At 72.3% G+C, this 224,125-nt stretch carries 214 protein-coding genes, 5 pseudogenes and 1 riboswitch (2 of these 220 running past the window's edge); of the genes and pseudogenes, 125 read left to right on the top strand and 94 right to left on the bottom strand.

The features are described 5' to 3' along the window. Nucleotides 1-842: the 3' portion of an SMP-30/gluconolactonase/LRE family protein gene (locus ACQEVZ_RS05135; RefSeq protein WP_433361931.1), read on the top strand. Its footprint begins 115 nt before the window's first position; the window shows 842 of its 957 coding nt (coding positions 116-957); its start codon lies beyond the left edge, outside the window; it ends in the stop codon at nt 840-842. Between the two features lie 67 nt (nt 843-909). Here ACQEVZ_RS05135 and ACQEVZ_RS05130 read toward each other — a convergent pair whose 3' ends face one another. Further along, a complete protein-coding gene (locus ACQEVZ_RS05130; RefSeq protein ID WP_433361928.1) occupies nt 910-1,806 on the bottom strand; it encodes a LysR family transcriptional regulator in 897 nt (298 codons plus the stop codon). A gap of 112 nt (nt 1,807-1,918) precedes the next feature. Here ACQEVZ_RS05130 and ACQEVZ_RS05125 point away from each other — a divergent pair, with 112 nt between their 5' ends. Together ACQEVZ_RS05125 and ACQEVZ_RS05120 are read left to right on the top strand one after the other, a co-directional pair. Next, nucleotides 1,919-3,085 carry a M20 aminoacylase family protein gene (locus tag ACQEVZ_RS05125; RefSeq protein ID WP_433361925.1) on the top strand — a complete coding sequence of 389 codons (1,167 nt, stop codon included), beginning with the start codon at nt 1,919-1,921 and terminating at the stop codon, nt 3,083-3,085. Continuing rightward, the gene (locus ACQEVZ_RS05120; protein WP_433361922.1) at nt 3,082-4,098 is read left to right on the top strand and encodes a pyridoxal-phosphate dependent enzyme; all 1,017 of its coding nucleotides are present in this window, start codon (nt 3,082-3,084) and stop codon (nt 4,096-4,098) included. Before ACQEVZ_RS05125 ends, ACQEVZ_RS05120 begins: the two co-directional genes overlap by 4 nt. Here the strand turns inward: ACQEVZ_RS05120 and ACQEVZ_RS05115 are convergent. Both ACQEVZ_RS05115 and ACQEVZ_RS05110 read right to left on the bottom strand, forming a co-directional pair. Further along, nucleotides 4,067-4,978 carry an ornithine cyclodeaminase family protein gene (locus ACQEVZ_RS05115; RefSeq protein WP_433361919.1) on the bottom strand — a complete coding sequence of 304 codons (912 nt, stop codon included), beginning with the start codon at nt 4,976-4,978 and terminating at the stop codon, nt 4,067-4,069. The two genes, ACQEVZ_RS05120 and ACQEVZ_RS05115, sit on opposite strands and share 32 nt — an antisense overlap. Continuing rightward, nucleotides 4,975-5,964: a proline racemase family protein gene (locus ACQEVZ_RS05110; protein ID WP_433361916.1), complete on the bottom strand. Its 990-nt coding sequence runs from the start codon at nt 5,962-5,964 to the stop codon at nt 4,975-4,977. Before ACQEVZ_RS05110 ends, ACQEVZ_RS05115 begins: the two co-directional genes overlap by 4 nt. 220 nt (nt 5,965-6,184) lie before the next feature. Between ACQEVZ_RS05110 and ACQEVZ_RS05105 the strand changes: the two genes are divergently transcribed. After that, nucleotides 6,185-6,460: a GlsB/YeaQ/YmgE family stress response membrane protein gene (locus tag ACQEVZ_RS05105; protein ID WP_433361913.1), complete on the top strand. Its 276-nt coding sequence runs from the start codon at nt 6,185-6,187 to the stop codon at nt 6,458-6,460. 84 nt (nt 6,461-6,544) lie between these two features. Here ACQEVZ_RS05105 and ACQEVZ_RS05100 read toward each other — a convergent pair whose 3' ends face one another. Together ACQEVZ_RS05100 and ACQEVZ_RS05095 are read right to left on the bottom strand one after the other, a co-directional pair. Then, complete coding sequence (locus ACQEVZ_RS05100) at nt 6,545-7,411, bottom strand: alpha/beta fold hydrolase (protein ID WP_433361910.1); 867 nt, start codon at nt 7,409-7,411, stop codon at nt 6,545-6,547. 29 nt (nt 7,412-7,440) lie between these two features. Next, entirely contained in the window at nt 7,441-8,244 is an 804-nt protein-coding gene (locus ACQEVZ_RS05095) for an alpha/beta hydrolase family protein (RefSeq protein ID WP_344505747.1), read from the bottom strand. Nucleotides 8,245-8,359: 115 nt separating this feature from the next. Here ACQEVZ_RS05095 and ACQEVZ_RS05090 point away from each other — a divergent pair, with 115 nt between their 5' ends. Both ACQEVZ_RS05090 and ACQEVZ_RS05085 read left to right on the top strand, forming a co-directional pair. Continuing rightward, nucleotides 8,360-9,508: a PucR family transcriptional regulator gene (locus ACQEVZ_RS05090; protein ID WP_433361906.1), complete on the top strand. Its 1,149-nt coding sequence runs from the start codon at nt 8,360-8,362 to the stop codon at nt 9,506-9,508. An 83-nt stretch (nt 9,509-9,591) separates the two neighbouring features. Further along, complete coding sequence (locus ACQEVZ_RS05085) at nt 9,592-10,089, top strand: GNAT family N-acetyltransferase (RefSeq protein WP_433361903.1); 498 nt, start codon at nt 9,592-9,594, stop codon at nt 10,087-10,089. Between the two features lie 116 nt (nt 10,090-10,205). Here the strand turns inward: ACQEVZ_RS05085 and ACQEVZ_RS05080 are convergent, their stop codons facing one another. The 6 genes from ACQEVZ_RS05080 to ACQEVZ_RS05055 all read right to left on the bottom strand — a co-directional run bounded on the left by ACQEVZ_RS05080 (nt 10,206) and on the right by ACQEVZ_RS05055 (nt 15,231). Then, on the bottom strand, nt 10,206-11,006 hold the full coding sequence (locus tag ACQEVZ_RS05080; protein ID WP_433361900.1) for a hypothetical protein: 801 nt from the start codon (nt 11,004-11,006) through the stop codon (nt 10,206-10,208). A 7-nt stretch (nt 11,007-11,013) separates the two neighbouring features. Continuing rightward, a complete protein-coding gene (locus ACQEVZ_RS05075; protein ID WP_433361897.1) occupies nt 11,014-12,267 on the bottom strand; it encodes a phytase in 1,254 nt (417 codons plus the stop codon). A 43-nt stretch (nt 12,268-12,310) separates the two neighbouring features. Then, complete coding sequence (locus ACQEVZ_RS05070; protein WP_433361894.1) at nt 12,311-12,628, bottom strand: DUF3349 domain-containing protein; 318 nt, start codon at nt 12,626-12,628, stop codon at nt 12,311-12,313. Between the two features lie 9 nt (nt 12,629-12,637). Then, nucleotides 12,638-12,922 carry a hypothetical protein gene (locus tag ACQEVZ_RS05065; RefSeq protein WP_433361891.1) on the bottom strand — a complete coding sequence of 95 codons (285 nt, stop codon included), beginning with the start codon at nt 12,920-12,922 and terminating at the stop codon, nt 12,638-12,640. 12 nt (nt 12,923-12,934) lie between these two features. After that, nucleotides 12,935-14,143 carry an anion permease gene (locus ACQEVZ_RS05060; RefSeq protein ID WP_433361888.1) on the bottom strand — a complete coding sequence of 403 codons (1,209 nt, stop codon included), beginning with the start codon at nt 14,141-14,143 and terminating at the stop codon, nt 12,935-12,937. A gap of 185 nt (nt 14,144-14,328) precedes the next feature. Continuing rightward, nucleotides 14,329-15,231, bottom strand: a complete 903-nt coding sequence (locus tag ACQEVZ_RS05055; protein WP_433361885.1) for an anti-sigma factor RsbA family regulatory protein — start codon at nt 15,229-15,231, stop codon at nt 14,329-14,331. Nucleotides 15,232-15,359: 128 nt separating this feature from the next. Here ACQEVZ_RS05055 and ACQEVZ_RS05050 point away from each other — a divergent pair, with 128 nt between their 5' ends. Continuing rightward, entirely contained in the window at nt 15,360-16,625 is a 1,266-nt protein-coding gene (locus ACQEVZ_RS05050; protein ID WP_433361882.1) for an EAL and HDOD domain-containing protein, read from the top strand. Nucleotides 16,626-16,634: 9 nt separating this feature from the next. Continuing rightward, nucleotides 16,635-17,381, top strand: coding sequence for an SDR family oxidoreductase (locus tag ACQEVZ_RS05045; protein WP_433361879.1), 747 nt, complete (start codon nt 16,635-16,637; stop codon nt 17,379-17,381). A gap of 43 nt (nt 17,382-17,424) precedes the next feature. On the opposite strand, the gene ACQEVZ_RS05040 is transcribed toward ACQEVZ_RS05045, so the two are convergent. Beyond that, the gene (locus tag ACQEVZ_RS05040; RefSeq protein ID WP_433361876.1) at nt 17,425-18,633 is read right to left on the bottom strand and encodes a globin domain-containing protein; all 1,209 of its coding nucleotides are present in this window, start codon (nt 18,631-18,633) and stop codon (nt 17,425-17,427) included. Between the two features lie 106 nt (nt 18,634-18,739). Next, nucleotides 18,740-18,940 (bottom strand): hypothetical protein, encoded by a 201-nt coding sequence (locus ACQEVZ_RS05035; protein WP_344505735.1) that lies wholly within the window; start codon nt 18,938-18,940, stop codon nt 18,740-18,742. Between the two features lie 165 nt (nt 18,941-19,105). Between ACQEVZ_RS05035 and ACQEVZ_RS05030 the strand changes: the two genes are divergently transcribed. The 3 genes from ACQEVZ_RS05030 to ACQEVZ_RS05020 are packed head-to-tail and all read left to right on the top strand — an operon-like array spanning nt 19,106 to nt 23,436. Then, nucleotides 19,106-20,452 (top strand): SWIM zinc finger family protein, encoded by a 1,347-nt coding sequence (locus ACQEVZ_RS05030; RefSeq protein ID WP_433361873.1) that lies wholly within the window; start codon nt 19,106-19,108, stop codon nt 20,450-20,452. Then, nucleotides 20,445-23,165: a hypothetical protein gene (locus ACQEVZ_RS05025; protein WP_433361870.1), complete on the top strand. Its 2,721-nt coding sequence runs from the start codon at nt 20,445-20,447 to the stop codon at nt 23,163-23,165. Before ACQEVZ_RS05030 ends, ACQEVZ_RS05025 begins: the two co-directional genes overlap by 8 nt. A 37-nt stretch (nt 23,166-23,202) precedes the next feature. After that, entirely contained in the window at nt 23,203-23,436 is a 234-nt protein-coding gene (locus ACQEVZ_RS05020; protein ID WP_344505732.1) for a CDGSH iron-sulfur domain-containing protein, read from the top strand. 88 nt (nt 23,437-23,524) lie between these two features. Here the strand turns inward: ACQEVZ_RS05020 and ACQEVZ_RS05015 are convergent, their stop codons facing one another. Then, a complete protein-coding gene (locus ACQEVZ_RS05015) occupies nt 23,525-24,550 on the bottom strand; it encodes an iron-containing redox enzyme family protein (protein WP_433361867.1) in 1,026 nt (341 codons plus the stop codon). A gap of 62 nt (nt 24,551-24,612) precedes the next feature. On the opposite strand from ACQEVZ_RS05015, the gene ACQEVZ_RS05010 reads away from it, so the two are divergent. From ACQEVZ_RS05010 to pth2, 3 genes are read left to right on the top strand one after another with little or no spacing between them, the layout of a single operon-like run. Then, nucleotides 24,613-25,566 (top strand): methyltransferase, encoded by a 954-nt coding sequence (locus tag ACQEVZ_RS05010; RefSeq protein WP_433361864.1) that lies wholly within the window; start codon nt 24,613-24,615, stop codon nt 25,564-25,566. Then, the gene (locus ACQEVZ_RS05005) at nt 25,566-26,693 is read left to right on the top strand and encodes a carboxylate-amine ligase (RefSeq protein ID WP_433361861.1); all 1,128 of its coding nucleotides are present in this window, start codon (nt 25,566-25,568) and stop codon (nt 26,691-26,693) included. Before ACQEVZ_RS05010 ends, ACQEVZ_RS05005 begins: the two co-directional genes overlap by 1 nt. A gap of 11 nt (nt 26,694-26,704) precedes the next feature. Next, a complete protein-coding gene (gene pth2, locus ACQEVZ_RS05000; RefSeq protein WP_433361858.1) occupies nt 26,705-27,058 on the top strand; it encodes a peptidyl-tRNA hydrolase Pth2 in 354 nt (117 codons plus the stop codon). A gap of 37 nt (nt 27,059-27,095) precedes the next feature. On the opposite strand, the gene ACQEVZ_RS04995 is transcribed toward pth2, so the two are convergent. From ACQEVZ_RS04995 to ACQEVZ_RS04980, 4 genes are read right to left on the bottom strand one after another with little or no spacing between them, the layout of a single operon-like run. Beyond that, nucleotides 27,096-27,932 (bottom strand): carbohydrate ABC transporter permease, encoded by an 837-nt coding sequence (locus ACQEVZ_RS04995; protein WP_360564479.1) that lies wholly within the window; start codon nt 27,930-27,932, stop codon nt 27,096-27,098. 1 nt (nt 27,933) lies between these two features. After that, a complete protein-coding gene (locus ACQEVZ_RS04990) occupies nt 27,934-28,941 on the bottom strand; it encodes a carbohydrate ABC transporter permease (RefSeq protein WP_433361853.1) in 1,008 nt (335 codons plus the stop codon). Between the two features lie 48 nt (nt 28,942-28,989). Then, a complete protein-coding gene (locus tag ACQEVZ_RS04985; RefSeq protein ID WP_344505725.1) occupies nt 28,990-30,213 on the bottom strand; it encodes a sugar ABC transporter substrate-binding protein in 1,224 nt (407 codons plus the stop codon). Between the two features lie 29 nt (nt 30,214-30,242). Beyond that, nucleotides 30,243-31,235 carry a LacI family DNA-binding transcriptional regulator gene (locus ACQEVZ_RS04980; protein ID WP_344505724.1) on the bottom strand — a complete coding sequence of 331 codons (993 nt, stop codon included), beginning with the start codon at nt 31,233-31,235 and terminating at the stop codon, nt 30,243-30,245. A 122-nt stretch (nt 31,236-31,357) separates the two neighbouring features. On the opposite strand from ACQEVZ_RS04980, the gene ACQEVZ_RS04975 reads away from it, so the two are divergent. The 5 genes from ACQEVZ_RS04975 to ACQEVZ_RS04955 all read left to right on the top strand — a co-directional run bounded on the left by ACQEVZ_RS04975 (nt 31,358) and on the right by ACQEVZ_RS04955 (nt 39,230). Further along, complete coding sequence (locus tag ACQEVZ_RS04975; RefSeq protein ID WP_433361848.1) at nt 31,358-33,298, top strand: amylo-alpha-1,6-glucosidase; 1,941 nt, start codon at nt 31,358-31,360, stop codon at nt 33,296-33,298. A gap of 33 nt (nt 33,299-33,331) precedes the next feature. Further along, nucleotides 33,332-33,679, top strand: coding sequence for an ArsR/SmtB family transcription factor (locus ACQEVZ_RS04970; RefSeq protein ID WP_433361845.1), 348 nt, complete (start codon nt 33,332-33,334; stop codon nt 33,677-33,679). Continuing rightward, nucleotides 33,676-34,311 (top strand): SRPBCC family protein, encoded by a 636-nt coding sequence (locus tag ACQEVZ_RS04965; protein ID WP_433361842.1) that lies wholly within the window; start codon nt 33,676-33,678, stop codon nt 34,309-34,311. The genes ACQEVZ_RS04970 and ACQEVZ_RS04965 overlap by 4 nt, the downstream gene beginning before the upstream one ends. A 236-nt stretch (nt 34,312-34,547) precedes the next feature. After that, nucleotides 34,548-35,888 carry an ABC transporter substrate-binding protein gene (locus tag ACQEVZ_RS04960; protein ID WP_433361839.1) on the top strand — a complete coding sequence of 447 codons (1,341 nt, stop codon included), beginning with the start codon at nt 34,548-34,550 and terminating at the stop codon, nt 35,886-35,888. Nucleotides 35,889-35,960: 72 nt separating this feature from the next. After that, entirely contained in the window at nt 35,961-39,230 is a 3,270-nt protein-coding gene (locus ACQEVZ_RS04955; protein ID WP_433361836.1) for an Hsp70 family protein, read from the top strand. An 8-nt stretch (nt 39,231-39,238) separates the two neighbouring features. Here ACQEVZ_RS04955 and ACQEVZ_RS04950 read toward each other — a convergent pair whose 3' ends face one another. From ACQEVZ_RS04950 to ACQEVZ_RS04930, 5 genes are all read right to left on the bottom strand, one after another. Then, nucleotides 39,239-39,568 carry a hypothetical protein gene (locus ACQEVZ_RS04950; protein ID WP_433361833.1) on the bottom strand — a complete coding sequence of 110 codons (330 nt, stop codon included), beginning with the start codon at nt 39,566-39,568 and terminating at the stop codon, nt 39,239-39,241. 17 nt (nt 39,569-39,585) lie between these two features. Then, nucleotides 39,586-40,377, bottom strand: a complete 792-nt coding sequence (locus ACQEVZ_RS04945) for a carbohydrate ABC transporter permease (protein ID WP_433361831.1) — start codon at nt 40,375-40,377, stop codon at nt 39,586-39,588. After that, nucleotides 40,374-41,216, bottom strand: a complete 843-nt coding sequence (locus ACQEVZ_RS04940; RefSeq protein WP_433361828.1) for a carbohydrate ABC transporter permease — start codon at nt 41,214-41,216, stop codon at nt 40,374-40,376. Before ACQEVZ_RS04940 ends, ACQEVZ_RS04945 begins: the two co-directional genes overlap by 4 nt. A gap of 2 nt (nt 41,217-41,218) precedes the next feature. Beyond that, the gene (locus ACQEVZ_RS04935; RefSeq protein WP_433361825.1) at nt 41,219-42,502 is read right to left on the bottom strand and encodes an ABC transporter substrate-binding protein; all 1,284 of its coding nucleotides are present in this window, start codon (nt 42,500-42,502) and stop codon (nt 41,219-41,221) included. 177 nt (nt 42,503-42,679) lie between these two features. Continuing rightward, a complete protein-coding gene (locus ACQEVZ_RS04930; protein WP_433361822.1) occupies nt 42,680-43,237 on the bottom strand; it encodes an NADPH-dependent FMN reductase in 558 nt (185 codons plus the stop codon). A gap of 154 nt (nt 43,238-43,391) precedes the next feature. Between ACQEVZ_RS04930 and ACQEVZ_RS04925 the strand changes: the two genes are divergently transcribed. The 3 genes from ACQEVZ_RS04925 to ACQEVZ_RS04915 are packed head-to-tail and all read left to right on the top strand — an operon-like array spanning nt 43,392 to nt 45,036. Continuing rightward, nucleotides 43,392-43,763 carry a winged helix-turn-helix transcriptional regulator gene (locus ACQEVZ_RS04925; RefSeq protein WP_433361819.1) on the top strand — a complete coding sequence of 124 codons (372 nt, stop codon included), beginning with the start codon at nt 43,392-43,394 and terminating at the stop codon, nt 43,761-43,763. A 56-nt stretch (nt 43,764-43,819) separates the two neighbouring features. Further along, on the top strand, nt 43,820-44,608 hold the full coding sequence (locus ACQEVZ_RS04920) for a hypothetical protein (RefSeq protein WP_433361816.1): 789 nt from the start codon (nt 43,820-43,822) through the stop codon (nt 44,606-44,608). After that, nucleotides 44,605-45,036, top strand: coding sequence for a GntR family transcriptional regulator (locus tag ACQEVZ_RS04915; RefSeq protein WP_433361813.1), 432 nt, complete (start codon nt 44,605-44,607; stop codon nt 45,034-45,036). The genes ACQEVZ_RS04920 and ACQEVZ_RS04915 overlap by 4 nt, the downstream gene beginning before the upstream one ends. Before the next feature lie 105 nt (nt 45,037-45,141). On the opposite strand, the gene ACQEVZ_RS04910 is transcribed toward ACQEVZ_RS04915, so the two are convergent. Then, on the bottom strand, nt 45,142-46,167 hold the full coding sequence (locus tag ACQEVZ_RS04910; protein ID WP_344511104.1) for a LacI family DNA-binding transcriptional regulator: 1,026 nt from the start codon (nt 46,165-46,167) through the stop codon (nt 45,142-45,144). A 193-nt stretch (nt 46,168-46,360) separates the two neighbouring features. On the opposite strand from ACQEVZ_RS04910, the gene ACQEVZ_RS04905 reads away from it, so the two are divergent. The 13 genes from ACQEVZ_RS04905 to ACQEVZ_RS04845 all read left to right on the top strand — a co-directional run bounded on the left by ACQEVZ_RS04905 (nt 46,361) and on the right by ACQEVZ_RS04845 (nt 65,991). Next, the gene (locus tag ACQEVZ_RS04905) at nt 46,361-48,166 is read left to right on the top strand and encodes a glycoside hydrolase family 127 protein (RefSeq protein ID WP_433361809.1); all 1,806 of its coding nucleotides are present in this window, start codon (nt 46,361-46,363) and stop codon (nt 48,164-48,166) included. A gap of 26 nt (nt 48,167-48,192) precedes the next feature. Further along, nucleotides 48,193-51,501, top strand: coding sequence for a galactose-binding domain-containing protein (locus ACQEVZ_RS04900; protein ID WP_433361806.1), 3,309 nt, complete (start codon nt 48,193-48,195; stop codon nt 51,499-51,501). Nucleotides 51,502-51,519: 18 nt separating this feature from the next. Continuing rightward, nucleotides 51,520-52,551, top strand: a complete 1,032-nt coding sequence (locus ACQEVZ_RS04895; RefSeq protein WP_354894940.1) for a LacI family DNA-binding transcriptional regulator — start codon at nt 51,520-51,522, stop codon at nt 52,549-52,551. A 38-nt stretch (nt 52,552-52,589) separates the two neighbouring features. Beyond that, on the top strand, nt 52,590-53,861 hold the full coding sequence (locus tag ACQEVZ_RS04890) for an ABC transporter substrate-binding protein (protein WP_344511096.1): 1,272 nt from the start codon (nt 52,590-52,592) through the stop codon (nt 53,859-53,861). 102 nt (nt 53,862-53,963) lie between these two features. Further along, entirely contained in the window at nt 53,964-54,890 is a 927-nt protein-coding gene (locus ACQEVZ_RS04885) for a carbohydrate ABC transporter permease (RefSeq protein WP_433376622.1), read from the top strand. A gap of 12 nt (nt 54,891-54,902) precedes the next feature. Next, nucleotides 54,903-55,685, top strand: coding sequence for a carbohydrate ABC transporter permease (locus ACQEVZ_RS04880; RefSeq protein WP_344511092.1), 783 nt, complete (start codon nt 54,903-54,905; stop codon nt 55,683-55,685). A 74-nt stretch (nt 55,686-55,759) separates the two neighbouring features. After that, nucleotides 55,760-58,216, top strand: a complete 2,457-nt coding sequence (locus ACQEVZ_RS04875) for a beta-L-arabinofuranosidase domain-containing protein (RefSeq protein WP_433361801.1) — start codon at nt 55,760-55,762, stop codon at nt 58,214-58,216. Between the two features lie 9 nt (nt 58,217-58,225). Further along, nucleotides 58,226-59,713, top strand: coding sequence for a family 43 glycosylhydrolase (locus ACQEVZ_RS04870; RefSeq protein WP_344511088.1), 1,488 nt, complete (start codon nt 58,226-58,228; stop codon nt 59,711-59,713). An 86-nt stretch (nt 59,714-59,799) separates the two neighbouring features. Beyond that, the gene (locus ACQEVZ_RS04865; protein ID WP_433361797.1) at nt 59,800-60,657 is read left to right on the top strand and encodes a metallophosphoesterase; all 858 of its coding nucleotides are present in this window, start codon (nt 59,800-59,802) and stop codon (nt 60,655-60,657) included. 315 nt (nt 60,658-60,972) lie between these two features. Next, nucleotides 60,973-62,610, top strand: a complete 1,638-nt coding sequence (locus ACQEVZ_RS04860; protein WP_433361794.1) for an ABC transporter substrate-binding protein — start codon at nt 60,973-60,975, stop codon at nt 62,608-62,610. Then, complete coding sequence (locus tag ACQEVZ_RS04855; RefSeq protein WP_433361791.1) at nt 62,595-63,539, top strand: ABC transporter permease; 945 nt, start codon at nt 62,595-62,597, stop codon at nt 63,537-63,539. Before ACQEVZ_RS04860 ends, ACQEVZ_RS04855 begins: the two co-directional genes overlap by 16 nt. Then, a complete protein-coding gene (locus ACQEVZ_RS04850) occupies nt 63,536-64,372 on the top strand; it encodes an ABC transporter permease (protein WP_433361788.1) in 837 nt (278 codons plus the stop codon). The genes ACQEVZ_RS04855 and ACQEVZ_RS04850 overlap by 4 nt, the downstream gene beginning before the upstream one ends. Next, a complete protein-coding gene (locus ACQEVZ_RS04845) occupies nt 64,369-65,991 on the top strand; it encodes a dipeptide ABC transporter ATP-binding protein (RefSeq protein ID WP_433361785.1) in 1,623 nt (540 codons plus the stop codon). Before ACQEVZ_RS04850 ends, ACQEVZ_RS04845 begins: the two co-directional genes overlap by 4 nt. Here the strand turns inward: ACQEVZ_RS04845 and ACQEVZ_RS04840 are convergent. The 3 genes from ACQEVZ_RS04840 to ACQEVZ_RS04830 all read right to left on the bottom strand — a co-directional run bounded on the left by ACQEVZ_RS04840 (nt 65,969) and on the right by ACQEVZ_RS04830 (nt 68,416). After that, nucleotides 65,969-66,823 carry an AfsR/SARP family transcriptional regulator gene (locus tag ACQEVZ_RS04840; RefSeq protein WP_433361782.1) on the bottom strand — a complete coding sequence of 285 codons (855 nt, stop codon included), beginning with the start codon at nt 66,821-66,823 and terminating at the stop codon, nt 65,969-65,971. The genes ACQEVZ_RS04845 and ACQEVZ_RS04840 overlap by 23 nt on opposite strands. Nucleotides 66,824-66,970: 147 nt before the next feature. After that, on the bottom strand, nt 66,971-67,639 hold the full coding sequence (locus tag ACQEVZ_RS04835) for a TetR/AcrR family transcriptional regulator (protein ID WP_433361779.1): 669 nt from the start codon (nt 67,637-67,639) through the stop codon (nt 66,971-66,973). Between the two features lie 75 nt (nt 67,640-67,714). Next, nucleotides 67,715-68,416 carry an SDR family NAD(P)-dependent oxidoreductase gene (locus tag ACQEVZ_RS04830; RefSeq protein ID WP_433361776.1) on the bottom strand — a complete coding sequence of 234 codons (702 nt, stop codon included), beginning with the start codon at nt 68,414-68,416 and terminating at the stop codon, nt 67,715-67,717. Between the two features lie 107 nt (nt 68,417-68,523). On the opposite strand from ACQEVZ_RS04830, the gene ACQEVZ_RS04825 reads away from it, so the two are divergent. The 9 genes and pseudogenes from ACQEVZ_RS04825 to ACQEVZ_RS04785 all read left to right on the top strand — a co-directional run bounded on the left by ACQEVZ_RS04825 (nt 68,524) and on the right by ACQEVZ_RS04785 (nt 75,924). Next, nucleotides 68,524-69,846, top strand: a complete 1,323-nt coding sequence (locus tag ACQEVZ_RS04825) for a beta-ketoacyl-[acyl-carrier-protein] synthase family protein (protein ID WP_433361773.1) — start codon at nt 68,524-68,526, stop codon at nt 69,844-69,846. Continuing rightward, nucleotides 69,843-71,126, top strand: coding sequence for a ketosynthase chain-length factor (locus tag ACQEVZ_RS04820; protein WP_433361770.1), 1,284 nt, complete (start codon nt 69,843-69,845; stop codon nt 71,124-71,126). The genes ACQEVZ_RS04825 and ACQEVZ_RS04820 overlap by 4 nt, the downstream gene beginning before the upstream one ends. Continuing rightward, nucleotides 71,123-71,386, top strand: coding sequence for an acyl carrier protein (locus ACQEVZ_RS04815; protein WP_344511068.1), 264 nt, complete (start codon nt 71,123-71,125; stop codon nt 71,384-71,386). The genes ACQEVZ_RS04820 and ACQEVZ_RS04815 overlap by 4 nt, the downstream gene beginning before the upstream one ends. A 203-nt stretch (nt 71,387-71,589) precedes the next feature. Then, nucleotides 71,590-72,402 (top strand): annotated as a pseudogene (gene accA, locus ACQEVZ_RS04810) (carboxyltransferase subunit alpha); the annotation flags it as partial. 191 nt (nt 72,403-72,593) lie between these two features. Next, nucleotides 72,594-73,349, top strand: a pseudogene (locus ACQEVZ_RS04805) (acetyl-CoA carboxylase biotin carboxylase subunit); the annotation flags it as partial. After that, nucleotides 73,346-74,155 (top strand): SDR family NAD(P)-dependent oxidoreductase, encoded by an 810-nt coding sequence (locus tag ACQEVZ_RS04800; RefSeq protein ID WP_433361766.1) that lies wholly within the window; start codon nt 73,346-73,348, stop codon nt 74,153-74,155. The pseudogene ACQEVZ_RS04805 and the gene ACQEVZ_RS04800, both read left to right, overlap by 4 nt. Nucleotides 74,156-74,171: 16 nt before the next feature. Continuing rightward, entirely contained in the window at nt 74,172-75,080 is a 909-nt protein-coding gene (locus ACQEVZ_RS04795; RefSeq protein WP_433361763.1) for an aromatase/cyclase, read from the top strand. Then, nucleotides 75,077-75,505, top strand: coding sequence for a nuclear transport factor 2 family protein (locus tag ACQEVZ_RS04790; RefSeq protein WP_433361760.1), 429 nt, complete (start codon nt 75,077-75,079; stop codon nt 75,503-75,505). Before ACQEVZ_RS04795 ends, ACQEVZ_RS04790 begins: the two co-directional genes overlap by 4 nt. Then, nucleotides 75,502-75,924, top strand: coding sequence for a nuclear transport factor 2 family protein (locus ACQEVZ_RS04785; RefSeq protein WP_433361757.1), 423 nt, complete (start codon nt 75,502-75,504; stop codon nt 75,922-75,924). The genes ACQEVZ_RS04790 and ACQEVZ_RS04785 overlap by 4 nt, the downstream gene beginning before the upstream one ends. 6 nt (nt 75,925-75,930) lie before the next feature. Here the strand turns inward: ACQEVZ_RS04785 and ACQEVZ_RS04780 are convergent, their stop codons facing one another. From ACQEVZ_RS04780 to ACQEVZ_RS04770, 3 genes are all read right to left on the bottom strand, one after another. After that, complete coding sequence (locus ACQEVZ_RS04780; RefSeq protein WP_433361754.1) at nt 75,931-76,872, bottom strand: septum formation family protein; 942 nt, start codon at nt 76,870-76,872, stop codon at nt 75,931-75,933. 103 nt (nt 76,873-76,975) lie between these two features. Continuing rightward, nucleotides 76,976-77,926, bottom strand: coding sequence for a septum formation family protein (locus tag ACQEVZ_RS04775; RefSeq protein WP_433361751.1), 951 nt, complete (start codon nt 77,924-77,926; stop codon nt 76,976-76,978). Beyond that, nucleotides 77,923-78,855, bottom strand: a complete 933-nt coding sequence (locus ACQEVZ_RS04770; protein WP_433361748.1) for a septum formation family protein — start codon at nt 78,853-78,855, stop codon at nt 77,923-77,925. Before ACQEVZ_RS04770 ends, ACQEVZ_RS04775 begins: the two co-directional genes overlap by 4 nt. A gap of 194 nt (nt 78,856-79,049) precedes the next feature. On the opposite strand from ACQEVZ_RS04770, the gene ACQEVZ_RS04765 reads away from it, so the two are divergent. From ACQEVZ_RS04765 to ACQEVZ_RS04755, 3 genes are read left to right on the top strand one after another with little or no spacing between them, the layout of a single operon-like run. Continuing rightward, entirely contained in the window at nt 79,050-81,014 is a 1,965-nt protein-coding gene (locus ACQEVZ_RS04765; RefSeq protein ID WP_433361745.1) for a sensor histidine kinase, read from the top strand. Further along, nucleotides 81,011-81,559: a response regulator gene (locus ACQEVZ_RS04760; RefSeq protein WP_433361742.1), complete on the top strand. Its 549-nt coding sequence runs from the start codon at nt 81,011-81,013 to the stop codon at nt 81,557-81,559. Before ACQEVZ_RS04765 ends, ACQEVZ_RS04760 begins: the two co-directional genes overlap by 4 nt. Continuing rightward, nucleotides 81,493-81,669 (top strand): response regulator transcription factor, encoded by a 177-nt coding sequence (locus ACQEVZ_RS04755; RefSeq protein ID WP_433361739.1) that lies wholly within the window; start codon nt 81,493-81,495, stop codon nt 81,667-81,669. Before ACQEVZ_RS04760 ends, ACQEVZ_RS04755 begins: the two co-directional genes overlap by 67 nt. Before the next feature lie 46 nt (nt 81,670-81,715). Here the strand turns inward: ACQEVZ_RS04755 and ACQEVZ_RS04750 are convergent, their stop codons facing one another. Further along, complete coding sequence (locus tag ACQEVZ_RS04750) at nt 81,716-84,781, bottom strand: hypothetical protein (RefSeq protein ID WP_433361736.1); 3,066 nt, start codon at nt 84,779-84,781, stop codon at nt 81,716-81,718. 336 nt (nt 84,782-85,117) lie between these two features. On the opposite strand from ACQEVZ_RS04750, the gene ACQEVZ_RS04745 reads away from it, so the two are divergent. Beyond that, nucleotides 85,118-86,203: a glycoside hydrolase family 19 protein gene (locus ACQEVZ_RS04745; RefSeq protein WP_433361733.1), complete on the top strand. Its 1,086-nt coding sequence runs from the start codon at nt 85,118-85,120 to the stop codon at nt 86,201-86,203. 55 nt (nt 86,204-86,258) lie between these two features. On the opposite strand, the gene ACQEVZ_RS04740 is transcribed toward ACQEVZ_RS04745, so the two are convergent. After that, nucleotides 86,259-87,152, bottom strand: a complete 894-nt coding sequence (locus tag ACQEVZ_RS04740; protein WP_433361730.1) for an MBL fold metallo-hydrolase — start codon at nt 87,150-87,152, stop codon at nt 86,259-86,261. A 46-nt stretch (nt 87,153-87,198) separates the two neighbouring features. Beyond that, on the bottom strand, nt 87,199-87,498 hold the full coding sequence (locus ACQEVZ_RS04735; protein ID WP_433361727.1) for an antibiotic biosynthesis monooxygenase family protein: 300 nt from the start codon (nt 87,496-87,498) through the stop codon (nt 87,199-87,201). Nucleotides 87,499-87,621: 123 nt separating this feature from the next. Between ACQEVZ_RS04735 and ACQEVZ_RS04730 the strand changes: the two genes are divergently transcribed. Continuing rightward, complete coding sequence (locus tag ACQEVZ_RS04730; protein ID WP_433361724.1) at nt 87,622-89,139, top strand: MFS transporter; 1,518 nt, start codon at nt 87,622-87,624, stop codon at nt 89,137-89,139. Nucleotides 89,140-89,308: 169 nt separating this feature from the next. Here the strand turns inward: ACQEVZ_RS04730 and ACQEVZ_RS04725 are convergent, their stop codons facing one another. Beyond that, complete coding sequence (locus ACQEVZ_RS04725; RefSeq protein WP_433361721.1) at nt 89,309-90,151, bottom strand: NAD(P)H-binding protein; 843 nt, start codon at nt 90,149-90,151, stop codon at nt 89,309-89,311. A gap of 138 nt (nt 90,152-90,289) precedes the next feature. Between ACQEVZ_RS04725 and ACQEVZ_RS04720 the strand changes: the two genes are divergently transcribed. The 4 genes from ACQEVZ_RS04720 to ACQEVZ_RS04705 are packed head-to-tail and all read left to right on the top strand — an operon-like array spanning nt 90,290 to nt 94,454. After that, entirely contained in the window at nt 90,290-91,348 is a 1,059-nt protein-coding gene (locus ACQEVZ_RS04720; protein ID WP_433361718.1) for a methyltransferase, read from the top strand. A 4-nt stretch (nt 91,349-91,352) separates the two neighbouring features. Further along, nucleotides 91,353-92,396, top strand: coding sequence for a phosphotransferase family protein (locus ACQEVZ_RS04715; RefSeq protein ID WP_433361715.1), 1,044 nt, complete (start codon nt 91,353-91,355; stop codon nt 92,394-92,396). Beyond that, complete coding sequence (locus ACQEVZ_RS04710) at nt 92,393-93,388, top strand: LLM class flavin-dependent oxidoreductase (protein WP_344511026.1); 996 nt, start codon at nt 92,393-92,395, stop codon at nt 93,386-93,388. Before ACQEVZ_RS04715 ends, ACQEVZ_RS04710 begins: the two co-directional genes overlap by 4 nt. A gap of 10 nt (nt 93,389-93,398) precedes the next feature. Next, the gene (locus tag ACQEVZ_RS04705; protein ID WP_433361711.1) at nt 93,399-94,454 is read left to right on the top strand and encodes an LLM class flavin-dependent oxidoreductase; all 1,056 of its coding nucleotides are present in this window, start codon (nt 93,399-93,401) and stop codon (nt 94,452-94,454) included. On the opposite strand, the gene ACQEVZ_RS04700 is transcribed toward ACQEVZ_RS04705, so the two are convergent. The 5 genes from ACQEVZ_RS04700 to ACQEVZ_RS04680 all read right to left on the bottom strand — a co-directional run bounded on the left by ACQEVZ_RS04700 (nt 94,447) and on the right by ACQEVZ_RS04680 (nt 99,031). Further along, nucleotides 94,447-95,994 (bottom strand): hypothetical protein, encoded by a 1,548-nt coding sequence (locus ACQEVZ_RS04700; RefSeq protein ID WP_433361708.1) that lies wholly within the window; start codon nt 95,992-95,994, stop codon nt 94,447-94,449. The genes ACQEVZ_RS04705 and ACQEVZ_RS04700 overlap by 8 nt on opposite strands. 62 nt (nt 95,995-96,056) lie before the next feature. After that, a complete protein-coding gene (locus ACQEVZ_RS04695; RefSeq protein ID WP_433361705.1) occupies nt 96,057-96,899 on the bottom strand; it encodes an alpha/beta fold hydrolase in 843 nt (280 codons plus the stop codon). Nucleotides 96,900-96,943: 44 nt separating this feature from the next. Next, nucleotides 96,944-97,864, bottom strand: a complete 921-nt coding sequence (locus ACQEVZ_RS04690) for a zinc-binding dehydrogenase (protein WP_433361702.1) — start codon at nt 97,862-97,864, stop codon at nt 96,944-96,946. 4 nt (nt 97,865-97,868) lie between these two features. Beyond that, nucleotides 97,869-98,183 carry a muconolactone Delta-isomerase family protein gene (locus tag ACQEVZ_RS04685; RefSeq protein ID WP_344511016.1) on the bottom strand — a complete coding sequence of 105 codons (315 nt, stop codon included), beginning with the start codon at nt 98,181-98,183 and terminating at the stop codon, nt 97,869-97,871. Nucleotides 98,184-98,344: 161 nt separating this feature from the next. Continuing rightward, the gene (locus tag ACQEVZ_RS04680; RefSeq protein ID WP_433361699.1) at nt 98,345-99,031 is read right to left on the bottom strand and encodes a TetR/AcrR family transcriptional regulator; all 687 of its coding nucleotides are present in this window, start codon (nt 99,029-99,031) and stop codon (nt 98,345-98,347) included. Nucleotides 99,032-99,109: 78 nt separating this feature from the next. On the opposite strand from ACQEVZ_RS04680, the gene ACQEVZ_RS04675 reads away from it, so the two are divergent. Beyond that, nucleotides 99,110-100,546, top strand: coding sequence for an MFS transporter (locus tag ACQEVZ_RS04675; RefSeq protein ID WP_433361696.1), 1,437 nt, complete (start codon nt 99,110-99,112; stop codon nt 100,544-100,546). Between the two features lie 54 nt (nt 100,547-100,600). Further along, the gene (locus ACQEVZ_RS04670) at nt 100,601-101,299 is read left to right on the top strand and encodes an SDR family oxidoreductase (RefSeq protein WP_354894835.1); all 699 of its coding nucleotides are present in this window, start codon (nt 100,601-100,603) and stop codon (nt 101,297-101,299) included. Here ACQEVZ_RS04670 and ACQEVZ_RS04665 read toward each other — a convergent pair. From ACQEVZ_RS04665 to ACQEVZ_RS04655, 3 genes are all read right to left on the bottom strand, one after another. Beyond that, the gene (locus tag ACQEVZ_RS04665; RefSeq protein WP_433361693.1) at nt 101,271-101,696 is read right to left on the bottom strand and encodes a hypothetical protein; all 426 of its coding nucleotides are present in this window, start codon (nt 101,694-101,696) and stop codon (nt 101,271-101,273) included. The genes ACQEVZ_RS04670 and ACQEVZ_RS04665 overlap by 29 nt on opposite strands. 135 nt (nt 101,697-101,831) lie before the next feature. Further along, a complete protein-coding gene (locus ACQEVZ_RS04660; RefSeq protein WP_433361690.1) occupies nt 101,832-102,623 on the bottom strand; it encodes a hypothetical protein in 792 nt (263 codons plus the stop codon). Beyond that, the gene (locus tag ACQEVZ_RS04655) at nt 102,620-103,168 is read right to left on the bottom strand and encodes a SigE family RNA polymerase sigma factor (RefSeq protein ID WP_344511004.1); all 549 of its coding nucleotides are present in this window, start codon (nt 103,166-103,168) and stop codon (nt 102,620-102,622) included. Before ACQEVZ_RS04655 ends, ACQEVZ_RS04660 begins: the two co-directional genes overlap by 4 nt. 114 nt (nt 103,169-103,282) lie before the next feature. Continuing rightward, nucleotides 103,283-103,368, top strand: a riboswitch (ZMP/ZTP riboswitch). A 31-nt stretch (nt 103,369-103,399) separates the two neighbouring features. On the opposite strand from ACQEVZ_RS04655, the gene ACQEVZ_RS04650 reads away from it, so the two are divergent. The 3 genes from ACQEVZ_RS04650 (at nt 103,400) to ACQEVZ_RS04640 (ending at nt 106,219) form a co-directional block, all read left to right on the top strand. Continuing rightward, nucleotides 103,400-104,476: a hypothetical protein gene (locus ACQEVZ_RS04650; protein ID WP_433361686.1), complete on the top strand. Its 1,077-nt coding sequence runs from the start codon at nt 103,400-103,402 to the stop codon at nt 104,474-104,476. 75 nt (nt 104,477-104,551) lie between these two features. Next, nucleotides 104,552-105,433, top strand: coding sequence for a UbiA prenyltransferase family protein (locus ACQEVZ_RS04645; RefSeq protein WP_354894826.1), 882 nt, complete (start codon nt 104,552-104,554; stop codon nt 105,431-105,433). 315 nt (nt 105,434-105,748) lie between these two features. Further along, nucleotides 105,749-106,219 (top strand): DinB family protein, encoded by a 471-nt coding sequence (locus ACQEVZ_RS04640; protein ID WP_433361683.1) that lies wholly within the window; start codon nt 105,749-105,751, stop codon nt 106,217-106,219. A gap of 5 nt (nt 106,220-106,224) precedes the next feature. On the opposite strand, the gene ACQEVZ_RS04635 is transcribed toward ACQEVZ_RS04640, so the two are convergent. Next, entirely contained in the window at nt 106,225-106,695 is a 471-nt protein-coding gene (locus tag ACQEVZ_RS04635) for a DUF5997 family protein (RefSeq protein WP_344510992.1), read from the bottom strand. A gap of 23 nt (nt 106,696-106,718) precedes the next feature. Here ACQEVZ_RS04635 and ACQEVZ_RS04630 point away from each other — a divergent pair, with 23 nt between their 5' ends. The 4 genes from ACQEVZ_RS04630 to ACQEVZ_RS04615 are packed head-to-tail and all read left to right on the top strand — an operon-like array spanning nt 106,719 to nt 109,657. Beyond that, nucleotides 106,719-107,378 (top strand): LysR family transcriptional regulator substrate-binding protein, encoded by a 660-nt coding sequence (locus tag ACQEVZ_RS04630; RefSeq protein WP_433361679.1) that lies wholly within the window; start codon nt 106,719-106,721, stop codon nt 107,376-107,378. Then, nucleotides 107,375-107,845: a nucleotidyltransferase domain-containing protein gene (locus ACQEVZ_RS04625; protein ID WP_433361676.1), complete on the top strand. Its 471-nt coding sequence runs from the start codon at nt 107,375-107,377 to the stop codon at nt 107,843-107,845. Before ACQEVZ_RS04630 ends, ACQEVZ_RS04625 begins: the two co-directional genes overlap by 4 nt. 20 nt (nt 107,846-107,865) lie before the next feature. Further along, nucleotides 107,866-108,681, top strand: a complete 816-nt coding sequence (locus ACQEVZ_RS04620; RefSeq protein WP_433376619.1) for a DUF72 domain-containing protein — start codon at nt 107,866-107,868, stop codon at nt 108,679-108,681. A 46-nt stretch (nt 108,682-108,727) separates the two neighbouring features. Beyond that, a complete protein-coding gene (locus ACQEVZ_RS04615) occupies nt 108,728-109,657 on the top strand; it encodes an SDR family NAD(P)-dependent oxidoreductase (protein WP_433361673.1) in 930 nt (309 codons plus the stop codon). A gap of 61 nt (nt 109,658-109,718) precedes the next feature. On the opposite strand, the gene ACQEVZ_RS04610 is transcribed toward ACQEVZ_RS04615, so the two are convergent. Then, nucleotides 109,719-110,492: a hypothetical protein gene (locus ACQEVZ_RS04610; RefSeq protein WP_433361670.1), complete on the bottom strand. Its 774-nt coding sequence runs from the start codon at nt 110,490-110,492 to the stop codon at nt 109,719-109,721. A 65-nt stretch (nt 110,493-110,557) separates the two neighbouring features. Further along, entirely contained in the window at nt 110,558-113,320 is a 2,763-nt protein-coding gene (locus ACQEVZ_RS04605; RefSeq protein WP_433361667.1) for a BTAD domain-containing putative transcriptional regulator, read from the bottom strand. A gap of 131 nt (nt 113,321-113,451) precedes the next feature. On the opposite strand from ACQEVZ_RS04605, the gene ACQEVZ_RS04600 reads away from it, so the two are divergent. The 3 genes from ACQEVZ_RS04600 (at nt 113,452) to ACQEVZ_RS04590 (ending at nt 118,515) form a co-directional block, all read left to right on the top strand. After that, nucleotides 113,452-115,065, top strand: a complete 1,614-nt coding sequence (locus ACQEVZ_RS04600) for an RICIN domain-containing protein (RefSeq protein WP_433361664.1) — start codon at nt 113,452-113,454, stop codon at nt 115,063-115,065. A gap of 56 nt (nt 115,066-115,121) precedes the next feature. After that, nucleotides 115,122-116,852 (top strand): carbohydrate-binding protein, encoded by a 1,731-nt coding sequence (locus ACQEVZ_RS04595; RefSeq protein WP_433361661.1) that lies wholly within the window; start codon nt 115,122-115,124, stop codon nt 116,850-116,852. A 199-nt stretch (nt 116,853-117,051) separates the two neighbouring features. Continuing rightward, the gene (locus ACQEVZ_RS04590; RefSeq protein WP_433361658.1) at nt 117,052-118,515 is read left to right on the top strand and encodes an RICIN domain-containing protein; all 1,464 of its coding nucleotides are present in this window, start codon (nt 117,052-117,054) and stop codon (nt 118,513-118,515) included. 316 nt (nt 118,516-118,831) lie between these two features. Here ACQEVZ_RS04590 and ACQEVZ_RS04585 read toward each other — a convergent pair whose 3' ends face one another. After that, nucleotides 118,832-119,857 carry a LacI family DNA-binding transcriptional regulator gene (locus ACQEVZ_RS04585; protein WP_433361655.1) on the bottom strand — a complete coding sequence of 342 codons (1,026 nt, stop codon included), beginning with the start codon at nt 119,855-119,857 and terminating at the stop codon, nt 118,832-118,834. Nucleotides 119,858-120,042: 185 nt separating this feature from the next. Between ACQEVZ_RS04585 and ACQEVZ_RS04580 the strand changes: the two genes are divergently transcribed. From ACQEVZ_RS04580 to ACQEVZ_RS04565, 4 genes are read left to right on the top strand one after another with little or no spacing between them, the layout of a single operon-like run. Beyond that, nucleotides 120,043-121,326 carry an extracellular solute-binding protein gene (locus tag ACQEVZ_RS04580; protein ID WP_433361652.1) on the top strand — a complete coding sequence of 428 codons (1,284 nt, stop codon included), beginning with the start codon at nt 120,043-120,045 and terminating at the stop codon, nt 121,324-121,326. Beyond that, complete coding sequence (locus ACQEVZ_RS04575; RefSeq protein ID WP_433361649.1) at nt 121,323-122,213, top strand: carbohydrate ABC transporter permease; 891 nt, start codon at nt 121,323-121,325, stop codon at nt 122,211-122,213. The genes ACQEVZ_RS04580 and ACQEVZ_RS04575 overlap by 4 nt, the downstream gene beginning before the upstream one ends. Next, nucleotides 122,213-123,103: a carbohydrate ABC transporter permease gene (locus ACQEVZ_RS04570; protein WP_433361646.1), complete on the top strand. Its 891-nt coding sequence runs from the start codon at nt 122,213-122,215 to the stop codon at nt 123,101-123,103. Before ACQEVZ_RS04575 ends, ACQEVZ_RS04570 begins: the two co-directional genes overlap by 1 nt. Before the next feature lie 21 nt (nt 123,104-123,124). Further along, entirely contained in the window at nt 123,125-124,702 is a 1,578-nt protein-coding gene (locus ACQEVZ_RS04565) for a glycoside hydrolase family 43 protein (protein ID WP_433361643.1), read from the top strand. A 197-nt stretch (nt 124,703-124,899) separates the two neighbouring features. Here the strand turns inward: ACQEVZ_RS04565 and ACQEVZ_RS04560 are convergent, their stop codons facing one another. Next, nucleotides 124,900-125,313, bottom strand: coding sequence for an ATP-binding protein (locus ACQEVZ_RS04560; protein ID WP_433361640.1), 414 nt, complete (start codon nt 125,311-125,313; stop codon nt 124,900-124,902). A gap of 101 nt (nt 125,314-125,414) precedes the next feature. Here ACQEVZ_RS04560 and ACQEVZ_RS04555 point away from each other — a divergent pair, with 101 nt between their 5' ends. Beyond that, complete coding sequence (locus tag ACQEVZ_RS04555) at nt 125,415-125,720, top strand: STAS domain-containing protein (RefSeq protein ID WP_433361637.1); 306 nt, start codon at nt 125,415-125,417, stop codon at nt 125,718-125,720. A 119-nt stretch (nt 125,721-125,839) separates the two neighbouring features. Next, nucleotides 125,840-127,078 carry a PP2C family protein-serine/threonine phosphatase gene (locus ACQEVZ_RS04550; protein WP_433361634.1) on the top strand — a complete coding sequence of 413 codons (1,239 nt, stop codon included), beginning with the start codon at nt 125,840-125,842 and terminating at the stop codon, nt 127,076-127,078. 26 nt (nt 127,079-127,104) lie between these two features. Here ACQEVZ_RS04550 and ACQEVZ_RS04545 read toward each other — a convergent pair whose 3' ends face one another. Continuing rightward, on the bottom strand, nt 127,105-127,737 hold the full coding sequence (locus ACQEVZ_RS04545) for a hypothetical protein (RefSeq protein WP_433361631.1): 633 nt from the start codon (nt 127,735-127,737) through the stop codon (nt 127,105-127,107). A gap of 30 nt (nt 127,738-127,767) precedes the next feature. Between ACQEVZ_RS04545 and ACQEVZ_RS04540 the strand changes: the two genes are divergently transcribed. Further along, a complete protein-coding gene (locus ACQEVZ_RS04540; RefSeq protein WP_433361628.1) occupies nt 127,768-128,181 on the top strand; it encodes an ASCH domain-containing protein in 414 nt (137 codons plus the stop codon). An 8-nt stretch (nt 128,182-128,189) separates the two neighbouring features. Here the strand turns inward: ACQEVZ_RS04540 and ACQEVZ_RS04535 are convergent, their stop codons facing one another. Next, nucleotides 128,190-128,783, bottom strand: coding sequence for an HIT family protein (locus ACQEVZ_RS04535; RefSeq protein WP_433361625.1), 594 nt, complete (start codon nt 128,781-128,783; stop codon nt 128,190-128,192). 27 nt (nt 128,784-128,810) lie between these two features. Here ACQEVZ_RS04535 and ACQEVZ_RS04530 point away from each other — a divergent pair, with 27 nt between their 5' ends. Next, entirely contained in the window at nt 128,811-129,035 is a 225-nt protein-coding gene (locus tag ACQEVZ_RS04530; RefSeq protein ID WP_433361622.1) for an orotidine 5'-phosphate decarboxylase / HUMPS family protein, read from the top strand. Here the strand turns inward: ACQEVZ_RS04530 and ACQEVZ_RS04525 are convergent. Both ACQEVZ_RS04525 and ACQEVZ_RS04520 read right to left on the bottom strand, forming a co-directional pair. Then, nucleotides 129,025-129,750 carry a GAF and ANTAR domain-containing protein gene (locus ACQEVZ_RS04525; protein ID WP_433361619.1) on the bottom strand — a complete coding sequence of 242 codons (726 nt, stop codon included), beginning with the start codon at nt 129,748-129,750 and terminating at the stop codon, nt 129,025-129,027. The genes ACQEVZ_RS04530 and ACQEVZ_RS04525 overlap by 11 nt on opposite strands. 189 nt (nt 129,751-129,939) lie before the next feature. Then, complete coding sequence (locus ACQEVZ_RS04520) at nt 129,940-130,455, bottom strand: AAA family ATPase (RefSeq protein WP_433361616.1); 516 nt, start codon at nt 130,453-130,455, stop codon at nt 129,940-129,942. A gap of 83 nt (nt 130,456-130,538) precedes the next feature. Between ACQEVZ_RS04520 and ACQEVZ_RS04515 the strand changes: the two genes are divergently transcribed. Further along, entirely contained in the window at nt 130,539-131,507 is a 969-nt protein-coding gene (locus ACQEVZ_RS04515) for an NAD(P)H-dependent flavin oxidoreductase (RefSeq protein WP_433361613.1), read from the top strand. On the opposite strand, the gene ACQEVZ_RS04510 is transcribed toward ACQEVZ_RS04515, so the two are convergent. The 3 genes from ACQEVZ_RS04510 to ACQEVZ_RS04500 all read right to left on the bottom strand — a co-directional run bounded on the left by ACQEVZ_RS04510 (nt 131,484) and on the right by ACQEVZ_RS04500 (nt 132,515). Next, complete coding sequence (locus tag ACQEVZ_RS04510) at nt 131,484-131,819, bottom strand: hypothetical protein (protein ID WP_344510939.1); 336 nt, start codon at nt 131,817-131,819, stop codon at nt 131,484-131,486. The two genes, ACQEVZ_RS04515 and ACQEVZ_RS04510, sit on opposite strands and share 24 nt — an antisense overlap. A gap of 2 nt (nt 131,820-131,821) precedes the next feature. Beyond that, the gene (locus ACQEVZ_RS04505) at nt 131,822-132,007 is read right to left on the bottom strand and encodes a winged helix-turn-helix transcriptional regulator (RefSeq protein WP_344510937.1); all 186 of its coding nucleotides are present in this window, start codon (nt 132,005-132,007) and stop codon (nt 131,822-131,824) included. An 82-nt stretch (nt 132,008-132,089) separates the two neighbouring features. Further along, on the bottom strand, nt 132,090-132,515 hold the full coding sequence (locus tag ACQEVZ_RS04500) for a hypothetical protein (protein WP_433361608.1): 426 nt from the start codon (nt 132,513-132,515) through the stop codon (nt 132,090-132,092). Between the two features lie 773 nt (nt 132,516-133,288). Between ACQEVZ_RS04500 and ACQEVZ_RS04495 the strand changes: the two genes are divergently transcribed. Next, nucleotides 133,289-133,636 (top strand): DNA polymerase ligase N-terminal domain-containing protein, encoded by a 348-nt coding sequence (locus ACQEVZ_RS04495; RefSeq protein WP_344510931.1) that lies wholly within the window; start codon nt 133,289-133,291, stop codon nt 133,634-133,636. A 137-nt stretch (nt 133,637-133,773) separates the two neighbouring features. Here the strand turns inward: ACQEVZ_RS04495 and ACQEVZ_RS04490 are convergent, their stop codons facing one another. Continuing rightward, on the bottom strand, nt 133,774-135,381 hold the full coding sequence (locus tag ACQEVZ_RS04490) for a cellulase family glycosylhydrolase (protein WP_433361605.1): 1,608 nt from the start codon (nt 135,379-135,381) through the stop codon (nt 133,774-133,776). 742 nt (nt 135,382-136,123) lie between these two features. Here ACQEVZ_RS04490 and ACQEVZ_RS04485 point away from each other — a divergent pair. Both ACQEVZ_RS04485 and ACQEVZ_RS04480 read left to right on the top strand, forming a co-directional pair. After that, nucleotides 136,124-137,260 carry a hypothetical protein gene (locus ACQEVZ_RS04485; RefSeq protein ID WP_433361602.1) on the top strand — a complete coding sequence of 379 codons (1,137 nt, stop codon included), beginning with the start codon at nt 136,124-136,126 and terminating at the stop codon, nt 137,258-137,260. A 625-nt stretch (nt 137,261-137,885) separates the two neighbouring features. After that, nucleotides 137,886-138,428 (top strand): hypothetical protein, encoded by a 543-nt coding sequence (locus ACQEVZ_RS04480; protein ID WP_433361599.1) that lies wholly within the window; start codon nt 137,886-137,888, stop codon nt 138,426-138,428. Nucleotides 138,429-138,463: 35 nt separating this feature from the next. Here the strand turns inward: ACQEVZ_RS04480 and ACQEVZ_RS04475 are convergent, their stop codons facing one another. The 7 genes from ACQEVZ_RS04475 to ACQEVZ_RS04445 form a co-directional block, all read right to left on the bottom strand. After that, the gene (locus ACQEVZ_RS04475; protein WP_433361596.1) at nt 138,464-139,183 is read right to left on the bottom strand and encodes a hypothetical protein; all 720 of its coding nucleotides are present in this window, start codon (nt 139,181-139,183) and stop codon (nt 138,464-138,466) included. 456 nt (nt 139,184-139,639) lie between these two features. Then, complete coding sequence (locus ACQEVZ_RS04470; RefSeq protein ID WP_433361593.1) at nt 139,640-140,269, bottom strand: hypothetical protein; 630 nt, start codon at nt 140,267-140,269, stop codon at nt 139,640-139,642. Between the two features lie 292 nt (nt 140,270-140,561). Next, entirely contained in the window at nt 140,562-141,197 is a 636-nt protein-coding gene (locus tag ACQEVZ_RS04465) for a HEAT repeat domain-containing protein (RefSeq protein ID WP_433361590.1), read from the bottom strand. Continuing rightward, nucleotides 141,197-141,358: a hypothetical protein gene (locus ACQEVZ_RS04460; protein WP_433361587.1), complete on the bottom strand. Its 162-nt coding sequence runs from the start codon at nt 141,356-141,358 to the stop codon at nt 141,197-141,199. Before ACQEVZ_RS04460 ends, ACQEVZ_RS04465 begins: the two co-directional genes overlap by 1 nt. 124 nt (nt 141,359-141,482) lie before the next feature. Next, nucleotides 141,483-142,295 carry a hypothetical protein gene (locus ACQEVZ_RS04455; RefSeq protein ID WP_433361584.1) on the bottom strand — a complete coding sequence of 271 codons (813 nt, stop codon included), beginning with the start codon at nt 142,293-142,295 and terminating at the stop codon, nt 141,483-141,485. A 49-nt stretch (nt 142,296-142,344) separates the two neighbouring features. Continuing rightward, nucleotides 142,345-144,219 (bottom strand): DUF4118 domain-containing protein, encoded by a 1,875-nt coding sequence (locus tag ACQEVZ_RS04450; RefSeq protein WP_433361581.1) that lies wholly within the window; start codon nt 144,217-144,219, stop codon nt 142,345-142,347. A 213-nt stretch (nt 144,220-144,432) separates the two neighbouring features. Continuing rightward, a complete protein-coding gene (locus ACQEVZ_RS04445) occupies nt 144,433-145,047 on the bottom strand; it encodes a TetR/AcrR family transcriptional regulator (protein WP_344510909.1) in 615 nt (204 codons plus the stop codon). 127 nt (nt 145,048-145,174) lie between these two features. On the opposite strand from ACQEVZ_RS04445, the gene ACQEVZ_RS04440 reads away from it, so the two are divergent. Both ACQEVZ_RS04440 and ACQEVZ_RS04435 read left to right on the top strand, forming a co-directional pair. Next, nucleotides 145,175-146,533, top strand: coding sequence for a M20/M25/M40 family metallo-hydrolase (locus ACQEVZ_RS04440; protein WP_354894737.1), 1,359 nt, complete (start codon nt 145,175-145,177; stop codon nt 146,531-146,533). Continuing rightward, complete coding sequence (locus ACQEVZ_RS04435; protein WP_433361577.1) at nt 146,530-148,341, top strand: prolyl oligopeptidase family serine peptidase; 1,812 nt, start codon at nt 146,530-146,532, stop codon at nt 148,339-148,341. The genes ACQEVZ_RS04440 and ACQEVZ_RS04435 overlap by 4 nt, the downstream gene beginning before the upstream one ends. Before the next feature lie 13 nt (nt 148,342-148,354). On the opposite strand, the gene ACQEVZ_RS04430 is transcribed toward ACQEVZ_RS04435, so the two are convergent. Then, nucleotides 148,355-148,765: a hypothetical protein gene (locus ACQEVZ_RS04430; RefSeq protein ID WP_433361574.1), complete on the bottom strand. Its 411-nt coding sequence runs from the start codon at nt 148,763-148,765 to the stop codon at nt 148,355-148,357. A gap of 5 nt (nt 148,766-148,770) precedes the next feature. Next, entirely contained in the window at nt 148,771-149,421 is a 651-nt protein-coding gene (locus ACQEVZ_RS04425; protein ID WP_433361571.1) for a hypothetical protein, read from the bottom strand. Nucleotides 149,422-149,714: 293 nt separating this feature from the next. Here ACQEVZ_RS04425 and ACQEVZ_RS04420 point away from each other — a divergent pair, with 293 nt between their 5' ends. From ACQEVZ_RS04420 to ACQEVZ_RS04410, 3 genes are read left to right on the top strand one after another with little or no spacing between them, the layout of a single operon-like run. Then, the gene (locus ACQEVZ_RS04420; protein ID WP_344510901.1) at nt 149,715-150,638 is read left to right on the top strand and encodes an NAD-dependent epimerase/dehydratase family protein; all 924 of its coding nucleotides are present in this window, start codon (nt 149,715-149,717) and stop codon (nt 150,636-150,638) included. Further along, entirely contained in the window at nt 150,635-151,111 is a 477-nt protein-coding gene (locus ACQEVZ_RS04415) for a nuclear transport factor 2 family protein (RefSeq protein WP_344510899.1), read from the top strand. Before ACQEVZ_RS04420 ends, ACQEVZ_RS04415 begins: the two co-directional genes overlap by 4 nt. Next, on the top strand, nt 151,108-151,938 hold the full coding sequence (locus ACQEVZ_RS04410; protein WP_344510897.1) for an SDR family NAD(P)-dependent oxidoreductase: 831 nt from the start codon (nt 151,108-151,110) through the stop codon (nt 151,936-151,938). The genes ACQEVZ_RS04415 and ACQEVZ_RS04410 overlap by 4 nt, the downstream gene beginning before the upstream one ends. Nucleotides 151,939-151,988: 50 nt before the next feature. On the opposite strand, the gene ACQEVZ_RS04405 is transcribed toward ACQEVZ_RS04410, so the two are convergent. Next, entirely contained in the window at nt 151,989-152,867 is an 879-nt protein-coding gene (locus ACQEVZ_RS04405; protein WP_344510895.1) for a TIGR03619 family F420-dependent LLM class oxidoreductase, read from the bottom strand. Nucleotides 152,868-152,952: 85 nt separating this feature from the next. After that, the gene (locus ACQEVZ_RS04400; protein ID WP_433361565.1) at nt 152,953-153,471 is read right to left on the bottom strand and encodes a nuclear transport factor 2 family protein; all 519 of its coding nucleotides are present in this window, start codon (nt 153,469-153,471) and stop codon (nt 152,953-152,955) included. 155 nt (nt 153,472-153,626) lie between these two features. Between ACQEVZ_RS04400 and ACQEVZ_RS04395 the strand changes: the two genes are divergently transcribed. After that, nucleotides 153,627-154,832, top strand: a complete 1,206-nt coding sequence (locus ACQEVZ_RS04395) for an RNA-guided endonuclease InsQ/TnpB family protein (protein WP_433361562.1) — start codon at nt 153,627-153,629, stop codon at nt 154,830-154,832. Nucleotides 154,833-154,903: 71 nt separating this feature from the next. Here the strand turns inward: ACQEVZ_RS04395 and ACQEVZ_RS04390 are convergent, their stop codons facing one another. The 4 genes from ACQEVZ_RS04390 to ACQEVZ_RS04375 form a co-directional block, all read right to left on the bottom strand. Then, complete coding sequence (locus ACQEVZ_RS04390) at nt 154,904-155,800, bottom strand: TIGR03619 family F420-dependent LLM class oxidoreductase (RefSeq protein ID WP_344510891.1); 897 nt, start codon at nt 155,798-155,800, stop codon at nt 154,904-154,906. Beyond that, the gene (locus ACQEVZ_RS04385; RefSeq protein WP_433361559.1) at nt 155,797-156,942 is read right to left on the bottom strand and encodes a TIGR03617 family F420-dependent LLM class oxidoreductase; all 1,146 of its coding nucleotides are present in this window, start codon (nt 156,940-156,942) and stop codon (nt 155,797-155,799) included. The genes ACQEVZ_RS04390 and ACQEVZ_RS04385 overlap by 4 nt, the downstream gene beginning before the upstream one ends. Then, nucleotides 156,939-157,814: an SDR family NAD(P)-dependent oxidoreductase gene (locus tag ACQEVZ_RS04380; RefSeq protein ID WP_344510888.1), complete on the bottom strand. Its 876-nt coding sequence runs from the start codon at nt 157,812-157,814 to the stop codon at nt 156,939-156,941. Before ACQEVZ_RS04380 ends, ACQEVZ_RS04385 begins: the two co-directional genes overlap by 4 nt. A gap of 83 nt (nt 157,815-157,897) precedes the next feature. Continuing rightward, nucleotides 157,898-158,545, bottom strand: a complete 648-nt coding sequence (locus ACQEVZ_RS04375; protein WP_433361555.1) for a PaaI family thioesterase — start codon at nt 158,543-158,545, stop codon at nt 157,898-157,900. Between the two features lie 403 nt (nt 158,546-158,948). Here ACQEVZ_RS04375 and ACQEVZ_RS04370 point away from each other — a divergent pair, with 403 nt between their 5' ends. The 16 genes from ACQEVZ_RS04370 to ACQEVZ_RS04295 all read left to right on the top strand — a co-directional run bounded on the left by ACQEVZ_RS04370 (nt 158,949) and on the right by ACQEVZ_RS04295 (nt 177,971). Continuing rightward, nucleotides 158,949-160,517 carry an ABC transporter substrate-binding protein gene (locus tag ACQEVZ_RS04370; RefSeq protein ID WP_344510884.1) on the top strand — a complete coding sequence of 523 codons (1,569 nt, stop codon included), beginning with the start codon at nt 158,949-158,951 and terminating at the stop codon, nt 160,515-160,517. A 75-nt stretch (nt 160,518-160,592) separates the two neighbouring features. Next, nucleotides 160,593-162,233 carry an AMP-binding protein gene (locus tag ACQEVZ_RS04365; RefSeq protein ID WP_344510883.1) on the top strand — a complete coding sequence of 547 codons (1,641 nt, stop codon included), beginning with the start codon at nt 160,593-160,595 and terminating at the stop codon, nt 162,231-162,233. Between the two features lie 85 nt (nt 162,234-162,318). Then, nucleotides 162,319-163,467, top strand: a complete 1,149-nt coding sequence (locus ACQEVZ_RS04360) for a CaiB/BaiF CoA transferase family protein (RefSeq protein WP_354894720.1) — start codon at nt 162,319-162,321, stop codon at nt 163,465-163,467. A 145-nt stretch (nt 163,468-163,612) separates the two neighbouring features. Further along, nucleotides 163,613-165,253: an AMP-binding protein gene (locus ACQEVZ_RS04355; protein WP_344510879.1), complete on the top strand. Its 1,641-nt coding sequence runs from the start codon at nt 163,613-163,615 to the stop codon at nt 165,251-165,253. A gap of 55 nt (nt 165,254-165,308) precedes the next feature. After that, nucleotides 165,309-166,493 (top strand): acyl-CoA dehydrogenase family protein, encoded by a 1,185-nt coding sequence (locus ACQEVZ_RS04350; RefSeq protein WP_433361549.1) that lies wholly within the window; start codon nt 165,309-165,311, stop codon nt 166,491-166,493. Beyond that, entirely contained in the window at nt 166,490-167,533 is a 1,044-nt protein-coding gene (locus tag ACQEVZ_RS04345; RefSeq protein ID WP_433361546.1) for a bifunctional MaoC family dehydratase N-terminal/OB-fold nucleic acid binding domain-containing protein, read from the top strand. The genes ACQEVZ_RS04350 and ACQEVZ_RS04345 overlap by 4 nt, the downstream gene beginning before the upstream one ends. Continuing rightward, complete coding sequence (locus ACQEVZ_RS04340) at nt 167,533-168,648, top strand: acyl-CoA dehydrogenase family protein (RefSeq protein WP_344510873.1); 1,116 nt, start codon at nt 167,533-167,535, stop codon at nt 168,646-168,648. The genes ACQEVZ_RS04345 and ACQEVZ_RS04340 overlap by 1 nt, the downstream gene beginning before the upstream one ends. Next, on the top strand, nt 168,645-169,070 hold the full coding sequence (locus ACQEVZ_RS04335; RefSeq protein ID WP_433361543.1) for an acyl dehydratase: 426 nt from the start codon (nt 168,645-168,647) through the stop codon (nt 169,068-169,070). The genes ACQEVZ_RS04340 and ACQEVZ_RS04335 overlap by 4 nt, the downstream gene beginning before the upstream one ends. A 1-nt stretch (nt 169,071) precedes the next feature. Then, entirely contained in the window at nt 169,072-170,253 is a 1,182-nt protein-coding gene (locus tag ACQEVZ_RS04330; protein ID WP_344510869.1) for a lipid-transfer protein, read from the top strand. Nucleotides 170,254-170,358: 105 nt separating this feature from the next. Further along, nucleotides 170,359-171,936, top strand: a complete 1,578-nt coding sequence (locus ACQEVZ_RS04325) for an ABC transporter substrate-binding protein (protein WP_344510867.1) — start codon at nt 170,359-170,361, stop codon at nt 171,934-171,936. Between the two features lie 170 nt (nt 171,937-172,106). Beyond that, complete coding sequence (locus ACQEVZ_RS04320) at nt 172,107-173,048, top strand: ABC transporter permease (RefSeq protein ID WP_344510865.1); 942 nt, start codon at nt 172,107-172,109, stop codon at nt 173,046-173,048. Then, on the top strand, nt 173,045-174,019 hold the full coding sequence (locus tag ACQEVZ_RS04315; RefSeq protein ID WP_344510863.1) for an ABC transporter permease: 975 nt from the start codon (nt 173,045-173,047) through the stop codon (nt 174,017-174,019). Before ACQEVZ_RS04320 ends, ACQEVZ_RS04315 begins: the two co-directional genes overlap by 4 nt. A gap of 27 nt (nt 174,020-174,046) precedes the next feature. Further along, nucleotides 174,047-175,114 carry an ABC transporter ATP-binding protein gene (locus ACQEVZ_RS04310; RefSeq protein WP_344510861.1) on the top strand — a complete coding sequence of 356 codons (1,068 nt, stop codon included), beginning with the start codon at nt 174,047-174,049 and terminating at the stop codon, nt 175,112-175,114. Next, entirely contained in the window at nt 175,114-175,947 is an 834-nt protein-coding gene (locus ACQEVZ_RS04305; RefSeq protein ID WP_344510859.1) for an ATP-binding cassette domain-containing protein, read from the top strand. Before ACQEVZ_RS04310 ends, ACQEVZ_RS04305 begins: the two co-directional genes overlap by 1 nt. Nucleotides 175,948-175,950: 3 nt before the next feature. Further along, on the top strand, nt 175,951-177,426 hold the full coding sequence (locus ACQEVZ_RS04300) for an MmgE/PrpD family protein (RefSeq protein ID WP_344510857.1): 1,476 nt from the start codon (nt 175,951-175,953) through the stop codon (nt 177,424-177,426). Then, complete coding sequence (locus tag ACQEVZ_RS04295; RefSeq protein WP_344510855.1) at nt 177,423-177,971, top strand: nitroreductase/quinone reductase family protein; 549 nt, start codon at nt 177,423-177,425, stop codon at nt 177,969-177,971. The genes ACQEVZ_RS04300 and ACQEVZ_RS04295 overlap by 4 nt, the downstream gene beginning before the upstream one ends. Here ACQEVZ_RS04295 and ACQEVZ_RS04290 read toward each other — a convergent pair. Both ACQEVZ_RS04290 and ACQEVZ_RS04285 read right to left on the bottom strand, forming a co-directional pair. After that, nucleotides 177,958-178,911 (bottom strand): quinone oxidoreductase family protein, encoded by a 954-nt coding sequence (locus tag ACQEVZ_RS04290; RefSeq protein ID WP_344510853.1) that lies wholly within the window; start codon nt 178,909-178,911, stop codon nt 177,958-177,960. The two genes, ACQEVZ_RS04295 and ACQEVZ_RS04290, sit on opposite strands and share 14 nt — an antisense overlap. 10 nt (nt 178,912-178,921) lie before the next feature. Then, nucleotides 178,922-180,187 carry an FAS1-like dehydratase domain-containing protein gene (locus ACQEVZ_RS04285; RefSeq protein ID WP_344510851.1) on the bottom strand — a complete coding sequence of 422 codons (1,266 nt, stop codon included), beginning with the start codon at nt 180,185-180,187 and terminating at the stop codon, nt 178,922-178,924. Nucleotides 180,188-180,308: 121 nt separating this feature from the next. On the opposite strand from ACQEVZ_RS04285, the gene ACQEVZ_RS04280 reads away from it, so the two are divergent. Beyond that, on the top strand, nt 180,309-181,112 hold the full coding sequence (locus tag ACQEVZ_RS04280) for a hypothetical protein (RefSeq protein WP_354894701.1): 804 nt from the start codon (nt 180,309-180,311) through the stop codon (nt 181,110-181,112). After that, entirely contained in the window at nt 181,109-181,915 is an 807-nt protein-coding gene (locus ACQEVZ_RS04275; RefSeq protein ID WP_344510847.1) for an SDR family NAD(P)-dependent oxidoreductase, read from the top strand. The genes ACQEVZ_RS04280 and ACQEVZ_RS04275 overlap by 4 nt, the downstream gene beginning before the upstream one ends. Nucleotides 181,916-181,945: 30 nt before the next feature. Here the strand turns inward: ACQEVZ_RS04275 and ACQEVZ_RS04270 are convergent, their stop codons facing one another. Continuing rightward, nucleotides 181,946-182,584 carry a nuclear transport factor 2 family protein gene (locus ACQEVZ_RS04270; protein ID WP_344510845.1) on the bottom strand — a complete coding sequence of 213 codons (639 nt, stop codon included), beginning with the start codon at nt 182,582-182,584 and terminating at the stop codon, nt 181,946-181,948. Between the two features lie 43 nt (nt 182,585-182,627). After that, nucleotides 182,628-183,845, bottom strand: a complete 1,218-nt coding sequence (locus ACQEVZ_RS04265) for an MFS transporter (protein ID WP_344511112.1) — start codon at nt 183,843-183,845, stop codon at nt 182,628-182,630. 96 nt (nt 183,846-183,941) lie between these two features. Here ACQEVZ_RS04265 and ACQEVZ_RS04260 point away from each other — a divergent pair, with 96 nt between their 5' ends. Genes ACQEVZ_RS04260 through ACQEVZ_RS04250 form a run of 3 tightly spaced genes read left to right on the top strand, consistent with a single transcriptional unit; the run spans nt 183,942 to nt 187,159 of the window. Next, nucleotides 183,942-184,841, top strand: coding sequence for an SDR family oxidoreductase (locus ACQEVZ_RS04260; RefSeq protein WP_344510843.1), 900 nt, complete (start codon nt 183,942-183,944; stop codon nt 184,839-184,841). 37 nt (nt 184,842-184,878) lie between these two features. Further along, nucleotides 184,879-186,027 (top strand): acyl-CoA dehydrogenase family protein, encoded by a 1,149-nt coding sequence (locus ACQEVZ_RS04255; protein ID WP_344511110.1) that lies wholly within the window; start codon nt 184,879-184,881, stop codon nt 186,025-186,027. A 10-nt stretch (nt 186,028-186,037) separates the two neighbouring features. Then, a complete protein-coding gene (locus ACQEVZ_RS04250) occupies nt 186,038-187,159 on the top strand; it encodes an acyl-CoA dehydrogenase family protein (RefSeq protein WP_344510841.1) in 1,122 nt (373 codons plus the stop codon). Nucleotides 187,160-187,252: 93 nt separating this feature from the next. On the opposite strand, the gene ACQEVZ_RS04245 is transcribed toward ACQEVZ_RS04250, so the two are convergent. Then, complete coding sequence (locus ACQEVZ_RS04245) at nt 187,253-188,068, bottom strand: SDR family oxidoreductase (RefSeq protein ID WP_344510839.1); 816 nt, start codon at nt 188,066-188,068, stop codon at nt 187,253-187,255. 182 nt (nt 188,069-188,250) lie between these two features. On the opposite strand from ACQEVZ_RS04245, the gene ACQEVZ_RS04240 reads away from it, so the two are divergent. Beyond that, nucleotides 188,251-189,867 carry a FadD3 family acyl-CoA ligase gene (locus tag ACQEVZ_RS04240; RefSeq protein ID WP_433361529.1) on the top strand — a complete coding sequence of 539 codons (1,617 nt, stop codon included), beginning with the start codon at nt 188,251-188,253 and terminating at the stop codon, nt 189,865-189,867. A gap of 52 nt (nt 189,868-189,919) precedes the next feature. On the opposite strand, the gene ACQEVZ_RS04235 is transcribed toward ACQEVZ_RS04240, so the two are convergent. Next, on the bottom strand, nt 189,920-190,996 hold the full coding sequence (locus ACQEVZ_RS04235; protein ID WP_433361526.1) for a phosphotransferase family protein: 1,077 nt from the start codon (nt 190,994-190,996) through the stop codon (nt 189,920-189,922). Between the two features lie 116 nt (nt 190,997-191,112). On the opposite strand from ACQEVZ_RS04235, the gene ACQEVZ_RS04230 reads away from it, so the two are divergent. Further along, nucleotides 191,113-191,928, top strand: a complete 816-nt coding sequence (locus ACQEVZ_RS04230) for a sugar phosphate isomerase/epimerase family protein (protein WP_344510833.1) — start codon at nt 191,113-191,115, stop codon at nt 191,926-191,928. 4 nt (nt 191,929-191,932) lie between these two features. Here ACQEVZ_RS04230 and ACQEVZ_RS04225 read toward each other — a convergent pair whose 3' ends face one another. Then, nucleotides 191,933-192,694 carry an enoyl-CoA hydratase-related protein gene (locus ACQEVZ_RS04225; RefSeq protein ID WP_344510831.1) on the bottom strand — a complete coding sequence of 254 codons (762 nt, stop codon included), beginning with the start codon at nt 192,692-192,694 and terminating at the stop codon, nt 191,933-191,935. Between the two features lie 174 nt (nt 192,695-192,868). Here ACQEVZ_RS04225 and ACQEVZ_RS04220 point away from each other — a divergent pair, with 174 nt between their 5' ends. The 11 genes and pseudogenes from ACQEVZ_RS04220 to ACQEVZ_RS04170 all read left to right on the top strand — a co-directional run. Continuing rightward, nucleotides 192,869-193,729 carry a CoA transferase subunit A gene (locus ACQEVZ_RS04220; RefSeq protein WP_344510829.1) on the top strand — a complete coding sequence of 287 codons (861 nt, stop codon included), beginning with the start codon at nt 192,869-192,871 and terminating at the stop codon, nt 193,727-193,729. Beyond that, nucleotides 193,726-194,553, top strand: a complete 828-nt coding sequence (locus tag ACQEVZ_RS04215; protein ID WP_344510826.1) for a CoA-transferase subunit beta — start codon at nt 193,726-193,728, stop codon at nt 194,551-194,553. The genes ACQEVZ_RS04220 and ACQEVZ_RS04215 overlap by 4 nt, the downstream gene beginning before the upstream one ends. Beyond that, nucleotides 194,550-195,659 (top strand): NAD(P)H-dependent flavin oxidoreductase, encoded by a 1,110-nt coding sequence (locus tag ACQEVZ_RS04210; RefSeq protein WP_344510824.1) that lies wholly within the window; start codon nt 194,550-194,552, stop codon nt 195,657-195,659. The genes ACQEVZ_RS04215 and ACQEVZ_RS04210 overlap by 4 nt, the downstream gene beginning before the upstream one ends. Nucleotides 195,660-195,661: 2 nt before the next feature. Next, nucleotides 195,662-196,537, top strand: coding sequence for an SDR family NAD(P)-dependent oxidoreductase (locus ACQEVZ_RS04205; RefSeq protein ID WP_344510822.1), 876 nt, complete (start codon nt 195,662-195,664; stop codon nt 196,535-196,537). Further along, entirely contained in the window at nt 196,530-197,324 is a 795-nt protein-coding gene (locus tag ACQEVZ_RS04200) for an SDR family oxidoreductase (RefSeq protein ID WP_344510820.1), read from the top strand. Before ACQEVZ_RS04205 ends, ACQEVZ_RS04200 begins: the two co-directional genes overlap by 8 nt. A gap of 60 nt (nt 197,325-197,384) precedes the next feature. Further along, complete coding sequence (locus tag ACQEVZ_RS04195; RefSeq protein WP_344510818.1) at nt 197,385-197,858, top strand: FAS1-like dehydratase domain-containing protein; 474 nt, start codon at nt 197,385-197,387, stop codon at nt 197,856-197,858. After that, nucleotides 197,855-198,310, top strand: a complete 456-nt coding sequence (locus tag ACQEVZ_RS04190; RefSeq protein ID WP_344510816.1) for a MaoC/PaaZ C-terminal domain-containing protein — start codon at nt 197,855-197,857, stop codon at nt 198,308-198,310. The genes ACQEVZ_RS04195 and ACQEVZ_RS04190 overlap by 4 nt, the downstream gene beginning before the upstream one ends. A gap of 132 nt (nt 198,311-198,442) precedes the next feature. Beyond that, nucleotides 198,443-199,231 carry an enoyl-CoA hydratase family protein gene (locus tag ACQEVZ_RS04185; protein WP_344510814.1) on the top strand — a complete coding sequence of 263 codons (789 nt, stop codon included), beginning with the start codon at nt 198,443-198,445 and terminating at the stop codon, nt 199,229-199,231. Between the two features lie 12 nt (nt 199,232-199,243). Beyond that, nucleotides 199,244-200,218: an NADPH:quinone oxidoreductase family protein gene (locus tag ACQEVZ_RS04180; protein WP_344510812.1), complete on the top strand. Its 975-nt coding sequence runs from the start codon at nt 199,244-199,246 to the stop codon at nt 200,216-200,218. A gap of 29 nt (nt 200,219-200,247) precedes the next feature. Next, a complete protein-coding gene (locus ACQEVZ_RS04175; RefSeq protein ID WP_354895164.1) occupies nt 200,248-201,498 on the top strand; it encodes an acyl-CoA dehydrogenase family protein in 1,251 nt (416 codons plus the stop codon). 1 nt (nt 201,499) lies between these two features. Beyond that, nucleotides 201,500-201,940 (top strand): annotated as a pseudogene (locus ACQEVZ_RS04170) (acyl-CoA dehydrogenase family protein); the annotation flags it as partial. A 437-nt stretch (nt 201,941-202,377) separates the two neighbouring features. On the opposite strand, the gene ACQEVZ_RS04165 reads toward ACQEVZ_RS04170, so the two are convergent. Both ACQEVZ_RS04165 and ACQEVZ_RS04160 read right to left on the bottom strand, forming a co-directional pair. Further along, a complete protein-coding gene (locus ACQEVZ_RS04165; RefSeq protein WP_354894683.1) occupies nt 202,378-202,512 on the bottom strand; it encodes a hypothetical protein in 135 nt (44 codons plus the stop codon). A 72-nt stretch (nt 202,513-202,584) separates the two neighbouring features. Next, nucleotides 202,585-202,752 (bottom strand): annotated as a pseudogene (locus ACQEVZ_RS04160) (ISL3 family transposase); the annotation flags it as partial. Between the two features lie 7 nt (nt 202,753-202,759). On the opposite strand from ACQEVZ_RS04160, the gene ACQEVZ_RS04155 reads away from it, so the two are divergent. Then, nucleotides 202,760-203,014, top strand: coding sequence for an ROK family protein (locus tag ACQEVZ_RS04155; protein ID WP_344511118.1), 255 nt, complete (start codon nt 202,760-202,762; stop codon nt 203,012-203,014). A gap of 51 nt (nt 203,015-203,065) precedes the next feature. Here ACQEVZ_RS04155 and ACQEVZ_RS04150 read toward each other — a convergent pair whose 3' ends face one another. Both ACQEVZ_RS04150 and ACQEVZ_RS04145 read right to left on the bottom strand, forming a co-directional pair. Then, nucleotides 203,066-203,965, bottom strand: a complete 900-nt coding sequence (locus tag ACQEVZ_RS04150; RefSeq protein WP_433361515.1) for a hypothetical protein — start codon at nt 203,963-203,965, stop codon at nt 203,066-203,068. Beyond that, nucleotides 203,946-205,952 carry a hypothetical protein gene (locus ACQEVZ_RS04145; RefSeq protein ID WP_433361512.1) on the bottom strand — a complete coding sequence of 669 codons (2,007 nt, stop codon included), beginning with the start codon at nt 205,950-205,952 and terminating at the stop codon, nt 203,946-203,948. The genes ACQEVZ_RS04150 and ACQEVZ_RS04145 overlap by 20 nt, the downstream gene beginning before the upstream one ends. Nucleotides 205,953-206,378: 426 nt before the next feature. Here ACQEVZ_RS04145 and ACQEVZ_RS04140 point away from each other — a divergent pair, with 426 nt between their 5' ends. Further along, nucleotides 206,379-206,864 carry a hypothetical protein gene (locus ACQEVZ_RS04140; protein ID WP_354905593.1) on the top strand — a complete coding sequence of 162 codons (486 nt, stop codon included), beginning with the start codon at nt 206,379-206,381 and terminating at the stop codon, nt 206,862-206,864. 231 nt (nt 206,865-207,095) lie between these two features. Here the strand turns inward: ACQEVZ_RS04140 and ACQEVZ_RS04135 are convergent, their stop codons facing one another. Both ACQEVZ_RS04135 and ACQEVZ_RS04130 read right to left on the bottom strand, forming a co-directional pair. After that, nucleotides 207,096-207,770, bottom strand: a complete 675-nt coding sequence (locus ACQEVZ_RS04135; RefSeq protein ID WP_433361509.1) for a sulfatase/phosphatase domain-containing protein — start codon at nt 207,768-207,770, stop codon at nt 207,096-207,098. Nucleotides 207,771-207,975: 205 nt separating this feature from the next. Further along, the gene (locus ACQEVZ_RS04130) at nt 207,976-208,944 is read right to left on the bottom strand and encodes a DMT family transporter (RefSeq protein ID WP_344510802.1); all 969 of its coding nucleotides are present in this window, start codon (nt 208,942-208,944) and stop codon (nt 207,976-207,978) included. Between the two features lie 70 nt (nt 208,945-209,014). Here ACQEVZ_RS04130 and ACQEVZ_RS04125 point away from each other — a divergent pair, with 70 nt between their 5' ends. Continuing rightward, on the top strand, nt 209,015-209,863 hold the full coding sequence (locus ACQEVZ_RS04125) for a LysR family transcriptional regulator (RefSeq protein WP_354905598.1): 849 nt from the start codon (nt 209,015-209,017) through the stop codon (nt 209,861-209,863). Nucleotides 209,864-210,164: 301 nt separating this feature from the next. On the opposite strand, the gene ACQEVZ_RS04120 is transcribed toward ACQEVZ_RS04125, so the two are convergent. The 5 genes and pseudogenes from ACQEVZ_RS04120 to ACQEVZ_RS04100 all read right to left on the bottom strand — a co-directional run bounded on the left by ACQEVZ_RS04120 (nt 210,165) and on the right by ACQEVZ_RS04100 (nt 215,444). Continuing rightward, on the bottom strand, nt 210,165-210,797 hold the full coding sequence (locus ACQEVZ_RS04120; RefSeq protein ID WP_344510798.1) for a hypothetical protein: 633 nt from the start codon (nt 210,795-210,797) through the stop codon (nt 210,165-210,167). A 179-nt stretch (nt 210,798-210,976) separates the two neighbouring features. Continuing rightward, nucleotides 210,977-211,317: pseudogene (locus ACQEVZ_RS04115) on the bottom strand (transposase); the annotation flags it as partial. Between the two features lie 600 nt (nt 211,318-211,917). Further along, the gene (locus tag ACQEVZ_RS04110; protein ID WP_433361504.1) at nt 211,918-212,742 is read right to left on the bottom strand and encodes a carbohydrate ABC transporter permease; all 825 of its coding nucleotides are present in this window, start codon (nt 212,740-212,742) and stop codon (nt 211,918-211,920) included. Beyond that, the gene (locus tag ACQEVZ_RS04105) at nt 212,739-212,951 is read right to left on the bottom strand and encodes a hypothetical protein (protein WP_433361501.1); all 213 of its coding nucleotides are present in this window, start codon (nt 212,949-212,951) and stop codon (nt 212,739-212,741) included. The genes ACQEVZ_RS04110 and ACQEVZ_RS04105 overlap by 4 nt, the downstream gene beginning before the upstream one ends. 219 nt (nt 212,952-213,170) lie before the next feature. Beyond that, entirely contained in the window at nt 213,171-215,444 is a 2,274-nt protein-coding gene (locus ACQEVZ_RS04100; protein ID WP_433361498.1) for an ATP-binding cassette domain-containing protein, read from the bottom strand. Between the two features lie 51 nt (nt 215,445-215,495). On the opposite strand from ACQEVZ_RS04100, the gene ACQEVZ_RS04095 reads away from it, so the two are divergent. Further along, nucleotides 215,496-216,086, top strand: a complete 591-nt coding sequence (locus tag ACQEVZ_RS04095; protein ID WP_433361495.1) for a hypothetical protein — start codon at nt 215,496-215,498, stop codon at nt 216,084-216,086. A 2-nt stretch (nt 216,087-216,088) separates the two neighbouring features. On the opposite strand, the gene ACQEVZ_RS04090 is transcribed toward ACQEVZ_RS04095, so the two are convergent. After that, complete coding sequence (locus ACQEVZ_RS04090; RefSeq protein WP_433361492.1) at nt 216,089-216,928, bottom strand: ABC transporter permease; 840 nt, start codon at nt 216,926-216,928, stop codon at nt 216,089-216,091. 164 nt (nt 216,929-217,092) lie between these two features. On the opposite strand from ACQEVZ_RS04090, the gene ACQEVZ_RS04085 reads away from it, so the two are divergent. Beyond that, nucleotides 217,093-218,358: an RNA-guided endonuclease InsQ/TnpB family protein gene (locus ACQEVZ_RS04085; protein ID WP_433376614.1), complete on the top strand. Its 1,266-nt coding sequence runs from the start codon at nt 217,093-217,095 to the stop codon at nt 218,356-218,358. Here ACQEVZ_RS04085 and ACQEVZ_RS04080 read toward each other — a convergent pair. The 3 genes from ACQEVZ_RS04080 to ACQEVZ_RS04070 are packed head-to-tail and all read right to left on the bottom strand — an operon-like array spanning nt 218,303 to nt 220,774. Then, nucleotides 218,303-219,223, bottom strand: coding sequence for an ABC transporter ATP-binding protein (locus ACQEVZ_RS04080; RefSeq protein WP_433361489.1), 921 nt, complete (start codon nt 219,221-219,223; stop codon nt 218,303-218,305). The two genes, ACQEVZ_RS04085 and ACQEVZ_RS04080, sit on opposite strands and share 56 nt — an antisense overlap. Further along, nucleotides 219,220-220,299, bottom strand: coding sequence for a hypothetical protein (locus tag ACQEVZ_RS04075; protein ID WP_433361486.1), 1,080 nt, complete (start codon nt 220,297-220,299; stop codon nt 219,220-219,222). Before ACQEVZ_RS04075 ends, ACQEVZ_RS04080 begins: the two co-directional genes overlap by 4 nt. Continuing rightward, nucleotides 220,283-220,774, bottom strand: coding sequence for a sigma-70 family RNA polymerase sigma factor (locus ACQEVZ_RS04070; RefSeq protein WP_433361483.1), 492 nt, complete (start codon nt 220,772-220,774; stop codon nt 220,283-220,285). Before ACQEVZ_RS04070 ends, ACQEVZ_RS04075 begins: the two co-directional genes overlap by 17 nt. 112 nt (nt 220,775-220,886) lie before the next feature. On the opposite strand from ACQEVZ_RS04070, the gene ACQEVZ_RS04065 reads away from it, so the two are divergent. Next, nucleotides 220,887-221,582, top strand: coding sequence for a hypothetical protein (locus ACQEVZ_RS04065; protein WP_433361480.1), 696 nt, complete (start codon nt 220,887-220,889; stop codon nt 221,580-221,582). Here the strand turns inward: ACQEVZ_RS04065 and ACQEVZ_RS04060 are convergent. Further along, a complete protein-coding gene (locus tag ACQEVZ_RS04060) occupies nt 221,572-222,306 on the bottom strand; it encodes a GNAT family N-acetyltransferase (RefSeq protein WP_433361477.1) in 735 nt (244 codons plus the stop codon). The two genes, ACQEVZ_RS04065 and ACQEVZ_RS04060, sit on opposite strands and share 11 nt — an antisense overlap. 71 nt (nt 222,307-222,377) lie before the next feature. Here ACQEVZ_RS04060 and ACQEVZ_RS04055 point away from each other — a divergent pair, with 71 nt between their 5' ends. Then, nucleotides 222,378-223,037 (top strand): DUF4184 family protein, encoded by a 660-nt coding sequence (locus tag ACQEVZ_RS04055; RefSeq protein ID WP_433361474.1) that lies wholly within the window; start codon nt 222,378-222,380, stop codon nt 223,035-223,037. Next, the gene (locus ACQEVZ_RS04050) at nt 223,034-223,699 is read left to right on the top strand and encodes a DUF4253 domain-containing protein (RefSeq protein WP_433361471.1); all 666 of its coding nucleotides are present in this window, start codon (nt 223,034-223,036) and stop codon (nt 223,697-223,699) included. Before ACQEVZ_RS04055 ends, ACQEVZ_RS04050 begins: the two co-directional genes overlap by 4 nt. A 6-nt stretch (nt 223,700-223,705) precedes the next feature. On the opposite strand, the gene ACQEVZ_RS04045 is transcribed toward ACQEVZ_RS04050, so the two are convergent. Beyond that, nucleotides 223,706-224,125 carry the end of a zinc-binding dehydrogenase gene (locus ACQEVZ_RS04045; protein WP_433361468.1) on the bottom strand. Its footprint extends 591 nt past the window's final position, so only the last 420 of its 1,011 coding nucleotides appear in the window; its start codon lies off the right edge, out of view — the gene reads right to left on this strand; the stop codon is at nt 223,706-223,708.

Raw genomic sequence — 224,125 nt, 5'->3', positions numbered from 1 at the left:
AAGGGCCGATCTACCTCCCCGCCTGGCGGCAGGTGATCTGGAGCGACATCCCCAACGACCGGATGCTGCGCTGGGACGAGGAGACCGGCACGGTCAGCGTCTTCCGCCGCGGCGCCGGGCACCCCAACGGCAACACCCTCGACCGTCAGGGCCGGCTGGTCACCTGCGAACAGGGCAACCGCCGGGTGACCCGGACCGAACCCGACGGCACCGTCACCGTGCTGGCGGACCGGTGGCAGGGCAAGCGCCTGAACAGCCCGAACGATGCCACGGTGAAGTCAGACGGGTCGATCTGGTTCTCCGACCCGGACTTCGGCATCACCAGCGACTACGAGGGCTACCGGGCAGACAGCGAGATCGGGTCCAACAACGTCTACCGGATCGACCCCGCCACCGGCGAGGTGCGGCTGGTCGCCGACTGCTTCGGCGCGCCGAACGGCCTGGTCTTCTCCGCCGACGAACGGCAACTGTACGTCTCCGACACCCGGGCGGGCGTCATCCGGGTCTTCGACGTCCGCGACGACGGCACCCTGTCCAAGGACCGCATCTTCGCCGAAGCGGCGACCCGCGACCGGGCCCGCTTCGACAACCTCCGCTTCGACGACGCCGGCCGGCTCTGGGCCGCCGCGATGAACGACGGCGTGCACTGCTACGAGGCTGACGGCACGCTGCTCGGACGGCTGCGGGTCCCCGAAGCGGTCGCCAACGTCTCCTGGGGCGGCGCCAAACGCAACCGCCTCTTCATCGCCGCCGAGACAAGCCTCTACTCCGTCGTCATGGGCGTCACCGGCACACATCCGACCGGACCGGGACGCCGGCCCTGGCTGGACGGTCAGCGGTAGCCGAGCGCCCCGCCCCACACGTCCCGGCCGTCGGCCCAGGTCCAGAGCCACCCGCGCACGGATCCGGTCAGGTGGGCAGCGCCGAGGTGAGGGCCTGGCGGAGGGAGCGGATCGCGGGGTGGTCGGCGTGCCCCTGGCGGACGGCGGTGGAGATGCGGCGGTGGGCCTGGGGCTTCGGCAGCGGGCGGGTCGCGACGGTGGGGCGGCGGCCGCGCCAGGTGAGATCGGGCAGGAACGCGGCGGCGTGGCCGGACTCGACGAGGCGGACGTGCAGCAGCAGGTCGCTGCTCTCGTAGCGGACGTCGGGCTCGAAGCCGGCCTTGCGGCAGACGGCGACCGCCCACGCCCTCGCCGCCGTCCCCGCGGGCTCCAGCACCCACGGGTGACCGGCGAGGGCGGCGAGCGCCGCCTGGTTCTGCGGGGTGCGCACCGTCCGCGGGTGCGCCAGCCTGATCGGGTCGACACACAGCGGCGCGACGTCGATGCCGGTGGGCAGCGGCTGCGGGCCGTCCGGGTACTCCTCGACGATGACCAGGTCGAAGTCGCGGGCGAGCAACGCCGGGATGGCCGTCTCGGGCTCGGCCTGCGTCAGGTGTACGCGCAGCCGCGGGTGACCGCGTCCGAGGGTCGTGATCGCCGGCGGGACGAGGGCGAGCGCGGCCGTCTGGAACGCCGCGACCCGGACGACGCCCGCGGCGACGGCGCTCGCGGCCGCGATGTCGGCCTGGGCGCGCTCCAGCTCCGCCAGGATGCGGTCGGTGCAGGCGACCAGGATCTGCGCCTGCGGCGTGAGCCGGACCCGGCGCCCGACGTGCTCCAGCAGCACCGTGCCGGTCTCCGCCTCCAGCTGTGACAGCTGCTGCGACACCGTCGAAGGGCTGTAGGACAGGGCGGAGGCGACCGCGGCGAGCGTGCCGCGGTGGGCGAGCTCGCGCAGCAGCCGCAGCCGGCGCAGGTCGAGCACCCCGTACCCCCCACTGTCGGCAACCCGAACGTCAAACCGTCGACAGGACCGAACGATACCGCTCGGAACGATCCGCTGGACGAACGTGTCACGCGGCGCCGAAGCTGGACCGGTGGAATTCGACGCGGAACTGCGGCAGTGGCGGCACGACCTGCACCGCATCCCGGAGCTCGGCTTCCAGGAGCACCGCACCAGCGACTACCTGGCCGCGGCGCTGGACGGGATGGGCCTGGAGGTCACCCGCGGCGTCGGCGGCACCGGCGTGGTCGCCACGCTGAGATCCGGCAGGTCCGGCACGGGCGGTGGCGCGATCGCGCTGCGGGCAGACATGGACGGCATCCCGCTGACGGAGCGCGGCGAGCTCCCGTACCGGTCCGAGCACGACGGCGTCATGCACGCCTGCGGGCACGACGGCCACATGGCGATGCTGCTCGGCGCGGCCCGGTCACTGGCCGGGGCCGGGGGCGCGACGGGAATCGACGGGACCGTGCACTTCGTGTTCCAGCCCGACGAGGAGCACGGCCGCGGCGCGAAGGCGATGATCGCCGACGGGCTGTTCGAGCGGTTCCCCGTCGACGCGATCTTCGGGCTGCACAACATGCCGGGGCACCCGGCGGGCGGCCTGGCCACCCGGGCCGGCGGGCTGATGGCCAGCGAGGACAACTTCGAGATCCGCATCGCCGGGCGGGGCGGGCACGCGGCCCGGCCGCAGATGGTCGTCGACCCGATCGTGGTCGCCGCGCAGCTCGTCCTGGCACTGCAGACGATCGTGGCGCGCAACCTCGACCCGACCGACCCGGCCGTCGTGTCGTGCACGGAGATCACCACCGACGGGGCCCGCAACGCGATCCCCTCCCGGGCCGTGATCCGGGGCGACACGCGCAGCTTCACGCCGGCCGTACAGGCGACACTGGAGCACCGCATCCGGCAGCTCGCCGACGGGATCTGCGCCGCGCACGGCGCGACGGCCGAGGTCACGTACACGCACGAGTTCGAGCCGACCGTCAACGACCCCGCCGCCGTGGCGACCGCGCTGACCGCGGCCCGGCTCACCGTCGGCGCGGACCGCGTCGACGGCGACACCCCGCCGTGGACCGCCAGCGAGGACTTCGGCGCGTTCAGCAACCAGGTGCCCGGCTGCTTCGCGCTGCTCGGCAACGGCGCCGGCGGCCCGTCGCTGCACAGCGCCGACTACGACTTCAACGACGACGTCCTGAGCACCGGCGTCGCGTACTACGTCAACCTGGTCCGCACCGCGCTGCCGGCCGTCACCACATGACGGCTGCGAACCCGCTCCGCGACCCGGCCTGGCGCTGCGAGCCCGCACCCGCCGAGGTGCTGGACTTCCACCGGCGGCTTCCCGGGTACGCCCCGACCCCGCTCACCGAGCTGCCCGAGCTGGCCGCCGCGGCCGGTGTCGCGCGGCTCTACGCCAAGGACGAGTCGACGCGGCTGGGGCTGCCGGCGTTCAAGGCGCTCGGCGCGTCCTGGGCGATCCACCGGGCGCTGCGCGCACGGCGCGGTGCGGGGCAGGCGACGATCGTCACCGCGACGGACGGCAACCACGGCCGCGCCGTCGCCCGCTTCGCCCGGCAGTTCGGCCACCGCGCCGCCGTCTACGTGCCCGACGGCGTGCACCCGGCGGCGGTGCGGGCGATCCGCGACGAGGGCGCCGACGTCACCCACGTCCCCGGCGACTACGACACCGCCGTCGCGGCCGCCGCCGCCTCGTCCGGCGGCGGGGACGGCGGAGTCGGCGGGGACCGGCTGCTCGTGCAGGACATGGCGTGGGACGGCTACGAGGACGTGCCGGGGTGGATCGTCGACGGGTACTCCACCCTGTTCGCGGAGCTGCCCGTGCGTCCCGACCTGGTCGTCGTCCCCGCCGGCGTCGGCTCGCTGCTGCAGGCCGCGCTCACCCACTACCGCAGCCGCACCGCCCCGCCCGGCACGGCGGTGGTGAGCGTCGAGCCGGACTCCGCCGCGTGCGTCCTGGCGAGCGTCGCCGCCGGCCACCCGGTCACCGTCGCGACCGGCACGACCAGCATGGCCGGGCTCAACTGCGGCACCGTGTCGAGCCTCGCATGGCCGTACATCCGCGGCGGCCTCGACGCGTGCACCACCGTCACCGACGCCCGGGCCGCCGCGGCGATGCGCGACCTGTCCGCCCACGGCGTCGACGCCGGCCCCTGCGGCGCCGCGCCCCTCGCCGCGCTGCGGTCTCTGCGGGCCGCTCCGGGCAGCACCGTCGTCCTGCTGGTCACCGAGGGCCGCGCCGCGAACGCGCATTGACGGCAGTCAGGACGGCCTCCGCGGTGACGAGGTCCTGCCAGGCCATGCCGACGCTCTTGAACAGCAGCGGCCGGTCGGCGGGCGGGCGGGCGCGGCCGGTGACGACGTCACGCATCGGGACCAGGTCCTCGGGCCGCAGTCGCCGCTCGTGTACGGCCATGCCGACGTCACCGGCCTCGCGCAGGGCGGTGGCGGCGTCCTCGACGACGACCGTCGCCCGGGCGCACAGCGCCGGCGGCACCTCGCGGGCGTCGGGCTCGTGCGAGCCGACCGCGATGACGGTCGCCGTGTCACGGATCAGGCCGGCGTCGAAGAGCGGCTCCCGCGCGGTCGTGGCGCAGACGACGACGTCGGCCTCGCGCAGCACGTCCTCGACCGGCCGGTCGCCCGTACGGCCGCGGGTGAGGTGCGTGACGGTCGCGATGGGCAGCACCGCGGCGAGGGTCTCGGCGTGCCCGTGCGCCTGCGGCCCCGCCCCGAACACCGCCACCCGCAGCGGACCCGGCATCGCCCGCAGCCGCGGCAGGACGGCGGCGACGGACACCGCCGGCGTGCGCAGCGTCGTCAGCGCCGTGCCGTCCAGCACCGCGACCAGGCCCAGCGACTCGGCGTCGAACAGCAGGTAGGACGCCTGGATGCGGGGCAGCCCCCGGGCCGGGTTGCCGGGCGCGACGGTCGCCACCTTGATGCCGGCGTGGGTGCCGGTCGCCTCCGATGGCATGAGCAGGAACTGGCCCGCCCGCACGGCGACGGCGTGCCGCGGCGGGTCGGCGGCCGGGTCGAGACCGGCCCGCAGCGCGGCGGTGATCGCGGCGACGGCCGCGGCGGGCCCGCACGCGTCCCGCACGGCGTCGGCGTCGAGGATCAGCGGCCCGGTCACCGCAGCACGAACCCGGGCACGAGGGGGTCGGCGGGGTCGACGACGAACGTGTGCTCACCCGTCCGGTACGCCATCCCTGTCACCTGCGGGATGACCGCCGCCCGTCCGTCGACCGTGGTGGTGGCGAGCACCGTGCCGGCGAAGACGGACCCGACGATGGACTCGTGCCGCAGCGTCACCGCGCTGTCCTGTTCGGCGAGCACGGCGAGCCGGGCGCAGGTCCCCGACCCGCAGGGCGACCGGTCGACCTCCCCGTCCGCGAACACGGTGACGTTGCGCTGGTGCACCTGGCCGTCGGCCACCCCCAGGTCCTCGAACAGGATCGTGCCGTACACGCCGCTGAGCCGCGGGTCGCTGGGGTGCACGGCGTGCGGGCTGTCGTTGAGCGCCCACTTCACCTCCCGCCCCAGCGTGATCAGGTCCTGGTAGTGGCCAGGGTCGACGCGCAGCCCGGCGGACGCCGCGTCGACGCAGGCGTAGATCGCCCCGCCGTAGCTGACGGTCACCGCGAGCTCTCCCCGGGACGTGTTGAGCGGCACGTCCCGGGCGATGACGTAGCTCGCCACGTTGACGAAGTCGACGGCGACGCTCCGCCCGGCCTCCCGGTGCACCCGCGCCGTGACCCTGCCCGACGGCACGTCGATGACCACGTCCACCGTGCCGTCCCGCGGCGCCCCGACGATCCCGGTGTCCACGGCCCACACCCCGAGCGCGATCGTCCCGTGCCCGCACGCGGTGGAGAACCCGTCCTTGTGCCAGAACAGCACCCCCAGGTGCGCCCCGTCGTCGGGCGGCACGACGAACCCGCCGTACATGTCGGCGTGCCCCCGCGGCTCGAAGCACAGCAGCTCCCGCAGCCGCTGCGCGTCGGGGCTGTCGATCGCCCGCGCCCGCCGCTCCGCGACGCTCTGTCCGGGCAGGGCCACCGGTGGCTCCGCCACGATCCGGAACGGCTCCCCGGCCGTGTGGTAGTCAACCGTCGACACAGCAGGCACGATCACCACCCCATCTTGGACCACCGGCCACCGGCCGGGTGCCCCAGGTGCGGAGTCGCCGCACGCCAGAAGGCTCATGGGCGCCGGCCCCGGACAGGTGAGTGATCCCGCCCGAGGAATGAGCGGCCGGGTCAGCCGCGGGCGGTTTGGTGGCTCCTCCGCCGGGAACGTACGTCGACGTAGCACAATCCCGGGAACCTGGAGGCATCAGATGACTGTCGGCGGCATCATCTCCGCGCTCGTCGTTGGCCTGATCATCGGCGCGCTCGGGCGCCTGGTCGTGCCCGGCAAGCAGAACATCCCGATCTGGCTGACCATCGTCATCGGCATCGTCGCCGCCCTGATCGGCACCGCCATCGCCGGTGCGATCGGCGTGGCCAACACCTCAGGCATCGACTGGATCGAGCTCGCCATCCAGGTCGTGCTGGCCGCGGCCGGCGTGTGGCTGGTCGCGGGCATGTACGGCCGCCGCCACCACCACGTGTAGTGACCCGGACTCGCCCAGGGAGCTGCACGACCGGAAGCGACGTCGCGGACCAGAAGGGTCCACGACGTCGCAGCGCTCCGGTCGTCACGAGGCGGTGAGGACCTCGGCGAGCCTCGCGGTGGCCCGGGGGGTGGTGAGGATCGTGTAGTGGTTGCAGTCGGGGATGAGCTCGGCGCGCAGGGCCGTCTGCGCGGTCCAGTGGTCGACCACGGGCTGCGGGAGCAGGCCGGGCTCCTGGCCGAACATGCCGCGCGGGGCGTGCAGCAGGTCGGCCGGCAGGCGCAGCGCGCGCAGGTCGTCGCCGAACGTCGCCGCGTTGACGAGCAGGTCGCGGCCGTCCTCCGCCACAGCTGCCGGGGACACCCGGGAGCGGATCGAGCCGGGGTCGCCGGTGGCGTCGTAGCGGGCGTACGCGTCGAGGTCGGCGCTCCAGTCGGCGGCGAGCGCCGGGTGGTTGCGGAACACGTCGACGTAGGCGTCCTCGGTCGGGAACGTCATCCTCAGGCGGGTGATCGCCGGGCCCAGCGTCGCCTCCAGGACCGCGTCGGGGTCCGCGCCGGGCGGGACGGGCAGCGGCAGGCCGCCGTCGATGAGCACGAGGCGCCGGTACAGGCCGGGCTCCCGGACCGCGGCCCGCAGCGCGGCGTAGGCGCCCATCGACTGCCCGGCGAGCACGACGGGCCGGCCGAGGTGGCGGGCGGCGGTGGCGAGGTCCTCGGCGTGGCGGTCCATGCCGAACGGGCCGGGGAGGCCGTTGCTGCGTCCCCGGCCGCGCAGGTCCACGGCGAGCAGCGTCCAGCCGGCGGGCAGGGCACGGGCGAGCGCCGCGAACGCCATCGCCGAGGCGGTGATGCCGTGGGCGGCGAGCACGACCGGCGCCGCCGGGTCCTGCGAGCCGGACCGCAGGGCGTGCAGTGGGCCGTCCGGCGTGGGGATCTCGACGCTGTCCATGTGGTGTGGTTCCTCCGAACTGTGCGGGGTTACGGGGCGAGGGCGTTGCGGCGGACGTCGGAGAACGTGCGGGTATCGGTACAGATGCCGCAGCGTGGACCGGTGAACTCGGCGCCGGCGGCGGTGTCGCCCATGAGCTGGAAGCGGAACCAGGCGGTCGTCGGCGCGGCGAACGGGCCCGGGTCGCCGACGACGGTGAAGTGGTCGGCGCCCCGCAGCTCAGCGTAGATCGCCGGGATGTGGTCCGCGTCGTTGTAGAACGCCTTCACCAGCGCCGGGAACACGATGCTGTCGTATTGACCGGCGAGCAGCAGCGCGGGGACGTGCACGGCGTCGATGTCGGCGAGGGGGCCGGGCTGGATCGGCAGGATCGCGTCGATGCGCGGGTCGGCGCCGACGACGATCGCCGCGGCGCCGCCCTGGGAGTGGCCGGACGCGCCGATGTGGGCGAGGTCGACGTGGTGGTGGAAGACGCTGCCGGGGTCGGCGTCTGCCTGGGCGAGGGCGTCGATGCCGAGGCGCATCGAGACGCCGAGGTTGGAGGTGGGCGTGTTCGCGGCGGAGACGATGAAGCCGTGGCTCGCCCAGTACAGCAGCAGGTCACGGTAGACGAGCGGGACGCCGCCGGTGCCGTTGCCCCAGACGATCACCGGGTGCCGGCGGGGGCTGGTGGCGATGTCGCGCGGGTAGTACAGGGTGTTGACGACGCCGACCTGGACGGCGGTCGCGTAGGGGCCGGGCGCGTCCCAGGCGTCCGCGGCGGCGGCCGGTCGGGCGGGGACCAGCAGCGCGGCCACGCACAGCAGCGCGGCGAGGCCGTAACGGTGAGACATCGTGCCTCCTCGTTGGTTTGGGGGTCCTCGAATCGTCGCGCCGGCCGCGGCCGGTGTCTGTGCGCACTTGCGGCAATGATTGACGCGCGGGTTTGGGCGATGTGACGATGCCGGCATGCGGGACCTGCACGACCGGATGGCGCCCAGGCTCGCCGAGCTGACCGGTGAGATCGTCGCCGGATGCGCCTCCGACGTGCCGTTCTACCGGGGGCTGCCGGCCGAGGTCCTGGACGGCCCGGTCCGCGAGTCGGTCGGCACCGTCTTGGGCCTTCTGCTGAGGATGCTCCGCGACGAGGAGGCGCTGCGGCCCGGCGACCTGACCTGGGTGGTGGAGCTGTCCGCCCGCCGGGCCCGGGACCACGTGCCGCTGGAGGCGGCGCTCGCGGCGTACCTCATCGGCGCCCGCACCTGGTGGCGCACGCTGTCGGCCGTCGCCGCCCCCGCGGAGCTGCCCGCCGCCGGCGCGCTGCTGCTGGACGGCCTGGCCGGCATGATGCCCGCCGTCGTCGTCGCGCACCTGCAGGCGCAGGAGGACCTGCGGGGCGAGTCGGCGCGGGCCCGGCGGGAGCTGCTCGCCGCGCTGCTGCACGGGCAGCCGTTCCATGTCGTCGCGGCCCTCGCGCAGGACGTCAGGGTCGAGGTCGGGCAGCGGCACACGGTGCTGCTGGTGCGGTTCGCGCCCCGCCCGCCGGACCGGCTCGTGCAGGTCGCCCTCGACGCGCACGCGGGCACGCCCGTCCTCGCCGACCACGCCGCCGGCATCGTGCTGCTGCCCGACGGCGTCACCGCGGCGGCGATGGCCGCGGGGCTGGGGGAGGCGCTGTCGAGCACCGTGCTGGCGGCCGCGGCGGCGGCGGACACGCCCGCCGGCATCCCGGCCGCGGCCGCCGAGGCGCGCGAGGTGATGGACCTGGTGACCCGGATCGGCCGCACGTCCGGCGTGTACCGCCTGGACGACGTCCTCGTGGAGTACCAGCTCTCCCGCCCCGGGCCGGGCCTGCAGCGGCTGGCGGCGAAGCTCGACCCGCTGCGCGGGCACCCGTACCTGCTCGACACGCTGCGCAGCTTCGTCACGCACGGGCACAACCGCCGGCAGACCGCGCTGGACCTGCACATCCACCGCAACACGCTGGACTACCGCCTGCACCGCATCACCACGATGACCGGCCTGGACCCGGCGGTCCCCGAGCACGCCCGCCTGCTGGACGCCGCCCTCACCGCCACGGCGCTGCACGACCGCCCGCCGCAGGCCGGTGCCGGCTGACCTCTTACGAACCGGGGACATCGTGGATCAACGCCTTCCACGGCACTGAACGATGCCGCCCCGATCGCGGGTAGCGTGAACGGATGCTGACGACACGTGTCGGGGGGCCGTCGGATGCGCCGGTCGTCGCCCGGCTGTGGGCCGCCGCGGACGCCGCCCGCCGCGCCGCTGCCGGGGCTGGGCACCACACCGAGGCAACGGCGGAGGCAAGGACCCTGCGGATGCTGGCGGGAACCGGGTCGCTGCTGGTGGTGGCGGAGGCAGAGGGTGAGCCGGCCGCGATGGCCGTGGTCGTGCAGGCCCTCGCGCGGGACGGCGCCGGCGACCCGATCCCGGGGCTGGCCCACGTCACGATGGTCGCCGTCGACCCGTCCCGCTGGGGCCTCGGCCTCGGCGCCGCCGTCGTCACCCGCGCGCAGGCCGAGGCCCGCGGCCTCGGCTACACCCAGGCGCAGCTGTGGACGCAGCAGAGCAACGCGCGGGCCGACCGCCTGTACCGCCGCCTCGGCTGGACCCTGTCGGGCCGCACCACCACCGACGAGCACGGCGAACCGATCCGCCACTACGTCCGGGCGCTCTGAGCCCACTGGGAGGCCGAGCCTCGAAGCGCACCGAGACAGCGATCGTCAAGAACGCCGTCATCCATGCATTGGAACGGTTCGCCGGCGAGGATGTCCTGACCGTCGACGTGGCAGCGTCAGGCGTCGGTGTCGGCGGCTCGGACGCGACGCCGATCGATCACGGTCACGTCGACGCCGCTCGGCACAGTGAAGTCTCCGGAGGGGTCGGACAGCAGTTCGGCCGGGTCGAGGGGCAGCCGCGCGTGGGGGCCGAAGTACGCGCCGTCAAGGTGGGCGAGGACCTCGGTGCCGTGTTCCTCGGTTTCGTCGAGCACCTGCAGCTGCGGGGGTGGATATCGCCAGTCGGCCCACTGCCGGTAATGCCGCCCGTCCCGCCAGACATCCGCGACGACCGCGGTGCACAGGGCCGTCACCATGGCCAGGCCAGTGCCTGCCGGGCATGGCCCGCGACCGACAAACGCGGTCAACGCCTCGGCCACCCACGGCTCCCGCTGTGGCCGAATCCGATCGACGGAAAGACCCACGCCGTTGTCCCGCACTGAGAACACCAGGTCCGATTCGATCACGACATCGACCCGGGAAACCAGGCTCTGAGGATCGGCCGCGGCCTGGTGGACCGCCCAACGCAGAACCTGTCCGGGCAGCGCCGGGTCGTGCCGATCGACTCCGAAGTACATCAGCGGACGGCTCCGCACGGCCATCAGATTCGGCCAGACAGTGATGCCACTGGCCGTCAGCTGACGTCCGTCATGACTGGTCATCACAACATCATCCCCGATCAGGACACGCCACCGGTGCGGCGCGGCGGCGGTGGAAGTGTCCTCGCGGGGCGTCGAAGGGGCAGCCGGCGGGGTGGCCGTCGCGAGGACCTCCAGGGGGTCGGTGAAGACGGTGGCCTGGAGGTCCTCGCGGGTCATGGCCGGGTCAGCGCTGGCGCAGGAAGCCGGCGTCGAGGAACTTGAAGTTGGTGGTCTCCCGGTCGCCGTCGGTGGGCGTGTCCGCGCCGTCGTGCACGACGAGCAGGCCGTGCGGGAAGCCGGGCAGCGGGGTCGCGGTCACGGCGGCGCCGTCGCAGCCTTCGGAGCCGTCGGTGCGGGCGCCGGCGACGACCGCGAAGTGGCCGGTCGGGCGCAGGGTCAGCCGGTCGTAGGTGTAGAAGGTGTCGTCGCCCTGGCTCGACACGAGCAGGGTGCCGGTGAGCGCGCCGGTCTGCAGGATGGTGAGGCCCTCGACGTCCGCGGCGATGCGGCCGCCGTAGCCGGGGTCGGCGGCGTAGTCGACGACGCAGTCGTCCTCGGCCTCGTCGAACCGGGCCGGGACGCCGAACTCGCGGGTCCGCTCCACGGACTGCGGCGCGCCGCGGAACCGGCCGCCCCACACCGGGATCCGCCACAGGCCGACGGTCTCCTGCGCCAGGTACGCGATCCGGGTCGTCGGGTCGACGACGCTGCCCTCCACCTGTGGGCCGTCGCCGGGGTCGGCGCACGGCGACCAGGCCGAGCCGTTCGGCAGCCGGAACGTCGACGGCAGCGTCAGCAGGTCCACCCGCCGGTAGGTGACGGTGCCGCCGGTCGCGACGAGCTGGAACAGGCCGACCTCGGAGGTGCTGCGGCGGCTGACGACGGCGTAGGCGGTGCCGTCGAAGTCGCGGAACGTGGCCAGGCCGTAGGCGGTGCGCTGCTCGTTGACCTGCGCCTGGTCGGTGCTGAACGCGAACGGCACGCCGGGCGCGGTCACGTCGGTGAGGGTGCCGGTGGCCGGGTCGATGCGGTAGAAGCGCAGCTGGTCGCGGCCCCGGTCGGTGACGACGGCCAGGTCGGTGGTGCGGCCGCCGAGCCGGAACCCGGGCACCAGGTCGACGTTGTTGAACCGGCCTGCGGCGTCGTCCTCGCCGGGCGCGGGCGGGGTGGCGATCGCCTGCCGTTCGCGGCCCGCGAGGTCGTACACGCGAAGACCACCGTTCTTGGCGGTGGCCAGCACCCGGCTCGCGCCGCGGTCGCGCTCGTTGACCCAGATGGCCGGGTCGTCGGCGTTGGCGTCGCCGCCGGCCTCGTCGTCGTAGAGGGGCGGGGTCTCCACGGCCGCGGTCACCGTCTTCAGGGACGGCGCCGCGTGGGCGGCCGTGGGGACCAGCAGCAGCGGCACCGTGGCCGCCGCCAGGACAATGAGTCGTCGCATCCGCCGAAGCTATGGTGCGTGTCGATCCGTCAGGTGAACACGCTCAGTCGGCCGGCGGATCCGCCAGTGGCCAGCCGACGGCGGCCAGGCGCGCCGACACCCTGGCGACGTCCTCGGCGGACGCCGTCTGCAGCACGGAGTCGTTGATCATGCTCTCGATGTCGGCGGTGCTGACCGGGTCGGCGGTGCGCTGCGACTCCCCGGCGAGCGCCCGCGCGATCCCGTGGATCTCGTCGTCGGTCAGCTTGCGCCGCAGCAGCCCGAGCAGCGCCACGTAGTCCTGGCGGGGCACTCCGGACGGGTAGCCGGCCCGCAGCCACTCCACGGTGCGGGTCAGGAAGTTCGAGCTGGGCTCACCCATGGTGTCCTCTCACTTGTCCACGACGGTCGGGTAGACGTGCTCGAAGCTGAGCTCCTTGCCGAAGCCCGACGCGACGATGAACGTGATGCCCAGCGCGACGCCGAGCAGCACGATCGCGAAGCAGAGGTAGCCGCCGGCGGTGCCCAGCGGGTGCGGTGCCCGGCCCGGGCCGCCCGCGCCGTACGCGAGCGACCGGACGCCGAGCGCGAACAGGGCCGGCAGGCCGGCGCCCAGGATCAGGCCGGCCAGCAGGACCCGCCAGGCCGCCTCGAGCGCGAATCCGAGGTTGTGCATCTCGCGGTCCTCTCAGCGGTCCGCGTCGGCGAGTTCGCGCCGGGCGTCCCAGTCGTCGTTGACGTTGGTGTGGTCGACCGGCGCCCGGCGGGACCGCAGGTACATGAACGCGGCCGCGGCGAGGAGGACCAGGAAGATGGTGACCGCGCCGGCGAGGCCGCCGACGCCGTTGCCGAGCCACCACATGAGCGCGCCGACGACCGCGGCGGCGGGCAGCGTGATGAGCCACGCCGCGACCATGCGCCCGGCCACCGCCCAGCGCACCAGCGCGCCGGGCCGCCCGACGCCGCTGCCGAGGATCGAGCCGGTCGCGACGTGGGTGGTCGACAGCGCGAACCCGAGATGGCTTGAGGCCAGGATGACCGCCGCGGACGCGGACTCGGCGGCGAGCCCCTGCGGCGGGGAGATCTCGACCAGGCCCTTGCCGACGGTACGGATGATGCGCCAGCCGCCGAGGGCGGTGCCGAGCGCGATCGCCACCGCGCAGGCGGCCTTGACCCAGAACGGGATGTTCGTCGTGTCCGTCCAGGCCCCCGTCGCGATCAGCGCCAGGGTGATGACCCCCATGGTCTTCTGGGCGTCGTTGGTGCCGTGGGCGAGCGAGACCAGCGAGGCGCTGCCGATCTGCCCCCAGCGGAAGCCGTTGTCGGTGAAGCGCTGGTCGACGCCGGTGGTGATCCGGTAGATCAGCCAGGTGCCGGTGGCGGCGACGGCCCCGGCGATCACCGGCGACATGACGGCTGGCAGGACGACCTTGCCGATGACACCGTCGAGCTTGCTGCCGTCGCCGTTCCAGTTGACGCCGGACCAGCCGAGCCCGGCGATCGTGGCGCCGATGAGCCCGCCGAAGAGCGCGTGCGACGAGCTGGACGGCAGGCCGAGCAGCCAGGTCAGCAGGTTCCACACGATGCCGCCGACCAGCCCGGCCAGGATGATCAGCAGCAGCGCGGCGCCGCCGTCGGCGACGAGGTCCTGTTTCGGTGTGCCGTTGGAGTTCTGAATCTTCACGACCGCGTTGCTCACGGTCAGGGCGACCTCGACGGACAGGAACGCACCCACCAGGTTCAGGACGCCGGACAGGAGCACCGCGACCTTCGGCCGTAGGGCACGGGTGGCGATGGAGGTCGCCATCGCGTTGGCGGTGTCGTGGAACCCGTTCGTGAAGTCGAACCCGAGCGCCGTCACGATCACCAGGAGGAGGACCACGGTGGTTTCGGTCACACTCTCGATCGTCACGCCGCCCGGTGCGACCCACCACCGCGGAAGCCCTGCTCAGGCGGGATTTCGCTACCAGTTTCCCGCCCGGTCACCCACGGGTGCGACAGCCCGGTCAGCTACGGGTGCGACAGCCCGGTCGCCTACGGGCGCGACAGCCCGGTCGCCTACGGCCGCGACAGCCCGGTCGCCTACGGGTGCGACAGCATGAACCGCACCCGGGTCCAACCGTCGTGATGGGTGACGGCGAACGCCTCGGACAGCTGCTGGGCGATCCACATGCCGCGGCCGCCGAGCAGCCGGTCGTCCGGCGGGCGGTAGCCGGCGAGCGGGTCGGACGGGCCGGGCCCGTCGTCGCCGACCTCGCAGACCATGCCCTGCGGCGTGACCCAGACCCGCAGCTCGCGGCGGGCGCCCCCGTACAGCACGGCGTTGGCGGCGATCTCGCTGGTGACCAGCAGCAGCTCGTCGAGCCGGTCGGTGCCGCCCCAGCCGTGCGCGGCGGCGATCCGGCCGACGAGGTGGCGGGCCTCGGCCACGCTGTCGCCGAGGGGCGTCACGTCGGCGGGCGGGCCGTCGACGGGCGGGACCGGCTCGGGCACCGCGCCGAGGAACTCCGCCGGCGGCCGGTACGTGTCGCTGCCGGGATGGGTCCGCCGGGCGTCGGCGAGCACCTCGTGCGGCAGCACGCGCGTGTCATACGGGCAGACGATCCAGGCCGGGGCGTCGGCGAGCACCTCGTTGACCGCCGACTCGAACCGCGCCCAGGTCACGTGCCGCGCCGGCGGCCCGGACCCGGCCTCGCCGATGATCCGGACCGCGTCGTGCCCGCGGCTGGCGGCGTCGGCGAGGAGCTTCCGCCAGCCGGCGACGGTGCTCGCCGGTCGCTGGAAGCAGCCGTCGCGGTCCATGAACGTCACCTGGGCGGCGTCGCGGCCGAGCGCGTCGCGCAGCAGGTCCGCGTTGGCGTCGGTGACGGCCGCGACGACGGCGTGGTCGCTGCGCAGGCCGTCGCGGACGAACGGCACGAGCCCGCCGGTGAACCCCTCGTCGGTGTCGTAGAAGAACGCGTCGTGGGTCAGCGACTCCCGCATCCCCACCACCCCGCCTTCCGACCTCCGGCCTGCCGGCCTCCACCGTACCCCTGCCATCACCCGCCGAAGGTGAGGGTATATACGCCGTTCCGCACCATTCGACCTGGTTTTGGGGAGATCATGGCGGAGTGAGGGAGCACACGGGGGCATTCAGAGGACCGGACACCGACCATGTCGTGCACGTCGCCCGGCAGCCGATCTACGACCGCGACGGCATCATGGTCGCCGGCGAGCTGCTGTTCCGGGCCCGGACGACCGCGACGGGCGCAGACCGCAGCGACTCCGTCGCCACAGCCCGCGTGCTGGTCGCGGCGTTCACCGAGTTCGGGATCAGGGAGCTGACCGGCGACCGGCTGTGCTTCGTCAACCTGACCCGCGACTTCCTCACCGGCCGCCTGCCGCTGCCGTTCGACGGCAGCCAGGCCGTCCTGGAGATCCTGGAGTCGACCATCGTCGACGACGAGGTCGTCGACGGCGTCACCGCGCTCGTCGAGCAGGGGTACACCGTCGCCCTCGACGACTTCGTGCCCGGCGGCGGCCACGAGCCGCTGCTGCCCCTCGCCACCTACGTGAAGATCGACATGCTGCACGCGTCGGAGCCCGAGGTCCGCGCCGCCGTCGCCGAGTGCCGCCGCTTCGGGCACCGGCGGCTGGTCGCCGAGCGCCTGGAGACCCCCGACGCGCTGCGCCTGGCGTTCACGCTCGGGTTCGAGCTCTTCCAGGGCAACATCCTGGGCCGCCCGCACATCAACTCGACCGTCACGCTCGCCCCGGCGCGGCTGACCCGGCTGCGGATGCTGCAGGCGCTCACCGCCGAGGACGCCGACATCGACGAGATCGCCGCGCTCGTCGCCGAGGACGCGGCGCTCACGCTGCGGCTGCTGCGCGCCACCAACTCCGCCGCGCTCGGGCTCAACCGGACCGTGTCGTCGGTCCGCGACACCGTCGTCGTGCTCGGCCTCGACCGGATCCGGCAGTGGGTGACGCTCATGCTCGTCGCAGACCTCACCGAGGCCGACCCCGAGCAGCTCAGCGACGTCCTCGTCCGGGCCCGGTTCAGCCAGTTCCTGGCCGGCGCCGCGGGGGTGCCCGGCGACGTCGCGTACATCGGCGGGCTGCTCTCGGCGCTCGCCGACCTCTACGACGAGCCCGCCGACCGCATGGTGCACGGGCTGCCGCTGGACCCGGTCCTCGTCGACGCCCTCACCACCGGCCGCGGCCCGCTCGGCGACGTGCTCGCCACGGCCCGCGCGTACATGACCCAGTCCGCGGAGATGCCCCCGGCCGGCAGCCTGCCCACCCAGACGACCGGCACCGAGGACATGGTCATGGCATACCTGTCGGCCGTGCGCTCCACCAACGCCACCCTCGCCGAGCTGACCGCCGACGTGTAGGTTCACGCCGTGGCGGCAGCGGGTGTGGTACTGGTGACCGGCGCGTCCCGCGGACTGGGCGCGACGATCGCCCGGACACTCGCGGCCGGCGGCTGGGCCGTCGCGGTCAACTACCGGCACGGCGCCGCACCCGCCGCGGCGGTCGTCGCGGACATCCGCGCCGCCGGCGGCACCGCCGAGGCCTTCGAGGCCGACGTCACCGACGAGTCCTCCGTCGCCGCGCTCATGGCGGACGTCACCGCCCGGCTCGGCCCGGTCACCGCCGTCGTCGCCAACGCCACCGGCCCGCAGCCCCCGGTCCCCGTCGAGGACCTCACCTGGGACGACCACCTCGGGCAGCTGCTGTTCTTCGTGAAGAGCCCGACCCTGCTCGTCCAGGCCGCCCTGCCCGCGATGCGCGCCGCCGGCCGCGGCCGGGTCGTGCTGGTCGGCTCCGACATGGTCGACCGGGCCCTGCCCGGCTGGTCCGCGTACGTGGCGGCGAAGGCGGCCCAGGTCGGCCTGGCCCGCACCTGGGCCCGCGAGCTCGGCCCGCACGGCATCACCGTCAACGTCGTCGCCCCCGGCTGGATCCCCGTCGAACGCCACGCCGACGTGCCCTCCACGGCGCTGGACTCGTACGCCGCCGAGGTCCCGCTGCGCCGCATCGGCCACCCGTCCGACGTCGCCGGCGCGGTGCGCTTCCTGCTGTCGGACGAGGGCGCCTTCATCACCGGCGACCGCCTGACCGTCAACGGTGGCCACACCATCGGCTGACGATCGTGCGGCCGCCGCGGGACGCGGTGTACCTCCGCGAAGGTCACTCGGTGTCGGCCTGCCACAGGTCGGGGCCGAACATCTCGTACTGGACGTCGCGGGCCGGCACGCCGCGGTCGATCAGCTGGCTGCGCACGCTCTGCAGGAACGGCAGCGGGCCGCACAGGTAGAAGACGGCGCCGTCGGGCAGCGGGATCCGCGAGACGTCCATCATGCCGGCCGAGACGCCCGCGCCCGGCAGGTCGGTGTGCGGGTCCTGCTCGTACCACACGTGCAGCACCGACGAGGGCAGGCGGGACAGGTCCCCGACGATCTGCCGGCGCAGCGGGAAGGACTCCTCGTCGGTGTCGGCGTGCAGCAGGGTGATGTGCATGCGGGAGCCGGCGGCGACGAGGTGGGAGAGCATGCCGGCCATCGGGGTGATGCCGATGCCGGCGCTGGCGAAGACGACCGGCCGACCGGAGTCGTCCAGGACCACGTCGCCGTAGGGGACGCTCATGGCGATCTCGTCGCCGACCTGGACGCCGTCGTGCAGGAGGTTGGACACCTCGCCGTCGGGCTTGCCGCCGCCGTGGACCCGCTTGACCGCGAAGTAGCGGTGCTCGCCGTCGTCGGCGCGGGTCAGGCTGTACTGGCGCGGCTGGCGCACACCGTCGGGCATGCGGAGGTTGACGCTGACGTACTGCCCGGGCAGCGACGTCCTGACGGGCCGGTCGTCGGTGCGGCGCATCACGAAGCCCATGACGTCGCCGGTCTCGCGGTACTTGCCGGCGACCCGCCACTGCCGCCACACCCGTTCCGGGGTGACGCCGCGGGCGCTGTACAGGCCGCGCTCCTGGTTGATCAGGGCGTAGGCCATCAGCCAGTACACCTCGTCCCAGGCCGCCGCAACGTCCGGGGTGACAGCATCGCCGAGGACGTCACCGATCGCCCACATCAGGTGCTCGTGCACGATGCCGTACTGCTCGGGCCGGATGCCCAGCGACGCGTGCTTGTGCGAGATGCGCGTCAGCAGCCGCCCCGGCGGCCGCAGCGGGTCGTCCAACAGGGTCGAGGCGAACACCACCACCGACCCCGCCAGGGCCTTGGGCTGCGAGCCCTCCGCCTGGTTGCCGCGGTTGAACAGCCCGTCCTCCAGGTCCGGCCGGGCGGCGAACATGTGGGCGTAGAAGCGGTCCGCGATCTCCCCGATGTGCTGGCCGACGACGGGAAGCGTGGCCTGGACGACCGGCCGGGCCTGGTTCGACAACACCGCTGGGTTCTCACCGGTTCGCGGAGGGTCAAACCCGCTCAGCGCCGGCGGCTCACAGCCGGGCGACGACCGGCACGTCTGGATCTCGCCGCCCCGGCTGCTGCGGTCAACTCCGCTCGAGTGCGACGACCGCGTCGAGGAGGCCGTGCAGGCCGAGCTCGTAGCGGTCGGCGTCCACCCGTTCGAACAGGAGCTCGTCGAGCGGCACGCCGGCGGACTGCTCCGGGCGTCCGGCGATCTCCAACTCGGCCAGGACGACGAGTTTGAGATCGTGCAGGAACGTCGGCTCGCTGTACAGAGCTGTCATCGCGGTTGTCATCGCGCCTCCGATTCCGGCTCGGAGCGTGGATGGAAGCACCGCCCACCCGACAAGCGTTCTCCGCGGGTGTCACACCGGCGCTCACCCGGAGGGATGAAACGGTCTCCCGGCGGGGGACAGTGGGCGGGGGCGGGGCGTGGCAGGATGCCCAGCGTGCCGGAGACCTCAGTCGACACGCAGGTGTTCCCGCGGCCGTCCGGGCTCGCCGGCGGCCACCTGGCCCTCGCCACCTCCACGCCGGAGCGGATCCGGGAGCAGGCGTTCTTCGCCGGGTTCGTCGGCACGCCCCGGGTCGTCGCCGGCGGCCTGCTCGCCCTCGCCGACATCGCCGGGGCCGACTTCCGCGGGGTCCGCACCGCCCGCGCCGGTGGCGGCCGCGACCCGGTGGTCACCGGTGACGGCGAGCGGCTGCGGTTCGAGGCGCTGTCGACGTGCGGCGGCGTGTACGGGCGGCTCGACCTCGACCCCGCCGAGCTGCAGGACGCGCCGGTCGGGCGCGGCACCACCAACGTGGACGTGAACCCGCCGCTCTACGAGGCGCTGACCCGGGTCGGCGGGCAGGACCCGCTGCGGCTGTCCGTCGGCGCCGACGAGCTCGCCGTCGGCACCCTCGACGGCAGGATCGTCGAGAAGCGGGTGCCGCTGCCGGCCCGGTGGCTGCGCGGGCTCGCAGAGGTCGCGGCGCACGCGCTGCCGCTGGACGCGCGGCTGCAGCTGCCCGCCGGGCGGGCCGTCACGCTGCTGGCCGAGGTGTCCGCGCGGAGCCGGCAGGTCCGCTGGCTCATGCCGGCCGGGCCGGGCTGGCGGTTCACGACCCGGTCGTCACCCGGGGCGGTGTGCGTCGCCGACGGGTTCCGGCTCGCGCCGCTGCGCCCGCTGCTGCCGCTCGCGCGCACCCTCACCCTGTACTCGCCGCCGGCCACCGGCGCACCCGCGCAGGTCAGCGGCTGGGTGCTGGACTTCGGCACGGCCCGCTTCACGCTGCTGCTGTCGACCGCGACCCAGCACGGTTTCGCCGGCGACGGGCGGCTCCTGGCCGACCTGGGCGGCGGGGGAGACCCGGCCGGGGACGCCGAGACCCTCGACGGGCTGCTCGCCGCCGACCCCGTCCTCGACCGCCCGGCGGTCGCCGACCGCACCGGCTGGGACCGGTCCCGGGTCACCGCCGCGCTCGCCGCCCTCGCCACCGCCGGTCAGGTGGGGTACGACGTCGCGGCGGCGTCCTCGTTCCACCGGCCGCTGCCCTACCGGGCGGACCTCGTCGCCGCGCTGCACCCGCGGCTCGCCGCCGCCCGGATGCTCGCCACGGCGGGCCGGGTCGTGGCCACCGCCGACGGCTTCGAGGTCGTCTCCGGCGAGCGCACGTACCTCGTCCACCGGCGCGGCGACGAGCACGCGTGCACCTGCGCCTGGTGGGCGGAGCATCAGGGCCGCCGCGGGCCGTGCAAGCACGTCGTCGCGGCCGTCATCACCGGGCGGACGGGGGAACGGGATGCGTGAGGTGTTCGCGCGGATCGAGGACGGCGACCTCGAGGCGCTGGCCGAGGTCCTCGCCGGGCTGTCCGCCGGGGACCGGGCCGCGCTCCTGCCGCTGCTGGACGACTACACCCCACCGCCGGTGCTGCCGGAGCCGGTACCGGAGCCGGAGCCGGAACCTGAGGTGCACCCCGGCGTCATGGTCCTGCGCGCCCATGCGGGCGGGCCGGCGATCGGTGGCGCGGCGCCCCGGCGGCTCGTGGCGACGGCCATGTTCACGGCGCCGGACGCAGAGCAAGCGGCGGACGGAGCGCGGGCGCCGGGGGAGGAGGTGGTGCTGGACGAGGAGACCGTGCGGCAGCAGGAGCGCCTGCGCCGCAACCGCGGCAACATCTGGTTCCTGCGGCACGAGGCCGAAGCGGCCGCCCGGCGGCGCAACGAGCAGCGGCACGCCGCCTACTCCCTCGCCGTCATCGCCTGCGTGGGCGCCGCCGCCGACGCGGTCAAGCGGCTGCACGCGCCGTGGACGAACGACCGGCCGCCGCACCTCGCGCCGGACGCCCTGCCCCACCTGCTGCGGCTGCGCGGCGCCGACTGGTGCGCGACCCTCGGCCGCGGCATGCTGCGCCGGTCGCGGTCCCGCGCGTTGGCGACCCTGTGGCCGTTCACGGAGGCGCTGCTGCGGGCCGTCGGCGCGCCACCGCCCGAGGAGCCCGCCGCCGTCGCCTGCTACGTCCGGATGCGGCGCGACGGGCAGCAGCTCGCCGGGTTCCTCGCCGCGGACCCGTGGTTCGACCGGATGCTGCCGCACCTGTTCGACGAGGTCCAGGTCGCCACCGCGTTCGCCGACCAGTCGGCCTGGCCGGAGGCGCTGCTGGAGCTCGCCGCGACCGGCCGGGTCGAGCGGGGCACCGTGATCGCCGGGTGCCTGCGCCGCCTGCGCGCCGGCGGCCGGCCGGGGATCCTGCAGCCGTTCCTCGCCATGCTCAAGCAGCTCGCCCCGGCCGCCGGTGAGCTCACCGGGCACCGGCAGGAGCTGACGGGGCTGCTCGGCGCGCCGCTGTCGACGGTCGCGGACTGGGCGTACACGTCGCTGCGGGCGCTGCACGACACGGCGCCCCTCGACCCGGCGACCCTCGCCGAGATCACCGCCGGCATGCTCAGCCGGCCGGAGAAGAAGCTGGTCCGCGCCCACCTCGGCTGGCTGCGGCAGCTGCCCCTCGACGACCTCCTCGACGGTCTGGTGACCGGCCTGCACCACCCGGTGGCGGAGCTCGCCGGGCGCACCCTCGACCTGATCGAGCTGCGGCTGCCGCACCTGCCGGCCGCCGCCCGCGACCGCCTCCGCGACGAGGTGCCCGCCCTCGACGGCGCCGTCGGGCAGCGCCTGGCCGCGCTGCTCGGCACGGCGGCGCCCCCGCCGCCGCCCGTCCCGGTCCTCGTCGCGGCGCTGCCGGCGGCGTTCCCGGCGCCGCTGGACCTCGGCGCCCTCGCCGGCGAGCTCGCCACCACCCTGCGCCACGGCGACGAGGACCCGGTCCGGCACGAGCTCATGCTCGACGGGCTGCTGCGCGCCGCCCGCGGCGATCGGGCCGCCGCCGCCCGGGTCCTCACCGCCGTCATGCCGCAGTGGGCGGGCACGTGGGCCGACCTGATCGCCGCCGCGACCGGGTTGACGGCGCCGCCACCGTACGAGAGCCCGTTCGCCCACCTGTACGTCACCACGCTCGGCACGTTCGTCGAGCGCCGGTCCGTCGAGCTCGCCGCGCGACTGGCCGCCGACCCGCCGCCCGCGCTGCTCGCCACGCCGGCCACGGTCGCGGGGCACGTCGACCCCGACCGGGTCCTGTCGCTGCTGCGCCAGGCCGACCGCGACGGCTGGCAGCCCGGCCCGGCCGACCTGACCCAGGCGCTGCTGCGGCTGCCGCGGACCGTCGACGCCACGGTCGTCGAGGGCGCCGCGCGGCTCGCCTCGCCCGCGGGCCGCCGCTTCGCGGACCACCTCCGCACGGCCGCGGCCGAGCCGCGGACCTGGGTCGAGGAGGTGCCGGGCCAGGCGTACCACTCCGGCCGCCGGATCGCGATGCTGGACGCGGCGGGGCTGCCGGCCGACGTCGCCGACCCGCGCACCGCGACACAGCGCGTCGCCGCCGTCTACCACCAGCCGCGCCTGGCCCTGTGGCCGATGGTCACGCCGTCGCACCGGGAGGTCGCGGCCGCGCACATCCAGCCGTACCTGGTCACCCCGCACGGCAGCCCCGGCACCCAGTTCCTCGAGGGGCTCGCCGCCGCCGACGGCCCGCCCGGCCCGGCGATGTCGCTGGTCCTCGCGTACGTGTTCGGCTCGTCGCGGCAGGAGATGCGGCTCGTCGCGGCCGACGCGCTCATCACCCTCGCCGCCCGGCCTGGCTGGGACAGCACCACGACCGGCGCGGAGGTCGGCGCCCTGTCGAGCGACGAACGGATCGTGCTGCAGCGCACCGTCCAGCCGCTCACCGAGGCGTTCAAGGCCGGCGCGCACACCGCCGTGTGGCAGGCGACGTCGGCGGCCCTGCCGGCACTGCTCGCCGCCGCCCCGCGCCCCGGCCTCGCCGACCTGCTGACCCTGGCCGCCGACGCCCGGCCGGCCGGCGCCCGCCTGGACCTGCCGGAGCTGCACGCCCTCGCGGCCCGCCCCGGCCGCAGCCGCCTGGCCGAGTCCGCCCGCCGCCTCGCCGCCCTGGTGGGCGGCCGCTGACCGTTTGCCTCCGCCACGGCGAGGGCAACCAGTGAGCATGGAAGAGCCGGTCGCCTCCGTCACCGTCTGCGAGGACGGGCCGCTGCTCGTGCGCGGCCAGTTCACGCTGCTCACGCAGGACGGCGAGGTCGTGGACCCGGGCCGGGCCACCGTCGCGCTGTGCCGGTGCGGCCGGTCGACGATCAAGCCGTTCTGCGACGGCACGCACAAGGTGATCGGCTTCCAGGCCCCGAGCGCCTCCACCGGCGACCGCCCCGCTGCCGGCGCCTGACCCACCAAGCTCCCCGACGCCGTTGATCGAATGGCGGATCCGGCCGTCCGCGCGACCGGATCCGCCGTTCGATCGTGCGCGTCGGGGCTCAGGAGGGCGGGCCGAGGGCGCCCACCGGGGCAGGGACCGGCCGCAGGGACGAGTGGCCGGCGGTCCACAGGTCCAGGACGTGGGCGGCGAATCGGCCGTCCAGCGCGAGGGCGCACGCCGCGCCGAACAGCACCTGCCCCGCCTGTGAAGGGTGCTGGGCGCAGAAGCCGCCGGCGAGGTCGTGGGCGGCGATCTGCTCGTGGACGGCGTCGGCCTCGACGTGCTCGTCGTAGAAGCGGGTCGCGGTCGCGTCGAGGCCGAGGCGGCGCAGGCCGTCGCCGTAGCGGCGGTTGGGCAGGGACGACGTCATCTCGAAGACGGCGAGGTGGCCGACGGTCGCGCCGCGCAGCCGGCGGTGCAGGCCGAACAGCGACATGAGGTTGTTGGTCGCGAGCGTGACGGCCGGGACCACGTCCAGGTGGGCGCCGTAGGTGTCGTCCAGGTCCAGCTCCCGCATCGTGGCGCGGAAGAGCTCGGCGTGCATGCGCTCGGCGCGGCCGCCGCCGTACTCGTCGGACTGGATCTCCACGAGGGCGGCCTTCGGGCGGCCGGCCAGGCGCGGGATCGCCCACGTGTGCGGGTCGGCCTCCCGGAGGTGGTAGATCGAGCGGTGCCGCACGAACTCGCGGAACTGCTCGAGCGTCGCGCGCCCCTTCAGGAACTTCGACAGTGACGGGGCGTCGTCGGCGTCGACGAGCGCCGTGAGCGCGTGCGGGACCTCGTGCGGCGCCGGCGGCGTCGGCACGGGCACCGCCGCGCGCAACGCGTCCTCGAACCGCTCCTCGCCGGCCTGACGCAACGCCAGCAGCGACGGCTGCCACTCCCACCGCTCGTCGACGCCGTCGAAGCCGCGGTAGTGCAGCTCGTAACAGATGTGCAGGCTCAGCTGCAGGTCCTCGTCGGTGCACGCGTCGGTGCCTGCCGCCAGCTCCCGCCAGGCGCCGCCCGGCAGGTCGCGCGGTGGGCCGGCGAGCATGGCGACGAGCGTGTCGGAGACCGGTCCTCGCGGTCGGGGCAGGCGCATGGTCACCGTCTTCCCTCCGGACGGGCCGGTTAAGCAGGAACTTTGTGGGGAAAGGGCTCGGCATGACCGCGGCCACCGAAGCGCCCGTCTACGCTGACGCCGCCCTGCGCCGCCTCGGCGAGGCCGTCAAGGAGACGGGGTACCGGTTCGTCCCCGTCACCGAGGCCACGCACGAGCGGGTCAACCGGCGGCCGGCGAACGCCCGCGCCAGGACGCTGCGCGACGTGCTCGGCTGGAGCCGCCCGTTCGGGCCCGGCGTGCTCCCCGACGGCCTCGTCACGCTGCTCGACGAGGCCGGCGTCCTGGACCGCGACGGCGACACGTGGCGCAGCCGGATCCGCTGCTCCACGCTCGACGGCGGCCTGTTCTTCCACTCCGCGTACCCGCCGGCCGGGCCCGACGCAGTGTTCTTCGGCCCCGACACGCTGCGCGCCTGCGACGCCGTCGCCGCGCACCTGCGGACGCCGCCGGTCGCGCCGCGGCGGGCCGTCGACATCGGCACGGGCAGCGGCGCGATCGCCGTCACCGTGGCACGGCACGCACCCGAGGCGGAGGTCGTCGGCGTCGACATCAACCCGGTCGCGCTGCGGTACACGGCCGTCAACGCGGACCTCGCCGAGGCGCGGGTGACGCCCGTCCACAGCGACCTGCTCACCGAGGTCGACGGCCAGTTCGACCTCATCGTCTCCAACCCGCCGTTCATGATCGACCCGCAGCGCCGGCGGTACCGGGACGGCGGCGGCCGACACGGACACGACCTACCCTTGGCCGTGCTCGACACCGCCGTGCACCGCCTCTCGCCCGGCGGATCGCTGGTGCTGTTCAGCGGCACCGGCGTCGTCGACGGCCGGGACCCGCTGCTCGCCGGGGCCGCGACCAGACTCGCCGGCACCGGCCTCGACTGGACCTACCGGGAGATCGACCCCGACGTGTACAGCGAGAACCTCGACGACCCGTCCTACGCGCACGCCGAACGCATCGCCGTGTGTGTCCTCATCGCTGAAAGGCGCCGCTGATGTCGTTGACCGCGTCCAGCCCCGCGGACCTCGCCGGCGCGCTCGCCCGGCAGGCCCTGACCGTCGGTGCGGAGGAGGAGTTCCTCCTGCTGGACCCGGGCACGTGGCGCAACGTCCCGGTCGCCGACGACGCCCGCGCGCGCCTGCCCGACCCGGCCCGGCAGCAGACCAGGGTCGAGTTCCGGCGCAGCATGATGGAGATGGTCACGCCGGTCTGCACGTCCCTGTCCGAGCTGCGCGGGCGGCTGACCGCCAACCGGGCCGCGGCCGCCCTCGCCGCGCAGTCGGTGGGCGCGCGGCTGGTCGCCGTCGCCGCCACCCCGGTCGCCGAGCCCGACCTCACCGTCGAGGACACGCCCCGCTTCCGGGCGATCTCCCGGCACTACGGGCCGATCGCGCACGACCCGGCGCTGTGCGGCTGCCACGTGCACGTCGGCGTCCCCGACCGGGAGGTCGCCGTGCAGGTCTGCAACCACCTTCGGCCGTGGCTGCCGGTGGTGCAGGCGCTGACCGCGAACTCGCCGTTCCACGCGGGGGCGGACACGGGCCACGCGAGCTGGCGCAGCATCCAGCTGGACCGCTGGCCGAGCCTGGGCCCGGCGCCCTACCTGACGTCGGTGGCCCACTACGAGCGCACGGTCGCGGAGCTGGTCGGCAGCGGTGTCATGCTGGACGAGTCGATGGTGTTGTGGTGGGTACGACCGTCGCGGCGCTACCCGACCGTCGAGGTCCGCGTCGGCGACGTGTGCCCGACCGCCGGCGACACGGTCCTCGTCGCCGGGCTCGTCCGCGGGCTCGTCGCCACCGTCCTGGACGACATCGCCGCCGGCCGCCCGGCGGTCAGCCCGCCCGAGCACCTGCTGCGGGCCGCGCACTGGAACGCCGCACACCAGGGCCTCGGTGGCACCCTCATGGACCTGTGCGGCCGCCGCGCGGTGCCGGCCTGGGACCTGGTCGACCTGCTCGCCGACATCACCGGCCCGGCGCTGCGCCGGCACGGCGACGACGGCGTCGTCGCCAAGGAGCTGGCCCGGCTCCGCGAGGAGGGGACCGGCGCCGACCGGCAGCGCGTCGCCGGCGACGTGCCCGGCGCCATGCGCCTGCTGGCGGACCTGACCACGCACTAACATCGCTGGTCGTGAAGACCGAACCGAAGATGGTCCTTGTCGTGCGCACCGACCTCGGCATGGGCCGGGGCAAGATCGCGGCGCAGGTCGCGCACGCGGCCGTGTCCGCGGTGCTGCAGGGGCCGCACGGGGCGGTGTTCGAGGCGTGGCTGCAGGCGGGGCAGCCGAAGGTGGTGCTGAAGGTCGCCGGGGCGGCGGAGCTCGCCGAGCTGTGCGGGCACGCCGTCGAGGCGGGCCTGCCGGTGCAGGTCATCCACGACGCGGGACGCACGCAGGTGGCCGCGGGCACGGCCACCTGCTGCGCCATCGGCCCCGCCCTCCCGGCCGACGTCGACCCGGTGACGGCGGTGCTGAGCCTGCTGTGACGGTCCACTGTGGACCCGGACGTCCCGCGACGGGACGTCAGCCCTTGACGCCGCTGCTGGCGACGCTGCGGACGAAGTACCGCTGGAAGACGATGAACACGATCGCCACCGGGATGATGGTGAGGATCGAGCCGGCCATCATCACCGGGTAGTCGAAGCTCTGCCCGCCCGCGCCGCCGCGGCCCAGCGTCGACAGGCCGAAGGGCAGCGTCCAGTGCGAGGGGCTGGCCCGCACCACGATGAGCGGCATCAGGAACTCGTTCCACACCCCTTGGAACGACAGGATCGTCAGCGTCAGCAGCGCGGGCCGCGCCAGCGGCAGCACCACGTGCCAGTAGGCCTGGAAGATCGAGGCGCCGTCGATGCGGGCCGCCTCCTCCAGCTCCTTGGGCAGCTCGGCGAAGAACTGGCGCATCAGGAAGATCCCCATGGCGTCGACCGCGAGCGGCAGGATGAGGCCGGTGTACGAGTTGAGCAGGCTCAGCTCCTTCAGCACCAGGAACCGCGGCACGGTCAGCACGATCGGCGGCACCGCGAGCACCGCGATGATCCCGGCGAACAGGACGCCGCGGCCGCGGAAGTGCAGCCGGGCCAGGGCGTAGCCGGCGAGGGAGTCGATGAAGACCCGCCCGAGGGTCGCGGCGACCGTGACGAGGATCGAGTTGAAGGTCCACAGCGGGAAGTCGCTGTGCACGAGCACGTCCGACCACGCCCGCAGGTCGAAGGAGCGCGGCCACGGCGACACCGGATGGGTGGCGACCTCGGGCCGCGACTTGAACGACGTGCCCAGCGACAGCACGAACGGGTAGATGAACACGACGGCGAAGCCGAGCAGCAGCGCGTACCGCAGCACGCGGCGCAACGAGAACGGCATGTCAGCGCTCCTTCCGCAGCACGAGCCGCTGCACGCCGGTGAACACCAGGATGATGACGAGCACGATGAACGCGATCGCCGCGGCCCGGCCCATCGCGCTGTTCTGGAAGCCTTCGCGGTAGATGAGGTACGCGGGGGTGAGCGTGGTCTTCTGCGGCCCGCCGGACGTCATCGCGTAGACCTGGTCGAACACCTGCCAGGTGCCGATCACGCCGAGGGTCAGCACGAGGAACAGCGTCGGCTTCAGCAGCGGCAGCGTGATCCGGAAGAAGCGCTGCCGGGCGGAGGCGCCGTCGATGGAGGCGGCCTCCTCGAGCTCCTCCGGGACGTTCTGCAGCCCGGCGAGGAACATCAGCATGAACGTGCCGGTCGTGGTCCAGGTCGCGAGGATCATCACGGAGCTGAGCGCGACGCTGGGCCCGGCGAGCCAGTCCCACCAGGACAGGTCCATGAACTCGCCGCGCAGCGCGCCCGGCGGGCTGTCGACGCCGGCCGCGCCCAGCAGCAGGTGCAGCAGCCCGTCGGAGCCGTCGAGCCACACCAGGTCGACCTTGCCCGGCAGCACCGCCGACAGCACCGTGTTGACCACGCCGGTCGGGCTGAACAGGAAGATGAAGATGAACGCGACCGCGATCGAGCTGGTCACCGACGGGAAGTAGAACGCGGTGCGGAAGAACGTGCGGCCCTTGAGCAGCCGGGCGTTGACGACGAGCGCGAGGAGGAACGCGAGCGCCGTCTGCGCGGGGACGACGCCGAGCACGTAGTACAGGTTGTTGCGCAGGCTCTTGGCGAAGTCGCCGCGGACGATCCCGGGATCGGTCAGCAGGTCCTGGTAGTTGGCGGCGCCGGCGGGGTCGGAGGCGCTGAGCGGGGTGAGCCCGCTCCAGTCGCGGAAGCTGACCCACAGCGCGAGGAGGATCGGCGCGACCATGAACGCGCCGAGCCCGATCAGCGCGGGCGACACGAAGAGCCAGCCGGCCAGCCCCTGCCGGCCGTGAATGCGTGACATGCGGACTCCTCAGTGGAGGGGCCGCCGGGGCGGCCCCTCTCCGTGACGTCAGCCGAGGATGTCGGTCCCGGCCTTCTGCGTGCTGGTGACGACGTCGGCGACCTGCTTGTTGCCCTTGGCGAGGCCCTGGATGCCGTCGTTGAACGTGTCGATCGCGGTGCTGAAGCCCGGCACGAACACCGACTTCTTCGCGTAGTCGCCGCCGGCGACGAACGCCTTCAGCTCCGGCTTGTCCGCCAGCCACTTGTCCGCCAGGGACTTGCGCGACGGCATGACCGGGAACTCCTTGGTCACCGCGAACTGCTCGTCCGGCGAAGTGAGGAACTTGACGAAGTCGAGCGCGGCGGCCTTGTTCTTCGCCGCCTTCGCCACGCCGTAGCAGACGGAGAACGACATCGTGCCCTTGCCCTTCGGGCCGGCGGGCAGCTCGGCGACCGCGTACTTGACGTTGGGGAAGTCGTTCTTCATCGCCCCGACGATCCAGTTGCCCTCGATCGTCATCGACGTGGCGGCCTTGCCGAACGCCTCGCCGCCCCAGCCCGCGCCGACCGACGCCGGGGTGCCGAACCAGCCGGCCTTGTGGTTGTCGGTGACGTACTGCAGCGCCGTGCGCATCTCCGGCGTGTCCATCGTCATCTTGGTGACGTCGTCGTTCGTCGGCCAGGCGCCCGCCTGGGCCATGAACGCACCCCAGCGGTAGAACTCCGGCGCGAGCACCAGACCCGGGTGGCCCGGCTTGGTGAGCGCCTTCGCCGTCGCGGTCAGCTCGTCCCAGGTCGTGGGCGGCTTCAGGCCGGCGGCGGTGAAGTCGGCGGTGTTGTAGACCAGTTGCAGCGTGGAGAAGTCCTTCGGCGCGCAGTAGTAGGTGCCCTTGTAGGTGAAGGACTGCTTGAGCGTCTCGTAGAAGTCGCCAGGGTTGTCGACCTTGTCGCCGATCGGCTCCAGGACGCCGTTCTTGCCGAAGTCGGGCAGCTTGTTGTCGTTGACGTAGAAGACGTCCGGCGGTTCGCCGCCGGCGAGCGCGGTGGTGAGGGCCGTGTCGTACTCGGGCAGCACCTTCAGCTCGACGGTGTTGCGGCCCTGCTTGTTGTAGTCCTCGACGGCCTTGCGCAGCACGGCGTCCTCGGCGGGGGAGGAGGAGAACGCGTACATCGTCAGCTTCGCGCCGGTGGCGCTGCCTTCGGTGCCGGTGCCGCTGCCGTCGTCACCGCACGCGGCGACCAGCAGGACGGTGGCGATCAGAGCGGTCAGGAGGCGGGGTGTTCGTAACATGATGTCGCTCCCAGGGGGGTCGGGGAAACTCAGGGCAGAGCGCTGGAGGCCCGGACGATCAGCTCGGGTGCCAGCAGTTGCCCGGCGGGTTCGTTGCCGCCGGGGCCCAGCAGGGCACGGATCATCGCGTGTCCGACGGCCTCGATCGGCTGCCGGACGCTGGACAGGTCGAGCGCGCCGGCGGTCGGGGTGTCGTCGAAGCCGACGACGGCGAGCCGGGCGTGCCGTTGCCGCACGGTGCGCAGCACGCCCGCGGCGAGCGTGTCGGTAGCGGCGACGACGGCGGTCGGTGGGGTGTGGTGGTCCAGCAGTGCCTCCGCGAGGCGCGCGCCGGTGGCGAGGGAGTCCTCGCCGCGCAGGTCGAGGTGGCGGGAGCCGTCGAGCAGGCCGTGCTTGTCGAGGGCGGTGCGCCACCCGTCGGCGCGCCGGTCGCCGACCGCGACGCCTTCGGGGTAGCCGAGGAACGCGATGCGCCGGTGCTCGCGGGTGACCAGGTGATCGACGGCGGCGGCCGTGCCGGCGGTGTTGTCGATGTCGACCCACGGGTGGGCGTCGTCGGCGCCGGTACGGCCGAACGCGGCGAACGGGATCCGCAGCTGCCGCAGGCCCGCCGGGCGCGGGTCGGCGGACTGGATGCCGTAGAGCACGACGCCGTCGATGGCGCCGGCCCGGTGCAGCGCGTCGGCGTTGGCGACCTCGTCGAGCGGGTCGTCGGCGGTGAACAGCAGCAGATGGTGGTCGGCGGCCCGGCCGGCCTCCGCGAGCGCGTGCAGCAGCCGGTCGTGCATGCTGCCCAGCGCGTGCGGGTGCATCGGCTCGATCCGGTAGCCGATCATGCGTGAGGTGGCGGCCCGCAGCGACTGCGCGACCCGGTTGGGCCGGTAGCCGAGCTGCTCGATCGCCGCCTCGACCCGCTGCCGGGTCTCGGGCCGCACCCGCTGCGGCGCGTTGAGCACGTTGGACACGGTCTGCCGGGAGACGCCGGCGGCTCGTGCGACGTCCTCGACGGTCGGCGGATGCACGGGACCTCCCACGGGAGATGGTGTTGAACGTTCAAATCGGGTCTTGCGGGATGCCCGTTTGAACGTTCAACATGGGTGTTCGGACATTCTCACCCCGCCAACGGCTTGTCAAGAGGAGCGATATGGGGCAGCCCTACCTCCACGAGCACGTGACGTGTGTCGCCGCCCCGGCCACGTGGCTCTCCGGCCCATCGGGCCAGCTCCGGGGCGGCGCCGACGGCCTGTACGTCGACGACCGCCGGGTCCTGTCGAGGCTGGTCGTCACCGTCGACGGCGCCGAGCCCGTCCCGGTCCAGGTCACCCGGACGGGTGCGGCGTCGGCCCGGTTCGCCGCGGTGCTGCCGGGCCTCGGCGACGACGGCCCCGACCCGACCGTCACGCTCGTGCGCGACCGCCGCACGTCGCCCCGCGGTGGCACCGAGACGCTCACGCTGACCAACCTGTCCCACGCCACCCTGGCCGTGGAGATCGAGATCGTCGCCGGCACCGACTTCGCCACCATGGGCGCCGTGAAGGACGGGCACCCGTCAGTGTCCACAGTGGAGGTTTTCGGCGTCGGTACCGACGCGGCCGACGCCAACGGGATGCGCGTCGCCGTGACGGCGGACCCGCCGCCGGACCAGCCGCCGGGTGCCGGGCCGATGCGTTGGCTGGTCACGGTCGAGCCGCGGGCGAGCTGGACCGCCACGGTGCGCTTCACCCGCGCGGACGCCGCGCCGATCACCCGCTCCGCCGCACCGGCCGGGCTGCGGGTCACCGCCGACGACCGGCGCCTCGACGCGCTGGTGCGCGCGAGCGTCGAGGACCTCGCGGCGTTGCGGCACGCCGACGGCGACGACGACTACTACACCGCCGGCAGCCCCTGGTACCTCACCCTCTTCGGCCGCGACTCGCTGTGGGCGGCCCGGCTGGCCCTTCCGCTCGGCACCGGCGTCGCCGCCGGCACGCTGCGCGCTCTCGCCCGCCGCCAGGGCACGAAGCACGACCCGGACACCGACGAGGAGCCCGGCAAGATCCTGCACGAGGTCCGTCCCGTCGACGCTGCCCACTGGCTGCCGCCGGTCTACTACGGCACCGTCGACGCCACCGCGCTGTTCGTCAGCACCGCCGCCGACGCCTACCGGTGGGGGCTGCCGGCCGCCGAGGTCGAGCCGCTGCTGCCGCACGTCGAGCGGGCGCTGATGTGGCTGGCCGGGCACGACGGCTTCATCGCCTACCGGTCCAGCACGAAGGGCCTGGCCAACCACGGCTGGAAGGACTCCGGCGACGGCATCCAGCACGCCGACGGGCGCATCGCGCGCGGGCCGCTCGCGCTCGCCGAGGTGCAGGCGTACGCCTACCGGGCCTTCCTGGACGGTGCCTGGCTCCTGGAGTCGTTCGGCCGCGACGGCGCCGCGCACTGGCGCGACCGGGCCTCGGCGCTCGCGGCGCGGTTCCGGGCGGCGTTCTGGTGCCCGGGTGGCTACCCCGCGGTCGCCCTCGACGGCGACGGCGTGCAGGTCGACAGCCTCACGTCCAACATCGGCCACCTGCTCGGCACCGGCCTGCTCTCGACGGAGGAGAGCGCCCGGGTCGCCGGCCACCTCGCCGAGCTGCGCTCACCGTTCGGCATCCGGACCATCGCGCCCTCGTCGGGCGGGTACAACTTCCTGTCCTACCACCTCGGCTCGGTGTGGCCGCACGACACCGCGATCGCCCTGCTCGGCCTGGTCCGCGACGGCCACCGCGCCGAGGCGGCCGAGGTGATCCGCGCCCTGCTCGCCGCCGGCGAACGCTTCGACGCCCGGCTGCCGGAGCTCTTCGGCGGCGACGACGCGCCGACGCCGTACCCGGCCTCCTGCCGCCCCCAGGCCTGGGCCGCCGCCGCCGGTCCCGCGCTGGTGACCGCCCTGCTCGGCCTCGACGTCGACGCCCCTTCGGGCCGGTTGACGCTCGACCCCCTGTCCCCGTCCCCGGTCGGCGCCTACCAGGTGCGCGGCCTGCGGATCGCCGGCCGTTCGCTCGATGTGACCGTCACCGCGGCCGGTGCGGCGACGGTCCACAACGATCCGTTTAAGGCTTGACTTATATAAGCAGCGGATGACATTGTACGTGCCGTGCATGCGTTCGATGTGCTCGGCGACCCCGTGCGGCGCCGGATCCTGGAGCTGCTCGCCGACGGGGAGCAGCCCGCCGGCGCGGTCAGCGAGACCGTGCGGGCCGAGTTCGGGATCTCGCAGCCGGCGGTGTCGCAGCACCTGAAGGTGCTGCGCGAGTCGGGGTTCGCGACCGTCCGGGCCGACGGCACCCGGCGCCTGTACGCCGTCGACGCCGCGCCGTTGCGCGAGGTCGACGCCTGGCTGGAGCGGTTCCGTGGCTTCTGGGAGCAGCGCCTGGACGCGCTCGGCACCGAGCTCGCCCGGGGCAAGCGCTCGCGATCCTCAACAGAAGGGCCTTCGTCGTGATCGACATCGTCAACCAGATCAACGCCGTCCACCGCGAGGTCGGCAGCCACCCGGTCAGCACCGGCGAGGGGCGCTCGCTGCTGCTGCGCCGCACGTACGACGCCGACGTCGCGGACGTGTGGGACGCCTGCACCGATCCCGGGCGGCTCGGCCGGTGGCTCGGGCAGGTCGACGGCGACCTGCGCCTGGGTGGCACGTTCCAGATCAAGAACAACGCCGGCGGCCGGATCGTGCGCTGCGAGGAGCCGCGGCTGCTCGCGGTGACCTGGTCCTTCGGCGGCGGCATGGACACCGAGGTCGAGCTGCGGCTCGCGCCCGGTCCCGACGGTGGCACCGTGCTGGAGCTGGAGCACTCCTCGCCCGCGGAGGTCGTGGACGAGCTCGTCCGCCAGTACGGCCCCGGCGGCACGATCGGCGTCGGTGGCGGCTGGGACCTCGCGCTGCTCGGCCTCGACCTGCACCTGCGCGGCGTCGAACTGGACCCCGCCACCTGGGAGGGCTCGCCCGAGTCGAAGGAGTTCGGGACCCGCGCCTGCCACGCCTGGGGCGCGGCGATCCAGGCCGCCTGGGGCACCAGCGACGACGACATCGCCGCGGCGGTCGCGTTCGGCGTGCAGCAGTTCGCTCCCTGAGCGCGGCGACCGCCGGGCGGTCATCGACAGCGGTAACTACGCCGGCGGCGGGTAGTCGCGTAGCGGAATCGTCACGGCGAATTCATATTGACGTTTAGTGATATCACTGGCAACTCTCCGGTAATGCGACGCCCGCCTAGCGCAAGTTTTCCTCAAGGTCCGTTTCTCGCGCTCGGGCGGGCGCCGCGAACTGCTTATGGTCTGCGGGGCCCGTAGGCGGACGAGAGGCAGATGTCGTGGGATCCAGGACGACCCGCACGGTCGTGGCATTGGCCGGGGTGGTCGCCCTCGCGGCGGGCTGCGGCACGACCCCCGCCGCCGACGCGGGCCGGCCACTGGTCGTGCGGCTCTACGGATCCGACGCGAACATGACCAACTCGCTCAAGGACAAGCTCGCCGGAAATCCCGGGATACTTTCCGGGATGGTCGGCACCACCCCGCTGCTCGCGCTGCCCGAGTCGTTCCAGGAACGGCTGCGCGGGGTCGACCCGACGCTGGTCGACTACGGGTACGCCGCCGAGGCCTACGACGCGGTCATGCTCGCCGCCCTCGCCGCCGAGTCGGCCCGCACCACCCAGCCCCTGACCGTCGCGAAGTACGTCGTGGGCGCCTCGACCTCCGGCACGACCTGCGACTCCGCCGCCGCCTGCCTGGCGCTGGCCAAGGCCGGCAAGGACTTCGCCTACCGCGGCGTGTCGATGCGCCGCAGCGGCCTCAGCGACAGCGGCGAGCCCTCCTCGGCCTCTTACGGCACCCTGCACTTCGGCCGGGACAACACCATCAACGCCAACATGACCGAGTACATCGGCGCCGGCGACGAGTCGCTCGCCTCCACCATCCCCGCCCCGCCGTTCACCGCCTATCCGAACTTCGGGGCGGGCGCGAAGAAGCCGGCCCCGCTGAAGGTCGGCGGGCTCATGCCGCACACCGGCCGGCTCGCGTTCCGCAGCCCGCCGCGCTTCGCCGCCGCCAAGCTCGCCGTCATGGACATCAACGCCGCCGGCGGCGTGCTGGGACAGCCGGTCGAGTGGGTCGACGGCGACGACGGCACGGACGCCACCGTCGCCGCCGCCACCGTGGACCGGTTCGTCGGCCTGGGCGTGCAGGTCATCATCGGCGCGTCGTCCTCCAGCGTGACGAAGGCCGTCATCCCGAAGATCGCCGCGGCCGGCCGGATCCTCATCTCCCCGTCGTCCACATCGGACGAGCTGAGCACCGTCGCGGACAACGGCCTGTTCTTCCGCACCGCCCCCGCCGACACCCTGCAGGCCCGCGCCCTCACCGACGTCATCATGCGCGACGGCCCCCACAAGGTGATGATCCTGGCCCGCGAGGACGCCTACGGCCTCGGGCTGCAGAAGAACGTGAAGGCGAACCTGGTCATCGCCGGCGTGCCCGAAGGCGCCGTCCAGCTCGTGTCCTACCCCGGCACCAGCCAGGACTTCGCCGGGCTGGCCGCCCGTGTCCGGTCCGCCGCCCCCGACGCCGTGCTCATCCTCGGCTACGACGAGACGGCCCTCATCGTGACGGCCCTCTACGCCCATAAGGTCGGCACGGCCGGCGCCCTGAACAGGTGACCGCGGCCCGGCCCGGCCAGGTGCGGCCGAACGTACGGTGACCGCCAGTGGCCCGGCCGCTACGTTGTCCGCATGCGCGCAGATCGGGCCCGGCTCGGCATCGACTTCGGCACGTCGAGCACCGTCGCCGTCCTCGGGCAACCGGACGGTCAGGTCCGGCCCCTGCTGTTCGGCGAGACGCCGATCCTGCCCTCGGCGGTCTGTGTCGACTGGCGCGCGCCCGACCCCGCGTTCCTCATCGGCCGCGACGCGATCCACGCCGGCCGGGCGCACCCGGACAGCTTCGAGCCCAACCCGAAGCTGCGCATCGACGACGGGTCGGTCCTGCTCGGCACCGCCGAGCTGCCCGTCACCGAGCTGATCGGGGCCGTGCTGCGCCGGGTCGGCACCGAGGCGGAGCGGGTCGCCGGCGCGCCGGTCGGCGAGGTCACGCTGACCTACCCGGCGTCGTGGGGACCGCGGCGCAGGTCCGTGCTGCAGGAGGCCGCCCGCATCGCCGGGCTGGCGGAGCCGGCCCTGGTCGCCGAGCCGGTCGCCGCCGCCGCGTACTTCGTCGACACCCTCGCGCAGACCGTGCCCGTCGGGCGCTGCGTGGTGGTGTACGACTTCGGCGCCGGCACCTTCGACGCGTCGGTCGTCGGCCGCACCGATGACGGGTTCACCGTCCTCGCCGAGGAGGGCCTGCGCGACGCCGGCGGCCTGGACATCGACAACGCGGTCGTGGCGTACTTCGGCGCCACCTACGGCGTCTCCGACGGCGACTCGTGGCGGCGCCTCACGCACCCCGAGACCCCAGCGGACCGGCGGGTCTCCAGGCACTTCTGGGACGACGTCCGCACCGGCAAGGAGATGCTCTCCCGCGCCGCCTCCACCTCGATCTACCTGCCGCTCGTCGAGACCGACGCGCTGCTCGGCCGGGAGCAGCTCGAGCACCTCGCCCGCCCGCTGCTGGACCGCACCGTCGCCGCCACCGCCGCCGCGATCCGCGCCGCCCAGGTCGACGCCTCCCGCATCGCCGGCGTGTTCCTCGTCGGCGGATCGAGCCGCATCCCGCTCGCCGCGACCCTGCTGCACCGCACCCTCGGGATCGCCCCGACGATCATCGAGCAGCCCGAGCTCGTCGTCGCCGGCGGCAGCCTCGTCGCCACCGCGACGTCCCAGGCCCTTCCGGCGGCTCCGGTGCCACCCGCGGTGGTGTCGGCGTCGGTACCGGTGTCGCCCCCCTCGATGCCGGCCGCACCCGTCTCGCCGGTCGCGGCACCCGTCTCGCCGGTCGCGGCACCCGTCTCGCCGGTCGCCGCGCCCGTCTCGCCGGTCGCGCCGCCTGGACCGGCGCCGGTGTTCACGCTGCCGTCGATGGAGGTGCCGTCGACTCTCGAGCAGCCGCCACCCGCACCGTGGGAGGCGACGCCGGCCGCCCCGGTCTCGCCGGCCGTCGGCGCCGCTTCTGTCTCGCCTGCGGTGGGTGCAGCCCCGGTGCCACCTGCGGTGGGCGCCGCTCCGGTGTCGCCGGCCGGCGGTGGCGCATCGGTGTCGCCGGCTGTGGGCGCGGCTTCGGTCTCGCCGGCCGTAGGTGGCGCTTCGGTCCTGCCGGCTGTGGGTGCGGCTTCGGTGCCGTCCGTCGCCGGCCAGTTCGCCGCCGCTCCCGTGAGTGCCGTGCCCGGCGGCGCCGTTCCCGTGAGCGCGGCGCCGGCCAGCACCACCCCGGTGAGCGCGGCCCCGGTCAGCGCCGTGCCCGGCAGCGCGGCCCCCGTGAGCGCGCCCCCCGTGGCCGCGGCGCCCGGCGGTGCCGCGCCGGAGCCGGAGCCGGAGAGCAGCGGGTGGCCGGCGCTGGCGCCGCTGTTCACCGCGCCGCCCGTCGCCGACGCGCCGGCACCCGCGTCAGGGACACCGGGTCGCGTTGCCGCCGTCCGTGGGCTGGGGATCGCGGTGGCGGGCACGGCGCTGCTACGGCACCTCGTCATGCTGCTGGACAGCGGGCCGTCCGCGGTCGTCTCCGGAAATGGGTCCGAGCCGTTCTTCGACTACGCCGGGCTCGGCGTGCTGGTCGTCCTCGGCGGGTGGCTGGCCGCCCGCCCGGCGCACGCGCGACCGGTGCTCGGCGTCGCCGCCGGGTTCGCGCCGTGGGCCCTGCTCCCGATCATCGGGGACATCGCCCTGGTCTCCCGGTACTTCGACTGGACCGACGAGCTCACGCTGATGCTCCCGGCGCTGTCGGCGCAGCTCGTCGCCCTGTTCGCCGTGGTGTGGCTGGTCGGCCAGGCGGCGCTGCGCGCCCGCACCGCGCCGCGGCTGCTGCCGCTCGGGCTCGCTGCCGTCGCGTTCTGGACGCCGCCCGCCGCGCTGCTGTGGCTGAGCACCGGCCGCTCCGAGGTCATCGCGTCGGGTCAGGTGTTCCGGATCGGTCTCGCGGTCGGCCTCGGCACGCTGCTGATCTACGCGGCGGCCGGCGCCAGACCGTGGGCGGGCTGGACCATCGGCGCGTGGATCGGCGGCGCGCTGGTGTGGCTGCTCAGTGCCGACCTCGGCAACCGCGCTCAGGGCCTGGAGACCCAGTGGATGGCGCCGGCGCTGCTGCTCCTGGCGGTGGCGGCCGTCCTGCTGCTGGTGCTGCTGCGCGCCGACCGTGGCGCCGCCCGCCCGGCCGCCGGGCTGGCGAAGGGCCCGGCCACGGTCGCGCTCGTCGCCGCCGGCATCGCCGCGGCCGGGTTCGCGTCGATCCTGTGGGACCAGCTGGAGCGGTGGTCCTACCAGGCCGCCCCGAACATCAACGCCTCGGTGTTCTCCGTCGCCGCGGGCACAATCGTGCTGATCGGCGGGGCGCTGCTGCTCGTCGCCAGGCGCAGCGCCGGCGCGGCCGCGTACTTCGTCGGCGCCGCCGCCGGCCCGGTCAGCGTGCTCGCCGGCCCGACCGCCGACGCGTTGAACTGGAACAACGGCGTCGGCCTGGTCCTGCTCGGCGCCGCGACGCTGGTGCTCGCCGCCGTGCTGATCCGCTCCGTGCCGACCCGGCTGTCCTGGCCGCACCTCGCCGTCGCCGCCGCGTGCCTGCTACTGATCATGTGGACCACGTCCGCCGTGCCGTACAACCGCCTCGACCGCGGCGACCAGTGGCTGATGCTCCTGGTGTTCGTCGCGATCCCCGCCACGATCGTGTGGAAGGGCGGCGTGGTCACCGCCGGCGCCCTCCTCGGCGTCGCCGCCGGCACCCTCGGCGACCAGTTCCTCACCGTGTACCGCACGATCGACGACACCCCCGGCATCATGCTCGGCCTCGCCGTCCTCGCCACCCTCACGACCGGCCTGCTCCTGGCGAGGTCCGCCCCCGACCGGACGGGCTGACCCCGGGCTCAGCGGCCGCCGGCGACGAAGGTGAGGGCCTCGTGGGCGAGGGGGGTCCAGGGCTCGTCGGTGGTGGGGGAGAGGGTGAGCCACTCGCGCATCGGTCTGCCCTTGTCGGCGTCCCAGCGGTCGCCGTGGCCGGCGGAGACGAGGGCGTCGACGCGGGGTTTGGGGAGCTTCAGGACGAGGCGGTCCTGGACCAGCATGGCGAAGATCTTGTTGTTGACGCGCAGGGCGGCGGCGCCGAAGCCGGTGCCGCCGGTCGCGCCGGGGAGGGTGACGCCCGGCTCGGTGCCGAGCTCGTCGGCGAGCGCGTCGAAGCGGTCCTGCGGGGTCACCGCGTCACGGTACCCGATCAGCCCTTCAGGGCACCCTTGACGAAGCCGCGCACGTAGTACCGCTGCAGCAACAGGAACAGGAGCACGCATGGCACCGCGGCGGTGACGACGCCGGACAGCAGGGTGCCGTGGTCGACGGCGCCGAGGCTGCCGGACTGCAGGTTGAACAGGGCGACCGGCAGCGTGAACTTCTCGTCGTCGGTGATGAAGATGAGCGGGGCGACGAACTCGTTCCACGAGGCGAGGAACGAGAACAGCGCGACCGTCACGATGCCGGGGACGACGCCGCGGAGCAGGACGTGGCGCAGGACGCCGGCCGGGCCGCAGCCGTCGATGAGGGCCGCCTCGTCGAGCTCGACGGGCAGCGCCTCGAACGAGTTGCGCATCATGAACAGCCCGAACGGCAGCTGGAACATGGCGAGCACGAGCGCGAGGCCGACCAGCGAGTTCTGCAGGCCGAGCCAGTCGAGCATGATGTACAGCGGGATCAGGATCGTGCTGTGCGGCACCATGAGGATGCTCAGGGTGGCCATGAAGAGCAGGTTCCGGCCGCGGAACGAGAAGCGGGCGATCGCGTAGCCGCCCAGGGTCGTGGCCACCACGGTGACGGCGACCGTCACGAGGGCGACGAACGCGGTGTTGCGCATGTAGACGGGCAGGCCGCTGCCGTACACCAGCAGCCGCCGGTAGTTGTCGAGCCCCAGCTGCCCGGTGCCGGTGCGGCCGTGCAGCGACGCCCAGAGCGCCCACAGCATCGGGGTCAGGAACAGCACGGCGAGCGCGGCGCAGGTGGTGATGCGGGCCTTCATCGGGCGCTCCTGAGGAATCGGACCTGTGCGCCGTTGACGGCGTACAGGACGGCGAGGATCCCCACGGAGATGGCGGCGGCGCGGCCGAGGTCCTGTGACGTGAACGCCTCGCGGTAGATGCCGATGACGACGGTCGCCGTGCCGTGGCGGCCGCCGGTGAGGATGAAGAACTGGTCGAACGCGAGCAGCGAGCTCGTCACCAGCAGCACGAGGACGAGGGTCATGGTGGGGCGCAGCAGCGGCAGCGTGATCCGCCGCATCATCTGCCAGCGGGTCGCGCCCTCGATGGTCGCCGCCTCGTACAGGAGCGGATTGATCGACTGCAGTCCGGCCATGATGATGACCATGTAGTAGCCCGCGAACTTCCACGTGATCATGACCGCGGTCGAGTAGAGCGCGTTGTCGCCGTCGCCGAGCCAGTCGACGCCGTCGCTGCCGAGCAGCGCGGCGAACGCGTTGAGCGGCGACGCGTCGTGGTTGAACATGCCGTAGAACAACAGGCTCGCCGAGGCCAGCCCGACCGCGGCGGGCAGGAAGAACACGGTCCGGAACACGGTCATGGCCGGCCCGGGGCGCTGCACGAGCAGGGCGAGCCCGAACGCCATCAGCCCGACGAGCACGGTGGCGACCAGGGTGTACTTGATGCTGAAGACGATCGCCCGGGTGAACAGGGGCTCGCGCAGCGCCTCGTAGTTCGCCACACCGTTCGGGGCCGAAGCGCCCAGCAGCGGCCAGTGGTTGAGCGACATCCACGCCATCAGGCCGAGCGGTCCGACGAACAGCACCACCACCAGCAGCGCCGTCGGCACGGCGTAGAGGAATCCGGACGACCGCCGCACGCTCAGCCCCCGCTCAGTGAGGTGGTGATGCTTCCGTTGTGCCGGTCGAGGGCGGCGCCGACGTCGCCGGGGCCGAACACCGCGTCGGCGACCGCTTCGATCCACGGGCCGTTGGGGTCGTTGAACGTCTTGCCGAACGCGACGGCGTACGGGGTCTGGCCCTTCCGCGCGATCGCCGTGAACGTCACCAGCCGCGGGTCCTGCTGGGCGTGGACGTTGTTGTCGAGGTCGCTGCGGACGGGCACGTAGCGGTTCTTCGCCACGACGTCGACCTGCGCCTGCTCCGACAGCGTCCAGGCGATGAAGTCCCACGCCTGGTCCGCGTGCCGGCTGTTGGAGCCGATGCCGAGCACGTCCCCGCCGACGAACGACGACGCGCCGCCTTCGAGGCCCGGGATCGCGGCGACGCCGACCTGCAGCCGCGACGCCTCCTCGATGTTGCGCAGGGCGGTGGCGCCCATCGGCTGGATGCCGATCAGCCCCTCGCTGAACGCCTGCGTCCACGACGGGCCGCTCTCGTTCTTCGCCGACCGGGGGACGAGGCCGTCGGCGTACATGCCGCGGTAGAACTGGAAGACCCGCGTCGCGTCGGCGCTGTCGAGCATCGCGGCGGTGCCGTCCTCGTTGAGGACCTTCGACCCGGACGCCCAGATCATCGGCCACGCCGTGGCGAACATGCAGTCCGGGCACGCGCCGCCGAAGTTGAACCCGTGCACGCCGCCGCCGAGCCCGTTGACCTTCGCGGCGAACTCGCGCAGCTCCCGCAGGCTGGCCGGCGGCCGGTCGCCGTCGAGCCCGGCCCGGATGAACAGGTCCTTGTTGTAGAACAACGCGGCCAGGTCGATGTCGTGCGGCACGCCGTAGGTGCGGCCGGCGTGCCGGACGGCCCGCATGTGCGACGGTGCGAGGTCCTCCCGGAACGGCAGCGTGGCGACCCGCGCCGTGATGTCGGCGAACACGCCCTGGGCGGCGTAGTTCGGCGCGTACACCACGTCGACGGCGAGCAGGTCCGGCAGCTGCCGGGTGCCGGCGGCCGCGCCGACGCGCTGCTGGTAGGAGTCCCCCGGCATGACCGTGAGCTTGACCTTGTTGCGGTGGCTGCGGTTGTACTGCTCGATGAGGGCCCGGCTGAAGGCCCCGGTGAGCGAGCGCGTCCACATGGTCAGCACCGTCCCGTCGTCGGTGGCCGCGGTCCCCGCCGGCACCGGCACGTCGTGCGCCCGCTGGCACCCGGCCAGGGCGAGCACGGCGACGAGCCCCACCACTCCGGCCTTGCATGAGCCCATTGATCGCCTCCGCTCCTCGCGGCATGTTAGCGGTCACATCGACGTTGTCAACACCACCGTCTGGACGTTAAATCTCGGCGATGCACTGGGTTTGTGGCGATGTGAGCGATAACCCGCGTTGGTCGCGTCGCCGGGGCGGCCCGGCGGCGCCCCCTCGCGCCGCCGGGCCTGGGTGGGTCAGACGCGCAGCTTCGCCAGGGCGTCGGACCAGGCGACGACCTGGCCGAGCGTGGCGTCCAGGGCGTCGAGCTGCGCCTGCCCCGGAGTGAGCCGGGTGAAGTTCTCGAAGTCCGTGTAGAACGACAGCGCGACCTGCGAGCGGACCGTGGCGAGCTGCAGCTCGGCGGCGATGAGCCGCAGGTGCTCCACGGCACGGGCGGCGCCGACCACGCCGTAGCCGACGAACCCGGCGGCCTTGTTGTTCCACTCGGCGTACAGGTAGTCGATGGCGTTCTTCAGCACCCCGGTCGTGGAGTGGTTGTACTCCGGCGTGACGAACACGTAGCCGTCGAAGCCGTCGATGACCCGCGACCACGCCTTCGTGTGCTCGTTGGCGTACCGGCCCGCCGACGCCGGGACGGGCTCGTCGAGGTGCGGCAGCGGGTGGTCGGCGAGGTCGACGATCTCGAACTCGGCGTCGTCCCGCCGGGCGGCGGTCTCGAGCACCCAGTCGGCGACGAGCCGGCTGTACCGGCCGGGCCGGACGCTCCCGACGATGATGGCGATCCTGGTCACGGGCTGCACTCCTCACGTTCGACGCCGCGCCAGTCGCGGCCTCTGTGTGGTGTCAGCGGTTCTGCAATACGCTGCATTTCCGGTCTGAATTCGGCACTTCGGGGTGCGTCGCGCACCTTGAGGTGCGTCTTGGCTTCTCTCAGGGGGAACTGGAATGACCACTTCCGACGACCTGTCCACATGTCAGGACGACGACCTTCGGGCGGTGGTCCGCGGGTTGCTGACGACGATCGGGGACAAGTGGACGCTCGTGGTCATCGCCACGCTGGTCGCCGGGTCGCGGCGGTTCACGGAGATCCAGCGGGGGATCGACGGCATCTCGCACCGGATGCTCGCGAAGACGCTGCGCGACCTGGAGCGCGACGGCCTCGTGTCACGCGAGGCGCATGCGGAGGTGCCGCCGCGGGTGGTGTACGAGCTGACGCCCCTCGGCCGCACGCTGCTCGAACCCGTCGACGGGCTGGTCCGCTGGGTGGGGGAGCACGGCCGGACCGTGCTGGCCCACCGGGCCCGCTTGACGTTGTAGCAAGTGTTGTACCATGATGGTGATACAACACTTGCGACAATCTTTCGGGAGTGCTCATGACTACGGCAGAAGAGCGGGCGGCGCGCGCCTGGCTGGTCGGCAACGGGCTGCCCGACGCGCCCGTGAGCGAGCTGCTGGTCGCCCGGCTCGCGGCCCGGCGGCGGGCGCGCCTCGCCGACCACGTGGTCCTCGCGGCGGTGATCATCGTGGCCGCGGGTGCACACGCGGCCAACTTCTCGGCCCCGGCGAGATCCTCGCCGGACCGGCCGGTGCTGCTGATGGTCCTCGGCGCGGCGGCCGCGGGGCTGCTGGTCTCCCGGCTGCTCATCGCGCGGTGGCTGGCCGCGGCCGACCGGAGGGCGGGGGCGGCGCTGCCGCGCCGGGCGGCGCACGCCGTGAAGCCCGGCTGGCGGGTGGTGCTCGGCCTGCCGCACGCCGTGTTCGGCCTCGCCACGCTCGGCGTCGCGGTCGTCCTCGCGCTCGGCGCGATGACCGTCGAGGAGCCGACGGTCTGGCAGGGCGGGGTGATCCTGCTCGTGGCGGTGCTCGGTGTCGGCGTGGGCAGCGCCGTGCAGCTGCGGCAGCTGCTGACCCGGCCCGTGGTGGCCGAGGACGAGGTGTCGCTGACCGCCGACGTCATCATGCGGGTCGAGGACGCCAGAGAGGCGACCGCCCCGGCCGTGCTGTGGTCGCTGCCGGTCGTCCTGCCGTTCGGCCTCGCGCCCGCCTGGTGGAACGCGGCCGCGGTGGCCGCCGTCGTCCTCGGCGTCGCCGCGCTCGTCCTGCTCCACGCCCGGACGCCGGGGAGCCTCGCCACGGCCCGGCAGGCAATGATCGTCCAATGATCGTCATCGACGCGGCCTCGGCCGTTCCGCCGTTCGAGCAGTTACGGGCCCAGCTCGCTGGGCAGATCCAGGACCACACGCTCCCGGTCGGGTTCCGCCTGCCGCCGATACGCAGCCTGGCGACGGACCTGGGCCTGGCCGCGAACACGGTGGCCCGCGCGTATCGGGAGCTGGAGGAGGCCGGCCTGATCGAGACCCGCGGCCGCGCCGGCTCGTTCGTGTCCGCCGCGGGCGAGGCGGGCCGGGAACGCGCCCGGCAGGCCGCCGCCGACTACGCCGCCGTGGCGATCAGCGTCGGCATCGACCTCGACGAGGCGCTGCACATCGTGGAGGCGGCGTTCACCGCGTCCGCCCCGATCGCCACCCGGCCTGCCCCGCCGCTGGCCCGGCCGAGCGCCCCCGGTCCAGGCGCCACCTCCGCCACGTGACCGGCGCTCCGTTGTGGAGGCCGCCAGCGCCCCCGCCGTCTCGCGGGAGGCGGCCTGATCGAGTGCCTTCGCCGTGTCACGGCCGGCGGCCAGGTGCTGGCGCCGTCAGCGGGTGACCGGGGCGACGCCGGTGGACTCGCGGACGACGAGGCGGCCGGGCTGGCGGACGACGCCCGAATGGTGGTCGCCGTCGAGGGCGGCGAAGAGGTGGCGGACGGCGGTGGCGCCGAGCTGCTCGAGGTTGAGGTCCACCGTGGTCAGTGGGGGGCGGCACTCGGTGGCGAAGACCTCCCAGTTGTCGTAGCCGACCACGGCCACGTCGTCGGGGCAGGTGCGGCCCAGGTCGCGCAGGGCCTCGGTGACGCCGGAGGCGATCTGGTCGTTGCCGCAGAAGATGGCGTCGATGTCGGGGTGCGAGGCGAGCAGCCGCGAGGTGGCGTGCCGGCCCCAGCGCTGCGACCACTGGCCGAAGAGCGGCTCGCCGACCAGGGAGAGGCCTGCCGACGAGAGGCCCGAGGCGAAGGCCAGGGCGCGGTCGCGGGCGGCGCGGTAGCCGTGGTCGCCGGTGATGTGGGCGATGCGTCGGCGACCCAGCGAGACGAGGTGCTCGGCGGCGAGGTGGGCGCCGCCGGCGTCGTCGGCGACGACGGACAGGTCCGCGGGGTCGTCGGACTCGCAGTACGCGTACACGACCGGCACGGGGATGCTGCGGGTCAGTGACGGGCGCAGGTCGTTGGCGTCGCCGAGGATGATGAACCCGTCGACCTGCCGGGCGAGCAGCGTGCGGATGTAGTGCTGGCGGCGGATGGCGTCGCCGCGGGCGTCGCAGAGCAGGACGCTCATCTGCTCGTTGCCGAGGGCGTTCTCGGCGCCGAGCAGGACCGGGATCGCGAAGCGGGCGGCCGACAGCTCGTCGGTGAGCAGGCCGATCGTGCGGGTGTTGCCCGAGATCAGGCCGCGCGCGAGCACGTTGGGCTGGAAGGACAGCTCCTCCGCGGCCTGCTGGACCCGCCGCCGGGTCGCCGGGGCCACCTCGTCGCGGGCGTTGAGCGCCTTGGAGGCGGTCGCGACCGAGACGCCGGCCAACTTGGCGACGTCGGTGAGGGTGACCTGCGCGCGTTTCCTGCTCACCAGCGGCCCTTCTCAAGCATCCGAAAACTTTTCGGCGAGCATACACATGCTCGGTTGCGTGTCACAACTGTCACAAACCGACATTCGGGTCAGATCAGCATCGTCGCGCGCAGGAAATCGACCGTTGACACGACGAGGCCATGCTGCCATCCTTCCGAAAAGGTTTTCGTAACACAGAAAGGTGGGTACCGCAGTGACGTCGGACGCCAGCGGAGGGCCGGTGCTCCCGTCCCGCGGGGTACTGCGGCCCGTCGATCCGCGACGGGTACGCATCACCGGCGGGTTCTGGGCGCAGCGCCAGGCGGTGAACGGCACCGCCACGATCGAGCACTGCCGCACCTGGCTCGACCGGCTCGGCTGGACCGGCAACTTCGCCACGACGGGCACAGGCACCGAGCGCCGCCGCGGCCGGGAGTTCTCCGACTCCGAGATCTACAAGCACGTCGAGGCGATGTGCTGGGAGTCCGTCCGCCCCGGCGGCACCGACCACTCGGCGCGGCTGGACGAGCTCACCGCCATGATCGCCGCCGCGCAGGCCCCCGACGGCTACCTGCACACCGCGTTCGGCCGGCCCGGCCAGCCCGAGCGGTACAGCGACCTGAACTTCGGCCACGAACTCTACTGCGCCGGCCACCTCATCCAGGCCGGCGTCGCCGCGGCCCGCACCGGCCTGGCCGGCGGCCTGCTCGAGGTGGCCCGCGGCGTCGCGGACCACGTCTGCGCGACCTTCGGCGACGAAGGGCTGTGCGGCCACCCGGAGATCGAGACGGCCCTCGTGGAGCTGTTCCGGGTCACGGGCGAGCAGCGCTACCTCGACCAGGCGGCCCGGTTCGTCGAGCGGCGCGGGCACCGCAGCCTGCCCGAGCACGAGTTCGGCTGGCGGTACTTCCAGGACGCCGTGCCGGTCCGCGACGGCGAGGCGTTCGCCGGCCACGCGGTCCGCGCGCTCTACCTCGCCGCCGGCGCCGTCGACGTGGCCGTGGAGACCGGCGACGACGCGCTGCTCGGCGCCGTGGTGCGGCAGTTCGACCGGACCCTCGCCCGGCGCACCTACATCACCGGCGGGATGGGCTCGCGGCACCTCGACGAGTCCTACGGCGACGACTTCGTGCTGCCGCCGGACCGCGCGTACTCCGAGACGTGCGCCGGCGTGGCCACCGTGATGCTCGCGCACCGGCTGCTGCTGGCGACCGGTGACCTGCGCTACGGCGACATCGTCGACCGGGTCCTGCACAACGTGATCGCCACCGCGGTCGCCGACGACGGGCAGTCCTTCTTCTACGCCAACACCCTGCACCAGCGGACCCCGACCGAGGCGGTGCCGCCGGACCGGGAGCAGCTGCGCTTCGGCGGCGGGCCGCGCGCCCCGTGGTTCGAGGTCTCCTGCTGCCTCAACAACGTCGCCCGGCTCGTCGCCTCGCTCGGCACCTACCTGGTGACGGAGGACGACACGGGCGTGCAGCTGCACCACTACGCACCGATGACCGTCGACGGGGAGCGGGTCACCGTCGAGACCGACTACCCCGAAGGCGGCACCGTCGTCGTCACCGCCGACCGGCCCGTCACCGTGCGGGTGCCGGCCTGGGCGGACGGCGCCACGCCGACCCGCGACGGCGACCAGGTCCGCCTGGACCTGCCCATGAAGCCCCGCTGGACGTTCCCCGACGCCCGCGTCGACGCCACCCGCGGCTGCGCGGCCGTCGAGGTGGGCCCGGTCGTCATGTGCGCCGAGTCGGTCGACCAGGAGGACGGCGTCACCCTCGACGACCTCCAGGTCGACACGTCCGTCGCCCCCGAGGCCACCGCCGTCAAGGGGCGCCTGCTGCACCGGGCCGAGCGCGGCTGGCCGTACCACGAGCTGCCGGAAGGGCGTGACAAAGCCGGAAGCCGCGAAGACAGTCCCGAAAGCTCCGATCCGATCGTGGTCACCCTTGTGCCCTACCACCGCTGGGCCCGGCGCGGGCCCTCCACGATGCGGATCTGGCTGCCCACCACCTGACCCCCACCCGAAATGGAGGTGACGCGATGCCACACCCCCGCTGGAAACTCAGGCTGGCAATCGCGTTGACGACCGCCCTGACCGGCTCGATCGGTGCCGCGACGCTGGCCGCCAACCCGGCGTCCGCGGCACAGACGATCGGCTACCCGACGTTCAACGGGCCGGCAGTGCCCGCACCACCGGTCGCGATGAGCACCGGCAACACCATGCAGGCCATCTTCGACGCGGAGAGCGGCGGCACGGACTTCTGGATGGACCGGCTGCTCGCGCGGCCCGGCAACGACCCCGCCGGCACCTGGCTGATGACCCGCGGCCGGGGCGTGTTCATGAAGACGCACACGCCGTCGACGCTCGGCTTCGGCGGTGACGTCGCGTACTGGGAGAGCATCAACGGGCAGGGCGCGTTCACCGTCACCGCCGGCACCGGCACCTGGACCGAGCAGGTGTCGCAGCGCTGGCAGGCGCCCAGCCACTGGAAGAGCGTCCACACCAACGGATCCCTGCGGATCAACCAGACGAAGTTCATCACCCACAACAATGTCGCCGTCGACAACCTGGCGATCACCAACACCGGCACCGCCTCGCAGACGATCGCGCTGCGGGTCACCTCGCCCTACGCCACGTCCGGCAGCGGCGACGAGCTGACCGGCCAGGTGGGCGTGAAGAACGCGCTCACCACCCTGTACCCGCGGCTGTCCGCCGACGGGTTCACCGCCACCAGCGGCGGGCTCAACCGGTCGGTGACGATCGCGGCCGGCGCCACCGTCACCACCAAGGTGCTGCTCGGCTTCGTCGCCAACGAGATCCCCGACTCGCTCACGGAGTACAACGCCTACAAGGGCTACAGCGCGGCGATCGCCTTCTCGACCCACGTGCGGGACTACAACCGCTGGTGGGCGGTGAACGTGCCGTACCTCGACGTGCCCGAGCCGGCCATCAAGAAGAACATCTACTACCGCTGGTGGCTGATGCGCTTCAACTACCTCGACGTCGACATCCCCGGACAGGACTTCCAGTTCCCGGTCTCGGTCGAGGGCGCGCTGGGCTACAACAACGCGATCGCGCTCACCCAGCCGATGCACATCGACGACCTCAAGTACCTGCGCAACGCCGCCTACTCCTACGGGCCGTGGCTGTCGGTCGGGCAGACGTCCAAGGGCGGCCGCTTCATGGACAACCCCGGCGACCCGGAGAACTGGTCCAACAGCTACACCCAGTACATCGCCGAGGCGGCCTGGCGCAGCTACCAGATCCACGGCGGGCAGCCCGCGATCGCCGGCAACCTCGCGAAGTACGCCGAGGGCGACGTGAAGGGCCAGCTGTCCTACTACGACCACAACAACAACGGCCTCATCGAGTACGACTGGGGCGCGCTCACCGGCAACGACGCCGACGCCGTGTCCTTCCACTGGCGCTCCGGCAACATGGACCGGGCCGAGTCCGCGTACGTCTACAGTGGAGCGCTCGCCGCGGTCCAGGCGTACACGGCGATCGGCAACACTGCCAAGGCCGCCGAGATGCAGGCGATCGCCGACCGCATCCGCAACGCCATCGTGTCGACGCTGTGGGACTCGACCAACAAGCTCATCGAGCACCGGCACGTCTCCACCAACGCGCTCGTGCCGTGGAAGGAAATCAACAACTACTACCCGTACTCGGTCGGCGCGATGCCCAACACCGACGAGTACAAGCAGGCGCTGCGGCTCTTCGCCGACCCCGCCGAGTACCCGGTCTTCCCGTTCTTCACGGCCAACCAGAAGGACAAGGCGGCCGCCGCCGCGGCGGGCCAGCCGGGCAGCAACAACTTCTCCACCATCAACTCCACGGTGCAGTTCCGCCTGTACTCCTCGGTGCTGCGCAACTACCCCAACCAGTGGATGTCCACTGAGGACTACAAGAAGCTGCTGTACTGGAACGCCTGGGCGCAGTACATCGGCGGCAACACCCAGTGGCCGGACGCCAACGAGTTCTGGGCCGACTGGAACGCCGGCACGAAGAACATCGACTACCGGTCCTGGATCCACCACAACATCCTCGGCAGCAGCAACTGGACCGTCATCGAGGACGTGATGGGCCTGCGGCCCCGCAACGACAACCAGGTCGAGCTGAGCCCGCTCAACATCGGCTGGCCCAACTTCGCCGCCAACAACCTGCGCTACCGCAACGCCGACCTCAGCGTCGTGTGGGACGACCCGGCCGACGGCGTCGTCAAGTACAGCGGCATCCCGCAGGGCTACTCCATCTTCGTCAACGGCACCCGCGTGGCGACCGTCGACAAGCTGGTCCGCCTGGTGTGGAACCCGGCCACCGGCGCGGTCACGTTCCCGGCCGGCGGCGGCGCGACCGTGCAGTTCAGCGCGGCGTACTCGGGCCTGCAGGCGCCGGCCCAGGTGAGCCAGACCAGCGCCCAGATGGTCGACATGTTCAACAAGGCCGGCGTCGACCTGACCTCGACCCTGCCGAACTATGCGCAGGGCGTGGCCACCTCCGCGTCCTACACGGCGAGCGGCACCGCCGGCGCCAACGCGGTCGACGGGTTCCCGATCAACGAACCGACGTGGGGCACCTACGGCTCGCCGAACGCCACCGACTGGCTGGAGCTCAACCTGGGTCAGGCGCGGACGGTCGACGAGGTGCGGCTGTGGTTCCGTAACGACCGGGCCACCAACCGGTACCGGCAGCCCAGCTCGTACCAGATCCAGTACTACAACGGCAGCGCGTGGGTGAACGTGGCCGCGCCGGTGAAGACGCCGGGCACGCCACGGGCGAACTACAACGTCGTCAACTTCACCGCCGTCAACACCACCAGGCTGCGGGTGCAGGTGACCCACGCGTCGGGCTTCAAGACCGCCCTGACCGAGGTCAAGGTGTACAACCGGGGCGGCGGCACCGTGCCCCCGCCGACGGGCGGCAACCTCGCCCTGAGCGCCACCCCGAGCGCGTCCTACACCTCGTCGTGGGAGAGCGTGGCCGCGCTCAACGACGGCATCGACCCGCCGAGCTCCAACGACACCGTCAACCCGCGCTGGGGCACCTGGCCCAACACGGGCGAGCAGTGGGGCCTGCTGACCTGGTCCTCCGCGCAGACGGTGAACGCCGCCGACGTCTACTTCTTCGACGACAACGGCGGGGTGCGGCTGCCCGCGTCGTGGAAGTTGCAGTACTGGAACGGCACCGCCTACGTGGACGTCGCCGGCGCATCCGGCTACCCGCTCGGCATCAACCAGTACAACCACGTGACGTTCACCGCGGTGAGCACCACCAGGCTCCGGGTGCTCCTGCAGAGCGGCACCGCGTCGGTCGGTCTGCTGGAAGTCAAGGTGACCGGCCCGTAACCCCAGAAAGGTCCGCCCGTGCACAGCGTACGAAGGCCCCCGGCGATGCGGGACGTCGCCCACCTCGCCGGGGTGTCCCACCAGACCGTGTCCAGGGTGGTCAACGACCACCCGAGTGTGCGGTCCGAGACCCGAGCCAGGGTCCTCGCCGCGATGCGGGCGCTGGACTACCAGCCCAACGTCGCGGCCAGGACCCTGGCGACGAACCGGTCGCAGACCGTCGGCCTGGTCACCTTCGACACCACGCTGTTCGGGCCGTCGTTCATGGTCCACGCCATCGAACGCGCGGCCCGGGAAGCGGGCTACTTCGTCAGTATCGCCAGCGCCAGGGAGCTGAACGTGCCCTCCGTGTCCGAAGCGATCCGCCGACTGCGGGAACAGGCGGTCGAGGGGATCATCACCCTCGCCCCGGTCGCCGCGGCCTGGACGGCGCTCGGCCGCTCGCTGCTCGACGTGCCCGCGCACGTGCCGATCGTCGGCATGGGCATCGACGTGGCGGCGATGCCGGAGGTGCCGATGGTGGCCGTGGACAACGCGGCGGGTGCCGGGCTCGCGACCCGGCACCTGATCGCGCTCGGTCACCGCACCGTGCACCACGTCGCGGGCCCGCCCGAGTGGCCCGAGGCCCGCGAACGGCTCGTCGGCTGGCAGGCAGCGCTGGAGGACGCCGGTCTACCGGTGCCCGTCCCGCTGCCCGGCGACTGGAGCGCCCGGTCCGGCTACGCCGCCGGCCGGGCGCTCGCCGCCGACCCGTCGGTGACGGCCGTGTTCTGCGGCAACGACCAGATGGCGATCGGCGTGCTGCGCGCCTTGCACCAGGCCGGCAGGGCGGTGCCGGACGAGGTCAGCGTCGTCGGGTTCGACGACATGCCGGAGGCGCCCTACCTGCAGCCTCCCCTGACCACCGTCCGGCAGGACTTCGCCGAGCTCGGCAGGCGCAGCATGCACCTGCTCGTCACCCAGATCGCGGCGGGCGTGCGGCAGACCGGTCAGCACCGGTCCGCCCCCGACCTCGTCGTGCGTGAAAGCACCTCCGCTCTTGCTCTTTGATAGCGCTCACAAACAATGTGTCCAGGAAGGGACCGACCTTGAAGCGTTTACTGAGCGGCACCGTCGCCGCCACCCTGTTGTTGGCGCTCGGCGCCTGCGGCGACTCCGCTGACTCCCCGGCGGCGACCGGCGAGGCCGCGGACAGCGGGGCCACGCTCACCCTGTGGACCCGCGCCGCCACCGAGTCCGTGTCGAAGGCGTACGCCGCCGCCTACAACGCCACCCACAAGAACCAGGTGCAGGTCACCGCGTATCCGAACGAGGAGTACCCGGCGAAGCTCGCCTCGGCCGCCGGGGCCAAGGCATTGCCGGATCTGTTCGCCTCCGACGTGGTGTTCGCGCCGCAGTACGCCTCGCAGGGGTTGTGGCTGGACATCACCGACAAGTTCAACGCCCTGCCGATGAAGGACAAGGTCGCCCCGGCGCACGTGCGCAACGGCACCTGGAACAAGAAGAACTACGCGGTCCCGCACACGATCGACATGTCGGTCATGCTGTACAACAAGGACCTGTTCACCAAGGCCGGCCTGGACCCGGAGAAGCCGCCGGCGTCGCTGACCGAGTTCGCCGCGGCCGCCCGCGCCATCGACAAGCTCGGCGGCGACATCAACGGCACCTACTTCGGCGGCAACTGTGGCGGCTGCAACGTCTTCACCCTGTGGCCGTCGGTGTGGGCCGCCGGCGGCGACGTGATGAACGCCGAGGGCACCGCCTCGACCATCGACTCCAAGGAGATGTCGGAGGTCTTCGCGCTCTACCGGAAGCTGTACGACGAGGGCGTCGCCGCGCCGGCGTCGAAGGACGAGGCCGGCCCGACCTGGCTCGGCGCGCTGCAGAGCGGCAAGATCGGCATCGCCCCGGCGCCGTCGGCGTGGCTCGGCATCATCGAGGAGAAGGCCACCTTCAAGGTCGGCATCGCGCCGATCAGCGGCATCAACGGGGGCGAGTCGACGTTCGTCGGCGGCGACTCGATCGGCATCGGCGCCACCAGCAAGCACGCCGCGCAGGCCTGGGACTTCCTCGCCTGGACCCTCGGCGACGAGGCGCAGGTCGAGGTCGTCGCGAAGAACAAGGGCGTGCCGACCCGCACCGACCTGGCCTCGAACAAGTACTCCTCGGCCGACCCGCGGATCGTGACCATCAACAACCTGATGGGCAAGGGCAAGACGCCGTACGCGAAGAACTTCAACGCCACCTACAACGACCCGCAGAGCCCGTGGAACACCGCGTTCCGCGGTGCCCTGTTCGGCGACGCGCAGAAGTCGCTCGGTGACGGCGCCACCGCCCTCACCGCCTCACTGAAGAAGTAGCCGTGCCCGCCCGCCCCCGCGCGAGCGGGGGCGGGCCGCCCGCCCCACCGACACCCCCTCGAACCAGGACACCCCTCGAACACGGTCGCACCGGAGAAGATGATGACCTTGCTGGCGCCAACGCGACCGACGGTCCTGCCGTCGGCGCCACCGCGAAGGAAACGCAACAGGCAGTGGATCGGCGCCCTGTACGCCGCGCCGACCGCGTTCGTGGTGGGCATGTTCTTCGTCGTGCCGCTCGGCCTGGTCGTGTGGATGTCGCTGCACCACTGGCCGCTGCTCGGCGCGCCCACGATCAACGCGCCGGAGAACTACGCCGGGCTCGCCGACGACGACCTGCTGCGCACCGCCGTGTGGTTCACCCTCAAGTACACGGTCGTCGTGACGGTCCTGCTGTTCGTGCTGTCGTTCGGCCTGGCGCTCATGGTGCAGCACCGCCGGCGCGGCGTCGGGCTGCTGCGCACCGCGTTCTTCCTGCCCGCCGCGGTCGGCTTCGCCAGCGCGTCGCTGCTGTTCCTCGGCCTGCTCAGCGACGAGATCGGCCCCGTCAACCGGGTCCTGGAGACGGTCGGGCTGGTCGACGGGTACGTGTCGTGGACCAGCGGCAGCCCCGACTCCGCGCTCGGCTCCGCGGTCGTGCTCGTGCTGTGGCGCTTCGCCGGCTTCAACATGCTGATCCTGCTCACCGGCCTGCAGGCGATCCCGCTGGACGTGTACGAGGCGGCCCGCCTGGACGGCGCGACCCGCTGGCAGATCTTCCGGCGGATCACCGTGCCCCTGATGCGCCCGACGATCGCGCTGGTGCTCACGCTCATGATCACCGGCTCGCTGCTCGCCTTCGACCAGTTCTGGATCCTCACCCGCGGCGGCCCCGACAACGGCACCACGTCGCTGGTCATGGTGATCTACCGGGAGGCGTTCATCGAGCTGGATCTCGGCTCGGCGGCGGCGATCTCGGTCGTGCTGCTCGGGGTGCTCATCGTGTTCAACGCCATCCAGCTCGGCGTCCTGCGCCGCCGATCGCAGTAGGGACCCGTGCTCATGCCCCGCAAGATCAGTGCCGCCGCCCTCGCCGTCCTCTTCCTGTTCCCGCTGCTGTGGAGTGCGTGGGCGTCGGTGCGCACCCCGTCCGGCTTCGGCCTCGAGAACTACAGCAGGCTGTTCACCTCGGACAACGGCATCCGCTTCGAGCACATCGTCAACAGCGTCACCGTGTCGGCGCTGACCGTCGGCGGCACGCTGCTGGTCGCCACCCTCGGCGGCTACGCGTTCGGCCGGTTCCAGTTCCCGGGCAAGAACGCCCTGTTCCTGCTCACCCTCGCGATCCTGATGGTGCCCTACGCGACCATCCTCATCGCCCTGTACGTGCTGCTGGGGTGGATCGGGCTGCAGGACTCCCTGCTCGGGCTCAGTCTCGTCCTGATCATGTTCCAGCTGCCGTTCTCGATCTTCATGATGCGCAACGCGTTCGAGGCGATCCCGAAGGAGCTGGAGGAGTCCGCCCTGATCGACGGGTGTACCAGCTTCGGCGCGCTCACCCGCATCATGCTGCACGCGGTGCGGCCGGGCCTGATCACCGTCGGGCTGTTCGCGTTCCTCACCTCGTGGAGCGAGTTCTTCGCCCCGCTCATCCTGCTCAACTCCACGGACAAGTTCACCGTGATGCTCGCCGTGGTCAACATGCGCACCGCCTCGTTCGGCGCCATCGACTACGCCGCCCTGGAGGCCGGCGTGACGTTCATGGCGGTGCCCTGCCTGCTGCTCTTCCTCGTCCTGCAACGCAGTTACGTCCGGGGCTTCATGTCGGGCGCGCTGCGCGGCTAGTGCTTCCTCGGCACCACGGCGGACCGTCCACGGACGGACGGTCCGCGGACACCCCATACCCTCGGGAGGGACCCATGTCCTCACCACCGGTGACCCGCCGCAGCGTGCTGCGGACCACCGCCGTCGCCGGCGCCGCCACCGCCGTCGCCCCGCTCCTGTTCTCCGAGGCGGCCGGCGCCGCCCGCCCGGACACCGGCGTCTCCGCCTACGCGTTCCCGCTCACCGCGGTGCAGCTGCTGACCAGCCCGTTCACCGCCGCGGCCGGGCGCATCCACTCCTACCTGCTGTTCCTGGACAACGACCGGCTGCTGCACACGTTCCGCCTCAACGTCGGGCTCTCCTCCTCCGCCACCCCCTGCGGCGGCTGGGAGTCACCGACGACCGAGCTGCGCGGGCACTCCACCGGCCACATCCTGTCCGCCCTCGCCCAGGCGTACGCCAGCACCGGCAACACCGCCTTCAAGACCAAGGGCGACCAGCTCGTCACCGTCCTCGCCCAGTGCCAGTCGCGCGCCGCCACCGCCGGCTACAACACCGGCTACCTCAGCGCGTTCCCGGAAAGTTTCATCGACCGGGTCGAGGCGCGGCAGTCCGTCTGGGCGCCCTACTACACGCTGCACAAGCTCATGGCCGGCCTGCTGGACATGCACCAGCTCGCCGGCAACGCGCAGGCGCTGACCGTGCTCACCGGCATGGCGGCGTGGGTCAAGTTCCGCAATGACCGGCTGACCCTGACCCAGCGGCAGAACATGCTCGACACCGAGTTCGGCGGGATGAACGAGGTCCTCACCAACCTCTACCAGCTGACCGGCGACGCCGCGCACCTCGCCGCCGCGCAGCAGTTCGACCACGCGGAGATCTTCGACCCGCTCGCGGCCGGCACCGACAGCCTGAACAACTACCACGCCAACACGCAGATCCCGAAGATCATCGGCGCGATCCGCGAGTACCACGCGACCGGGACCGTTCGCTACCGCACGATCGCGGTCAACTTCTGGGACATCGTCACCCGCCGGCACACGTACGCGATCGGCGGCAACTCCAACGGCGAGTACTTCAAGGCGCCCGACCGCATCGCCAGCGAGCTGTCCGACACGACCGCCGAGTGCTGCAACTCGCACAACATGCTGAAGCTGACCCGGCAGCTGTTCTTCACCGACCCGTCCCGGGTGGACTACCTCGACTACTACGAGAAGGCGCTCTACAACCACATCCTCGCCTCGCAGGACCCGAACTCCGCGCACGGTTTCCAGTGCTACTACGTGCCGCTGCGCGCCGGCGGGATCAAGACCTACAGCAACGACTACAACAGTTTCGTCTGCTGCCACGGCACGGGCATGGAGAGCAACACCAAGTTCGGCGACAGCATCTACTTCCACGACGGCGCCAGCACCCTGTACGTGAACCTGTTCATCCCGTCGGTGCTGACGTGGTCCGCGCGCGGCGTCACGATCCGGCAGGAGACCGGCTTCCCGGAGGCCGGCTCGACCAAGCTGACCGTCACCGGGTCCGGCACGTTCACCGTGAAGGTCCGGATCCCGTCGTGGGCGTCCTCGGCGTCGGTACGGGTGAACGGTGCCGCTCAGGCCGCGCCCGCACCCGGCTCGTTCGCCACGATCGCCCGCACCTGGGCCTCCGGCGACGTCATCGACGTGACCCTGCCGATGGCGCTGACCCGCGAGTCCGCCAACGACAACAGCAGCGTGCAGGCGGTGAAGGTCGGCCCGATCGTCCTCGGCGGGCTGTTCGGCACCAACAATCTCAGCGCACTACCCGTACTCAACCCGGCCACGCTCACCGCGACGGCGACCCCGTTGCAGTACACCGCCGGCGGGGTCACCCTCCAGCCGTTCTACAAGGTGCACGGCCAGCGCTACAGCGTCTACTGGTCGGTCAACACCACCCCGCCGCTGCCACAGTTCGTCGCGCACTACCAGTTCGAGGGCAACGGCACCGACGCCACCGGCAACGGCCGCACCGCCACGGTCACCAACGGCACCTACGTGACGGGCCGCACCGGCAGCGCCGTCAACCTCAACGGCACCAACGGATACGTGGCGCTGCCGTCGGGGATCCTGGCCGGCGCCACGAACTTCGCCGTCGCCCTGTGGGTCCGCGTCGACACGATCACCAACTGGGCCCGCGTCTTCGACTTCGGCAGCGGCACGGGCGTCAACATGTTCCTCGTCGCCAGGTCGGGCTCCGGGACCGCGCGGTTCGCGATCACGGCCACCGGCGCCGGCGGCGAGCAGCGCATCGACGCCCCGTCCGCGCTGCCGGCCGGCGCCTGGACGCACGTCGCCGTCACCCGCGAGGGCAACCTCGGCGTGCTGTACGTCAACGGCGCCGAGGTGGCCCGCAACACCGGGCTGACGCTCAGCCCGTCGAGCCTCGGCGCCACCACGCAGAACTGGGTCGGCCGCTCGCAGTACGCCGACCCGTACCTCGACGGCGCCGTCGACAGTCTCCGCATCTACAGCCGCGCGCTGACCGCCGCCGAGGTCGCCGGCTTCGCCGCCAACGGAACCTGAGAGGTTTTGATGTTGCATCGACCAGTCGTGCTCGCCGTGCTCGCGGCGACGACCGTCTCCGTGCTCAACTGGCCGGGCGTGGCAGCCGCCGCGCCGGTCACCTTCGCCAGCACCGTCGTCAACCAGTCCAGCGGGCAGTGCGCCAACGTGCCGGGCGGCGCACCCACCAACGTCCTGCAGCTCGTGCAGGCCGCCTGCAACGGCGCCACCAGCCAGAACTTCACCTTCGTCCCGGTGGCGAACGCGACCGGCACCTACACCGTCAACACGCTCACCTCCGGCTCCTGCGTCGACGTGACCGGCCGGTCCACCGCGGACAACGCGACGATCATCCAGTACACCTGCAACGGCCAGACCAACCAGCAGTTCCGGCTGCAGGCGGTCACCGTCTCCGGCGCCACGAACACGTTCAACCTCGTCGCCGTCGAGTCCGGCAAGTGCGTCGCGCCGGCGTCGGCCGGGCTCGTGCAGCTGACCTGCTCCACGGCGGCGACGCAGGTGTGGCGGCTGCCGTCGTACAACGGCGGCACGACGACCACGCGCACCTTCACCAACCCGCTCGACCCGCAGGGCCCGGACCCGTGGCTCACGTACTACAGCGGCTACTACTACCTGGCGTCCACGACGTGGAACCGCACGATCACGATGCGCAAGAGCCGCACGCTCGGCGGCCTGGCCACCGCGCCGGAGACCGTCATCTTCAACCTCACCCGGCCCAACGGCGCCGGCACCATGTGGGCGCCCGAGTTCCACCTGCTGAACGGCCCCAACGGGCAGCGCTGGTACTTCTACTACACCGCCGGCGCCGAGCCGTACAACCTCGGCACGCAGCGCATCCACGTCCTCGAAAGCGCGGGCCTCGACCCGATGGGCCCGTACACGTTCAAGGCCGACCTGCTCGACCCGACCTCTGACAACACGTGGGAGCTCGACCCGAGCATCCTGCAGCTCAACGGCCAGCTCTACCTGCTCGGCACGTTCTACAACGGCTCGCAGCCGATGTTCATCCGCCCGCTGTCGAACCCGTGGACGGCCAGCGGCACCCGCCGCATCCTGTCCACGCCCACCTACAGCTGGGAGACGGTCGGCGGCGCCGTCAACGAGGGCGCCGAGGTCATCACCCACGGCGGGAAGACCTTCATCATCTACTCCGCCAGCCACTGCTCCACCCCGGACTACAAGCTCGGCATGCTCACCTGGAACGGCGGCGACCCGCTCAACTCGTCGTCGTGGGTGAAGTCCCCGAACCCGGTCTTCCAGCGCTCCAACGCCAACTCGGTCTACGCCCCGGGCCACAACGGCTTCTTCAAGTCCCCCGACGGCACCGAGGACTGGATCGTCTACCACGCCAACAGCTCCACCAGCGGCGGCTGCGACATGAACCGCAGCACCCGTGCCCAGAAGTTCACCTGGAACGCCGACGGCACCCCCAACTTCGGCGTCCCGGTCGCCCTGGGCACCCAACTCCCCGTCCCCTCAGGCGAACCCGCCTCCTGACCCTCCCGCGCCCACGACGGGCGGGACCAGCCGGTCCCGCCCGTCTCGTGGTGGACTGCGGGTGGCCGGTGTGCCATCGTGGGCGGATGTCACGGGTGGTGACGTTGCCGGCGGTGGGCAGGTTGCTTGCCGTCACCGACCTGCACGGTAACCTCGCGGACTTCCATGCGATCGTGGCCCGGTTCAGGGCCATCGTGGACGCTGGGGGGCCGCGGCCGCACCTGCTGTTCTGTGGCGACCTCGTGCACGGGCCGGCCATCGCTCCGCGGGCGTGGCCGGAGCATCTCGGCGACTTCTATGTCGACCAGACGCCGCGGCTGCTCGCCGAAGCCCGTGAACTCCAGGAGGCCTACCCGCAACAGGTCCACTTCCTGCTGGGCAACCATGAGCACGCCCATCTGGGTGGCCCGCGGTTGGACAAGTTCCATGGCGACGAGGCGGCCCACCTGGAGCGGCAGTACGCCCCGGGCGGGTTCGCCCCGGTCCGGCGGTGGATGGCGGGCTGGCCGCTCGCGGCCGTCGCGCCGGGCGCGGGCATCGCCTTCACCCACGCCGCGCCGCACGCGCGGATCGCCGGGCCTCGTGACCTCGACGACCTGGCGCTGGCCGGGTACGAATCGGTGCCCCTGGCCGACATGGCGTCGACCGGGCCGCTCGGGGCGCTGCTGTGGGCCCGGACCACGCCCGCCGAGCGGGGCTTCGCGTTCCTTCGTGCCCTGCACGTCGGGTGCAAGGTGGCGGTGTTCGGCCACGACATCGTGCGGGAAGGGCACTGGATCGAGCATGAGCCGCTGTTGTGCGTCTCCAGCAGCTTCGGGTGCTACGACGGCGACAAGGTGTACCTGGAGTGGGATCTGGCCCGCCCGGCGGGCAGCGCCGCCGAGGTTGCCCGCGACGGCCTGCGGCGGCTGCACCCCGGCGCCCGGCCGGTGCATCGCACCTGAAGCTCAGCGCTGTGCGGTGACGGAGCGATGGTCACGGTGCGTCGTCGAGGTCTTCCCTGCGCGGGAGGGGGACGGGGCTGATGTCGTGGCCGAGGTCGACGATGGCGCGCAGGAGGTAGGCGCCGAGGCGACGGAGAAAGTCCATGCCACGGAGCTTGACGGTGGTCGATGCAGGCGCGGTACCGCGGCGGCTGGGAGGCTCCTCCAGCGAGGCTCCACGCGGACTGTAGCGGAACTGTGCGGAAGATCTACCCGGTTCGATCACGCTGGGCGACATCGCGTCCCCCGCTGGCATCGACGACAGGACCTCCCGATATGCGACAGTTCCGTACTCTGGCGGCCGCCGCCACCGCGCTCAGTCTCTTAGCCGCCGCCGGGTGCGGGTCCACGCCCGCGTCCGGTGAGGGCGCCGCAGGGGAGGGGGCGCCGGTCGCGGGTGGGACGTTCAACTACGCGATCGACTCCGAGCCCAGCTGCCTCGACCCGCACGTCAGCCTCGCCGACGCCACCGCGTTCATCACCCGCGGGGTCGTGGACTCGCTCGTGGTGCAGGACGCCGACGGTAGCTTCAAGCCGTGGCTGGCGAAGTCGTGGAAGGTCTCCGACGACCTCAAGACGTACACGTTCGACCTGCGGACCGACGTCACGTTCCACGACGGGACGAAGTTCGACGCGGCGGCGGTGAAGGCGAACTTCGACCGGATCGTGGCCAAGGAGACCAAGTCGCAGTATGCGAGCACCCTGATCGGGCCGTACACCGGCACCACCGTCGTCGACGAGCACACCGCAGAGGTGCGGTTCAGCGCGCCGTTCCAGCCGTTCCTGCAGGCGGCGAGCACCGCGTACCTCGGCATCCAGTCGCCGAAGGCGTTCACCGACTACGCGGGGGCGCTGTGCGAGCACGTCGTCGGGTCGGGGCCGTTCGTGTTCACCAGCCACACCCGGCAGCAGAACGTGACGCTGACGCGCAGCGCGACCTACACCTCGGCGCCGCCGAACGCGAAGCACGCCGGGCCCGCGCACCTGGACAAGGTCGTCATCCGGTTCCTGTCCGAGAGCGCCACCCGGCTCGGCACGCTCACCAGCGGTGAGGTCCAGGGGATCAGCGCCGTGCCGGTGCCCAACGTCGCGGCGGTGCAGGCGGACACCGCACTCCAGCTCGTCCGCACCGACGCGCAGGGGGCCGTCTACACGCTGTACCCGAACACGTCGCGGGCGCCGTTCGACGACGAGAAGGTCCGCAAGGCGTTCCAGCAGGCGCTCGACGTCGACACCCTGGTCAAGAGCGTCTACTTCGGACAGTACAAGCGGGCGTGGGGCGTCCTGTCGCCCAACACGAAGTACTACGAGCCGTCGCTGGAGCAGAAGACGAAGTACGACGAGGCGGCCGCGAACAAGCTCCTCGACGAGGCCGGCTGGACCACCCGCGACGCTGACGGGTACCGCACGAAGAACGGCAAACGGCTCGCCGTGGTCTGGCCGTACACGCAGCAGCAGGCCGCCGTCCAGCAGCGGGGCACGTTCGCCCAGGCGGTGCAGGCGGCGCAGAAGAAGATCGGCATCGAGGTCGTGCGGACCAGCGTGCAGACCGCCGAGCTGTTCGGGCTGGTCGCGAAGGCCCAGTACGACATCTTCGACGAGAGCTGGACCCGCGCCGACCCCGACCTGCTGCGCATCTTCTTCGCCTCCACCAGCAAGCCGCTCACCGGCCAGAACATCTCGTGGGTCAACGACGCGACCGTCGACGGCTGGGTGAACGGCGCGTCCGCCACCGCCGACGACGCCAAGCGCAAGGACGCGTACAGCCGCACCCAGCTGTGGGTGCAGGAGCACGCCGCCGCGTTCCCCGTCTACGTGCCCGCGTACCTGCTCGCGGCGTCGACGAAGGTGCACGGCCTGCGGTCGGACCCGGCCTCGTTCCCGCTGCTCTACGACGTGTGGCTGACGAAGTGAGCAGGGTGCGGTGGCTGCTGCGCCGGCTCGCCGGTGGTCTCGGCGTGCTCCTCGGCGCCGCCACCGTCACCTTCCTCGCGATGGAGCTCATCCCCGGTGACCCGGCGCGCGCCCTGGTGGGCAGCGCGCCGGCCACGCCGCAGACGATGGCGCTGATCCGGCACGAGATGGGCCTCGACCTGCCGCTGCCGGTGCGGTACGGGCACTACCTGGCCCGGCTCGCGAGCGGTGACCTCGGCCGCTCGTACCAGCTGCAGCAACCGGTGTCGGCGATCATCGGCGAGCAGGTGTGGCCGACCGTGCAGCTGGCGCTCGCCGCGACGCTCCTCGCCTTCGCGGGCGCGGTGCTCGTCGCCACGCTCACCGCCGGCCGGTGGCGGGTCGCCCGTGGCGTCGCGCAGGCGGTCGAGCTGGTCGCGGTGTCCACGCCGAGCTTCTGGCTCGGGCTGCTGCTGCTGTCGGTGTTCGCGTTCCGGCTGCGGCTGGTCCCGGTCGGCGTCGACCAGGGCCCCGCGGCGCTGATCCTGCCCGCCGTCACCCTCGCCGTCCCCGTCGGCGCGATCCTCACCCAGGTGCTGCGCGACGGGATGGAGGGGGCGCTGCGGCAGCCGTTCGTGGTGTCGGTGCGGGCCAGGGGCGTCGGCGAGCTCGGCGTGCGGGCGCGGCACGTGCTGCGGCACGGGCTGAGCCCGGCGGTGACCCTGTCGGGCTGGCTCGTCGGGCACCTGCTCGGCGGGGCGGTGCTCGTCGAGCAGGTGTTCGCCCGCCCGGGCCTCGGGCGGGTCACGCTCGCCGCCATCAGCAGCCGCGACTTCCCGGTCGTCATCGCGATGGTGCTGTTCGTCGCGGTGGTGTTCGTGGTGGTGAGCACGCTCGTCGACGGCCTGTACCGGATCATCGACCCACGCCTGCGGGGAGCGGCTCCATGACCGACATCGCGGTCACCGCGAAAGCAAGGCCACGGGTGCCGGCGGCGGGTGTCGTCGCCGCCGGCGTGGTCCTCGCCGCGCTGCTCGTCGCGGTGCTCGTGCCGGACCGCCTGGCCGCGGGGCCCGACGAGGTCGACCCGCTCATCGCGCTGCGGCCGCCGGACGGCACGCACTGGCTCGGCACCGACCAGCTCGGCCGGGACGTCTACGCGCGGATCGTCCACGGCGCCCGCATCTCGCTCGTCACCGGCGTCGCCGCGACCGCCCTGGCCGTCGTGGCCGGCACGCTGCTCGGGCTGCTGTCGGCGCTCGGCGGGCGGCTGGTCGACGAGGTGCTCATGCGCGCCGTCGACGTGCTGCTCGCGCTGCCCGGCATCCTGCTCGCCCTGCTGGTCATCGCGGTGCTCGGACCCGGCCCGGTCAGCGAGCTCGTCGCGATCGCGTTCGCGGCGGTCCCGGGGTACGCGCGCATGATCCGCGGGCAGGCGCTGTCGGTGCGCCGCGCCGACTACGTCACCAGCGCCGTCGCCGTCGGCGTCCGCCCGATCGGCCTCGTCTGGCGGCACGTGCTGCCCAACTCGCTCGGCCCGGTGCTGGTCCTGGCGACGCTCGGCACCGGCAGCGCCATCATCATCGGCTCGTCGCTGAGCTTTCTCGGCCTCGGCCCGCGCCAGCCGACCCCGGAATGGGGCGCGATGCTCGCCGACGGCCGTGACTTCCTGTCCACCGCCTGGTGGGTGGGCGTCTTCCCCGGCCTGGCCATCACCGTGACGGTCGTCGCGGTGACCGTCCTCGGCCGCCGCTGGCAACGACGATTCGAAGGGCTCCGATGACACTGTTGCGAGTGGACGACCTGCAGGTGACGTTCCACAGTGGACGCGAGCGGGTCGAGGCCGTGCGGGGCGTGTCGTTCCAGATCGAGGCGGGGGAGTGCCTGGCGGTCGTGGGCGAGTCCGGGTCGGGCAAGAGCGTCACGGCCCGCACCCTCGTCGGCCTCACCGGGCCGTCCTCCGAGGTGGAGGCCGCCCGCATCGAGTTCGCCGGGCGGGATCTGCGCAGGCTGGGGCCTCGCGGCTGGCGGGAGGTCCGCGGCCGGGGGATCGGTCTCGTGCTGCAGGACGCGCTCGTCTCGCTCGACCCGCTGCGCACCGTCGGCGCCGAGATCGCCGAGGCCCTGCGCGCGGACGTCAAGGACCGCCGGGGAAGGGTGCTGGAGCTGCTGCGCGAGGTCGGCGTGCCCGAGCCGGAGCAGCGCGCCCGGCAGCACCCGCACGAGCTGTCCGGCGGGCTGCGGCAGCGGGCCCTCATCGCCTCGGCGATCGCGGCCGGGCCGTCGCTGCTCGTCGCCGACGAGCCGACCACCGCGCTCGACGTCACCGTCCAGGCGCAGATTCTCGCCCTGCTCGCCGAGCGCAAGGCGACCGGCACCGCGCTGCTGCTGATCAGCCACGACCTCGCCGTCGTCGCCGGCCTCGCGGACCGCACCGCGGTGATGCGCGACGGCGTGATCGTCGAGTCGGGCCCCACGGCGCAGGTGCTCGGCGACCCGCAGCACCCCTACACCCGCCAGCTGCTCGCCGCGGTCCCCGGCGCGCACCCCCGCGGCACCAGGCTCTCCGGCGGTCAGGCCGCTCAGGTGGCGTTGGCGGCGTCGGTACCGGGGGAGCCCGTCCTCGAGCTCCGCGGCGTCACGAAACGGTTCCGCCTGCCGGGTGGTGGCTCCCGGGACGCCGTGCGGGACGTGTCGGCGACGCTGCGCGCCGGCGAGATCCTCGGCCTCGTCGGCGAGTCGGGGTCGGGCAAGAGCACCGTCGCCCGGGTCGCGCTCGGGCTCCTGGCACCGGACAGCGGCGAGGTGCTCCTCGAGGGGCGTCCGTGGAGCGCGCTGCGGGAGCGGGACCGGCGGCCGCTGCGGCGCAGGATCGGCGTCGTCTTCCAGGACCCGCTGAGCTCGTTCGACCCGCGGCACCCGGTCGAGCGCATCGTCGCCGAGCCGCTCGGCGTCATCGGCCATCCCCGGCGCGACCGGCGCCGCCGCGTCCTGCGGCTGCTGGACCAGGTCGGGCTCGGCGCCGCGGTGCTCGACCGGCGGCCGGTCGAGCTCTCCGGCGGGCAGCGGCAGCGGGTCGCCATCGCCCGCGCCCTCGCGCCAGGGCCGGCGCTGCTGGTCTGCGACGAGCCCGTGTCCGCCCTCGACGTGTCGATCCAGGCGCAGGTCCTGGACCTGCTCACCGACCTGCGGGCGGAGCTCGGGGTGGCGATGCTGTTCATCTCGCACGACCTCGGGGTGGTGCACCACCTCAGTGACCGCGTCGCCGTCATGCGCGCCGGCGAGATCGTCGAGGACGGGCCGGTCGAGACCGTGTTCGCCGCGCCGCGGCACCCGTACACCCGACAGCTGCTGGACGCGGTGCCGCGGCTGGAGGTCGTCACACCCGGCACGGCTCGCTGAGCACGCGGCGGATCCGGCCGAGGTCCAGGTCGATGGAGAAGCGGGACGGCACGTGCACCGGCGGCGCGTCGAGCGCCGGGTCGAAGGAGAGCACGGCCTGGTGCAGGCGGCGCAGCGCCGGCGACGGCTCCAGGCCCAGCTCGTCGGACAGGACCGTCCGCAGCCGCGTGAAGACCTCTAACGCGTGCACCTGGCGACCGGAGCGGTACAGCGCCAGCATCAGGTGCGCGTGCAGGTTCTCGTGGACGGGGTGCCGCTCGACCAGCGCGCTGAGCTCGCCGATCAGCTCCTGGTGCCGGCCCAGGCGCAGGTCGACCTCGATGCGGCGCTCGATGGTGGACAGCCGGCTCTCCTCCAGGCTGGCCAGCCACGTGCGCAGCACCGGGCCGGGCTGCACGTCCACGAGCGCCGGGCCGCGCCAGACGGCGAGCGCGTCGCGCAGCGCCGCCGCGGCCGCCGGGTCGTCGCCGTCGCCGAGCGCCTGCCGGCTGTCGCGGAGCCGGTCCTCGAACGCGTCGACGTCCAGCTCGCCCTGCCGCGACACGAACAGGTAGCCGCGGTCGCGGGTGACGAGGCGGCCGGCGCAGGTGGCGTCCCGCTCGTTGCCCAGCCGCAGGATGCGGCGCAGCTGCATGATGTAGGTGTGCAGCGTCGACACGGCGCTCGCCGGCGGGTTGTACTCCCACAGCTCCTCGATGCACTGACTCACCGGCACCACCTGGTTTGCGTTGAGCAGCAGCAGCGCGAGCAGTTGCCGCTGCTTCGGTGCGGTCGGCACCTGGATCGCCCCGTCGGCGCACAGGAGGAGCGGGCCAAGAACTCCCAGTTTCACTGCGTCTCCTATCGGATTAATAGGATTTTGGTCCGACTTCGCCGCTTGCGTCATTGCAGGGATTGGGCGCGGTCGTCGCTGCGGCTTTACCGATTACATTGAAGCGTATCGTAGGTAAATACTACGGTCAAGGTAGGAAATCAGACGCTATCTGCGGCTCTTCGTGCGCCCCTGAACAGGTGCAACCCGATACGCGCGCAGAAAAAGATCGGTGGCATCGGCGCAAATCTCGTCGATTTCCCAGGGCGCCAAAGCGAGCGTGCCATATTTCGACCGCTGCTGTCCCTCATAGGTGAGCTGGGACACGAAATGCGCCGCCGCACGGTCCGGACGGTCCGCGCTCAACACGCCCTGGGCGGTCAGCACGGCCACCCGCTGGATCAGCCAACCCAGCAGCTTCGGCCCCGACTGCGGCTCGTCCGCGCCGCAGGAGCGGTGCAGCTGCGGGTGGTGCGAGACCTCGGCGATGATCAGCCGGCGCAGCGCCGACACCTCGGGATCGAGCGTCGCGGCGAGGAACTGCCGGCCGAGCCGCAGCAGGTCCTGCTCCAGCGCGGCCGGGTCGGTCAGCAGCGACTCGTCGAGCTCGGTGTCACGGTCGGCGCCGGTGCGCGCCTCGTCGACCACCGCGACGAACAGCCGCTCCTTGTCGCCGAAGTGGTTGTAGATGGTCTGCTTCGACACGCCCGCCTCGGCCGCGATCGTGTCGAGATTGGCCCGTTCATAGCCGGCGGTGATGAAGATCCGGGTCGCCGCCCGCATGATGGCGGTGCGCTTGCCGGGCAGTCCGCGGGGCGCGACCTCGGAGGGTGTCATCGTCGAGCTCGAACCCGCCACGCGTACCGCCCCTCCGTCGCCCGTCGATCATACTAGACGGTACAGTCCAGACCGCTACCAGTCCAGACCGCCGTGCACGTCCACGACGCTGCCGTTGACGTAACCCGCGCCCGCGCCGGCCAGGAACACCGCGACCGCCGCGACCTCCTCGCCGGTGCCCGACCGCCCGGCGGCGAGCCGCGGCCCGTACCTCGCCCACACCGCCGCGTTGCCGATGAGCTGCTCGCCCATGCCCTCCGCGATGATCCCCGGGGACAGGCAGTTCACCGTGATGCCGTGCGGCGCCAGCTCCACCGCCGCGGTGCGGGTGAGCGCCTCGATCGCCGCCTTCGACGCGCTGTAGGCCGCCGCCCCCGGCGTCGCCCGGGTGGCGAGCGCCGACGACAGCGTCAGGATCCGGCCGCCGCCGGCCCGCCGCAGCGCCGGGACGGCCGCCTGCACGGTGTGGAACGTGCCGGCCACGTTCGTGGCGAGCACGTCCGCGAACGCCTCCGGCGCCTGCCCGGCGACCGGCCCGGGGCGGCTCACCCCGGCGTTCGCCACGACGATGTCGACGCGGCCGAACCGCGCCTCGACCCGGTCGAAGAGGTCCCGGACCGAGCCCGGGTCCGTCACGTCGACCCGCTCGTCCGGCGGCTCCGCGGACCTCGCCGCGGCCACCACCTTGGCGCCCCGCGCCGCGAACGCCGCCGCGATCGTCCTGCCGATGCCCCGGGTACCCCCGGTCACCACCGCCACCCGCCCGTCCAGACTCATGCGGACAGCCTCCGCAGCCCCCGTCCACGGGTGCTACACAACACCTGGAGCCCGTCTCCAGGCCGGTCGTGGTCGCCGCTCCATCGGCCGCTGTCAACGTTCTCGGCATGGCAGATGCGAGGCGAGACCGGCGCCGGGTCGCCGGCGTTCCACGTGACGGGGCGCATGCGGCGGGGGACCGGCGCCGGGTGGCGATCACCGGCATCGGCGTGGTCGCCCCCGGAGGGGTCGGCACCAAGGCGTTCTGGGCGCTGCTCACCAGCGGGCGGACCGCGACCCGGACCATCACCGCGTTCGACGCCGGGGCGTTCCGCTCCCGGGTCGCCGCCGAGTGCGACTTCGACCCGGTGGCCGCCGGACTGACCCAGCAGGAGATCCGCCGCATGGACCGGGCGGCGCAGTTCGCCGTCGTCGCGGCCCGTGAGGCGCTCAATGACAGCGGTCTCGACTTCGACGCCCGCGACCCCGGCCGGACCGCGACCGTCATCGGCAGCGCCGTCGGCGCGACCACCAGCCTCGAGCGCGAGTACGCCGTGGCCAGCGACGCCGGCCGGCACTGGCACGTCGACCCCCGGTACGCGGTGCCGCACCTGTACGACTACCTGGTGCCGAGCTCCCTGGCCGCGGAGGTCGCCTGGGCGGCCGGCGCCGAGGGCCCCGCCGCGGTCGTCTCCACCGGCTGCACGTCGGGCCTGGACGCGCTCGGCCACGCCGCCGACCTGATCCGCGAGGGCTCCGCCGACGTCGTCATCGGCGGCGCGACCGACGCACCGATCTCCCCGATCACGGTCGCCTGCTTCGACGCCATCAAGGCCACCACCGCCCGCAACGACGACCCCGAGCACGCGTCGCGCCCGTTCGACCGCAGCCGCGACGGCTTCGTGCTCGGCGAGGGCTCGGCGGTGTTCGTCCTGGAGGAGCTGTCCGCCGCACGGGCCCGCGGCGCCCGCGTGTACGCGGAGATCGCCGGGTTCGCCGGGCGCGCCAACGCCTTCCACATGACCGGCCTGCGCCCCGACGGGGTCGAGATGGCCGAGGCGATCCGGGTCGCGCTCGACGAGGCCCGCCTCGACCCGACCGCCGTGGACTACCTCAACGCGCACGGCTCCGGCACCAAGCAGAACGACCGGCACGAGACCGCGGCGGCGAAGCTCAGCCTCGGCGCGCACGCGTACCGCACCCCGGTCAGCTCGATCAAGTCGATGGTCGGGCACTCGCTCGGCGCGATCGGCTCCATCGAGATCGCCGCGAGCGCCCTCGCGATCGAGCACGGCGTCATCCCGCCGACCGCCAACCTGCACGAGCCCGACCCCGAGTGCGACCTGGACTACGTGCCGCTGCACGCCCGGGAGCAGCGCACCGACACCGTCCTGTCCGTCGGCAGCGGCTTCGGCGGCTTCCAGAGCGCCATGGTCCTGGTGCGGCCGTGACCGCGCCCACCACGGAAGGCCGGGGCACAGTCATCACGGGAGGCGGGGGCGCCGTCATCACGGGTATCGGTGTGGTGGCGCCGAACGGGTTCGGCACCGAGGACTACTGGCGGGCGACCCTCGACGGGCGCAACGGCATCGGCCGGATCACCCGCTTCGACCCGGAGCGCTACCCGGCCCGGCTCGCCGGCGAGGTCCGCGGCTTCGAGCCGCGCCGGCACCTGCCGAGCCGGCTGCTGCCGCAGACCGACCACATGACCCGCCTCGCGCTCGTCGCCGCCGACCTCGCCCTCACCGACGCCGGACTCGACCCCGCCGCCCTGCCCGCGTACGCGGCCGGGGTGGTCACCGCCAGCGCCTCCGGCGGCTTCGAGTTCGGCCAGCGGGAGCTGGAGAAGCTGTGGAGCCTCGGCGGCGAGCACGTCAGCGCCTACCAGTCGTTCGCGTGGTTCTATGCGGTGAACACCGGCCAGATCTCGATCCGGCACGGCCTGCGCGGCCCCAGCGGCGTCCTCGTCACAGAGCAGGCCGGCGGCCTCGACGCGCTCGCGCAGGCCCGCCGGCACATCCGCAAGGGGATCCCGGTCGTGCTGTCCGGCGGTGTCGACAGCGCGCTGTGCCCGTGGGGCTGGATCGCGCAGGTCGCCAACGGCCGGGTCGCGACCGGTGAGGACCCCGCGACCGCGTTCCGTCCGTTCCACCGCGACGCGGCCGGCTACGTGCCGGGGGAGGGCGGCGCGATCCTCGTCGTCGAGGACGCGGCCGCGGCGGCCACCCGCGGCGCCGCACCCCTGGCCGTCGTCGCCGGGTACGCCGCCACCTTCGACCCGCCGCAGGACAGCGGGCGGCCCGGCACGCTGCGCCGCGCCATCGAGATCGCGCTCGCGGACGCCGGTGCCGCCGCCGCGGACGTCGGCGTCGTCTTCGCCGACGCGGCCGGGGTGCCCGCCCTGGACCGGGCCGAGGCCGACGCGCTCGCCGCCGTGTTCGGCCCGCGCGGCACCCCGGTGACCGCGCCGAAGACGATGACCGGCCGGCTCGCCTCCGGCGGCGCCGCGCTCGACGTGGCCACCGCGGCCCTCGCCCTGCGCGACGGCGTCATCCCGCCGACCGTCAACGTCGACGCCCCGGCCCTCGCCCACGACCTGGACCTGGTCACGTCGGCGCGCCCGGCGCGGCTGCGCACGGCCCTCGTCGTCGCCCGCGGGTACGGCGGCTTCAACGCGGCCGTCGTCCTGCACCACCCGACCGCAGCGCACCGACAAGGAGCAGCAGCATGAGCAGCAGAGAACTGACCGTCGACGGGGTCCGCGAGCTCCTGCGCGAGGTCGCCGGCGAGGACGAGACCGGCGGCCTCGACGGCGACATCGGCGCCGTGCCGTTCGAGGACCTCGGCTACGACTCCCTGGCGCTGCTGGAGCTCGCCGGGCGGGTCGAACGCGACTACCGGGTGCGGCTCGCCGACGACACCGTCGTGCAGGCCCGCACCCCGGACGAGTTCGTCGGCATCGTCAACCAGGCCCGGGCCGGTGCGCGGTGAGTTTCGCCCTGTGCGCCGGTTGCCGGATCCCGCTGTACGAGCCGAAGCTCGCCCGCAACCTCGGAGTGTGCCCCGAATGCGGGCACCACCACCGGCTCACCGCCCACGAGCGGATCGCCCAGCTGCTGGACCCGGGCAGCGTGCACGCGCTCGACGCGCCGGTGCCCGCCGGCGACGTCGTGATCCGCGACGCCGACCACCTGGAGGGCCGCGACGCGTGGGACACGGTGCGGCTGGCGCGGGACATCGGCCGGCCCAGCACCGCCGACTACCTCGACCGCATCTTCACCGACGTCGTGCGGCTGCACGGCGACCGGATCTCCGGCGAGTGCCCGGCCGTCATCGGCGCACTGGCGAGGCTCGACGGGATCCCGGTCGTCGTCATCGGCCACCAGAAGGGGCACACCGCCAAGGAGCTGTCCCGCAGCCGGTACGGCATGCCGACGCCCGCCGGCTACCGCAAGGCGGCCCGGCTGATGCGGCTCGCCGCCAAGCTCGGGCTGCCCGTGGTCACGCTCGTCGACACGCCCGGCGCGTATCCGGGTCCGGAGGCGGAGGAGCAGGGGCAGGCGGTCGCGATCGCCGAGAGCCTGCGGCTCATGGCCGGCCTGCCCGTGCCCGTCGTCGCCGTCGTCACCGGCGAGGGCGGCAGCGGCGGGGCGCTCGCCCTGGCCCTGGCGAACCGGGTGCTCGTCCTGGCCAACGGCGTCTACTCCGTCATCAGCCCCGAGGGGTGCGCGGCGATCCTGTGGAACGACCCGGCGCAGGCACCGCGGGCGGCCAGGTCGCTGCGGCTGCGCCCGGCGGACCTGGTGCGCCTCGGCGTCGTCGACGGCGTCGTGCCGGAGCCGCCCGGCGGTGCGGCCGCCGACCACGCGGAGGCGGCGCGGCTGCTGCGGGCCGCGCTCGTCACCGAGCTGCGGTCGCTCCTGCCGCTGAACGCGCCGCGGCTCATCGTCGGCCGCCACGCCCGCTTCCGCCGCTTCGGCGCCCCGGTCGACCAGGTCGCGGCATGACGACCCTGGCGGAGGCCCGGGACGGCGCCGGGCCGGATGCGGCAGGGGTGCTGGACGCCGTCCGGCGGACCGTCCTCCTGCTCGCCAACGAGGCAGGGGCGCGACCGGAGCTGGTGCGGGTGTCCGTCGGTGACGTCGCGGTGGAGATCTCGTTCGGCGCCGTGCCGCCCGTCCCGGCCGCCGTGCCGACCGCGGACCACGTCGAGATCCAGGTCCTCGCCGACGCCCACGGCAACGCGGTGCACCTCGGCGAGCGCGACTGCTCCGTGCAGCGCCGGCACCAGAAGCTCATCGAGGAGACCCCGGCGCCCGGTGTACCGCGGGACGTCGTCGAGCGCATGGGCGAGGCCAGCGTCCGTGGCGCGCTCGCGGCCGGCTACGTCGGCGCCGGCACCTTCGAGTTCCTGCTCGACGACGCCGGGGACTTCTTCTTCCTCGAGGTGAACTGCCGCATCCAGGTGGAGCACCCGGTCACCGAGGCGGTCACCGGCCTCGACCTGGTCGCCGAGCAGCTGCGGATCGCCGCGGGGGAGCCGCTCGGCCTCACCCAGGCCGACGTCGCGCCCCGCGGCGTCGCGATCGAGTGCCGCGTCAACGCCGAGGACCCGGCCCGCGACTTCGCGCCCGCACCCGGCCGCCTGGACGCGTTCACCGTGCCCGGCGGGCCGTTCGTGCGGGTCGACACGCACGCGTACCCCGGCTACAGCGTCCCGTCGGCGTACGACTCGCTGCTCGCCAAGCTCATCGTGTGGGCGCCCGACCGGGACACCGCCATCGCGCGCGGCCGCCGGGCCCTCGCCGACTTCCGGGTCGACGGGCCGGGCGTGCACACCACCGCCGGCTTTCTCCGCGACGTCCTCGCCGACGCGTCGTTCCGCGCCGGCACCCACGACACCGGGCTCGTCGCCCGGCTGCAGTCCCAGCCCGAGACCCAGGAGGATTCATGACCGAGACAGCGGCGAAGCCGAAGGCGCCCGCCGGGCCCCGGCATGCGCTGGTCACCGGGGCCACCAGCGGGATCGGCCTGGCCGTCGCCCGTGCCCTCGGCGGAGCCGGCCATCGCGTGTACCTGTGCGCCCGCGACGCCGACGCCGTCGCCCTCACCGTGAAGGAGCTGCGCGACGAGGGCCTCGACGTCGACGGGCAGGCCGCCGACGTCCGCGACACCGGCCAGATCCGCACCCTCGTCGCCGGCGCCGTGCAACGCTTCGGACCCGTCGACGTGCTCGTCAACAACGCCGGCCGCAGCGGCGGCGGCGTCACCTCCGCGGTCGCCGACGAGCTGTGGGACGACGTCATCGCCACCAACCTCACCGCCGTCTTCCACGTGACCCGGGAGGCGCTCACCGCCGGCGGGCTCGAGGGGCGCCCCGGCGGCCGCATCATCAACATCGCGTCCACCGGTGGCAAGCAGGGCGTCGTGCTCGGCGCGCCCTACTCCGCCTCCAAGCACGGTGTCATCGGCTTCACCAAGGCCCTGGGCCTGGAGCTGGCCCGCACCGGGGTGACCGTCAACGCCGTCTGCCCCGGCTACGTCGAGACGCCGATGGCGCAGCGAGTCCGCGCCGGCTACGCCGCCGCGTGGCAGACCACCGAGGACGACGTCCTGGACCGGTTCCAGGCGAAGATCCCGCTCGGGCGGTACTCGACGCCTGACGAGGTCGCGGCGCTCGTCGGGTACCTCGTCACGCCGGCCGCGGACCCCATCACCGCCCAGGCGATCAACGTCTGCGGCGGGCTCGGCAACTACTAGGAAACGAGGACCGACGATGACTGTCTCCCATGAGATCACGGTCGCCGCGCCGCCGGACCGGGTGTATGCGCTGCTCGCCGACGCGGCCGGATGGCCGGCGCTGTTCCCGCCGACCGTGCACGCCGTGGCGACCCCGCTGTCCGACGGTGAGGAGCGGTTGCAGCTGTGGGCGACCGCGAACGGTGCGGTGAAGTCGTGGACCTCGCTGCGCACCCTCGACCCCGTCGCCCGGAGGATCACGTTCCGGCAGGAGGTGTCGGCGCCGCCGGTGGCGTCGATGGGCGGCGAGTGGCACGTCGCGGAAGCCGCCGACGGGCACAGCCGGGTCGTGCTCACCCACACGTACCGCGCGATCGACGACGACCCGTCAGGCCTGGCGTGGATCGCCGAGGCGGTCGAACGCAACAGCGTCGCCGAGCTCACCGCGCTGGAGGCCGGTGCGCTCGCCGACCCCGGCATCGACTTCACGTTCTCCGACTCCGTCGAGTTCGCCGGCTCCGCGCGGGACGCGCACGCCTTCATCTGGGACGCGCAGCACTGGCCCGCACGGCTGCCGCACGTCGTCGGCGTCGAGCTGGACGAGAAGCCGGCCGGCGTGCAGCGCCTGCGGATGGGGACCCTGGCGAAGGACGGCTCCAGCCACACGACCGAGTCGATCCGGGTCGGCCTGCCGGGCCTGCGCATCGTCTACAAGCAGACCCGGCCGCCGGCGCTGCTGAGCGTCCACACGGGACGATGGACGTTCGAGGAGCGCGACGGCCTCGTGACCGCCACGTCCCAGCACCGGGTGGTGCTGCGGCCGTCGGCCGTGGTCCCGGTGCTCGGTGAAGGCAGGACCGTCGCGGATGCCCGCACCTTCGTGCGCGAGGCGCTCGGCGCCAACAGCCTCGCCACCCTGCGGCACGTCGCCGGGGTGACCGCATGACGACCGCCGTCGACACCGGTCTCTACCAGCGGGTGCAGCAGTTCTACGCCGTGCAGATGCGGCTGCTGGACGAGGGCCGCGCAGAGGAGTGGGCGGACACCTTCACCGAGGACGGCGAGTTCGGCCAGGACCGCCGCCCCGCACCGCGCCGGGGCCGGGCGGAGATCGGAGGGCGGCTGCGCAAGGCCGCCGACGCTCTGGCCGCCCGCGGCGTGGTCCGCCGGCACTGGCTCGGCATGCTCGCCGTCGAGCCGCAGCCCGACGGCACCGTCACCACCCGCTACTACGCGCTCGTCATCGAGACCCCGACCGGCGGGCAGTCCGCGCTGCACCTGAGCACCGCGGCCGACGACGTCCTCGTCCCCGACGGCGACACCTTCCTGGTCCGCCGCCGCTACGTGGTGCACGACGGCTGGACCCCGTGACGCTGCTCCCCTTCTACGTGCGGCAGCTGCACCTGCTCGACGCCGGGGAGGTGGACGCGTGGGCGGCCACCTTCACCGTCGACGCGGTCTTCACCCAGGTCGCCCCCGCCGGCAGGACGTTCGCCGGCGGGGCACCGGCGCAGCGTCGCGGGCGGGCGGCGATCGCCGGCGCGCTGCGGGCCGCGGTGGCGAAGCGCGCAGGCTCCGCCGTCGTCCGCCGGTACTGGCTGGACATGCTCGTCGTCGACCCCGCGCCGGGCGGTGCGCTGCGGACGAGGTTCGCCGCCTTCAACGTCGAGACGCCCGCCGGCGGCCGCCCGGTGGTCCACAACAGCACCACCGGCGAGGACCTGCTGGTGCCCGCGCCGGGCGGCTGGCTCGTCGCCGCCCGCCGGATCACCCACGACGCCGTCAGCTGACGGTGATCAGACGGGCAGGGCCTTCTTGCCCAGGCCCTTGATCGAGGCCTTGGCCTTCTTGCCGGGGTTGAACAGGGCGAAGCAGCGCTGGTTGCGCTCGCCGGCGTCCCAGTCGGCCTTGGTGAAGCCGTCCCAGGCCATGCCCATGTCGCTGCGGGTGTTCAGCTGGGACTCGGTGAGGCCCATGAACTTCGCGATGGCGGGCCAGCAGCGGTCGGTCGTCCACTTCTTCAGCAGGTCGTGGGAGGGCAGCGCGCCGCCGACGCCGGCGCCGACCTGGACGGTGCCGACGAACTCGGCCTCGTGCGGCTGCGCGCAGTCGATCTGGGTGAGCGCCCGGATGTCACCCCACCAGTTGTCCTTGCCCTTGTCGCCGTTGACCTCGATGCAGTGCAGCGCCTTCGGTGCGGCGCCGGTCAGCGAACCCTTCAGGGACGAGCTGACCAGGGAGCCGGAGCTGTAGACGTAGACGTCGCTTGTCGCGTAGACGGAGCAGACGTAGGTGCGCAGGCCTCCGCTCCACGGTGTCCGGTTCGGCATCTGGACGTTGATGCCGAGCATGCCGGTGTGCCAGTCGCCGCCGACGTGGTCGCTGACGGCCTTGTCGCAGGCCGCGTACGCCGCCTTGGCATCCTCGCTGCCGGCTGCGGGTGGCTCCGAGGCCTGCGCGGCGTCGCCCTCGACGGTGCCGGTCATGACCACCTCGAGCGAGTGCGGGCGGTCGCACGCGACCCGGGCGCCGAGCAGCGACGACGGGTTGTAGGACGGCTGCGCGTCCCGGTCCAGGCACGCCCCGGTGGCCGGCAGCTCGAACCGCGGCGCGGCGAGGGGCTGCCAGTCGTCGACCAGGTCGGAGTCGACTCCCGGGACGTTGACGCCGCAACCGGACAATCCGAGCAGCACGGCGGCGAGGGCAGCGGCGATCGCCGTCCGGGCAGGCGTCAACATCGTCTCTCGTTTCCCCCGTTGCAGCGCCACCGTCCGGTGGCGACCACGACTGTCTTCGCCGCGCGACGGGATGTCAATGCCGATCCGGTCACACCTGCCCAGGTCAGACCGGAAGCGCCTTCGTCGCGATCCCCTTGATGGACGCGCGGAGCTTCTTGCCCGGGTAGGACAGGGCGACGCAGCGCTGGGTGCGGTCGCCCGAGTCCCACATCGCCTTGTCGAAGCCGTCCCAGAAGACCCCGATGTCGCGGCGCGAGTCCAGCTGGGTCGCGGTGAGCCCCATGAACTTCTCCACGGCGGACCAGCAGCGTTCGCCCGCCAGCTTCTGCAGCTGATCGTTGGAGGGGAGCTCGTCGGTGACACCCGCGGCGACCTGGACGGTGCCGGCGAACTCGGCCTCGTGCGGCTGCGCGCAGTCGACGGGGGTCATCGCACGGACCTCCTCCCACCAGCCGTCGGAGCCCTTGTCGCCGTTGACGTCGAGGCAGTGCATCGCCTTCGGTGCGGCGCCGGTCAGCGAGCCCTTCGACGAGCCGGTGGACGACCCGATCCGGCCGAAGAAGTCGCTGAGGACGAGGACCGAGCAGACGTAGGAGCGCAGCCCGCCCTCCCAGGAGCGGCGCGCCGGCATCTGCATGGTGACGCCGAACAGGCCGGTGTGCCAGTCGCCGCCGACGTAGGCGTCCGCCGCCGCGCTGCACGTCTTGTACGCCGCCCGGTACGCCTCGCCGCCTGGCCCACCGCCGGGCTCGGGTGGCACGGCCCGCTGGGCGGCGCTGCCGTCGACGGTGCCGACCAGGACGACCTCGAACGTGTGGTCGCGGTCGCACGGGGTCTCGGCGTCGCGCACCGTCGACGGGCTGAAGGTCGTCGTCGCCGCGCTGCCTTCCAGGCACGTCCCGACGGCCGGCAGGTCGAACTTCGGCGCGGTGAGGGCCTTCCAGTCGTCGATCAGGTCGCCGTCCGCGCCGGCGGGCGGCAGGGTGCAGCCGGACGCGCCGAGCAGCACGCCGGCCAGCACGGCGGCGATCGCCGCCCGGGTACGTGCCGTCATGCCGGGAATCCCTTCTTGCCGAGCCCCTTGACCGTGGCGCGGGCCTTCTTGCCCGGGCGGAAGAGGGCGAAGCAGCGCTGGTACGGGTCGCCGGCCTCCCACTGGTATCTGCCCATGCCGTCCCAGGCGGCCCAGAACTCCTCGCGGGCGTCGAGCTCGTTGCCGCTGAGACCGACGAACCTGGCCACGACGTCCCAGCACGGGCCGAGCGACCGCTTGCGCAGCACGTCGGAGGCGGGAAGGGAGCCGGTGGCCGGGCCCACCTGGATGGTGCCGGCGAACTCGGCCTCGTGCGGCTGCGCGCAGTCGATCGGGGTCAGCGTCGACATGTCTTCCCACCAGCCGTCGGACCTGGTGGTGCCCGTGGCCGCCAGGCAGCGCAGTGCCCTCGGCGCGGCGCCGGTCAGCGAGCCCTTCAGCGACCCGGTGTTCATCTGCATGACGCCGTAGGCGTCGCTGAGCGCGACGACGGAGCAGACGTAGTCGCGCAGCCCGCCCTGCCAGGCCTGGCTGGTCGGCTGCCGCACATCGATGCCGAGCAGGCCGGTGTGCCACTCGCCGCCGACGTATCCGGCGACCGCCTTGCCGCAGGCCGTGTAGGACGCCTGGAAGCCCTCGCTGCCCGGCTTCGGGGGCGCCGGCGCCTGCGCGGCGCTGCCCTCCACGGTGCGGACCAGGACGACCTCGAGCGTGTGGGCCCGGTCGCACTCGATCGGGGTGGCCACGGTGTAGGCCGGGTCGAACGGGGTCTTCGTCGTGGTGCTCAGGCACGCCCCGACGGCCGGCAGGTCGAACTTCGGCGCGGCGAGCGGCGGCCAGTCGTCGGTGAGCTCGCCGTCGACGCCGGCGGCGGTCGGGCCGCAGCCGGACGTGCCGAGCAGCAGCCCGGCGAGGACGGCGGCGGCAGCCGCCCGGACAGCACGCTTCATCGACTCTCGTTCCCCCGTGGATCTCCACCCGGACGGTGGAGATGATGACTGTCTGCGGTCGCCGGCCGGGATGTCAACAGCCGTGCGGGTCGATGTCGCCGCCGAAGAGATCGCCGTGCCCGCGACGGTTTTGCGCCGCGGTCTACGCTCGGGCCGCCGGATCGAGTCACAGTCCGCGGGAGGCGCTGCCGTACATGGCGATCGTTCGACGCCGCCCGGCGCTGGCCTGGGCCGTCCTCGTGCTCACCCTCGGCCTCACCGTCGCGACGGTGGCGGCCTGGTCGGTGGCCCGGCCGCCGCTGGACACGGTCCAGCTCTACGTCCTCGTCGATGTGCTGGACGGTGCCGTCTACGGCGCCGCCGCATGGGTGGTGCTCCGCCGGGCCTCCCACGCGGCGGGCTGGATCTTCGTCGCGGCCGGGGTCGGCGGTGCGGTGTCGGGGTTCAGCCGCACCTGGGGGCTGCTCGCCGCCGGAGTGCCGGGGCTGTGGACCCATCGCCTGCTGACCGACGCCTGGTCGTGGGCCTGGATTCCCGGCCTGTTCGGCCTGCTGATCCTGCTGCCGTGGCTGCTGCCGCCGCGGCGGCCGACCGCCGGGGTCCGGGCGGTGCTGGCCTGCGGGGTCGCGTTCATCGGGATCGTCACCGTGGTCGTGGCGACGGATCCGTGGACCGCCCGGGCCGGCGGTGCGGTGCCGCAGGGGCTTCGCCGGGCGGTGTTCGGGTGGAGCGAGCCGGTGCTGGTGCTGCTCGGTCTCGCCGCAGCCGCCGGCGTGTTCCTGCGCCGGCACCGCGCCCCGGCCACCGAGCGGGGCGGCCTGGGCTGGCTCGCGTGGGCGACCGTGCTGCTGTCGCTGGCGTTCCTGCCGCTCGCGGTCGCGCCGGCGGCCAGCGGGGGCGCGCCGCCGCTGCTGATGCTCGCCTCCCAGGCGCTGTTCCCGGCGGCGGTCTTCGCGGTCGTGCTCCGCCTGCGGCTGTGGCGGGTCGACATCGCCGTCCGGCGCACCATGCTGTGGCTGCTGATGACCACGCTCGTCGTGGCGGGCTACGCCGGCTCGGTCGCGCTGGTCGGTGCCACCGGCGCGCCGACGCCGCAGATCCTGGCGACGGCCGCGGTCGCGATCGCGTTCTCGCCGGTGCGCCAGTGGGCGCAGCGTCGCGTCGACCGGCTGGTGTACGGCGAGCGCACCGCCGACCTGATCCGCACCGTCAGCGACGGCCTGCACGGCGCGGCGGAGCCCGGCCGGCAGCTCCGCGACGTCGCGGAGGGGATCGCGGCGTCGATGCGGCTCGTCGGGTGCGTCGTGACGGTGGACGGCGCGGCGGTGGGCGTCCTGGTGACGGGACTGGCCGGTGAACCGATGAGCGTGCCCCTGACCCGCGACGGGCGGGCCATCGGGGAGCTCGTGGCGTGGCCCCCGGCCGGGGAGCGGCTCGACGGCCGGTCCGCGGCGACCCTGGCCGGCCTGGCGCCGGTCGTGGCCGCGCTCGTGGACCTGACCCGCCTGGACCGCGAGCTGACCCGGTCGCGGGCCCGGGTGGCGCAGGCGCGCGACTCGGAGCGGCGGAAGCTGCGCCGCGACCTGCACGACGGCCTCGGCCCGGCGTTGAGCGGGATGGGGTTCGCGCTCGCGGGGGCGCGCAACCTCCTGCGGGCCGACCTGGACCGGCCCGCAGTCGCGGCGGCCGACAGGCTGCTCGCGGGGCTGGGCGACGAGGCCGCCCGCTACGCGGGACAGGTGCGGGACCTCGCCCGTGACCTGGTCCCGCCGGTGCTGGACACGGATGGGCTGCTGCCCGCGCTGCAGGAGCTGAGTCACCGGTACGCCGCCGCCGGGTTGACGGTCCGGGTGGAGGCGGAGGCGGTGCCGCTCCCGGAGGACGCTGTCGTGGCGATCTATGCGGTGGTGACCGAGGCGGTCCGCAACGTGCACCGGCATTCCGGTGCCGACGCGTGCACGGTCGCGGTACACCGGCAGACTGAATGTGTGGAGGTGTCGGTGCTCGACCAGGGCAACGGTTTCGGGACGCGGGCGCGTGCCGGGGTGGGCATGCAGTCGATGCGTGAACGGGCGGAAGGCCTCGGCGGCGTGCTGACGGTCGACGGCCGAGCCGGCGGCACCGCCGTCCGGCTGACCATCCCGGTGCGGCGGCCATGACCGCGGTGAGCTCGCCGGTGCGGGTGGTCGTCGTCGACGACCACCCGGTGTTCCGGATGGGCATGGTCGCGTTGCTGTCCACGCTCGACGGCATCAGCTGCGTGGGGGAGGCCGACGGCGCGGCGACCGGCGCGGCGGTCATCGCCGAGCACCGGCCCGACGTGGTGCTGATGGACCTGAGGCTGGGCGACGGGTCCGGGGTGGTGGCGACGCGGGCCGCCGTGCAGGCGGACCCGCAGCTCGGTGTGCTGGTGGTGACGATGCTCGACGACGACGACTCGGTGTTCGCCGCGCTCCGCGCCGGCGCCCGCGGCTACGTGCTGAAGACGGCCTCACCCGCCGAGATCGAGCGGGCGGTGCACGCGGTCGCGGACGGCGAGGTGCTGCTGGGCCGCGGGGTTGCGGCGCGGGCGGTGCGGCTGCTCAGCCCGGCCGCGCACCGGGCGCCGGCGGCGTTTCCGCAGCTCACCGGCGCGAGTTGGAGATCCTCGACCTGGTCGCGGCCGGGCTGGACAACACGGCGGTCGCCCGGCGGCTGGCGCTGAGCACCAAGACCGTGCGCAACCACCTGTCGCGGGTACTGACGAAGATCCGGGCCACCGACCGCGGCCAGGCCATCATCCGGGCCCGCGAGGCCGGTCTCGGCGGACGGTAGTCCCACCGCGTGGGGCGGGCGCTCGCCCCGCCCCACGCGGTGCCGTTCAGGAACTGGGTGCGGCGTGCTGAGCGATGGCCTTTGCCGTTTCGAGGCTCTGCATCATCATCTCCACGGCCGGGATGCCCTCGGTGTAGCCGGGATGCGTGGCCAGGCGCACGCTCGCGGCCTCCAGCGAGTCCCGGACGCGGTTCGAGCGCAAGGCCGACAGCCACCAGACGCAGTCCGCCACCGGGTCGGGGTTGACCACGGGACGGTCCGGGTTGGTCGTCCAGCCGCACGACAGCAGCTTGTACCTGCCTTCGTTCTGGCCCGTACGCGGGTCGAACGTCCCGTCCGGCCGCACGACGCACTGGTTGTTCTGGACCGCCGAACAGTAGGTGCTGCGCGCCTTGCTGAACGGCGCCACGACCTGCGACCAGCGGTACTCGGACGGCAGCTTGTCCACGCCGACCAGGTACAGGGCCAGCTGCTCGTCCTGCTGGAGCGAGCGGCCGAACCCGAGCCGCACGTACGCGTCGAGCAGCCGGGCCGCCGTCGTCATCTGGCGTACGTACGTGTTCAGCTGATCACCCGCCGTCGTCATCCTGCGCTCGACCTCGGCGTAGTAGTTGCCGGCGACCGAGTTGTGCCAGTTGCGGACCCGGGTGATGGCGGCGGCGTCCGCCGAGACCGTCATCGGTGCCGACGCCTCGAACTGCGCCTTGTAGGTCGGGTCCCACTTCTCGCTCAGCGCCTGGTCGGGCGACGTCTGCCAGGACGTCTGTCCCGAACGCGGCGGGTAGTACTGGCCCATCCTGCCGTACGGGAACACCTTCTCCCACTGCCGGACCGTGCTGAACTGACCGTCCCAGCCCTGCTGGATGCGCATGGTCACCTTCAGGTCCGCGTAGATGGCGTACGGCTTGTCGCCGCCCGGCTCCTCCGGCTGGACCACGTTCTCCCAGTTGGCGTCGTAGCACACGCGGACCGAGGTGTTCGCCCGTGCGTACGATGCGACCCACAGCTCCTGCGGAAGCGCCAGCAGCTGCACGTTGGCCGGTCGGTTCCGCTTCGGGGCGCCCGCCCGCGTGCAGTCCTCGACGATGGTCGGCTCGGCCGCCGGTTTGTTCGGCACCGCCTGGTTCGCCGGGCCGAACTGGTTGTACGCCGGGTGCCCCACCCGCGGCACGTCCCGCAGCTTTTCGAGCTCGGTGAGGAGCCCGTCCGATCCAGCCCGGTACCGCTTGATCAGGCTCTCGATGATCGGGTTCAGCCGGGCCGGGTTGTCGCCGGTCGGCGTGCGCGGCTTGCTGAACGTCGCCGCACCGCTGAGGATGGCGTTGCCCGACTTGATGAATCCGTCCGACAGGTCCGGCTGGGTTCTGGAATGGCCCGGATTCTGCGCCATCAGCATCTTGTACGGCTCCGTGGCCCCCAGCCAGAACTCCGCGTTGGGCGTCGGGTCCACCTCGTCGGTGCCGGGCATGCCCAGATACTGGCGGGCGTAGGCGTTGAGGTACTGGATCGCTCCGGAGGCGTGGTAGCCGTCCAGGACCGTGTTGGCGTCCGTGTCGGGATCGTTGAGGTTCAGTGGAATCGTGCGGGCCATCGGCTCGTTCTTGGCGACGGTGTCGGCCGACGTCAAGAGGTCGGTGGCCGCGCCCAGATAGGTGGCGGGCTTCTTGTCATTCCACGGCAGGTCGTGCCCGTGCATCGTCTTGAAGCCGACCGCCCCGTTGAACCAGTCGGCGACCGGGATGGAGCGATCGGCTCGTTCCGCCTCGAAGATCGCCAGTCCCCAGAATTCGACCTTGTACGTCAGGGCAGCGAGCCGGCTGGTGATGTCGGCCAGCTGCTGGCTCGTCGCGTTGTGCAGCTGCAGCAGGATTCCGAACTGCGACAGCATCTGGCCGTAGATCTCGGTGAGTGCGGGTTCGATCCGGTCGAACCGTTCGCTCATCTGGTTCGACATGTTGACCACCTCCTGGCGGAGCTGCCACAGCTCGTCCCAGATCTGTTGGTCGGGCGAAGGCCACCCGCCGAACAGCGGCACCAGCGTCTGGACGGCGCCGAGCACGTTGCCCGCCATCATCAGCGCGCTCATCGACGTCAGCGCCGCGACGAGTCCCTTGGACGCGATCGTCGGCAGCCAGGCGTTGACCGCGGTGGCGATCTGGACCGCCGCCTTCCCGGTGACGGCGGCGATCCGACCTGCCGGATAGTCGGCGAACCCGATCAGCGTCGACAGCAGCTGGACCGCACCGGCGGCGCCGTGGATCCACTGCTGCCGCTGGGCCGCCTGCGCCTTGGCCTGGTCCAGCGCCGCCTGCGTCGGGTTGCCGCCGTTGATCGGGAACTGCGCGTTCAGCGCGTTGGCCGCCGCGGTGGACTCGGCGAGCCGGGCGTTGATCTTGTCCAGCAGCTGCTTGAGCTGGCTGTTGCCGTCGTTGACGTAGTCCTGCGCGTTGTACCCGTGGTCCAGCAGGCCCTTGACGTTGATGTAGGTCGCGATGACCGGGTCGGCCTGCAACTGGTCCGAGCCGGCCTTGGACGACACGTTGTACCTGACGCCGAACTGGCCGTCCCAGGCCGCCGCGAACGTCGGATCGTCCATGCCGAGCCGGGCCACGGCGCCCCAAACCCGGTCCTCGACCGCGTACACCTGGTCGAAGAACGAGTACATGAACTGTGACGCCGCGACCTGGTCGACCATGTCGCCATGGACGCTCAGCTGCGGGCCGAGCGTCGACTCGATCAGCGCCTGCATGATCGGCGCCGTGACCTCCCCGGCCGGGTGGTTCGCCGACAGCTCGATCAGCTTCACGACGAACTCGTACGCCGGCCGCTCCAGGTCCTCCACCCGCAGCTGGCTGTCGTACCAGTTGCCCATGATGACCGCGTGGTCCATCAGGTCCTTCGCGGTGGCGTTGGGGTGCGTCTGGCGGTAGCCGACCATCTCGGCGCTGAGGAACATGTGCTCCAGCCCCTGCACGCCCTGCGCCCGGTTGCGCATGTGCGCCGAGAAGAGCCGATCCCTCAGTGCGAGGGGGTCGATCTGTACCTGGACCGCCGCGTACGCGGCACCGGCGTCCCCGACGCTGCCACCGGCGACCGTCACCAGTGTCAGCATCGCCGCGAGCAGAAGCCGCCATCGCCCGGTGAACAATCTCGACCGCGGCCGCTGCCGTCGTGTTCTGACCATCGTGTTTCCCTTCCGGCCGCGGCGGCGTGCCCGGTCGGGCGCCGCTCGCCGCAGGCCAGCCCGACCCTGAGCGGGGAGTGGGCCCGGGCACCAGGGACGGCTGTCCCTGCCACCCCGGACCGCCGCTGTCGGCTGGCGGACACGAATCGCAGGCAACCATAGACTCTTCTGGCAACAGTATTTACAACTGAAGAAGTTTTGTTTACAAATAGGCATGGACGGACGTCCATCTGTGGTAGCCCCATGGTCGGAAGGTGACCCCCCATGCCCAGACCACGTGTTCTTGCGCTCCTCGCCGCGGCCGGCATAGCGCTGGCCGCCGCCGGCGCCGCGATCCTGCCGGCGACCGCGTCCAACGCGGCCACCGCCTGCGCCGCCGCGTACAACAACTCCGCCGTCTACACCGGCGGCATGCAGGTCTCGTACAACAGCCACAACTGGACCGCCAAGTGGTGGACGCAGTACGAGGCGCCGAGCACCGGTGGCTCCGGCGTGTGGGCCGACAACGGCTCGTGCGGCGGGTCCGGCGGCGGTGGTGGTGGCGGCACGGCCTGCAACTACCCCGCCTGGGTCGCCGGGCAGTACTACGCGGTCGGCGCGATCGTGCGCTACACCAACGGGCTCTACTACCAGGCCACCCATGAGAACCCCGGTTACGACCCGACGATCAGCACGTGGTTCTGGAGCCCGTACGCGTGCTCCGGCGGTGGCGGTGGCGGTGGCGGCGGCACCACCGGGTTCGTGGTCAGCGAGGCGCAGTTCAACCAGATGTTCCCGAGCCGGAACGGCTTCTACACCTACGCCGGCCTGACCGACGCGATGGCGAAGTACCCCGCCTTCGCCAAGACCGGCAGTGACACCGTCAAGCGCCAAGAGGCGGCCGCGTTCCTGGCCAACGTCGGCCACGAGACCGGCGGCCTCGTCTACATCAACGAGATCAACACCGCCAACTGGCCGCACTACTGCGACTACAGCCAGCCGTACGGCTGCCCGGCCGGCCAGTCCGCCTACCACGGCCGCGGCCCGATCCAGCTGAGCTGGAACTTCAACTACAAGGCGGCTGGCGACGCGCTCGGCGTCGACCTGCTCAACAACCCGGACCTGGTCGCCACCAACTCGTCGATCTCCTGGCAGACCGGCCTCTGGTACTGGATGACCGGCACCGGCAACGCCGGCACGACCTCGCACAACGCCATGGTCAACGGCCAGGGCTTCGGCACCACGATCCGGGCGATCAACAGCATCGAGTGCAACGGCGGCAACCCGGCGCAGGTGCAGAGCCGGGTCAACCTGTACAACCAGTTCACCGCCATCCTCGGCGTCCCCGCCGGCGGCAACCTCACCTGCTGAGACCCGCGCAGGTCCGGTGGGTGGGGTCAGGTGGACCCCACCCACCGGACGCGTCTCAGGCGGCGCAGGGCAGGGGGCCGCCGTTCCAGGTGACCATCTCGGCGAAGACCGGGGCGGACGGCAGGTAGGCACCGGCGGGGGCGCCGGTGCGATCGGCGTAGGCGCGGTGGAGGTTGGCCACGAGACGCTCCGGCTCGCCCCAGCCGGCGAACTCGCCGAGGTCGGCCTCCAGGGCCGCCTCCAGCGGGGTGAGGCCGGCGGCGAGGCCTCGGTCGGCGAGGTCGTCGAGCCAGCGCAGGTAGGCCGTCGTCGCGTCGAGGGCCGCGGCGCCCGCGACCGGGCCGTGCCCGCCGACGACCACCTCGGGCTCCAGTGCGGCGAGGGCGGCGACGGCGTGCAGGCTGCCGTGGACGGAGCCCATCAGCACGAACGGCGTGTGCCCCGGCATGACCACGTCGCCGGTGAAGAGCACGCGCTGCGCGGGCAGCCACGCGACGACGTCGCCGGTGGTGTGGGCCGGGCCCGGGTGCCACAGGCGCACCTCGGTCCGTCCGACGTGGACGGTGAGCCGGTCGGTGAACGTCAGGTCCGGCAGGAGCAGCGGCTGGTCGCCCCAGTTGACGCCGGGCCAGACCTGGCGCAGCGCGGTGCCGCGGGCCGCCATGTCCGCGCGGGCCGTGGCGTGGGCGACGACCGTGGCGGGCGGGGCGAAGACGGCGTTGCCGAGGGTGTGGTCGCCGTGGTGGTGGGTGTCGACGACGACGCCCGGCGGTGCCGGGGTGACCCGCCGCACCGCGTCGCGCAGCGCCAGCGCCCGGGCGTGGGTCGCGGCGGTGTCGACGAGCAGCGCGGCGGTGCCGTCGTGGACGAGCCCGGCATTGTTGACGCACCAGCCGCCGTCCGGCTGCACGTACGCGTGCACGCCGTCGCCCACCTCGATCAGCGTCATGCCGTCACCTCCGCCGTGGTGGCCCCGGGTCCGGCATCAGACCGCTTCACGCCGGCCCTGTGCCGGCGGCGACGACCTCGCAGACGTGCGGGTCGCCGGTGGAGACGGTGGAGACCCGCAGCGCGGTGCGGAAGGCCTCCTGCGACGTGGCGGTCCGGAACGCGGCGAGGTCGCGCCACTCGGCGATGTTGACGTAGACGTCGGGGTCGGTGGTGGAGCGCACCAACTGGTAGCGGACCAGGCCCGGCTGGGCGCGGAAGAACGCGGCGACGCCGGCGTAGATCCGTTCGAGGTCCTCGGCGGGTCCGGTGAGCCGCAACGTGTTGACGAACACGACGGTGGTCATGGACCGACCCTGGACCGTTCCCCTCCAGTCGCCCTGGAGTCACGCTGCACCGTGCTTGCCCTACTAGACGCGTAGGTCTAACGTAATGGACTATCAAGTCCAACTGAACCAACGGGAGTGATCATGGCAGTCGCCGAGGCCCCACCGGGGGAGACCGGGCGCCGTGGACCGGACTGGGCCGTGCTGTCGCTGCTCTGCCTCGGGCAGGTGATGGTGGTGCTCGACGTGTCGATCGTGAACGTCGCACTGCCCGCCATCCGGGCGGACCTCGGCTTCAGCGACTCCGGCCTGCAGTGGGTCGTCAACGCCTACACGCTGACCTTCGCCGGCTTCCTGCTGCTCGGCGGGCGGGCCGCCGACCTCTTCGGCCGGCGTCGCATGTTCATCACCGGCCTGGTGCTCTTCACCGTCGCGAGCCTCGTCGGCGGCCTCGCCCAGGACGAGCTCACCCTCATCATCGCCCGCGGCGCGCAGGGCCTCGGCGGCGCGATCCTGTCGCCGGCCACGCTGACGCTGCTCACCACCACCTTCGTCGAGGCGCCGAAGCGCGCCAGGGCGATGGCGGCCTGGAGCGCGGTCTCCGGCGGCGGTGCCGCGATCGGCTCGCTGCTCGGCGGCGTGCTCACCGACCTCATCAACTGGCGCTGGATCCTGTTCGTCAACGTGCCGATCGGCCTCGCCGCGATCGTCGCGTCGCTGCGGGTGCTGCCCCTGGGCCGCCCCGACCCGGCCGCCGGCCCGCGCCGTCTGGACCTGCTCGGCTCGCTGCTGGTCACCGCCGGTCTCGTCGCCGTCGTGTACGGCACGGTCAACAGCCAGGCCCACGGCTGGGGCGACCCGGCCACCTTCGGCCCGCTCGCCGTCGGCGTCGTGCTGCTCGCCTGGTTCGTCCTGCACGAGGCGAAGGTCGCCGAGGCCCCGGTCGTGCCGCTGCGGCTGTTCGCCTCCCGCGGCATCACCGTGGCCAACCTCGTCATGTTCTGGCTCGGGTGCGCCGTCATCGCCCACTTCTTCTTCCTGTCGCTGTACATGCAGAACGTCCTCGGCTACGACGCCCTCGCCGCCGGGCTGGCGTTCCTGCCCGGCGCGATCGCGATGACGGCCGGCGCCTACGCCGGGCCGGTGCTGCTCAAGCGGGTCGGCGTCCGGCCGCTGCTGATCGGCGGGCCGCTGCTGTCCGGGATCGGCCTCGCCTGGCTGTCGGTGATCCCGGTCCGCGGCTCGTACGCCGCCGACCTGCTCGTGCCGATGATCCTGGTGACGCTCGGCGCGGGCATCGCGATGACCCCGCTCGCCATCACCGCCACGTCGGGCATCCCGCGGCACGAGGCCGGTCTCGCCTCCGGCGTCATCAACACCACCCGGCAGGTCGGCGGGTCGCTCGGCCTCGCGGTGCTCGCCACGATCGGCGCGACCCGGGCACAGCACCTGCTCGCCGCGGGCACGGCCCAGGCCGACGCGGTCGTCTCCGGGTACCGCCTGGCGTTTCTGGTCGGTGCGGCGTTCGCGGTGGTCGGCGCGCTCACGTCGATCGCGGCCCCCGGCCCGGCCCCGGCGCCTGCCGCGGCCCCCGAACCGGCGGCCGAACCGGCCTCCGGGCCCGCCGCCGCCGAGCCCGCCGCGGCCAAGTCCGCGTCCTGACCCGTCCGGACCTGCCCGGGCCGGGTCCTGCCGGGCCTGCCCGGGCCGGGACTTGCGGGCCGCGACAGCCCGCGACCGGCGGGGGCACGCGAGTGCCCGGTGCCATCGCTCCACAGCCCGGTGCCGGCCGTGCCTCGCCGGCCGGCACCGCCATCCCTGACGGCCGTCTCTAACGGAAGGTGTCGGCGTGGTCCTCGGCCCACTGGCGGAAGCTGCGCGGCGCCCGGCCTGTCACGTCCTCGACCGTCGGCAGGACTCTTGCGCGGAACGGGCCGGCCACCGCGCGTGCGGACAGCACCGCGTCGACCACCTCCGCTGGCACCCGCCGGGCCATCGCAGTCCGGGCCTGCTCGAGGCTGAGCTCCTCGAAGCGCAGCGGCCGGTCCAGGACCTCGGCGAGGACAGCGACCTGCTCGGCGGGGCTGATCGCCGCCGGGCCGCTCAGCGGCAGCACCGCACCGTCGTGCCCGCCCCTGAGCGCCGCGACCACCACCGCGGCGATGTCCCGCGGGTCCACGATGGACGCGCGCAGGCTCCCGAACGGCGCACGGACGACGCCGGCCTGCCGCACCGACGGCGTCCACTCCGACGCGTTGGACATGAACCCTCCGGGGCGGACGATCGTCCAGGCCGGCCCCGCGTCCCGCACGGCGCGTTCCCCGTCGGCGTGCCAGCGGCCGAGGAGCCCGTCGGGGTCCTCCTCGGCGGCGAGGGACGAGAGCGCGACGAGCCGGGTCACCCCGGCCGTCGCGGCGGCCCGCGCCAGGTTCGCGTCGTGCACGGCCTTGCGCGGCCCGACCGACAGCAGGAACACCCGGTCCACACCGTCCAACGTGGACGGGAGGCTGTCCGGGTCGCCCAGGTCGCCGGCGACGAGCTCGACTTCCGGCAGCAGTGTCGCCGCCCGTGCCGGGTCCCGGGTCAGGGCGCGCACGGGCTCGCCCGCCTCCAGCAGCTGCCGCACCACCGCGCGTCCGACGGTGCCCGTGGCACCGGTCAACAGGATCGTCATGCGTCCGTGTCTAACCGCACCCCCTCCAGCGCCGCTGGAGTCTCGCGCGGCGTGGCTGGAGTCTCGCGCGGCGTGGCCGGAGTCTCGTGCGGCGTGGCTGGGGTCTCGCGCGGCGTGGCTGGAGTGGAGCCGGGCTCCATGGCAGCTCCAGTGGCCGCTCCTAGCGTCAGGGGAGCCGCGTCCGACGACACCTGGGAGTCCACAGTGGAGCTGAACCCCACCCCGATCCTCGACATCGCGTCGGGTGCCCGCCGCGCGCGGCTGCTGTTCGCCGCCGCCGACGTCGGCGTCTTCGGTGCCCTCGCCGAGGCACCCGCAACCGGCGAGGAGGTCCGCGCGAGGCTGGGGCTGCACAGGGAGGGCGTCGGCGACCTGCTCGCCGGGCTGGAGGCGCTCGGGCTCGTCGAGCGCCGCGACGGCCGCTACCACAACGGTCCCGCCGCCGGCCGCTACCTGGTGCCCGGGCGGCCCGAGTTCCTCGGCGGGTTCCTGGACTTCCTCGACCACACGCTGCACCCGGCCTGGGACGGCCTGGCCACCAGCCTCCGTTCCGGCGAACCCGCGAACGCGCAGGCCGGCGCCGGCGACCCCTACGCGCCGGTGCACGCCGACCCCACCTCGCGGACCGCGTTCTTCGACGCGATGGACGTGCTCAACGCGCCGATCGGCGCGGCCCTCGCCGAGCTGGACTGGAGCGGCTTCGAGCACGTCGTCGACGTCGGCGGCGCCCGCGGCAACATCGCCGTGCACCTGGTCAAGGCGCACCCGCACCTGCGGGTCACCGTGTTCGACCTGCCGGACGTGCGGCCGGCCTTCGAGGCGCACGTCGTCGACAACGACCGGGTCACCTTCGCCGGTGGGGACTTCTTCACCGACCCGCTGCCGGCCGCCGACGCGGTGCTGTTCGGACATGTGCTGCACAACTGGCCCGTGGAGCGGCGCCGGTTCCTCGCACAGGCGGCCTTCCGCGCCGTGCGGCCCGGCGGCGCCGCGTTCGTCTACGACCCGATGCTCGACCCCGACCGCCCGCAGCTGCCCAACGTCCTCGCCAGCCTCAACATGCTCGTCTGGTCCGCCGGCGGCGCCGAGTACACCTTCGCCGACGCCGCGACCTGGTTCACCGACGCCGGGTTCGCCACCGTCTCGCACGCCCCGCTGGTCGCGACCACGAGCCTGCTCACGGCGCGGAAGGAGTGAGGTGGTGGCCGTCCGCGTCGCCCGTGACCCCGACGTCACGCGCAAGGCGCTCACCGGGTGGCTCGCCGGCCGGTTCGGCGCGCCCGACCTGCGGCTCGGGCCGGTGACCGTGCCGCCGTCGACCGGCTTCTCCGCGGAGAACCTGGTCGTCGACGCCACCTGGACCGGCCCCGGGGGTCCGGCCCGGCGACGGCTGGTCGTGCGCGTCGCGCCCACCACCTATCAGCTGCATCCCCGGCCGCGGTTCTGGCAGCAGTACCACGTGCAGCGACTCCTCGGCGAGCGCACCGACGTGCCGGTCGCGCCGGCGCTCGGCTTCGAGCCCGACCCGGAGGTCCTCGGCGCGCCGTTCTGCGTGCTCGGCCACGTCGCCGGGGTCGTCCCGGCGGACCTCCCCTCGTACCATCGCGAAGGCTGGCTGCACGACGCGCCTGCCCCCATGCGGGCGGCAGCGTGGCGCAACGCCGTCGACGTCCTCGCCCGCATCCACCGCGTCAACCTCCCGCCCCTCGACCTGGGGCCGTCGGAGCCGGCCGCGCAGGTCGAGGAGCTCGCCGCGGACCTCGACTTCTACGGCTGCGCAACGGATCCGCACATCCGAGCCGGGATCGGCGCGCTGCGGGCGACCGTGCCTGCGCAGGCCGGGCCGCCGGTCCTGCTGTGGGGTGACGCCCGGCTGGGCAACATCGTCTTCGACGGGGCGTCCGTGGCCGCCGTCCTCGACTGGGAGACGGCCGGGCTCGGCGCACCCGAGGCCGACCTGGCCTGGTTCCTGCACCTGGACCGGCACCTCAGCGAAGGCATCGGCGCCGAACGCCTTCCCGGACTGCCGGACCGCGCCGCGACCGTCGCCCACTGGGCCCGCCGGGCCGGCCGCGTGCCGCACGCGCTCGACTTCCACCGGGTGCTCGCCGCGGTCAGGTTCGCGGCCGTCACCGCCAGGGTCACCGCCCTGCTGACCGGGCACCGCCTGGTCCCCGCCGACTTCCCCCTGCACCGCAACGCGACGCGCCTGCTCGCGACCACACTCAAGGAGGTCGGCACTTGAAACTGTCCATCCTGGACCAGTCCCCGATCGGGACCGGCCAGTCACCCGCGCAGGCCCTGCGCAACACGGTCGAGCTCGCCGAGCTCGCCGACCAGCTCGGCTACACCCGCTACTGGGTCGCCGAGCACCACGCGATGCACTCCCACGGCGGGAGCGCCCCCGAGGTGCTCGTCGCCGCGATCGCCGCCCGCACCAGCCGGATCCGGGTCGGCTCCGGCGGGGTGCTGCTGAGCCACTACAGCCCGTTCAAGGTCGCCGAGGTCTTCCGTACCCTCGAGGCCCTGTACCCGGGCCGCATCGACCTCGGCATCGGCCGGTCCGCGGGGTCCAGCCCGATCGAGACCTACGCGCTGCGGGGCGCGTCGTCGCTGCCGGACGACTTCGACGACAAGCTCGTGCAGCTGCTCGCGTTCCTCGACGGGAGCTTCCCGCCCGGGCACCCGTTCCACGACATCGTCGTCACCCCGACCGGCACCGGACGCCCCGAGGTGTGGCTGCTCGGCTCCAGCCCGCGCAGCGGCGCCGTCGCCGCCCAGCTGGGCCTGCCCTACGCCTACGCCCACTTCATCAACCCGGCCCCGACCCGCGCCGTCTTCGCCGACCACCAGGCCCGCACCGGCGGCACCGGCAAGGCGATCCTGGGCATCGGCGTCTACTGCGCCGACACCGACGCCGAGGCCGAGCGCATCTACGCCACCCAGCGGGCGTTCCGCAAGCGGCTCACCCGCAACGACGTGCGCCCCGTGCCGACCCCGGAGCAGTCGCTGCTGGAGCTCGCCGACGGCGACGACCCGCTCGGCGCGGAGCGCTTCGAGTTCCCGCGCTACGTCCACGGCACACCGGACCGTGTCCGCGACCAGATCCTGGCCATCACCGAGGCGACCGGCGCCGAAGAGGTCATCGCGCTCGCCACCATCCACGACCATGCCGACCGGCTGCGCTCCTACGAGCTGCTGGCTTCGGCGTTCGCGCTGCAACCCGCTCTCGCCTGAGAGGATTCCGATGCGTTTCGGTATCAACCTGTTCCCGACCGTCGGCCCGTCGGACAAGGCGGCGGTCGAGTACTTCGACGACGCGCTCGCCCTGGTCGAGCTCGCCGAGCAGCTCGACTTCCACCACGTGAAGACGGTCGAGCACTACTTCTTCGCCTACGGCGGCTACAGCCCCGACCCGGTCACCTTCCTGGCCGCCGCGGCCGCCCGCACCTCCCGGATCCGGCTCGTCACCGGCGCGGTCATCCCGGCGTTCACGCATCCGATCAAGCTGGCCGGCAAGCTGGCCATGCTCGACAACATCTCCCACGGCCGGCTCGACGTCGGCTTCGGCCGCGCGTTCCTGCCCGACGAGTTCGCCGCGTTCGGCATCCCCCTGGACGAGAGCCGCCCCCGCTTCGACGAGGGCGTCTCCGCCGTCCGTCAACTGTGGACCACGACCGATCTGGTGTTCGACGGGCAGTTCCACCGGTTCGGACCCGTCACGCTGCTGCCCCTGACCTACCAGCGGCCGCACCCGCCGATCCTCGTCGCCACCGCGATCACCCCGTCGTCCGCGGCGTCCGCCGGTGCGAATGGTTACGGGCTGCTGCTCGTACCGTCGATCAACAAGCGGGAGAAGGTCCAGGAGATGATCGCCGGCTACCGCGCGGCCCGGGCCGCCGCGGGTCTGGACCCCGCCGGCGGGGACATCCACCTCAGCTACAACTGCTACCTGTCCGAGGACGCCGGCGAGGCGTACCGCAACGGCCGCCGCTACTCCGAGTGGACGAACGCCCGCCTCCTGGAGGCGGTCTCGGCGTGGGGCGTCACCCGCAGCTCCGGCTACGAGGGCTACGAGAACATCGTGCAGAAGGTGTCGTCGGCGGACTTCGACAGCTCGCTGCGCGACAACAAGGCCCTCGTCGGCACTCCCGCCGAGGTCGTCGACCGGGTCACCACGATCCGCGACTGGTTCGGCGACGTGACGATCAGCCTGCAGGTCGTCTCCGGCAACATGCCCCTGTCCGAGTCGCAGCGCACCATCCGTCTCTTCGGCGAGCAGGTCCTGCCCAAGTTCAGCTGACCGGCGCCTGGATCAGCGCGCGCATGACGTCGCGCGGCAGGGACGGGTTGGCCGCGGCCTCGGCGACCCCGTCGTCGAGGAGCGCGATGAGCGTCCCGGCATCCAGGGCGGGGTGCCGGCCCGCGGCCCGCCGGGCCTTCTCGTCGGCCAGGCACGCGGCGAGCGCGGGCCCGGTGGCGTTGGGATGCCTGGCGATCTCGCGGAGGGCGAGCTTCGCCGGCGGCCGCAGCGTCGCGATCCGCAGCAGCAGGTCCGCGGGGCAGACGGGGTTGCCGGCCAGCGCGCCGGCGACCCGGACGCCGTGGGCGGTGAGCATTGCCTGCATGCGGGCGGGGGAGACGTGGGGGTTGCGCGCGACCGCCTGGAGCACCGCCGCGTCGGGGTCCGCGGCGAGGGCGTCGACGAGGTCGCCGGGCAGCCCGGGGTGCCGCGCGGCGAGCATCCGGACGGCCGGCACCCTGGACGTCGCGAGCTCCCGCAGCTCGTCGGCCGTGGCGCCGGCGATCCGCGGCAGGACCGCCGGACCGGTCCCGCCGGCGGCGGTGAGCGCCTGCGGCGGTGTCGCCTCGATCTCGGCGGCGAGGCGCGACAGCGGCGTCGGTCCGGTCCGGGTGGTGGCGGCGAGGCCGGTGAGGATGTCGAGCGGGACGTTCGGGTTGTGCATGAGGCACTGCTGCACGCCGGGCGTCGGGTCGGCGGCCATGCTCCGCAGCGTGGCGACGTCGACGGCGGGGTTGGCGGCGATCGCGTGGCGGACCTGGGGCACGGGGTCGGTGGCGAGGCGGGCGTACTCGTCCTGCGGCAGGTCCGGCCGGGCCGCGACAGCCCACCGGACCCAGGAGTCCGGATGCCGGGCGAGGAGCACGAGGGCCGGCGCGGGCGTGGAACGGTTCCCGGCCGCCATGCTCTGGATGCCGCGGACAGCGCTCTCGTGGCCGCCGTCGCAGGCCTCCCAGTCCGCGGGTTGATGAGTTCCGTCGCAGCCCGGGCAGGCCTCGGCGGGCGGGCGGGCACCGTCTCGCGCCAGGGCCGCCAGTACCCCGCCCGGTGTGGCCTCGTTGGCGGCCAATGCCATTCGGACCCGGGTGTGCGGGTGCCGGGCCAGCCGCTCGGCGAGCGTCGCGGTCATCGCGGGCGACCTCGCGGCCTCGGCGACGACGTCCTTCTCGGGGTCGTCCGCGAGCTGCGCCACCACCTCGGCGGGCGTGTGTGCGGCGGACGCGAGCAGCTGGCGGATCCAGGGATCGGGTGACGCCGCGTGTGCGTGTGCCCACTCCGGTGGCGCCCCGGTGGCGTCCAGCAGCGCGGCGACGATCCGCGCGTCGCGCCCGTCGACGTCGGCGGCCAGCAGGTGTCCATGGTGGACGAGACAGACGGCGGCGTCGGTGCTCCGTGCCGCGATGGCGCGGACCTGGGCGGCGGACAGGTCGTCCCGCCACGCCAGGTCGTCGAGCAGCTCGTCGTCCCCGGCGGCGATGAGCGCGTCGAGCAGGTCCGCCGGCAGGGCCGGGTTCTCCGCCAGGCCGTTGAGAAGTCCCACCCGTGCAGTGTTCCGCCCGGCCCTGCCCGACGCGACCAGTTTCGGGCCGGCCCCTCGACCGGTCAGGCGGCGAGGAAGCCGGCGACGGCGGCCGCGAACGCCGCGGGTTCGTCGACCCACGGGTAGTGGCCGGCGCCGGGGATGGTGACGTGGCGGGCGTGGGGGAGGCCGGCGGCGACCACGTCGCCGATGCGGACGCCGGTGAGGGCGTCGCGGTCGCCGGTGAGGACCAGGACCGGGGCCGGGACGGTGGCGAAGTCGTCGAGCCAGCCGGTGGAGGTGCCGGCCCAGAAACCGGCCCAGGCGTCCAGCGCGAACCCGGTGCGCTGCGTCGCGGCGTGGGCCTGCTGGTGGGCGTCCCAGCGGCCGTACGCGGCGGGGGTGTAGCGGTCCAGGACGTCGAACACCTGGGCGGGTGGGGTGTCCGGCGGCAGGCTCAGCAGCTCACCCGCGGCGTCGCTGACCGACGAGAACCAGGGGGCGTCGGTGCGGGTGGCGAGGATGTCGCCCACGTCGTCGCCGCCCTTGCCGTACAGCTGCGGGCTGGGTGCGACGAGGATCAGGCGGTCGATCCGGGTGGGGTGCCCGGCGGCGTAGGCGCTGGCGACGACCGAGCCGGCGGAGTGGCCGAGGAGGTCCAGGCGGTCCAGGCCGAGGTGGGCGCGCAGCGCCTCGACATCCCGGGCGAGGCTCGGGTACGCGTAGGTGGCCGGGTCGGCGGGCCGGGGCGAGGCGCCGGTGCCGCGGGCGTCGTAGCGGATGAGGGTCCGCGACGCCGACAGGCCGCCGAGGTCCTCGAGGTACCCGGCGGCCCGCGGACCGCCGGGGACCAGGACCAGCGGCGGCCCGTCGCCGATCGACTCGTAGTGCAGGACCGTGCCGTCGTAGCTGGTGAAGGTAGCCATGCAGCGACGCTACGAACGGCCGGTCGACGCCCGCTGCAGTCCCGCTACAGCGCGAGGCGCAGGACCGCCTTGCCGTTGACCTTCCGGTCGCGCAGCGCGTCCCAGGCCGGTGCCGGGTCGGACCACGGCGTCGTGAGCGCGACCTGCGGGTCGAGCCGGCCCTGCGTCACGAGGCCGACGAGCGTGGCGAGGTCGCGGCCGACCGGCTGCCGGCGCGTCTCCTGGAACAGGTGCAGGTACCGCAGCGACACCCCCGGCCGGAGCCGGCCCCAGTCCAGCGGGAGCCGCAGCGGCTCGCGGGTCGTGTTGCCGTAGCTGACCACGACCCCGTCCTCGGCGACCGACGTCCACGCCTGTTCCAGGGCTGCGCCGCCGACGCTGTCGAGCAGGACGTCCACCGGTTCGGCGATGGCGTCGCCGTACAGGCCGACCGCCGCGGCGCCGAGCTTCGCCAGGCCGTCGCCGCGGCCCGCCGTGCCCACCCGGGCGATGACCCGCGCGCCGGCGGCGGCCGCGAGCTGCACCGCGACCCGGCCGACGCCGCCGCCCGCGCCGGTCACCAGGACCGTCCGGCCGAGCAGCCAGCCGGCGTGCCGGAGGGCGTAGAGGGCGGTGAGGCCCGCGACCGGCAGCGCCGCGCCGGTCGTGTCGGGGACCGTGTCGGGCAGCGCGGCGAGATGGCCGGCGGGGATCGCGACCCGCTCGGCGAACCCGTCCCGCCCCGCGAGCCCGACGACCCGCGCGCCGGCGGGCGGGCCGGAGCCGTCGGCGGCGGCCCGCTCGACGACCCCGGCGACGTCCCAGCCGAGCCGCGACCCGGCTGGCAGGCTCGCGGCCACGGTCAGGTCGCCGCGGTTGAGCCCGGCCGCGTGCACCGCGACGACGGCCTCCCCGGGCGCCGGGTCCGGTTCGCCGACGTCGGCGGGGGCGGCCTCGCCCCCGCCGGTCGTGACGAGCGCCCGCACGGGCTCAGCCCGCGGGCGCGAGGTCGCGGTTGGCGAACGCGTCGACGTCGAACCCGCCGGGCGTCGACAGCGGCAGCACCTCGAGGCGCAGGTGCGAGGAGAGCGGGTTGCCGTACAGGACGTCGGTGAGCTCCTCGTGCGAGGCGACCTCGTAGATGTTGAGCCCGCCGGACTGGCCGACGACGATCCAGCTGTGCTTGATGATGCCCTTGTCGATCAGGCCCTGGATGTAGCCGAAGCCCTCCGGCAGCCGGTGCCGGAACTCGTCGGAGCTGATCCCGATGGGGTTCTGGTGCGTGAAGACGGCGAACAGTGCCATGGATGCCCTCCAGGGTGAGCGTCCCGCGTGGCGCGGGCTCACGGACCAGCCTGTTCGCGGCCGGTGCAGCGGGACTGGAGCGCTCCTGGAGCCCCGCGACACCGTCCCCGCAGGGGTTCGGGAGCGGTCCGGGAGCGGTCCGGGAGCGGTCAGGGGAGCGGTCAGGGGCGGTCGGGGTCCGTCGCGGTGTCGAGCTTGAGCTCCTGCAGGCGCAGGCCGTCCAGGAGCAGGTCGAGGCCGGCGACGAACTGGTCGCGGTCGTCGTGGTCGCGCAGGTCGGCGGCGGCGCGGGTCAGGAACGGGAACGCGGCCGGGTCGAGGGCCTCCCACTGCGCCGCCAGCTCGGCCAGGACCGTGTCCCGGCTCACGCCGGGGGCGGCGGTCGCGGCGTTGCTGCTCTCCTGCGCGGTGACGCTGGTGACGAAGTTGAAGATGGCCGTGGCGGTCACGAAGTGGCGCTCGGGCGGCAGCGTGGTCTTCGCGACCAGCGTGCCGATGCGGTCCAGCAGGCGCAGCGCGTTGGGCTGTGGTGGGACCACGCCGATGTGGGACGCGGCCCACGGGTGCCGCTCGAAGGTGTCGTAGATCGCGAGGGCCAGCGTGTGCAGCGACGCGTCGGCGCCGCCGGTGAGCGCGTCGCCCATGACCCGGTCGGCGGCGAGGCGGACCAGGTCGTCCTTGTTCGCCACGTGCCAGTACAGCGCGCCCGCACCCGTCTTGAGCCGCTCGGTGAGCAGCTTGAACGTGAGCCCGCGCTCGCCGTGCTCGTCGAGCAGCTCGACGGCGGCGGCGGCCACCACCTCCCTCGACAGTCGTGCGGTGCGGCCCTTGGCGGGTGTCTGTGGCATGCCTCCATCTTGACACGGACTGGAATGTCATTCCAGAATCGGAGAGTAATGGAATGACATTCCAGAAGGGGGTGCGAGATGAGTGTCGACGTCATCGAGGTGCGCAAGCCGGGGCAGGCCACCTCCCTGCGGGCGGTCTGGCCCGCCATCCTCGGGCTGTCGGTCGTCTTCCTGGTGGAGATGCTCGACAACTCCGTGCTGAACGTGGCGCTGCCCACCATCACGCGGGACCTCCACGCCTCCGCCGCCGACCTGCAGTGGATCACCTCCGGCTACTCGCTGCTCTTCGGTGGCCTGATGATCGCGTTCGGCTCCATCGCCGACCGGTACGGGACCCGGCGGGTCATGCTCATCGGACTCGGCCTGTTCGCGCTCGCCAGCCTCGCCGTGCTGGCGGTCCGCACGCCGGGCCAGCTCGTCGCGGTGCGGGCGGTCATCGGCGTCACCGCGGCCATGACCGCACCCGGGACGATGGCGCTGTGCTTCCGGCTGTTCGACCAGGAGAACCTCCTGATGCGGGCGACCGGCCTGATCTCCTCGGTCGGCCTCGTCGGCCTGGCCGTGGGGCCGACCGTCGGCGGACTGGTGATCCAGGTGCTGCCGTGGCAGGCGTTGCTGCTGCTCAACGTGCCGATCGCGGCGCTCGCGATCGCGTGCATCCGCTTCGGCGTCCCCGCCGACGACCCCGCGCACCGCAACCGCTCGCCGCTGGACCTGCCCGGCGCCCTGCTCGGCACGGCCACGATCATCCTCGCCCTGTGGACGGCCACACTGGCGGTCGAGGAGGGCTGGGGTCACGCGAAGCCGTGGCTCGCCGGCGCGGGCGCCGTGCTCAGCGCGCTCGGGTTCGTGCTCCGGGAGCGCAGCACCGCCCACCCGATGTTCGACTTCGCCCTGCTCAAGCGCCCGTCGGTGTCGGCCAGCCTCGCGTACCAGGCGGCGATCGGCCTCGGGCTCGCCGTGCTCACCTTCAGCGTCTCGCTGCAGCTGCAGCTCGTCTGGGGCTGGTCACCGGCGCAGGCCGCGCTCGGCAACCTCCCGCAGATCGTCACCATGCTCGCGGTCGGGCCGTTCGTGGAGAAGTTCGTCGAGAAGATCGGCGCCCGCCTGGCCGGCCCGGTCGGCGCGGCCGCCGTCATCGCGGGCCTGCTGATCTACGGCCTCCTCGGCCGGCAGCACTACGCCTGGATCGCCGCCGCGCTGGTACTGACGGCCGCCGGCATGCGGGTCGTCATGATCATCGCCGCCGTGACGGTCATGCGCGGACTGCCCGAGGACCAGACCTCCATCGGCGCCGCGCTCAACGACACCAGCCAGGAGGTCGCGAGCAGCGTCGGCATGGCCGTCACGGGCACGATCGTGGCCGCCGCGCTCGCCGGTCCGCTGACGGACGTCGGCACCCGCGCCGCGGCGACCCACAGCTTCGAAAACGCCGTCACCGTCGCGACGCTGACGCTCACCGCCGTCTGCGCCGCCCTCGTCCTCTGGGCGATCCGCCGTAGCCGCAAAGGCTGATCTCCTGCCGCGCGTCGATGCCATACCGTGATCGGACCACTTCGGGAGGTAACCATGAAGATCGAAGGATCCGTCGCGCTGGTCACCGGCGCCAACCGCGGCCTCGGCCTGCACATCGCCCGCGAACTGCTCGCCCGCGGCGCGACCGTGTACGCGACGGCCCGCGACCCGCGATCCGTCGACCTGCCCGGAGCGACGGTCCTGCCGCTCGACGTCACCGACGCCGCATCGGTCGAGGCCGCCGCGGCCGCGGCCGGCGACGTCACGCTGCTGGTCAACAACGCCGGCGTGGCGACGTTCGCCAACCTCGTCGACGGCGACCTCGACGACATCCGCCTCGAGATGGAGACGCACTTCTTCGGCACGCTCCGCGTGGTCCGCGCCTTCGCCCCGATCCTGGCCGCCAACGGCGGCGGCGCCGTCGTCAACCTCCTGTCGGTGCTGTCGTGGATCACGTTCCTCAACGCCACGTCCTACGCCGCGGCGAAGGCGGCCGAGTGGAGCCTCACCAACGGCATCCGCCTCGAGCTCGCCGCCCAGGGCACCCAGGTCTCCGGCGTCCACCTCGGCGCCGCCGACACCGACATGATGTCCCGCTGGGACGTGCCGAAGCTCGACCCCGCGGCCGTCGCGACCGCCGTTGCCGACGGCGTCGCCCGGGGCGACCTGGAGATCCTCGTCGACGACGCCGCCACCGGCGCCAAGCAGGCCCTCGCCGCCGACCTCAGGATGGTGTACCCGCAGCTGTCGTGACCGCCCCGCCCGCCGCCGCCAGCCGGTCGGCGAGCAACTGCGTCACGGCCGGGGTGTCGGTGATGCCGTCCCTCGTCAGGCGCGCGTAGGCGTCGACGGCCTCGGCGATCGTCATCCCATCCCGGCGGAACACCGCGAGCAGCCGCACCCGCACCGGACGGTTGACCTCGGGGTCGGCGTGCACCCGGGCGAGCCCGACTCGGGCGATGAGCGCCTCCCGTGCGATTCCGGTCAGCGGACCCCGACCGCAGGCCTCGCTCGCGGCGCCGCAGTCGCACTGCGTCGAGACGGACGACTCGATGTGCCCGTAGAAGACCAACTCCTGCGGCCGGCTCCGGCTGGTGCCGCCGCACTGGGCGCACGGCGCCAGCAGCACGTCACCTTCACGCCGCAGCACGCCGCCACTGTACCGACGACCGGCGGCGCTGCGGGGAGCGCGACCGCACCGGCGCTGAGGCCGTGGGAAGCCGGGCGGAGCTGGCGTGGCGCCGGCTGGTCGCCGACGCCACGCGTCTGCCTCGCTAGGACGGCATCAGGGCAGCATCGCCGGGTTGCCGGCCAGCGCCGCGACCTGGTCCGCGGTGAGGAACGCCTTGTCCAGGGCGGGTTTGCGGTCCGTGGCGGTGTCGTGGGGGTAGACGGGGACGGTGCGCTGGGCGGTCACGCTGAAGTGGCCGCCCTGCAGGTAGCGGCGGGCGACGATGACGTCGCCGCCGTCGCCGTGGTCCTCCAGCCAGACCACGACCTGCACGCCGGCGACGTCGACGACGCGGCAGTCACGGCCCGCGTCGGGCAGGGCGCACAGGCCGCCGGGCGGCACGGTCTCGCTGGTCTGCGCCAGGTACGCGCCGAGGTAGCCCTCCCCGTGCCCGTCCGAGACGACGACGTGGGCGGACATCACCACGAGCGCCGAACCGGTCGGCGAGTCCAGGCGCATCGCCGGCGTGCTCGGACCGGCGAACGGGTACTGGGTGTGTCCCGAGTACCCCGCCGGCAGGGCCGCGACGAGCAGGTCGTACACGGCGCGGTCGTGCGTCGGGAGCGCCTGCGCCGACGGTACCGGCGCCGCGGACGCGACCTGAGAAGCGGTGGGCTGCGCGGCGGGCACGGCGACGAACGGCGCGGGGGCCGTCGGGCGGGACGGCAGCAGCGCGGGCGCGACCAGGGCCGCCGCGACCGTCACGCCGGCGAGACCCGCGGTGGCGGCGACGACCCGGTCGCGGGTCCTCGCGGCCCGGGCGGCGACCGCGAGGACCCGCTCCGCCTCACGCAGCGGCGGCGCGTCGTCGAGGGCGAGGTCGCAGAGCATCTTCACGTCGTTCACTGGAGTCCTCCGGGGCTGGTCGGTCTGAGGTCTTCGAGGGTGTCGCCGAGCACCTCGCGCAGGTTGTCGAGGCCGCGGGCGGTCTGGCTCTTCACGGTGCCGGTGGAGCAGCCGAGCACGTCGGCGACCTGCTCGACCGACAGGTCCGCCCAGAAGCGCAGCACCAGCACCGCCCGCCGCCCTTTCGGGATGCGCAGCAGCGCCCGCTTGAGCACCTGCCGGTCCTCGACGCCCCGCTGGTCGGGGACGCTCGCGTCGAGCACCTCGTCGTCGGGCGTCGGGCGTTCCCGCCGCCACGGCCGCCGGCGCTCGTCGAGGAAGGCCCGCAGCAGCACCCGCCGCGCGTACTGGTCGAGCACGTCGTGCCGGTCGATCCGGCCCCACGCGCGGTACAGCTTCGTGAACACCGTCTGGGTCAGGTCCTCGGCGAGGTGCCAGTCCCCGCACAGCAGGAAGGCGGTGTTTCTCAGGTGTCCGGCGCGGGCGGCGTAGTACGCGACGAACTCGTCGTCGTGCGGGCGCCGGCCGCGCCTCAGAATTCGCATCATCATCGCGATAGACACGTACAGCACGCGGAAACAGGTTGCTCGGGCAGGCGGTCACGCTCACGCCTCTGGCGAGTTCGCCCGTGACAACGCACCGTCGAGGGCCGGTAGGCTGCGGGTGGCCGCTACTGGCGCGGGTGGGGCACCACCGGGGACCGGCCGGATCGATGGGTGTGGCGCCGTCCGCCTGGGCGCCTCCGGGAAGCAGACGTCCTGCGAAACGGAGGCACGGTGGACCTGCGCTATGGCATGAACCCGCACCAGCGGCCCGCGAAGATGACATCGATCGACCCGGGGCGGCCGCCGTTGCGGTTCCTGCACGGGGCGCCGTCGTTTGTGAACGTGCTCGACGCGGCCGGGGCCTGGCAGCTGGTGCGGGAGGCGGCGGCCGCGCTCGGCGGGCCGGTCGCGGCGTCGTTCAAGCACGTGTCGCCCGCCGGGGCCGCGACCGCGGGTCCGCTCGACGGGGTCATGGCCGCCACGTACCGGCTGAATTCCGCCACGACCGGGCGGCTGACCAGCGCGTACGTCAGGGCGCGGGACGCGGACCCGAAGAGCTCCTACGGTGACTTCGTCGCGGTGTCCGAGCCCGTCGACGCCGAGCTCGCCGACCTGCTGCGGCGGGTGGTGTCCGACGGGATCGTGGCGCCCGGGTTCGAGGACGGGGTGGTGGCGACGCTCGCGGCGAAGAAGAGCGGCCGGTTCCTCGTCGTCGAGGCCGACCCGGCGTTCCGGCCCCCTTCGGTGGAGCGTCGCGAGGTGTACGGGATGCGCCTCACCCAGCCGCGCGACGAGGCCCCGCTGACCCGGGAACTGCTCGGCGAAGGGCTGCCCGGGCCCGCGGCCGACGACCTGCTGCTCGGGCTGGTGACGGTCAGGTACACGCAGTCGAACTCGGTCACCTACGTCCGGGACGGCATGGTGCTCGGGGTCGGCGCGGGGCAGCAGTCACGGGTGGACTGCACCAGGCTGGCCGGCGCCAAGGCCGACACGTGGTGGCTGCGCCGCCACCCCGCGGTGCCCACCGGCGACCAGGACAAGGTGCAGGACCGGGTCGCCGAGCAGCTCCGGCGGGTGGAGCTGCTCGGCGCCGCCGACCGGGAGGCCTGGCTGGCCGGGAGGGACGGGATCGCGTTCGTCTCCGACGGGGCGCTGCCCTTCGCCGACAACGTGGAGCACGCCGCCCGGCACGGCGCGCGGTACATCGCCGAACCGGGCGACTCGATCCGCTCCACCGACGTGTCCGCCGAGTGCGACCGCCGCGGCATCACCCTCGTCCGGACGGGAATCCGGCTGTTCTGCCATTGAGCCCGGAGGCAGGGCGGCCCCCGGCATGACGCGGCTCTCAGTGCGGGCACAGGGATCGAGGACGATGATCGGGGTATGACGGCGGTGTTGGAACGTCCGGCCGCGGTACTGGTCGCGGTCTCGCGGCCATGGTTCTGGCCGGTGTCGTGGGTGCCGGCGTACCTCGGCACGGTGCTGGCGGGTCACGACTGGCTGCCCGCGCCGGCCGACCGGGGGCGCGCGCTCGTGGCGCTGCTTGTGCTCGGGCCGCTCATCTGGGGCGCGGTGCTGGCCCAGAACGACCTGCAGGACCTGCGCAGCGACCGCGACAACCCGCGCAAGGCCACGGCCCCACTGGTCACCGGAGCGGTCTCCGCCAGGCGTTTGCGGGTGTGGTACCGGTGGCTGGCGGTCACCTGCGTCGCGGCCGCCCTGTACGTGGGTCCGCTGTTCGTGCTCGGCGTCGCCGGGGTGCTGCTGCTCGGCTGGGCGTACAGCGTGCCGCCGCTGCGGCTGAAGACCCGGCCCGGCTGGGACGTCGCGGTCAACGCGCTGGTCGTCGGGGTCGTGTCGCCGGCCGCGGGCTGGGCGATCACCCGGCCGCCGTGGGAGTTCCCGTGGCAGTTCGGGCTGATCGGCCTGCTCTTCGCCGCCGCTCTGTACGTGCCGACCACCGTCACCGACCTGGCCGCCGACACGGGCGCGGGCGACACGACGTTCGCCGTGCGGTTCGGTCCACGGTCCGCGCACCGGCTCGGCGTCGCGCTGTGGGCGGCGGCGCTGGCGTTCTGCGTGCTGCTGGCATGGCTGGACGTGCTGGTGCCGCGCTCGACCCTCGTGCCGCAGCTGCTGATGACACCGGTCCTGCTCGCCGCCTACGCGGTCCTGACCCGCCGCCCGACGATCACGAAGATGGCCGTGGTGTCGATCCTGTTCGGCATCCCCACGATCGGCTTCGCGCTCGCGTACATCGGCTGACGCGGCGGCGGGTCCTTGACCTTGCCCCAAGGGAAGGCCGCAGACTCGGGGGCGTGGACGGAAAGCACCTGCTGGCAGGGCAGTTCGGGGCGGCCTCGCGGCTGTCGCCGAAGGCCCTGCGCCTGTACGCGGAGCAGGGGCTGCTCATCCCGGCCGAGGTGGACCCGGCGACCTGCCCGCGGCCGCCGCCCTGCTGCGCGCGCTCGCCCCGACCTACGACCGGCTCCGCGCGGCGCTCATGGAGCCCCGGACGACCGGGACGCCGCTATGATCTTGTGACGTGACGTCGTTCCCGTGCCGCCCGGAGGTCGTGTGATGACCGGTTTTCACGACCCGATGCGGGTGCAGCTGGAGGCGTTCGTCGACGAGCACCGCGAGGCGCTCGCCGCGTGCCTCGACGGGCTCACCGAGGAGCAGGCGCGCCGGTCGCTGGTGCGGTCCCGCACGACGCTGCTCGGGCTGGTGAAGCACGTCACGTTCGTCGAGAAGGTGTGGTTCGACGAGGCGGTCACCGGCCGGCCCCGGGCCGAGATCGGAATCCCGGAAACACCCGACGAGAGTTTCGTCCTCGACGACACGGACACCATCGCCACCGTGCGTGCGGCGTTCCGGGAGACCTGCGCGGCCTCCCGGCGGGCGACGGCGGGGCTCGACCTGGACGACCTGCTGCCGGGCAACCGCCGGGGGCCGCTGCCGTTGCGCTGGGTCTACCTGCACGTGCTGCGCGAGCTGGCCCAGCACTGCGGCCACGCCGACATCCTGCGCGAGCAGCTGCTGGACGCGTAGCCGCGCTACCGGCCGCGGCGCGCGGCGGCGGCCTTCCTCGGGGCGGGCTTCTTCGCGGACGCCACCTTCTTGGCGGGCGCCTTCTGCTGGACGGGCGCGGCGGCGGCCTCTTCGCGGGCGGCCTGCAGGCGGCGCTCCTCGCGCTTGTTCTCCGCGTGGATCTCGCGCTCCTTGACCAGCCACTCCGGCGGGTCCGCGGCGAGGGCGGCGATCTGCGCGGTCGTGAGCGGGTCGGTGATGCCCCCGCGCGCCAGCCCGCTGTTGGACACCCGCAGGCGGGCCGCGACCACGTTGCGCGGGTGCGGGCCGTCCTTGCGCAGGTCGGCGAGCCACTGCGGGGGGTTGCGCTGCAGCTCGTCGAGCTCCTCGCGGGACACCATCCCGTCCTGGAACTCCTGCGGGGTCGCGGGCAGATACACGTCGAGCTTCAGCGCCGCCGTGGCGGGCTTCATCACCTGGGACTTCTTCGGGCTCACGCGGCCAAGGGTACCCTGGCCGGATGCCCACGCCGTTTCGCCTGCTCGTCGTCCCAGGGGTGACCGTGGACAAGTGGACCCGTCTGTGGGCCGAGCGGCTGCCCGACGTGGAGCTGCTGGTCGAGCCCGTCCCGGCCCAGGACGCGCCGGGGCTGCTGCTCGACGGTGCCGACGCGGGGCTGGTCCGCCTGCCGGTCGATCCGGACGCGTTCCACGCCATCCCGCTGTACACCGAGACCACCGTCGTGGTCGTCCCGAAGGACCACCTGCTCACCGCGGGTGAGGAGCTGACCGTCGCCGACCTGGCCGACGAGACCCTCCTGAGCCCGCTCGACGACACCCTGACCTGGCCGTCGATGCCGGCGGCGGTGCTGGCGGAGCGGCCGGAGACGACGGCCGTCGCGGTCGAATGGGTCGCGTCTTCGGCAGGTGTACTGGTGGTGCCGCAGTCCCTCGCCCGCGCGCACCATCGCAAGGACCTGACCTACCGCGTGCTGATCGACGCTCCGACGTCGTCCGTGGGGCTGGCCTGGGTGCGGGACCGCCACACCGACCTGGTCGAGGAGATGATCGGCATCGTCCGTGGCCGCACCGCCAACAGCACCCGCGGCCGCGCTCCGGAGCAACCCGCGAGAAGACCCGCCAGGCCGCAGCCGGGCGCCAAGGCCCGCAAGCGGCGATGAACGAGGCCCAGGTGCACGAGGTGCTCGGCGCCCTCGAGGCGGCCGGCTGTCCGCACTGGATCTCGGGCGGCTGGGGCATCGACGCCCTGGTCGGCCGGCAGACGAGGGAGCACCGGGACCTCGACCTCGCCGTCGACGCCGCCCGGGAGGCCGAGGCGCTGCGGGCCCTCGAGGCGCTCGGCTACCGGGTCGAGACCGACTGGCGCCCCGTCCGCGTCGAGGTCGCCGGCCCCGGCGGCGGGTATGTCGACCTGCACCCGGTGGCCTTCACCGAAGACGGTGAAGGACGGCAGGAGGGGCTCGACGGCGGCTGGTTCGACTACCCGCGCGCCGACCTCACCATCGGCACGATCGGCGGCCGGGCCGTGCCGTGCATCTCGAAGCGGCTTCAGCAGGTCTTCCACCAGGGCTACGAGCCCCGCGAGGTCGACCGGGCGGACCTGCGGCAGCTGGGGGACTGCCCGTGAAGCTGCACGTGGGGTGCGCGATGTGGACGCACAAGGCGTGGCAGTGGCCGGGGAAGGAGCGGCTCAGGGCGTACGCCGAGCGGTGCACCGCGGTCGAGGGCAACACCACGTTCTACGCCACACCGGCCAGGGACACCGTCGAGACGTGGGCGCGGCAGACCGGGCCGGACTTCCGGTTCGTGGTGAAGCTGCCGAAGCGGGTCACCCACGAGCGGCGCCTGACCGACGCCGGCGCCGACGTGCGCGCGTTCCTCGACGCGATCGAGCCGCTGGGCCCCCGCACCCACGCCGTGTGGATCCAGCTGCCCGCGTCGTTCGGGCCGGGGGACGTGCCGGTGCTGGAGCGCTTCCTGCGCCGGATGCCGCCGTCGCTGCGGTGCGCCGTGGAGGTCCGCCACCTGGACTTCTTCACCGACCGGGCGGCGGCCAGCGAGCTGGAGACGGCCCTGGAGACGGTGGCGGCGGAGTGGGTGCCGTTCGACACGACCGCGTTCTTCACCAGCCCGCCGACCAGCGACGCCGAGCGCGACGCGTGGACGAAGAAGCCGCGGGTGCCGCGGCGGACCAGAGCGCTGACCGGGACACCGATCGTGCGGTACCTCGGCCGCGACGACCCGGACCGGACGGTCGACGGCTGGCAGGCCTGGCTCGACGTCGTGACGGGCTGGCTGCGGGAGGGCCGGTCGCCGACGGTCTTCGTACACACGCCGGACAACGCCGACGCGCCCGCCCTCGCCCGTCGCTTCCACGACGAGGTCCGGGCACGCCTGCCGCAGCTCGCACCGCTGCCGGAGCCCGAGCCGGCCGAGGACGACGAGCCCCTCACCCTGTTCTGAGGACGACTTGCCTTCGAGCGCGCTCGAAGGTGCAGGGGTGGGAGGTATGAACGCGAACCATGGAGCGAAGACCACCGCCGCCGAGGTGATCGACGGCGTCGACCTGCGCGGACGGACCGCGATCGTGACCGGCGGCGCGTCGGGCATCGGCACCGAGACGACCAGGGCGCTCGCCGCCGCCGGCGCCCGGGTGATCGTCGCCGTCCGGGACGTCGCGAAGGCCAGGGGCGTCGTCGAGGCGGAGTTCGCCGAGCTCGACCTGGCGTCGATCCGGTCGGTGGACGCGTTCGTCGCGACCGTCAGCGGCCCGGTGCACATCCTGGTCAACAACGCCGGCGTGATGGCGGCGCCGTTCACGCAGACCGCCGACGGGTTCGAGCTGCAGTTCGGCACCAACCACCTCGGCCACTTCGCGCTCGTCCAGGGGCTGCTGCCGCGGCTGCTGGAGGGCGCCGCGCAGGCCGGCGAGGCGCGGGTCGTGTCGGTGAGCTCCGCCGGGCACCGCCGCAGCGACGTACACCTCGACGACCCGAACTTCCGCGACCGCCCGTACGACCGCTGGCAGGCCTACGGCCAGTCGAAGACCGCCAACGTGCTGCTCGCCGTCGAGCTGGACCGCCGGCACACCGGCGACGGGATCGTGGCGAACGCGCTGCACCCGGGCGGCATCCTGACGCCGTTGCAGCGGCACCTGAGCGTCGAGGAGCAGGTCGAGCTCGGCTGGATCGACGAGCAGGGCCGCCCGCTGCAGGACTTCAAGACGACCGGGCAGGGCGCGGCGACGTCGGTCTACGCGGCGGTGTCGCCGGACCTGGCCGAGCGGGGCGGGCAGTACCTCGAGGACTGCGCGGTCGCCGCGGAGTACGGCGGCAGCGGGCCGTTCTGCGGGTACATGCCGTACGCCCGGGACCCGAAGCGCGCCGCCGAGCTGTGGGAGCGCAGCGAGGACTGGGTCGGGCAGGCCCGCAAGGGATGACGTGAGGCACCGGCCCCGGCGGCGCGGTGTTGCCGGGGCCGGTGCGGTCAGGAGGGACCTCTCAGTAGAGGTCGGTGGTGCTGGCGCCGCCGAAGCCCGGCGCGGTCACGGTCAGCCGGGTGGCGTTGATGGTGCGCTGGTCGGGCATCGTGACCCGGCCGGTGCCCTCGTGCGCCGGCAGCGTGTACGTCCAGTACCGCGGCGTCTGCACTCGCTCGTGGGTGCCGGGGATCGTGTACCAGACCCAGTAGTCCCAGCGGACCGTGAAGCCGGTCTCGCCGATGACGTTGTCGTCGAATGAGATCATCCACTGCTGGCCGTTGTGGAACGACACGATGTTCGAGATGGCCGGCGCGTTGTAGGTGCGGCAGCCGAGCTGCGGGTTGCCCGTGGGGGTGGCGCCGGACGGCGTCACGTTGATGGCGTAGGCGCAGACGGTGTGCGAGCCGTGCTTCGCCGGGATCACCGCTTCGTAGCCGCGGTACGCCCCGAAGTACGGGTACACGGCCGCGACGTCCGACCGGTACGTGTTCGCGACGGTCGAGCCGGCGTACGTGCCGTCGATGTACACGTGGACCTGCAGCGCCGCGGCGGTGTCGCCGTCGGCGGCCCAGCCTTCGACGCGGACGCCGTTGCCGGTGAACGTGACGGCGTCGAGGGCGCCGCGGGGCGGGGTGTCGATCGGGCCGGGGTCCGGGTCAGGGTCCTGGTCGCCGCACGCGGGCGGCGGCACAGGTTGGTTGCACAGCGGCGTGGCGTGCGCCGCCCCGGGCACGGCTATGGCGCCGGCCAGGGCGAGCAGCGCCGCCGCGGTGGCTCTGGTCAAGGACTTCATCGAATACTCCGTGGTTGTAGCGGAGGACCATCGTGCGGCCCGCCGCGTGCAATCCACGTGCAATGTCAGAGCCCGTCGATGTACGCGCGCACCGCCGCCCGGTCCATCAGCTGCCCGCGCCGGTGCGCCGCGTCGTACTCCGCCGGGGCGAGCCGGGACGTGACCGCGGCGACGTTGCGCGGGCCGTTGAGCGGGTCCATGCGCTGCGGTGAGTAGCCGACCTGCCCGCCGAGCGCGTCGACCGCGCCGAGCAGCACCGCGCCGGCGCCTGGCCGGCCGGTGAGGGCGAGCGTGCCGGCGAGCAGGTGCGTGGTGGCGAGCCAGCCGGTGACGTCGTCCTCCTCGTCCAGGTCGCGGGTGGCGCGGCGGGTGAGCGTGTAGGCCTCGTCGTGCTCGCCGTTGACGGCGGCCTGCTTGGCGCGGATCCAGCGGGCGGAGCCGGCCGACCAGACGAAGCCGCAGCGGGTGCCGACCTCGATCGCCTCGTCGAGGGCGGCCGCGGCGGTCTCCGCGTCGCCGCTCGCACCGGCGATCAGACCGATACTGATCAGCGCCTCGGGCAGGACCCAGTCGGCGCCGCTGGCGATGGCCTGCTCGCGGGCCTCCTCGCCCATCTTGGCCCCTTCCTCCAGCTGACCGCGCAGGCCCAGCGACAGGGTAAGGTACGCCGACGCACGAGCCAGGGTCGTGGGGCGGCCCGCCGCACGGGCGAGCTCCAGGGCGACGAGGATCGCCTCGGTGCTGGCGGCGACGTCCCCGGCGAGGTACTGCAGGCAGGCGATGCCGGTCAGCGCCCTGGCCCGGTCGTCGCCGGGCGCGTCCGGGGCGGCGTCGAGGCCGGCCCGCAGCCAGCGCAGCCCCTCGGTGATGTGGCCGGTGCGGTACCAGAACCAGGCGAGGTCGGCGGCGAGCCGCAGCCCGGCCGCCGGGTCCTCGCCGCCGAGGGCGAACGCGAGCGCGGCGCGGGTGTCGTCCTGCTCGGCCGAGAGGGCGCGCAACCACCAGCGGGCGTGGGGTCCGCGCAGCTCCCGGTCGGCGGTCGCGGCGAGCTCCGCGGCGCGGGCGAGGTGGCGGCGGCGGACCGCGCGGCGCTCGTCGTCGCCGAGGCGGCGGCCGGCGTACTTCCGCAGCGTCTGCAGCATGCGGTAGCGCCGCGGTGACGTGTCGGGCAGCGTCGTGACCAGCGACGCGGTGATGAGCCCGGTCAGCGGCGTGAGCACGTCGCCGGCGACGCGTTCGGCGGCGTCGAGGTCGAACGTGCCGGCGAAGACGCTGAGCCGCGCGAACGTGTCCCGCTGCGGCTGGTCGAGGAGCCGGTAGGTCACGTCGATCGCGGTGTCGAGGCTGCGGTGCCGGGCCGGCACGTCGCGGCGGGCGGTCCGCAGCGCCGCCGGGTCGTCCAGCCGCTCCAGGATCTGCGCCGGGGACAGCGCGACGAGCTGCCCGGCGGCGAGCTCCACGGCGAGCGGCAGGCCGTCGAGGCGTTCGCAGATCCGGGTGACGACGGCGCGTTCGGCGGCGTCGCAGCGCCAGTCGGGGGCGACGGCGGCGGCCCGGTCCAGGAACAGCTCGACCGCGGCGGTCGCGACGGGCAGCGGCGGCACGGGGTGGCGCCGCTCACCGCCGATGCTCAGCGGCACCCGGCTGGTGACGAGGATCCGCAGGCCGGGCAGGCCGGTGAGCAGCCGCGGAACGACGCCGGCGAGGGCGTCGACGAGGTGTTCGCCGTTGTCGACGAGCAGGACGATCCGCCGGTCGCCGACGGCCGCGGCGACGCCGGCGAGGTCGGTGGAGACGGCCAGGCCGAACGCCTGGGCGAGGGTCGGCTCCAGCAGGGTGTCGTCGGCGAGCCCGGCGAGCTCCGCGACGCACACGTCACGGCCGAGCCCGCGGCACACCTCGGCCGCGAGGCGGCTCTTGCCGCTGCCGCCGGGCCCGACGAGCGTGATCAGCCGGTGGTCGCGCAGCAGCGCCCGCACCTCGGCGACCTCGACGTCGCGGCCCAGGAACCGGTCCGCGGGCAACGGCGGCGGCTGGGGCAGCGCCGGCGCCTGGGGTGGCTGAGGCGGCTGGGGGAGCGCGGGGACCGCCGGGCCGAGGTGCGGCTCCTGCCGCAGGATCGACTGGGCGAGGGTGGCCAGCTCCCCGCCCGGGTCCAGGCCGTACTCGTCGGCGAGCATGATGCGCGCCTCGTGGTAGGTGGCGAGCGCCTCGGCCTGCCGGCCCGCCCGGTACAGCGACAGCATCAGCCTCGCGCGGCTGCCCTCCCGCAGCGGGTGCTCCGCGACGAGCGCCGACGCCGCGGCGACGGCCTCCGCGGTGCGGCCGAGCCCGAGCAGGGCGTCGACCCGCAGCTCCGCGGCGACCTGGCGCAGTTCGGTGAGGCGGGCGATCTCCGCCTGCGCGGCGGGGTCGTCGGCGAGGTCCATCAGCGCCGGCCCGCGCCACAGCGTGAGGGCCGCGTCGACGCTGCGCAGCGCCGCCGCCGGGTCCGCGGTGAGCGCCTCCCGGCTCCGGGCGACCCCGTGCTCGAAGCGCTGCGCGTCGATCTGCCGGGCGCCGGCGACGACCCGGTAGCCGCGCTGGTGCCGTTCGAGCGTTTCGGGGCCGATCACCCGGCGCAGCCGCGACAGATAGGTCTGCAGGGCGTTCTTCGCGCTGGGTGGCGGGTCCTCGCCCCACACGCCGTCGATGAGCCGGTCGACGCTGATGACCTGGTCGGCGTCGAGCAGCAGGGTGGCGAGGACCGCCCGGGGTTTCGGCCCGCCGAGCGCGACGACCCTGCCCGCGGCGATGACCTCCAGCGGACCCAGGATCCGAAACTCCATGTGACTCCCTGCGGTGGTGCGAGGCGTCGAGGGTGCCACACGGGTGCCACTGCGGTGGGCGTGTCGGTCTTGTGAACGACACATTTCGAAACGGCTTCGGGATCATCGGTACGGGTCCATACCGTGTCGGCATGTTGCGACGACTCCTCACCGCCCTGGCGCTGCTGGCGCCGCTGCTGGTGCCCTTCGCGGCACCGGCGCCGGCCGGCGCCTCGACCTTCGCGCCCGCCGGCGGGCGGCTGATGTTCGCCGGCCAGTCCACGAAAGTGTCGTGGGACGACTACACGTCGTTCGCCGCCGCGCCCAGCGGCGGCTCCGTCTACTACGAAGTGAAGTCCGGCACCTGGGTCAACGCCGGGCACCGCGACTACGCCACGTTCCTGGCCCAGCAGGGCAAGATGATCCAGGTCGGCGTGTCGTGGAAGGACAACCCGCCCGGCTTCAACGGCGGCGACGAGAACACCAAGGCGGCCCGGTCCCGGGCGGTCACCGCGGAGCTCGCCGCCGGCGGTTACGCCGCGCAGTTCAACCAGCTCATCGCGTTCATCAACCAGTACCCGAACGCGAAGTTCTTCCTGCGCCTGGACTACGAGGTGTCCAGCTTCTACCACTGCACCGACGCCTCGTGCTCCTCGTACAAGAACGCGTTCGCCCGGATCCGCTCGCTGATCGAGGGCCAGAAGCGGCAGGACAACGTCACCTACGTGTTCCACCCGGTGCGCGGCGAGTACGAGCAGATGTACCCCGGTGACGCCGTCACCGACTGGGTCGGCGTGTCCGTGTTCGCCCACGAGCTGTGCATGCCGATCTACGACAACGGATACCTGTACAACGGCACCCCGCCCCAGAACTACGACACCGGTGCCCTGCAGTGCCGCAACGCCTACATCGGCACCGACGCAGGCGGTAACCAGGCCGCGGTGTGGAAGAACTGGGACTACGACGGCAACGTGCTCAAGATGATGAAGTTCAGCAAGGACCACGGCAAGCCGATGATCGTGTCGGAGTCCGGGATGATGAACTTCACCGACAACGGCGGCGACACCGCCGGCATGGAGGAGACCCGCGGCGACATGTGGGTCAAGCGGCTGTTCGGCCTGATGAACTACAGCGGCCCGATCCCGAACCTGTCCGGCAGCTACGACCTGCGTGACGTCATCAAGGCCGCCGTCTACATCGACCTGGACTTCCGCTACGGCTGGGACGGCATCCAGGACGGAAGTTTCGACTTCCCCGTCAACTCCACCTGGTTCGTCGACGGCCGGCTGTCACGGTACGGCGCGGCGAAGGCCTCCTTCTGCCAGGGCCTCACCGACCGCGGCTTCGTCACCACCTGCTCCGGCGGCAGCACCGGCACCGTCAACCGGATCATCGGGCAGGGCTCCAACCGCTGCATCGACGTCAGCGGCGGCCGGACCACCGACGGCGCCGCCGTCCAGCTGTGGGACTGCCTCGGCAACGGCGCGCAGCAGTGGCGCCGCAGCGGCAACACGTTCGTCAACCCGCAGTCGGGCAAGTGCCTCGACGCAGCCGGCGCCGGCACCGCCGACGGCACCGTCCTGCAGCTGTGGACCTGCCTGAACAACAGCGCCCAGCAGTGGGTGGTCAACGGCAACGGCACGATCACCAACCCCGCCTCCGGCAAGTGCATCGACGCCACCGCGTGGGGGACCGCCAACGGCACCCGCCTGCAGCTGTGGACCTGCGGCGCCGGTCAGTCCAACCAGAACTGGCGCCTGGCCTGACACCTGTGTCAGTAGTACGACACCCCCGAGAACAGTACGAAAGGGAAATCCGCCACATGTCCCGAAGATTCAAGATCGGCCTGGGCATCTTCGCGGCGACCGTCGTCGCCGTGCCCCTCATCACCGCCGTGACCACCCAGTCCGCCAGCGCCGTGGCCGGCCGTAACCTGCCGCCCAACGGCAAGGTCATGTTCCTCGCCGGTCAGACCACCCCCGACCTGACCGCGTACAAGCAGCAGGTGCTCGACGTCGACGCGTCCTTCCCCCGTCCGGGCGGCGTCACGCTGTACACCAACATCTCCCCGAACGCGTGCAACGGCCTGACCGCCACCTGCAACCTGAACGGCAACATCTTCAACTTCAACCAGACCCTCGCCGAGTACCCCGGCGCCGCGCTCGCGGTCGGTCTGTACCTCGCGGACAACCCCGGCTGCGCCAACCAGCCGTTGCGGGCGATCATCGGCCGGCAGGACGCGGACATCGCCGGCGCCCTCGGCCAGCAGTACCGGCAGAACCTCGACAACCTGATCGTCTACCTGCGCAACACGAACCGGTCGGTCTACCTGCGGGTCGGTTACGAGTTCGACGGCCCGTGGAACTGCTACAACTACGACTTCTACAAGGCCGCGTTCCGCGTGGTGAAGCAGCGCATCGACGCCCTCGGCGCCACCAACGTGGCCACGGTGTGGCAGAGCGCCAGCTACGCCAAGGACGGCGACGCGCAGTACAAGTTCGACTTCAGCAACCCGAGCCACCTGTCCGACTGGTACCCCGGCGACGACGTCGTGGACTGGGTCGCGCTGAGCACCTTCTACTGGGACGCGAACTACCGCCAGTACCAGTGGGCCTGCGACAACCCGACGAGCAGCCCGAAGGTCCTCTACGACCGGGTGCTCAACTTCGCCCGCAGCCACAACAAGCCAGCGATGATCTCCGAGTCGACCCCGCAGGCGTACCGCACCGCCAACCTGGACGCCAGCTGCACCAACGTCAACAACCGGGTCTCGCTCAACGGTGACTGGACGAAGATCGGCACCTGGTACAACGAGTACTTCAACTACATCAACAGCAACGCTGACGTGCTGCGCGGCGCCGCGTACATCAACAGCAACTGGGAGGCCATCGCCCAGTTCGCCTGCCCGCCGGGTGCCTCCTCGGGCCAGCCGGGCTGCTCCGACGGGTACTGGGGCAACAGCCGCATCCAGGACAACGCCAACATCAAGTCGAACTTCAAGCGGGAGCTGCAGAACTCGCTGTTCGTCAACGGCACCCTGACCGGCCGCGGCGCCAACTGGGGCGGCGGCACCGGCCCGACCACCCAGCCGCCGACCAGCAACCCGCCGACCTCCAGCGGGCCGACCGGCAACCCGGGCAACCGCAACGCGTTCGCCACGATCGAGGCCGAGTCGTACAACAGCCAGAGCGGCATCCAGAAGGTGACCACGTCCGGCGCCAGCGGCGGCCAGGAGGTCGGCTACACCAACAACGGTGACTGGATCAAGCTCGACGGCGTCGACTTCGGCGGCCGCAACCCCAACCAGGTCGTGTTCCGCTACTCCTCGGCCCGTCCGACGAGCCAGGCGTTCACCCTGGAGTTCCACGCGGGCTCGGCGACCGGCCCGGTCATCGCCGCACCCGGCATCCTCGGCACCGGCAGCTGGACGACGTACAAGGAGATCGCCTTCAACGTCAGCAACCTGCCGGCCGGCACCACCTCCATCACCGCGGTGATCCGGTGCAGCGACAGCGCCGACGTGATGGACATCGACTGGTTCCGCTTCCAGTAGCGGACCAGCTGCAGGACCCGTGGTGGCCGTCGGCGTCGGCTGCCACGCCCAAACCCGGCGGCGGTGAGCAGGGGTGCCCACCGCCGCCGGTCCCTGCGTGTGGAAGGCCCATGTAAACAACCGAAAAACATCGAAACTGCTCGGTGTCCTGCACCGTTCATACCTACCTTGAGGGCCCCAAGACCCCCAAGGAGGCTCGATGAAGGCAACCGTCCGCCAACGGCGGCCGTTCCTCATCGCGGGCGTCGCGCTGCTCATGGCTCTCACCGGCCAGATCAGCGCGGCGTCCGCGCACGTTCCCGTAGCGCTGTCAGAGCCGTCGGTGTTCGGTGCCGGCGCCCGTCCGGTCGCGCAGCCGTCGGATGACGCCTCGCGCGGGCTCGTGCACCGCGGCCTGGTCGCCGACAAGGCCGGCGCCTGCGTCGGCGGGCTGCGGGTCACCGCCGTCAACCCGGTCATGTGCACCCACGGCCCCGACGCGCCGCCCAACGGACTCAGCGTGAAGTCGCCGGTCGCCGCCGCTCCCGCCACGGTTGCCGCCGCCGTCGCCGCGCTGCCCGTCTGCGAGGGCGACGGCGTCTCCGGCCGCCGCGTGGAGATCCTGTACGTGCACGGCAACACCGACCGGTACGGCCAGTTCCTGGAGACGTTCCGCCAGATCGGCGAGGGCGTCGACGTCATCTACAACGAGAGCGCCAAGGAGACCGGCGGCGAGCGGCACGTCCGCTTCGTCACCGAGTCGGTCAACGGGCAGTGCCGTCCGGTCGTGCGCAACGTGCGGGTCGCGGACTCCACCCTCGGCGATTTCGGCGCGAGCGTCAACGCCGTCAAGGCGCTGGGCTACAACCGCACCGACCGCAAGTACATGATGCTCACCGACGCCAACGTGTACTGCGGCATCGGCGGCTTCGCCGGCGACACCCGCAAGAGCGACGACAACCGCTCCAACTTCGGCCCCGAGTTCGGCCGGTCCGACAACGGCTGCTGGAACGCCGCCGTCGCCTCCCACGAGCTCGGCCACAACCTCGGCGCGGTCAACAACAACGCGCCGAACGCGTCCGGCGGCGCGCACTGCACCGACGAGTACGACGTCATGTGCTACTCCGACGAGCCGAACCACCCGCCGATGCGGTACATCTGCACCGACCGCAACCACGAGAACCGGCTCGACTGCGGCCACAACGACTACTACTCGACCGCCCCGGCACCCGGCTCCTACCTGGCGAACAACTTCAACGTCGCCGACAACCTGTTCCTGATCCGCGGCGGCCAGTCGCCGATCCGCACGATCGTCGGCGTCGGCTCCAACAGGTGTCTCGACGTCTCCGGCGGCAGAACCGCCGACGGCACGGTCGTGCAGCTGTGGGACTGCCTCAACAACGGCGCCCAGCAGTGGCGCCAGGTCGAGCTCGCCCTGGTGAACCCGCAGTCCGGCAAGTGCCTGGACATCGACAGGGCGGCCACCGCCAACGGCTCGAAGGTCCAGCTGTGGACCTGCTACGGCAACACCGCCCAGCACTGGGTGATCCGCTCCGACGGCTCCATCTTCAACCCGCCGTCGGGCCGCTGCCTGGACGCGTCTGGCCGCGGCACCGCCAACGGCACCCCAATGATCATCTGGGACTGCCTCGGCCTGCCGAACCAGCAGTGGTCGGTGCGCTGACCCGTGGTATTGACGTCGGTCATGGGCCGGTCATCCGGTCCGGCCCATGACCGATCCCGCTGAACGTGAGGATCAGGCGCGGGGCCTGTGAGGATCGTGTAAAGGGCATGGCGGGGCGCGACGACGGGCGCCTATGTTCGTCGCGTGCGGCGGGGGTTGCGGACGGCGGCGTGGGTCATGGTGGCGGTGCTCGGTGCCGCGTGCTTCCTGGACCGCCTGCCGGCCTCGCGCCACTCGGAGCAGCGCGACGTCGTCCTGACCACCGACATCGTCGCCGGCGTCTGGGTCGGCCACGTCAGCGGCGTCCGCCGGCCGGCTAGGCGGCCCGCGGGGGTGCCGTGCTCTCCCGGACGACCAGGTCCGTGGCGAGCTCGATGCGGGTGGACTCGAGGCGCTCGCCGTTGACGATGCGCAGCAGGGTGCGGGCGGCGACGACGCCCATCTCGTGCAGCGGCTGGCGGATGGTGGTGAGCGGCGGGGCGGTCCACTGCGCGAAGTTCAGGTCGTCGAAGCCGACGACGCTGATGTCGCCGGGGATGGTGAGCCCGGCGCGGCGCACCGCCTCGTAGACGCCGGTGGCCTGCTGGTCGCTGCCGGCGAAGATGGCCGTCGGCGGGTCAGGCAGCTCCAGCAGCGCCTGCGCGGCGTGCAGGCCGCCGTCGTGGTGGAAGTTGCCGTAGCGGATGAGCCGCCGGTCGACCGGCAGGCCCGCCGACTCCAGGGCCGCGCGGAAGCCGGCGATGCGGGCGCGGGTGCACTGGAACTGTTCGTGGCCGCCGATCGCGGCGATCCGCCGGTGTCCGAGCGCGGCGAGGTGCTCTGCGGCGCTGTAACCTCCGGCGAAGTTGGTGGCGCCGATCGCGGGCGTGCCGGGCGGCGGCTGGTTGACCGCGTCGACGATGACGAACGGCAGGTTGCGGCGGGTCAGGTCCTCGTGCTGGCGCTCGGCGAGCTCGGAAAGCACGAGGATCGCGCCCTCGGAGCCACGTGCCAGCAGCGACTCGACCCAGCGGCGGGTCAGCGACTGCCGATTGTGCACGGCCGACACGACCAGGGCAAGCCCCGCCTCCTCGACGACCTCCTCGACGCCGGTGAGGATCGAAAGCCCCCACACGCTGTCGAGCTCGTTGATGACGAGGTCGACGAGGTCGTTGCGCCGGCGGCGGCCGTTCTTCGCCGCTCGCGGCCGCTGGTAGCCGCGCTCGGACATGAGCCGCTCGATGGTTTCGCGGGTCTTCGCGGCAACGTCGGTGTGACCGTTGAGCACCTTCGACACGGTCGAGATCGCGACGCCCGCTTCCTGCGCGATCTCCGCCATCGTGGGGCCGGTCTTCATCGTCATGGCTCACCTGGGTTTCGAAAACGATTGTCGAACCATCGGGGCGTGGCTTGTGATCGGCACCGTACACCCCACACCCCCATTCCGAAACATTTCCCGAAATATCGTAGAAACTTCGGGGATGTGCGGATTGTTTCGATGGAAGGACGGTTCGGCGCATGCGCCGTTCAATGCAGCTTCGCCGGGTCATGACCGGGATACTCGCCGCCACCACCGCGGTTGCCCTGACCGCGTGCGGCAGCTCCGGCCCCGGCACCTCGAAGGCCGGCGAGCCGAGCAAGGTCCAGGTCTGGGCCCTGCAGGACGCCGCGGTCAACCCGATCGCCACCAGCAGCATCGACGCGTACAACAAGGCGAACGGCACCAAGATCGAGCTGGTCACCTACGTCAACGACGCCTACAAGCAGAAGCTGCAGGTCGCGATGGGCTCGCCCGCCGCGCCGGACGTCTTCTTCAACTGGGGCGGCGGCAACCTCGCCGAGTTCGTCAAGGCCGGCCAGGTCGCGCCGCTCGACGACGCCCTCGCCAAGAACCCCGACCTGAAGGCCAAGTTCCTGCCGAGCGTGCTGGACGTCGGCAAGGTCGACGGCAAGCAGTACGGCCTGCCGATGCTCGGCGTGCTCCCGGTCGTGCTGTTCATCAACAAGGACGTCTTCGCCGCCGCCGGCGTGCAGCCGCCGAAGACCTACGCCGACCTGCTCTCGCTCGTCGACACGTTCAAGGCCAAGGGCATCACCCCGATCGCCCTCGCCGGCTCGCAGGGCTGGACCGAGCTGATGTGGCTGGAGTACCTGCTCGACCGCATCGGTGGCGCCGACAAGTTCGCCAACATCGCCGCCGGCAAGGAAGGCGCCTGGCAGGACCCGGCCGTCGTCAAGGCCCTCGGTGAGATCCAGACGCTCGTCAAGCGCGGCGCCTTCGGCACCAACTTCGCCAGCGTCAACTACGACAACCAGGGCGCCTCGAAGCTCTTCGCGACCGGCAAGGCCGCCATGCACCTGATGGGCACCTGGGACTTCTCGGTGCAGAAGGACGCGAACCCGGACTTCATCAAGAACGGCAAGCTCGGCTTCACCGCGTTCCCCGCGTACGAGGGCGGCGCCGGCGACCCGAAGTCGGTCGTGGGCAACCCGAGCAACTACTACTCGGTCAACGCCGCGTCGAAGAGCAAGGACGCCTCCATCGACTTCCTGGCCAAGTCGCTGACGTCCGACCAGTACATCAACGGCCTCATCGACGCCGGTCAGGTGCCCGCCGTGAAGGGCGTGGAGACCACCCTGAAGTCCAAGCCCAACGCCGACTTCACCGGCTTCACCTACGACCTGGTCGCCAACGCCCCGAGCTTCACCCAGTCCTGGGACCAGGCGCTCAGCCCGTCGGTCAGCACCGAGCTGCTCACCAACCTGCAGAAGCTGTTCCTCGGGCAGGTCACGCCCGACGCCTTCGTCGCCAACATGGCCAAGGCGAAATGACGACGTCGAAGGCGGCGGCGCGGCCCGGAGTCATCTGGGCCGCGCCGGCGGTCCTGTTCTTCGCCGCGTTCGGCATCCTGCCGGTCGTCGCGGTCGTCTACCTCAGCTTCACGAAGTGGAACGGGCTCGGCGACCCGGTCTGGACCGGCCTGTCGAACTGGACGGCGTTGGCCGACGACGCCGAACTGTTCAACGGCGTCGGCAAGACCCTCATCCTGACCGTCGTCTCGTGGCTCGGCCAGACGCCCCTCGCGCTGCTCATCGGCGTCTGGGCGGCCGGGTCGCAGCGCAGCCGGGCGGTGCTGTCGACGCTGTTCTTCCTGCCGCTGCTGCTGTCCACCGCCGCGATCTCGGTGACCTTCGTGTCGCTGCTCGACCCGAACTTCGGCCTCGCCGCCGACTACGGCAAGTACTTCGGCGCGCCGGACGGCAACTTCCTGGGCGACCCCGACAAGGCGCTGTACGTCATCGCGTTCGTCATCGCCTGGCAGTTCGTGCCGTTCCACACCCTGCTGTACCAGTCGGCGACCCGGCAGATCCCGGCGTCGCTCTATGAGGCGGCGGCGCTGGACGGCGCGACGGGGGTGCGGCAGTTCTTCTCCATCACGCTGCCGCAGTTGCGCAACACCATCGTCGCCTCATCGGTGCTCATCCTCGTCGGCTCGCTCACCTACTTCGAGATGATCCTGCTGATGACGAACGGCGGCCCCGGCACCTCGACCCGGGTCCTGCCGCTGCACATGTACATCAAGGGCTTCGTCGGCTTCGACATGGGCTACGCCAGCGTCCTGGCCGTCGTCCTCGTCACGCTCGGCACCGCCCTGTCGATCGTCGTCGTCAGGCTCACCGGCTACCACCGGATGGCCAGCGACCGGGAAGGTGCCTGATGAGCCTCGACCTCGCCCGACGGCCGGTGCACCGCACCCGGTCCGTGCCGCCGCCACCGCCCGGCGCCCGCCGGCGCGGCCGGCCGAACTTCCTGGCCGGGATCGCGGCCACGGTGTGGCTGCTGATCGTGGCGGTGCCCGTGTACTTCGTGGTCATCACCGGGTTCCGCACGCCGGACCAGTACATCGGGCAGGGCCCGCTGGACCTGCCGACGAAGCCGACGCTGGACAACTTCACGTCGCTGTGGGACCTCGGGTTCACCAGCTACCTCACCAACAGTCTCATCGTCGCGTTCGGCACCGTGGCGCTGGTGCTCGCGGTGGCGCTGCCGGCCGCGTACGCGATCGTGCGCAACCCGAACCGCACGGTCCGCTCCATGTTCAACGTGTTCCTGCTCGGCCTCGCCGTGCCGGCACAGGCGGTCATCGTGCCGATCTACCTGATCATCACCCGCCTGCAGATGTACGACACCCTGCTGGCGATCGTCCTGCCGACCGCGGCGTTCTCGCTGCCGATCGCGATCGTCGTGCTCACCAGCACGCTGCGCGACATCCCGAACGAGCTCTACGAGGCGATGACCGTCGACGGCGCCACCGCGGCGCGGGTCTTCGGCCGGCTGGTGCTGCCGCTGTCCCGGCCGGGGCTGGTCAGCGTCGGCATCTTCGTCGGCCTCGGCGCATGGAACGGGTTCCTGTTCCCGCTGGTGCTGACGCAGAGCGACGAGCAGCGGGTGCTGACGCTGGGCCTGTGGAACTTCCAGAGCCAGTTCGGGACGAACGTGCCGGGCCTGATGGCCGCGGTCGTGCTGTCCGCGCTGCCGGTCCTGGCGCTGTACCTGTTCGGCCGCCGTCATCTGCTCAGCGGACTCGCCGCGGGCTTCGGCAAGTAACACACTCACGAGGGACGACCAATGACTGCCGGCTCCATCCGAAACCCGGTCCTGCCCGGATTCCACCCAGACCCGTCGATCCTGCGGGTCGGCGACGACTACTACCTCGCCACGTCGACCTTCGAGTGGTATCCGGGCGTGCGCCTGCACCACTCCAAGGACCTCGTGCACTGGCGGCCGCTCGGTGGCGCGCTGGACAGCGTCCGGCTGCTCGACATGACCGGCAACCCCGACTCCGGCGGCGTCTGGGCGCCCTGCCTGTCCTATGTGGATGGTCTGTTCCACCTCGTGTTCACCGACGTGAAGTCCTACTCCGGCTTCTGGGACACCCCGAACTACCTGGTGACCGCGCCGTCGATCGAAGGCCCGTGGTCGGCGCCCGTCCCGCTGCACGCGCAGGGCTTCGACCCGTCGATGTTCCACGACGACGCCACCGGGCAGAGCTGGCTGCTGTCCAACCGCACCGACTGGCGGCCCGGGCACGCCTGGGCCAACGGCATCATCGCCCAGCGGTACGACCGCGACCTCCGCCAGCTCGTCGGCGACCCGGTCGACGTCTACACCGGCACCGCGGCCGGCATGACCGAGGGGCCGCACCTGTACCGGCGGGACGGCTGGTACTACCTCGTCACCGCCGAGGGCGGCACCGAATGGTTCCACCAGGCGACGGTCGCCCGCTCCCGGGACGTGCTCGGCCCCTACGAGTCCGACCCCGCCGGGCCGCTCATCACCGCCGTGCACCGTCCCGACCTGATGCTGCAGAAGGCCGGCCACGGCAGCCTCGTCGAGACCCCCGACGGCGAGTGGTTCTTCGCCCACCTCACCGGCCGCCCGCTCAGCCCGCGCGGGCGGTGCGTCCTCGGCCGGGAGACCGCGATCCAGCGGGTCACCTGGACCGACGACGGCTGGCCGCGCATCGACGGCGGCGTCCCGCACGACGTCGTCGACGGCCCGGCCCTGCCGGCGCACCCGTGGCCGGACGAGCCGGAGACCGACGACTTCACCGGCGCGCTGCTCGGCCCGCAGTGGAGCACCCTGCGCCGGCCCGCCACCAGCAACTGGGTGTCCACCCACGCCCGCCCCGGGCACGTGCGCATCCACGGTGGCCGCTCGCCGGGTGCGCAGTCCGGCGAGAGCCTCGTCGGGCGCCGGGTCCAGCACGCGCGGGCGACGTTCGAGGCGACGGTCGAGTTCGCGCCGGTGCACTTCCAGCAGCTGGCCGGCATCACCGCGTACTACAACAGCCGTAACTGGTTCCTGCTGCGGGTCGGCTACGACGAGACCGGCGGCCCGTTCGTCGACGTGCTCTCCAGCGACCGGGGGCGGGTCACCGCGCACGGTCCCGCGGTGCCGGTCGACGGGCCGGTCCGGCTCCGGCTGGACCTCGACGGCGGGGTGCTGCGCGCGTCGTACGGCGACGTGGAGTGGGGCCCGTTCGACGCGAGCATCCTCTCCGACGAGTACGCCCAGGAGTCCGACAACGGGGTGCCCCGCGCGTGGGGCTTCACCGGCGCGTTCTTCGGACTGTGGGTGCAGGACATGACCGGCGGCGGGCTGCCCGCGGACTTCTCCGCGGCGACCTACAAGCCGCAACCCTGACCGGACCGGGCATCAGGTTGCCCGGGCGATGCTCCACCGGCAGGGTTCGACGCCCCTGACCGGGCCCGGACGCCGGCGTTCGCTGGGCTCCTCGCCGCTGCGGTTACCGCATGCCGAGGAGCCCGACGGCGCCGGCCGGCACGTCTTGCGGCCACCCGGGCGGTCGGCATCCACGCGAGACCGGTGGCGGCGCCGGCCTACGTGGCGCGGGCGTTGACGGTCAGGCGGACCAGGCGCCGCCCGGCGGTGGTGTCGACCGTGAGGTCATCGGCGAGCTTGTCGGCCAGCCACAGGCCCCGCCCGTGGATCTGCTCGGGCGGGGGAGCCTGCGCTGGGACGAGGAACCGCCACGGCGTGGTGCCGGTGTCGGTGATCTCGACGACGAGCCTGCCCGCCTGTGAGATCAGGGTGACCGCGGCCGTGCCACCGCCGTGCTCCACCGCGTTGATGACGATCTCGTTGACGGCGATGATGAATCCGTTCACCCGTTCGGGTGACAGGCCGGCCTCGCGGGCGGCGTCCGCCACCCGCTCCCGGACGTCGCCGACGCCGGCCACCGTCACCGGCGGCAGGGCCACCAGCATCGGTGATGTGTCAGGGTCGTCCCGCATGTCGTGTCCACAGGTCGTGTACTGCTGCGGCGCCGTCGCGCCCCCGTCGCAGCCACCATATAGGGTCAGCAGGTGCTTGTCGTTTCGCGCCGGGAGGGGCCATGACGCTGTCGATGTCGACCACCCGCGACGACGACACCTGCACGGTCAGCATCGCCGGGGACGTGGACCTCTCCACCGCCGGTGAGCTGGACCGTGAGGTGCTCGCCGCCGTAGACAGCGGCGCCACCACGGTCGTGGTGGACCTGGCGGAGGTGACCTTCATCGACTCGGCCGGCATCAACACGCTCCTCAAGGCCCGCCGGCACGCCGGGGAGCAGGGCCGGCAGCTCCGGGTCGCCAACGCGGCCGGCGTCGTGCGCGACGTGCTCGAGATGACCGGCGTCCTGGCGCACCTGTCCGGTTGACCCTCCGGTCGCGGCGTTCATCGTCTGGTCGCACCTTGGTGTCGGAGTGGGTGCGGCGCAGTGCTGATGCGACACTGGGCGGGTTCGAGCGGGCGGAGGGGCGAGAGGCAGGGGCACGGGTGCCGAGGCGCGGCGGGAAGGCGTTGGCGGTCAGCGAGGAGAAGCTGCGCCGGCTGCAGGCGGTGACCGACGCCGCCCTGTCACAGCTCGGCCTCGAGGACCTGCTGCACGAGCTGCTGGAGCGGACCCTGGACATCCTGCGCGCCGACAGTGCGGCCCTGCTGCTGCTCGACCACGACGGCACCGAGCTGGTCGCCATGGCGACCGCCGGTCTCGACCGGGAGCCCCGGCACGAGGTGCGGGTGCCCATCGGCCACGGCTTCGCCGGCGGCGTCGCCGTCCGCGGTGCCGCCGTCGCCGTCGAGCGCTTCGACCGGGCCGGCAGCGGCGGCACCGACTTCGACACGGTGCTGTTACCAGCGCGGACCACGTCCGTCCTCGGCGTGCCGATGCTCAGCAGCGGCCGGGTCATCGGCGTGCTGCACGTCGGCACCCTGCAGCAGCGCTCGTTCAATGCCGACGACATCGAGCTGCTCCAGCTCGTCGCCGACCGGGCCGGCCTCGCCACCGAGGCGCGCCGGTCGCACCTGGACCGGGCGGCTGCCGTCGCCCTGCAGCGCAGCCTGCTCCCGGCCCGCCCGACGGCGGTCCCCGGCCTGGACGTCGCCGTCCGGTATGTCCCCGGTGCCCAGGTCGGCGTCGGCGGTGACTGGTACGACGTCTTCGACCTCCCGTCAGGGCACGTCGGCATCGTCATCGGCGACGTCGCCGGCAGCGGCCTGCACGCGGCGGTGGTGATGGGCCGGATCCGCAGCGCGCTGCGCGCGTACGCGATGGAGACCGACGACCCGGCGGACGTCCTCACCCGCCTGGACCGCAAGGTGCAGCGCTTCGAGCCCGACGCCATGGCCACCGCCGTCTACGCCGTCCTGGATCCGGACCTCAGCACCGTGACCTTGTCCAACGCCGGCCACCTGCCACCGGTCCTGTTGGCCGGAGGGGATGACGACCAGCCGAGCCGCATGCTCAGCATCCCCCCGGACCTGCCCCTGGGCGTGTACCGCGACGCCGCCCGGCGCAACACGCGGCTGCCGCTGGAGCCGGGCCAGGGCCTGTTCCTGTACACCGACGGCCTCGTCGAGCGCCGTGCCCGCGGGATCACCCCGGGCCTGCAGCGAATGGTCGGCGTGCTCGCCGCCGTGACCACCGCCGACGCCACCTGCAACGCGGCGATGACCCTCCTGGACAACGCCGCCCCGACCGACGACGTCGCCGTCCTCGCGATCCGCCGCACCTGACACACGGTCCTTACCGTGCGTGACGGCTACGCCACGTGGTTGCGGATGGCCGGGTCCAGGACGTCGGTGGGGTCCCAGCCGGCGTCTTCCCCGTCGACCGGCGCGGCGGCGAGGAACGCGGCCTCGACCGGGCGCAGCGACTCGATCAGCGCGCCGACCGGGTGACGGTCGGTGAACCTGGCGCCGTCCCGGTCGACCAGCAGCACGGCGAGCGGCTGGTCGCCGCCGAGCGGCAGGTCCGGGTAGACGTCGCCACCCCAGTGCAGGACCGGGGCGCCCGCGTCGGCGAACCGTCCGGCGCCCGCGAGCATGAGCAGGTCGGTCTGCGTGCTGTAGACGTCACCGCGGTAGTCGTATAGGTAGATCTCCAGCGCGTCGTCGCGGTGCCGGGCGAGGGTGAATCCGTCGGCCGCGCGGGCCGCGAGCAGCTCCAGCGGGGTCCTGGCCCGGGCGGCGCGGATCCCGGCCACCGCGGCGGGGTAGCCGGCGAGCTCCGTGAGGTCCCAGTCGGTGCCGGCGCCGTCGATCGCCCAGCCGGCCCACATCGCCGCCGGATTGGCGATCACGTCGAGCCCGGGCAGCGGCGCCGCCAGCCAGCCGTCGAACCCGGCCCTGGACATCGGCATCCGCGTTGCCACCATGTACGAGCGACCACTCACGCGCCCGACAGTAGCCGTAGTGTTGGCCGGGTGACCGAGCTCCCCACGTTTCAGTTCGGGTTCCCCGGCCCGCTGCGCGACGCGCTCGTCGCCGCGGTCCTGAACGGCACGAAGACGACCACGACCGGGCTGCTCCAGGACTGGGAGATCGACGGTGAGCCGCTGCCCGCCGCCGGCGACCGGTCGGCCGTGGTCGACTCCGCCGAGCGTCCTGTCGCGGTGATCGAGCTGACCGGCGTCGAGGTCCGCCGCCTCGGCGACGTCGACGCCCGGCACGCCCGCGACGAGGGCGAGGGCCACGCCACCGTCGCCGCCTGGCGGGCGGGGCACGAGGAGTTCTGGCACGGGGCCGACTACCGCGGCTGGCTCGGCGACCCGGGGTTCACCGTCGACGACGACACGCCCGCCGTCCTGCAACGCTTCCGGGTCGTCGAGAAGCTCTGACCTCGCTGTCAGTACACCGTGCCGCCGTCGGCAGCGAGCGCCTCGGCCACCTCGGTGAGGACCGCCCGCCACTGGGTCTCGTCCTGCTTGGGCAGCACGTCGTCCCACAGGACCAGGCAGCTGCCGCGCAGCTGCTCGAAGCCGGCCGGCCGGCCCATGAACCACAGATGCAGGTGCGCCGCGCCGTCGCCGATCTTCGACGCGTGCACCCTCGCGATCCCGCCCACGGACATGATGGCCCGCTCGACCCGCTGCAGCATCGGCCCGAGCTCGGCGGCCCGCTCCGGCGGCAGGGTGCCCAGGTCATAGTGGCCGATCGGGCACAGCAGCACCACGACCGGCACCGCGCTCGGCCCGCCGGCGTGCCGGAGCATCCAGTGCTCGTCCGCCCAGACCGTCCTCGCGGTCTCGTCCTTACAGATCATGCACGACTCGGGCCCGTCCTCGCCGTTGCGCGGCGGCTCCGGCAGCACCGGCGGATCGAGCGAGCGCACCCGCAGCTCGCCGTCGAACGGGAACGTGTCCCACCCGGGAATCCCACTGCCGTCGAACGGCGTCGACGGCTCACCGACGGGCAGGTGCCGCACGAAACGATCGGTCATGCCGCCGATCATGCCAGGATGCTCGCCATGGATCTGTCCCGTCGCGTCATCGTCGCGCTCGACCACGACAACGCCCAGGACGCCGCCGCGATGGTCGACCGTCTCGGCGACGCCGGTCAGGCGTACAAGATCGGTCTGGAGCTCCTGACCGCCGCGGGCCCGTCCCTGGCCGCCGCGCTCGCCGCCATCGTCGACGACCTGCGGGCGGCTGCGCGTGAGCACTCCCGGGTGACCCGATCCGTCAGTTCCTGAAGTCGGTCCGGGGCTCGGGCGGTGCGCCGCTGACCCTGGTGACGATGTCGCCGGCAACGTCGCGGAGCTTGCGGTTGCGGCTCTGCGACGCCCGGCGCAGCAGGTCGAAGGCGGTGGCGGCGGTGCAGCGCTGCTGCGCCATCAGGATGCCGATGGCCTGGTCGATGACGCTGCTGGAGACCATGGCCTCGGCGAGCTGATCCAGCAGCTGGGACTGGCGAAACTGGCGGACGGTGAGCGTGAGTGCGTCGGTGCACTGCGCCGCGATCCCTTCCGCCTGCTTGCGGACCGGCGCGGTGAACACCCGTGTGGCGGCCGCGTAGAGGTTCATCGCGCCGAGACTCTGCCCCTCGACGATCAGCGGCATCGACAGTGAGCTCGCGATACCGTGCGCGACCGCGTGCGGCCGGTACGCGCTCCAGCGCCGCTCCCGACGGAGATCTTCGACGACAACGACCTCGGCGCCCCGCATGGCATCCAGACACGGACCTTCGTCGGCGCCGTACTGGATCTCGTCGACCTGACCGGCCAGCGCGTCACTGACCGCCACCGAGAACGGCCGCCCGTCCCGCCGCACCGTCATCCCGCACGCCACCGCGGGTATCACCGCCGCGGCGGCGACATGCACCAGCCGGTCGAGGAAGTCGTCCAGGTCGTGCGCCTGCACGAGCAGCCCGAGCAGCTGCGCGGCGGTCGAGTGTGGCTGCTCGATCACGACGGGCCGCCTTCCTGAGGTCGGCACTGAAATTTTCTTATCTGTACCTTCTTGCCCAGATTCGCCGCGCACTACTCGCTCAGCCGTGCTTTATCTGGGCCAGTTGCGCGGATGGTCCCTGGCGACCCCCTCACCACGTCACTGGGCTGCGGCCGCCGGTCCGGTCCAGGCGGTTGACGGCGGTGTTCCTCATCGAGAGGTTCGCACGTACGCGAGCGCGCGGGCGACGTTGGCCGGGACGTCGTCGACGGAGTCGAGGACGAGACGGTCGTCGGTCCAGCCGGCGAATCCGTCCCGCCGGGCCAGGACCGATTCCCAGGTGGGTTCGGCGTCGCCGGCGATCGCGTTGTCGGCGCGCTCGGCGAGGCGGCGGCGGTGCAGGGCCTCGTCGGAGCAGATCACCTCGACGAACCGCAGCGGCACCTCGTGCCGGGCGGACAGGTCGCGCCACTGCCGGCGGGCGACCTCAGCGTCGTTGACGGCGTCGACGATCACGGTCTGGCCGAGCTTGAGCATCACGCTGGCGAGGGCACCGACCACGACGAACGCGGCGAGCCCCGTCGGCTGGTCCCGGTCGACGCCGGCGGCCCACAGCGCGACCTCGACCGGGTCGACGGGCAGGACCGGCGCCGGCAGCTCCCGCGCCAGCTGCCCGGCGATGGTGCTCTTCCCGGTCCCCTGCAGGCCGCACATCACGATCAGCACCCAGACAGGCTGCCACAGACGTCAGCCGAGCGGATCCCAATGGCCGTTGCTGCCGAGCTCCGCGGCGACAGTACCGTGCGGGGATGCTGTCGACGCGGTTCACGAGCCTGGCAGGGGTACGGCACCCGATCATGCTGGCGCCCATGGGCGGCTCCGCCGGCGGTGCGCTCGCGGCGGCCGTCTCGCGGGGCGGTGGGCTCGGGATGCTCGGCGCGGCCGACGGCGACCCGGCGTGGCTGGCGCGCGAGGCGCCGGTCGTCGCGGCCACCGGGCTGCCGTGGGGGATCGGCTTCCTCACCTGGATGACGACCGTCGACGCGGTGCGGCGGTCGCTCATGTACGGGCCGCGAGCCGTCATGCTGTCGTTCGGCGACGCGCGCCCGTACACCCGCATCGTCCGCGACTCGGGCGCCCTGCTCATCCTCCAGGTCACCGACCTCGCCGAGGCCCGCGAGGCGCTGGATCTCGGCGCCGACGTCGTCGTCGCGCAGGGCACCGAGGCGGGCGGGCACGGCGCGCTGCGTGGACGCTCGACCCTGCCGTTCGTGCCGGCGGTCGCCGACCTCGCCGGGCAGGTGCCGGTCCTCGCCGCGGGCGGCATCGCCGACGGCCGTGGTGTGGCGGCGGCGCTGGTCCTCGGCGCGGCCGGGGCGGCGATCGGCACCAGGTTCCAGGCGACCACCGAGGCGCTGGTGGCCCCCGCCACCGCGTCGGCGCTGGTGGCGGCCCGCGGCGACGACACCGAACGCAACCGGGTGCTGGACATCGCCCGCGGTTCGCGCTGGCCGTCGCGGTTCGCGGCCCGTACGCTGCGCCACCCGTACATCGACCGCTGGCGCGACCGCGAGGACGAGCTCGCCGCCGACGAGCAGGCCCGGCGCGACTACCAGGACGACGTGGCCCGCGGCGCCGTCCCGCCGCTGCCGCTCTGGGCCGGCGAGGGCGTCGACCTCATCACCGACCTGCCGTCGGCGGCCTCGCTCGTCCCGGCGCTCGGCGCCCAGGCCGAGGCCGCGCTGGCCCGCTGCTCAGGTGCCGCCCCAGCGTTCTAGGAACTCGCCGGCGGTCAATTCGTCGAGCTGGCGCCGCACGTACCCGAGGTAGTCGGCGTCCCCGTGTTCCAGGTCGGGCTTGAGCTCCAGCGGCACGGCGAGCACGACCTCACCGGTGTCCCGCCGGGTGACGACCAGGTGCCCGTACACGGTCGGCGTGCCGGGGCCGCCCGGGCCGGTGCTGTCGTCGAACAGCGACTGCACGGCGGCCGCCGCGAACAACCGTATGACCGCCCACCGTCCCGCCTTCGCCGTCGTGACGACGTCGGCCGCCAGCACCTCGGCGGCGGGCGCGTCCAGATCGAGCTCCACCGTCAGCCCCGCGCGTCGTCGCTGCGGTGCTCGACGGCCCAGGCGCAGATCACGGCCAGCGGCTCCCGCAGCGTCTTGCCGAGCACAGTCAGGACGTACTCGACGTGCTGCGGCGGCTTGAGCACGGACGCGAGGCGCTCCAACGCCTGCCGCGTCGCGCAGTCCTCCTCGGTGACGTCCAGCACCACCGGCGACACTTGCACCCCCGAGCGTCGGTCTCGTCGAAAGGCACCAAGGAAGTGCCCTTCTGTCGGTCGGCCGCGACGCGTCCTACCGCCGGTGCTCCACGGTAGCCACTGAGAGGAACGGCGCCACAATGTCCCGGCACCGCATCCACACGTACACCGCCGTGTTCGATGGTCTTGAAGGTCGAATTGTGCCGGGCGGCACATTGCTGCGGTCGTTCGATGGCGACGGGATGTCGGCTGGGAGTTCAGCTGGGAGTTCAGCTGCGCCAGCGATGCAGCCGCCGTCGTTCACGTACAAGGCGAGCACACCAGCACCGGTGGCGGCGACGAACCGCTCGCTGGCGACAGCGAAATCCTGCGGGTCCAGCACACCCCGGGTCTCCAGCAACTGCCAGCCCTTGCCGAGTTCGTACAGGTGCTCATGCTGATACCCGAAACCGAGAGTCGCCTCCTCATCGGTGAGGAGACAGCCGGACCGCGCCAACACGAACGTCCCGAAGAAACCCACCGGCGCACCGTACGCCAACAGTTCGGCAGCAAGTCACCACCACGTTCCGCAACCGCGGAGGTTTCGCACGGTCGCGGTTGCCTCGGTTCGGTCGCAGGCCCGAACTTCACAGATCTGCAGCTGCACTGCGTTCGAGATGCCTTCCACCCTTCGATGATCCCTGGCCATGCCTGTTGGACCGCCTTGGGCAAGCGCGATCGGTCGATGCTCGCGTGGCCAGGTGCTGCTCATTGCACGGCAGGAAGCGTCGGCAGCGTCGCCGAGGCGCGTCGCTCGCTGCGACGACCACGGTGCCGGCGCCGCGCCGGACCAGCGGCTATGAGCGTGCACCGTCGATCACCCGGCGGGTGGGGTGGAGAGTCGCCGAGTGCCGTGGCGTGGTCCGCGGTGACAGCGCGAAGGTCGTCTCGTGCGCAGGAACCCGCGAGAACAGCTACAGCGTCGCCCCTACGATTGCGCGGTGATCACACCGCCGTTGCCGCCTGAGCTGATCGCGGAAGTTCCCGAGCTTGTGCGGTACGGCCGGACAGCCACCCGCCTGCATCCGCGCCCCGGTGACGTCACGGCCGCCGACAGCCACATCGGCGGACCCTTACGTTGCCGTGGCCCCACGCGGCATCGTGGAAGCAGTAGCCGAGCGATGCACTGCGGTACACCGGATTCAACCGGCTCATGCCGCACCACCCGAGGAACGCCCCGTCGGCGTCCCTGACATTCGGTGCCGACCACCCGCAAGGGATTTCCGAACGCCCGTAGAGGGCAGACTGGGAGGCGTGGACGATCAGGGGCGGGCGACGTTCGTGCTGCATGAGCACGCCAAACCGCGGCACCACTTCGACCTGCGCTTGGAGGAGGACGGGGTCCTGCGCTCGTGGGCGGTTCCCCGCGGCCTGCCGGACGACCCGAGGCACAACCGTCTGGCGGTCGCGGTGCCGGACCATGACCTCGAGCACCTGACCTACACCGACGCCGACAAGTCGATTGCCGACATCGGCTGGTGGCAGGAGGTGGACCGCAACGACAAGCGCATCGTCTTCACACTGCACGGCCGGGGCGCCCCGCGAACGTACGCGCTGATCAGAACGGACTCGGACTGGCTGCTGCACCTCATGAAGGCCTAGCGACCGGTTCGAACTGAATGGACCCGCCGTCCGTCATCGGCGCGGCGAGCGCGATCCGCCCGATCGGGCCGGATGGTGCACCGTCCGGCCCGATCGGGGCGCAGAACCACTCCGGCTTCGTGCCGGAGATCCGGGGTTCAGCTGCAGGTGGAGCCGTTGAGCTTGAAGCCGGTGGGGGCGCCGGCGTTGCCGGTGTGGTTGGCCTGGTAGCCGATGGTGGCGGAGGCGCCCGGGGCGAGCGTGCCGTTGTAGCTGACGTTGGTCGCGGTCACCGTGCCGCTGGACGGGGAATAGGTCGCGCTCCAGCCGCCGGTGATGGTCTGCCCGGCGGGCAGAGTGAAGACCAGGTTCCAGCCGTTGATGGCGGTGCTGCCCGTGTTGGCGATCGTGATGTTGTTGGTCAGGCCGGTGTTCCACGCGCTGACCGCGTTCACGACCCGGCAGGTGCCGGCACCGCCCGGGCTGCTCTTCGAGGGCGAGGGCGACGGCGATCCGGGTGTCTTGGACGGCGACGGCGAGATGGGCGGGGTGGTGGGAGACGTGCCGCCGGCGGCGTTGATGATGGCGCTGACGATGCCCTGCTGGGTTACCGTGTTGGAGCTGCGGTTGAACAGGCCGAGCCCGTACTGGCCGTTGTATCCGTTGTCCCAGTAGGCGCTCGCCCCGCCGTACTTCTTCGCGGTGGCGACCACTGCCTTGGCGAAGTTCGCACGGTAGGTGTTGTTCGCCGCGTCGGCCGACGTCTTGTCGACCGAGCCGTACTCACCGACGAAGAACGGATATCCCTTGGTGACGAAGGTGTCATATATCTTCTTCAGCATCTGGTCCATGTAGTCTTCCTGACCCCAGGTCGACTTCTTGGCCGGGTTGGTCGCGGCCGCACCCCACTGCGTGATGTTGCCGTCCTCTTGACCCGCGAAGTCCCACGGGTCGTAGTAGTGCACGGAGATCATGAGTCGCTGCTCGCCGCTCGGGATGGAGGACGACCGATAGGTGTCGGTGGGCAGCGAGAAGCCGTAGTTGCCGGTCGTGTACTCGATGTTGGTGTTCCAGCCCGGGATGAGCAGCCAGCGCGAGGCGTTGGTGCCGCCGGTCCGCCGGACGGTGTCGACGAAGATCTGGTTGTAGGCGACGATGTTCGAGTAGCACGGCTGGGTGGGGTTGCCGTACTGCCCGTCGAACTCCTCGTTCATCGACTCGAAGATCAGGTGGTCGTTGTAGCTCGCGAACTTCGTCGCGACCTGCTGCCAGACCTTCTGGTACTTGGCCTTGATCGTGGTCTGGTCCGACGCGTCGCAGACCAGCCAGGAGCCGGTCACGCTCTTGTAGCCGTCGCCATGCATGTTGATCAGCACGTACAGGCCGGAGTTGTAGGCGTAGTTGACGACCTCCTGGATCCGGCTCAACCAGGCCGAGTCGACGGTGTAGTTCGGGGCGGCCCCGATCTTTCCCAGGTACGACACGGGGATGCGGATCGTCTTGAAGCCCGATGCCTTCACCCGGTCGATGAGAGCCTGGGTGATGACCGGATTGCCCCAGGCCGTCTCGCTGGGAATGCCATTGGCGTTGGCCTCCAGCTGGTTGCCGAGGTTCCACCCGGCGCCCATGTCGGCGACCAGTTGGGGAGCGGTCAGCTGCGCCGCGGCGTTGGCCGCGGTCGACCTCGCCACGCCGTACACGGCTCCGGTGAGGGCCAGGCCGGCGGCAAAGACTGCGAGCCCGGCCCTCCTAACTCTCGAACTCATGAGGCTTCCTCTCGTACGGTCTCGAGCGCCGGACGTGACGGCGTCTCCGGTCCGAACCTGGCGAGGAGTGTTGCCACGGCCGCGACGGGTGTCAATCGATGCGCTTCGACGAACATGTTCGTTAGGCCGCCGCAGGCCGCTGAACAGCGGTTTTCCGTCGAAGACCGCGAAACCGGCTCTGCATCTTTCGGAAATTGTCGATATCCTGGTTGCCTGACCAGCGGGCCGGCCGCCGCCACTCGCCGTCGCCGTGGTCAGCTGGCGCGAGGGTTCCAGCGGACCGTCCGGCGCCGCACTGACGTCCCGCGCAGTGGGGCACGAGCGGCAGGCGGCGCTCAGCGCCCGTCGATGTCGGGTGGCACCTCGATCGCGGCCCGGGAGGCGGCGGCGCACGGTGGCACGCTTGCCTCGGCGGCGACGATCTGTGGGTCGCGGGACGCCGGTGAGCGTAGGAGCGAAGGGTGGAACGCCGTTTCGCCGCCGCGGCCGAGGTTTCGATGCCGCTGACCATCGCGGCGCGGGGGCGGCTGTCGTCAGGTGGCCGGCCGGTCCACACCGACTCGGGTCGTTGCCCGACCTGCGGCGCGCCCTCAGGGACGGCGTAACACTCCGGCTCCGGACAGTGGTCCCGAACCACAACCGGGGCGCGGATTCGCGACTCAGCGCCGACCGACTGCACGCACATCGGCGGAGTCGGTCGTCCGTCGCTGGGAGGTGCCGCGCTGATCGCGGCCAGATCCGGATGTGCCGGCGCCGGGCCGGCGAGGCGACTCGTAGGATCCAGGACATGTCCGATCTTGCTTCCCGGTTTGCCCAGCTCGCTGGCGAATACGGCGCCCGCAAGCGGGCGGCGACCGCGCTCGTCGAGCGCTGGGACTGGTACAGCTGGCCGGGCCTGGATCTGCGTCCGTTGCACTTCGAACGGGACCTGCTCAGGCCCGGCCGCAGGCTGGATACGCGACCGCCGGCGGACCGGGATGTCCTACGGATCGGTTTCGACGCCGAGGGCCGCGCGGTGGTGACCGAGGAGTACTCCGGCTTCCTGCACGGCCGCCTGTACTACGAGACGTTCGTCCGCCACGGCAGCGACGTGGTGGAGGTGGCGCATTTCGACACGGACGGGCCCATCTACCTACACGAGTACCGCTTCGTGGGCGGGCTGATGCGCTCGGCTGACACCGTCGCGCGGCGCGGCTCGGGGCGAGAGTCGTACAGGTACACCCATGGGCGGATCAGCCGTGTCGAGATCGAGCACAACGGCCGGCCACGTTCAACGCTGACGGCCGAACACGACGACGACGGCCTGGTCCGCCTCGTCGAGGTCATGGGCCACTGGTCCGAAGTGCGCTACGAGCGGCCGCCGGCCGGGTTCGACCTCGACGTGGCATGCCGGGCCATCGAGGACGCCCTGGTCGCGTTCATCCCGGACGCCGTGGCGCGCCTGACGGTCAACGGCCCCGCCGCCTGCGTCGCGCTGAGCTATCACCAATCGCGCGCGCTGTCCGTCGAGGTCCACGCGTCCACCGCGGACGAGCGCGCCGCCCTGGCGGCGATCGACCCGCAGGCCGCATGGTCGCCGGCCGACTTCGAGACCGGTACCGACCTCGACCTTGCCGAGGCGGGACCGGTGCGGCTGGTGTGGCAGGAGCTCGCCCTGCTCGATGCGGCCGACCCCGGCGCCGGATCCGAGATCGGGCGTCGACTGTTGTGTTCGGCGGCCGCTCGGCTCAACCTCCGCGACTGGTCGGCCACGCTGCCAGTCACCGACGACTTCGTGGTGTACGCGGTCGACCTTGAACTGGTCGACCTAGAGCGGAACCTAACCGACTGCCTGCCGCCCGACCGGCTCGCCTCCCTCCGCGCGCTCGGCCCGGCATGACCGACCTCAGGCCCGACCTGCGCATCCGCACATCGGCTACGAGCGAGCATTAGCGCGCCGAGCCGCTGCCACACAGTGTGACGATCTTCGTGTCATCTGCCGCGAGACCCGCGGAATGACCGGAAACGTGATCAAGCAGCCAAGAGGGCAGCAGTACGCGCCAGCCGGTTGGCGGTCGAGGACGAGAAGCCAAAAACTGATGACCCTGCTGGACTGGTTGTGTCCCGGCTGCGACGTACGTTGCTCGACGAGCCTCGCAGACCGTGTCGACACGCTGTGCGGTCTCTGCGCCGCTGCCGTGACCTGAAGGCAGTTGCCGGCCGACGCTCAGGAGATGATCGACGGCGCCATCCGCCGCGGCAACATACTTGGGCATCCTGGCGATGCGGGAAGCCGATCCGCCCATCAAGCTTCCCCATGCGATGGACGTGCTCGAGTTCCGGTACCGCGCCGGCGTCCGCCGCGACGCCTCGTGCTGACAGCTGGTCGGGCCCACGATCGTCGACACGAGCGCGAAGCTGTCGGCCCTGCGCCCGCAGCGCGTTCGGCAACGAGCGCACCGCGGCTTCCGGAGGCCAAGGTGCGTGCCGAGCGGATCGCGGCCAGATGAGGATGCCGTCGCTCGATGAAGTCGGTCAGTGCGAGGATCGACGGCGTGTCGGAGGAGCAAGTGCCGCCCGTGGTCCGAGAGGTGCTGGTCGACGAGGATGCCGTGACGATCGATCCGGCGCTGCCTGCGTTCCTGGCGCCGCCAGAGGACGCGCCCGCGTACCACGGGTTTCCGGTCGTCGCGGAGTCCGAGGTCGACGGGTGGCGGCTCGGCATGATCACCGGCTTCGGGGTCGAGGGCGACGGATACGTCATCGCACCCGACGACGGGCGTGCGGGGCTGGTCTGGACGGCCGAGGGAGCGGGGTACTTCCGGGCCGGGCATCCGCAGTTCTGCGATGAAGTGTGCGGGCCGGACGAGTACACATGGGGGGTGTTCTCGGTGGGCGTGAGGCTGCCGCTACGCGGCCCCGGCGACGCGCGTGCCTACCTGGCGGCGTTGGTACCGCAGCTGCGCCCGTTCTGGGCGGCGCGGACGGCGCGCCCGTTGGAGGCCGGTCAACTCGACCCGGCGTCCGACCCCCGGCCGAACGGGTTGCAGGCGGGGAAGCAGCCGTAGTCCTGCAGCGGCCGCGGCTCGTTGAGGATGACCTCCTATCGGGAGGATTCGTCGATGAGCCAGGTCGTCACGACAGTCGGCACCGGGCTCATGCCATGTCCGTCGGCCGCCAGCCGCGCCTCGAGTCCGTTGATGCACACGAGCCTCTCATCATCGGTCCACCACCCCACCGAGAATCCGCTCGCCGAGTTCATCGGCCGTAGGCGTGGATGACGGGCACGTAGGGCGGTCAGGTAGGCATTGGCGTCCGGCGGTGTCTCCGTGGACAGGAGCCGCTGTTGGTGGGCGTGGTGGAGCAGGGCGTCGCACTCCAGAAAGTGATCGAGTGAGGGAAACGCCGGCGCGTCACGGTCCAGGAAGCCGAACCACACCGTTTCGTCGGGGCGCACAGATCCACTGCGGCAGCCGTCGGGCGTGGCGTCCATGACGGCGTACGCAAAGACGACGTGTCCATCGAGATCGACCTCGAATGTGGGCTCGAACAGGATCTCGGCTTGACGAAACATGCTGAAGTAGGTCAATCCCGAGTATCGATGCTGAATGCGCTGAAACGTGGCCAGGATGCCCTCATCGCTGTATCCGAGCACCGAACGCATCGCAGCCCGGCACTCGTCATCACTCGGCCCCGGCTCGAGCGGCGCCACCCGCGCGTGCATGGTCAGGAACTCCTGCGCACGCGCGCCCAGCGGTGATGGGGAGACAAGGACGTGCGCTTGCGACATCAGCCCATTGTTCCCGGTGACTGCCACCGTCACGATCGCGCACGTCAACGCGAGCGCGGCGCGCGCACCGACCTTTCCACATCTGGTCCGCCGACCCGCCGGTGAGCTCTCGGCGGACTACCGAGGCCCGCAACCGGTGACGCGGCACTGCTCGGCACCCTGACCGCCGCCTGCGTCGAACTGCTCACCGACCGCCGCACCCCGACTGAAACCCCGGTTCAGCGGAAGTGATGCGTGCGTCGCGCACGCCGAGCACCCAGCCGATCAGCTGAGACAGGGTTGGTGATTCGCGGTGCCGCTGGCAGGACCGTCGCGCCTTGTCCGACGGGACAGGCGGGCCCGCTGCCGTGATGAGCGCTGGCCGGGCGCGCACCAACGGCGGCGAACATGCGCACCCGACCAGGTGGCGGAGATCAGTCCCGCCGCGCGGAAGTCGCGCAGTTCCTGATTGCGGATGCCTGCAGACGAAACGACCGGAGTGAGTACGGCTCAGACAAGGTCGCGCCAGAACTCGACGCTCGCTTCTGGCTCCCACGAGCCTTCACCTGGGCCGAGGCGACCGAACTTCCGGTCGATGTAGTCGGCGAGGTTCAACCCGTAGTAGATGATGTCGGTCTGCCAGATCGAAAGCACTGGGTGACCAAAGGTCCTCGGCTCACCAGGGAGATACCGGTGCCCGTACACCGGCACCATCTTCGGGACCTGCGCCAGCATCGACGTTGCTGTCGCCACGGCCGATGCGGTGCTGCTCGGGCGTGAACCCCAGCCGTCGTACCAGAAACCGTTGTGTTCGACGTCGAACAGCACTCCCTTGCGGGGCCAGTCCAGCAGGCTGCGCAGCTTGTCACGCTTCCCGTTACGCCAGTCGGGCCATGGCTCCGGATGCGTATGGATCACGCCCGGCTCGCGTGGCTGGGGCCGGGTGTTCACCGGAAGTCCTGCGGACAGGAAGCCGCGGTGGTCGGCGGCGAACCGGAACCCGAACTTCCGCTCGATCCGGTCAAGTTCCGAGTCCGTCAGTCCAGGGTCGACCACACAGACGGACCTGAGCCGTAACCGCCGCATCGCTTCCTGACCGAGACGGCGGCCATCACCCTGCTGAGCAGTCTCTACCGCCACGACCCGAGAGACTACCTCGTCGACGTGCCACGGAGCTGAGTCTTCGTCATCGCGCCGACGCGCGCACATCGGCTACTTGTTCCCGATCACGAGCAGCGCCGAAGCCCGGTCGCTGACCGTGACGGGCGCTGGTCCGTCGCTCCGCGCACGAACGGCGGCCAGATCCGCGCACTTGACCGTGACTGACTGGACGTCGGGGATGTGTCAGCAGGGTCTGCCCTTGCCGGATTGCGTCGTTCTGCGGCTTGCCCGAGCACCCGCGGAAGATCTGTTCGTCGCGCCCAGCGGGTCATCAGGTTAACGCCGGCAGCGCTCCCAGCATGCCGAGACCACGGGCTGCTCCGGCGCGCACCTGCGGCGCATCGTCGGCGAACAACGACAGCAGGGCATCGACCGCCATTGCCGAACGATCGGTACCGACAGCCAGGGTGCCGATCGTCTCGCCCAGTATCGACCGCACGCGTACGTCGGGATCCTGGATCAGCCGTGCCAGGTGCTCGACGGCAGCCGCGTCAGCAAACCAGCGCAGATGCAGGACCGCGGATTCCCGGGTCAAAGCGTCCGGATCGTGCACGGCGGACAGCACCAGCTCGTAGGCGCGTCGGTCACCCTTAAGGCTCGACAGCGCACCAAGCGCATCTTGACGGATTCTCGGGTCGGGATCGGCCAGCGCCTCTCGCAGCAGTTCGACATCGTTGGACTGGACAACATAACCGAGTGCCCATAGCCCGGCACTGCGCAGGTCGTGATGCCCGGTAGCGATGAACGACAGAATGATGGGACGGCAGGCCGCTGGGTCCGTCTCCATGATGTCGGCCAGCCATGCGCAGAAATTGTCGCGGTCGTCGCCGCGCAGGGGACGGGCGAAGGCGCGCAGCAGCAGCGGGAACGCGGCAACCCCGCGAAGGCCGGCCAGGATGTACACCATTAATCCCGGCCGTACCAGTCGTCCTCGTCGAGATACCGTTCCAGCGCGGCCTGGACGGGCGGGACCAGCGAGCGGTCTCCGCTCATGGCCAGCGCATGCACTGACGGCCACGGGTCACCGTCCAGTGTCTCGACATGACGAAACACCTCAGCGAGCGTCATCTGCACGCCTCCCGAATACTCCGACAGAGGATCAACGCCTGACGTGAGGCGTTCACGCTGATCATGCCATCTGCGTGACCGCGCTCCGAGCCGGCGATGGCAGCGTGATGCCCCCGAACGCTGGTCAGGGCAGTGGCAGGACCGGACGCAGCGGTGTCTCGCCGACGAGGGAGCCGTCGTAGACGACTTCGGCCAGCGTCGCGTCGCGGTAGGCGGTGGCCAGCGTTACCCAGGACAGGAACGCTCCGGACCCGCCGCAGAGCGCGCTGCCACCGTCGCCGCCGCAGAGCACGGACGGGTCGGTCGTGAACTCCGCCCGGTACGGGTCGTCGCCGATGACGAGTCCGAAGAAGTTCGGCTGCTGGATCAGCGGCACGTCGCCGTACGGTTCGCCGTCGGGATACTCGTCACCCCATCGGAACAGCGTGGTCGCTCCCGCACCGCAGTCGTGCTCCCACTCGTCCGGCGTGGGCGGCCGCAGACCTCGCCAGGCCAGCCGCGCCATGACCGAGTCGTGGTCGTCGGTTCCGTCGTGTTCGGCGGTCAGCAGCGTGTCGGCGTCGACCGACCGGACGGCGACCAGCCGCGCCGGCCGTTCCGCCCGGCGCGGCGGCGACAACGCCTCGGCCAGGAACCGGTGGATCGGCGCGGGCACCGAGTACAGGTCGACGGCCTCGGCGAAGTCGTCCAACTGGCGGCGGGTGGGCACGAAACGGTCGGGGTCGTGGCCGACGTGCACCGTTCCGCCCGGCACCAGGGCGAACCGGAAGCCGTCGCGCTCGAACAGCGCAACCCGACCGGCCCGCCCGGCATAGCTGCATGCCGCGACACTGAGCAATTCGGCGTCGACGTCGCGGGCGATGGCGGCCGCGGTCCGCTCGGCCGCGTCGGCTGACAGGGCCAGCCACGCGTCCACGGTCAGGTCAGCATGCGACACACGGGCATTATGCATGCGTGCCGCGCCCGCGAGGATGGCGGTGTGCTTCTCAGGAAGGCCGAACGCCGAGCGGGCTGAACTCCGGGGGCGCGACCGGGATGGTGGCCTGAAGCGTGGTGCCGCCGTTGGTGGGGCTGGTGATGGTCAGTTGTCCGCCCAGCGCTTCGACTCGGTCCCGCAGTTCGGTGAGGCCGGATCCGTGACCGGGGTCGGCGCCGCCGACACCGTCGTCGCGGATGGATACGCGCAGGGTGCCGTCCTGGGTGGCCGCCCGCAGGTGCACGACGGTGGCGTGGGCGTGTTTGGCCGAGTTCGTCAGCGCCTCGGAGACGACGTGGTAGGCGGCGATCTCGACGACTGGCGGCAGGCGCCCGTCGGCGTGGGTGTCCAGTTCGACCGGTACCGGCGACTTGCGGGCGAGCGACCTGATCGCGGGCTGTAGCCCGCCCGCGGCGAGCAGCGTCGGATGGATGCCCCGCGAGATCTCTCGCATGTTGTCCACGACGTTGTTCAGGCCGTGTACGGCGCTCGAAAGCTCCGCTCTGGTCTGCTCCAGCTCGGGCGGCAGGCCGGCCTGCACCAGGCCCAGCCGCAGCCCGATGCCGATGGCCTGCTGCAGTGCGCTGTCGTGCAGGTCGCGCTCGATCCGCTGGCGCGCCTGGTCCGCGGCGGCGACCAGACGGGCGCGCGATGCGACGAGTTCGGCCCGGCTGTCGGCGTTGGCGATCGCGGTGGCGGCGAGGTCCACGAAGTTCGCGACGCGCTGCTCCGTGCCGGGTGGCAGTGGACTGGGCCGGTTCGACGCGACGGCGGCCACGCCCCACAGCTGCCCTTGGACAATGATCGGGACCCCGACCGCGGAGCGGATGCCCAGCTCTCGTGCCAGCGCGGCGGCTGGGCCGATGGCACCCTCGAAGCTGTCCATCCGGGCGGCCCGGCCCGTGTCCCATACCAGTGCCAGGACGTTCTGGCCCTCGGACGACCAGTGCGTCTGCTCGGGCTGCAGATCGGCGAGGCTGGCCGACACGACGGTGACCATGCCCTCGGCCTCGTAGCGAAGCAGCCACGTCGTGTACTGATCCTGCAGGGTGTTCTTGGCCAGGAGCCGGTGCAGCTCCGTGGTGATCGCCTCGAAGACCTCGGGTGGCTGGCCGCCTCGCGCCACGAGCGTCGCCACCCGCCGCAACGCGGCCTGCTCGGTGGCCAGCCGGCGCAGTTGCTTCCGGCTCGCCTTCAACGAGTCCACCATGGCCACGCGTTCGTGCCCGGCCTGCAGCAGGGACGCGAGCGACGGCGCGACGCGCTCCCGCAGGCGCTGTACGGTCGGCTCGGGCACCCCGCGCGGCACGCGGAGGGTGCCCAGCGAGGTGGCGCCGACACGCAGTGGAAACGCCCAGTACCGGTCGTCGCCGGCGACGGTGCCGCGATCGATGACGGCATCCGGCAGCTCAAGCGTCTCCGCGATGCGTTGCGCGACCTTGGGCAGGACGCCGGGAAGGTCGTTCGCGTGTAGCAGCAGCCGGGCCATGTCGGCGGTGAGGTCGGACTCCTCCGCCTGCACGATCCGCAGCCGGAACACGTTCGCGATGACGCTCGTGGCCATCGCGACGACGAAGAAGGCCAACACCTCGGCCAGCTGCTGCGCGTTCGAGACGGCGATCCTGCCGAAGGGCGGGACGTGGAAGACCACGAAGGCGAGCGAACTCGCCACCGCTGTGACGATGCCCAGCCACATCCCCCACACCATCGCGGCTACCAGCACGCCGATGATGTAGATGATGCCCGGTGACAGCGGTGTCACGATCGATCGCAGCGGGTAGAGCAGAACCGTCTCCACCGCGATCATCAGAGCGGCGACGGTGATCCCGACCGCGCGGGACGGGGGTGCCAGCCGCACCAGCCGTGACCGCGAACCGACGCGCACCCTCCAAACCTAGCTCGACTCACTCGCTCCAGCTCACCGCCGGTGTCGGTGCCGGGTGGCCGATCTACCCGTGTGCGCCGGGCCAACCGGCACAACCGTGGCGCCGCGGATGTACTGGTTGAGCCGGAACGACGCTGCCGCGACGACCGCCCCGATCGGGCCGACGCGCGACCGGCCGCGTGGAGCCCCGATACACGGCGCTGGTCTCGTGCCTCAGGTCGAGGTTTGCAGGATCTGGCGGATCTGTCGCCGAAGAAGGTCCGAGGCCGTTCGCGTCCAGCGTTCGCGGACGCGCACCCGGTGGTGGAAGTCGGCGTCGGCGATGGCGCTGAGCGACCGGGCGAGCGCCTCGATGTCGGTGTCGGGGCGCAGTAGGCCGGCTGTGACGAGGTGCCGCAGGCGTTCGGCCAGGATGGTTTCGAAGCGGTCGCTGATCTGCTGGTAGGACGTGCGCACCTCGGCCGACGCGGTGAACGACGCCGCGATCAGCTGCCGCCACAGTTGAGGGGGTCCGAACGACTCGTCGATGCGGTTGTACCCCTCGACGAACCGGGTCATCGCGGTGGCCGCGTCGTCACCCGCCCGCACCGTGATCTTCGCAAGCCGGACCTCGACGTCGGACCACTCATGCTCGAACAGCGCGACGAGAAGGTCGTTCTTGGAGACGAAGTAGTTGTAGATCGTGGCGGGGGAGACCACGGCGCGCCCGGCGATCTCCTCGATCGTCGTCATGTCGACCCCGCGCTCCGCGAACAGCTGACGCGCCGCATCCAGCACGGCGAGCCGGCGCAACTGCTTCTGCCTCTCGCGCAGGCCAGCTTCTTCCATGCCCATCCTGTCGAATCGAAACGAACTCGCGGTCGAGTAAATCCTTCGGTCGCAACGGAACATTGACTGTAGTTGAGAGGAGATTTAGAGTCCACTCCACGACTCAACCCGTGGAGGTGTGCCGACGGTGACTGATCTCCAGAGCGTGCTCATCGACCTCGACCAACGTCACGACGTCCACCTCGACGAGCTCGACCGGTACGTCTCGATTCCTTCGGTCAGCTCCGAGGACCGGGGCGTGCGTGAAGCGGCCGAGCACATCCGCGGCCGCGCGGCTGCCTGGGGCCTCGAGACGGCGCTGCTGGAGACCGGCGGTCAGCCCGCCTTGCTGCTGCGCGGGCCGCGGGTCGACGACGCGCCCCGCGTGCTGATCTACGGTCACTACGACGTGCAGCCCGCGGGCAGCGCCGGCGACTGGCTGTTCGATCCGTTCAGGACGACGGTGCACGGCGGTCGCGTCTACGGTCGCGGCACCGCCGACAACAAGGGTCAGCATCTCGCCCACCTCCTGGCCATCGAGTCATGGATCCGTCTTCATGGCTCGCCGCCCTGCAACGTCACCCTGCTGCTGGACGGTGAGGAGGAGGTCGGCAGCCCGAACCTCGCCGATCTGGTCCGCCGCAACGCGGAACTCCTTGCCTGCGATCTCGTCGTCTGGAGCGACGGCCCGGTGCACGAGAGCGGACGCGCGACGATGAACTTCGGAGTGCGCGGAATCGTCCAGTTCGAGCTGATCGCGCATGGCGCGGCCATCGACCTGCACTCGGGGAACTGGGGCGGGGTCGGGCCGAATCCCGCCTGGGAGCTGGTGCACCTGCTCGCGTCGATGAAGAACGCCCATGGGCTGGTCACGATCGACGGCTTCACCGACGACGTGACACCCCTCAGCGCCGCCGAGGCACGCGCGCTCGAAGCCCTGCCCGTCGACGACGAACAGCTTGCCGCCCTCGGCATCGGCCGCTGGGACGAACCCGCCGAGCGGCCGTTCTACGACCGTCTCGCGGCACATCCGACCCTCACGATCAGCCGGTTCGAGACCGGCGCCTCGGGCGGGGACCGCGCGGTGATCCCGGCCATGGCGCGAGCCGTCTGCGACGTCCGGCTGGTCGACGCGATGACGGTCGACACCACGTACGAACGCATCGCCGACCACGTGCGGCGCCACGCCCCTGATGTGCGCTGCACGCTGCGCGCGGCGATGGAGCCGTCCCGCACGGACCTCGACTCGGCGTTCGTCGAACCGATCCGACGGGCATTGCGACTCGTGCACGGCGAGGATCCGTACCTCGTGCCGGCCATGGGCGGCAGCCTTCCGGACTACGTGTTCACGAAGATCCTCGGCGTGCCGTCGATCGGCGTGCCGTTCGCCAACGCCGACGAGGCCAACCACGCTCCCAACGAGAACATCGAGCTGCATCGGTACCTGTCGGCGCCGAAGATCGCCGCGGCGCTGCTGTCCGAGCTGTCGAGGGTGAGGGTCCGATGACCGGCGACTGGCGGCAGGGCTTCCTCGCGCCCCGCCTCAGGTGGGTACAGGTGGCGAAGGCCACGCGGTCGCGGGGGCTTGCGGCGCTGCAGGACGAGCACGGGCTCGAGCTCGCGGCGTGCGACTTCACCACCGGGGAGGTCCGCCGGATCGGCGTGCCCACCGACGGGTTCATCGACTCGGCGTGGGTCGCCGCCGACGCGACCTCCGCGTTCTTCCTCGCCGACGACGGAGGCAACGAGCTCGGGCACGTCCATCGCGTGCTGCCCGGCGACCCGAGCGTGATCGAGGACATGACGCCGGGCCTGCCCGACTACACGCTGCGCGGTGCGGACGTGAGCGCGGACGGCGAAACGTTCGTGCTCGACATCGTCACCGACGAGGGCTACGACCTGGTCTGTCTCCCCGCCCGTGGCACGCCCGCGACCTCGCCCCGGCGCGTCGTCCGCACCGTGCACGAGGCGTGGAACTGCCGGATCTCGGCCGACGGCACGGTCGCCACGCTCGACACCACCGACCACGCGCCCGGCACCCGGCGTTTCGCCGTCACCGCGTACGACACCGTGACCGGCGCGGTCGTCGGACGCCTCATGCTGCCGTCGCCCGGCGCGGCCACCGCCGTCTGCTGCTCGCCGCACCCGGGCGATCAGCGGGTGCTTGTCGCGACGCAGCGAGCCGGCGACCGGTCGGGCGTCCTCATCTGGGATCCCGTCAGCGACACCACCGTCGAGCTCCTCGAGGAGACCACGGCGACGGTGGTCCCGCTCGACTGGTCACCGGACGGGCGCCACGTCCTGCTCTGCCTCGAACTGCTCGCCGCCCAGTGGCTCGAGCGCGTCGACGTCCTGACCGGCGAACGGGAGCGACTCGACCTCCCGGCCGGCAGTTTCCGCTCGCCATACCTGCGCACGTCGCAGTTCGGCACTGACGGCACGGTGCTCGCGTCCCACGAGCACGGAATGTCCCCGCTCACGCTGATCGCCTGGCACGCGCCGTCCCGGCACCGGGTGGTGCTCGGTGGAGACGGTTCGCCGGACCGCGCCGGTTTCGAGCACGTCGTGTTCCCGTCGAGCGACGGTACGCAGATCCAGGGATGGCTCGCCCGCCCGACCGGCACCGGCCCGTTCCCGGCGGTCGTGCACTGTCACGGCGGCCCGCACATCTGCGTCGCCGACGAGTTCACACCCGCCGCCCAAGCCTGGGTCGACCACGGCTTCGCCTTTCTCACGGTGAACTATCGCGGCTCGTCAGGGCGGGGCCGCGCGTTCGAGGAGCAGATCCACGGAGACGTCGGCCGCTGGGAGCTCGAAGACCTCGCCGCCGCGCACAGGTGGCTCGTCGACGAGGGAATCTCGGCCGCCGGTCAGATCCTCATCAACGGCGAGTCCTACGGCGGGTTCCTCGTGCTCTATGCGCTCGGACGGCAACCGGAGCTGTGGGCCGCGGGCATCGGGGAGGTCGTCCTCGCCGACTGGGAGCTGACCCACCACGACAGCCCGCTGGCGATGCGGCGCCTCGACGAGATGCTCTTCGGCGGGCCGCCCGAGACCCACGGCGACCTCTACCGTGAGCGTTCCCCGCTCACGTACGTCGACGAGGTCCGCGCACCGATCCTGTTGTGGCAGGGCAGCAGCGACACCCGCACGCCTCCGGGACAGGTCGTCGCGTACGCCGAACGGCTCGCCGCTCGCAACCACCCGTGCGAGCTGCACTGGTTCGAAGGCGGCCACGGGTTCGGCGACGAGGGCGGGCACCTCGCGCACCTCGAACGAGCGATCGCCTTCGCCCGGACCGCCGTCGGCGGCTGAGCAAGAAGCCGGGTCAGCGGCCCGTCAGCCGGGCGGGGACCCGGTCACGGGCGAACACCTCCGCCGGGGTCTCGGCCCGGCGGATCACCTCGACGAGATCACCGCTGACCAGCACCGTCGCGGGCCGGGGAAACGCGTTGAAGTTCGCCGTCTGCGTCTCGACGTAGGCGCCGGTGTTGAGCAGCGCGACGAGATCGCCGGGCGCGACGTCCTCCGGCACGGTGACGCCGGCGGCGATGATGTCGAACCCGCAGCTGGATCCGGTCAGGTCGGCCGGCACGCCCGGGGCCGCCGACCCGCGACCGGCGAGGACGAAGGGATAGCGGGCGTGCTCCAGCACCACATCGGCGAGGAACTGTTCCGTCGTGTCCAGCTCCACCCACCGCCGATCGGGACGCTCGGGTGAACGCCGGACGCTGACCACCCGCGTCAGGTGGACGCCGGCCGGCCCGTAGACGGCCCGTCCGGGCTCCAGTTGGAGCGCGACGCCTTTGCTGTCGAAGCCGTGTTGCCGCAGGCCGGCACGCAGGGCCTGTGCGATGACCTGTGTGTACCGCTCCGGCGACGGCGGCTCCGGCGCGGCTCCGCGACCCGCGATCGCTTGTCCGACGGGACTGCCGCGCTCCGCGTATCCACCGCCGAGGTCGATCTCGCCGGCCGCCAACCGCCGCAGACGGCTGAGATCCGCGCGATCTGGCGAACATGATCGCTGACCACGCCGGACCAGGTCGACAGGCTCGTGGTGTGCCGGCCGAGGTGTACATGGGTCCCGACAAGGCGCACGCTGCCCGAGTCCACGATCGAACGCGCCGCCCGTTCGGCGTCCGCCAGGGCGAAACCTGGGCGGTACGCCGCGGCGAGCCCGGCGATGGACTCGCCACGGTCGGAGAAGTCGCTCGGCCCGGCGAGCGTTTCGCCGCCCGGACGAAGCCGCAACCGCACGAGGGCCGGCCGGCTCCCGCTGCTGGTCAGTGCCAGGACCGTTGCGACCTCGCCGGGACTGTCGAGCGTGATCCGCACGCCACGCTCGATCGCCAGCCGGATCGCCGCCTCGGACTTGTTGGTGCCGTTGAGCGACACGCGGGCGTGGTCGTGACGTGCGTCGACGTGGGCGACCAAGACCGGTAGCAGGGGTTGGCGGACGCGGGTGCGGTCGGCGGTGCGTTCGTTGATCCTGCGGCGGCGGTCGCCGACGCCGCGTAGCCCGTGCGGTGGGATCGGGCATGGCGCGACCCAGGGACCCCTGATGCCCGCCAAGTCAAAAGCCGTGCTCTCGTGGGTACCAACCTATCGCTTGATTGGTAGGCTCAGAAGCCGTGCTGGCTCCCTGATTCGCGCCGGGGAGTCGCCTCACTACGCAAGGAGACCTCACGATGAAGGTGCTCGTGGTTGGTGGAACCGGCATGATCGGGGTCCACACTGCCCTCTACCTGCGAGATCGGGGAGACGACGTCACCGTCGCCGCCCGAGGGGCGGTCGATGCGGACTCGCCCGTCGCCGGCCTGCCCGTCTTGCGCGGGGACTACACCCGCCAGACCTTCACCCGGGAGGAGCTCGCCCCCTTCGACGCGGTCGTCTTCGCCGCCGGGCAGGACGTGCGCCACCTGCCCCGCGACGTCGACGAGACGCAGTTCTGGCAGGAGACCCAGAGTGTGGGCGTGCCGGCCTTCGCCGCGCTCGCCAAGCGCGCGGGCGTCTCCCGCTTCGTCCAGGTCGGCAGCTACTACCACCACCTGCGACCCGACCTGGCCGACTCGAACGCCTACGTCGCGGCCCGCCGCGCCGCCGACGAGGGCGCCCGGGCGCTGGCCGACGACTCCTTCACGGTCTGCGCTCTCAACCCGCCCTCGATCATCGGTGCCATCCCCGGCGTCACGGCCAAGCGGTACCGCCGCATGGTGTCCTGGGCGGCCGGCAACGAGCCGCAGATCCCCGACCACGCACCGGCCGGCGGCACGAACTACCTGTCGGCCCGGTCCCTGGCCGAGGCGATCGGCGGCGCGCTCGACCGCGGCGCGGCCGGCGCGGCGTACCTCGTCGGTGACGCCAACCTCACGTTCGCGCAGTTCTTCCAGTTGCTCGTCGACGCGGCCGGGGGCAACCGCACCATCGCCGAACTCGACGAGCCGCACCCCTTCATGCCCGACTCGATGATCGTCCAGGGCCGCGGCAACGTCCTTGCCTACGAACCCGATCCGGCCGAGACCGCGCTGCTCGGCTACACCCGCGGCGACTGCGAGCGGGCCGTCGCCGAACTCGTCCAGGTCGTGCGCGCGGCGACCGCCCCTGCGGCGTGAGCAGGCTCGACGCGGCCGACCTCGCCGCGCTGCGGGCGTTGTCGGAGACGTATGCCGCGGCCGCCGACGATCGTGACGCGGCCGCGGTCGGCGCGCTTTTCGTCCCGGACGGCGTCCTCGTCGTCCCCGACCCGCCGGCCCACCTCGCTCCCCACGTGTCCCACGTCGGCCGCCCCGCTGTCGTGGCCGCGCTCGGGGCACTCGCCGGCACCCTGGCCACGACCCACGTCGTGGCCGGGGCGCGCTACCTTCCGACGCCGGCCGGGGCCCGTGGCCGGGTCCGCGGCACGGCCCACCACCTGCTGCCCGGTCGCGAAGGGCACTCGGACCTCGTCTGGTTCCTGCACTACGACGACGAGTACGCGCGCACCGACGAAGGATGGGCCTTCACGCGCCGTGCGGTGACCATCAACTGGATCGAACGCCACCGGGTCTCCGTGACCAGGGCCGACGAGGAAGGAGCCGGCAGATGAGCGCCAGCCGCAGGCTCGAGGACCAGATCGCGGTCGTCACCGGCGGTGCCCTCGGCATCGGCGGCGGCATCTCCCGCCGTCTCGCCGCCGCGGGTGCCCACGTCGTCCTCGTCGACATCGACGCCGAGGCCGCCGCCGACACCGCCGCCGACATCCGCGGCACCGGCGGCAAGGTCGAGATCCTCCTCGCCGACGTGCGCACCGCTGACGGTGTCGCCGCCGCGGTCGCCGCCGCTTCGGCCCTCGACTCGGGGCGGGTCGACGTGCTCGTCAACAACGTCGGCGACTTCCGCCCAGCCGCCAAGACCTTCCTGCACTCGACCCCGCAGCAGTGGCAGGCGCTCTACGAGATCAACCTGTGGCACGTGCTCGCGATGACCCATGCGCTGCTGCCCGGCATGGTCGAGCGAGGCCGTGGTGCCATCATCAACAACTCGACCGTCGAGGCCTTCCGGGGTATCCCGGCGTGCGCCCCGTACTCCGCCTACAACGCCGGGGTCAGCGCCTTCACCAAGAGCCTCGCTGTGGAGGTCGCCGGGCACGGGGTGCGGGTCAACGCGATCGCGCCCGACCTCGCCGACACGCCGCAGACGCCGGCGGCGGCGATGCTGCGCGGCCGTGACCCGGAGCTCATCCGCACGTGGATCCCCGTCGGACGCTTCGGTGCGCCCGACGACTACGCCGCCGTCGTGGAGTTCCTCGCCAGTGACGACGCCCGTTTCGTCACCGGGCACACGATCCCCGTCGACGGAGGGACCCTGGCCGCCTCGGGCTGGTACGCGCGGGTGGACCGCAAGGGCTGGTCGAACATGCCCAACGAGGCCTGATCGTGGGTGCGCCCGGACCCACGCAGGAGTCCGGGCGCACGGGGCCGTGCTCAGTCGCGGCGGTCGAGGCCGAAGAGATCAGCTGCCGCCGCGAGCTGGTCGAGGTACTCAGCCAGCTCGCGGTGCCGCACGACGAGGTTGACCACGGTCGCCCCCGCCTCGCCGATCCGGCCGATGAGGTCCAGCGCGGCCTCCGGGCGGCCGATCGGGTCGAGACGGGCCGGAGGCGTGATGACGACGTCGAACCCGTCCGGCAGGTCGTGCTCGGCGAGCATCCGCGGCAAGGTCTCCAGGTCCGGACCGCGATACGTCACCGGGGCCGGTGCCCACCCGTCGGCCAGGGTGACCGCGCGGCGCAGCGCTCGCTTGCTGTGACCCCCGACCCAGATCGGGACCTTCTCCTGGACCGCGTGCGGGCTGATGACCTGCTCGGTGAAGTCGTAGTACTCCCCGTGGTAGGTCGCGAGCCGCACCGACAGCGACGCCCGCAGGGCCCGCAGGGCGTCGTCCGCCCGTGCTCCGCGATCGGCGAAGGGGCGAGCGAGCAGCGCGAACTCCTCCTCGAGGTTGCCGACGCCCACGCCAAGGATGACCCGCCCCCCGCTGAGGTGGTCCAGGGTGCCGTACCGCTTGGCCAGCTCGAGCGGATGGTGCAGCCCGAGCACGAGCACGTACGGCAGGAAGCGGATCCGCTCGGTGATCGCCGCGAGGTAGGAGAACGTCGCGACCGGGTCGTAGAAGCGCTCACCCCGGGCCAACCCCGGTGGCACGCTGACGTGCTCCGGGCAGGTGAAGAACTCGAACCCGAGCCGGTCGGCGGTCGTGAAGACCTCCCGCAGCTCGGCGACCCCGGCCTCGGCCTCCCATGCGGGGCGGGGCCCGGAGTCGGCCAGGACCGGGGAGCTGAGGCCGATGCGCACGACGCTCATGCCGTCACCTGCGCTGCGCTCCGGCGTCGGCCTGAGCTCCACCCTGCGCCCATGATTCGCAGCCCTCCGCTGCGCTGCGGGCCGCTCATGCCTCGGGGTCGACAGCGCGGGCGAGGATGTCGCGCCCCTCGTCGGTGCCGTCGAGCTGGCGGTTCCAGCGGTGGGTCACCTTCCAGCCCTCGTCGGTGCGGATGAACTCCCACCGGTTGGAGCCCGTGCGCCAGATCCGGTAGCCGTTCTGGTCGGGAGCGTTGAGCACGAGCTGCGAGTAGTTCGTCACGACGGCCCGGTCGCCGTCGACGGCGATGTGCGGCAGGCCCATGAGGTGGGCGGCGCCGGCGTGGATCAGGGCCTGGTGCCGCTCACCGTGCACCATGCCGCGCAGCGCGTCGCGGCCGTTGAGCACGACGGGGTACGTGTCGTACACGCCGTCCTCGGTCCACATCTGGGCGGTGACCTCGGCCGAGCCGCTGTCCACGGCCGGGCCGTAGCCGGCGACGATCCGCCACAGGGCGAGCTGGTCCTCGGCGGCGGCGAGGCGCCGCTCGGTCTGCTCGAGACGTGCCTCGAGCACACCGAGCCGGTCGGGCTGGGAGTCGGTCATCGGATTCCTTCCGTGGATACTCCGGCGTTCAGGCCGGGGAGGAAACGGAACTCCGGCGGAGCAGGGCAGGGAAAGCCGATCCGCCGCCAAGGCGGATCGGCGTTTGCCCGGGTGTCACCGCAAGGTTCACCATCCAGGCCGTTATCGTGTGGGCCGTGTCCGGGACTGTGAAGCGGGCGTTCAAGTACCGCTTCTACCCGGCCCCTGGGCAGGCCGCCGAGCTTGCTCGGACGTTCGGGTGTGTCCGACTGGTCTACAACCTGGCGTTGCAGGCCCGGACCGAGGCGTGGACGCTGCGCCAGGAACGGGTCAATTACAACGCCACCAGCGCGATGCTGACCGCGTGGAAGAAGACCGAGGAACTGGCGTTCCTCAACGAGGTCTCCTGCGTGCCGTTGCAGCAGGCGCTGCGCCACCTGCAGGTGGCGTTCACGAACTTCTGGGCGAAGCGTGCCAAGTACCCGACGTTCAAGTCGAAGAAGCGGTCGCGTCGCTCGGCGGAGTACACGACCAGCGCGTTCCGCTGGCGCGACGGCCGGCTCACCCTGGCCAAGATGACCGAGCCCCTGGACATCGTGTGGTCCCGGCCGCTGCCCGAGGGGGCTTCGCCGTCCACGGTGACCGTGTCCCAGGACGCCGCCGGCCGCTGGTTCGTGTCGCTGCTCTGCGACGACCGGGTCGAGCCAGTCCCGGCCACGGGTGCGGTCGGTGTCGACGCAGGGCTCAACAGCCTGCTCTGCCTGTCCACCGGGGAGAAGGTCACCAACCCCAAGCATGAGCGCCGGGACCGGGCCGCGCTCGCCCGAGCCCAACGCAACCTCGCCCGCAAGGAGAAGGGCTCCGCGAACCGGGCCAAGGCCCGCCTGAAGGTCGCCCGCGTCCACGCCCGGATCACCGACCGCAGACGTGACCACCTGCACAAACTGAGCACTCGACTCGTTCGTGAAAACCAAACGATCGTGATCGAGGACCTGACCGTCCGCAACATGCTCCGAAACCACCGCCTCGCCCGCGCCATCAGCGACGCGGCCTGGCGGCAGTTCCGCACCATGCTCGAATACAAGGCCGGATGGCACGGCCGCACCCTGGTCGCCGTGGACCGCTGGTTCCCGTCGTCCAAACTGTGCTCGACCTGTGGTGCACTCGCTGAGCGGATGCCACTGCACGTACGGTCGTGGACCTGCCGGTGCGGCACCGTCCACGACCGCGACGTCAACGCGGCCCGCAACATCCTCGCGGAGGGGCTCTCCGTGATCGCCTGTGGAGGCGGTGTAAGACCTCAACGAGAGTCCTCTCGGACGAGGCAGTCGTCGGTGAAGCAGGAACCCCCTGGGGTGACCCAGGGAATCCCCGCCCTCTAGGACGGGGAGGACTGTCAAAGGTGGGTTCCTTTCGGATCGGGCTGCACGCGGGTCGATCCGGCTGTGGCCGGTCAGGTCCCGGACGCGGTCGTCTCGAAGCGTTCCGGGGCGAGGTCGCGCAGCGCGGCCATCTGCTCAAGGTGGTGGGCCGCCGAGGTGGCCACCAGGCTCGCGTTGACCGCGGTCGCCCCGACGGCATCGGCCGTGCGCAGGTGCTTTCGGGAGCCGTCCGGGTCCCCGATCGGGTCCAGCGGCGGCATCTGCAGCACGAGGTCGAAGTCGTCCGGGCGCTCCACGGAGGTCCACAGGCGGGTCAGCTCCTGCGGCCCGAGGCCAAACGGCGCCCATCCGGTGCCGTGCGCCACGGCGCGGCGCAGCGAGCGGCGGGTGCGCCCACCGAACCACAATGGCACCGCGGTGCGCGGCGCGTGCGGTTCGACGACGAAGTCGGTGAAGGCGAACCGGGGCCCCTCGTGGTGCGGCACGGCCCTGCCCCACGCGGCGCGCAGGGCCGTGATCGCCTCGTCCGCGACCGCGCCGCGCTCGGCGAACTCGGCGCCGAGCAGGTCGAACTCCTCCTCCAGGCTGCCGACCCCGACCCCGAGGATGACGCGGCCGCCGCTGAGCAGGTCGAGGGTGCCGTAGGTCTTGGCGAGGGCCAGCGGGTGGTGGTAGCCGATGACGACGATGTTCGTCGCGAGCCGGACGCGGCGCGTCGCCGAGGCGAGGAACGACAGCGTGGCCACGGGGTCGAAGTACGTGCCGCCCCGCTCGACGGCGATCCGGGTGGGCACGGCGACGTGCTCGCTGCACGTCAGGTGGTGGTATCCCAGGTCGTCGGCGGCGCGGGCGACGGCCAGCAGTGCACCGCCGACGTCGGGGCCGGCCAGGACGTCGCGTTCCCAGGCGGCCGCGGTGCGCGGGTGCTGGACGACGACCGGGGTGAGCAGCCCGATGCGTGCGGTCATGACACGGTCTCCGATCCGGCGTCGCTGCGCGTCGCGCTGGTGGTCTCGTCGGTGGGGCCGCCGGCTGCGGGCGGGCCGCCGGCTGCGGCCCTCGTCGGGATGCGCCGGAGGCGTTCGAGCAGCGCGCCGAAGTCCTCGTCGTCGTCCGGGTCGAGCGGCAGCCCGAGCCCGAGCCCGTCGGCGAGCCCGCCGTACGCCCGGTCGAGCACGTCCGGCAGCTCGGCGTAGGTGCCGTGCGGGATGAGTGTGGCCAGGGTCTCGTCGTCGAGGGTGCCGGCGAGTCCCGCCCAGCGCCCGGAGGCGGCCATCTCGGCGAGCCGTTCGCCGACCTCGCCCAGGCCGAGCCGGTCCAGGGTCGTGCGGTAGGCCGGGGTCGAGAAGAGGAACGCCAGCTCCTGGCGGGCGGCGGCGCGGCTCGCGGCGAGCGCGGCCTGCGTCGGACCGGTGATCGACTTGGACACGACGACGACTCGTGGGATCCCGGCGCGTCCGGCCCGCTCGGCGCCGGCGCGGAGTCCGGGGAGCACGACCGCGCGGAGGTGGCTCGGGTGCGAGTTCGTCGCGTGGGTGACGAAGCCGTCGGCGAGCTCGCCGGCCACCTCACAGACGCGCCGGTTGACCCCGCCGGTGTACAGCGCCGGGGGCGTGGTGGACAGCGGGCCGGGGTTGAAGTAGGGCTGGAGCCGGGTGAAGCGGTAGTGGCTGCCCTCGTGGTCCAGGGGCGCGCCCGTGGCGAACGAGGCGAAGATCGCCCGGATCGAGGCGAGGTAGTCGCGCAGGTGTACGGCCGGCCGGTCCCACGGCACCGAGAAGCGGCCGACGATGTTGCCGCGCACCTGGGTGGCCAGACCGAGCTGGAAGCGACCTTCGGAGAACCGGGCGAGGTCCCACGCGGCGTACGCGGTCACCATCGGGCTGCGGGGGAAGGCCAGCGTCATGCTGGTGCGCACGGTGATCCGGTTGGTGTGCTCGGCCGCGAGCAGGGCGACCGACAACGAGTCGTGCGTGGTCTCGGGGACGTGCACGGTGTCGAAGCCGAGCCGTTCGATGCGCGCCACGACCGCGGGCACCTTGCGCAGCGCCGTCGTCGGCGGCAGCGTCGTGGCCAGCTCCATCCGGGTGGCGGGTACCTGTGGCGTCATGGGAGGCGCCCGGCCAGGGCGGCGTCGACGACCTCGTCGCCGCTGACGATCCGGGCGAGCTTCTCCAGCCGCGGTGCGCGGCGCAGGTGCGCCCCGCCCTCGACCGGCAGGCACGCGCCGGTGATCCACGAGGACTCGGGGCCGCACAGGAAGCGGACCGCGGCGGCGACGTCCTCGGCGCGCCCGACCCGCGCGAGGGGCTTCTCGGCGACGGTCGCGGCGGCCAGCTCGGGGTCGGCCAGCAGCAGGCCCGGGTTCTTCCCGTCGGTGGCCACGATGCCGGGGCGCACCACGTTGACCCGCACCGCGAGGTGGCCGAGCTCGTCGGCGGCGACCCGCACGAGGGCCTCGAGCGCGGCCTTGCTCACCGAGTAGGACGGCATGAACGGGAAGGAGTGCCCGCCCGCGCTCGAGGAGGTACACACGATCGAACCCCCACCGTGCGCGGCCAGAGCCTGTCCGCCGTGTCTGATCGCATGCAGCGCCGTCGTGACGTTGCGCCGGAAGTCGTGCTCAAGGGTCTCGGCGTCAAGGGCGAGCACGGGACGGAAGGTCCCGCCGCCGACCGTCGTGACGACGGCCGCCAAAGGGGTCTCGTCGGCGACGCGCACCGCGGCGGCCACGTCCTGATCGAGAGCGGAGTCGCCGACGCTGACCCGCACGGGCAGCGCCCCCGGGGCGGCCGCGGCGATCGTCGTGGCGGCCGCCCGCAGCGTCGCCTCGGTGCGCCCCATGATCGTCACGGTGGCGCCGTCGGCGGCGAGCGCGGCGGCGATGGCCCGGCCGAAGCCGCCGCCCCCGCCGATGACGAGCGCACCGCGGCCGGCGAGCGGACCGGGTGAGGCGGTGGCCGGGTCGGCAGTCGTGCTCACGACGTCACCTCCGCTGCGCTCCGGCGCCGCCGTGAGCCAAGGCTGTGCCTCTGGTTCGCGGCCCGAGCCGCTCCGCTGGCCGCTCACGCCTGCCCCCCCGACGGTCGCCGGAACTTGTCCTGCGTCGACGGGTCGTCCATGAGCACGAAGGTGCCGCTGGCCGTGACGCACGTCAGGTCCCCGATGCGCAGCTCGCCGGAGCTGCGCACCTTGCGCCCGTCGCGCCCGTCGTGCCGGGCCAGGATCGTGATCGTCGAGCCGACGGGGATGGCCGCGTGGAAGGAGACGTCGAGCCCGACCGTCACCGAGGCGTACCCGGCGCGGGCGTTGGCGATGCCGAGGGCGTGGTCCATCAGCATGGCCGAGGTGCCGCCGTGCACGTGCCCCGGGGGTCCCTGGAAGGCCAGCCCCAGCGTGACCTCGCCGCGCACTGAGCCGTCCGGCTCGACCCAGAGGCTCACCGGCGGCGACAGCGGGTTCTCGGTGCCGCCGGTGGGGTCGAAACGCCCCGGGCCGGGCTGGCGCCACATCGTCGCGATCCGCTCGGCAAGGTCCGGGGCGTGGGCGTCGATCCGGGCGGTGAGCGCGTCGAGGTCGGCCACGATCCGGTCGGCGTCGCCGTCGACGGCCGCGCCCGCGCGGGTGATCGCGTCGACGAGCCGGCGGGTGGCTGCGGCGACCGCATCGATGCCGCAATCGCGGGGCTGTGCCGTGGCGAGGGATACTTCCACCGGGCGGGCTCCTTCGGGCAATCTAGTCAACCAAGCGCTTGCTTGACTACACCCTAGCGACCCGGTGGTGTGCTGACAACGGTCGCGCCGCGGCATCGCCGCCCCACTGGTCGCGGTGGTGCCGCGCCCGTTGACGCGCTCCGCGACTTCCCCCTATGGTTACCCAAACGAGCGCTTGGTTGGCTCGTGATGTAGCCTGGCGCCGGCAGCCCTCGGGGCACCGACGAGCTCCCACCGATGAGCTCCAGGCATGCACACCACGCGGCCGACGCCATCCGTCACTGGCCGCACCACCGCGCCCTCACGGCCGCCGCCGAGCGACCGGCCGCAACCCCGCCATCCGGGACCCCGCCGCGGCCGCGGCGCGCTCCCGGCTCGGACCGCAGGTCCGGAAAGGAAGACCGTGTCTCGTCTTGCATACCGCCGGCGCCTCGCCGTGGCCGTCACTGCGCTCGCCACCCTCGCCGTCGGAGCCTGCTCCGGCGACGCGGCGGGCGACCCCAGCGCCGCGAACGGTGAGATCGACCCCAGCGCCGTCCTACGGGTCACGGCCTCGTCGCCGTTCCAGAATCTCGACCCGGCCCAACTGGCTCCCGGCGGTTACCCGTACCTCACGCTGATCTACGACCGGCTCACCATGGTCGACGCCAAGGACAACATCGTCCCCGGCCTGGCAACCTCGTGGACCTTCGCCGCGGACGGCTCCTACCTCGAGCTCGCCCTGCGCAACGACGTCACCTTCCACGACGGGACGCCGTTCGACGCCAACGCCGTCAAGGTGAACATCGAGCGCGGTCAGACGCTGCCGGCGAGCACCGTCAAGCAGGACCTCGCCGACATCACCGGCGTCACCGTCGTCGACGCGCACACCGCGCGCCTGAACCTCAAGCCGGGCACCGGCGCGGTGCTCCCGTCGGCCCTGGCCACCGCCGCCGGCATGATGGTCTCGCCCAAGGCGATCACCGACGGCGTCAACCTCAAGCTCGCCCCCGGCAACGCCGGCTCGGGGCCATACGTCGCCACCGAGTTCGTGCCCAACGAGAAGTACGTGGTCAAGCGCGCCACGGGCACCTACTGGGACCCGAACGCCGGGCGCCTCGCCGGTATGGAGATCACCCGCGTCCCGCAGGGCGCCACCAGGATCAACGGCGTCATCAACGGTCAGACCGACCTCAGCTTCGTCTCCTCGGCCAACGAGATCATCGAGGCCCGCCAGCTCGGCCAGGCCGGCCAGCTCAAGGTGACCACCCGCCCGTTCCGCAACGTCCTGGGCATCCTGCTGCGCGCCAACAAGGGCGACCTCAAGGACAAGCGGGTCCGTGAGGCAATCGCGCGCTCGGTCGACCCGGCCGCCATCAAGGCGCTCTTCGCCGACACGTGCACGCCCACCCGCAGCATCTACCCGGGCAGCCCGTGGGAGGACCCGGCGGCGAAGTACCCGTACGAGTTCGACCTGGCCAAGGCCAAGGCGCTCATCGCCGAGGTGGGCGGGGCCAAGGTGTCGATCAGCTTCTCCGCCGGCACCAACACCGAGCAGCCCGCCACCGCCATCCAGGCCGCCATGTCCCAGGCCGGCATCAACGCCACGCTCAACCCGACGCCGAACTCCGAGACCGAGGCCCGCTTCATCGCCGGCGACTTCGAGCTCGAGGTGTCCAACACCTTCAACCCGCGCATCGACCCGGCGGGGACGGTGAACAACTACCTCACCGGCAACTACAAGCTCGCCACCGACCCCGAGGCCATCGCCCCGATCGCGGCCAAGGCCGCCGACCCCCGCTCCAGCGTCGAGGAGCGCGCCAAGCAGTACCACCAGCTGTGGGACCAGCTGTTCAGCGAGGCGTGGTTCATCCCGATCTGCAACCTCACCAACGCGACCGTCGCCTCCCCGAAGGTGGTCGGGGCCGAGCAGCTGCCGTGGACCAATCTCGGCCTGTTCGACCTGCGCACCGTCGCGATGACGAAGCGCTGAGCGCCCGGACCCCACCCGTCGGCCGGCCGGTCGCCCGCCGCGACCGGCCGGCCCGAAGAAAGGTAGCCAGAGCCAGTGACCCGCCCCGCCGCAGCCGCCCCTCTCCTGGTTGCGCTGTCCCGCGCGCTCGAGCGGCAGCCTGACCTCGCCCTCACCCTCGCCGGCACCCCGTTCACCGTGGCCGAGCTCGATGCCGCGTCGCGTCGCCTCGCCGGGTTCCTCGCCGACCGGGTCGCCCCCGGCGACCGCGTCGTCGTCCTCGCCCGCAACGGCCGGCTGGCCCTGCTCGCCTGGTGGGCGACGACGCTCCGCGGCGGATTCGTCGTCCCGCTCAACACGAGCAACCGCGGCCCCATCCTGGCCCACCAGGTGCACGACGCCGATCCGATCGCGATGATCCTCGAGGACGAGTTCGTGCCCGTCATGGACGACGCCCTCGCCGGCACAGGGCTGCGGGTGCCGGTGCTCGTCGGCGCCGCCGAGGCCGGCCGGCCGGCCTCAGGCCCGGTGCCCGCCTGGGCCACCGAGGTCATCGACTTCGACGCCGCCGTCGCCGAGGGCTCGGCGTTGTCGACGACCCCGGACCTCGACGCGTACGCCACCAGCCACCTCATCTACACGGCCGGCACGACCGGACCGTCCAAGGCCTGCATGGTCAGCCACGGCTTCGCGGCGAACATGGCCCGGCAGATGCACGAGAACCTCGAGCGCCGGGCCGGCGACGTCCTGTGGTCGGCGATGCCGCTGTTCCACATGGCCGCGGTCGGGCACGTCCTGGGCTCGCTCCAGCTCGGCTCGGCGATGGACATCGCGCAGCGCTTCTCCGTCAGCGGCTTCTGGGACGAGATCCTGCGCTCCCGCGCGACGATGGCCGCGCTCATGGGCTCGATGCTGCCGATGATCGCCGGCGCTGCCGAGTCCGAGGCAGCCCGCAAAGCCTTCGGCCAGCTGCGCGTCGTGTCCGGCTCGCCGGTCACCGCCGACCTCGCTGCTCGCTGGACCGAGCGGTTCGGCGTCGAGCGGGTCGGCTCGGGCGCCTACGGCATGACCGAGGCCAGCCTGATCACGTTCACCCCGCCGGGGGAGTACCGCGCCGGGACCGCCGGCAAGGTCAACGAGTCCTTCGAGGTGCGCATCGTCGACAAGGACGACAACCCGCTGCCCGTCGGCGAGGTCGGCGAGATCGTCGCCCGCCCCACCCGTCCGGCGATCATGTTCAACGGTTACTGGCGCCAGCCGGAGAAGACCCTCGAGGTCTTCCGGGGCCTGTGGTTCCACTGCGGTGACTACGGCCGCCTCGACGAGGACGGCTACCTCTACTTCGTCGACCGCGGCAAGGACTACCTGCGCCGCGGCGGCGAGAACATCTCCAGCTTCGAGATCGAGGGCATCGTGGCGGCCCACCCGGCCGTCGGCGAGGTCGCCGTGCACGCGGTCCCGTCCCCCCTGGCCGAGGACGACCTCAAGGTGACGGTCGTGCCCGCGCCCGGTGCGCAGATCGACCCCGCGGAGTTCTTCGCGTGGCTGCACCCGCGGGTCCCGCGGTATGCCGTGCCCTCCCACATCGAGGTCCGCACCGAGCTGCCCAAGAACGCCGTGGGTCGGGTCCTCAAGCGGGTCCTGCGCGACGAGGGCGTGACCCCGCAGACGTGGAGCACGGACCCCCGCGCCGTCACCGGCACCTCGGGCGCGGCCGGCGCCGGGGAGCAGGCATGAGCGGGCCGCAGCGCAGCGGAGGGCTGCGAATCATGGGCGCAGGGTGGAGCTCAGGCCGGCGCCGGAGCGCAGCGGAGGTGACGTCGTGAGCGCCACCCCGGGCCCGCGGTCCGAGGGTCCGCTGGCGGGCCTGCGCGTCCTCGAGCTCGGAGGGCAGGGGCCGGCGCCGTTCGCGACGATGATGCTCGCCGACCTCGGCGCCCAGGTCGTGCGGGTCGATCCGCCGGGCGAGCCCGACCGGCGGGAGCGCGCGCAGGTCAACGCGATCGACCGGGGCCGCACGACCGTCACGCTCGACCTGAAGTCCGAGGCCGACCGGGCGCTGGTGGACCGCCTGCTCGCCGGCGCCGACGTGCTGCTCGACCCGTTCCGCCCCGGGGTGCTCGAACGTCTCGGCCTGGACCCGGCCGAGCTCACCGAGCGGCACCCGCGCCTCGTCGTGGCGCGGATGAGCGGCTGGGGCCAGGACGGTCCCCTCGCCGCGGCCGCCGGGCACGACCTCAACTACATCGCCGTCTCCGGAGTGCTCGACACGATCGGCCGGCCCGACTCCGGCCCCGTCGTGCCGCCGATGTACCTGGCCGACTTCGCCGGCGGCGGCATGGTGCTCGCCTTCGGAGTCCTGGCCGCCCTGCACGAGCGCGCCTCCTCCGGGCGGGGGCAGGTGGTGGACTCCTCGATGCTGGAGGGCAGCGGACTGCTCACCGTCGTGATCCGCTCGATGCTCGCGCGGGGCGCCTGGAACCTCACCCGTGGGACGAACTACCTCGACGGCGGGGCGCACTTCTACCGGGTGTACCGCACCGCCGACGACAAGTTCATGTCCGTCGCGGCCATCGAGGCGAAGTTCTACCGCACGTTCCTGCTCACCCTCGGCCTCGAGCCGGAGGACGGGCCGGGGCAGTTCGACGAGTCGGGGTGGGCCGGCTGGGCCGAGCGGATCGCGACGGTCTTCGCCGGGCGTACCCGGCAGGAGTGGACCAGCATCTACGAGGGCGTCGACGCGTGCGTACACCCGGTGCTGGACGTCGCGGAGTCGGCCTCGCACCCGCAGGTGCGTGCCCGGCGGGCCGTCATCGACGTCGATGGCGTCGCCCAGCCGGCCCCGGTGCCGCGCTTCTCGCGGACGCCGGCCGGGATCCCGCGGGCACCGCGGCGCCGCGGTGAGGACACCGACCGGGTGCGCTCGGCACTCGCCACGGACCGCCCCTGGGAAGCCTTGGCCAGGCCTTGACCTGCCTTCGCATCCCATCCTACGATCTCAACCAAGCGCTTGCTTGCTTCGGTTGGTCCGTGTTCGACGACGAACGAACGGAACGTCAATGACACCCCAGACCCCGGCAGCCCGAACCTCGGGACCCGCCGTCTTCGCTGACATCGTGCGCGGGCGCACGGGTGACGATCACCCGGGCCTGCTGTTCGAGGGTCGCACCATCACCTGGGGCCAAGTCGTGCAGGAAGCCGCCGACCGCGCCGCCGCGCTGGCCGACGTGCCCCGGCCCGAGGACAGGCCGCTGCACCTGGGTGTGCTCCTGGAGAACACTCCCGACTACGTGTACTGGATCTGCGCGGCCGCGCTGTCCGGCGCCACCGTCGTCGGGATCAATCCGACCCGCCGCGGCGCCGAGCTGGCCCACGACGTGCGGCACACCGATTGCGACCTGTTCATCACCGAGGACCGCCTCGCCGGCCTCGTCGACGGGCTCGACCTGGGCATCCCCGCCGAGCAGGTGCACAACATCGACTCCCCGCAGTACGCCGCCTGGCTGGCCCGGTACGCCGGCGTCCCGATGCCCACCGGCAGCGCCGACCCCGGCGCCCACCTGCTGCTCATGTTCTCCTCGGGCTCGACCGGGGCACCCAAGGCGGTCATCTGCTCGCACGGGCGCCTTGCCGCGGTCTCCGAGGCGCTGCTGACCCGCACCGAGCTGACCCGCGACTCGGTCAGCTACCTGGCGATGCCCCTGTTCCACGGCAACGCCGTCATGCTCAACCTCGGGCCCGCCATGGTCTGCGGCGCGACGATCTGCATGGTCCGCAAGTTCTCCGCGTCCGGCTTCGTGCGCGACGTGCACGAGCACGGCGTCACCTACTTCAACTACGTCGGCCGGGCCCTGGCCTACGTCCTGGCCCAGCCGGTCGACCCACGCGACGCGACGAGCACGCTGCGCCGCGCCGTCGGCACCGAGGCCTCGGCCGCTGACATCGCCCGCTTCACCCAGCGCTTCGGTGCCGTCGTCTCCGAGGGGTACGGCTCCAGCGAGGGCGTCATGCGGATCAACCGCACCCCCGTGACGCCTGACGAGGCGCTCGGCGTGGCCGTCGCCGGCGCCGAGGTCAAGGTCATGGACGAGGTCACCGGGCTGGAGTGCCCGCCGGCCAAACTTGACGAGACCGGACGGCTCGTCAACGCGGACCAGGCCATCGGGCAGCTCGTCGGCGTCGGCATGGCCGCCCGGTTCGAGGGCTACTACAAGAACCCCGAAGCCGCCGCCGAGCGGGTCCGCGGCGAGGACTTCTGGTCCGGCGACCTGGCCTACCGCGACGCCGACGGGTACTTCTACTTCGCCGGCCGCTCCTCGGACTGGATCCGCGTCGACAGCGAGAACTTCGCCGCCGCGTCCGTTGAGCGGATCATCGAGCGCTGGGACCGCGTGTCGGTCGCCCCCGTCTTCGCCGTGCCCGACCCGCGCACCGGCGACCAGGTCATGTGCGCGCTCGAGCTGCGTGCCGGCGCCGGCTTCGACCCCGAGGCGTTCACCGCCTTCCTCGACGAGCAGGCCGACCTCGGCACCAAATGGCGGCCCCGCTTCGTGCGCATCGTCGCCGAGATCCCCACCACGGGCAACAGCAAGGTCGCCAAGCAGGTCCTGCGCCGCGCCGCCTGGGCCACGACCGACCCCGTCTACGTCCGCGACGGCGCGTCCACCGCGTACCGGCCGCTCACGGCAGCGGACGTCAGCGACCTCGAACGGCAGTTCGCCGTCAACGGGCGCACCGCGCTCCTGCCGCCCCCCTGACCCGGCCGGCCCGCCGAACACCGACTGGCGCCCCATGCCCCGAGAGAGGACATGTATGTTCCTGGAGTACACCCCAGCGCAGCGAGAGCTGAGCCGGGAGCTGCGCGCGTACTTCGCGGGCCTGCTCACGCCTGAGGTCCGCGAGGCGCTCGGCGGCACCAACGAGGACCGGCCGGCCTACCGCGAGATCATCCGCCAGATCGGCAAGGACGGCCTGCTCGGACTCGGCTGGCCCAAGGAGTTCGGCGGCCAGGGCCGCCCGCCGCTGGACCAGTACATCCTTTTCGACGAGATCAACCGCGCCCAGGCGCCATTCCCGTTCGTCACCATCAACAACATCGGCCCGATGCTCATGCGCTACGGCACCGAGGAGCAGAAGCGCACCTACCTGCCGGGCATGCTCACCGGCGACGTCATCTTCGCCATCGGCTACAGCGAGCCCGGCTCCGGCACCGACCTCGCCTCGCTGCGCACCAGGGCCGAGGCCACCCCCGAGGGTGGCTGGGTCATCAACGGCCAGAAGGTCTTCACCAGCGGCGCCAGCCAGGCCGACTTCGTCTGGCTGGCCGTGCGCACCGACCCCGACGCCCCGAAGCACAAGGGCATCACCATCCTCATCGTGCCGACGTCGGACCCCGGCTTCAGCTGCACGCCGATCGCCACCAGCGGCATCACCCACACCAATGCCTCCTACTACGAGGACGTGCGCGTCGGCCCCGAGGCCCTCGTCGGCGAGGTCAACGGCGGCTGGCGCCTCATCACCGGCCAGCTCGGTCACGAGCGGGTGGGCCTGGCCGCCATGGGCGGGCGCACGGAGCAGCTGTGGACCGACATCGCCGCGTGGGCCGCCGAGCCCGACGCCGACGGGGTCCGCGTCCTCGACCGGCCGTGGGTGCGCACGCAGCTGGCCCGTGACTACGCGGAGCTGACCGCGATGCGCCTGCTCAACTGGAAGATCGCCGTCGTCGGGGAGGGCCAGAACCCGGCCCCCGCGGCCGCGTCGGTCGCCAAGGTCTACGGCACGGAGACCCACGACCGGGTCTGCCGCAGCCTCGTCTCCGTCGCCGGGCCCCGCGCGACCCGGCGCACCGGGGCCCCGGACGCCGTCCTCGGCGGACAGCTGGAGGCCTACACCCGCGGCTCCTACATCAACACCTTCGGCGGCGGTACCAACGAGGTGCTGCGCGACATGATCGCGGTCACCGGCCTCGGCATGCCGAGGAAGGGACGGTCCGCATGAGCACTACGACGCAGACCCCGGCCCCGGCCCCCGGCACCACCGACGAGGAGGCCTTCCTCGCCCGCCTGCTCGAGTTCCGCGGCCTCGAGGCCACGCCCACCCGCTACGCGCAGGACGCCGTCAACCAGGCGATGATCCGCCACTTCGTCGAGGCGATGGGCGACGAGAACCCCATATACGTCGATGAGCAGGCCGCCCGTGACACCGGCCGGGAGGGTGTCGTCGCCCCGCCGCCGATGCTGTCGACCTGGCTCATGGTCGGCTACAAGGCCCACATGGCCGCCGCCGCGGGCGCCGCGCCGGACACGCCCATGGCCCGGCTGCTCGCGATCCTCGCCGAGGCCGGCTACGTCGGGGTCGTCGCCACCAACGACGAGCACGAGTACGTGCGCGAGCTGCGCCTGGGCGACGAGATCAAGATGACCACGGTCATCGAGGACATCTCCCCGCGCAAGACCACGGGTCTGGGCACCGGCCACTTCATCACGACCCTGCGCACCTACACCGACCAGCACGACGAGGTCGTGGCTCGCCAGCGCTTCCGCATCCTGCGCTTCGACCCGTCCGGCGCCAAGCCCGCTGCTCCGGCTCCGGCTCCGGCCGCGGCCGACCCGGCGCTGCGGCACAAGCCGTTCATCCTGCGCGACAACGCCTTCTGGTTCGAGGCCGCCGCACAGCGCCGCCTCGTCATCCAGGCCTGCACCGACTGCGGCACACTGCGCCACCCGCCCGGCCCGGTCTGCCCCTCCTGCCATTCGTTCGCGTGGCACGAGGTCGAGGCGAGCGGCCGGGGCACGGTGCACAGCTACGTCGTCAGCCACCATCCGAAGGCCCCCGGGTACGACTACCCGCTCACCGTCGTGCTCGTCGACCTCGAGGAGGGCACCCGCCTCGTCGCCGACTTCGCCGGGGACGCCGGCGAGGTCGAGATCGGCCTGCCCGTGCAGGTCGACTGGGTCGACTACGACGAGCACCTCACGCTCCCGCGTTTCCGGGCCGCGACCTCCGTGTCGGAGTCCACCGAACAGGAGAGGAACTGATGGACTTCCAGCTCACCGAGGAACAGGTCACGGTCAACGACCTGGCGCGCGACATCTTCGCGCGCAACGGCGACCCGCAGCGCCTCTTCGACATCGAGGCCGGCCCGGAGCGCTTCGACCGCGTCCTGCACCGCGACCTGGCCGAGTCCGGCGCCCTCGGGCTGCTCGTGCCGGAGGAGCACGGCGGCGCCGGGCTGACCCTGGGCGCCGTCGCGGGGGTCTTCGTCGAGCAGGGCCGCACGCTGGGCACCGTCCCGCTGTGGGAGACCCTCGTCGGCGGCGTCCTGCCGCTGGTGCGCTACGGCGACGCCAAGCAGCAGTCCGAATGGCTGCCCCGCGTCGCCGCCGGGGACGCGGTCCTCACCGTGGCCGTCGACGACCTGTCCGACGCCCGGCCGTACGGCGCCCGCGTCCGCGCACGGTCCGGCGGTGCGGGAGTCACCCTGAGCGGCACCGCCGTCGGGGTCCGCTCGGCGCACCTCGCCGACGCGATCATCGTCCCGGCCACCGACGAGGAGGGCACGGTCGGGCTCTATCTCGTGCCGACCGCCGGCGCCGGGGTGCGCCTCGACACCTTCGAGCGCACCGACCGCGGACTCGCCTCCGACGTGCACTTCGAGGGCTCCGCCGCGGAACTGCTCGCCGAGGGCCCCGAGGACGACCGGGTCGACTGGCTGCTGCGCCAGGTCTGGATCGCCCTGTCTGCCCTGCAGAGCGGCATCAGCCAGGCCGCTGTGCGCCAGGCCGCCGACTACACCTCGGGCCGCGAGCAGTTCGGTGTGCCGATCGCGACCTTCCAGGCCGTCGCCCACCAGATCGCCAACTGCCACATCGACACCGAGGCGATGGAGGTCACCTACCTCAACGCGCTGTGGCGCGAGACGACCGAGCGGCCCTCCCGTGCGGCCGTGCATGTCGCGAAGTACTGGGCCGGCGAGGCCGGCGACCGTGTCGCACGCACCGTGCAGCACGTGCACGGCGGCATGGGTGCCGACGTCACGTACCCGATCCACCGCTACATGCTCTGGACCACCCAGCTGGCCAACACCGCCGGCTCCGGGGCCTGGCATCTGCAGCAGCTCGCGGACCTGGTCGACGCGGGGGAGCAGCTGTGAGCGAGGCTCAGGTCACCATCGAGCAGGTGAGCATCGGCGACACGCTGCCGGAGCTCGAGATCCTTCTGACCCGGACCCTCATCGTCGCCGGCGCTCTCGCGACCCGCGACTACGAGGACGTGCACCACGACCCGGCGCAGGCCGAGCGGCGCGGTACCCCCGACACGTACATGAGCATCAACAACACCAACGGGCTCGTCGGCCGCTACGTCACCGACTGGGCCGGCCCCGCCGCGCGCATGGTGCGCCTGAGCACCCGCCTTGGGGTGCCGAACTTCCCGGGCGACACGATGCGGCTGACCGGTGAGGTCGTCGGCGTCGAGCAGGACACCGTGCGGGTCGCGGTGCGTGGCATGAACAGCAAGGGCGCGCACGCCATCTCCGAGGTGACCGTGCGCCTGCCCCGCGGAACGGAGCAGTGACGTGACGGACAACTTCCTGTCGGGTCGCACCGCGATCGTCGGCATCGGCGCGACGGAGTTCTCCAAGGACTCCGGCCGCAGCGAGCTGCAGCTGGCCACCGAGGCCGTCCTGGCCGCCCTCGCCGACGCGGGCCTGAGCCCCGCCGACGTCGACGGTATGACGACCTTCACCATGGAGACCAACCCGGAGAACATGGTCGCCCGCAGCCTGGGCATCCCCGAGCTGAAGTTCTTCTCCCGGATCCCCTACGGCGGTGGCGGCGCCTGTGCCCCCGTCCAGCAGGCCGCCATGGCCGTCGCGAGCGGCATCGCCGACGTCGTCGTGGCCTACCGTGCCTTCAACGAGCGTTCCGGCGTGCGTTTCGGGCAGGGGCCGCCTCCGGCGAAGACCCAGGCCACCTCGGACAACGAGTACCGCTCCTGGGTCAACCCGTACGGTCTGCTCACGCCGGCCCAGCACACCGCGATGTTCGCCCGTCGCTACCTGCACAAGTACGGCGCGACCAGCGAGGACTACGGCCGGGTCGCCGTGCTCGCCCGCAAGCACGCCGCGAACAACCCCAAGGCGTGGTTCTACGGCAAGCCGCTCACCCTCGAGGAGCACCAGGCCTCCCGCTGGATCGCCGAGCCGCTGCACCTGTTCGACTGCTGCCAGGAGACCGACGGCGGCCAGGCGATGGTCATCGTCAGCGCCGAGCGCGCCAAGGACCTGCCGTCCACCCCGGCGTACATCGTCGGGGCGGCCCAGGGCCTGGGACCGGACCAGTACCAGATGGTCAGCTACTACCGGGAGGACCTGACCCGGATCCCCGAGGTCGAGCTCTGCGCCCAGCAGCTGTGGGCCCAGTCAGGCCTCGGACCCGCCGACATGGATGCGGCGATCCTCTACGACCACTTCACCCCGTACGTGCTCAACCAGCTCGAGGAGTACGGCTTCTGCGGCCGCGGCGAGGCCAAGGACTTCATCGCCGACGGCAACCTCGAGGTCACCGGCTCGCTGCCGACCAACACCCACGGCGGCCAGATCGGTGAGGCCTACCTGCACGGCACGAACGGCGTCGCGGAGGGCGTCCGTCTCGTCCGGGGCACCTCGACCAATCAGCCCGACGGCGTCCGCAACGTCCTTGTGACGGCGGGCGTCGGAGTACCGACCAGCGCCCTGATCTTGTCCGCGGACGGGTGAAACGCCGGGCGAGCGCCCGGTGGTCACCCCCCACGGATCCCGCCCGGCAACCGCCGGGCGGACACCCCCTCTTGATCAATTCGGCTCGTGTTTTGGACGGGTGATATGGGTTTCATCAACAAAACTTGGGAGCGCGTCATCGCGCTGACGGCCGCCGGGGCGCTCGCCATGGTGGCCGGCTGCACCAGCACCAGCCCGACGGACAGCAGCAGCGGTTCCGGAGGCGAGATCGACACATCGGCCGTGCTCAAGTTCGCGTCGGCGGGTCCGTTACGCGACCTCGATCCGGCCCTCCAGACGAGCTACGGCGCCTGGGGCTACCTGTTCCTCGTGTGGGACCGGCTGACCATGCTGGACAAGGACGACAAGGTCGTCCCGGGTCTGGCCAAAGAGTGGAACTTCGTGGAGAACGGCAGCGTCCTGGAGCTCAAGCTGCGTGACGACGTGAAGTTCCACGACGGCACGCCGTTCGACGCCGAGGCCGTCAAGGCCAACATCGAGCGGGGCAAGACCCTCCAGGGCTCGACCCTCAAGAGCGACCTCGCCGACATCGAGACGGTCGAGGTCGCCAACCCGACGACCGTGCGCCTCAAGCTGGTCAAGGGCAAAGGCGTCCAGCTGCCCGCGTCCTTCACCGGCACGGCCGGCATGATGGTCAGCCCCAAGGCCATCAAGGACGGCGTCGACATCAAGACCAAGCCGGGCACCGCCGGCTCAGGCCCGTACATCGCCACCGAGCTCGTGCCCCAGGAGAAGCTCGTGCTCAAGCGGGCCGACAGCTACTGGGACCCGAACGTCGGCCGCCTCGGCGGCATCGAGCTGCAGCGCGTGCCCGACGCCGCGGCCCGCCTCAACGGCCTGCAGAGCGGCCAGATCGACCTGGCCCCGCTCAGCTCGGCCACGGAGATCGCCACGGTCCAGAAGATCGTCACCCCGGGCAGCGGTCTGCAGAAGCACGAGGTGAAGTTCAAGAACCTCGTCGGCATCTACCTGCGCGCCAACAAGGGCGACGTCAGCAAGCTCGAGGTCCGCCAGGCGATCGCCCACGCGGTCGACCCGGCGGCGATCAGCGCGCTCTTCAGCGGCACCTGCACGCCGACGCGCCAGGTCGTCCCCGAGACGGACCCGAGCCGCGTGCCGAACTACACCTACCCGTTCGAGTTCAGCGTCGACAAGGCCAAGGCCCTGGTGCAACAGGCCGGCGGCGCCAAGGTGACCGTCACCTTCGCCGCGGGCACGAACGCCGAGCAGCCGGCCAACGTCGTGCAGGCGTCGCTGCGGGCCGTCGGCATCGACGCGACGCTCAACCCCGTGCCCAACACCGAGAACGAGCCGCGCTTCATCGCAGGCGACTTCGAGCTCATGGTCGGCACGTCGTGGAGCCCGAAGGCCGACCCGGCGGCGACGGTGAACACCTACCTGCTCAACACCTACAAGCTCGCCGCGAACCCCTCGCTCATCGAGGCCAAGGCAGCCGAGGCCGCCAACCCCATGCTGTCGATGGACAAGCGCGCCCCGCTGTACCAGGACATCTGGAAGACGACGCTCGAACAGGTCTGGTTCCTGCCGCTGTGCAACCAGACCATCGCGAACGTCGCGAAGTCGAACGTCGTCGGCATCGACAACATCCCCATGTCGAACATCGGCATCTGGGATCTGCGCAACATCGCCGTCAAGAAGTAACCGCCGCTCCTGACCACCCGGTGGTGTCGCCGCCGGGTGGTCAGGGCCACCCGCTGTGGCCAGGGCCGGCGGCGACACCCCAGCACGGCCTCGCCGGCACCAGGCCGTGCGGGACTCACACCCCAGGCGCCACCAGGCGCCGCGTGCCACGCTCTGAGCCGAGGTAAGAGATGCTCCGATACGCCGGCAGGCGACTGCTCGCAGCGATACCCCTGCTGTTCTTCGTCCCGTTGCTCGTCTTCGCTCTGATCGAGCTCGCCCCGGGGGACCCGGCCACCATCCTCGCCGGTGACGAACCGACCCCGGAACGCATCGCGGCGATCCGTGAGGAACTCGACCTCAACGATCCGGTCCTGCTCCGCTACATCCAGTGGATCGGCGGCGTCCTGCACGGCAACCTCGGCACGTCCTTCGTCTCGGACCAGAGCGTGACCGACCTGCTGACGCGACGGATGGCGACGACGATGTCGCTGGTGCTCGTCGCGATGATCTTCGCCGTCGTGCTCGGGACCGCCCTGGCGCTCGCGGCCACGCTGCGCTCCGGCGGCATCGTCGACCGGGCCGTCAACTGGTTCGCCTCGATCGCGATCGCCATCCCGGGCTTCTGGTTCGGCCTCGTGCTCGTCTCGGTGTTCGCGGTCGGGCTGCAGATGTTCCCGGCGTTCGGCTTCCAGCCGCTGTCCGCCGGCTTCTGGCCGTGGCTGTCGCACCTCATCCTGCCCGGCTTCGCCCTCGGTCTGCTCCCGGCCGCCGAGGTGACCCTGCAGCTGCGCTCGGCGCTCGGGCAGGTCATGAAGACCGACTACATCCTCAACGCCGAGGCCAAGGGCCTGTCGCGCACCAGCGTCGTGTTCAAGCACTCCCTGAAGAACGCGTGCATCCCCGTCATCACCGTCCTCGGCTTCCGCGTCGCGGAGGTCCTCGCCGGATCGGTGACCATCGAGATGATCTACAACATGCCGGGCCTCGGGCGCACCGCCGTCGAGGCCGTGCAGGGGCGCGACGTCCCGGTCCTGCTCGGCTTCGTCCTGTTCAGCACGACGATCGTCGTGCTCGTCAACCTCATCGTCGACATCTCCTACGGCTACTTCAACCCGAAGGTACGCTCATGAGCGCGAAGCGGACCCCGACGTCCCCGGGGCCAGGGCACGACTCGCACGGAGCCGGCACGCCTGCGGACGGCCTCGCCGGGACCGCGGCCGAGGTGCCCACGGCGGACATCGGCACGGGCGACCCGGAGCCGGCCGCGGCTCCCGGCATCCTCAAGAGCATCGTGCGGCGCCCCACGACGATCGCGGCCGGAGCCTTCCTGCTCGTGCTGACGCTCATCGCGATCCTCGCCCCGGTGCTGGCGCCGCACGACCCCGACGTGCAGAACCTGCTGCTGCGGCTCAAGCCGCCGAGCGCCGAGCACTGGCTGGGGACCGACGACTACGGCCGGGACGTGCTCAGCCGGCTCATCTTCGGGGCGCGGGTCTCGCTGTGGGCGGCGCTGCAGGCCGCGGCCGTCGCGCTCGTGCTCGGCCTGCCCTTCGGCATGATCGCGGGCTACCGCGGCGGCTGGATCGACACGATCCTCACCCGCATCATGGACGCGATCATGAGCGCTCCGTCGCTCGTGCTGGCCATCACCATCGTCGCGGTCCTCGGCTCCGGCATCACCAACGCGATGCTCGCCATCGGCCTGGTCATGGCCCCGCGCTTCTTCCGGGTGGCCCGCGCCGGCACGATGGACGTGCGGCACGAGACCTACATCGAGGCCTCGATCGCCCTGGGGTGCAGCACCCTGCGCACGACGGTGCGGCACGTGCTGCCCAACGTGCTGCCGCCGATCATCCTCGTCATCTCGGTGTCGCTGGGCACCGCCGTCGCGGCCGAGGCGAGCCTGAGCTTCCTCGGGCTGGGCGTGAAGGCCCCCGCGGCCAGCTGGGGCTCGATGCTCTCCACGGCCTCCTCGAACATTCGCCTCGCGCCGTACCTCGTGTGGCCACCCGGCATGATGATCTTCCTCACCGTCCTCGCCTTCACCTACGTCGGTGACGGTGTCCGCCGCGCTCTCGTGCGCACCCGGTCGGGCAACTGACCGGTCCGGCAACAAACAGGAGCTGACATGGCAGGGAAACGGGCGGCCGGCGTGATGGCCCACACCGGGAACGACGCCACCGGCGCGGCGGCGGACCTCCTGCGAGTGGAGAACCTCAACGTCGAGTTCCGCTCCCCCTCGGGTGGGTGGCAGACGACCGTCCAGGACGTCTCGTTCTCGCTGAAGCCGGGCGGGTCGATGGCGCTCGTCGGCGAGTCCGGTTCCGGCAAGACGGTGACCTCGGTCGCGGTGATGGGTCTGACCGGGGCGACGGGCGGGCGGATCGCCTCGGGCCGGATCGTCTTCGACGGCCGGGACCTCACCGCAGGCACGCAGAAGCAGTGGCGGGACCTGCGTGGCCCCGGCATGGGCATGATCTTCCAGCAGCCGATCCGCAGCCTGAACCCGGCCTACACCGTCGGGGACCAGATCGCGGAGTCGGTGCGCAAGCACCTGGGCCTGAACCGCAAGCAGGCCCGGGCCCGCGCCGTCGAGATGCTCGAGATGGTGCAGATCCCGCGGGCGGCGCAGCGGGTCGACGAGTACCCGCACGCGTTCTCCGGCGGCATGTGCCAGCGTGTCATGATCGCGATGGTCATGGCGTGCAACCCGCGCCTGCTCATCGCCGACGAGCCGACGACGGCGCTCGACGTGACGGTGCAGGAGCGGATCCTGGAGCTGTTGCGCGACCTGCAGGAGCAGACCGGGGTGGCGCTGCTGTTCGTCAGCCACGACCTCGCGGTGGTGGCCGAGCTGTGCCAGCAGGTGGTGGTCATGTATGCCGGCGAGGTGGCCGAGAACGCGCCCGCCGAGAAGATCTTCTTCAACCCGCGGCACCCGTACACCTCCGGCCTGATCGGGTCGATCCCGAAGCCGGGCCTGAGCACCGACCGGCGGCTGCGCGCGATTCCCGGTGGTATCCCGGCCCCGGGTGCCTGGCCGCACGGGTGCCGGTTCAGCAGCCGGTGCGCGTTCGCCGAGCCGGGCCGGTGCGACGTGGCCCACCCGGGCCTGATCCGTATGGACGGCGCCGGTGAGCACGACGTGCGATGCGTGCGTGCCGCGGAGCTCTCTCTGGATGGAGTGACGGTCTGATGAGCCTGCTCGAGGTCAGGAACCTCACGAAGTCGTTCAGCTCCGGCAGGGACTGGCTCGGCCGGCGTACGAAGTGGTCGCACGCGGTCAAGGGGGTGAGCTTCGCCCTGGAGCGCGGTGAGTGCCTCGCGGTCGTCGGTGAGTCCGGCGCGGGCAAGTCGACGGTCGGGCGCATGGTGCTGCGCCTCATCGAGCCGGACTCCGGATCGGTGACCTTCGACGGGGTCGACGTGCTGGCCACGAAGCCGAAGCAGCTGCGCGAGCTGCGCCAGCGGATGCAGATGATCTTTCAGGATCCGTACAGCTCGCTCGATCCGCGGATGACGATCAAGGACGCGGTCGCCGAGCCGCTTCTCGTGCACACCGACAAGGACCGTGCCACGCGTGAGCGGGAGGCGGCCGAGCTGCTCGACAGGGTCGGCATCGGATCACGCTATCTGGGGCGCTACCCGGCCGAGCTGTCCGGCGGGCAGCTGCAGCGGGTCGCGATCGCACGGGCGCTGACGATGAAGCCGAGCCTCATCGTGTGCGACGAGCCGGTCGCGGCGCTGGACGTGTCGGTGCGGGCGCAGGTGCTCAACCTGCTGCTGGACCTGAAGGAGGAGCTGGGTCTGGCGTACCTGTTCGTCTGCCACGACCTGGCGCTCGTCGAGGTCATCGCCGACCGGGTCATGGTGATGGCGTCCGGTGAGGTCGTGGAGGCGGACACGACGGCGCAGATCTTCGGCAATCCGCAGCAGGAATACACGAAGAAGCTGCTCGCGGCGATTCCGCTGCCGCTGCCGCGGGACGCGCAGGGCAACCGGCTCGTCGCGCCGGGAAAGGTGGGCTGAACGGTGACCGCTACGACGGGACCGACGCGGACGCAGCTGCTCGCGCGGTTCGCGACGACGACCCACGACGAGGACATCCCCGCGCCGGTGCGTGACTACGGCAAGCTCGTCCTGCTCGACTCGCTCATCTGTGGTCTGGCGGCGGTGCGGTTACGGCGTAGCCGCATGGTCCAGCAGGTCGCCGCCCGGTTCGGCGGCCCGGCCGAGGCGACGGTGTTCGGGTTGGGGCAGCGGGTCGCGGCGATCAACGCCGTGCACGCCAACGCGGACATGATGAACGCGTTGGATGCGGACGACACCTTCTTCAACTCGGCGCACTTCGCGGTGTTCGGGGTCGCGGCCGGACTGGCCGAGGCCGAGCGGCTGCACGCCGGCGGAGCGAGCCTGTTGCGCGCGAGCATCCTCGCCTTCGAGATCAACGCGCGGCTGAACCTGTCGACCTCCCTCATGGCCTTCGAGGACGGGCAGTTCCGCTGGTCGCCGCTGTCGTCGCACGGCTACGCCTCGATGGGCACGGCCGCGGCGTGCGCCGTGGTCGGCGGCTGGGAGCCGGAGCGCCTGGCGCACGCGCTCGGCCTGATCGCCTGGCTGGCCCCGCCGGCGAAGAACACCTACCTGGCCGAGCGGCGCTCGTTCAACGCGTTCAAGTACGGCCCGTACGGTGCGATCGCGCAGGCCGGGATGCTCGGCGCGGCGCTCGCCGAGGAGGGGTACACCGGCGACCTGGACGTGCTGGACCGCACTCCGGGCTTCATCGAGGCGATGGGCTTCCTCGGGGGTGAGCGGCACGAGATGGTCGCCGGCCTGGGGTCGACGTGGTGGATCAGCGAGACCTCGCTCAAGCCGTACCCGACGTGCCGCTTCACCCACGCCGCGCTCGACGCGATCCGCGCGTTCCCGAACACCCACGGTGTGCCGGTGTCGCAGATCGAGTCCATGGAGATCCGGCTGAGCCCGGCGGCCTACCGGACGTTGCAGTTCCGGGAGCCGGCCCAGCAGATTCCGGACACGCTCGGCGCGCCGCTGGACGGCGCCTTCAACATGCCGTACGCAGCGGCGCTGGTGCTGCTCGGGTACGCCCCGGGTCCGCAGTGGTACGACCCGCAGCGGCTGGCCGACCCTGCGGTGTGGGACCTGGCGCGCCGGATCACGACGGCGCCGGACCCGGTGCTCGACGCGGAGTGGGAGGCCGATCTCAAGGAGCACCCGGGCGGTCAGATCCGCCGGACGCGGGGTGCGCTGACGATCAGGGCCGGTGGCCGGGAGTACGTTGTCGAGTCGGACTTCGCCCAGGGCGACCCGTGGGACGAGGCGACCCGGGCGGACTGGGACTTCGTGGCCGGCAAGCTGGCGACGTTCTGCGACGGGATTCTCGATGCGGGCACGCAGGAGCAGCTCGTCGAGGTGGTCCGGGGTATCGAGGACGTCGCCGACGTCGCCGAGACGTTGTCACCGTTGCTGGCCCGGGCGGCGCAATGAGCCGCCGGGACCGCATCGGTGCGGAGACGAGGTCGTTCGCCTCCTACGGCCGGCCGTGGCTGGTGGTCATCCGTGGGCCGCGCGGGATGGCGTTCGACCGGTTCCTCGTGCGACGGACCGGGTTCTCGCTCGTGTCGTTGCAGTACGCGCTGGCGGGCAGGTTCCCGTACAACCCCACGCTGCTGCTGACGACGGTGGGCCGCCGGTCGGGGCAGCTGCGCGACGCGGCGTTGCCGTACGTGCCGTACGGGCCGGACCTGGTGGTCGTCGGCTCCAAGGGCGGCGGCCCGACGGATCCGGCCTGGGTGGTCAATGCGCGTCACCACGAACTGTGCTGGATCGTCCTGCGGCGCAAGACGATCGCGGTGCGGGCGCGGGTGACCGACGGGGAGCGCGACCCGGAGCTGCTGGCGCACGTCGTGGCGCACAAGCCGAATGTGGCGCGCTACGTCGAACGGGCCGCGGGATTCGGACGGCAGATCCCGCTCGTCGTGCTGTCCGCCGTGTCGGGTGAGTCGCTCACCCAGGGTCTCAAGCGGTCGTGAGGACGATCCGCCCGACGAAGTCGGAGGCCTCCAGCTGGTCGTGCGCGGCCGCGGCCTGATCGAGCGGGTGCGTGGCGGCGATCGCGGGGGCGGCGGTGACGGCCGAGAGGGTGAGGGCCTCGCACAGCTGGCGGGCCACCGCCTCGGGCCCGGGCCGCCCGATGCCGCGCAGCGTCCAGCCCTTGACCATGAGCCGACCCAGGTGCAGGTGGGCGTGGCTGCCGGCGGTGACGCCGCAGGTGACCAGCCGCCCGCCGGGGGCGAGGATCTTGAGCACGTCGGACCACAAGGTGCCGCCGACCGACTCGACGATGACGTCGGCCTCGCCGCCGGGCAGGGCGGCACGCAGGGCGTCCACGACGTCCGGGCGGTAGTGGTCCACGGCGTCGAGGGCGCCGAGGGCGCGCACGGCGTCAGCCTTCGCCGGGGCGCTGGTACCGATGACGCGCGCGCCCAGGTGGTGGGCGTACTGGACGGCGAAGGTGCCGACGGCGCCGGCGGCGGCCACGACGAGGACCCGGTCGCCGGGGCGCACCCCGGCGAGGTTGATGACCGCGTCGTAGGCGGTGCGTCCGGCGGTGGGCACCGCGGCGGCGTGGACGGCGTCGAGCGCGACCGGCCGTGGGAAACAGTGCGTGGCCGGGACGACGGCGAGCTCGGCGTGGGTGCCGGTGGTCAGCCCGACGACCGCGTCGCCGGGAGTGAAGCCGGTGACGCCGGGACCGGTCCGTACGACGGTGCCGGCGACGTCCCGGCCGAGGATCGTCGGCCCGGTGACCGCCATGCCGTGGGTGCCGCGACGGATGTAGGTGTCGACCCGGTCCAGACTCGCTGCCTGGACCTTCACGAGCACCTGACCGGGGCCGGGCGTCGGGGCCTCGAGCCGGCCGAGACGCAGGCTGTCGGGGGAGCCGGAGTCGAGGACGTAGCTGGCGAGCACGGGGCTCCTCTCAGAGCAGGGCGAGGGTGGCGGAGGCGATGACGTGGTCACCGAGGCTGTTGGTGCCGCGGACGTCGACGGTGACGTGCGTTCCCCCGCTGGCCTCGGGCGCTCGCTGCAGGCCGGTGACGACACCGTCGAGGGTGAGGGTGTCGCCGGGGTGGTTCTGCGCGGCGAGGCGGGTGCGGAAGCCGACGACGCGAGCTTCCGGCCCGGCCCAGTCGGTGAGGTAGCAGTTGACCAGCGCGCTCGAGCCGAGGATGTTCATGTAGACGTCGCGGGCGCCTCGTTCGTGGGCCGCGTCGCGGTCGAGGTGCACGTCGTTGAAGTCGAAGGTCGCGGTGGCCAGTGCCGCGATGGACAGCTGGGTGACGGGGACCGGCCAAGGGGGGAGGCGCTGCCCGGTGCTCACCTCGGCTGCAGTGCGGGTGCCCGTGCGGCGTTCGGGTCGCGGGGCGGTGAGCACCGGCAGGACCTGGCCGTCGCGGGTGCGTCGGTGGGCCACGACGACCGGCATGCCGTCGTGCACGAGGTCGGGGCGCAGGTCCACGACGTCTGCGGTGAGGCGGGTCCCGTCGGCGAGCTCGGCGGTGCCGACGAGGTAAGGGCGCTCGTCGAGAGGGGCGGCGGCGTAGCCGGGTTGCAGGTGCGCGGTCAGGGTGCCGGTGGTGCCGGCAGGCGGCAGGTCGGCCGGGGCGGCGCCGACCGGGCGTACCGGCCGGGCGAGGCGGTCCCCGGGTGTCGCGGGGACCTCGGTGCGGGTCGCCGGGTTCCAGCGCAGCATCCGCAGGACGACGCGTCCGACCGGCTCGCCCTCGACGGTGCGGTACTCGCTGACGAGGTCGACAAAGTGGCCCTGGCCGAGGCGGGTGGACTTCTGCGGGGAGACCGCGCCGATGGAGGGGAACTGCTCGAGGTGGTCGCCGACGCGCAGCGGGCGCACGTAGGTGTGCTCCGTCTGCACCGCGGCCACCGAGGTGAAGCCGCGCTCGGCGAGGACCTCGTTGACCCGGTCGAGGCTCTCGGCGTGGCGGTGGCTGCGCCGGTTGCCCGGCAGGGTCCACATGTTCAGTGAGGTCGCCGGTGCCACGATGCCGCCCCAGGCGGAGCGGGCGGCCCACTGGGGGTCCTGGTAGGCGGGGTTCTCGTCGCCGACGGCGTCGCACCAGATACGGATGGCGGCCTCGGTGACCGGGTCCTTGGCCCGGCGGGGTGGGTCAGCGAGACCGATCAGGGCGTCGAGCCGGGCACGGAAGGCCGCGTCGCTGGCGGTCATGGGGCTCCTTCGCGGACGATACAGTCAACCAAGCGCTTGCTTGACTGTAGGAGGGGGTCGCCCTAGGGTCAAGGCTCAGCGGTCGAACGAGCCGCACCGCCCACCCGCGAGAGGGCCGGAAGTGATCCCGAGCACCCCAGAGACCGCCACCCGCGCGTTCTTCTCGTTCCCGAAGGTGACCGACCCCGCCCGCCACCGCGACTACAACGCGTGGCACCAGCTCGACCACCGCCCCGAGAACCTCGCCCTGCCCGGCGTCGTCCACGGTGACCGCTGGGTGCGCACCCCCGCGTGCGAGCGGCTCGGCAGCTACCCCGACGCCGCACTCGCCGGCAGTCAGTACATGGCGATGTACTGGTTCGCCGAGCCGGCCGCTGACTCGATCCACGAGTGGAAGGACCTCGGCGACCGGGCGATCCACCAGGGCCGGCGACCGGAGCTGGCCTGGACCGAACGGCCGATGACCCGGATGTTCCGCCCCGTCCAGGGCTACGTGGCCCCTCGTGCGCTCGTCACCCTCGCCGCGCTGCCGTTCCGGCCCAACCGCGGGGTGCACGTCGAGGTGAGCCGGGTCGAGACCTCGCAGCACCCCGATGTGGCCGACCTGTCCCAGTTCGAGCACGAGACCCAGGTGCCCGACCTGCTCGCGCGCGACGGCGTCGCGGGCGTGTGGACCTTCCGCAGCGCCCCGAGCGGCAGCAACCCCACCGGGCCGGTCGTGCGGATCCGGCTCATCTACCTCGAGGCCGACCCGGTCGAGTTCACGCGGGCCCTGGCCGCGGACCCGCTGCCCGCCCCGCCCGCGGCGCTCGCCGGCACGGCCAGCCCGCTGCTCACCGGGCCCCTGGCCACCATCACCCCCTGGGTGTGGGACTGGTTCGACGAGCCCGCCGCCGCGGCGACGGACAGCGTGGCCCGGGGATGAGCGAGGTCACCGGCCTGCTCGAGCGCTACGGGCCATGGGCGCTGGTCGTCGGCGGTTCCGAGGGGGTCGGCGCCGCCTTCGCCGACCAACTGGCCCGGGCCGGCCTCGGCGTCGTGCTCGTCGCCCGCAAGCCCGAGGTCCTCAACGAGGTCGCCGACCGGGTCCGGTCCCACGGGGCCCCGTGCCGCGCGCTCGCCCTGGACCTGCTCGACGCGGACGCGACCACCAGGATCGTCGAGGCCGTCGCCGATCTCGACCTCGGCCTGCTCGTCCTCAACGCCGGCGCGAACACCTACCGCAGCCGCTTCGTCGAGGCGGATCCCGCCCGGGTCCAGGCCGTCATCGACCTCAACGTCACCCGCCCGCTGGAGCTCTGCCGGGAGCTCGGTGCCCGGCTCGCCGCGCGTGGCCGCGGCGGCATCCTCGTCGTCGGCTCCTCGGCCGGCTACCTCGGCCACGCCGACATCAGCATCTACGCCGCGGCGAAGTCCTTCGCCCGGATCTTCACCGAGGGCCTGTGGCTCGAGCTCGGACAGGTCGGCGTCGACGTGCTGCACCTCGTGCTCGGGCTCACCGCCACCCCCGCCATGGAGCGGGCCGGCCTCGACCTGACCGGCGCAGCCGACCCGGCCGATGTCGCCGCCCAGGGGCTGGCCGCCATGGGTGCCGGCCCGGTGCACGTCGTGCGCCAGCAGGCCGAGGTCGTCGCGCGGCGCTCCGCTGCGGACCGGGCCGCCCTGGTCGCCGGCAATTACCGCGGGATGCGCGCGATGCTCGGCCGATCGAGCCCCGACCCGACCTGACGGCCCGGGGCGACGACCCGCACGGACGACTCAGGACCCGCCGTGCGGGTCCGGCTCACCGGCCCCGGGACCCGGGCCGCCGGGCGGCCACGGGCGGCTGACCGGGTCGGACCCGTCGCGGGCTCCCCGCAGCGAGGCGTCGGGGATCGGCCACTGTCCGGCGAGGTCGTCGACCCGCTGCCACTCCGAGACGGTCAGGCGTTCCTGCACCCGCCACTCACCCGCGCGGCGGGTGACGAGGTCGACGTAGCGGAACCCGCTGACGATGTTGCCGTGCGGCGGCTCGGACGTGCTGCGCTGCAACGCGATGCCGTACGTCTCGGCCCGGGCCCGGTCCGGCTGCGCCGGGTCGAGCTCGACCAGGACGTTCGTCAGGTAGTGCATCGTCATGGTGCGCCGCGCCACGAGCGCGAAGACCACGTCAAGCGTCGTGTCCCGGTCGGCCACGGTCCCGCCGAGGGTGATCCGGGCGTCCGGATGGAAGGCGCTCGCTGCCAGGTCCCGGTCCATCCGGTCCACCCCGCGCGCGTAGCGCAGCAGGGCCCGCTCGATGGCCCGCTCGGCGAGCAGTACGTCCAGCTCGCCCGGGCCGGACCGGAAGGGCTGGGGGACGCCGGCGGTCGCGGGCCGCGTCGCCGCGGGTGTGGTCGGGCGGGACCGGTCGGTCACGGCGAACTCCTGGAAGTGAGCGGTGAACAACGGGGGAGGTCGGTCATGTCGCGGGCACGGGGTCGCTGTCCCCGCGGCGGCGCAACCGCACGAGCACCGCGGCCGCCATGGCCAGGCACGCGGCGGCGTACAGCAGGAAGGCGGTCGCGGAGCCGAACCACGTGCTCAGCCCGCCGAGCAGGAGGGCACCGAACGGCATACCGCCCCAGCCGAGGAAGTAGAGGCTCATCACCCGGCCGCGCTGCGCGTCGTCGACGACCCGCTGGACGATCGTCTGCAGGGTCACCATGGTGCCGATGCTGAACGCGCCGCACAGCAGCGCGGCCCCCGCGAGCAGGGGCACTGTCGGCGCCGTGCCGAGCAGTGCGGTGCTGACGGCGAGCAGGCCGAGGATGATCGCGGCGTGCCGCACGGTCGCGATGCGCTTGGAGAGCCGGGCGACGACGAGGACCCCCATGAGCGAGCCCAGCCCGGTCAGGGCCACGAGCATGGGGAAGACCGTGTCCGGGTGGTCCGAGGTCGAGGCCGCCCGGACGGCGAGCTGGGTCGTGAAGGCGCACCCGAAGAACGCGTTCACCCCGACGATGGTCAGGCAGAGGGCGGCCGGTGGCCGCTGCAGGGCGTGCCGGATGCCGGCGCTGACCTGCGCGGTCAGGCTCTCCCGGACCATCGGGACGGCCGGCGGGACGCGACGGGTCCGGATGGCGAACGCGGCCGCGACCGAGGCGAGGCTGAGCGTGGCGTACATCATGAACGTGCCCAGCGCTCCCCAGGCCACGAGGATCAGCCCGGCGACGGCAGGGCCGATCGAGCGGGCGAGGTTGAGCCCGGCAGCCTGGAGCGGGACGGCGGTGCCGAGCGCCTCGGCCGGGACGGTGTTGGCCACGAGCGCCTGGGTCACCGGCGACAGGAAGCTGATCCCGGTGCCGGCGAGGAAGGCGAGCCCGAGCAGCACGGGCAGGTCGGCGATCTCGGCCGCGACCGTCGCCGCGCAGACCCCGGCCAGGACGCTGACCGCCAGGAGCACACCGATCTGCAGCCGCCGCCGGTCGAAGGCGTCGGCGAGCACCCCGGCCGGGATGGAGAAGAGGGTGTACGGCACGAGCAGGCAGAAGAAGAGTGCGCCCATCGTCGCCGGGGTGCCGTCGACCTCGGAGAGCACCGACTGGAAGGCGATGTTGCAGCCCCAGTAGCCGCCCTGCGACAGCACCAGGGTCAGGAGCACGAAGCGGAAGTCTCGGAATCGCAGTGCCGAGAACATTCCCACGTCATCGCCGTCCTTCTGGTCGTTTTCCGCACCCTACCAAGCGCTTGCTTGCATCACCAGTGCGGGTGTGGTTGTCTGGCCGCACCTCGAGTGAAAGGACGTGTGGTGGGCGGCTTCTGCGCAGGACGCACGGTGATCGTGACCGGTGCCGGACAGGGACTGGGCCGGGCCCATGCCCTCGAGTTCGCCCGGCAGGGCGCCGACGTCGTCGTCAACGACATCGACAGCAACCGGGCGGCGGCCCAGGCCGTCGTCGACGAGATCCTCGCGTCCGGCGCCCGAGCGGTCGTCAGCACCGGCGACGTCAGCGACTGGTCCTACGGTGAGCGCCTCGTGCGCGAGGCCGTCGAGACCTTCGGCGGGCTGCACACCCTCGTGAACAACGCCGGCATCAACCGCGACCGGATGCTGGTCAACATGAGCGAGCAGGAGTGGGACCTCGTCCTGCAGGTCGACCTCAAGGGCCACTTCGTGCCGATGCGCCACGCCGCCGCCTACTGGCGGGACGAGGCCAAGGCCGGCCGCCAGGTCGCCGCGCGCGTCGTCAACACGTCCTCCGGCGCCGGGCTCATGGGCAGCGTCGGGCAGGGCAACTACGGCGCCGCCAAGGCCGGGATCGCCGCCCTGACCCAGATCGCGGCCGCCGAGTGGGCCCGCTACGGCATCGTGGTCAACGCGATCGCCCCCTCGGCCCGCACCCCGATGACCGAGGCCGTCTTCGCCGAGGCGATGGCCGCCCCCGAGACGGGATTCGACGCGATGGACCCGGCCAACGTCTCCCCACTCGTGGTCTGGCTCGGTTCCGACGCCGCGCGGGCCGTGACCGGCGCCGTCTTCGAGGCCGCCGGCGGTGAGGTCTCGCTCGCCGACGGCTGGCGCCACGGGCTGGCCGCCACCAAGGGTGAGCGGTGGGAGCCGGAGGAGCTCACCGGCGCGATCGCGGACCTCATCGCCCGCTCCGAGCCGCCGACCCCCGTCTACGGCGCCTGACATGGGTTCGGAGGCGGCGCGGGCCACCGGAGCACCGGTGAGCGACGAGCAGTTCCGGGCCGAGATCCGCGGCTGGCTCCACGAGGCCCTCACCGGGCCGTTCGCCGAGGCCGTCGGCACCGGCGGCGAGGGGCGCGAGCACGAGGCGCACGAGTTGCGCCGCGAGTGGGAGCGTCACCTGGGCAGGGCCGGCTGGATCGGTCTCGGCTGGCCCAGCGAGTACGGCGGACGCCCGGCGACCCTGGCCCAGCAGGTCATCTTCCACGAGGAGTACGCCCGCGCCGGCGCCCCCGGCCGGCTCGGGCACATGTCCGAGCAGCTGCTCGGCCCGACCCTGCTCGCCTTCGGCACGCCGGAGCAGAAGGCGCGGTTCCTGCCCGGCATCACCAGCGGCGAGGACATCTGGTGCCAGGGCTACTCCGAGCCCGACGCCGGCTCGGACCTCGCCGGGGTCCGCACCCGCGCCGAGCGACGGGGCGACACCTACGTCATCACCGGGCAGAAGGTGTGGACCTCGCTCGCGCACCTGGCCGACTGGTGCTTCGTCCTTTGCCGCACCGACCCCGACTCGACCCGCCATGCGGGCCTGTCCTGCCTGCTCGTGCCGATGGACCAGCCCGGGATCACGGTGCGCCCCATCACCCAGCTGACCGGCACGAGCGAGTTCAACGAGGTCTTCTTCGACGGAGCCGTCGCCGCCGCCGAGCACCGCGTCGGCGCCGAGGGCGCGGGCTGGAAGGTCGCCATGGGCACGCTGGGCTTCGAGCGCGGCGTGTCCACCCTCGGTCAGCAGATCGGCTTCCGCCGGCGGCTCGACGCCGTCATCGCCCGGGCCCACGACAACGGCGCCTGGCAGGACCCGGCGCTGCGGGACCGCTTGATCGACGCCTACATCGGGCTGCAGGTGATGCGGCACTCGGCGGTGCGGCTGCTGGCGTCCGCCGGTGAGGGGCTGTCCGGCCTGGAGGCGTCGATCTCCAAGCTGCAGTGGGCGACGTGGAACCGCTCGCTCGGCGAGCTCGCGGTCGACGTCGAGGGGGCCGGGGCGCTGCTCACCGGGCCTGCGTACGAGCTGGACGACGCCCAGACCCATTTCCTCTTCAGCCGCGCCAACACGATCTACGGCGGCTCCAACGAGATCCAGCGCAACATCATCGCCGAGCGCCTGCTCGGCCTGCCGCGATGAGGTGATGACGATGCCCGAAGCGAACGCCGACCCTCAGCCGGTGGCCGAGGAGCTGGCCCAGATCCGCGTTTCCGTCGCCGAGATCCTCGACGAGCGGGCCGACCTGCGCCGTACCCATGAGGTCATGGTCGGGGCGCCGGGCCACGACCCGCAGCTGCATGAGCTGCTCGCGGCCGAGCTGGGCCTGCTCGGACTCGTCGTGCCGGAGCACCTCGGCGGGCTCGGCGCCGACGTGGCCGCCGGGACCGCCGTCATCGAGGAGCTCGGGGCCCGGCTCGTGCCCGGCGCGCTCGCGACGAGCCTCACCGCGATCCTCGCCGCCCGGGCCATCGGCGCGAGCGCCGAGCCCCTGCTGGCGCGCGTCGTGGACGAGCAGCTGACCCTGGCCATTGCCATCGCCGAGGACGGCACGGGCTGGGACCTCGAGCAGACCGCCACCCGCGCCGGCGGCACCGGCGGCGAGTGGGCGCTCACCGGGACCAAGACCCTCGCCGTCGGGGTCGAAGCCGCCCGGGTCGTCCTCGTCACCGCTCGGGACGCGGGCGGTGAACTGGGCGTCTACGCCGTGGACCGGGCCGCCGACGGGGTGGAGGTGCAGACGCACATGACGCTCGACCAGACCCGGCGGCTGAGCACGGTGCACCTGCGCGGGGCCGCCGCCACCCGGGTCGATGCCCCCGGCGGCGAGGGCACCCGGGTGCTGCTCGACCACGTGCGCGCCATGCTCGCACTGGAGTCGGCCGCCGCCGCCCGCGCCTGCCTCGACCGCACCGTCGAGTACCTCAAGGTCCGCGAGCAGTTCGGCCGCCCGATCGGGTCGTTCCAGGCCCTCAAGCATCGCTGTGCCGACCTCGCCGTCGCGGTCGCCGGGGCGAGGGCCACGGCCGACCACCTGGTCACAACGCTGCGCACCGGCGCCGCCACGCGCTCGCACGACGCGGCACTGGCCAAGCTCGTGTGCACCGACACGCTGATGACCGTGGCCGCCGAGGCGATCCAGTTGCACGGCGGCATCGGGTTCACCTTCGAGCACGACGCGCATCTGTTCTTCAAACGCGGGAAGTCGGCCCAGCTGCTGGCCGGTGACCCGTCGGCGGTTCGCGCCGAGGTGGCGGCGCTCGCCGGGCTCTGAGCCGGCCGCCGACGTCTACGGCAGGCAGCAGCGCACGACCGAGGGGGTCCGCACCGACGCGCGGACCCCCTCTGTCGTGCCTGGCCTGCGGGCTCAGCCGAGCGGACCGGTGCCGGGCGGCTGGGCGGCCAGGTGACGCGACGGGATCTCACCGCCACCGGCGACGACGATCTCCGTGCCGGTGATGTAGCCGGCCAGCGGCGAGGCGAGCAACAGGCAGGCCGCGGCGACGTCGGCCGGGGTGGCCATCCGCTGCATGGGGATCGTCCGGGCCACGCGGTGCTGTCCCGCCTCGTCGCCGTAGTAGAGGTGCGACAATTCGGTCTGCACGAGACCCACCGTCACCTGGTTGACCCGCACGGCCGGCGCGAAGTCGATGCCGAGGCACTGGGTCAGCATCGTCAGGCCCGCCTTGGCGGCGGCGTACGCGGCGGTGTCCGGGGCCGGGTTGGAACCGGCGACCGAGCCGATGTTGATGATCGTCCCGCCGCCCTGACGCTGCATGACCTCGTTGGCGGGCTGGGCGACGTAGAACGGAGCGAGCAGGTTGAGCGTGACGATCGCCGAGACGAAGCGCGGGGAGACGGTCGCGGTGTCGGCGCTCGGCGCGCCACCGGCGTTGTTGACCAGGATGTCCAGCCGGCCGAACCGGTCCACCGCCGCGGCGACGAGGGCCTTGGCCTGCTCCGGGTCCCGCACGTCGGACTGGACGAAGACGGGCGTGCGTCCGTCGGCCTCGGGCAGGTGCTCGGGCTCGCTGCGGCCGCACACGAGCACCTGCGCCCCTGCCTTGAGGAAGGCGCGGGTGATCTCGGCACCGATGCCACGGGTGCCTCCGGTGACGATGGCGACCTGGCCGGTCAGGTCGACGCCCCCGTGCGTCGCGGGCGTAGTGGGGGACTGGGTCATCAGAGCCTCTCAATGATCGTGACGTTGGCCTGGCCGCCACCCTCACCCATCGTCTGCGGGCCGGAGCCGGACGTCGGATCGGTCGGGTCTGGGTGCCTCGCCGCGATGAGTCTAGCAAGCGCTTGGTTGGTCGGCTACGATCCGTTCCTGACCAGTGGCCGGCTCAGCGTGAGGAGATGTCCGTGAGTGGCGTTTTGACCACGATCCCTGCCCTGCTGCGGCAGGCCGCGCAGGACGCCGCGGAGGTCGAGGCCCTTGTCGACGGTGCCTTGCGAATGACGTTCGCCGAGCTCGACGCGGCCGTCACCCGGTTCGCCAGGGCCGCGGTCGCGCACGGTCTCGAGCCCGGGGACCGCATCGTCATCTGGGCCCCGAACAGCGCCGACTGGGTCATCAGCGCCCTCGGCGTACTGGCCGCCGGGGGCGTGCTCTGCCCCGTCAACACCCGCTTCCGCGGGGAGGAGGCGCGGCACGCCATCGCCAAGGTCCGGGCCACGATGGTCATCCTCGACGACACCTTCCTGGACGCCAACTACCTGGCCACGCTGCGTGGCGACGGGCCACCACCGGCCGCCGGGCACCCCGTGCCGTCGCTGCCCTCGGTGCGCACCGTTGTCGACCTGCCCGCCGCCGCCGGCCGCGAGCAGGCCGGTGACGGCGTGTTGTCCCTGGCCGACTTCACCGCGCCGGCCGACCGGATCGACCCCGGCGTCATCGACGGACGGATCGCCGCCATCGACCCCGAGGGCGTGGCCGACATCCTGTTCACCTCAGGCACCACCGGCTACCCCAAGGGTGCGATGGTCTCGCACGCCTCGAACCTGCGCGTCGACCTGCAGTGGGCCCGGCTGGTCGGGCTGCGGCGCGGCGACCGCTATCTCATGGTCAACCCGTTCTTCCACAGCTTCGGGTACCGGGCCGGCATCCTCGCCTGCCTCCTCATGCGCGCGACGATCATCCCGGTCGCCGTGTTCGACGTCGATACCGTGCTGCGCCTCATCGAGCAGGAACGCGTCACCGTCTTCCCCGGCGCGCCCACCATCTACACCACCCTGCTCGAACACCCGGAGTTCGGCGCCTACGACACCAGCTCGGTGCGGCTGGCCGTCACCGGGGCGACGGTCGTGCCGGTGCCGCTGCTGCACCGGATGCGCGAGGAGCTCGGCTTCCGCGACGTCATCACCGCCTATGGCCTGACCGAGACGTGCGGCACCGCGACCGTGTGCCCGCCCGACGCCGACCTCGAGCGGATCTCGACCAGCTGCGGACGGGCGATCCCGGGCACCGAGCTGCGGATCGCCGGTGCCGACGGGCGGACGCTGCCGGCCGGTGAGGCCGGCGAGGTCCTCGTGCGTGGCTACAACGTGATGCTGGGCTACTTCGAGGACCCGGTCGCCACCGCGGAGGTCATCGACGAGGACGGCTGGCTGCACACCGGTGACGTCGGCTGGGTCGACGAGGACGGTTACCTGCGCATCACCGACCGGATCAAGGACGTCTACATGAACGGGGGCTTCAACGTCTACCCCGCCGAGGTCGAGCGCGTGCTGCGCGAGCACCCCGCGGTCTTCGACGTCGCCGTCGTCGGGGTCCCCGACGAGCGGATGGGCGAGGTCGGCAGGGCCTTCGTGCAGACCGTGACCGACTGGAGCGGGGACGAGTCGGTGCTCGTCGACGAGCTCGGGCAGTGGTGCCGGGACCGGCTGGCCAACTTCAAGCGCCCCCGCAGCTTCAGCATCCTGCCGGCCCTGCCACGGACCCCGAGCGGGAAGATCCAGAAGTTCAAGCTGGTCGGGTGAGCCCTGCGCCCACCCGGACAGGTGCCCGGTCACGAACGTGACCGGGCGAGGGTCAGCGTCGGCGCAGCGCTGCCGCGAGGGTCGCGGCCCGGCCGGCGAGGGCGGCCGCCTGCTCGGCGAACGACTCCGCTGTGCGGTCACCACCGCTCATCGCGCCCTGCGCGACCCTGGTGTGCACGCCCTCGACGATGCACGCGGTCTTCCACCAGTTGTAGGCGACGAAGTAGTCGATCCGGGCCGCGTCGGTGCCGGTGGCGAGGCAGTACCGGGCGAGCAGCTCGTCGCGGGTCGAGAAGCCGGGCAGGACGGTGGCCGGGTCGTGCAGCGCACGCGCCGCGTCGCCGGCCTGCGCCCAGTAGACGAGCAGCTGGCCGACGTCGGCCAAGGGGTCCCCGACCGTGGTCAGCTCCCAGTCGAGCACGCCCTGCACCCGCCACCGGCGGTCGAGCATGCAGTTGTCGAGGCGGAAGTCCCCGTGCACGATCCCCGAGCGGGACTGCTCGGGAGCCTTGGCCACGAGGTGCTCGTGCGCGGTCTGCAGATCGGGCAGGTCGCGGATCCTGGTCCGGTGCCAGTTCTCGTGCCAGCGCCCGAGCTGGCGGGTGACGTAGTCACGGCGATGGGCCAGACCCCCGAGCCCGATGACCTCCGGCTCGAGTCCGTGCAGGGCCACGAGGGCGTCGACCAGCGTCGGGCCGATGCGCGCGCGGTCAGCCTCGGTGGTGTGCCGCTCGACGTCAGCGGGGCTGCGCAGGACCGTGCCGTCGAGGTGCTCGAGCACGACGAGAGGTGCGTCGGCCACCTCGCCCGTCTCCTCGACGGCGAGCACGCGCGGCACCGGGAGGTGGCCGTGCAGCCCCCGCAGGATCCGCGCCTCGCGCAGCACGTCGTGCGCGGTGGCCGGGTGGTCCCCGAGCGGCGGGCGTCGCAGCACGACGACGTGGCCGGCCGCGTCGGTGGTCCGGTAGGTGAGGTTGGAGCGTCCCCCCGCGATGAGCTCGTGCCGCAGGTTCCCTTGCAGCTCGGGCACGGCGCGGCCGAGCCAGGCGTCGACCCCCGCCGGGAGACCGGCGGGCCGGGTGGTGCCGCTCGGGGCCGGACCTGTCTGCGCCTGGCCTGCTGCTGTCATTGGAGCGCCTCCTCGTTGTCGGGCGAGCGTAGCAAGCGCTTGGTTGGTTTTGGCGTACCGTGCACCTCGACAGACCCCACACCTGAACGCCCGACACCCGAACCGGTAGGAGCCCGATGTCCACCACGATCAACCCGACCTGTGTCAGCGGCATGGCCGCGATGTCCTGGGCACTGCCCGAGGAGATCGCGATGTACCGGCGCACCGGCACCGACCTCGTCGGCCTGCAGTGCGGCAAGGTCGCCGCCTTCGGCGTGGCGGCCCTCGGGGACCTGCTCGCCGAGCACGACGTACGGCTCGGCTACCTCGTCCACGGCTTCACCGCCCACCCGGACGACGAGCCGGGCTGGGCGCAGCAGGTCGCGGCGCTGCAGGCCGGCGTCGTCAACGCCCGCACGCTCGGGGCCGACCTCGTCTACCTCACGTCGGGCACGTCGGCGCACCTGACCTGGGAGGAGGCGGCCGACCGGTTCGCCGAGCGGATCGCCCCGGTCGTGGCCACCGCCCGCGAGCACGGAGTGCGCCTCGGCGTGGAGAACACCCTGCCGGTCAGGTGCGACCTCAGCTTCACCCACACCGCGCGGGACGCCTTCGCCCTGGCCGACCTCTGCGGCATCGGCATCTGCCTCGACCTCTACTGCTGCTGGCAGGAGCGGGGCCTGACCGACCTGATCCGCGAGCGGGTCGCGCAGATCGAGATCCTGCAGGTGTCCGACTTCCGGGTCGGCACTTCGATCTTCCCGAACCGGTGGGTGCCCGGGGACGCTGACCTGCCGATGGCGAACCTGCTGGGAACCGTCCTGCGGGCCGGCTACCTCGGCATCGTCGACGTCGAGCTGCTCGGCCCGGCCATCGAGGCCGAGGGCGCCGAGCCGGCGGTGACCCGCTCGATCACGTGGATGCGCGAGCAGATCGCGGCGGCGCGTCGCTGAACGTTCAGGGCACGTCCGCCCACCGCGGCGGGCGCTTGGCGACGAACGCGGCCGCGCCTTCGGCGGCGTCCGGGCCGGCGAGCAGCTCGAGGGTCGCGATCCGGTTGGCCGCGGCGAGGTCGTGTTCGCGGGTGTCCAGGCTCAGGTGCATGAGCCGCTTGGTCGCCAGCACCGCCGCTGGGGAGTGGGTCGCGATCCGGGCGCCGAGCGTGAGCGCGCGCGGGAGGACCTCGCCGGCGGGGACCACGGCGTTGACCAGGCCGAGTTCATAGGCCCGGGCCGCCGGAAGCGGCTCGGCCGTCAGCCCGATCTCAAGGGCGACGGCGAGCGGCAGGCGACGCGGCAGGTCGGTGCCGCCCTCGGAGGCGGCGATGCCGCGCCCCACCTCGGGTAGTGCGAAGTAGGCGTGCTCGGCTGCGACGACGAGGTCGCAGGCGAGGGCGAGTTCGAAACCACCGCCGACGGCGGGCCCGTTCACCGCGGCGATGACCGGCTTGCGGTAACCGCCGCGCAGCAGCGTCAGCGGGGAGCGGGCCACGTCGACCAGGCGCCCCTCGGTTGCGGCGCGCAGGTCCATCCCGGCGCTGAAGGACAGCTCGCCGGTGCCGGTCAGCACGACCGTGCGCACGCCCGGGTCCGCGTCGTACCCGAGCAGGGCGTCGGTCATCGCCAGGAGGGTATCGGGGTCGAGGGCGTTGCGCACCCGTGGCCGGTTGATCCTGATGACACCCACCGCGTCGACGCGCTCGCACACGACTGTGTCCATCGTTGCATCCTCCTTCGTCTCAGGGCCTTGACCCTTTCCTGCCGGCTGTTAACCTACCAACCAAGCGCTTGCTTCGCCGGTATCGACTGCGGATGTCCGGCACGTGACTCACCTCTCGCACCGCTCGCCACCGCGCTGGAGCAGTGCCCCGACAGACGGAACGACGAGGGACATATGGCCGACAAGACTCTGACCACCCGCGATGTCGTCTCGCGGCTCGAATCCGGGATGACCGTCGGCATCGGGGGGTGGGGCTCGCGGCGCAAGCCCATGGCCCTCGTCCGCGAGGTCTTGCGCTCCGACCTCAAGGATCTGACCGTCGTCAGCTACGGCGGGCCGGACGTCGGCCTGCTCTGCGCCGCAGGCAAGGTCAAGAAGGTCGTCTTCGGCTTCGTCTCGCTCGACAGCATCGCCCTCGACCCGCACTTCCGCGCCGCGCGGCAGCAGGGCGCCGTCGAGGTCGCCGAGTACGACGAGGGCATGCTCCAGTGGGGGCTGTACGCCGCCGGTATCCGCCTGCCCTTCCTGCCGACCCGCGCCGGGCTCGGGTCGGACGTGATGAAGCAGAACCCGACCCTCAAGCTCGTCCAGGACCCCTACGGCACCGAGCAGCTCGTGGCCATGCCGTCGCTGCGCCTCGACGTGGCACTCGTCCACATGAACCGCGCCGACGCCCAGGGCAACGGTCAGTTCCTCGGGCCCGACCCGTACTTCGACGACCTCTACTGCCTCGCCGCCGAACAGGCCTTCATGTCCTGTGAGCGGATCGTGCCCACGGCCGAGCTCAGCGCCACCGTGCACCCGGCGACCATCAAGATCAACCGTCAGCTCGTCACCGGCGTCGTCGAGACCCCCAACGGCGCGCACTTCACCTCCTGCGCCCCCGACTACGAGCGCGACGAGGCCTTCCAGCGTGAGTACGTCAAGGCCGCCGGCGACCGGCAGGCCTGGGCCGCCTTCGAGAAGCGGTACCTGTCCGGTACCGAGGATGACTACCAGGCGGCCGTGACCGCCCGAGCCGAGGAGGCCGCATGAGCAGCACCGTGACCGAATCCGCAGACCAGCCCGCGAGCAGCGCCGCCGCTGCCGGCGCGCCGGTGACTCGCGCCGAGTACTGCGCGGTCGCCGTGGCGGAGGCGTTCGCCGGCGACGGTGAGTTCATCGCCAGTGCCTTCGGCACGATCCCGGCCATCGGCGTCCGCCTCGCCCGGCTCACCGTCGCCCCCGACCTGCTGCTCACCGACGGTGAGGCCCGCTTCGTCTCCGGCAGCTGGCAGATCGGCGCGGACCCGCACGCCACCGAGGGTGTCGTCGTCGAGGGCTGGAGCCCGTTCCGCACGATCTTCGACCTCGTCTGGCACGGCAAGCGGCATGTCATGATGATCCCGAGCCAGATCGACGGGCACGGCAACACCAACATCTCGGCCATCGGCGACTACGCCAAGCCCAAGGCCCAGCTGATCGGCGTGCGCGGCGCCCCTGGCAACAGCGTCTACCACCCGACCAGCTACTGGGTGCCCAACCACTCCACGCGCGTCTTCGTCCCGACCGTCGACATGGTCTCCGGCGTCGGCACCGACAACGCCCGCGCCGCCGGCCCGGCCGCGAGCACGTACCACGACCTGCGCCGTGTCGTCACCAACCTCGCGGTCCTCGACTTCGGCGGCCCAGACGGCGCGATGCGCCTGCTCAGCCTGCACCCCGGTGTCACGCTCGAGGAGTTCCGTGCGGCGACCGGCTGTGACGTGCACGTCGAGGACGAGGTCCCGGCCACCCGCGAGCCGAGCGCTGAGGAGCTGCGCCTCATCCGCGAGGTCATCGACCCCCGCTCGCTGCGCGACCGCGAGATCCGCACATGAGCCAGGGATCGCATCCGACGTTGCGCACCCGGGCGACCGACCTGTTCGGGGTGCGGTATCCGATCGTCCAGACCGGCATGGGCTACGTCTCCGACGTACGCCTGACCACCGCGACGGCCAACGCCGGCGGGCTGGGCATCCTTGCGGCGGGCCTGCTGTCCTACGACGAGCTCGTCGTGGCCGTCAGCCAGATCCAGGCCGGCACGGATGCGCCGTTCGGCGTCAACATCCGCGCCGACCAGCCCGACGTCGTCAAGCGCATCGACCTGCTCATCTCGGCCGGAGTCAAGGTTGCCTCCTTCGCGCTCGCCCCCAAGCAGGAGCTCATCGCCAAGTGCAAGGACGCCGGCCTCGTCGTCGTCCCGTCGATCGGCGCGCGCCGCCACGCCGAGAAGGTCGCCGCGTGGGGCGCCGACGCCGTCATCGTGCAGGGCGGTGAGGGTGGTGGCCACACCGGCGGCGTGCCCACCAGCCTGCTGCTGCCCCAGGTCGTCGACGCCGTCGACATCCCGGTCATCGGCGCTGGTGGCTTCTTCGACGGCCGCGGCCTCGTTGCCGCGCTCGCGTACGGCGCCGAGGGCATCGCCATGGGCACCCGCTTCCTGCTCACCAGCGACTCGCCGGTCCAGCCGTCGGTCAAGGACGTCTACCTGTCCAAGACGGTCAATGACACCGTCCTGACCCTGCAGGTCGACGGCGTGCCGCAGCGCGTGCTGCGGGCCGGCACGGTCGAGGCGCTGGAGCGCACCTCCGCTCCCGGCCGGCTGCTGCGGGCGGTGCGCAACGCCTTCGCCTTCCGGAAGCTGTCCTGCGCGCCGTGGGGCGACATGGTCCGGGAGGGCCTGGCCATGCGCAAGGCCCACGACCTGACGTGGAGCCAGGTCGTCATGGCGGCCAACGCTCCGATGCTCTACCGGTCGGCCCTGCTCGAGGGCAGGACCGACGTCGGTGTCATGGCCACCGGCCAGGTCGTCGGGCTCATCGACGACGTCCCGAGCGTCGCCGAGCTCATCGACCGCATCATCGGCCAGGCCACCCAGATCCTTGACCGGCTCGGCGCGCCCGCGCCGGTCGCGTCGATCCCGGCCGCACACGAGGAGGACTAGTCATGGGAGCACTGCAGGGACGGGTCGTCGTCATCACCGGCGCCGGCCGGGGCCTCGGCCGTGAGCACGCGCTGCTCGCCGCCGCCGAGGGTGCCTCGGTCGTCGTCGCCGACACCGGCGCCGCCGCCGACGGCACCGGCAGCGACCCCTTGGTCGTCGAGGCCGTCGCCGCCGAGATCACGGCCGCCGGCGGGCAGGTGCTGGCCAGCACCGCGGACGTCTCCACCACCGAGGGCGCCCGCGAGCTGCTCGCGCTCGCCCGCGACACCTACGGGCGCGTCGACGGCCTCGTCAACAACGCCGGCATCCTGCGGGACCGGATGTTCGTCAACATGAGCGAGGACGACTGGGACGCCGTGATCCGTGGGCAACTGCGCTCGACGTTTGCGCCGTGCCGGGTGTTCGCCGACCACTGGCGCACCGAGTCCAAGGCCGGCAACCAGCCGGTCGCCTCGATCGTCAACGTCTCCTCGACCTCAGGACTCATCGGCGCCGTCGGGCAGACGAACTACGGCGCGGGCAAGGCCGCCATCGCTGCCCTCACCGTCATCCTCGCCCAGGAGATCGGCCGCTACGGCGTACGCGTCAACGCGATCGTCCCGGTCGCGCGCACCCGGATGACCCAGGACCTGCCCGGCATCGGGGAAATGGTCGCCGCCCCGGCCGACGCGGGCGCGTTCGACGTCTACCACCCGGGCAACGTCTCCCCGCTCGTCGCCTGGCTGCTCACCGCCGCCGCGCCGGTGACCGGCGAGGTGTACTACGCCAAGGGTGGCGAGATCCGCCGTTTCGCGCCATGGAGCTACGACTGGACCGTCGACAAGGGCGCCCGCTGGAGCGTCGAGGAGATCGCAAAGGAGATGGCCACCCGTGGCTGACACCGGTCACACCACCGCCGACTGGGCCGGCCCCGCCCACAGGCTGCTCTCCGGGCGCTCGGTGCTCGTCACCGCCGCGGCTGGCACCGGCATCGGCTTCTCGACGGCCCGCCGCGCCGCCGAGGAAGGCGCGCGGGTCGCCGTCAGCGACCGTCACGAGCGCCGCCTCACCGAGTCGGCCGACGAGATCGAGCGTCTCACCGGGCACCGGCCGCTCGCGGTGCCCTGCGACGTCACCGACCAGGCCCAGCTCGACCACCTCATGGACACCGTCGCCGCCGAGTTCGGCGGCATCGACGTGCTGGTCAACAACGCCGGCCTCGGCGGCACCGCGGCCGTGCAGGACATGACCGACGAGCAGTGGGACTCCGTCCTGTCGGTGACCCTGACCTCGACGTTCAAGGCGACCCGGTCGGTGCTGCGGCACATGATCCCGGCGGGCAAGGGGGTCATCGTCAACAACGCATCCGTCATCGGCTGGCGCGCGCAGAAGGGGCAGGCGCACTATGCCGCGGCGAAGGCCGGCGTCATGGCGCTGACCCGGTGCTCGGCCCTCGACGTCGCCGAGCACGGCATCCGGGTCAACGCGGTGTCCCCGAGCATCGCGATGCACGCCCACCTGGCCAAGGTGACCAGTGACGAGCTGCTCGCCCAGCTCTCGGCCCAGGAGGCCTTCGGCCGGGCGGCGACGCCGTGGGAGATCGCCAACGTCATCGTCTTCCTCGCCAGTGACTACTCGTCGTACATGACCGGCGAGGTCGTGTCCGTCTCGAGCCAGCACCCGTGACGACCCGGCGCGCGCCGGCGGTGCCGCCAGCGCGCACCTGACCAGCGAAAGGAGCTCGTCGTGGCCAATCCCGACGCGCAGGGCGTCACCGGCGCCCCCTTCCGGCTCGACGTCGAGCGCGGCAAGATCCGCGAATTCGCGCTTGCCACCGGGGCGGCCGACGCGGCCTACCTGCAGGAGGAGCACCCGGTCGTGCAGCCGACGTTCCTCACGACGACCTTCTTCTGGCAGGACGAGGACTCCAACCCGTGGTCCGCGGTTGACCTCGACCAGCAGCGCGGCCTGCACGCCGAGCAGCAGTACACCTTCTTCGGCGAGCCGCCTCGCGCCGGGACCAGGCTCACCTGCCAGTCGCGCATCGGCGAGATCTACACCAAGGTGGGTCGCCGCGGCGGTGAGATGACCTTCGCCGTGATGTACACCGACTTCCGCGACGAGACCGGGCGTCTCGTCGCCCAGGCCAAGCTCACCGGTGTCGAGACGGCCCGCCCGCCGGACACCGAGGGCACGACACAGGACGGAGCCTCCGCGTGAGCGACACGACCTCCACCGCCCGGCCCGGCCCGCCCGAGGCCGGCCTGCCCGTCCCGGCGACCCCTCCGGCGCGCACCTACGGCCCGGTGACCCGCACCGACTTCGTCCGCTACCAGGGCGCCTCGGGCGACATGAACCCGATCCACCACGACGAGGTCTTCGCCACGGCCGCCGGGTTCCCGAGCCCCTTCTCGGTGGGCATGTGGCAGGCGAGCCTGCTCGGCACCTTCGCCACCGACTGGCTCGGCGGCCCCAACGTGCGGGACTTCCGCATCCGGTTCCTGGCCCAGGTGTGGCCGGGCGACACCCTCACGCTCGAGGGTGCTCCACTGCGCACCTACGTGCTCGACGGCGAGGACGGTCGTGAGGGCCGCGTCGACGTCGAGCTGACCTGCCGGCGTCAGACCGGCGACACGGCCGTCACCGTATGGGCGACGTTCGTGCTGCCCTAGGACCTTTTCCATCAGGGATGGCCGGCTGCGGCGGGCCCCCTTGTGCAACAGGCCGCCCTAGGCATTGACGCCACCCTTCGCGGGCGCGACACCCGAGACCAGCGAGCAGCCCGGGACTACCGAGGAGCAGGGATGACCCCCACCACCCACCCGTCCGTGACGACGACCATCCACACCGACGGCATCGCCGAGATCGTCGTGGACAACCCACCGGTGAACGCGCTGCCCGTGGCCGGCTGGTTCGCACTCGCCTCCGCCCTCGACGCCGCCGGCGCCGACGAGTCGGTGCGGGTCGTCGTGCTGCGCGCCGAGGGCCGCGGCTTCAACGCCGGCGTCGACATCAAGGAGATGCAGCACACCGACGGATTCACCGCGCTGCTCGGCGCCAACCGCGGCTGTTACGCCGCGTTCAAGGCCGTCTACGAGTGCCCCGTCCCGGTCGTCACCGCCGTCAACGGCTTCTGCCTCGGGGGCGGCATCGGGCTGGTCGGCAACTCCGATGTCATCGTCGCCTCCGACGACGCCACCTTCGGCCTGCCCGAGGTCGACCGCGGCGCCCTCGGTGCCGCGACCCACCTGTCCCGGATAGTGCCGCAACACCGGATGCGCGCCATGGTCTACACCTCGGCCACGGCCACCGCCCAGGAGTTGCACGCGTACGGCACGGTCCACAGCACCGTACCCCGCGAGCAGTTGCGCGAGGCGGCGCTCGCGGTCGCGACCCAGATCGCCGCGAAGAACCCCACCGTCATCCGGGCCGCGAAGGCCTCGCTCAACGGCATCGACCTGTGGGACGTCAACCGCAGCTACCGCTTCGAGCAGGGCTTCACGTTCGAGCTGAACCTCACCGGGGTCGCCGACCGGATCCGCGACGAGTTCGCCGGCACCGACAAGGCGGCGCGCTCGGGCAGCGAGGGCTGAGCCGTGCGTTCGATGGTGGTCCGTAAGCTCGGGGATCCCGAGGTGCTCACGGTGACGGACGGGCCGCAGCCGCAGCCCGGCCCCGGGCAGGTGCTCGTCGACGTCGTCGGCGCCGGGGTGAACTTTCCCGACGGCCTTATCGTCGCCGGCACCTACCAGACCAAGCCGGAGCTGCCGTTCGTGCCCGGCTGTGAGGTCGCCGGCACGGTCGCGGCGCTCGGCGACGGGGTGACCGGCCCGCCCGTCGGCACCCGCGTCATCGGCTTCTGTGGCATCGGCGGCTACGCCGCGCAGGCGCTCGTCGACGCCCGTATGGTCCACCGGTTGCCCGAGGGCATCGACCTCGTCGAGGCAAGCACGATCCCCGTTGTCTACGGCACGTCCTATCACGGGCTCGTCGACCGGGCCGGCCTCGCAACCGGCGAGACACTGCTTGTGCTCGGCGCCTCCGGCGGCGTCGGCCTCACCGCCGTGCAGATCGGCAAGGCCCTCGGCGCGACCGTGATCGCGGCCGCCTCGAGCGAGGACAAGCGTGAGCTGTGCCTGGCGCACGGGGCCGACCACGCCATCGGCTACGACGACATGACGGCGATGGTGCGCGAGCTGACCAGCGGCGCCGGTGCCGACGTCGTCTACGACCCCGTCGGTGGCGACGCCGCCACCGCGGCGCTGCGTACCCTCTCGTGGGCTGGGAGGTTCCTCACCGTCGGCTACGCGGCGGGCGAGATCCCGCAGGTCAAGTTCAACCGGCTGTTGCTCACCGAGGGCGCGGTGCTGGGGGTCCTTTGGGGCGCCTGGGCCAAGCGCAACCCGGAGGCGAACGCCGCGAACATGACGACGCTGCTCGAGTGGGTCGCCGCTGGCCGGCTGAGGCCACACGTCAGCGAAGTCTTCCCGCTCGAGGAGGCTGCCCGCGCGCTCGCCACGGTGATGAACCGTGGCGCTCGCGGCAAGATCGCCCTCCGCGTGAACTCAGGCAAGGAGTGACGGTGGCTGACGCGACCGACCTGACCCAGATGGACCTCGGCCCCGGCCCGCGCTCGAGCGAGTTGCTCGCGACGTTGCGCACGTTCATGGCCGAGCATGTCTACCCAGCCGAGAAGGTGTACGCCGCCGAGCTCGGTGCCGCGGCCCGCGTGAACGGGGGCGTGTCCCACGTCCTGCCGCCGGTCGTCGAAGCACTGAAGGACACGGCGCGCAGGCTAGGTCTGTGGAACCTCTTCCTGCCTGATCTGTCGGGCCTCACGAACGTCGAGTACGCATACCTCGCCGAGGAGACCGGACGCTCGCCCTACCTCGCCCCCGAGGCGCTCAACTGTGCCGCGCCGGACACGGGCAATATGGAGCTGCTGCACATGTTCGGCACGCCCGAGCAGAAGCAGCAGTGGCTCACACCGCTGCTCGAGGGCACGATGCGCTCCGGCTTTGCGATGACCGAGCCGGACGTGGCCTCCTCCGACGCACGGAACATCTCCACCTCGATCGTGCGCGACGGAGACGAGTACGTCATCAACGGACGCAAGTGGTGGACGACCGGCGCGGCGGACCCGCGCTGCGACATCCTCGTGCTGATGGGCAAGACGGACCCGGAGACGGCCGTCTACCGGCAGCAGTCCATGGTGCTCGTGCCGGTCGCCACCCCCGGGGTGACGATCGTGCGCTCGCTGCCGATCTTCGGCTACCACGACCAGCACGGTCACTGCGAGATCCGGTTCGACGACGTGCGGGTGCCGGTGACGAGCCTGCTCGGCGCTGAGGGCGACGGTTTCGCGATCGCCCAGGCCCGCCTCGGCCCGGGCCGCATCCACCACGCGATGCGCTGCCTCGGCATGGCCGAGCGGGGCCTCGAGCTCATGGTGCGCCGGACGATGGCCCGCGAGGCGTTCGGCGGCCCGCTCTCCGAGCAGGGCGTGATCCGCAATTGGATCGCCGAGTCCCGCATGGAGATCGAGCAGGCCCGCCTGCTCGTGCTGAAGACGGCGTGGCTCATTGATCGGGGCGGGGCCAAGGACGCCGCGACCGAGATCGCCGCGATCAAGGTCGTCGCGCCGCGGGTCGCCCGCAACGTGCTGGACCGTTCGATCCAGGCACATGGCGGCGGCGGGGTCACCGACGACTTCCCGATCGCCCGGATGTGGGCCAGCGCCCGGATCCTCGGCATCGCCGACGGCCCGGATGAGGTGCACCTGCGCACGGTGGCCCGCACGCAACTACGCTGCTACCGTGACACGGCGCCAGCGGGCGCCGCCGAGGCGGGGCAGGGCTGAGATGGACCTGACCTGGTCGGCGCAGGACGAGCAGTTCCGGGCGGAGGCCCGGAACTGGCTGGCGGCGAACGTGCCGCGGCAGCCGCTGCCCTCGGGGGACACCGCGGAGGGCTTCGCCGCGCACCTGGCGTGGGAGCGGGCGCTGCACGCGGACCGGTGGTCGGTCGTGTCGTGGCCCAAGGAGTACGGCGGCCGCGAGGCGTCGATATGGCAGTGGCTCATCTTCGAGGAGGAGTACTACCGGGCCGGTGCGCCGCAGCGGGTGACGCAGAACGGCATCTTCCTGCTGGCCCCGACGATCTTCGAGTTCGGCACCAAGCAGTAGCAGGACGAGCTGCTGCCGCGGATGGCGGCGGTGCAGGACCTGTGGGCCCAGGGCTGGTCGGAGCCAGGCGCGGGCAGCGACCTGGCGGGGATCCGATCCCGGGCGGTGCGCGACGAGCAGGCCGGGTCGGCGACCGATCTGCTCCGCGACCGTGTGGCACGCTCGTGGATGCAGGCGCACGCCCACCAGCAGTTCACGCTCGCGCAGGTCACCGACATCGTCGAGGGTCGCCAGGTCGGTGCGCGTTCGAGCCTCAACAAGGTCTTTAATCCTCAGGCAGCGTGTAGTTCAATGCTGCTTGACGCGCCTGAGCTGCGGAAACTCCTCAATTAAATGTCCACTGTGGACCTGAGTCGCTCGAAAATTGCTCGAGTGTCGGAATGCCGTCGAGGCATTTCGGCAAGGTCCCAGCGATCTGCCGGCGCAAACACTGGCGCGGCCTGGCCACCCGCTTCGACTGTGCCAGCCACTACCGGGCCACCCTCGACCTCGACGAGACGTTGGACTGGCTATGCGCAGTACCCGATGGCCGTGAGCAGCGAACCTCAGCTCCTTCATCGGCGTTCGATGGCAGCTCGGACGGCCAAGCGCGCCACTGTCAGAAAGGCTGGCACGCTCGAATCGACGTCATGCGAACGGGCGGTGGTGAGCGTGACCCGGACTCCTGCACCCTCAAATACGGACGACAAGCCTCTGGTTGTGGACGATCACCTAATTCGGTTCTGTCACGCGAAGCGTGGCGGGGCGGTCGGGACTGCCGGTCAGTTGGGTTGGAGGATGCGCCGCCTCAGCAGGTCGAATTTGGCTCGGCCGTACATCTGTCTTTTGAGCATCTTCACGCGGTTGACCTGGCCTTCGACCGCGCCGGAGCTCCAGGGCAGGCTCAGCCCGGCCGTTACCGCAGCAAGGTCCCGTTGCAGGCCTGCGGCGGCCGCGGTGTCGCCCGGGCTGGTGCGCGACGCGCTGGTCGCCCGGGTCGGTGACCTGGCCCGCCACGTCGTCACGTGCTGCCTGCTGCTCGACCCTCAGCGCATCGTGCTCGTCGGCGGTGTCGCCCGCGACGACCTGGTGCGCGAGCTGCTGATCGACAGGCTCTCCCACGCGCTGCCGTACCCGCCCGAGGTGGTCCTGTCCGACTTCGCGCAGGACGCCGCGCTGCTCGGCTCGATCCCGCTCGCGATGCAGGCCTGACCGCGACGGGCGTGGCCGGCGGAGCCGGCCACGCCCGTGAGACAGCACGCGTCAGGCGCCGAGGGTACCGACCTCCGCGCAGGCGAACGGCACGGTGATGCTGACCTCGCCCAGCTTGCCCGCGTCGTCGCTGAGGGCCGGCAGGGTCAGTGTGCCCGCGGGCCGCTCGGCCGGGCCGGTCATCGACGCCTTCGCGCCGTCGACGTCCTCCGCCGTCAGTTCGCTGAGGGTCACCCCTTTCTTCGGTTTCGGGGCGGACCAGTCGAGGCCGGACAGGGTGTTCATGAGGGCGCCGGTGTGCTGGACGACGGTGATGCTCAGGTCCTCGTCGGAGACGCTGCCGTCGGCGGCGATGGTGACGGTGCCGATGGCGCCGACGTGTGCGTCCGTGTCGAAGTAGAACGACACGCTGAGGTCGCCGCCGCTGCGGTAGCACCGGGTGGTGGCCGCCCAGCCCGGGCGGGTGCCGGGCATCCCGGCACCGCTGACCGTGATCTCCTGCGCCGGCAGGGTGGTGAGGGTCGCCGTGCAGTCCGTGGCGCCCTCGATCGTGGCGAACACCCGCCGGTCGCCGCGCCGCAGCAGGAGGGCGGGCATCAGGCCGAGACCGCTGAAGACCTCCTGGGAGGCCGCCGCTTCCTTGGGGTAGCGCAGTTCGTCGGCGACGTACCACTCGCCGGCGCCCAGCATGTCCACGAGGCGGTCGCACCGCTGCGCCGTGACCATGCGCAGCCCGTCGCCGGGCAGCGGTACCGCGATCACCTCGGGGGTGACGTAGAGACCGGCGAAGCCGGCCGGCAGCGCGGCCCCCGGCGGGTTCGCGCCCGCCCCGGTCGTCGGCCGCGGCGCGGGCTTGTGGTCCGAGGTGCACGCGGCGAGGCCCCCGGCGAGGACCGTGGCGAGCAGTCCGGTGAACACCCGGCGGCGGTGGTCAGAGGTTGTCGTACTCATACGTCACCTTCGGGCAGCGCGGGTCCTCGGTGACCCGCAGGACGGGCCAGGTGAGGTCGCTGAGCGGGAAAGAGTTGCCGGCCAGGAGGATCTCCACCTCGCCGACCGGGCGGCCGACCCGCCAGTCGTCGAGGATCTCGGCGCGGGTGTTCAGGTAGCGGTCCGGGTTGAGGTCGAGGACCCCGTCCAGGAACTGCTTGCCGCCCTCGCCGGTCATGATGAAGAACGGGTTGGGGCCGGACCGGTCGTTGGTCAGGACGCTGAGGTTCGAGTTCTCCTGGCCGCCGATGCTCTTCGGGACGGGAATCCCGGCGACGGCGCCGGCGAGCTGCTCGAACTCGCTGTACTCGACCCCGCTGTAGCCGCCCTTGCCCTTGAACGGCCCGGCCAGGCCGGTGCAGCTCACCAGGTCGACGTACACCTTGGGAATCGACGCGAGGATCAGGTTCACGGAGTTGCTGCCCTTGGCGACGAGGATGTCCGAGCCGTGGTAGGTGACCGCGATCGTGATCGTCTGGCTCGGCAGCCCGGCCTTGACCAGGACGTCGCGGAGCAGGTCGAAGGTCTTGCCGATGCCGTAGCCGACCGGGTTGCCGAGCAGGCCGTAGGTGTCGCCGAGCTCGAACGGGAAGCTCTCCTTGTCCAGCGCCGCGATGAACGTCGCCTTGCCGCGCAGCTCCGGCCCCTCGCCCGGCGGGTCCTCGACCGGCGGCTTGACCTCCAGGGTGGACTTGCCGTCCTTGCCGGTCTTCTCGCCACGGGTCATCTTGGCGCTGTCCGCGGCCACCGCCTGCAAGAGCTGGCCGCCGCCCTTCTGGATGGTACCGACCTGCGGCTGCTGGCTGGACCAGCGGACCGTCAGGCCCTCCATCGGCCCGGCCTTCGGCATCTCGACGCCGGCGAGCGCGTAGCATTCGAGCTTCTCCAGGGCGACCTTGATGTCGAAGATCGCGGTGGCGGTCAGCGTCACATGCTCGCCGCGGCTGCCCGGGGCGTGCTTGAAGTGCGTCGCGGACTTGTCGGCGGTGAGGTCGATGCGGGTGCCGAGCATCAGCATGATCGCGCTGGCCGTGGCGCCGGCCTTGCCCCACGCCTCGTTGGCCTTGTCGAAGATCTCCTTCGCGCCCTCGCCGAGAATCGCGCCGGCCAGCCGGTCCTTGAGCTCCCCTTTCAGGAAGTCGCTGTTGGCCTTGATGACCGGGTCGTCCGGGGCGGCGAACAGGGCCGCGAACTCGCCGCACGCGCCCTTCGGGTCCTCCGCGTGGGCCACGCCGCCGCCGACCAGCCGGTCGAACAGGCCGGGCGCGGGCGCGGCCGCGCCGTTCTTGGCACCCTTGGCTACCAGCGCGAACCGACTCGTCGCGTGGCTGAGCAGGAGGATCGTCTGCAACGGGTCGAACCACACCTCGGCCGGGTCGGCGGCGGGATGGATCACCTGGCGGTGCTGGGCGGCGAGGGCGCGCACGGCGGCGCCCGCGGTCGTGAACACCGCGCCGTCGCCGGGCTGCTTGCCCCAGCCGCCGATCGCCGTGGCGAGCTGCGCGAAGGTCGGCGCCTTGTCGGTCAGCCCGACGGCCACCAGCAGCGCCGAGAACTGCTCCGGCGTGTACCTGTCGCCCTCCCGCGTCGCCTCGGCGAGCAGCGGGACCAGCTCGGCGTAGATCGGCGCGTCCAGCAGCGTCACCTCGTCCGGGGCGGCGACGACCGGCCCTTTCGCGGACACGATCGCGAACCCCGAGCGCCGCAGCAGCTCGGCGGTGGCGGCCGGGGCGCCGGCCAGGTCGCTGGTGATCGTCGCGACGAGCTGCTCCGCCGCGGCCGCCGGCTCGGCGGGCAGGCCGGCAGCGGCGGCGGCGACGGACTTGCGGTCGACGGCGCCGCGTGCGGCTGTGTCGTCGCGGTCGCTGTCGTCGGTGCAGCCACTCGCCGCCAGTGTCGCGACGACGGCCAGGGCCAGCCAACGCCAGCCGGTTGAGCTACGTCTCAAAGAACTTCCTCACCAACGGTCTCACGACGCTTCCCGGGCCAGGCACCGGCCGGTTCGGCCGGGGCGACGGCATCCGGCCTGGCCCGAGCAGGACACCACGCGCCTGTCCCGAGCGGTAAGGGACCACCGTCCCGGTGGGCCGGGACAAGCGGCCGCTGCCGGTCGCCGCGGCGCCGATCATGTACCGATCAGACGGGAGCGGGAACGCAGCTGTCGGACTGTAGACACGAATCATTCTCACGACGAGCGGGGTTGTCGCAGGCGCCCGGCGCTCGTCGTGCCTGGAAGTCGACGGCCGACCAATGGCCGACCAGCGCAGAACCAGCGCCGGACCAGCCGGCTCAGCATCTCCCACCGCCGCGGCGGCTCGGGTCGTCCGGCCCGCCTCGGCACGCCGGTAGATCACTGTCTTTTAGGGTGTTCAGGATGCCCACACCCGCGCCGATCGTTGCCCAGATCGGGCTTTCCGCACCCCGCGTCGCCATCGTCTTCGATGGAGGCGGCGCGTGGCACTACTGGGCGCAGCTGGCCATTCACGCGGCGACCCACCTGTGGGGCGGGCGAGGATTCCTCCTCATACCGCATGTGCAAGGTGAAGTAGCGCCAGCGCTGCTGCAGGCCGCGCGTACCTACGACCCGGACTACGTCGTTCTGCTCACCACCACGGTCGGCCAGCGTGAGCGTGTCACGCCCGGCGAAGTTCCGTTGCTGCGGGACGGCCAGCCTGCCGAGCACGAAGTACGGGCCCGCTCGGTTAAGCAGGTGGCCGATGACCCTGTTCCTGACGCCGACGGAGAGCGGGGCCGACGTGCTGTCGCCGAGGCGTGCTCGCCGTATCGTCGCCGAGCCTCCGGGGATGATGACGAAAACGTCTCGTCGCGCTCAGCCTCGATGACCCTGCCGAGCCGTTGACGCCGTTGGCCCAGATCCCGAAGGTGGCCGGCGGTCCGAATCTTTCGGCACCGCCCTCATGGGGCGGTGCCTTCGGTGTGGCGGTTGCGGCCCGGTGCGGCGCCTTCGAGGTACCCGAGGTCGGCGAAGATCCCGTGCTCAGTGACGAGGACTGCCTACAACTGGTGCGCTGGCTGGCGTTCAAGGGCGGCAGGTTCACCGCCTCCCCACCAGCGCGGCTGCTTGCTCCGTTCAGTGAGGGCGACGACCCCAACCGTGCCGGGGACCGCGTTCGAGCGCACGACCTACGGTCTCGGACAGGTGGGATTCGGATCCCGCCCGCACAACTCCACCATGATCACGAATGGCGGATCCGTACAAGTCCGGCCGCTCGCCGTTGTCGTATTCGATGTAGGTGTAGGTCGCCGTGCGCAGCGCCTCATAGGTGGTCGGCATGCCGTTGCGGGCATCCTGCACGTCAGGGTCGTCGACGCTGGTGCCTGGGCCGTGGTGCTCAATGAGCGAGCCGGTGCGCCGCGGTGCGGTCTGTCCGCCGGTGAGCAGGGTGAGAAGGCTGCGGCCGTTGACGTCGCCTGCGACGGGCGCGTCTCCGATGCGCTGGAACGTGGGGGCAAGGTCGATGTTCTGCACGATCTGGGGGCGGCTCGTGCCGGCAGGGACGCTGGGGCCGGCGATCACCAGCGGCACGACGACGTCGTGGTCGAACGCGGTCTGCTTGCCTTCCACAAGGGGTAGATCAGCCGCGTGCCGGTCGAGCGTGAGCAACGCCGCGCCGCCACGCGAGCGGTGACCCACCCGGCCCCGGCTGGGTTGCTGCCCGCCGCCGCGATCGACGGGAAGCTGTTGCACGGCACCCGCACCCCGGCCGGGCAGGTGTTCCTCGTCGCAGCGGTCACTCACGACCACGGGGTGGTCCTGGGCCAACGCCAGGTCCCCGGCAAACGCGGCGAGAACACGGTGATCGCCGATCTGCTGACACCCCTCGATATCGAACGGCCCGTTCCCCGGTCGGCGGACCGCGCCTACCTGGCCGCCCTGGCCGCGCTGACCACCCTGATCGAACAGATCGACGCCATCGAGCAGATCACCGACACTGCTGAAGCAGCACCCGTCACGGCTGTGCGGGGGACGTGGCGGGAGCGGGCGTCGGAGGTGGCACGTGGTGAGGAGGGGCCTCCTGGTCGGCGCCGACCGTGGATGGGGTGTCCCTCCGTGCGGCCGTCAGCATCGCGCCGCCGATCACCAGGGCCGCGCCCGCGAGTGTCGTGGGCCCGACCGGCTCGCCGAGCAGGACCGCGCCGAACAGCGTCGACCATAGCGGGACGAGATATGTGACGGACGCCGCCACGGTCGGGCCGGCGGCCTGGATGATGCGCAGGTTCAGGATGTAGGCGACGCCGGTGCCGACCGCCCCCAGCGTCACGAGCCCGAGGGCCGCCTGCGGGCCGGGCCAGCTGGGCGCGCCGCCGACGAGCGGGGCTACCAGCGCCAGCTGGAGTGTCGCGGTGCCGATCTGCATCACCGACAGCGTTGCTGCCGACTCCGCCCGGCCGGAGAGGAATCGGCGCGTGTACGCGAACCCGGCGCCGTAGCAGAGGGTCCCGCCGAGGCAGGCGAGCGTGCCGAGCAGCGGTGCCCCGGCGAGCCCGTCCCAGACGCCGAGCACGACGAGCACTCCCGCAAACGCCGCGACCAGGCCGACCATGCGGCGGGCGGTCGGCCGCTCCGCGGGGACCAGGACCAGCGCGAAGACGAACGTCGTCAGCGGGGTCGTGGCGTTGAACACGCCGGCGAGCACGGTGGTGATCTGCGTCTGCCCGTACGCGAACAGAGCGAACGGCACGGCATTGAGCAGCGCGGCGACGACGAAGGCATGGCCCCACACGACAGGGTCCCGGGACAGGGGCGCCCGCAGGACCAGGCAGCACACCGCCAGGGCCATGGCTCCGAAGGCGCAGCGCCAGAACGCGAGCCACACCGGCTCGACGCCGGCGGTGACCGCGACCTTGATGAACAGGAAACTAGACCCCCAGATCAGGGAGAGCGCTAGGAATGAGGGCAGCCAGCGGACGTTGCGCATGGACGGATCATGCGTCCGCGCCACATCATGAGTCCAACAAGTGGCACGCAGTGCACTATGAGGAGTGCTCATGCATCTGGCACAGCTCCGCGCCTTCGTCGCGGTCCTCGACGACGGCAGCTTCAGCGGCGCCGCGGCGACGCTCGGCATCAGCCAGTCAGCGGTGTCGCACACGATCGCCACGCTCGAGCGGACCCTCGGCCATCCGGTGCTGATCCGGCAGGGTGGGGTTCGTGCGACCGCCTTCGGTGCGGCGATCGCCGGGCACGCCCGAGCGGCGGTGGTTGCCGCAGCGGCGATCGGGATGCTGGCCGCCCAGCGTGACGGCCGACCGGCCGGCTCGATCAAGCTCGCCGCGCCACCGACGGTGTGCCAGGGCCTCATGCCGGGGCTGCTGGCCCGCTGGCGGGACGAACTGCCCGGCGTCGACGTGGCACTGTTCGAGGGTGAGGACGACGAGGTCGCCGAATGGCTCGCCGACCACACCGTCGATCTGGCCGTCGTCGTGGACCCACCACCCGGACCAGGTCATGTCCTCGCGGAGGATACGTTCCATGCGGTACTGCGTCGCGACCATCCCCTCGCCGGCGAGCACGCCGTCGGCGTCGCCGATCTGCAGGACGACGCGTTCCTGCTCTCGCGCGGCGGCTGCGAGCGGCACGTCCGCGAGGCGCACCGCCGCAGCGGCGTCCCGTTCGCGCCGACGCACCAGGTGCGGGAGCTGGGCACCCTGTTCGCGATGGTTCGGGCCGGGATCGGTGTGTCGATCGTGCCCGGGCTCGCCGCCGCCATGCTCGACCCGCGACTGGTGCTGGTACCGCTGCGGCCGGTCCTGGCCCGGCGGCTGGTGCTCCGTGGCGCCATCGACCGGCTGTGGCATCCGGCAGTGACCGCCCTGGTGGAGCACGCCGCAGCATGAGCGAACCTTGTGGCCGGCACTCTGTGCACCGACTACGCCCGGGTCAACGCGACGCGCTGTCGGCAAGCCGCCAACCAAATCGTCGGTCTGGTCGCACGGACCGCAGGGCGACCGAGACGTCGTCGCGATGGACGGCGTCGAGCCCGACGACGGAGTCGTAGAAAGGTGAGCGCCGCTGCAACATCGACGCCTGACCGACGCCGCCGGAGCACGCCGGGAGCCCCGCCGGTGCCGCCCGCCGCAGGCGACGAACGCGACGACCGTTGCGGCTGGCGCAACGGTCGTTCTCCGCGTGTCCGGCTTACCGGCGCGCGCTGCGCGTGACGCTGATGCCGAAGGCGAGCAGCCAGTAGCTCAGCAGTGCGCCGACGGTGGCGGTGCTCCCCCAACCGTTGGCGGCGTAGAAGTTCGCCGGGTCGTTGCCGAAGTAGATGGACGGGATGAAGGCGGCGCTGACGACGGCGAGCGTCACGGCGGTGACGCCAGTCCAGCGGGGCAGGATGCCGGTTCGCAGGACGAGCGAGCCGAGCGCGGCCAGGAACAGCGCCAGGGTGGTGCGGCCGATCGTGCCATACAGGATGTACGTGCCGGACACGTCGATCGTCGGGTCGATGGCCGTGTCAGCGGCGATGACTGCACCGGCCTCGAGGCCCATGGAGACGAGCGTGACCGTGATGTACATCAGGCCTGCCGCCGATACGAGCGACGCCGCCCATTCGTGATCGGGAGCGGCCCGGCGGACCAGTTCGCGCAGGCCGGTGACGAGGCCTGTGAACGCGACGAACGCGAGGATCCCGATGAGGATGCGCGTCAGCACGTTCCAGTCCGGCGGCGGGCCGTCGTAGATGAAGTACAGGGGCACCTCGACGATGAGCGCGATCGCCGTGAGGATCCCGCAGAGCCCGGTGACGCGACGCACGACTGCCTGGTTCATGATTCGAAGCCCTTCTCGTTTCGTTGACGGGCTTCAGTCTTTCCGGCGCGTTCGCGAATGTCGGTGGTCCTTCGATGTAGGTTTGTGGTGGACCTAAGACGTGTTTGGTAGGTCGGGTCAGAGCCATTCGTTGATCGCGGTGATGGTGACGGTGGCCTGGTAGCGCGTGGCGAGCTTGATGCCCCTATGGATGTCAAGGGGTTGAGGGGCTGGTGTCGGGTGATGAGTTGGTAGAGCTCGCGGGCGATGTAGCGCTTCAGGCAGCGGATGGCTTCGCGTCGGGTTTTGCCTTCGCTGGTGCGTCGTTCGACGTAGGCGCGGGTGCGTTGGTCCCAGCGGAGTCTGGCGAGGGTGATGGTGTAGAGGGCTGAGTTGGCGCGGCGGCCGCCGCCGCGGTTGAGGCGGCGGCGCTGTGTCTTGCCGGATGAGGCTTCGATCGGGCTGACGCCGCAGAGGGCGGCAAAGGGGCCTCACTGGTCATGCGTTCGGGGTTGTCGCCGACGGCGAGCAGGCGGTCGGCGGTCATGCCAGAGATTGCCGATCAAAGTCCGTAACCTGGCCGGATGATTTGTTGGCACCCGCAGCGTCGCGGAGGGATTCGTACAGGTGGCGGGTCGTAGCGTCAACTGTCGTCGGCGCTGCTGTGAGCGGGTGCGCTCGGTGCGGGCCGGGCAGATGATGCAGGCGCTGAGGGGGAAGCTGACCTCGATGACGTCCTGACCGTCTTGGCGGGTGGGGTTTCAGGTGGCCGAGTGGTGGCCTCGCGGGCAGATCGCTCGTTGCTGGTCGAAGTCGATGGTGGACGCGGTTCGGGCGTAGGGCTGTTGGTGCGGGCGTGGCGGGAGGAGTCGCCGCGCATCGGGGCGATCAGGCGGACCTGGTACTCGGTGCGGCAGGCCAGCAGGTTCGTGTTGGAAGGGTAACCGGCGTCCATGAGGTGCTCGGCCGGCAACAGATCCGCCGTCGGCGAGTTCTCCTCGATCACTGTGGTCCTGGGTTGGGAGTCGGCAGCGAGGGCGGCTTCGTAGGCGGCGACGGCCGCGGCGGCTTGGCCTGCCGGGTCGTTGAAGCAGTCGGTCGGCCAGATGCGATGGAACCTCCAGGTGCGAGACTCGGGCAGTCACTTGACGGCTCCTTGCATCAGCGCCTTGACGAAGTTGCGCTGGAAGATCAGGAAGATCGCCAGCGAGGGCAGGATGATCAGCAGGGATCCGGCGCAGAGAAGCACGATGTCGGTGCCGTACTGGCCCTGGAACGCGCCCAGCCCGCCGGCCACGGTCCGCTTCGTCGGGTCGTCGACGAGGACGAGGGGCAGCAGGTACTGGTTCCAGCTGGCGAGGAAGAAGAGCACAGACAGTGCGGACCACGCCGAGGTGGCGAGCGGCAGGTGGATGCGGCGGAACGCCTGCCAGGTGTTGGCGCCGTCGACCTTCGCGGCTTCGGTGAGCGCGGGCTCGGCGCCGAGAAAGTGTACGCGCATCCAGAAGACGCCGAACGGCATGAGCAGTCCGATGAGCGGCAGGACGATCGCCAGCCGCGTCCCGAGCAGTCCCATGCTGCGCAGGTCGTAGTACAGCGGGGTGATCAGCGCCTCGAACGGCAGGGTGAGTCCGACGAGGAGAAGACCGTAGATCGCCTTACCGAAGGGCACGTTCAGCTGAGCGAGGGCGTAGCCCGCGGCGGTGGCCATCGCGACCGTGGCCGGTACGACGCCAAGCACGATGAGGGTGCTCGAGCGGAACAGCGCGACGAAGTTCGCCGCGCTCCACGCGTCGACGAAGTTGTGCCAGTGCGGGTCGCTCGGCCAGCTGAGGCCTTGCGGCGTGCTGCCCGGCGCCGCCAGTGCCGTGGTGAACATGCTCAGCAGCGGCACCACGGCGAACAGCATCAGCGCGAGCAGGATCCCAGTGCGCGTTACTCGATGGGCGAGGCCCGATGTGGTCATTTCTCCCTCCCGAGACGCTGGATCGGCCAGATGACCACCAGCACGACGACGGCCAGGAACACCGCGAGCGCCGAGGCCTGGCCGACGTGCTGCTGCAGGAACGTCAACCGGTAGATCTGCACGCCGGGCACCATCGTCTGGTAGCCGGGACCGCCTTGCGTCGCGATCTGGACGACGTCGAAGCGGAGTGGTCGGCGGGGTGCCCTCAAGACGCCGGCCGGGTCCGCGCAGCGGTCGGTGCCGGGCCGGCGCTGTCCGTGACACGCCAGCGGGGCGGTAACGGGTGGGCCGGCGCTGTCCGTGACAGGCCGGCGAGGCTGGGCGGCGTGCCGGGCCGGCCAACGCGACGACACCCACCCGGCGCCGGTGTGGCGGGGTGGTGGCTCGGCTGTCCGCAGGCCGTGCGCGGGCAGCCGAGCCGAGGTGCGCTATGCGCCGACGTACTGGGCCAGGTGCTCGCCGGTCAGCGTGGAGCGGGCGGCGACCAGATCGGCAGGGGTGCCCTCGAAAACGAGGCGGCCGCCGTCGTGACCGGCGCCGGGGCCGAGGTCGATGATCCAGTCGGCGCGGGCCATGACGGCCAGGTGGTGCTCGATGACGATGACGGACTTGCCGGAGTCGACGAGGCGGTCGAGGAGCTTCAGCAGCTGCTCGACGTCGGCGAGGTGCAGGCCGGTCGTCGGCTCGTCCAGGACGTAGATGCCGCCCTTCTCCGCCATGTGGATGGCCAGCTTGAGCCGCTGGCGCTCGCCGCCGGAGAGGGTGGTGAGCGGCTGGCCGAGGGTGACGTAGCCGAGGCCGACGTCGGCCATGCGGTGCAGGATGGCGTGGGCGGCGGCCGACTTCGCGTGGCCGGCGGCGAAGAACGCCTCCGCCTCCGTCACCGACATCGCCAGGACCTCGCTGATGTCCTTGCCGCCCAGCTTGTATTCGAGGACGGCGGCCTGGAAGCGCTTGCCCTCGCACTCCTCGCAGACGGTGGCGACGCCCGCCATCATGGCCAGGTCGGTGTAGATGACGCCGTTGCCGTTGCAGTTGGGGCAGGCGCCCGCCGAGTTGGCGCTGAAGAGGGCCGGCTTCACCTTGTTGGCCTTGGCGAAGGCGGCACGGATCGGGTCGAGCAGGCCGGTATACGTGGCGGGGTTGCTGCGCCGGGAGCCGCGGATCGCGGTCTGGTCGACGGAGACGACGCCCGCGCCCTTGGGCACCGAGCCGTGGATGAGGGAGCTCTTGCCCGACCCCGCGACGCCGGTGACGACGACCAGCACGCCCAGCGGCACGTCGACGCTCACGTCCTGCAGGTTGTGCCGGCTCGCGTTGCGGATCGGCAGGGCACCCGTCGCCTTGCGCGGGTCGGCCTTGAGCACCGCCCGGTAGTCGAGGTGGCGGCCGGTGAGCGTGTCGCTGGCCTGCAGGTCCGCCACGGTGCCCTCGAAGCAGATCGTGCCGCCGGCGCCGCCCGCGCCCGGGCCGAGGTCGACGACGTGGTCGGCGATCGCGATCGTCTCGGGCTTGTGCTCGACGACGAGGACGGTGTTGCCCTTGTCACGCAGGCGCTGCAGCAGCCCGTTCATCCGCTGGATGTCGTGCGGGTGCAGCCCGACGGTCGGCTCGTCGAAGATGTACGACACGTCGGTGAGGCTCGACCCGAGGTGCCGGATCATCTTGGTGCGCTGCGCCTCGCCGCCGGACAGCGTGCCCGACGGCCGGTCCAGCGACAGGTAGCCGAGGCCGATCTCCACGAACGATTCGAGCGTCTGCTGCAGGGTCGTCAGCAGTGGCCCGACCGCGGGGTCCTTGATGCCGCGGACCCAGTCGGAGAGGTCGCTGATCTGCATCGCGCACGCCTCGGCGATGTTGATGCCGTCGATGCGCGACTCCAGCGCCGCCTTGTTGAGCCGGGTGCCGTCGCACTCGGGGCAGGCCGTGAACGTGACCGCCCGCTCCACGAACGCGCGCAGGTGCGGCTGCAGCGCCTCCTTGTCCTTCTGCAGGAACCCCTTCTGGACCTTGGGGATGAGCCCCTCATAGGTCATGTTGATGTTCTCGATCTTGACCTTCACCGGCTCCTTGTACAGGAAGTCGTGCAGCTCCTGCTCGGTGTAGTCGCGGATGGGCTTGTCGGCGTCGACGAAGCCGGACGCGGTGAAGATCCGGACGAGCCAGCCGTCGACGCTGTAACCCGGGATGGTGATCGCGCCCTCGCTCAGCGACTTGTCCCGGTCGAACAGCTCGTCGAGGTCGATGTCGTTGGCGGTGCCCATGCCCTCGCAGCGGGGGCACGCACCGGCGGGCACGTTGAAGCTGTAGTGGAACGACGGCCCGGCGCTCGGCACGCCGAGGCGGCTGAACACGATCCGCAGCATGGCATTCGCGTCGGTCGCGGTGCCGACCGTGGAACGGGAGTTGGCACCCATCCGCTCCTGGTCGACGATGATCGCCGTGGTGAGCCCTTCGAGCAGGTCGACGTCGGGCCGGCCCTGGCTCGGCATGAAGCCCTGGACGAACGCGCTGTAGGTCTCGTTGATGAGCCGCTGCGACTCCGCGGCGATCGTGCCGAACACCAGCGAGCTCTTGCCCGATCCCGACACCCCGGTGAACACCGTCAGGCGGCGCTTCGGGATGTCGACGCTGACGTCCTTCAGGTTGTTTTCCCTGGCCCCGTGGACCTTGATCAGGTCATGACTGTCTGCCTCATGCACCGGGCCACCATAGCCGGACCCACCGACATTTTCGGCCGCTACATTGCGCTGATGACACGTTGGGAGAAGGTTGACGATGTGGGCGCGGTGCTGCCGCCGAGCCCCTTCGAGGAGTTCGACGTCGAGTTCGATGCGGCTCTCGTACGGCGCGGCGACGTCCACGCCGACGGCGACTTCACCGGCGGCGACCTGTACAGGATGGCCGGCGTCGACAGCACGGACGAGCTGACGGCGTTCGTGATCGACGGCGACCTCACCGTCGGCGGCACGCTGGACCTCGACGAGGGCGCCCCCGAGACGTTCGCCCTCATGGTCACCGGCACGCTGCGGGCGGCCGTCGTCAGTGTCGACGCCACGATGCTGTACGTCTACGGCGGCGCCGTCGTGAGCCGCCTGATCCACTTCGCGACGACCGACGGCACGCTGTCGATCGGCGGCACCACCGACTGCCCCCTCACCATCTACGACGACGGCAACCTCGAGGTCGACAGCACCGGCCACGTCCTCAACCGCCGCTTCGGCGAGACCTCGCCGGACCTTGTGGACGGCCTGGTCGACGGCCTGGTCCGCGACGACGGCCGGGTCGACGACCGGCTCGCCCTCGCCTGGGCACGCGACGGCAAGCCGCTCCTGCGGCGGTAGGTTCACAGGTCGCGGCGGTGGAAGGCGAGGGCGGAGAGGGACAGCACGACGGCGGTCCAGATCGCGGCCCAGGCGACGTACGCGGGGGTCAGGCCGGTCTGGCTGAGGAACGGGTGGCCCTCGAACGCCTCGCTGAACTGGCTGAGCAGGGTCGGGTCCTGGAAGGCGTGCATCGCGCCGCGCCACAGGCCGTCGGTCGGCAGGAGCATCTTGGAGACGGTGCCGACCTGGGCGAGGCTCGCGTTGCCGAGGACCTCGCCGACGGCGCCGACGACGCCCGCGATCCAGGTGGCGCCGAAGAGGCCGACGGAGACGATGCCGGAGGCCATCGGTGAGATGACGGTCGACAGCAGCAGACCGAGGGTGAGCAGCGCCGCGGTCTGGGCGGCGAGCAGCGCCAGCCCCAGGAAGGGCTGCGGCGGCCAGTACCCGACCGTGGTCCGGACGATGAGCAGCTGCGCGAGGCCCGCGACGGCGACGAAGCCGCTGCCGAACGCGACCAGGCCCAGCCACTTGCCCACCAGGACCGCGGAGCGGCGGACCGGGCGGGTCATCATGGCCAGGGCGATGCCCGACTCGATCTCGCCGGCGAGGGTGGGGCCGGCGAGGAACGCGGTGCCGAGCGCGGAGATGAGGCTCAGCCCGAACATGACGAGGTTGAGCACGGTCGCGGCGGCCAGCCGGGACTCGCCGCTGGTGAGGCCGCCGAACGTGGCGTCGATGCGGGTGAAGCCCCAGGCGCTGAGCCCGAGCAGCAGGACGGTCAGCACGGCCAGGGACCGCAGCACCTTGCGCCGCGACGCCTCCTGCAGCGTGAGCGAGGCGATCGTCAGCACGGTCATCGGTAACCTCCGTGGAAACCCTCGGCTTCAGCCATGGGTAGGAAACGGAACCCGCGCGGAGCAGGGCAGGGAAAGTCGATCCGCGGCCTGGGCGGCCCGGCGTGTAGCCGCCTGTCACAGCAGGGTTCACTGATGTGTGTGCTAGCTTGCGACCAGTGACCAGGATGGTGAAGCGGGCGTTCAAGTACCGCTTCTACCCCAGCCCGGAGCAGGCGGCGGAGCTTGCTCGCACGTTCGGGTGCGTCCGGCTGGTGTACAACATGGCGTTGCAGGCCCGCACCGAGGCGTGGACGCTGCGGCAGGAACGGGTCAACTACAACGCCACCAGCGCGATGCTGACCGCGTGGAAGAAGACCGAGGAATTGGCGTTTCTCAACGAGGTGTCCTCGGTGCCGTTGCAGCAGGCCCTGCGCCATCTGCAGGTGGCGTTCACCAACTTCTTCGCCAAGCGGGCGAGGTATCCGACGTTCAAGTCCAGGAAGCGGTCGCGGCGTTCGGCCGAGTACACCACCAGCGCGTTCCGCTGGCGCGACGGTCGGCTCACCCTGGCCAAGATGGATGCGCCGCTGGACATCGTGTGGTCGCGTCCCCTGCCGGAGGGTGCATCCCCGTCCACGGTGACCGTGTCGCAGGACAGCGCGGGCCGCTGGTTCGTGTCCCTGCTCTGCGAAGACCGGGTCGAGCCCGTCCCGGCCACGGGCGTTGTCGGGGTGGACGCCGGGCTGGACAGTCTGCTCACTCTGTCCACCGGGGAGAAGATCACCAACCCGAAGCATGAACGCCGGGACCGGGCCGCGCTCGCCCGCGCCCAACGCAACCTCGCCCGCAAGGAGAAGGGCTCCGCGAACCGGGCCAAGGCACGGCTGAAGGTCGCCCGCGTCCACGCCCGGATCGCCGACCGCAGGCGTGACCACCTGCACAAGCTGACCACTCGGCTCGTTCGTGAAAACCAAACGATCGTGATCGAGGACCTGACCGCCCGCAACATGCTCCGAAACCACAACCTGGCCCGCGCTGTCAGCGACGCGGCCTGGCGGCAGTTCCGCACCATGCTGGAGTACAAAACCGAATGGCACGGCCGCACCCTGGTCGTGGTGGACCGTTGGTTCCCGTCGTCGAAGCTGTGCTCGGCCTGTGGTGCGCTCGCTGCGCGGATGCCGCTGCACGTGCGGTCGTGGACCTGCCGATGCAGGCAGACCCACGACCGTGACGTCAACGCGGCCCGCAACATCCTCGCGGAGGGGCTCTCCGTGATCGCCTGTGGAGGCGGTGTAAGACCTCAACGAGAGTCCTCTCGGACGAGGCGGTCGCCAATGAAGCAGGAACCCCAGCGGGCGACCGCTGGAATCCCCGCCTTTAGGCGTGGGGAGGATGTCAACGGTCCTCCGTCGAGGCGCGCAGGATGTCCAGGAGGCGTTCTTCCAGCGTGATCCGGGCCGGCTCGACAGCGTGGACCCGCACGCCGAGGCCGACCAGGTCGCTGACCAGGTCGGGGATGAGTGATTCGGCCGGATCCGCCGGCAGCGCGACGGTGAACTGGTCGCCGGCGGAGGTCACCGTGCCGGCCGCGGCGAGCCGGGCCGAGGCCGCCGGGGACACGCCGTCCAGGCGCAGGTGCAGGGACCGCCGGCCGAGCAGTTCGGGCAGCGTACCGGCGGCGGCGACCCGGCCCTTGTCCAGGATGACCACCCGGTCGCAGACGCGCTCGACCTCGCCGATGAGGTGCGAGTTGAGCAGCACGGCCACCCCGCGCTCCTTCAACGCCAGCAGCAGGTCCCTGACGTCGGCGCGGCCGAGCGGGTCGAGGGCGCTCGTCGGCTCGTCGAGCACGACGAGGTCGGGGCCGGCGACCAGCGCGACCGCCAGGCCGAGCCGCTGCTGCATGCCCTTGGAGAAGCCGCCGACCCGGTCGCCGGCGCGGTCCGCGAGCCCGACCATGGCCAGGCACTCCTTTTGAGAAGGCACGGGCACCGTGGCCCGGGCGAGCCTCACGTGCAGGTCGAGGACCTCCTGCGCCGTCAGCCAGGGTTGGTACCGGAAGAGCTCGGGCAGGTAGCCGACCCTGGCCCGGGCCGCCGGGTCCCGCGCCGGGCGGCCCAGCAGCAGCGCCTCGCCCGCGTCCGGCCGGACGAGCCCCAGCAGGATCTTGATGGCGGTGGTCTTGCCGGCGCCGTTCGGGCCGAGCAACCCCAGGACCTCGCCCCGCCCGACGGTGAAGGAGACGTCGGCGAGCGCGGTCTGCCGCCGGTACCGCTTGCGCAACCCGGAACACCACACGGCCGGTGACGCGTTCACCGGTCCCACCGCAGCCCGCGCGCCACCGACAGCACCTCGTCGGCGGACAGTGACCCGGCGACCGCGGTGACCACGCCGTCGTCGACCCACACCACGCCGGACATGACGCCGTCGCGGGTCGTGAGGACGGTCGCCGGCTTCCCGCCGACGTCGGTCGCGGTCGCCTGCTGCCCGGAGCGGACGATCATCGGCCACGTGGTGCCGCTGCCGGAGAACGCGCGCAGCTGCGAGGCGACCGACTCGGGCAGGCCCGGCAGCGACAGCAGGTAGTCGCGGGCGGTGTCGAACGGGACGCCGGAGGAGTACGCGACCGGCGCGACGACCCGGGCCACGATCATGGCCGGGGCGCTGCGCCCGCCGCCCTGCCAGACGAGGGCGAGGCCGGGCCCGGCGCTCAGCCGGAACTTGCTGCCGTCCAGGCCGGGCGGCGGCGGGGGCAGTGTCGCGCCGGCCGCCGCGGCCGTCTGTGCGGCCTTCTCCGCCGAGAACGTGAACACCGCGTTCGCCTGGTCGCCGACCTGGAACGTCGGGTCGCCGGTCACGCCGCGCGGCAGCCTGCCGGTCCGCGGCACGGACAGGCCCGTGATCGACGCGGCCGCGGCGGCGTCGCCGACCTTCCGGACGTTCGGGCCGTTGGTGACCTTCACGTCGCCGTACGCGGCCAGGTCGGGCATCGTGACCAGGTCCGCCTGGGTGACGGTGATCGGGGCGATCCGGTCGGTCCGGAAGATCTGCAGCCAGTCTGTGGCGGCCGCGGCGCTCGCGCCGGTGAGCAGCGCGACGGCGGCGACGGCCGCGACGACCGGGCTGCGCAGCACCGCCCGCCACCGGGGGTCGCGGGCGGCGGCCGGCACCCGGCGTGGTTCGCCGGCGGCGGTCAGGCGGCGCCAGCCGGCGTCGACGTCCGGGTCGGTGCCGACGTGCAGCGCCGCGCCCGCGAACGCCGCGTCCTCCCCGGCGGCGGCGAGCCCGGACAGGCACACGGGGCAGCCGGCGACGTGGTCACGATCGGTGTCGGCGACACCTTCCGGTTCGTCCAGCAGCCGGCGCAGCGTGCCGTCATTCGGATGGCGCATGACGGTTCAACTCCTTGCGTAGAGCGGACTCGGCGCGGCGCACGATCGTGCCGACGCTGCCGGGGGAGAGATCGAGGGCGGCGGCCACCTCGGCGTAGCTGAGGCCGCTGTGCCGCAGGACCAGGGCGACGGCCTGCCGGCGGGGCAGCCCGGCGAGCGCGGCACGGACCCGGCGGTGCTCGTCGCGCGTGACGACCGCGTCGGCGACGTCGGGTGCGACGGTGTCGGCGCCGCCGGCCGCCTCCTCCCGGGACGCCCGGCGCCGTCCGGACCGCAGCTGGTTGAGGGCGGTGTGTGCCGCGGCGACCGACAGCCAGCCGGGTGCCTCCGCCGCCGGCACCGACGAGCGACCGAACGACAGGAACACCTCCTGCGCCACGTCCTCTGCCTGGTCCCGGGATCCGAGCACGCGGGCGGCGACGGCCACGACGCGGGGATACGAGGCTCGGAACACCTGCTCGAGGTCGGTCCGCACGGCGTCCTTCCGTTCGGCCGGCCGGGCCGCGGCGACGGGCCAGACTAGCCTGACTTCTTCCTGCACACCTATTGAGCACCGCCGGGCCCGCGGATGTGACACCGTTGCGCGGGTGCTCGACGACATGGTGTGGGACTCGGTGCGGCTCCTCGACGCGCACCACCGCGCGGACGACGACCGGCCACGCGACTGGTTCGCGGTGCTGCTCGCGTTCGGGCGGCAGTTCGACGGGGCGGTCACGCACTTCCGCGACATCGACCTGTTGCGGCGGCGGCGGTTCGTGTACGGGTTCCCGGTCGCCCGGCACCCCGACTACGCGCGGCGACGCGGGTACTTCGACGGGCTGACGGAGTTCACGGCCCTGCGGACGTTCGACGAAGAGGCCGAGGACTTCGACGGCTATGACTCGGAGCTGGAGGACGGCTACGTCGAGCCGCTGCTGCTGTACTGCGACGCCGGCACCGCCCTGTGGCAGCGGATGGTCGACGCGGGCGAGCTGACCGGCGACGACACCGTCCCACCGCGGCCGGTCCCGCTGGTCGACGCCGTCCTGGCCGTCGCCGAGGCCGCCGAGCACGCCGGCGACGTGCGGCTCATCGCGCTCTGGTACACCCTGGGCCCGCACATCCTCGTCGGCGGCGAGGTGACCGCGGAGGTCGCCGACCAGGTGGGGCGGCTGCGGGAGATCGTGGCGCGGACCGGGGCGATGTCGGTGCCGCTGCCCGACGGGCACCGCCCGACCGACGAGCAGGTGCTCGCGATGGACGACGAGGCCGCGACGTGGTGGTACCTCTCGGTCACGGCGTAGAGGACCACCAGGTGGACGGGGACGTCACCGTGAAGCCGAGCGACTCGTACAGCGGGCGGCCCAGGCGCGACGCGGTCAGCGTGACCGGCACCCCGGTGAGGTGGGCGAGGGAGCCGAGCATGACGGCCCGCCCCACGCCGCGGGAGCGGAACTTCGGCGGGGTCCCGACCCAGTAGTGGCTGCCGAGCCCGTCGTCCAGGACGGTGACGCACGCGCCGGCGACCTCCCCGTCGAGGCGCGCGACGAAGACGTCCACCCCGGGCTGCTCGATCAGGGCGCTCGGGAAGAGTTCGCCGCCACGGTACGGCTCGAAGCGGCGCAGCTCGAATCCCTCGATCACGGCCCGCTCGGCCGCGTGCAGGTCCTCCTCGTCCCGCGCGCGGGTGACCTCCATGGCGGGCCCGTCCACCGGCCCCGGCCGGCGCAGCATGACCGGCATCTGCCAGGTGCGCATGCCGAGGTGGGTCAGGTCCGTGGCGCTGAACGGGTCCTCGACGTCCACCGGCCCGGCCGCCCGCGCCGCCAGGTCGGTGATCTCGGCGACCTCACCGGCGTCGAGCCCGGCCCGCTGGATCAGCACCCGCACGCCCGCCCGCGCGTCACCCACGACGGCGAGGTACCCGGGGCGGCGGACCACCTCGTGCCCGCGGGCCCGGCCGGTCGCGGCCCAGAAGGCGGCGGAGTTGCGCGCCTGCCGCAGCGGCGCCTCCTCGATCGTCGTCATGGTCCCCATCCTTGCCGAATCTTCACGGTTCCGGCGCCCCGCCCCCACCGGCCGCCGTTACCGTCGCGCTGGTGCCCCTGACGTTCCCCACCCACCCCGCCGCCGTGCTGCCGTTGAAGGTGTGGCGGCCGCGCTGGTTCGACGGGGTCGCGCTCGTCACCGGGTCGGTGGCGCCGGACCTCGCGTACGTGCTGGACGGCTCCGGGCTGCCGGTCTGGCCCCTGTCGCACCAGCTGCCCGGGCTCGTCGTGTGGTGCCTGCCGGTCGCCGTGGCGGTCGCGTGGCTGATCCGGCGGGCGGCGCCGGTGCTCGCCGCGCACCTGCCGGGGTCCGGCGACTACGGGGTGCTCGGACCGCACCGGCCGAGCTGGCCGGTCACCGTGTCGTCGGCGCTGCTCGGCGCGGCGAGCCACCTGGCGCTCGACCGGCTCGAGCTCGCGGTCCCCTGGTCGGAGTACGTGATGCATGTGCTGGGCGCGCTCGGCCTGGCCGCGACGGTCGGGTGGATCCGCCGCGGCCGGTTGCTGCGACGCTGGCACGGCGACCCGCTACCGCGGCGCCGGCGGCCGCCGCTGTTCTGGACGGTGGCCTGCGCGGTGACGCTGCCGCTGGCCGCGCTCACGCCGCTCCTGCCCGGGGCGTCGCTGCCGCACACCACCGGTGCCAGGCTGCTGTGCGCGGTGGCCGCGGGGCTGCTCGCCGCGTCGTGGGCGGTATCGTCCCGGTCGTGACGGCTGTGCGGGGGTTCCTGGTGCCCGGCGAGGACTCCCTCGAATGGTGGTGGCGGCTGCGGGCGCAGCACCGCGGGACCGGGCTGTGGCCGGTGCTGATGACGCCGGAGACGCCCGAGGAGTTGACGCCGTTCCGGATTCGGACGCCGGAGGAGGAGGCGGCCCTGCGGTACGACGGCGCGGCGCTCCTCGCGGGGTGGTTCGAGGGGCGGCTCGCCCGGTACGGCGGCGACTACGCCGACACGCTCCGCGCCGAGCTTCGTGGTGAGGGTGAGTGGCGGCCGCGGCCGGAGCTGCCGGGGTTCGGCGTCGCCGAGTACGCCGAGGAGGTGTTCGTCGCGCTGGTGCCCGTCGCGGCGCCGTGGCAGGTGCCGCTCGCGCTGCACTGCGGCGGGTGGAACGAGTACCCGACACCGGCGGAGCACGCGGCGATCCTGAAGCACTTCCACGCCCGGTACGGCGCCGAGCTCGTCGCGATGACCGGCACGACCGCCGAGTTCACCGTGAAGTGGCCGCCGCGGGACCGGGCCGGCGCGCTGCGGCTCGCCGCGGAGTACCGGGTGTACAACGACGGCGAGTACGACTACTACGGCGCGGACACGCTGACCGACCTGGCCGTCAGCCTCAGCCACGCGACGGTGTGGCGCGCCTGGTGGGACTGAGCCCGGCTACGCGGTCAGGACGACCCGGCCGACCTGGCCGCCGGTCTCGAGCTCGCGCAGCGCGGCCGGGGCCTCCGCCAGCGGGAACGTCGCCGCGACGTACGGGCGCAGCCGGCCCTCGGCGGCGGACCCGAACAGTCCACTGAGGACGGTGCCGGCCCACGCCGGGTCGGGCGGGCCCGCGGCGAACAGGTCGGCGGTGGCGGCCCGGCGCCCGGGCGACGCCGCGGCCCACGCGTCGAACTGCGCGGTCAGCGCGGCATGCCGGTCCGCGGGGTCACCGGTCGCGTCGCGGGTGAAGTTGTGCCCGTACGACACCAGGATCCCGGCGGGGCCGAGCTGGTCCCACGACTCCGCCAGGTTCGGCCCGCCGATCGAGTCGAACACCGCGTCGACGCCGTCCGGCGCGAGCTGCCGTACCCGGGC

Source organism: Dactylosporangium sp. CA-152071 (genome assembly GCF_050936335.1).
GTDB classification, from domain to species: Bacteria; Actinomycetota; Actinomycetes; order Mycobacteriales; family Micromonosporaceae; genus Dactylosporangium; species Dactylosporangium maewongense.
This window is presented reverse-complemented; position numbering and strand designations above follow the sequence as displayed.

Bases quoted from the DNA above. Each gene is read 5' to 3' on its own strand.
- ACQEVZ_RS05120 (WP_433361922.1), top strand. From the start codon at position 3,082: ATGACGGCTGCGAACCCGCTCCGCGACCCGGCCTGGCGCTGCGAGCCC.
- ACQEVZ_RS05105 (WP_433361913.1), top strand. From the start codon at position 6,185: ATGACTGTCGGCGGCATCATCTCCGCGCTCGTCGTTGGCCTGATCATC.
- ACQEVZ_RS05100 (WP_433361910.1), bottom strand. From the start codon at position 7,411: ATGGACAGCGTCGAGATCCCCACGCCGGACGGCCCACTGCACGCCCTG.
- ACQEVZ_RS05095 (WP_344505747.1), bottom strand. From the start codon at position 8,244: ATGTCTCACCGTTACGGCCTCGCCGCGCTGCTGTGCGTGGCCGCGCTG.
- ACQEVZ_RS05090 (WP_433361906.1), top strand. From the start codon at position 8,360: ATGCGGGACCTGCACGACCGGATGGCGCCCAGGCTCGCCGAGCTGACC.
- ACQEVZ_RS05085 (WP_433361903.1), top strand. From the start codon at position 9,592: ATGCTGACGACACGTGTCGGGGGGCCGTCGGATGCGCCGGTCGTCGCC.
- ACQEVZ_RS05080 (WP_433361900.1), bottom strand. From the start codon at position 11,006: ATGACCCGCGAGGACCTCCAGGCCACCGTCTTCACCGACCCCCTGGAG.
- ACQEVZ_RS05075 (WP_433361897.1), bottom strand. From the start codon at position 12,267: ATGCGACGACTCATTGTCCTGGCGGCGGCCACGGTGCCGCTGCTGCTG.
- ACQEVZ_RS05070 (WP_433361894.1), bottom strand. From the start codon at position 12,628: ATGGGTGAGCCCAGCTCGAACTTCCTGACCCGCACCGTGGAGTGGCTG.
- ACQEVZ_RS05065 (WP_433361891.1), bottom strand. From the start codon at position 12,922: ATGCACAACCTCGGATTCGCGCTCGAGGCGGCCTGGCGGGTCCTGCTG.
- ACQEVZ_RS05055 (WP_433361885.1), bottom strand. From the start codon at position 15,231: ATGCGGGAGTCGCTGACCCACGACGCGTTCTTCTACGACACCGACGAG.
- ACQEVZ_RS05035 (WP_344505735.1), bottom strand. From the start codon at position 18,940: ATGACAGCTCTGTACAGCGAGCCGACGTTCCTGCACGATCTCAAACTC.
- ACQEVZ_RS05025 (WP_433361870.1), top strand. From the start codon at position 20,445: ATGCGTGAGGTGTTCGCGCGGATCGAGGACGGCGACCTCGAGGCGCTG.
- ACQEVZ_RS05020 (WP_344505732.1), top strand. From the start codon at position 23,203: ATGGAAGAGCCGGTCGCCTCCGTCACCGTCTGCGAGGACGGGCCGCTG.
- ACQEVZ_RS05015 (WP_433361867.1), bottom strand. From the start codon at position 24,550: ATGCGCCTGCCCCGACCGCGAGGACCGGTCTCCGACACGCTCGTCGCC.
- ACQEVZ_RS05010 (WP_433361864.1), top strand. From the start codon at position 24,613: ATGACCGCGGCCACCGAAGCGCCCGTCTACGCTGACGCCGCCCTGCGC.
- ACQEVZ_RS05005 (WP_433361861.1), top strand. From the start codon at position 25,566: ATGTCGTTGACCGCGTCCAGCCCCGCGGACCTCGCCGGCGCGCTCGCC.
- ACQEVZ_RS04995 (WP_360564479.1), bottom strand. From the start codon at position 27,932: ATGCCGTTCTCGTTGCGCCGCGTGCTGCGGTACGCGCTGCTGCTCGGC.
- ACQEVZ_RS04990 (WP_433361853.1), bottom strand. From the start codon at position 28,941: ATGTCACGCATTCACGGCCGGCAGGGGCTGGCCGGCTGGCTCTTCGTG.
- ACQEVZ_RS04985 (WP_344505725.1), bottom strand. From the start codon at position 30,213: ATGTTACGAACACCCCGCCTCCTGACCGCTCTGATCGCCACCGTCCTG.
- ACQEVZ_RS04975 (WP_433361848.1), top strand. From the start codon at position 31,358: ATGGGGCAGCCCTACCTCCACGAGCACGTGACGTGTGTCGCCGCCCCG.
- ACQEVZ_RS04955 (WP_433361836.1), top strand. From the start codon at position 35,961: ATGCGCGCAGATCGGGCCCGGCTCGGCATCGACTTCGGCACGTCGAGC.
- ACQEVZ_RS04945 (WP_433361831.1), bottom strand. From the start codon at position 40,377: ATGAAGGCCCGCATCACCACCTGCGCCGCGCTCGCCGTGCTGTTCCTG.
- ACQEVZ_RS04935 (WP_433361825.1), bottom strand. From the start codon at position 42,502: ATGGGCTCATGCAAGGCCGGAGTGGTGGGGCTCGTCGCCGTGCTCGCC.
- ACQEVZ_RS04925 (WP_433361819.1), top strand. From the start codon at position 43,392: ATGACCACTTCCGACGACCTGTCCACATGTCAGGACGACGACCTTCGG.
- ACQEVZ_RS04920 (WP_433361816.1), top strand. From the start codon at position 43,820: ATGACTACGGCAGAAGAGCGGGCGGCGCGCGCCTGGCTGGTCGGCAAC.
- ACQEVZ_RS04915 (WP_433361813.1), top strand. From the start codon at position 44,605: ATGATCGTCATCGACGCGGCCTCGGCCGTTCCGCCGTTCGAGCAGTTA.
- ACQEVZ_RS04900 (WP_433361806.1), top strand. From the start codon at position 48,193: ATGCCACACCCCCGCTGGAAACTCAGGCTGGCAATCGCGTTGACGACC.
- ACQEVZ_RS04885 (WP_433376622.1), top strand. From the start codon at position 53,964: ATGACCTTGCTGGCGCCAACGCGACCGACGGTCCTGCCGTCGGCGCCA.
- ACQEVZ_RS04880 (WP_344511092.1), top strand. From the start codon at position 54,903: ATGCCCCGCAAGATCAGTGCCGCCGCCCTCGCCGTCCTCTTCCTGTTC.
- ACQEVZ_RS04875 (WP_433361801.1), top strand. From the start codon at position 55,760: ATGTCCTCACCACCGGTGACCCGCCGCAGCGTGCTGCGGACCACCGCC.
- ACQEVZ_RS04870 (WP_344511088.1), top strand. From the start codon at position 58,226: ATGTTGCATCGACCAGTCGTGCTCGCCGTGCTCGCGGCGACGACCGTC.
- ACQEVZ_RS04865 (WP_433361797.1), top strand. From the start codon at position 59,800: ATGTCACGGGTGGTGACGTTGCCGGCGGTGGGCAGGTTGCTTGCCGTC.
- ACQEVZ_RS04860 (WP_433361794.1), top strand. From the start codon at position 60,973: ATGCGACAGTTCCGTACTCTGGCGGCCGCCGCCACCGCGCTCAGTCTC.
- ACQEVZ_RS04850 (WP_433361788.1), top strand. From the start codon at position 63,536: ATGACCGACATCGCGGTCACCGCGAAAGCAAGGCCACGGGTGCCGGCG.
- ACQEVZ_RS04845 (WP_433361785.1), top strand. From the start codon at position 64,369: ATGACACTGTTGCGAGTGGACGACCTGCAGGTGACGTTCCACAGTGGA.
- ACQEVZ_RS04835 (WP_433361779.1), bottom strand. From the start codon at position 67,639: ATGACACCCTCCGAGGTCGCGCCCCGCGGACTGCCCGGCAAGCGCACC.
- ACQEVZ_RS04830 (WP_433361776.1), bottom strand. From the start codon at position 68,416: ATGAGTCTGGACGGGCGGGTGGCGGTGGTGACCGGGGGTACCCGGGGC.
- ACQEVZ_RS04825 (WP_433361773.1), top strand. From the start codon at position 68,524: ATGGCAGATGCGAGGCGAGACCGGCGCCGGGTCGCCGGCGTTCCACGT.
- ACQEVZ_RS04815 (WP_344511068.1), top strand. From the start codon at position 71,123: ATGAGCAGCAGAGAACTGACCGTCGACGGGGTCCGCGAGCTCCTGCGC.
- ACQEVZ_RS04800 (WP_433361766.1), top strand. From the start codon at position 73,346: ATGACCGAGACAGCGGCGAAGCCGAAGGCGCCCGCCGGGCCCCGGCAT.
- ACQEVZ_RS04795 (WP_433361763.1), top strand. From the start codon at position 74,172: ATGACTGTCTCCCATGAGATCACGGTCGCCGCGCCGCCGGACCGGGTG.
- ACQEVZ_RS04790 (WP_433361760.1), top strand. From the start codon at position 75,077: ATGACGACCGCCGTCGACACCGGTCTCTACCAGCGGGTGCAGCAGTTC.
- ACQEVZ_RS04780 (WP_433361754.1), bottom strand. From the start codon at position 76,872: ATGTTGACGCCTGCCCGGACGGCGATCGCCGCTGCCCTCGCCGCCGTG.
- ACQEVZ_RS04775 (WP_433361751.1), bottom strand. From the start codon at position 77,926: ATGACGGCACGTACCCGGGCGGCGATCGCCGCCGTGCTGGCCGGCGTG.
- ACQEVZ_RS04770 (WP_433361748.1), bottom strand. From the start codon at position 78,855: ATGAAGCGTGCTGTCCGGGCGGCTGCCGCCGCCGTCCTCGCCGGGCTG.
- ACQEVZ_RS04765 (WP_433361745.1), top strand. From the start codon at position 79,050: ATGGCGATCGTTCGACGCCGCCCGGCGCTGGCCTGGGCCGTCCTCGTG.
- ACQEVZ_RS04760 (WP_433361742.1), top strand. From the start codon at position 81,011: ATGACCGCGGTGAGCTCGCCGGTGCGGGTGGTCGTCGTCGACGACCAC.
- ACQEVZ_RS04750 (WP_433361736.1), bottom strand. From the start codon at position 84,781: ATGCTGACACTGGTGACGGTCGCCGGTGGCAGCGTCGGGGACGCCGGT.
- ACQEVZ_RS04745 (WP_433361733.1), top strand. From the start codon at position 85,118: ATGCCCAGACCACGTGTTCTTGCGCTCCTCGCCGCGGCCGGCATAGCG.
- ACQEVZ_RS04740 (WP_433361730.1), bottom strand. From the start codon at position 87,152: ATGACGCTGATCGAGGTGGGCGACGGCGTGCACGCGTACGTGCAGCCG.
- ACQEVZ_RS04735 (WP_433361727.1), bottom strand. From the start codon at position 87,498: ATGACCACCGTCGTGTTCGTCAACACGTTGCGGCTCACCGGACCCGCC.
- ACQEVZ_RS04730 (WP_433361724.1), top strand. From the start codon at position 87,622: ATGGCAGTCGCCGAGGCCCCACCGGGGGAGACCGGGCGCCGTGGACCG.
- ACQEVZ_RS04725 (WP_433361721.1), bottom strand. From the start codon at position 90,151: ATGACGATCCTGTTGACCGGTGCCACGGGCACCGTCGGACGCGCGGTG.
- ACQEVZ_RS04720 (WP_433361718.1), top strand. From the start codon at position 90,290: ATGGCAGCTCCAGTGGCCGCTCCTAGCGTCAGGGGAGCCGCGTCCGAC.
- ACQEVZ_RS04705 (WP_433361711.1), top strand. From the start codon at position 93,399: ATGCGTTTCGGTATCAACCTGTTCCCGACCGTCGGCCCGTCGGACAAG.
- ACQEVZ_RS04695 (WP_433361705.1), bottom strand. From the start codon at position 96,899: ATGGCTACCTTCACCAGCTACGACGGCACGGTCCTGCACTACGAGTCG.
- ACQEVZ_RS04685 (WP_344511016.1), bottom strand. From the start codon at position 98,183: ATGGCACTGTTCGCCGTCTTCACGCACCAGAACCCCATCGGGATCAGC.
- ACQEVZ_RS04680 (WP_433361699.1), bottom strand. From the start codon at position 99,031: ATGCCACAGACACCCGCCAAGGGCCGCACCGCACGACTGTCGAGGGAG.
- ACQEVZ_RS04675 (WP_433361696.1), top strand. From the start codon at position 99,110: ATGAGTGTCGACGTCATCGAGGTGCGCAAGCCGGGGCAGGCCACCTCC.
- ACQEVZ_RS04670 (WP_354894835.1), top strand. From the start codon at position 100,601: ATGAAGATCGAAGGATCCGTCGCGCTGGTCACCGGCGCCAACCGCGGC.
- ACQEVZ_RS04655 (WP_344511004.1), bottom strand. From the start codon at position 103,168: ATGCGAATTCTGAGGCGCGGCCGGCGCCCGCACGACGACGAGTTCGTC.
- ACQEVZ_RS04645 (WP_354894826.1), top strand. From the start codon at position 104,552: ATGACGGCGGTGTTGGAACGTCCGGCCGCGGTACTGGTCGCGGTCTCG.
- ACQEVZ_RS04640 (WP_433361683.1), top strand. From the start codon at position 105,749: ATGACCGGTTTTCACGACCCGATGCGGGTGCAGCTGGAGGCGTTCGTC.
- ACQEVZ_RS04630 (WP_433361679.1), top strand. From the start codon at position 106,719: ATGCCCACGCCGTTTCGCCTGCTCGTCGTCCCAGGGGTGACCGTGGAC.
- ACQEVZ_RS04625 (WP_433361676.1), top strand. From the start codon at position 107,375: ATGAACGAGGCCCAGGTGCACGAGGTGCTCGGCGCCCTCGAGGCGGCC.
- ACQEVZ_RS04620 (WP_433376619.1), top strand. From the start codon at position 107,866: ATGTGGACGCACAAGGCGTGGCAGTGGCCGGGGAAGGAGCGGCTCAGG.
- ACQEVZ_RS04615 (WP_433361673.1), top strand. From the start codon at position 108,728: ATGAACGCGAACCATGGAGCGAAGACCACCGCCGCCGAGGTGATCGAC.
- ACQEVZ_RS04610 (WP_433361670.1), bottom strand. From the start codon at position 110,492: ATGAAGTCCTTGACCAGAGCCACCGCGGCGGCGCTGCTCGCCCTGGCC.
- ACQEVZ_RS04605 (WP_433361667.1), bottom strand. From the start codon at position 113,320: ATGGAGTTTCGGATCCTGGGTCCGCTGGAGGTCATCGCCGCGGGCAGG.
- ACQEVZ_RS04600 (WP_433361664.1), top strand. From the start codon at position 113,452: ATGTTGCGACGACTCCTCACCGCCCTGGCGCTGCTGGCGCCGCTGCTG.
- ACQEVZ_RS04595 (WP_433361661.1), top strand. From the start codon at position 115,122: ATGTCCCGAAGATTCAAGATCGGCCTGGGCATCTTCGCGGCGACCGTC.
- ACQEVZ_RS04590 (WP_433361658.1), top strand. From the start codon at position 117,052: ATGAAGGCAACCGTCCGCCAACGGCGGCCGTTCCTCATCGCGGGCGTC.
- ACQEVZ_RS04585 (WP_433361655.1), bottom strand. From the start codon at position 119,857: ATGACGATGAAGACCGGCCCCACGATGGCGGAGATCGCGCAGGAAGCG.
- ACQEVZ_RS04580 (WP_433361652.1), top strand. From the start codon at position 120,043: ATGACCGGGATACTCGCCGCCACCACCGCGGTTGCCCTGACCGCGTGC.
- ACQEVZ_RS04575 (WP_433361649.1), top strand. From the start codon at position 121,323: ATGACGACGTCGAAGGCGGCGGCGCGGCCCGGAGTCATCTGGGCCGCG.
- ACQEVZ_RS04570 (WP_433361646.1), top strand. From the start codon at position 122,213: ATGAGCCTCGACCTCGCCCGACGGCCGGTGCACCGCACCCGGTCCGTG.
- ACQEVZ_RS04565 (WP_433361643.1), top strand. From the start codon at position 123,125: ATGACTGCCGGCTCCATCCGAAACCCGGTCCTGCCCGGATTCCACCCA.
- ACQEVZ_RS04560 (WP_433361640.1), bottom strand. From the start codon at position 125,313: ATGCGGGACGACCCTGACACATCACCGATGCTGGTGGCCCTGCCGCCG.
- ACQEVZ_RS04555 (WP_433361637.1), top strand. From the start codon at position 125,415: ATGACGCTGTCGATGTCGACCACCCGCGACGACGACACCTGCACGGTC.
- ACQEVZ_RS04535 (WP_433361625.1), bottom strand. From the start codon at position 128,783: ATGACCGATCGTTTCGTGCGGCACCTGCCCGTCGGTGAGCCGTCGACG.
- ACQEVZ_RS04530 (WP_433361622.1), top strand. From the start codon at position 128,811: ATGGATCTGTCCCGTCGCGTCATCGTCGCGCTCGACCACGACAACGCC.
- ACQEVZ_RS04515 (WP_433361613.1), top strand. From the start codon at position 130,539: ATGCTGTCGACGCGGTTCACGAGCCTGGCAGGGGTACGGCACCCGATC.
- ACQEVZ_RS04490 (WP_433361605.1), bottom strand. From the start codon at position 135,381: ATGAGTTCGAGAGTTAGGAGGGCCGGGCTCGCAGTCTTTGCCGCCGGC.
- ACQEVZ_RS04485 (WP_433361602.1), top strand. From the start codon at position 136,124: ATGTGCCGGCGCCGGGCCGGCGAGGCGACTCGTAGGATCCAGGACATG.
- ACQEVZ_RS04480 (WP_433361599.1), top strand. From the start codon at position 137,886: ATGAAGTCGGTCAGTGCGAGGATCGACGGCGTGTCGGAGGAGCAAGTG.
- ACQEVZ_RS04465 (WP_433361590.1), bottom strand. From the start codon at position 141,197: ATGGTGTACATCCTGGCCGGCCTTCGCGGGGTTGCCGCGTTCCCGCTG.
- ACQEVZ_RS04460 (WP_433361587.1), bottom strand. From the start codon at position 141,358: ATGACGCTCGCTGAGGTGTTTCGTCATGTCGAGACACTGGACGGTGAC.
- ACQEVZ_RS04445 (WP_344510909.1), bottom strand. From the start codon at position 145,047: ATGGAAGAAGCTGGCCTGCGCGAGAGGCAGAAGCAGTTGCGCCGGCTC.
- ACQEVZ_RS04435 (WP_433361577.1), top strand. From the start codon at position 146,530: ATGACCGGCGACTGGCGGCAGGGCTTCCTCGCGCCCCGCCTCAGGTGG.
- ACQEVZ_RS04420 (WP_344510901.1), top strand. From the start codon at position 149,715: ATGAAGGTGCTCGTGGTTGGTGGAACCGGCATGATCGGGGTCCACACT.
- ACQEVZ_RS04410 (WP_344510897.1), top strand. From the start codon at position 151,108: ATGAGCGCCAGCCGCAGGCTCGAGGACCAGATCGCGGTCGTCACCGGC.
- ACQEVZ_RS04405 (WP_344510895.1), bottom strand. From the start codon at position 152,867: ATGAGCGTCGTGCGCATCGGCCTCAGCTCCCCGGTCCTGGCCGACTCC.
- ACQEVZ_RS04400 (WP_433361565.1), bottom strand. From the start codon at position 153,471: ATGACCGACTCCCAGCCCGACCGGCTCGGTGTGCTCGAGGCACGTCTC.
- ACQEVZ_RS04390 (WP_344510891.1), bottom strand. From the start codon at position 155,800: ATGACCGCACGCATCGGGCTGCTCACCCCGGTCGTCGTCCAGCACCCG.
- ACQEVZ_RS04385 (WP_433361559.1), bottom strand. From the start codon at position 156,942: ATGACGCCACAGGTACCCGCCACCCGGATGGAGCTGGCCACGACGCTG.
- ACQEVZ_RS04350 (WP_433361549.1), top strand. From the start codon at position 165,309: ATGTTCCTGGAGTACACCCCAGCGCAGCGAGAGCTGAGCCGGGAGCTG.
- ACQEVZ_RS04345 (WP_433361546.1), top strand. From the start codon at position 166,490: ATGAGCACTACGACGCAGACCCCGGCCCCGGCCCCCGGCACCACCGAC.
- ACQEVZ_RS04340 (WP_344510873.1), top strand. From the start codon at position 167,533: ATGGACTTCCAGCTCACCGAGGAACAGGTCACGGTCAACGACCTGGCG.
- ACQEVZ_RS04325 (WP_344510867.1), top strand. From the start codon at position 170,359: ATGGGTTTCATCAACAAAACTTGGGAGCGCGTCATCGCGCTGACGGCC.
- ACQEVZ_RS04320 (WP_344510865.1), top strand. From the start codon at position 172,107: ATGCTCCGATACGCCGGCAGGCGACTGCTCGCAGCGATACCCCTGCTG.
- ACQEVZ_RS04315 (WP_344510863.1), top strand. From the start codon at position 173,045: ATGAGCGCGAAGCGGACCCCGACGTCCCCGGGGCCAGGGCACGACTCG.
- ACQEVZ_RS04310 (WP_344510861.1), top strand. From the start codon at position 174,047: ATGGCAGGGAAACGGGCGGCCGGCGTGATGGCCCACACCGGGAACGAC.
- ACQEVZ_RS04305 (WP_344510859.1), top strand. From the start codon at position 175,114: ATGAGCCTGCTCGAGGTCAGGAACCTCACGAAGTCGTTCAGCTCCGGC.
- ACQEVZ_RS04295 (WP_344510855.1), top strand. From the start codon at position 177,423: ATGAGCCGCCGGGACCGCATCGGTGCGGAGACGAGGTCGTTCGCCTCC.
- ACQEVZ_RS04285 (WP_344510851.1), bottom strand. From the start codon at position 180,187: ATGACCGCCAGCGACGCGGCCTTCCGTGCCCGGCTCGACGCCCTGATC.
- ACQEVZ_RS04275 (WP_344510847.1), top strand. From the start codon at position 181,109: ATGAGCGAGGTCACCGGCCTGCTCGAGCGCTACGGGCCATGGGCGCTG.
- ACQEVZ_RS04265 (WP_344511112.1), bottom strand. From the start codon at position 183,845: ATGTTCTCGGCACTGCGATTCCGAGACTTCCGCTTCGTGCTCCTGACC.
- ACQEVZ_RS04250 (WP_344510841.1), top strand. From the start codon at position 186,038: ATGCCCGAAGCGAACGCCGACCCTCAGCCGGTGGCCGAGGAGCTGGCC.
- ACQEVZ_RS04245 (WP_344510839.1), bottom strand. From the start codon at position 188,068: ATGACCCAGTCCCCCACTACGCCCGCGACGCACGGGGGCGTCGACCTG.
- ACQEVZ_RS04235 (WP_433361526.1), bottom strand. From the start codon at position 190,996: ATGACAGCAGCAGGCCAGGCGCAGACAGGTCCGGCCCCGAGCGGCACC.
- ACQEVZ_RS04230 (WP_344510833.1), top strand. From the start codon at position 191,113: ATGTCCACCACGATCAACCCGACCTGTGTCAGCGGCATGGCCGCGATG.
- ACQEVZ_RS04225 (WP_344510831.1), bottom strand. From the start codon at position 192,694: ATGGACACAGTCGTGTGCGAGCGCGTCGACGCGGTGGGTGTCATCAGG.
- ACQEVZ_RS04220 (WP_344510829.1), top strand. From the start codon at position 192,869: ATGGCCGACAAGACTCTGACCACCCGCGATGTCGTCTCGCGGCTCGAA.
- ACQEVZ_RS04215 (WP_344510826.1), top strand. From the start codon at position 193,726: ATGAGCAGCACCGTGACCGAATCCGCAGACCAGCCCGCGAGCAGCGCC.
- ACQEVZ_RS04210 (WP_344510824.1), top strand. From the start codon at position 194,550: ATGAGCCAGGGATCGCATCCGACGTTGCGCACCCGGGCGACCGACCTG.
- ACQEVZ_RS04205 (WP_344510822.1), top strand. From the start codon at position 195,662: ATGGGAGCACTGCAGGGACGGGTCGTCGTCATCACCGGCGCCGGCCGG.
- ACQEVZ_RS04185 (WP_344510814.1), top strand. From the start codon at position 198,443: ATGACCCCCACCACCCACCCGTCCGTGACGACGACCATCCACACCGAC.
- ACQEVZ_RS04180 (WP_344510812.1), top strand. From the start codon at position 199,244: ATGGTGGTCCGTAAGCTCGGGGATCCCGAGGTGCTCACGGTGACGGAC.
- ACQEVZ_RS04175 (WP_354895164.1), top strand. From the start codon at position 200,248: ATGGACCTCGGCCCCGGCCCGCGCTCGAGCGAGTTGCTCGCGACGTTG.
- ACQEVZ_RS04150 (WP_433361515.1), bottom strand. From the start codon at position 203,965: ATGAGTACGACAACCTCTGACCACCGCCGCCGGGTGTTCACCGGACTG.
- ACQEVZ_RS04140 (WP_354905593.1), top strand. From the start codon at position 206,379: ATGCCCACACCCGCGCCGATCGTTGCCCAGATCGGGCTTTCCGCACCC.
- ACQEVZ_RS04130 (WP_344510802.1), bottom strand. From the start codon at position 208,944: ATGCGCAACGTCCGCTGGCTGCCCTCATTCCTAGCGCTCTCCCTGATC.
- ACQEVZ_RS04125 (WP_354905598.1), top strand. From the start codon at position 209,015: ATGCATCTGGCACAGCTCCGCGCCTTCGTCGCGGTCCTCGACGACGGC.
- ACQEVZ_RS04120 (WP_344510798.1), bottom strand. From the start codon at position 210,797: ATGAACCAGGCAGTCGTGCGTCGCGTCACCGGGCTCTGCGGGATCCTC.
- ACQEVZ_RS04110 (WP_433361504.1), bottom strand. From the start codon at position 212,742: ATGACCACATCGGGCCTCGCCCATCGAGTAACGCGCACTGGGATCCTG.
- ACQEVZ_RS04095 (WP_433361495.1), top strand. From the start codon at position 215,496: ATGACACGTTGGGAGAAGGTTGACGATGTGGGCGCGGTGCTGCCGCCG.
- ACQEVZ_RS04090 (WP_433361492.1), bottom strand. From the start codon at position 216,928: ATGACCGTGCTGACGATCGCCTCGCTCACGCTGCAGGAGGCGTCGCGG.
- ACQEVZ_RS04085 (WP_433376614.1), top strand. From the start codon at position 217,093: ATGGTGAAGCGGGCGTTCAAGTACCGCTTCTACCCCAGCCCGGAGCAG.
- ACQEVZ_RS04075 (WP_433361486.1), bottom strand. From the start codon at position 220,299: ATGCGCCATCCGAATGACGGCACGCTGCGCCGGCTGCTGGACGAACCG.
- ACQEVZ_RS04060 (WP_433361477.1), bottom strand. From the start codon at position 222,306: ATGACGACGATCGAGGAGGCGCCGCTGCGGCAGGCGCGCAACTCCGCC.